We start from the raw sequence: 180089 nt of genomic DNA on the forward strand, positions 1-180089 counted from the left end.
TCGTCGCCGAGCACGATCACGCATAACGTAGACGCCAAACCGAAGCCGGCGGCAATCGCGAACGAGCGCAATGCGAATTCAGTGTCGCGGCGCTTCAGCAGATACCACGACGACACGCCAAGCACGAACATCGACGCCGTCACATAACCGGCCGACACGGTATGCACGAACTTGACTTGCGCGACCGGATTGAACAGCACGGAGAAGATGCTGTCGAGCTCCATGCGCATGGTCTGATAGTTGAAGGTAGCGCCGACCGGATTGTTCATCCAGCCATTGGCCACCAGAATCCACAGCGCCGACAGGTTCGAGCCGAGCGCCACGAGGAACGTTACGAACACATGCTGGGTCTTCGAGAGCCGGTTCCAGCCGAAGAAGAACAGGCCGACGAAGGTCGATTCGAGGAAGAACGCCATCAACCCTTCAACCGCGAGCGGCACGCCGAAAATATCGCCGACATAGTGCGAGTAATACGACCAGTTTGTGCCGAACTGAAATTCCAGCGTGAGGCCGGTGGTGACACCCATCGCAAAGTTGATGCCGAACAGCTTGCCCCAGAACTGGGTCATGTCCTTGTAGATCTGCTTGCCGGTCATCACATAGACCGACTCCATGATGACGAGCAACCAGGACAGGCCGAGCGTGAGCGGGACGAACAGAAAGTGGTAAAGCGCGGTGATGGCGAACTGGAGGCGCGACAGTTCTACGACTTCGCTAACGGGCATGTTGATCACCTTGGGACGGATGCGAGGCAGGCACGGACAACAGCGCCTGCGCGACTTGCTCAGGCGGCAGCGACATGTGCTCCGCCTGTGGATGATTGAAGAACGTGTACTTGAGCGCCATCAGCAGTACGAATTTGATGGCGAGGACGATGGCGATATCCCGCGCCAGCGTCGGACCGCGCACCCAGCCGTGGAACCGTTTGCGCAGGCTCGGGCGGCGGGTGGTGCTGCGATTGAGGGCTGTGGTCATGATCGGTAGAAGGCAACTTCACACCGGTGAATCCGGCTGGCGCCAGGCCGCTTCGGCGGTTTGGCGAGTGCATCCCGATTCTAGGAGTAGAACCTCGCGCGCAACAGTTCGGCGCTGCGGCATTGGGTCGCGAGACTTGCCCCGTTCAAGCAGTATTGCTATCTGGTTTGTGATACGTCAAGAAACGCGTGTTGCTTGGTGATGCTCTTGCGTCAGTGTGCGCGTGCGCGAAAACGCCGCGGCGTGGGCGAAAAAAAGCCCCGCCGTCTTGCGAGGGCGGGGCTTGGCGGCCGGATAGCGCGCGCCGGACGAACCGGCATGCTGACAATCTTCAAGCTTTACGCGTATTCGGTCAGTGCACCGCGCATCTTCTTCATTGCGCTTGCCTCGATCTGGCGAATACGTTCGGCGGACACACCGAATTCGTCGGCCAGTTCGTGCAGCGTCGAACCGCCGGAACCGTCGTCTTCCACTTTTAGCCAGCGTGCCTCGATGATGCGGCGGCTGCGGGCGTCCAGTGCGTCCAGCGCGCTCGCGATACCGTCGCTTTGCAGCTTGTCGCGCTGACGCGAAGCCAGCACGGCGGTCGGCTCGCTATGGGAGTCGGCCAGATAGGCGATCGGCGCGTACGACTCTTCGCCGTCCTCGACCTGCCCTTCCAGCGCGATATCGCCGCCCGAGAGGCGCGTTTCCATTTCGGACACTTCTTCGCGCTTCACATTCAGCTCTTTGGCGAGACCTTCGATCTCGTCCGGCGTGAACGCGCCCAGCCCTTGCTTGTGGCTGCGCAGGTTGAAGAACAGCTTGCGCTGCGCCTTGGTCGTGGCGACTTTCACCATCCGCCAGTTGCGCAGAATGTATTCGTGGATCTCAGCCTTGATCCAGTGCATGGCGTACGACACGAGGCGCACGTTCTGCTCCGGGTCGAAGCGCTTCACGGCCTTCATCAGGCCGATATTGCCTTCCTGGATCAGGTCGGCGTGCGGCAGTCCATAGCCCAGATAGTTGCGCGCGATCGATACGACCAGCCGCAGGTGCGACAGGACGAGACGGCGCGCGGACTCTAGGTTGTCCTGCTCGCGAAATTCGGTGGCGAACTGGCGTTCTTCCGCCGGCGTCAGCATCGGAATCCGATTTACGGCCTGGATGTAGGCGTCGATATTGCCCAGTTGACCGGGCAGCAGCGAGGAATGCGAGAGCGCCAGTGCACCTGCCGAAGCGGCCTTAGCCGACGACGGGCTCAAAGTACTCGGAAGGGTCATTGCATGGCTCACGTAGGAAACTCCTTTGGAATCAGACAAAAGCTTATTCAGGTAACGACTCCAGCGTTGGATGTTAGCACTCTGAATTGCCGAGTGCTAATACTTAGAGGCTGTAGGGGCATCCAAGTTCCGTAAATTCCTATTGAAATTCACGATTCAATAGCCATGGTACGCCTCCCTCGGCTTCTTTGCTCGGAGCGTAGAACTTACCTAACAGATCGCCTTCATTGTTATAAATGACCGACTTTTGCTGGTTTTGAGGTGACTAATTGCGGAAAGACGGGTTTCTTCATACGATCCACTAAATTGAGATTGTCTTTACAATACGCAAAACGGTTAAGGATTGTTCAACGTTCGGCGGAGCTCGGGTGTTAGATGAACAACAAGAAGAATGCTTTGCGTGGTCTGGCTCTAAATATCACGGCTGGCGCCGTGCTGGTGGGAACTTCAGGATGGGCTTCGGCGGACCAGTTTGGCGTGCAGGTGGCCGGCGGCCTCGGCGATCGCCACGTCAAGAAATTCGACCTCGGTTTCGTCTGGGACCCGGATCTGACCTGGTGGCAGATCGGTGATTGGCATTTCTCGCTGATCGGCGAAGCGCACGTGGCCTGGTGGCACACCAACGAAGGCAATGTGCACGACAACATCGGCGAAATCGGCGTGACGCCGATCATCCGCTTCATCAAGGGGTCGGGCTCGATCCGCCCGTACGCCGAACTGGGCGCGGGCATCCGGCTGCTGTCGAGTCCCCGGATTTCTTCGACCTTCACATTGGGCACTGCGTTCCAGTTCGCCGACATGGCCGGCGTGGGCATGCAGTTCGGCAGCCACCAGCAGTACCAGGCAGGCTATCGCTTCCAGCATATTTCCAACGGCGGTATCAAAGAGCCGAATCCTGGTATAAATTTCCACCAGCTATATCTGCAATATAACTTCTGACGACCGTGGCCACGTTCGGCTCACCGGTGCGAGGGGCTGAGCGATGGCGGCAAAGATAATCGAAGCGGTTCGCGAGCTCGAGCGAGAGCGTTTTCGCGCGATGGTCGACGGCGACGGGCAATCGCTCGACACGCTGCTCGCGGACAACGTGAGCTACGTTCACACGAACGGCAAGCGGGAAACGAAACGGCAGTTCATCGACGGGATTACCGCGGGCCGCCGCCGCTATCGGCAGATCGAGATTCAGTCGCAAGAGGTGCTGCCGGTCGGGCGCGAGACCTGCGTCGTGACCGGCCGGGCGCTGATCGAAATGGAAGCCAATAACGGAGCGCTGCTGTTTCCGATCGCCTACACGGCGATCCATACGCAGGAAGACGGGCGATGGCGCCTGATTGCCTGGCAGGCAACGCGTTGCGCAATCGAGTGAGCCTTTTGAGCTTACTGTTTCCGGGCTGGCCGCGCCTCGTGAGCGGGTTGCTCCGGCTGACGCGGGCACGCGGGTAGCGCGCTTGTGCGTCGGTTTTTGCGTCACTCGCCCTGATTCTCAGGCAGCGACGCTTTCCTCATCCACACCGCTCCACTCGCGACGATCGGCCGCACCGGCTTCGGCCACTTCCGGCTCATGCGCCGCGACGCCTTGTCGCTCCCCGCTTTTCGCACGAATGACCGCATCGCCCGCATACGGATGCCGCGGATGCACCGGCAACTGATTGCAGCGCTCCACGACGCGCCGGACCGCCTCGATATCCGAGAAATCGAGCCCGGTATCGACGCCTTGCGCAGCCAGATTCATCGCCAGCGTCACGAGATCGACGTTGCCGGTGCGCTCGCCATTGCCGAACAGACAACCTTCGACGCGGTCCGCGCCCGCCAGCAGCGCCAGTTCCGCGGCGGCCACCGCGGTGCCGCGATCGTTATGCGGATGCACCGACAGCACGATGCTGTCGCGATAGCCGAGATTGCGGTGCATCCATTCGATCTGGTCGGCGAATACGTTCGGCGTCGCCGCTTCCACGCTCGCGGGCAGGTTGACGATCATTTTGTGATCGCGCGTGGGCCGCCACGTCTGCGCCACTGCGTCGCACACCTCGCGTGCAAATGGCAGTTCGGCCGCGTTGAACGTTTCCGGCGAGTACTGGAAGGTCCAGTGCGTGCCGGGCCGCGCCTGCGCATGCTCCTTGATGATTTGCGTGCCTGCGACGGCCAGCGCCTTGATCTCGGCCTTCGACTGGTTGAACACGATCCGGCGAAACGACGGGCAGATCGCGTTGTACAAGTGCACGATGGCGCGCGGCGCGCCTTCCAGCGCCTCGAACGTGCGCGCGATCAATTCCGCGCGCGACGGCATGAATACCTCGATGGTCACGTCGTCGGGAATGCGCTTTTCTTCGATCAGCTTGCGGACGAAATCGAAATCCGTTTGCGACGCCGACGGATAGCCGACTTCGATTTCCTTGAAGCCGATCGCGACCAGCATCTCGAAGAACTCGAGCTTTTGCGCCGCGTTCATCGGCTCGATCAGCGCCTGATTGCCGTCGCGCAGATCGGTGCTCATCCAGACCGGCGCCTGGTCGATCGTGCGGCTCGGCCATTTGCGGCCGGTCAGCCGCACGGTGGGGAAGGGGCGATATTTTTCAGCGGGATTTTGCAACATGGTGAGCCTCGTTCGTTGTGTCGCATGCGAAAGGATGTGGCGTCGAGCGGTTGGCGGACTGCCACGGGTGCACGGGCCGCCAGCCGGGGGCTAGCGGCAACAACGAACGGGCGCGAACGAACAGCGTCATCGTGACGGCGAAAACGGACGTGGATAAAGCCCATGCGGCGTGCATTTGATCCTCGCGCTTCGTCCGCGCGATAAACGGACGAATGCAAACGACTACAGGTTGTGAAGAACTACGCTTAGGGGGTGAAACGGAACAACGGAACTGCTGGAGAGACCGCGCTTCGAGCAACCTGAGCTGCCAACGCGCGGCGCTACGCCTGACTTACGCTAGGCGTAGCGATAGGGGCCGCGCTAGGCGGCCGGAGGTAATTCGGAGGGTGTTCGGAAGGGAACGCATGGGTCTAATGTATGACGGCGCGTCGCGGCGTGTCAACCCGCGCAGGTCGCAGCGGGCGACGGCAAGCGCACCGCAGCGCTTACGCCGAGGCGGTTACGCCGGCATTCTCGCGACGTCCACGATCAGTTCGACCTGCCGTTCGATCGCGCTCGGCACGGGCGCTTCGCCGCGCAATACGGCGCTGATCCAGGCCGCTGTCGTCGGCGCGTCTTTAGCCTCGGGCAAGTCCACTTCCGGCGCATCCGGCGACGAGCGTTCATGCGGCACGCGCGTTTCGCAGACGCCGTCGTGCAACCAGTCGACTTGCACCTGGCGCCGCGTATCGGCCACCGCTTCGCCTTCTGTGCCGCGCGCAAGCAGCGCGCCGCCGGCGGCCGCGTCCGGATGCGTGTTGAACAGTTGCGTGAGGCTGTCGCGATACGGCGGGTGGGTGTAGTTGACGAGGCGCAAACCCGCGGGCGCGAACGGCTGCAGGATTTTCACCAGCGTGTGCGTCGAGTTACGCACGCCCATGCGCCGGCGCAGCGCAAGCAGCCGCGCGAGCTTCGGCGCGAGCACGCCGATCGGAGCAAACGCAAGGCGGTGCTCAGCGAGACCGTCTTCGATATCGGCGTGCGATCGCGCGTGCGGAATTTGCAGATGCGTGAAGATCTCCGCGCTCGTCACGCGGCCCGGATCTTCGGTGACGCCATGCACCAGCACCGGCACGCCTTCGCGCGCCAGCAGCAGGGCGAGCAGCGGCACCAGATTCGGCTGCTTGCGCGCGCCGTTGTAGCTGGGTATCGAGACGGGCCGGAACGTGCCGTGCGGCAGATGAACCGGCTCGAACGACGCATGCGCGCCGGCCAGCATTGCGGCGAGTTCGTCGGCGGTTTCGCCCTTCACGCGGTACGCGAGCAGCACCGCGCCGAGTTCGAGCTCGGCCACGCGGCCGTCGAGCATGGCGGTGTAAAGCGTGCGTGTATCGTCGGCGGTCAGCGCGCGGGCGCCGTTCGGGCCGCGGCCGATTTCCTTGATGAAGCGGGCGCAGGGGAAGGGATTGACGGTGTCGGCGGAGTCGGTCATCGGGCGCAGTGGGACGTGTTGACGTGCCGCCTCGGAGCGGTCGGCCACGGTATTCAGGAGACGCTATTGAGTGTGAGTATCGCATCTATGGCGATCCCGCGAGACAGCGCGCCCGCGATGCCGGCCGCGCCGGTTCATGCCGAACGGGCGCGCGCGGCGCTTTGTCGCGCGTTACACTCGATCTTTTATCGTCGCGCTGGCGGCACACATCAAGAAACGGAGAACGGGATGAGTTACGTTTTTGCACCCGCACCGGTGGTCGCGGTGCCGGTTGTGGGGTCCAGCGAGCAGTTCGCGGTGCGTCGCATCTACTGTGTGGGCCGCAACTACGAGGCGCATGCGCGCGAGATGGGACACGATCCCGACCGCGAACCGCCGTTCTTCTTCGCCAAGCCGGCCGATGCCGTGCTGTACGTCGCGCCCGGCGCCACCGGCGAGTTTCCCTATCCGTCGCAGTCGAAAAACGTCCACTTCGAGATGGAAATGGTCGCGGCGATCGGCAGGGGCGGCAAGAACATTCCGGCCGGGAGCGCGCTCGATCACGTCTACGGTTACGCGCTCGGTCTTGACATGACACGCCGCGATCTGCAGGCCGAAGCGAAGAAGCTGGGCCGTCCCTGGGATACCGCGAAGGGCTTCGATCACTCGGCGCCGCTCGGTCCGATTCACCCGGTCACGACCGTCGGCCATGTCGACAAGGGCGCGATCTGGTTGTCGGTGAACGGCGACGAAAAGCAGAACTCGGACGTGTCGCAACTGATCTGGTCGGTGGCCGAGACGATCGCTTATCTGTCGACGCTGTTCGAACTGCAACCCGGCGATCTGATTTTCACCGGCACGCCGGAAGGCGTCGGCGCAGTGGTGCAGGGCGATCTGATGAAGGGTGGCGTGGACGGGCTCGGCGAGCTCAGCGTGCGCGTCGTCTGACGGCCAGTTGGGGGAGACAGACAACATGAAGCTCTACAGCTATTTCCGTAGCTCGGCGTCCTATCGCGTGCGCATCGCGCTGAACGTGAAGAATCTGCCGTACGACTACGTGCCGGTGCACCTTGTGCGCGACGGCGGCGAGCAGTTGAAGCCCGAATACCGCAAGGTGAATGCGGACGGGATCGTGCCGACCTTCATCGACGGCAATGACGTGATGCCGCAGTCGCTCGCGATCATCGAGTATCTGGAAGAGACGCATCCCGAGCCGCCGCTCCTGCCCGCGACGCCGGCCGATCGCGCATATGTGCGTGCGCTGGCGTTGCAGGTGGCGTGCGAGATCCATCCGCTGAACAATCTGCGCGTGCTGAAGTATCTGAAGCACACCTTGTGTCTCGACGACGATGCCAAGGACGCCTGGTACCGTCACTGGGTGGAAGCGGGTTTCGCAACGTTCGAAACGCATCTGGCGGGCGATTCGCGCACCGGCAAGCTGTGCTTCGGGGATACGCCGACCGTCGCCGACACCTGTCTGATTCCGCAGGTGTTCAACGCGCAGCGCTTCAAGGTCGACACGGCGAAGTTTCCGACCATCCAGCGCATCTACGATCACGCGATGCAACTCGACGCGTTTGCCCGCGCGGCGCCCGGCGCGCAACCGGACGCTGAGTGACCTGTCCTGATCCGGCAGGCGGGATGCAAAAAGGGCACTCCTCGGAGTGCCCTTTTTGCTGCTTTAGCCGCGGACGCTGTTTGGGGTTCAGCCGCCCAGCAGTGCGTCGGAAAACTCTTCCGCGCTGAACGGCTGCAAGTCCTCGACCTTCTCACCGACACCGATGAAATACACGGGAATCGGACGCTGCCGCGCGATCGCGGCCAGAATGCCGCCCTTCGCCGTGCCGTCGAGTTTGGTGACGATCAGGCCGGTGAGGCCGAGCGCGTCGTCGAAAGCCTTCACTTGTGCGAGCGCGTTCTGGCCGGTGTTGGCGTCGATCACCAGCAGCAGTTCGTGCGGCGCGCCGTCTTGCGCCTTGCCGATCACGCGCTTCACCTTGCGCAGTTCTTCCATCAGATGCAGCTGGGTCGGCAGGCGGCCAGCCGTGTCCGCCATCATCACGTCGATCTTGCGCGCGCGCGCGGCGCCGACCGCGTCGAAGATCACCGCCGCCGGGTCGCCGCTTTCCTGCGACACCACGGTCACGTTGTTGCGCTGACCCCAGATGGCCAGTTGCTCGCGCGCGGCGGCGCGGAACGTGTCGCCCGCGGCCAGCAGCACCGACTGGTCGAAACTCTGCAGATGCTTGGCGAGCTTGCCGATGCTGGTGGTTTTGCCCGCGCCGTTGACGCCGGCGATCATCATCACGAGCGGCTGCGCGCGGCCGAGCATGAGCGATTTTTCCAGCGGCTTGAGCAGGTCGACCAGCAGCGTGCGCAGCGCCGCTTTGACCTGCTGGGGATCGGCGAGGCGCTCGGTGCGCACTTTTTCGCGCAGCGCTTCGAGCAGGAATTCGGTGGCGTCGACGCCCGCGTCCGACATCAGCAGCGCGGTTTCGAGTTCTTCGTACAGGTCTTCGTCGATCTTCGTGCCGACGAAAATGCCGGTCAGGTTCGAACTCGTCTTCGACAAGCCGGTCTTCAGACGCGTCAGCCAGGAGCGTTTCGCGCCTGCGTCCGGCAGCGGCGGCGGCACGATTTCGACGGTTTCCTCGAAGGCGAATGCTTCCGGCTCGGGTTCGGGCTCGATCGCGGACGGAGCGGCCACGGGTGGCGTCTCGACGCGAACCGGCGCATCGGCTGGGCGCGGGGCAGCCGGCGCGACGGGCGCAGGCGCCTCCACGGCGGCGTCAAGCGTCGAGCCTTCTGGCGCTGTTTGCGACTCTTCTGGCGCGTTATCGGACTCTTTCGAACCCTTGAATCGTTTGAAAAAGCTGAACATGATCTGGCGTGGTGAGAGCGCGCGCCGATGCGCGCAGCCGGCATAAGACCGGCGGGAGCGGCAGGCAGCGTTGCGATGCGGGATGCAAGGCGCTGGAAGCCGCACATTTTATCAGGCGCGCCGCCGCCCGTCGTATCGGCCGAAAGGCCAGGCTGGACGCGGGGCGTCGCTGTGGTAACGTTGGCGCTCCGGCCCGCACGTGTCGACGTTGCGGGCGCCTTCATCACGTAATCGAAACTGCATGCCCCGTTCAGCACCTTCACGCGCCCACGGCGCTTCGTCCAAAGGCGGCAAGCCGCACGCCATCCGTATCATCGGCGGCGACTGGAAGCGCACGCCTTTGCCCGTGCTCGACCTCGACGGCCTGCGCCCCACGCCCGATCGCGTGCGCGAGACGCTGTTCAACTGGCTCGGCCAGAATCTGGACGGCCAGCGCTGCCTCGATCTGTTCGCCGGCAGCGGCGCGCTGGGCTTCGAGGCGGCGTCGCGCGGCGCGGCACGAGTCTTGATGGTGGAGCGCAATGCGCGGGCCGCCAGCCAGTTGCGCGCGAATCAGGAACGCCTGTCGGCGCGCACGATCGAAATCGCTGAAGCTGACGGTTTGCGCCTCGCCGCGAGTCTCGCGCCCGGTTCGTTCGACGTCGTATTTCTCGACCCGCCGTTCGGCGACGATCTGCTCGGCAAAGCGCTCGCGCTGGCGGTGCCGCTCGTGAGCGCGGACGGATTTCTGTATGTTGAAGCGGGCGAGGCGCTCGAACTCGATGAGAACGAGACGCTCGCCGGGTGGGAAATCGTGCGGCAAGGTAAAGCGGGCGCTGTCCACTTTCATTTGCTGCAGCGCGAAAATAAGGAATAATGCGCGTTCCAAAACAAGCGCCGGGCGGTTTGCCGTCACGGGCGCGGTCGGTGCCAAATGCGTCGCGTGGACGCTTTGACGTGCCCCTTTGTCTGAAGAGAGGAGAAGTCTCATGGTAGTCGCCGTGTACCCGGGCACGTTCGACCCGCTGACGCGCGGTCACGAAGACCTCGTTCGGCGCGCGTCGAGCATTTTCGACACGCTGGTGGTCGGCGTTGCCGACAGCCGCAACAAGAAGCCGTTTTTCACCCTCGAAGAGCGCCTCGACATCGCTCACGAAGTGCTCGGGCACTACCCGAACGTTCAGGTGATGAGCTTCAAGGGGCTGCTGAAGGATTTCGTGCGCACCAATAACGCGCGGGTGATCGTGCGCGGGCTGCGCGCCGTATCGGACTTCGAATATGAGTTCCAGATGGCCGGCATGAATCGCTATTTGCTGCCCGACGTCGAAACCATGTTCATGACGCCGTCCGATCAATACCAGTTCATCTCCGGCACGATCGTGCGTGAAATCGCGCAACTCGGCGGCGATGTCAGCAAGTTCGTGTTCCCGTCGGTCGAAAAATGGCTGACCGAAAAGGTCGCCGCGATGGATCCGGCTAGCGGCGCGTCGGCGGGACAGCCGTAACCGGCGTAAACTGTCGGTTTGACGGATCAAAGCTGGCTGCGGCCGGCGTGAAGTGAGAGAAGTATGGCCTTGATGATTACCGACGAGTGCATCAATTGCGACGTGTGCGAGCCCGAGTGCCCGAACGACGCAATTTCGATGGGCCCGGAAATCTACGTGATCGACCCGAAGAAATGTACCGAGTGTGTCGGGCATTTCGACGAGCCGCAGTGTATTCAGGTGTGTCCGGTCGAGTGCATTCCACGCGACCCGGACCATCTGGAGACGCCCGATGGCTTGATGGCGAAGTACCACGCGCTGCAGGCTGCGAAGGGCGCGTGAAGTACGGAGTCTAAAAAACGGCGAGGCTTTTGGCCTCGCCGTTTTTTTGGCGGCAACGCTTTGCGCCGTGCTATCCGACGTATGCGCTGAAGATCTCGCGCAATGCGTCCAGCAGAATGTCGCATTCGGCGTCGGTGCCGACCGAGATGCGCAGATGCTGGTCGATGCGCGGCGCCTTGAAATGGCGCACGAAAATCTCCTTTTCCCTCAGTCGCAGCACGAGCGTTGCGGCGTCGTAGCCTTCGTGACGAGCGAACAGCAGATTTGCCGCCGACGGCACCACCTCGAAGCCCAGCGCCGTCAACCCCGCGGCCAGTCGCTCGCGGCTTGCAATGACCTTGGCGCGGGTGTCGCGAAACCACGCGTCGTCTTCGTATGCCGCCGTGGCCGCGACTTGCGCCAGGCGGTCCAGCGGATAGGAGTTGAAACTGTCCTTCACGCGGTTCAGCGCGCCGATCAATTCCGGGTTGCCGAACGCAAAGCCGATGCGCATTCCCGCCAGAGAACGGGATTTCGACACAGTCTGAACGACCAGCAGATTCGGATAGCGGTCGATCAGACCGATAGCCGATTCGGCGCCGAAATCCACGTAGGCCTCGTCGATCACCACCACGGAATCGGGATTGCTCGCCACCAGGCGCTCGATATCGGCGAGCGGCAGCGGACGTCCGGTCGGCGCGTTCGGGTTCGGAAACAGGATGCCGCCATTCGGCGACACGTAATCGTCGACGTTGATCGCAAAGCTGTCATCGAGCGGGATGGTCCGGTAGTCGACTTCGAAAAGTCGCGCATACGTCGGGTAGAAGCTGTAGGTGATGTCCGGGAACAGCAACGGTTTGTCGTGCTTGAGCAATGCCTGGAACGTGAGCGCGAGCACTTCGTCCGAGCCGTTGCCCGCGAACACCTGTTCAGCGCGGATGCCGTGGTACGCGGCAACCGTTTCGCGGAGCTTTTGCGCGGTCGGATCAGGATAGCGCCGCAGCGATTCGGCGGCGTCGCCCAGTTCCTGCCGGATCGCCTCGAGTACGCGCGGCGACGGCGGATACGGATTCTCGTTGGTATTCAGCTTCACCGGATGCGCGACCGCGGGCTGTTCGCCCGGCACATATGGCGTCAGACGGTGAACGATGTCACTCCAATAGCGGCTCAAGCGATTCTCCTGTGTTGACCGGAGTTTGCGCTTTAGCGCTTAGTCCGGTCCCATGCAACATAGTTGCGCGAAGACGGTACAGCGAATATCGATTCCAGCGGGCATTCTACGGATTGCGATGCAGTTGCATCATCGCGCGTTCCAACTCGCCCTTGATGATTTGCGGCATGACGGCGAGCCCGCGCTCGATCGACGCATCGATCACGTCCTGCTCTTCGCGCCGCGGCGGCTTCAGCACGTAATTGGCGACGTCGGGCTTGGCGCCGGCGCGCGCACTTTCGGGAATCAGGTCTCGCGGATGGCCAATGCCAATCCGCAGCCGCCAATACTGTTGCGACGACAAATGCGCGGTGATGTCCTTGAGCCCGTTGTGGCCGCCGCTGCCGCCACCGAGCTTCAGCTTGACGCTGCCGGGCGGCATGTCGAGTTCGTCGTGCGCGACCAGGATTTCGTCGGGGAGAATCTTGAAGAACTGCGCGACCGCCACGACCGATTGGCCCGAACGGTTCATATACGTCTGCGGTTCCAGCAGATGCACTTCTTCGCCGTGAAGCCGTGCTTTGGCATAGAAGCCGTGGAAACGCCGCTCGTCGCGCAGCGTCGCGCCTGCTTCGCGCGCCAGTTGATCGACCAGCCAGAAGCCGGCGTTGTGGCGCGTCGCGGTGTATTCGGCGCCCGGATTGCCGAGGCCGACGATCAGCTTGATCATGATTGCGTAGGTCCATCTGGCTCAGCAGCCGAACGCAGCCGAGCCGAAAAAAACCGAAAAAAAACCCGCCGGGGCGAACCTCGGCGGGTCACGTCGACCGTTTCATTGAAACGGATCGAGAGGATTTCTTGCTCTTCGCGTGAGGCGCCCTTAAGCAGCCGGCGTTTCGCCTTCGCCTTCAGCAGCGGCGGCTTCGCCTTCAGCGATTGCGCCAGCCGGGATCGTTGCAGCTGCGACCACCGGGTTTTCTGCTTCGACGTGAGCAACCAGCGACACACCTGCCGGCAGCTTGATGTCCTTGGCGTGAACCGAGTGACCCGCTTCGATCGTCGCCAGATCAACTTCGAGGAATTCCGGCAGTGCCGACGGCAGGCACTCGATTTCGATTTCGTTGATAACGTGCGAGATCACCGCGCTCGACAGCTTCACTGCCGGGTTCGATTCCTGGTTCATGAAGTGCAGCGGCACCTTGGTGTGCAGCTTCTTCTTCGCGTCGACACGTTGGAAGTCCACGTGCAGCACGAGCTGACGGAACGGGTGGTATTGCACGTCGCGCAGCAGAACTTGTTGCGACTTGCCTGCCACTTCCAGATCGAGGATCGACGAGTGGAAAACTTCTTTCTTCAGCGCGTGCCACAGCGCGTTGTGGTCCAGTTCGACCAATTGCGTTTCAGCACCAGCGCCATATACGATGCCCGGGGTCTTGCCCGAGTTACGCAGGCGGCGGCTCGCACCCGTACCTTGCAAAGAACGCTCGAAAGCGACTACTTTCATTTTGAATCTCCAATGCACTGCCCGCGACCAGGCAGTAAAAACGGGGCCTCCAAGCCAGATGGCTGAGGCCCCAGAGCTGCGGCACGAACCTTCGTTCGTTCATGCCGATTGTGCAAAAGCGCAGCGTACCGCATGGTGCGGCGCGCTGCGCCTTCGCAAATACTTAACTTTCAGCGAACAGCGACATCACCGAATCGCCGCGGCGAATCCGCGAGAACGTTTCGGCAAGCAGGCCGGCGCTGGTCAAAGAACGGATCTTCGCGCACGAGCGGGCTTCGTCGCCGAGCGGGATCGTGTCCGTCACAACGAGTTCGTCGAGTGCGGAAGCGGCGATACGCTCGCCTGCGCCACCTGACAGAACCGGGTGCGTAGCGTAAGCGAACACCTGCTTCGCGCCGCGTTCCTTCAAAACTTGTGCTGCCTTGCAGAGCGTGCCGGCGGTGTCGACCATGTCGTCCATGATCACGCAGGTACGGCCTTCGACTTCACCGATGATGTTCATCACTTCGGCAACGTTCGCCTTCGGGCGGCGTTTGTCGATGATCGCGAGATCGCAATTCAGTTGCTTGGCCAATGCCCGCGCGCGCACCACGCCGCCGACGTCCGGCGAAACGACCAGCAGGTTCTCGTAGTTCTGCTTGCGCAGATCGCCGAGCAGCACGGGCGTCGCGTAGATGTTGTCGACCGGAATGTCGAAGAAGCCTTGAATCTGGTCGGCGTGCAGATCCATCGTAATGATCCGCTCGACGCCGGCGATTTCCAGCATGTTCGCCACGATCTTCGCCGAGATGGCGACGCGCGCGGAACGCGGGCGACGATCTTGACGGGCATAACCGAAGTAGGGGATGGCTGCTGTGATCCGGCCGGCGGATGCGCGCTTGAGCGCATCGACCATGATCATCAGTTCCATCAGATTGTCGTTCGCCGGTGCGCACGTGGACTGCAGGACGAAGACATCCTTGCCACGCACGTTTTCCTGAATCTCGACCTGGATTTCACCGTCCGAGAAACGGCTAACCATTGCTTTGCCGAGGGGAATACCGAGGATTTTGACGACTTCCTGTGCAAGCGCGGGATTTGCGTTGCCAGTAAAAACCATCAGGCCGTCATGGCTGCTCATCGTGCACCTACTTCAGGCTGGGGGCGAGGGAAATGCGAGAAATTTTGGCAGGGGAGAAAGGATTCGAACCTTTGCATGCCGGAATCAAAATCCGGTGCCTTAACCAGCTTGGCGACTCCCCTACACTAACTCTGAGCTTCGTCGAACGTGGAGTTTCGTTCGACGATGCAAAACTTATGACGCGAAAGTAAAGAGTGGATGTTGATCGAGACTTGCGGCCACTGCGCTGTTCCATTCGGCTGGCAGTTTGGCTTGCACCGCTTCTGCTTCAGCTTTACTACGGAACGCTGCAAAAACACTTGCACCTGATCCAGACATCCGCGCTGGCGCGATGTTTTCAAACCATCGCAACACTTGCGCTACTTCCGCGTATTTCCCTACGACAACCTGCTGCATGTCATTCCGGCCGAAGCTTTCTGGCCATTCAATGTTGCAGCTAAGTTCTGCAGGAAAGTCCGTAATTGTGAGGGGTTTTGAATCTCTTGTCAACGCTTTTTCAGAAAAAATCGCTGCAGTCGGAACATGAACCCTCGGCGTCACTACTAGGAAATGGCGCGGCGGCAATTGTACAACGTCTAGTGCTTCTCCGACACCCTGCGCAAACGCATTTTTTCCAAACACAAAAAATGGCACATCCGCGCCGAGTTTCAATGCCAGCGCCTGCAATTCGAGGCGCGGCAAGTTGAGCTTCCACAGACGGTTCAGTGCGAGCAGTGTCGTCGCTGCATCGGAACTGCCGCCGCCGAGGCCCGCGCCCATCGGCAGACGCTTGTCGATTTCGATATCGACGCCTTCAGGCGAGCCCGTATGCGTTTTGAGCAGCGTCGCGGCGCGCACGGTCAGGTCATGTTCCGGCGGCACGTTGGCGATCTCGGTGCTGCGCGTGATGAGCCCGTCGTTGCGTCGCGTGAAGTGCAGCGTGTCGCCCCAGTCGAGCAACTGGAAGACCGTTTGGAGCGTGTGATAGCCATCCGGCCGACGGCCGGTAATGTGCAGGAAGAGGTTGAGTTTCGCTGGCGCGAGGCAATCGCGCAGCGAATCGGTCGTTTCAATCATGAGTCGAGGCTACATGCGCCACATGGCGTCAAAGAAGCGGCAAGGTCGCGCGCGAAAAAGGTGCGTGAAGCGGCGCGGGTTACTGATCCAGCACGAGCTTGATGTCGAGCGGTGGATCCGAGCGGGTCAGGTTGATGCGCTTCACGCCGGTGGCCGGCGCGTCGGCATAAGCCAGATAGTCGATCGTCCAGCCGTCCTGCGTGATTTGCTTCAGCCGCGACGGTTGCTCCGGATCCTTCTCGGTCTTGGCGCGCGAGGTGGGCGCCGGCGACGGTTGCAGCCAATAGCGCAGCCCTTCGACCGGCAGCGCGAAGCCGAGCGCATTCTGCATCAGCGTGGAGACGTTATCCGCGGTGAGCGGCTGGCGATTCGGCAGTTCCAGCGTGGCCGAAGCTGGCGACGACGTCACCACTGCCAGCGTCTGGCCGAGCGGATTGCGCAACTGCAGGGTCACGGTGTCGCCGGTTTCCTGCCACGTGAAGTTGCCGTAAGCGTTGCGCTGCTGGCCGTTCTGATCGTTGTACTGGACCGCGAAGCGGCCCTGGTAAGCACGGCTCGTTTGCGCGGTGACGGAGGTCGCGGCATTCGACGTGGACGGACCCTGCGGTTTGACTGACGCACAACCGGCCAATACGACGACCGCTGCCGCTGCGAACCCGAGCGCCGCGCCACGCGGCGCCCGGGGAAAGAAAATCAGACGGGAAAGACGCATCAAAGATCGTTCACCTGAAGACGTTGGAGCGTTTTGACAAGCGTGTCGTTGTCCGGTTCGAGCTTTCGCGCATCGCGGAAAGCAGCGCGTGCCTGATCCTGATTGCCGGTTTTCCACAGCACTTCGCCGAGGTGCGCGCCGATTTCGGCGTTCGGCTGCATGTCGTACGCTTTGCGCAGCAGCTTGATCGCGTCCGATGTATCGCCCATCCGGTATTTGACCCAGCCGACGCTGTCCATGATGAACGCGTCGTTCGGCGCCAACGAGGATGCCTTCTCGACCAGCTTGTCCGCTTCGGCGAGGCGCTGATTGCGATCAGCCAGCGAGTAGCCGAGCGCGTTATACGCTTGCGGATTGTCGGGCTGCGTCTGGATCAGCTTGCGCAACTGCGCTTCCATGACGTCGTAATGGCCGGTTTTTTCAGCGGACATCGCGTAGTCGTAGGTCAGATCGGGGTCGTCGGGGAATTGCGCCGTGGCTTGCTGCAGACGTGTTTCCGCCTCCGGGTAGCGCTTCGCGTCGAACAGGATCGCCGCGTCGGTGCGGGCGATCAGCGCCTGGTCGCGCGGGTCCGACGCGGGCAGGTTAGCCAGCAGCTTGCGCGCGTCATCGGTCTTGCCCTGCTTGGCGAGCAATTGCGCGCGCGTGATCTGCGCCGGCACATATTGCTGGCTCGACGGCGAGATCTTGTTCAGCCAATCGCTCGCGGCCGCTTCGTTCTTCTGTTCGAGCGACAATTGCGCAAGGTAGATATACGCCTGGCCCGGATCGGCGCCCGGCGTTTTTTCCGCTTGCTGGGCGTACTGAGTCAGGTACGTTTGCGCGTCGTTGAAATTCTTCTGCTGGATCTTGATCAACGCGAGCGCCATGAGCGGCGTCAGTTCGTTCGCGTTGTTCTTATGCATGATCTCGAACTGCTTCTGCGCGTCGTCCAGACGGTCGCTCGCGAGATACATCTGCGCGAGCGCGAGACGCGCGTCATGCGATTTCGGATTCTGCTGCACGTACTTTTCGAGCGAGGCGATGCCTTCCTTGCGCTCTTCCGGGCCCATTTGCGACAGCATCAGCGCCGCCGGCAAATAGTCGGGCTTGAGCGTGAGCGCCTGTTCGAGCGACTTGCGCGCGCCCGGCGCGTCGTCCGACACGAGCTGCTGGCGTGCGATCGCCAGTTGCGCTTCGGGCCGGTTCATGTCGTTCTTGAGCAGATCCTGCAGCACGTGCAGGCCGCCGATCCGGTTCGGGCCGCGCGACAGCAGCAGTTGCAGTGCCAGAATCGCGCTGCCGCGATTGTCGGCGGGCACCCGTGCGAGTTCGCGGGCGAGGATCGGCGAAGCGTCGTCAGGTTTGCCGGACAGCACGAGCAGCGACGCGTCGAGTTGCGCGGCGCGTTCCGAGTTGGGCGCATACTGCTGCCACAATTGCGCGGCGGCCAAAGCGTCCGACGGGCTCTGCGCGGCCAGCGCGATCTCGGTGGCGCGCTGCGCCATGCGGGGATCATGCGTGTCGCGCGCGAGGGCGAGGTAGGTCTGATAGGCGGGCGCCGGCTGGTCGCGCTGCAGCGCGACTTCGGCGGCGAGCACCTGGAATACGATCTGGCTCGTCAGCGGCACGCCGGGCAGGGACTTCTGGTCTTCCGCCGAGGCCGGGCCGAGCGGATCCGGCAGGGTGACCGAAGTGTCATCCGAGTCCGGCGATGGGTCCTGCGCGTGGGCGGGCACGGCAGCCAGCGCCCAGACGGCGAGCGCCGCCGCACCGAGCATCCGGCGAGCGGACACGGCGTGCGGTACGCGGAATGCGCTAGCCGGGCGCTTCAAAAACAGCTTCACGAAGGACAAGTTCATGGAAATCCGTTCAATGTTTCGGACGATTGTAACGCGCTCGCTACAATACGCGCACAACCACTCACGCAAGTTGCAGACCAGTTAGACATGCCAGAGTTGCCAGAAGTTGAGGTTACCCGACGGGGAATCGAACCGTATGTGTCCGGGCGCAAGGTTGAACGCGTCGATGTGCGCACGCCCGCATTGCGCTGGCCGATTCCGGCCGACCTTGCGAAAACCTTGCGCGGCCACGTCGTGCGCAAGGTCGAGCGGCGCGGCAAGTATCTATTGTTCGAGATCGACGCGGGCTGGTTCATCGTGCATCTTGGCATGACTGGGACGCTACGGGTGCTGCGCCATGTGCCGCATCCGCCGGCCGCGGCGAAACACGATCACATCGACTGGATTTTCGACGAGTTCATTTTGCGTTATCGCGACCCGCGGCGCTTCGGCGCGGTGCTGTGGCACCCGCGCGAAGCCGGCGACGTGCTCGAGCACCCCTTGCTCGCGAGCCTCGGCGTCGAACCGTTTTCGCCCGCGTTCTCCGGCGCGCTGATGCACCGGCTCACGCGCGGGCGCAAAGTCTCGGTGAAGCAGGCGCTGCTGGCCGGTGAAATCGTGGTCGGCGTGGGCAATATCTACGCGTCGGAGAGCCTGTTTCGTGCAGGCATCCGGCCGACCACCGCGGCGGGGCGCGTCTCGCTCGTGCGCTACGAGTTGCTGGCGGACGCTGTGCGCGTGACGCTCGCCGCCGCCATCGAGAAGGGTGGCAGCACGCTGCGCGATTTCGTCGGCAGCAACGGCGAAAGCGGTTACTTCCAGCTCGACTATTTCGTCTATGATCGCGCCGGGCTGCCATGCCGTGTGTGTGGAACGCCGATCAAACAGATCGTGCAGGGGCAGCGTTCAACGTATTTCTGTCCCACCTGTCAGCGCTAAATCCCCAATGCCTTCTCGCTTAACTCCGCGTTCAACCCCGTCCGCCGCGCCTCGAGCGCCTGCTTTTCCGGTCATGTCTGATTTTTCCACGCGTCTGATCGCGTGGCAGCGTCAGCATGGCCGGCATGATTTGCCGTGGCAGAACACGCGCGATCCGTACCGCATCTGGTTGTCGGAAATCATGCTGCAGCAGACGCAGGTGTCGACGGTGATTCCGTATTACGCGAAATTTCTCGCGCGTTTTCCGACCGTTGCCGCGCTCGCCGCCGCGCCGTCTGACGACGTGATGGCGTTGTGGGCCGGCCTTGGCTACTACACGCGTGCCCGCAATCTGCATCGCTGCGCGCAGGTCGTGGTCGAGCAGCATGGCGGCGGGTTTCCGGCATCGGTCGAGGATCTGGCGGAGTTGCCGGGCATCGGCCGTTCGACGGCGGCGGCGATCGCGTCTTTCGCGTTCGGCGCGCGCGCGACGATTCTCGACGGCAACGTGAAGCGCGTGCTGGCGCGCGTGTTCGGCGTGGAAGGTTTCCCGGGCGAAAAGAAAGTCGAAAACGCGATGTGGACGCTGGCGGAGTCGCTGCTTCCGTCGAACGCATCGGACGCCGAAGTCAGCGCGTACACGCAAGGCTTGATGGATCTCGGCGCGACGCTGTGCGTGCGCGGCAAGCCCGACTGCCTGCGCTGCCCGTTCGCCGCCGACTGCGTCGCCAACGTGACGGGACGCCAGCGGTTGCTACCCACGGCGCGTCCGAAGAAGACCGTGCCGACGCGCCGTACGTGGATGCTGGTGCTGCGCGATGGCAACGCGGTGATGCTGGAGAAGCGCCCGCCGTCCGGTATCTGGGGCGGCTTATGGAGCCTGCCCGAAGCCGCCGATGAAGCCGCGCTCGCCGACCGCGCGCGCGCTTTCGGTGGCGACGGTGCGGTCTCGCCGCTTGCGCCGCTCACGCATGTGTTCACGCATTTCAAACTGGACATCGAGCCGCGGCTCGCGGAGCTGGATCGAGGCGTGGGCGCCTTGGCTGCGCTGGGCGACGCCGACACTGCGTGGGTCGCGCTCAGCGATCTCGATTCGTTCGGTGTGCCTGCGCCGGTACGCAAGCTGCTAGACAGTTTGCAGGGCTCGCTGATCTGATCAATCCGGCGGCCACGCGGCCGCCGTCACAGCAGTTGATGCTGCTGCATGTAGTGATGAACCACGTCGATCCGCGCGCCGGCGTCCAGTAACTCCATCAGTTTCTGGCGAGCACGCAGCGCAATCGGCAGCACTTCGGCAAGACGGTTCGATACCCATGACGGATCTTCGAGCCTGAACGGTTCCGCGAACGGCAGGCTTTCCGGATCGCGCTCGCGGATCGTCGCGATGATCCGTTCGAGCACCTCCGCGCATGCGCCGAACTTGGCCAACTGCTCGTTGCCTTCGAGCGGCATATCCTCGCCGAGCGGCTCCGCCATGCCGACCAGCAAACCACTCGACTCGACGCGATGCGACAGCAGACGAAAACGCCGCGTGCCGCGTGCGCGAATCAGCAGCATGCCGAAGGCTTCGACATCGCACTCGTCGATTTCAGCTAGACAGCCGATTGCTTCGGGCACCGAAGGCTCTTCTTCGCGCGCCACTTCCGCACCGCTTTTCAGCAGGCACACGCCGAACGGCGTTTTTTCGCGCAGACAGTCGCGCGCCATGTCGAGGTAGCGCGCTTCGAAAATCTTCAGCGGCAGCAGTCCATCGGGAAACAGCACCGTATGCAGCGGAAACAGCGGCACATCGGCAAGCACAGTAGAAGAAGACATGGCGCAACGCTTCGAGTTGAGGCCGCGCGATGCGGCCGGTTAAGCCACTAACTTCGATGATTCGCCGGCTTCGACCGGCGCATCGCGATGCCGCACAATGACATTCGCCGACGATGCGAGACGCGCGGCGAGCGTCTCCGCAATGAACACTGAACGGTGCTGGCCTCCCGTGCAACCGATAGCGACGGTCAGATAACTGCGGTTGTCGTCGCGGAAATGCGGGAGCCACTTGGCGAGAAAGTTCTCGATGTCGTCGATCATTTCATGCACGACCGGCAGTGCATCGAGAAAATCGATCACCGGTTTGTCGAGGCCCGTGAGCGGCCGCAATTCATGATCGTAGTACGGGTTCGGCAAGGTGCGGACGTCGAACACGAAATCCGCGTCGAGCGGCACACCGCGCTTGAAACCGAACGACTCGAACATCAGCACGAGTCCCGAATCTTTCTGCTCGATGAAACGCTTGACCCATGCGCGCAGCACGTTCGCGCGCAGATTGCTGGTGTCGATCTGATGGCCGAATTCGGCCAGGCCCGCCACGAGTTCACGTTCGCGTTCGATCGCTTCGGCGAGCGAGGTGAGCAGGCCGACGTCGGCGTCGTGCGAAGTGGAACCCGAGAGCGGATGGCGGCGACGCGTTTCGGAGAAGCGTTGAATCAGCGACTGCGTGCTCGCGTTCAGGAACAGCACACGCACGTCGTGGGCGCGCGACAGGTCGCGGATCATGGCGGGCATTTCGTCGAGCGAGGCGCTCGAGCGCGCGTCGATAGCGACCGCGAGACGGTCTTGCCCGTCTTCGGCGAGATAGGAGGCCAGTTGCGGCAGGAAACGCGGCGGCAGATTGTCGACGCAGTAATAGCCTGCGTCTTCAAGCGCGTTCAGGGCAACTGATTTGCCGGAGCCGGATATACCGGTGATCAGGATTATGCGCATGGAGTCGTCAAAACCGTACATTTCATCATAGCATCTGGTCTCCGTGCGTGTACCCGCGGCCTGTCGCCGGCTGCGGGCACCGCATTGTCTTGCGGGCTCAGATCAGTTTGCCGGGAAACTGGCTGTCGGGGTCTTGCATCGCCAGGCGCTGGCGATCCATGAAGTCGCGCAGCGTGTCGATGCCGCGCAGTTGCAGGATCGTGTTGCGCACGGCGGCTTCGACCAGCACGGCGAGATTTCGGCCGGCAGCCACCTGAATCGTGACCTTGCTGATCGGCAGGCCGAGCACGTCGACGGTCTGGCTTTCCAGCGGCAGCCGCTGGAATTCGCCATCGGGACGGCGGACCAGTTGCACGATCAGCTTGAGCTTCATTTTCCGGCGCACCGCGGTTTCACCGAAAATCGTCTTGATATCGAGCAGGCCCAGGCCGCGCACTTCCAGCAGGTTTTGCAGCAGCGGCGGACAACGCCCTTCGACGAAGTCAGGACCGAGGCGCACGAAGTCCACCGCGTCGTCGGCGACGAGCCCGTGGCCGCGGCTGATCAATTCCAGCCCGAGTTCACTCTTGCCGAGGCCCGAGTCGCCGGTGAGCAGCACGCCCATGCCGAGGATGTCGAGAAACACGCCGTGCAGCGTGGCGCGCGGCGCCAGAATGCGCGACATGTAGAGGCGCAGGCTGTCGATCACCGCGGCGGCGGACATCGGCGTGGTGAATAGCGGTGTGGACGAGCGCGTGCAGCGCAGGACCAGTTCCGGCGGCGCGGCGACGCCGCCCGCCACCACCAGAAACGGCGGTTCCAACGCGATTAGCTCGGCCATGTGGCGCGAGCGGTCTTCGTCGGTTTGGCGCTTGTAGTAGTCGATTTCGGCGTCGCCGAGCACCTGGATCCGGTTGGGGTGGATCAGGTTCAAGTGGCCGACGAGGTCGGCGCTCGACGTGGCATTGGCGACCGATTCCGAAGAAAAGCCGCGCTCCCAGCCTTCATGCCCCGTCAGCCAGCTGAGCTTCAGCATGGCGGCGTTGTCGTCGAAAATGCTTTGGGCGTTGATGCTGGACGTATCCATGAGTCAGTGACTCCAGTGTGGGCCGCTTGCCGGACAAAGCAACGGCCGCGCTAGCGCGGGCCGCTTACCTTGCCAGGCTGTATCCGCACGTGGGCGGATCACCGGCGTGCGGATAACCGCCGATGCATCAAGGTTGCCACTGAGTGAGCAGGCGATGCAATGATTCGCGGTCTTCTTCCGTATGCAGGCGCTCGCGGGCTTCGCGATCGGACAGCAACTGGGCGATTTCCGAAAGGATTTCGAGGTGTTGTTGAGTGGCCTGTTCGGGCACGAGCAGGAAGATGAGCAGCGAGACCGGCTGACCGTCGGGCGATTCGAAGGGGATGGGTTCGGCAAGACGGACGAACGCGGCGAGCGGCTGCTTCAAGCCTTTGATCCGGCCATGCGGAATCGCCACGCCTTCACCAAGGCCAGTCGATCCGAGGCGCTCGCGCGCGAACAGATTGTCAGTGACCGTGCTACGGGCGATGCCGTTCTGGTTCTCGAAGATCAGGCCCGCTTGCTCGAACACGCGTTTCTTGCTGGTGACCGATAGTCCGACGACGACGTTCTCGAGGGGAAGAAATTTGGCTAAACGATTCATGTTGACAGGCGGAAACGTGGCCTGGGTTCTCCTCGCTGGGGCGTTTGAGTGGCGTTCCATTCGTTTGATGCTCGCGGCGACGTGCGTTGGAGTCCGAAAGCGCAGGACTCCGGTCGACCGATTTCCGCTTGAGCTTACCTGACCCCGATGGTAACCGGAACATTATAGAACAGGGTAGCCACGGATGGTGCGGCGCGCCATCAATGCGTATTGAGTTCATTTGAAGCGCCGGCACTTGCTGCGACGCCGCGCGAGAAGCGGTGTCCGGAAACAAAAAACCGCCCGGTTCCGGGCGGTTTCGCTGGTAAGAGAAAACGAAGATCTATCGAAGAAAACCCTCTAATTTCCCCTATTGCGGCGGCACATCTAGTTGCGGCGCCGGTTGATACTTGATCGCCTCATGCGCATGGCCTTGCAGGCGGTCCTTATGGCGGATGACTTGCCGGTCAAGCTTGTCGATCATCAGATCGATCGCAGCGTACAGGTCGCTGTCACAGCTCTCGACAAAGATGTCCTTGCCCTTGAGATGCAGGTTGATTTCAACCTTTTGACGCTTTTCCTTTTCCTTGTGGTTGTCGACCGAGAGGACCACACTGCCGTCGATTACCTGATCGAAATGTCTTAGCACCCTATCCAGTTTGGTGATCACGTATTCGCGCAACGCAGGCGTTACTTCGAGGTGGTGTCCACTGATCTGCAGATTCATAGTGCTTCTCCAAGCTAATGGCCGCTTGGTCCGCACGATGACGAAGGTCCGGTCGATCTGTCGGCTTGCCTGAGTCGCCCCCCGGTGACTGACTTCTGGCAGGTCGCATCGGCCGGCCTTTCCGCCAACTGCGGAGCGGCCGGTAAATGCCCGCCACGGAAGGCGACGGGCTACAGAGACTTGCGCAGGTTGACTGCCGGGATCTTGAGCGCTTCGCGATACTTCGCAACGGTACGCCGTGCGACCACGAAGCCCTGTTCCGCCAGCAGTTCGGCTATGCGACTGTCTGAAAGAGGAGATTTCGGGTTTTCCGCTCCTATCAGTTGCTTGATGAGCGCACGGATCGCCGTTGAAGACGCCGCGCCGCCCGTGTCAGTCGAAACGTGTGATCCGAAGAAGTACTTAAATTCAAGCGTCCCGAATGGGGTCAGCATGTATTTACCGGTTGTCACACGCGAGACAGTTGACTCGTGTAGGCCCAGCGTATCAGCAATTTCCCGCAAAACCAAGGGGCGCATGGCAATTTCGCCGTGGACAAAAAAGCTCTTCTGGCGTTCCACAATTGCCTGCGCCACGCGCAGAATCGTCTCGAAACGTTGCTGGATATTTTTGATCAGCCAGCGCGCTTCCTGCAGTTGCTGGCGCAACGAACCACTGCCCGGATCGCCCCGGTTATTGCGCAGAATATTCGCGTACAGATGGTTAATCCGCAGCTTCGGCACCACTTCCGGGTTCAGTTCGGCCTGCCAGCCCTGTGCCGTTTTGCGCACCATGATGTCCGGCACGACGTAGTCCGCTTCGGCCTTGCCGTAGGCGGCGCCCGGAAACGGTTCGAGCGAGCGGATCAGCACATGAGCATCGCGCAGATCGTCGTCGTTTGCCTTCAGATGCTTGCGCAGACGCGTGAAATCGCGCGCTGCGAGCAGTTCCAGATGGTGGGCGACGATGTCGAGGGCGAGCGTGCGCGTAGGCGATCCGTCGAGCCGCAACAATTGCAGCTTGAGACATTCCGACGCGGAGCGCGCGCCGACCCCGGCCGGGTCGAAGCTATGCAGCAGCGCCAGCGCGGCGTTCATTTCGTCGAGGTCGACTTCGAGCTCTTCGGGCAGATCGGCCAGCACTTCTTCGAGCGTGGCGGCCAGGTAGCCGTCGTCGTCGAGCGATTCGATCAGGAAGGTGATCAGCGCCCGGTCGCGCTGGCCCGCCTGGGTGACGCGCAATTGCGCCATCAGGTGGTCGCGCAGCGAGGTGCTCGATTCGTGGATTTGCAGCGGCGGCAGGTCGTCGTCGTCCGAGGCATTGCCCGAGCGGCCGTAATCGTCGAGATTCCATTGCGACGCGTCGCCGTTACCGTCGCCGGCCATGCCGTTGTATTCGTCCACGCCCTGCGGCTCGCCGTTCTCGGCGCGCTCGTTGCTGCTGCTGGACGAGGACGACGTATTGCCGCCCATCTGGTCGGGCGGCGCGGAAGAATTGGGCGCCTGGGCGATCAGCGAGCCGTCGGCCGCCACGCGCAACGGGCTCGCGATCCAGTCGTCCTCGTTTTCGAGGAGCGGATTTTGCGAGATCGCCATTGCGACTTCCTGCTGCAATTCGAGCGTAGACAACTGAAGCAGCCGGATGGACTGCTGCAGTTGCGGCGTCAGCGCAAGATGCTGCGATAGGCGGAGTTGGAGGCTGGCTTTCATGGCAAGTTGAGATTCATTGTAGAGAGTTTGCCACGACCGCGATACCTTGCGACATTCGCAATTACGCGTGCGCCTGTTTTAGGCGGCGATGGGCGCGAGACGGCCCAGGTCAAAAAACCGGGTGTGCAGTTGCCGCATAGGGGCCGGCGGGTGCGTGCTTGCACTGCCGGTAATCCCTCATGCGCTTACATGCGGAAATGCTCGCCCAGATAGACGCGCCGCACGCTTTCGTTTTCGATGATTTCGCTCGGCGCGCCGGCGGCCAGCACGCTGCCGTCGCTGATGATGTAGGCGTGATCGCAGATGCCGAGCGTTTCACGCACGTTGTGATCGGTGATCAGCACGCCGATATTGCGCTGCTTCAGAAATTTAACGATCTTCTGAATTTCCAGCACGGCGATCGGATCGACGCCGGCGAACGGTTCGTCGAGCAGAATAAAGCTCGGATTGGTTGCCAACGCCCGGGCGATTTCAACCCGGCGGCGCTCGCCGCCCGACAGCGACAGCGCCGGATTCTCACGCAAGTGCGCAATCTGCAGTTCGTCGAGCAGGGCTTCCGTGCGGCTCGTGATGGTGTCCTTGCTGAGCCGCTTGCCGTTGTCTTCGTGCTGCAATTCCAGTACCGCACGAATGTTTTCTTCGACGCTGAGCTTGCGGAACACCGAAGCTTCCTGCGGCAGATACGACAAACCCAGCGAAGCGCGCTTGTGGATCGGCAGCAGGCTGATCGACTTGCCGTCCAGGTCGATTTCACCCGCGTCGAGCGGCACGAGGCCGACGATCATATAGAACGAGGTGGTCTTGCCCGCGCCGTTGGGGCCGAGCAGACCGACCACTTCGCCGCTTTTCACGTCGAGCGACACGTCTTTGACGACCGTGCGCGAACCGTAACGCTTTTTCAGGTTGCGCACCGCCAGCGAACTGCTGGTGCCGGCCGGCTTGCGATTGGGGAGGGACGCTGAGGTGCTCACTGGTTCGGCGCTCCGGGAATCGTCGTGGACGGCGCGAGCGTGGCCGATGCGCCGTTCAGCGGCGCGGCGCCGCCGTTGCGCGGCGACAGCATGGCGCGCACGCGGCCAGTCGGGTTGCCCGGGCCGGCGACGTCCTTGCCTGCCTTCGCGGTGTAGAAGTCGTTCTGGCCGTCATACGTAATGACGCTGCCGTGCACCTGGTCCATCACCGTGGAGAGGCCTTGCAGGCGCTTCACGGTGGCATTGGTGGTGAGTGTGGTCAGATCCTGCTTGCCGTCGTAGTCGATCCGGATGGCCGTGCCTTCGATGTATTCGTCGAGCCCTTCGCGTTTCTGGCGGAAATACGACAGATTGCCGCCGCTCGAGGTGCCGGTGGCGTACTGATAGCCCTGCGGGTCTTGCGTCACTTCGACACGGTCGGCCTTGATCACGATCGTGCCTTTGGTGGCGACCACATGGCCGGTAAAGATGTTGACCTGCTTGAGGTCGTCGTAAGTCATGTTGTCCGCTTCAATGTTCAGCGGCTTGTCCTTGTCGGCACGATCGGCGTGCGCGAGCGGCGCGAAGCCGGCGAGCGGCAACGCGACGATCAGCGCAGCGAGTCCGGCGCGGCACGCGGACAGGGTGCGCGTGCGGCCGGTATCAAAACGGGGGAACGATTCGTTCATGCAGTCACGCCTGGAATGGATTACCCGGGTTGCTTGGGCGAACTGCCACCTGCTTCGGACGGGGCGATGTTGCCTTTCACGTTACCGAACAGCTGCATCACCCGGGTGACGTTGTTGTAGTTCATGCCGCTGGCAGTCATCACCGACATGCCGCGCTGAAGTTTAACCGGCTTTTCTGTCTCGATCACATCGTCGTTGACCAGCACCCTAAAATGCTGCGAATCCGCTTGCATCTGCGGATCTCCGTAGCCGGGCGCCCGCACGATGCGCGCGTTGTCGTACAGATCGACGATCGACGCGTCGCCGTTCACCTTGCCGGTGTCGCCGGTTGCGGTGACGATAGGCTTGCCGGGCTGGAACGCGCGCATGGCCGGTTTGACCAGGTCGCTCAGCTCGTCGTCTTCGTAATGGATCAGCGACTGGGCGGTCAGCCGGTATTGCGTGGAGCCCGACTGGTCGAGTTCGGAAACCGAGAAGTTGTCGGCGAAGTAGTCCGGCGTGTGCTCCTTGGGACGCACCACGCCTTCGTTCTGCCGGGGCAGGGTGGCTTGCAGCAGCCACCATGTGATACCGGCGAGCGCCGCCATGGCGACCAACGGAATCAGTGAAGTCAGGCGAAACTGATTCATCCGACGAGGCCCCGCTGTTCGCCGCTACAGGCGGCCGCGAGCAGCGCGTCGTACTTGTGCTGCGCGCGCAGCAGGGTGTCGCAGACTTCGCGCGCCGCGCCGTGGCCGCCGCGCGCCTCGCTGACCCAGTGGGCCCGCGCGATCACTTCAGGATGTGAATTGGCCGGCGCCGCCGCGAAGCCGACTTTCAGCATCACGCCGAGATCGACCCAGTCGTCGCCCATGTAGCCGCACTCTTCGGCCGTCATGCCGGTTTGCTGCAACAGGTCCGCGAACGCCTGAGGTTTGTCCTGCACGCCCTGATAGACGTGCGTGATGTTCATTTCCTTCGCCCGCGCCGCCACGATGCCCGACTTGCGCCCGGTGATGATCGCCGTTTCGATGCCGGCCTGGCGCAGCAGCTTCATGCCGTGGCCGTCCATCGAATTGAAGCCCTTCATCGTGTCGCCTTCCGCCGTGAACAGCAGACCGCCGTCGGTCAACACGCCGTCGACGTCGAAAATCATCAGCTTGACGCGGCTTGCGCGTTCGGTCGCGGTGGGAGGAGCGATGGCCATCAGATCACCTTCTTCGAGAACAGGTCGTGCATGTTGAGTGCGCCGATCAGCTTGCCTGCTTCGTCGACGACCAGCATCTGATTGATGCGGTAGCGCTCCATCAGTTCCACGGCTTCGACCGCGAGTTGATCCGGACCGATGGTGCGCGGGCCGGCGGTCATGACCGAGGCGATCGACAGTTCGCGGAAATCGCCGTCGCGTTCGAGTACGCGGCGCAGGTCGCCGTCGGTGAAGATGCCGGTCACGCGGTCGTCGTGATCGACGATCGCGGTCATGCCCATGCGCTTGGCGGTCAACTGGAACAGCGCGTCGCGCACGGTGGCGTCGGGCGTGACCTTCGGGACCTGGTCGCCGGTGCGCATCACGTCGCGTACATAAGTGAGCAGGCGCCGGCCGAGCGCGCCGCCCGGATGCGAGCGCGCGAAGTCGTCGCGGCCGAAGCCACGCGCGTCGAGCACCGCGACCGCGAGCGCGTCGCCGAGCGCGAGCGCGGCGGTGGTGCTGGCGGTCGGCGCAAGATTCATCGGGCAGGCTTCTTTCGACACACCGGAATTCAGGTGCACGTCGGCCAGTTGTGCGAGACTCGAAGACGGACGGCCCGTCATAGCGATCAGCTTCGCGCCGAGCCGCTTGATGAGCGGCAGGATCGCCACGAGTTCTTCGGTTTCACCGGAATTGGACAGCGCGAGGAACACGTCGTCGGCGGTGACCATGCCGAGGTCGCCATGACTGGCTTCCGCGGGATGCACGAAGAACGCCGGCGTGCCGGTGCTGGCGAGCGTGGCCGCGAGCTTGCGGGCCACATGGCCGGATTTGCCGATGCCGGAAACGACCACGCGCCCACGGCAACCCAGGATGAAGTCGACCGCCCCGACGAAACCATCGTCGAGTTGATCGCGAAGCGCGCGCACGGCGTCCGCTTCGATGTCGAGCACGTCGCGAGCGAGCGCGAGTGCCCGGTCGCCATTGATTTTCGCTATCATTCGCGAAGTATAGCAAAGGCGCTTGTTCGCCGCGCCGGGCCTGCTGTGCCAAGCCGCTGCCTCTATCGCTGCCTTTACCGGCCCCTCAACCTTGTCGCACGGCGTTTCGCGTGCGCGGTTCCGCTGACGAACGAGGACGCTTTGCCGATGCGTTTTTGCCGATGATTTCCCCCCTCGAAATGACGCTGTTCCTGCTGCTGGCATCGGTAGCGGGCGTGGTGGTCTTTCGCTTTCTGAATCTTCCGCCGATGCTCGGCTATCTGACGGTGGGCATCGTCGTCGGTCCGCATGCGTTCGGTCTGATTCCCGACTCGGCGGGCGCGCAGAACCTCGCCGAGTTCGGCGTAGTGTTCCTGATGTTTTCGATCGGGCTGGAGTTTTCGCTCGCCAAGCTGCGCTCCATGCGCCGGCTCGTGTTCGGCCTCGGCCTGTTGCAGGTGATCGGCACCATCGCGGTGGCGGTCACGCTCGGCTTCGTGCTGGAGCGCTGGGTGCACATCAGGTGGCAAGCGAGCGTGGCGCTGGGCGGCGCGCTTGCCATGTCGTCGACGGCGATCGTCAGCAAGATGCTGGCGGAGCGGCTCGAGATCGAGACCGAGCATGGCCGCAATATCTTCGGCGTGCTGCTGTTTCAGGATCTGGCGGTGGTGCCGCTGCTCATCGTCATCGCTGCGCTGGGCGGCAACTCCGAAGATCTCGTCAGCGCGCTCGGCGTGGCGGCCATCAAGATCGTCGTGGCTCTGTCACTGCTCTTGATCGTGGGCCAGCGCTTCATGACGCGCTGGTTCAACGTGGTGGCGCGCCGCCGTTCGCAGGAACTGTTCATTCTCAATCTGTTGCTGGTGACGCTGGGTTGCGCGTTCATCACGGACAAGTTCGGCTTGTCGCTCGCGCTCGGCGCGTTCATCGCCGGCATGTTGATCGCCGAGACGCCTTATCGGCATCAGGTGGAAGAGGACATCAAGCCGTTTCGCGACGTGCTGCTCGGGCTCTTCTTCATCACCACCGGCATGCTGCTCAATCCGCGGGTGATCTGGGAGCATCCGCTGATCGTGCTCGGCTTTCTGATCGGGCCGATTCTGCTGAAGGCGGTCATGGTGACGGGCCTTTCGCGGCTGTTCGGTGCGTCGCCGGGCGTCGCGATGCGCACCGGTATCGGCCTCGCGCAAGCGGGCGAGTTTGGCTTCGTGCTGCTGAATCTGATTCTCGACAAGCATCTCGTCGACGCCACCATGCTGCAGGCGATTCTCGCGGCCATGCTGCTGTCGATGCTGGCCGCGCCGTTCATGATCCAGAACGCGGACCGGATCGTGCTGCGGCTGTCGTCGACTGAATGGATGATGCAGTCGTTGCAGATGACGCGTATCGCCACGCAGAGTCTCAAGCAAAGCGGCCACGTGATCATTTGCGGTTACGGTCGTGCAGGACAGAACCTGGCGCGCATGCTGGAGCACGAGGGCTTGTCGTATGTCGCGCTCGACCTGGATCCCGACCGTGTCGCGGCAGCTGCGGCGGCGGGCGAATCGGTCGTGTTCGGCGATGCCGGGCGGCGCGAGTCGCTGCTTGCCGCCGGTATCCATCGCGCGGCCACGATTGCGATCACGTATGCGAATACGCCGTCGGCATTGCGCGTGCTGCACAACATTCACGAACTGGAACCGACGCTGCCGGTGATCGTTCGTACCGTCGACGACGCCGATCTGGAAAAGCTGCTGGCCGCGGGCGCGACCGAGGTGATTCCGGAAATCGTCGAAGGCAGTCTGATGCTCGCCTCGCACACGCTCGTGGTGATGGGCGTGCCGATGCGGCGCGTGGTGCGCCGGGTCGAGGAAATGCGCGATGAACGCTACGCCCTTCTACGCGGCTATTTCCACGGCGCCGACGACGTGGACGACGACGACGGCCACGAACAGGTGCGGCTACAATCGGTGCCGGTCGACGAAAGTGCGGACGCGGTGGGCCGTACCCTCGCGGAACTCGGTCTGTTCGATCTGGGTGTCGAAGTGACGGCGATTCGCCGGCACGGCATTCGCGGCGTGGAGCCGGACCCGTCCACCAAGCTGCGCGCGAGCGACATCGTAGTGCTGCGCGGTCTGCCCGAACAGTTGGCGGAGGCCGAGGAACGGCTCTCGAAGCATCGGCGCGCGGGCGCCGCCGCGGCCTGACGCCTGCTCCTGGCAAGGTTCGCCTGCCGGGCCGCCGCTAGTTGAGTTTTTCATCGGACCTGTCGAGGTCCATCCGGAGACATCATGTCCAACGCGCTTGCGAGCGCGCCGCTCGATGCGGCCGATTACATCAAAAACCACATTCGCACGGTACCCGACTGGCCGCAGCCCGGCGTGCAGTTTCGCGATATCACGCCGCTCCTGCAGGAGCCGAGGTCGCTGCGCGTCCTGATCGATCTGTTCGTGCAACGGTATATCGACGCCAAGCTCGACTACATTGCCGGGCTGGACGCGCGCGGTTTCATCATCGGGCCGATTCTCGCGTATGAACTGAACCTCGGCTTCATTCCGATCCGCAAGGCGGGCAAGCTGCCCTACAAGCGGGTCTCGCAATCGTACGAGCTCGAATACGGCACCGCGACCGTCGAAATTCATGAGGACGCCTGCAGGCCGGGCGACCGCGTCGTGATCATCGACGATCTGATTGCGACTGGTGGCACGATGATGGCGGGCAAGATTCTGCTCGAGCGCCTCGGCGCGGTCGTGGTGGAAGGCGCGGCGATCATCGATCTGCCCGAACTCGGCGGCTCGAAGCTGCTGCGCGAGGGCGGCCTCGCACTCTATACGGTGACGGGATTCGACGGTCACTGATCAGTCGCAGCCAAGCCGCTATGAACTACTTTCCGGTCACAAGAAGGTAAGAACGATGCCCAACTTCCTGCTGTTTCTCGCCACCTCGATTGCTATCACCATGGCGCCCGGCCCGGACAATCTGCAAGTGCTCGCGCGCGGTATCTCGCAGGGCCGCGCGGCGGGGCTCGTCGCCGCGCTCGGTTTTGCAGCCGGCATCACGTTTCACACGACGTTGGCCGCGCTCGGCGTGGCCGCGTTGCTGCGCTCCTCGCCGGTTGCCTTTGAAGTCATCAAACTTGCCGGCGCCGCGTATCTGATCTGGATCGGCATCAAGGCACTGCGCAGCCAGGGTCTCGCGACCGCGCACGAACGCGCGCCGCAGCCGTTGATGGCGGTGTTTCGTCAGAGCGTGCTCGGCAATCTGCTGAACCCGAAGGTGACGTTGTTCTTCGTCGTATTCCTGCCGCAGTTCGTGCAGCCGCACGGCACGCAAAACGTCACGCTGCAAATGCTCGAACTCGGCGTGCTGTTCATGCTGCAGACGGTGGTGGTGTTTTCGCTGTTCGGCGTGTGCGCGGGGATGATCGGCGGTTGGCTGAAGCGCCGGCCGCGCGTCGGCGTGTGGCTTGATCGCCTGGCCGGTGCCACGTTCATCGCAATCGGGATTCGCGTCGCGTTGCGTGATTGATTGGATTGGGTCGATAAGACGCTCGGCGCTCATCGGCAGCGACCGCAGACAGTTAGCTTGGAGCTTTAAATGACTTTGCCTTGCATCACCGCCGCGCGCCGCTTCGACGTGCAGGCGCATGTGCCGTTCTGGATCGACGCCGAACAGGTCGGCTGGATCCGCGCGAGCGATGTGCCGCTGCTCGCGCGCTGGCCCGATGTGTTCGCGATCGACCGCGCCCGTGTGACGCTCGCGCCCACGTTCAATACCGTGGATTTACGCAGCGCGGCGCTCGGTTCCGTGATCGGCGCACTTGCCGCCGAAGGCCGCATTCCGGGCTGGCGCAACGAGACCTACGCGATCCGTAATGCGTTCGACGCGCCGCCGCTTGCGTATATCGAACGCGCGGCGTCGCGCTTCTTCGGCACGATGACCTACGCGGTGCATCTGAACGGCGTCGTAGAATACGAGGATAGCGCCCCGCAATTGTGGATCGCGCGCCGCAGCGACACCAAGGCGACCGACCCGGGCATGCTCGACAACGTGGTCGCGGGCGGCATCGGCTGGGGCTTCGGCGTCGAGGCAACGATCATCAAGGAATGCTGGGAAGAAGCCGGCATTCCCGAGGAGATCGCCGCGCGTTCTGTGGCGGGCCGCACCGCGCATGTGCTGCAATCGTTGCCGGAAGGCACGCAGGCCGAACAGATTTTCATCTACGACCTTGCGCTGCCGGCCGATTTCGCGCCGCGCAATCAGGACGGCGAAGTGGGTGAACACCGGCTCGCGCGCATCGACGAAGCGGCGCGCTGGATCGAGGAGGGCGCAATGACCGTCGACGCGAGCCTGGCCACGCTGGATTGCCTGCTGCGCCGCCGCTGGATCGATGAAGACGCGTGCGCCGGCATCGAGGACTTGTTCGTGCCGCCGGTATTCGCCTGAGCGCCGCATCGGTGCGCGCGCAACGACCATGCCGAAACACGCTTCACCGAACCAGACACACCGAACAAACCACGCATTGAAGAAGGGAGTCACCCAGGTCATGTCGACCGATCACAGCTTTATCCTCAAACTGTCGTGCGCCGACCGGCCCGGCATCGTTCACGCCGTGTCGGGGTTTCTATTCGAGCGTGGCAGCAACATTCTCGACTCCGCGCAGTTCGGCGACAGCCGCACCGGCGAGTTCTTCATGCGCGTGCATTTCCAGCAGGTGGGCGGCGATCCGGGTCTGGAGGCGCTGCGCACGTCGTTCTCGGCGCTCGCCGAGCAGTTCGGCATGCGCTGGGAGTTGCACGATGCGTCGGTGAAGCCGCGTGTCGTGATCATGGTGTCGAAGATCGGCCATTGCCTGAACGATCTGCTGTTCCGCTACCGCACCGGCCAGCTGGGTATCGAGATTCCGGCGATCATCTCGAACCACAAGGAGTTCTACCAACTCGCCGCCAGCTACGACATTCCGTTCCATCATTTCCCGCTGATGGGCGCCACGCCCGACGCGAAGGCCGCGCAGGAAGCGCGCGTGCTCGAAGTGATCGACGAACATCAGGCCGACCTGGTGGTGCTCGCGCGCTACATGCAGATTCTGTCGCCGAAGCTGTGCGAAGCGCTGGCTGGCCGCGCGATCAACATTCACCACTCGTTCCTGCCGAGCTTCAAGGGCGCGAAGCCGTATTACCAGGCGTTCGACCGCGGCGTGAAGCTGATCGGCGCGACCGCCCATTACGTGACGACGGATCTCGACGAAGGTCCGATCATCGAACAGGAAGTGGAGCGCGTGGACCACAGCATGACGCCGGAGCAGCTCACGGCGATCGGCCGCGATGTCGAGTGCGTGACGCTGGCGCGTGCGGTGAAGTGGCACGTGGAGCATCGCGTCGTGTTGAACGGCAGCAAGACGGTGGTGTTTCGCTGAGAGCCGTTGCTAGCAGGCTTGGGCAGTAGAAGGCGGTGGCCGGATGATCCCGGCGCCGCCTTTTTGTTTATTTGAGTCTATGAGCGCGCTGCGGACTGGCCCGCGTCGCGCGCCACATTGGCGTTTTGCGCCGAACGGCGGCGCGCGTTCAGCTTCTTCAGCCAGATCAGCAGCCCCGTGGCGCTCAGCACGGCGACCGCGATGCCGACTGCGCTGATCAGAATCCGTCCGCCGAGACCGAGGATGCGTCCCGAGTGCAGAGGGAATTGCACCTGCACGAAGATGTCGCCCGCCGTGCCCTTGCCGGGAATCTGCGCGCCGAGTTGCTTGCCGGTGGCCGCGTCCCAATACATCCACGGATTGCCGAGGCCGAGATCGCCGTGATCATTGCCGGTCGCGTAGAAACCGACGCCGTACGCATGCAGGAATTCCGCGTAGTAGATGCCGCCTGGCGCGACGCTGAGGTTTTGCGCCTTGCCGGCCTGCTCGGCCAGTTGCACGATGCGCTCGCGGCTCAACACTTTGTCGCCGGGTTGCGCGGCGCGCAGGATTTCAGGGTTGTTGATCGGATCCGGCGTGAGCTTCGAGAACAGCGACACGATTGGGCGCACCACTGGCGCTGACAGATTCATCGACACCGACGTCAGCGCGACGATCATCAGCAAGCCCCAGATCCACACGCCGCCCGAGCGGTGCAAATCGAAAGTGAGCGCATAGCCGCCGCGCCCGAGGCGGAACGCGAACGACTTGCGCCACGCCTTGACGCTCGGAAACGAGAGCCACAGCGCGATCACGCTGTCGAACAGCCAGATGATGCCGACGATCCCCATCAACCACGTGCCGATATCGACGCCGCCCGTAAACGGCAGTTGCAGCGTGTAGTGGAGCTTGTAGATGAACGGGATCAGATTGAGCCGCGCGAGCGAGACGACGCCCCATTCGCGGCGTCCCTGGATCTCGCCGGTGGCGGGATCGACGGCGATCTGATTGAAATCGAGCGGGTAGGGCTTCTGCGTGGCCGGGTTGGTCCGCGGCAGCACCATCATTTGCAGCGTATGGCCAGGCTCGGCCGCCAGCGGCAGATACGTCACCTGGAGACGCGGATCGGCGGCTTCCACGCGGCGCGCCAACTCGAGGCCCGACAGTGCCGGGCCGGCGGTGCGGGCTTTGAAGAAAGATGGATTCAGCGCCGCATCGAGCTCATGGTCCCACGCGATGATCGCGCCAGTCAGACCGGCGACGAACAGAAACAGCGCCGTGGCGACACCGAACCAGCGGTGCAGACGGACGAACTGGCGCCTCATGGGCGAGCCGTCGCGACGGAGCAGGACTTCGAAAGGGGTGTCACGACAGAGGCTTGGTGCAAATGGGAATTGTTCGCATCTTAAGGAATCATGCCACGCGCTGCAAGTTTGTCGTAAATGTGGCGTGGCTCGACAACAGCCGCCTGCTTGCACGCGGCCCTGAGAGCACCATTCAGCAAGGGTTTCAGCCAACATGGCTGCAGCCTGTGCGACAAAATGTCGCATATCGAAGCTTACAATTAGCATAAATCTTCGGCATCATCGCGCCATTGTCGAATGGGAATCATTCTCATTTGGTGGGGAAAAACAAAAACTGCGGAATCAGGCGATGAGCGTAAGAAACGGGGTAGAAGAGCCGAAGAAAAAACTGACGATGCGGCCGCTGCATGTGGCGGTGTGTCTGACGCTGGCATCGAGCCACGCGGCATGGGCACAGCAGGCGTCGGCCACGGCAGCGTCGACGGATAACAGCGAAAAAGCGCTGCCGGCCGTCAAGGTCACGGCGGCGCAAGACACCGCAAAGCATCTGAAGGAAGACGTGAGCAGCGGCGCGCTCGGCACACGATCGCAACTCGACACGCCGTTCTCGACCACCGTGGTCACGAGTGAAGAGCTGCAGGATCGCCAGCCAACCAAGCTCGGCGATGTATTCGCCACCGATGCCTCCGTCTCCGACAACGGCAACGCCTACAACGCATGGGCCACGTATCTGACGGTGCGCGGCATGCAGCTCGACTGGCAGTCGGGCTTCAAGATCGACGGCATGCCGTTTAACAGCTACGGCGTCACGATGCCGTACGAGCAACTCGAGAAAGTGGAATTGCTCAAGGGATTGACCGGTTTCATGTACGGCTTTGGCGCGCCGGGCGGCGTGGTCAACTACGTGACGAAAAAGCCGCCGGTCTCGACGACGCCCGTGCGCAGCGTCGACATCGGCTATTACACCGACGGCGTATGGACCGAGCATGCGGATCTCGGCGGCCGGGTCGGTCCGAACGGTATGTTCGGCTATCGCCTGAACGCCACGCACGAGGAAGGCAAGACTTATAACGACGGCAACGTGCGGCGCGACTCGGTGTCGGTCGCACTCGATGCGCGCATCACGCGAGACCTCAAGGCCACGTTCGGCGCGTTGTATCAGGAGCGCCATTCGAGCGGTATCACCGGCGCGATCTCGACGGCGGAATATCCGGGCACCGTCTTGCCGCATACGATGAGCGGCGGCACCAGCAACCTTTCCGGTCCCGACCAGCATCTGAACACGAACGTCCAACTCTATACCGCGGGCGTGCAGTACAACCTGAGCCCGGACTGGACGCTGAACGCGACCTACAGCTACAGCAAAAGCTCGCGCGATCGCAACGAAAGCACCTACTATCTGCAGAACAGCGCCGGCGATTACACCGACAGCCGCTTCGCCGGCAAGGAAGGGCATCAGTTGAGCTTGTGGCAGGTGTCGGCGGAAGGCAGCGTGAAGACGGGGCCGTTGCAGCACCATCTCGTGATCGGCGCGGCGTATCAGCGTCAAACGAACGACTACGGCGCGAACAGCTTCTTCGGCCAGATCGGCACCGGCAACCTCTACCAGCCGAACACCAATACGTTCTACAGCGCGTCGAACTACTCGACCTACCGCGACAGCGACATCACGCAAAAAGCGTTGTTCGCGAACGATACGATCCAGTTGACGCAGCGCTGGTCGGTACTCGGCGGCGTGCGCTACACGAATTACGAGCAGCACGGCTACTCGACCACCGGCGCGACCACCTCGACCTATAGCCAGAACGGCGTCGTGACGCCGACGGTGGCGCTGATGTTCAAGCTCGCGCCGACCACGACGCTCTACACGAGCTACGTTGAGTCGCTGGAAGCAGGCACCGTGGTCGGCGACACCTACGCGAACCGCGGCGAACTCCTCAAGCCGTTGCGCAGCAAGCAGTACGAAGTCGGGATCAAGAGCGAGCATGAGCGCTGGAGCGCGACGGCCGCGCTGTTCCGGATCGAGCGCGGCTCGGCCTACGCGAATAGCGCTAACGTCTACACGCAGGACGGCGAGTCGATCTTCCAGGGCGTGGAGTTCGGCGGCGATGTTCGTCTGGGCGCAAGTTGGAACGTCGGTGGCGATCTCATGTGGATCAACACGAAGTACGAGAAGGGCTCGGCCAATAACGGCAATCGCGTGGCCGGCGCGCCGCAGTTCGTCGTAGCGGGCCATGCGACGTACTCGGTGCCGTATGTGCCGGGGCTGCGCATCGGCGCCGACGCGAAGTTCACGGGCAACACCAACGTGCGCCCGTCCGGCAATCTGGATACGCCGGGCTACATGCTGGTCAATCTCGGCGCGAGCTATGCGACGCGCATAGGCGGCTACGATGTGACGTTCCGCGCGGCGATCGACAACCTGCTCAATCGCCGCTACTGGGAGTACCAATACGCGGACTATGTGACGCCGGGCGACCCGCGCACGTTGTCACTGAATGCGCGCATCGACTTCTGAGCATGAAAAAAGCGGCACCGAAAGTGCCGCTTTTTCTTACCCGCCGACCCGCGTTCCAGACCGCTCGCCGCAGCCTCAAACCAACCGCAAGTAAATCAGTTCGCGCTTGATGTACGCATAAAAAATCGGCGCCGCGATCACGCCGGGAAGACCGAACGCGGCTTCCATGATGAGCATGGCGATCAGCAATTCCCACGCGCGCGCCTCGATCTGTCCGCCGACGATGCGCGCGTTCAGGAAGTACTCGAGCTTGTGAATCAGGATCAGGAACACGAGCGACATGACCGCCGCCGGAAAGCTCACCGAGAGCGCCACCGCGACGATGATCGTGTTCGAGATCAGATTGCCGATCACCGGCAGCAAGCCGACGATAAACGTGACCAGCACCAGCGTCTTCGACAACGGCAGTGTGTCGTGGAAGATCGGCAGGACCACCAGCAGGAAGATACCGGTGAAGACCGCGTTGATCGCGGAAATTTTCACCTGGGCGAACACGATGCGGCGAAACGCATCGGCGAAACGTGTCACGCGTGTGACGAACGCCGTGGACAGCGGCAACCGCTGCATATGCTTTTGCGCGCCGACCGCGATGATCGCGCCGATGATCATGCCGATCAGGATATGCGTGAACGCGCGCGCCGCGGTCTTGCCGCTTTGCTGCAGCATGTTGGCGTGCGTCTGCATCAGTTCCGCCGCCTTGGTCTTCATCTGTTCGGTGTCGACCGGCAGATAGTTGGCGACAAATTGCGGAATCCGGCCGCGCGCCTGGTCGATCAGCTGCATGGCCTGGTCGAGCAGCTTCTGCACGCTCGGCACGTCGTTCTCGAAATGCTCGATGATACCGAGCGTGAGCCCCGTCAGCGCGCCCACGATCACCGTAGCCAGGATCACCACCGCGAGCCAGCGCGCCCGCTTGCTCGACATGTGGCGCTCGATGCGCGGCGCGATCGTGTGGACCAGTTGGAACACCAGCAGCCCGGCGAGCAACGCGCCGAGCAGACGAAGTTCGATGACCGCCCACATGCCGAACAGCATCACGATATAACTGCCGATTTCGACCGCCGACAGCTTCGGCAGGCTCATGTCGCTCGTCAGCCTGACCGGGCGTGGGCGTAGGTCCTGCACTTGCCCGTCGTCGCGCGCCTGATTCCGCTTGGCCATGGCTTATTCCGTCTCCAACCTGAGTTGTGCAGCGTTACTTTTTACTGGCCGCGCGTTTCAGCAGAGGCGCCAGGTACTTACCGGTAAAACTTGCCTTTGACTTCGCCACCTGCTCCGGCGTGCCCTGGGCAATGATCTGCCCGCCGCCGGCCCCGCCCTCAGGACCCAGGTCGATGACCCAGTCCGCAGTCTTAATTACATCGAGATTATGCTCGATGATCACGACGGTATTACCCTGGTCGCGTAATCGATGAATCACTTCGAGCAACAAAGCGATGTCATGAAAATGTAGGCCGGTGGTCGGCTCGTCAAGTATGTATAGCGTGCGACCCGTGTCACGCTTGCTCAGTTCCAAAGATAGTTTGACGCGCTGTGCCTCGCCGCCCGACAGCGTGGTGGCCGACTGACCCAGGCGGATATAGCCTAGACCCACGTCCAGCAAGGTTTTCAGCTTGCGCGCGACGACCGGCACCGGCTTGAAGAACTCGTAGGCGTTCTCCACCGTCATGTCGAGCACTTCGCTGATGTTCTTGCCTTTGTACTGCACGTCAAGCGTTTCGCGGTTGTAGCGCTTGCCGTGACAGACGTCACACGGCACGTACACGTCCGGCAAGAAGTGCATCTCGACCTTCAGTACGCCGTCGCCCTGGCAGGATTCGCAGCGTCCGCCCTTCACGTTGAACGAGAAGCGGCCGGCTTCGTAGCCGCGCTCTTTGGCCGCGGGCACGCCCGCGAACAGTTCGCGGATCGGCGTGAAGAGCCCCGTGTAGGTGGCCGGGTTCGAGCGCGGCGTGCGGCCGATCGGCGACTGGTCGACGTTGATGACCTTGTCGAAGTGCTCGAGGCCCTCGATCGATTCGTACGGCGCCGGCTCCGTAGCCGAGCCATACAGGTGATGCGCGACCGCATGGTAAAGCGTGTCGTTGATGAGCGTGGACTTGCCCGAGCCGGACACGCCGGTCACGCAGGTGAGCAAGCCGACCGGCAAGTCCAGCGACACATGCTGCAGATTGTTGCCATACGCCTCGACGATACGCAGGCGCTTTTCGTCGGGCTCCTTGCGTTCGTCCGGGAACTCGATGTTGCGCGCGCCGGACATGTACTGCCCGGTCATCGACGCCGCGTTCGCCTGCACCTGCTTGGGCGTGCCCTCGGCGATCACCATGCCGCCGTGTTCGCCCGCGCCCGGCCCCATGTCGACCACGTAGTCGGCCATGCGGATCATGTCTTCGTCGTGTTCGACGACGATCACCGAGTTGCCGAGGTCGCGCAGATGCTTGAGCGTGGCGATTAGCCGGTCGTTATCGCGCTGATGCAGGCCGATGGACGGTTCGTCCAGCACGTACATCACGCCGGTCAGGCCCGAGCCGATCTGCGACGCGAGGCGAATCCGCTGCGCCTCACCGCCTGACAGCGTCTCCGCGCTGCGTTCGAGCGACAGGTAATCAAGCCCGACGTTATTCAGGAACATCAGCCGCGCGACGATTTCCTTGACCACCTTGTCGGCGATCTCGCGCTTCGAGCCTTCCAGGCGCAGGGTCTGGAAATAGCCGAGCGCGTCGCGCAGCGGCCAGCCGCTGATTTCGAAGATGCCGCGCGCGTCGCCATCCGCGCCGATCCGCACGAAGCGCGCTTCGCGGCGCAGCCGCGTGCCGGCGCAGGCCGGGCAGGGCTGGTTGTTCTGATACTTGGCCAGCTCTTCGCGCACCGCGACCGAATCGGTCTCGCGGTAACGCCGCTCCAGATTCGGGATGATCCCTTCGAATACATGCTCGCGCACCGAAGTGCGGCCACGTTCGTTGATGTACGAGAACGGGATCTCCTGCTTGCCCGAACCGAACAGCAGGATCTTGCGCACTTTCTCCGGCAAATCTTCGACCGCTGTGTCGATGTCGAACTCGTAGAACGCCGCGAGACTCTGCAGCATCTGGAAGTAGAACTGGTTGCGCCGGTCCCAGCCCTTCACCGCGCCCGCCGCGAGCGACAGCGAAGGATGCGCGACCACCCGCTTCGGATCGAAGAAAGTGATCTGGCCGAGGCCATCGCATTCCGGGCATGCGCCCATCGGATTGTTGAACGAGAAAAGACGCGGCTCCAGTTCCTGCAGCGAGTACGAGCAGATCGGGCAGGCGAACTTCGAGCTGAACAGATGCTCCTTGTCCGTGTCCATTTCGAGCGCGATCGCGCGGCCGTCGGCGAGACGCAGTGCCGTTTCGAACGATTCGGCGAGACGCTGCTTCATGTCGGGGCGCACTTTCAGGCGGTCCACGACCACGTCGATGGTGTGCTTGTCGTTCTTCTTCAGTTTCGGCAGCGAGTCGACTTCATAAATCTTCGCCACGCCTTCATTGGCGGTGCCGCCGCCCGAGCGCACGCGGAAACGGATAAAGCCTTGCGCCTGCATTTCCTCGAACAGTTCGACGTGTTCGCCTTTGCGGTTCGCCACGACGGGCGCGAGGATCATCAGCTTGGTTTCTTCCGGCAGCGCGAGCGCCGCGTCGACCATCTGCGAGACGCTTTGCGCTTCCAGCGGAATTTCGTGATCCGGACAGTAAGGCGTGCCGACCCGCGCGAACAAGAGTCGCAGGTAGTCGTGAATCTCGGTGACGGTGCCAACCGTGGAGCGCGGATTGTGCGAGGTCGCTTTCTGTTCGATCGAGATTGCCGGCGACAGGCCTTCAATCAGATCGACGTCCGGCTTTTCCATCAATTGCAGGAACTGGCGTGCGTAGGCGGAGAGACTTTCGACGTAGCGCCGTTGTCCTTCCGCATAGAGCGTGTCGAACGCCAGCGACGATTTGCCCGAGCCTGAAAGGCCCGTGATGACGACGAGCTTGTGACGGGGTAGGTCGAGATTGACGTTCTTCAGGTTGTGGGTGCGAGCCCCACGAATACGGATTTGTTCCACGGATTTATTCCATGAACTGGCGGAAAGAGGAAGAGGCTAAACCTGCTACTATAACGACTTTTCAAGACCGCCGTTACGGCTTCCTGACAGCCTGAAGAGGCGTTGAGGCGAGCTGTAAGGCAGCGGTCCAGCGCTGCGGGGAAGAGGTCTAACTGGGGCCGTTTTCCGCGAGTACAAGGCAACCGCAAGGCACCGCGAGGCGCCAGCGGGCATGCAGTAAGGCCGTCGGCTCGAACGCCGCGCCGCTGCGAGCCCGCCGTCTTGCGGTAAGCCGCGCGGTCGTGGCCGCTCCGCTGCTGTGTCCGCCCGCGGTGTGCCGCCCAGCTCAATCAACGAACGCTCCCGATGTCCAATCCGTCTGCCACCTCCTCACGCATGAGCGCGCCTGAACTGCGCGCGACCGTGTCGCTTGCCGCGATCTTCGCGCTGCGCATGCTCGGTCTCTTCATGATCATGCCGGTGTTCTCGATCTACGCGAAGACCATCCCCGGCGGCGATAACGTGCTGCTGGTGGGGATCGCGCTCGGAGCGTACGGCGTGACGCAATCCATGCTGTACATCTTTTATGGCTGGGTCTCCGACAAGGTCGGACGCAAACCGGTCATTGCGACCGGTCTGCTGATTTTCGCGCTCGGCAGCTTCGTGGCGGCGGGCGCGCACGACATGACGTGGATCATCGTCGGGCGGGTGATTCAGGGCATGGGCGCGGTGTCGTCGGCGGTGATCGCGTTTATCGCCGACCTGACTGCCGAGGAACATCGCACCAAGGCGATGGCGATGGTGGGCGGCAGCATCGGCGTGTCGTTCGCGGTGGCGATTGTCGGTGCGCCTATCGTGTTCCACTGGGTCGGCATGAGCGGGCTGTTTACGCTCGTCGGCATCTTCTCGATTCTGGCGATCGGCGTGGTGCTGTGGATCGTGCCCGATGCGCCGAAGCCGGTGCACGTGCGCGCGCCGTTCGCCGAAGTGCTGCACAACGTCGAACTGCTGCGTCTTAACTTCGGCGTGCTGGTGCTGCATGCCACGCAAACCGCGTTGTTCCTCGTCGTGCCGCGCATTCTCGAAGCCGGCGGCCTGCCGGTCGCGTCGCACTGGAAAGTGTATTTGCCGGTCATGGGCCTCTCGTTCGTGATGATGGTGCCCGCGATCATCGCCGCCGAAAAGCGCGGCAAAATGAAGATCGTGCTGCTGTCCGCGATTGGTCTTATCCTGATCGGACAGTTGTTATTGGGCGTCGCTCCGCATACGATTCTGAGTGTGGCGGCGATTCTTTTTGTGTACTTTTTGGGCTTCAATATTCTTGAGGCCTCGCAGCCTTCGCTGGTGTCGAAACTGGCGCCCGGCACCCGCAAGGGCGCGGCCGCCGGCGTGTACAACACCACGCAATCGATCGGTCTTGCGCTGGGCGGAGTGGTCGGCGGTTGGCTGCTGAAAGTGGATGGTCAGAGCGCTGTCTTTTTTACGTGTTCGGGGCTCGTCTTGTGCTGGCTTATAATCGCCGCACAGATGAAACAGCCGCCGCGCAAAGCGTAATACGGCGCATCCCGAACACACCCAGAACTCACCCGGCGGCGGGCAGAGGCGCAGTTCCGGTCTCGGGCCTGCCGGCCCTGAAACGCGAAAACGTGTATTGCCGCGCCGCCCGTAACGGAATCAACAGGAGAAACTCATGGCATCCGTGAACAAGGTCATTCTCGTCGGCAATCTCGGAGCCGACCCGGAAGTCCGTTATCTTCCGAGCGGCGACGCAGTGGCGAACATCCGCCTTGCAACGACGGATCGGTACAAGGACAAGGCGTCCGGCGAAATGAAGGAAGCGACCGAATGGCACCGCGTGTCGTTCTTCGGCCGCCTCGCGGAAATCGTGTCCGAATATCTGAAGAAGGGCTCGTCGGTCTACCTGGAAGGGCGCATCCGCACCCGTAAGTGGCAGGCGCAAGACGGCACCGACCGTTACTCGACGGAAATCGTCGCCGAGCAGATGCAGATGCTGGGTGGCCGTGGCGGTTCGATGGGTGGCGGTGGCGACGAAGGCGGCTACAGCCGTGGCGAACCGTCGGAGCGCAGCGGCGGTGGCGGTGGTGGCGGCCGCGCGGTGTCGGGCGGTGGTGCGCGTGGTGGCAGCGGTGGTGGCGGTGGTGGTGCAAGCCGTCCGAGCGCGCCGGCCGGCGGCGGGTTCGATGAGATGGATGACGATATTCCGTTCTAAATCATCCGCACTCGCACCGAATCGATGCAAAAAAACCCCGCTCAACCAGCGGGGTTTTTTATTGGCGCATCCATAAGACAGTTCAGCCGACAACACGTCGCGCCCCACCCATGACCACGGGCCAGGGATAAACCTGGTCATGAGTCCTGGCGTGCCTCAGCGGCGCATTTGCCGCCAATCATCGGCCTTTCCAGGAATGTCGCCTTGACATTCACCCGTCCGCCGACAATACTCGAATCACACTTTGTACGGACAAAGTAACAAAGACCGATAAGTCACTCGGAAACCGCAACCAAGTTGCATGGGACCAGAGTAAGGCGCGAAAGCGCCAACTCTGGTCGACAGGAGACAGGCATGGAGTCCGACGTCGCAGTCAAAACGCGCATTCGCGCCAGCTACGGCCGCTACCTCGAAGATTTTCAGGTGGGCGATATCTACGAACACCGGCCAGGGCGCACTATTACCGAAGCCGACAACATCCACTTCTCGCTGCTGACGATGAATTTCCATCCGATGCACTGCGACGCCGCCTACGCGGCCAAAAGCGAGTTCGGCCGCCTGCTCGTCAATAGCGGTCTGACGGTGGCCGTGGTGCTGGGTCTTTCGGTGAACGACGTCAGCGGCAAGGCCATCGCCAATCTCGGCTGGAAAGAGATTCGTCTGACCGGCCCGGTGTTTTGCGGCGATACGATCTATGCGGAATCCGAAGTGCTGGAAAAGCGTGAGTCGAAGTCGCGTCCGGGGCAGGGCATCGTCACCGTGCAAACCCGCGCGTTCAAGCAGGACGGCACGCCGATCATGGATTTCGTGCGCAGCGCGCTGGTGCCGGCACGCGGGCACGGCGTCGGCGATTGATTGACGCGTTGTCCGGCGCAAACCGCCGCATGTCCGGGGCGAACGCCCGCACAGTCTGAGAACGACAAGCAGCAAAACAGCGCCCACCTGCCGGCAAGAGCAGCCAGCGCGCGGATTCCGGCGACGCCCGAACAGGCGTCACGATGCGGCGAGCGTTAGCGCGGCCGCATGCACACCAAGGAGACAAAGGTGGCTATCGGTATCGTCAACTCGGGCGCGCGACTCGATCGCCTGCCCATCGCGTCCTTTCACTGGAAGGTTCTCGGGCTCATCAGCGCGGGCGCCTTTCTCGACGCCTTCGACATCTATCTCGCCGCCGGCGCGCTCGGCGCGATGGTGAAAGCGGGCTTCTCGGATCTGAAGCTGAACGCGCTATTCATCTCGGTGACGTTTCTCGGCATGCTGATCGGCGCGGGGTTTGCCGGCTATCTCGGCGACCGCTTCGGCCGCCGCTCGTCGTACCAGACCAACCTGCTGATCTTCGGCCTCGCGTCGATTGCCGCGTGCTTCGTGCCGAACATGATGTGGCTGATCGTGCTGCGGCTGATCATGGGCGTCGGCCTCGGCGCCGAACTGGTGGTCGCGGCGGGCACCCTGTGCGAGTTCATCCCGCCCGCATCGCGCGGACGCTGGACCGCTCTGCTCGCGCTCATCATCAATTCCGGTTTGCTGGTCTCGACGGCGGTGGGCTACGTCGTGATTCCGCATCTGGGCTGGCGCTATATGTTCGCGATTGCCGGCGTCGGCGCGATCATCGTGTGGGTGCTGCGGCACCGGATGCCGGAGTCGCCACGCTGGCTCGAATCGGTCGGACGCAGCGAAGAAGCCGAGGCCACTGTCGCCGCCATCGAGCACGAGGTCCAGCGTCAGAAAGGTCCGTTGCCGCCGGTCGAACGCACCGAAAGTCTCGAAGTGCCGAAAGCGCCGTTCTCCGCCCTGTTTTCACAGGCCATGCTCGGCCGCACGCTGGTCGCCATTCTCACGGCGGTCGCCGTGAATATTTCGGTGTACGGCTTTGTTGCGTGGCTGCCGACCTTCTTCGTCAAGGAAGGTCTCACCATCGTGCAATCGCTCGGCTTCACGACGCTGATGGCGTTCGGCGCGCCGGGCGGCGCACTGGTCGGCTTCTTCTGCGCGGACCGCATCGGCCGGGCGCGTGGTCTCGTGATTTTCGCGATCGCCACGATCGTGGTCGGCTTCATCTATCCGAACATGCATGCGGGCTGGGCGATCAGCAGCGTCGGCTTCGTGTTGATCACGTGCATTTACACGGTCACCACGCTCGGTCTGTTTGCCTACATCCCCGAACTCTTTCCGACTGAACTACGTCTGCGCGGCACCGGCACGGCAGGTGTATGTGGCCGTGCTGCCTCGATGACCACGCCGTATCTCGCGGTGCTGCTCTACAACTCGTTCGGCGTGTCCGGCGTGCTGGCCATGGTGAGCGGCGTCCTCGCATTGCTGGTGTTCGGCATTCTGCTGCTGCGTGTGGAAACCAATCAGCATGCGCTCGAGCGGATCTCGCCGAGCCTCGACACCAACTCTGATTCGCTACCCGCTACCCAGCAAGGTTAAAAACCCATGACTTCACTCGAATCCTCCGTCACGCTGTCCGATCAGTACGCGCGCTTCGGCTTGGGCCTGCAATTGCGCGACGTGCCGCGCGCCGTGCAGACGCGCGCCAAGCATCTGATTCTCGACGCTGTCGGCATTGCGTTCGCGTCGCGTGGTTATCCGTATGCGGATGTCTCGCTCGCTGCTTTCTCCGAGCTCGGCAGCGGTGCCTCGCCGGTGATCGGTTACGGCCGGCGGCTCGCCTTGCGCGACTCGGCGATGATGAACGGCGTGCTGATTCACGGACTCGACTTCGACGACACGCATTCACGCGGCGTCATTCACTCGACCACCAGCGCATTGCCGTGCGTGCTCGCGCTCGCCGACCGTGACGGGCTGAGCGGCGCGGACTTGCTGGCTGCGTACATCGTCGCAATGGAAGTGTCGACGCGCGTGGCATCGGCGGCCAAGGGCGGATTCCACGACGCCGGGTTTCATCCGACGGGTCTAGTCGGCGCGTTCGGTTGCGCGGTTGCCGCGTCGCGTTTGCTGCAACTCGACGAAGCCCGCATAGCGCACGCACAAGGCATCGTTCTGTCGATGGCGGCCGGCAGCCTCGAATTCCTCGAAGACGGCGCGTGGACCAAGCGCGCCCATCCCGGTTTCGCGGCGGCCTCGGGCATCACCGCCGCGACGCTCGCGAAGCACGGGTTCACCGGGCCGCGTTTGGCCTACGAAGGGCGCTTCGGTTTATACGCTAGCCACCTCGGCAAGCCGCTCGACGTGGCTGATCGTGAACTCGCCACAGAAGGCCTCGGCAGTACGTGGCAGATCGACGAAGTCGCAATCAAACCGCTGCCGGCGTGTCACTTCACGCATGCAGTCGCCGACGCGGCGATCGCGCTGCATCGCGAGCATCGCTTCTCGGCAGAAAAGCTCGATTCGATCCGACATGTGGTCGCCAAAGTACCACGCGGCACGGTCGAGATCGTATGCGAACCGGTCGACGCGAAGCGCAAACCGGTAACTGCCTACGACGCGCAATTCAGTGTGCCGTACATCGTCGCCACCGCATTGCTCAAAGGCCGCTTCACGCTCGACGAACTCGAACCTGCCGCGCTTGCCGATCCGGCGGTTTTGGCGCTCGCCAAAAAAGTCGATTACGAAATCGACCCCGACACGACATTCCCGCGCCACTACACCGGCGAGGTCGTGGTGGAACGCAGCGACGGCTCGCGCGTCGCGCATCGCGAGGCGATCAATCGCGGTTGCGCGGATCGGCCCGTCAGCAACGACGACATCGTCGCCAAGTTCTACGCGAACGCGCAGCGCAGCGTCTCGCGCAGCACCGCCGAACAGATTGCCCAAGCCGTATTGCAACTCGACGAACGGCCGGCCCGCGCGTTCGCGGACACGCTTGCCGGACACACCGCATCCTAAGGACGTCATCATGACCGCAACCGAACTCGACACGCTGGAAAACGATCAACTGATTCTCGACATGCTGGACCGCTTTCTCGAAACCGAGGTGCGTCCTTACGTCCACAAGTTCGATCACGACGATATCTACCCGGCGGAGATCGTCGAGAAGATGAAGGAGATGGGCCTATTCGGCTGCATCATCGATCCCGAGTATGGCGGGTTGGGTCTGTCGACCCGGACCTACGCGCAGATCATCGCGCGCATCTCGCGGGTGTGGATGTCGGTGAGCGGCATCATCAATTCGCATCTGATTCTCGCGATGCTGGTGCAACGCAACGGCACGCCCGAGCAGAAAAGCAAATATCTGCCGAAGTTCGCCACTGGCGAATGGCGCGGCGGCATCGGTCTCACCGAGCCCGATTGTGGCACCGATCTGCAGGCCATTCGCACGAGCGCCAAACGCGTCGGCGACGAGTACGTCGTGAACGGCAACAAGACGTGGATCACCAACAGCAAGCACGGTAACACGCTGGCGCTGTTGGTGAAGACGGATACGACCGCGCAGCCGCGTCATCGTGGGATGAGTTTGTTGCTGGTGCAGAAAGGGCCGGGGTTCGAGGTCAGCCGGCAACTCGAAAAGCTCGGCTACAAAGGCATCGATACCTGCGAGTTGTCGTTCAACGACTATCACGTATCGACGGATGCATTGATTGGCGGCGTGGAAGGAAAAGGCCTGCAGCAGATACTCGGCGGGCTCGAACTCGGCCGCATCAATGTCGCGGCGCGCGGTGTCGGCGTGGCCCAAGCCGCGCTCGATGAATCGGTCAGCTACTCGCAGCAGCGCAAAACTTTCGGCAAGCCGATCTGCGAGCACCAGGCGATCCAGTTGAAGCTCGGCGAAATGGCGACGCGCGTCGAAGCGGGCCGCCTGCTGGTCGACGCCGCCGCGAAGAAGTACGACCGCGGCGAGCGCTGCGACATGGAAGCGGGTATGGCGAAATACTTCGCGACCGAAGCCGCGTTGGAAAACAGCATTGAGGCCATGCGCATTCACGGTGCGTACGGCTATTCGAAGGAATACAACGTCGAGCGCCTGTATCGCGACGCACCGCTTCTCACAATCGGCGAAGGCACTAACGAGATGCAACGGATCATCATCGCCAAACAGTTGATCGAAAGGAGTCCGGTATGAGTTTGCCCCTTTCCGGTGTGCGCGTGCTCGCCATCGAACAATATGGCGCCGGGCCTTTCGCCACCCAGCATCTCGCGGACCTCGGCGCGGAGATCATCAAGATCGAGCATCCGAGCAATGGCGGCGACGTCGGCCGCGCGGTCGGCCCATATTTCTTCGGCGAAGGCGACAGTCACTTCTTCGAAGCCTTCAATCGCAACAAGTGCAGTATGACGCTCGACCTGAAGAAGCCCGAAGCGCGCGCGGTGCTGCTGGACCTCGTCGCGAAGAGCGACGCCGTGTTCAACAATCTGCGCGGCGATCTGCCAGCGAAACTCGGGCTCACTTACGCGCAGCTTTGCGAGGCGAATCCGAAGATCGTGTGCGGGCATCTGTCCGCGTACGGACGCAGCGGCAGCCGCGCGGCATGGCCGGGCTACGACTATCTGATGCAAGCCGAGGCCGGCTATCTGTCGGTCACGGGCGAGCCTGATAGCCCGCCGGCGCGCTTCGGCTTGTCGATCATCGACTTGATGACCGGCACGACCGCGGCGATGGCGCTCCTCGCCGGTCTCGTGGATGCGAAGACCTCGGGCAAAGGACGCGATATCGACGTGAGTCTCTTCGACGTCGCGCTGCATAACCTCGCCTATGTCGCGACGTGGTATCTGAACGGCGGCGTGGTGACGGGGCGCGAGAACCGCTCGTCGCATCCGTCGCTCACGCCGAGTCAGTTGTACAAGACGCAGGACGGCTGGATCTTCCTGATGTGCAACAAAGAGAAGTTCTGGGGCGTGCTCGCCGAAGTGATCGACAAACCATCGTGGGTAACCGATCCGCGCTTTTGCAACTTCCAGGCGCGCCTCGCGAATCGCGAGCTGGTGCAGACCGAACTCGACGCAGTACTCTCGACCGCCACTACGGCGCAATGGCTCGAACGCTTCGGCGGCCGCGTGCCGGCCGCGCCGGTGTTCAACGTCAAGGAGGCGCTGGAGAATCCCTTCGTCGCCGAACGCGAATGCGTGGTGGATGCCGAGCACCCGCGCTTTGGCAAGGTACGCGGCGTGGCCGCGCCGGTGCGGATCGACGAGCCCCTGCCGACGCGCGCCGCGCCGGATCTCGGGCAGGACACGCAGCGTTTGCTCGACGAACTGGGCTACGGCGCGGAAAGGATCGCTTTGCTGAGGGAGGCGGGTGTGGTGCAATAAGGCCGGGCGGGCAACCGTCCGCCCTTTCACTTTTTTGCACATCCAGATGGCCACGACAGTCCTCGGGCAACAGCCGCGCTACATGCAACTGGCACAGACGCTCCTGAACGAGATTCAGGGCGGGCAGTTTCCCATCGGCACGTTGCTGCCGACCGAGTTCGAGCTGTGCGAGCAGTTCGGCGCGAGCCGCTTCACGGTGCGGCAGGCGATCAAGCAACTCGAGCAGCGTGGTCTGGTGGACCGGCGGCCCGGCATCGGCACCCGCGTGAAAGCCACGCAAAGCGAGACCGCGTACCGTCAGGTGATGGAGCGCCTGAGCGATCTGCACCGTTATACGACCGACACGGAATTGGAGATCGCGTCGACGCAGACTGTCGAGATCGACGACCCGGATCTGATCGAGCGGCTCGGCGCAAAGCCGGGCGAAACCTGGCTGCTGGCCGAGGGCATTCGCCTGTCGCCGGAGAGTGTCGAACCGATCTGCCACACCGAGGTGTATATCCACCCCGCGTTTCGCTCATTGACGGGCCTGAGTGGCCGGACGCACGTGCCGATCTACACGATGATCGAAAAGCAGTTCGGTGAGCAGATCGCCGAAGTGCAGCAGGAAATCCGCGCGGTCGCGTTGCCGGCGAAGCTGGCGCAGCGTTTGAACGCGAAGCCGCGCTCGCCCGCGCTGTGGTTGTGCCGCCGCTATCTGAACCGGCGCGCGCAGGTGGTCGAGCTGACCATCAGCGTGCATCCGGCGGATCGCTACAGCTATTCCGAAACGTTTCAACGCGACTGGCACGCGAACTAGCATCATCGCGAAGCGTGCCGTTCAGGAGAACAGGATGGACGCACGCAGTTATCTGTTCGTGCCGGGCGACCGCCCCGAGCGCTTCACGAAGGCGCTCGACAGCGGCGCCGACGCGGTGGTGATCGATCTCGAAGACGCGGTCGCGCCGGCGGCCAAGCAAGCCGCGCGCGAGGGCCTGCAACGCTGGCTGTCGACCGCGGACCCTGCGCGGCTGATGGTCCGCGTGAATGCGGTGGGCACGCTGTGGCATGTCGACGACGTCGACATGGTGCGCGCGTCCGGCGTTTCCGCGATGATGCTGCCGAAGTCGGACAGCGCGCAGCAACTCGCCGATGTCGCCGCGCGGCTGCCGTCGCGGATCCGAATCGTGGCGCTCATCGAAACCGTGGCGGGCGTGGTGGCGATGCGGGAGATTGCCGGCGCGCCGTCGGTCATGCGGCTTGCCTTCGGCACGGTGGATTTTTGCGGCGATGCCGGCATCGAAGGACTCGGCGTCGAACTGGACTACGTGCGCTCGCAGATGGTGATCGAATCGCGCTATGCGGGCCTGCCCGCGCCGATCGACGGGGTGACGCTGGAACTCGACATTCTCGCGCGCCTGACCGGGCATGTGGCCACTGCGCGGCGCTTCGGGTTTGGCGGCAAGCTGTGCATTCATCCGAGACAGGTGGAACCGGTCAACAGCGGCTTCGCACCCAGCGAGGACGAACGCCGCTGGGCGGCGCGCGTCTTGGCGGCTTCTCGCGAGCATCCGGAAGGGGCGTTCGCGGTGGATGGCAAACTGGTCGACCGGCCGGTCATCGAGCGGGCGAAGCGGATTGCGGAGTTCGACGCGCGCATCCGGTGATGCTGTGCGGTGCTCACCGTCTCAAATGGTCCAGAGCATCCCGCATAGGCGCACTGGAGATGACAATCGGGCCCGTAAACGGCGTATCCAGATCGACGATCACATAGATTGCCGAAGCAATCGACACCGCGCCCAGCGAAATCGTGACCAGCGCCAGCGCGTTGCGCGGCGCGATCAAGCCGAAACTTAGAAAGATTACGCCCAGCCAGAACGTCAATGTCGTGAGGAAAGGTCGGGAAATGGAACTGTGCGCTTCCTCGATGAGCTTCCACCGCGCATCCACGACGCGGCGGTATTGCTTCAACCCATCGTCGAGCGCGCGCTGTTGTAACGGGTCGCGCGCCCGCAGCGTCCGCAACTCTCGGCCCACGGCGGTCAGCATGTCGCCGAGCCGCACACTCTCCAGTTTCTGCGAGTTGTCCTGCGATCCGATGTCTTTCGGATAGTCGCCGGTGGGCGGTGTTTCGCCAGGCCACGTCGATGCGATCGCCGCCGCGGTGTACCGGTGCAACAACTGCCGGGCCGGCTCGGTTTCCGTGCCGTATTCGCGCAGCGTCGTGTCGAATTCGATCAGATCGGCCGCGTAGGTGCGCAAATCATTCGAGGCGGTGTCGAAGCTGGATTTCGCGGACGCCGTCATCAAGCCGAGTACCAGCGCGGCGAACGTCACCAGCATGCCGATCACCAGTTGGATTAACTGCACCGTCTCATGCGCCTTGTGCTCTTCGGGCAGCAGCGGGCGCACGCACACGCCGGCTCCGGTCGCGGCGAGCAATAGAGCGAAAACCAGCAGAGCCGAGCTCACTTCCGACATCGCAATGCTCCGTAGACACATCCTCGACACTTTCCATCAACCGCCGCCCGCCGAGAACCCGGGTAGTCCCGCAACGCCCGGCATGAATCACCCTTCATATGCGCTCGTATGTTGATGTATCGCAAGCACATGCGCCATCAACCATAAAGTTTTTCGTTATTAAGCCGTAGTCCTTATATGTGGCGTTCGCTTAAATTTATACAAGAGTTGCGGACCTGGCCGAACGGGCTTGGGCGCAGCACGCGTGGCCGAGGCTTTCACTGAACATTCGGTCAGGCAGCCCAACGGAGACAAGCCCGATGTTGAAAAATCTGTCGATTCGCACCTGCCTTACCCTGATGATCCTGTTCTTCGGCGTCGTGCTGCTGTTCGGCGCCGCCGCCGGCTTGCTGTCGCTGCGATCGAGCAACGCTTCGCTGCAACAGATGTACACCGTCGATACGCCGGCTGTCGCCGACCTCGAAGGCAGCGCCGGACAGTTGCTGCGCCTGCGCCTCGCGCTGGCGACGTACGCATCGCTCGTCGATCTGAACGACCAGGACGGCGCGAATGCCGTGCTCAAGCGTTTTGATCAGTACCAGAAAGCTTCCAATGACCGTCTTGCCCACTATGTGAGCCGCGCGAGCGCGGACGCCGACGAACAGCGCCTCATCAAGGACATGCAGGACAAGCGCGACACCTTCCTGCACGAAGGCGTCGATCCGGCTCTCGCCGCGCTCAAGTCCGCCGACAAGACGACGTTCCAGCAATTGCAGGCGCACAAGCTGCCGTCGCTCTACAGCGCGTACGAAAAGGCGATGCTCGCGCTCGAACAGTTGCAGCTCGATCACGGCGCGCAACGCTATCAGGACGCGCAAGATCTGTTCTATGCGATCTGCATCGCGGTGGCGATCGGCATCGTCGCGTCGCTGCTGGGAGCGTGGATCGGCCGCGCGGTGCTGGTGCGCGCGATCGTCCGTCCGGTCGACGCCACCATCGCGCAGTTTCAGCGCATCGCCAACGGCGACCTGACCGGCCAGATCGTCGTGGCCAGCAACAACGAAATGGGCCGTCTCGCGGCCGCGTTGCGCAAGATGCAGGAATCGCTGATCACGACGGTGAACTCCGTGCGTCAAGGCACGGAATCCATCGACACCGGCGTGAGCGAGATTGCCGCGGGCAACACCGATCTGTCGCAACGTACCGAGGAACAGGCCGCGTCGCTCGAAGAAACGGCGGCGAGCATCGAACAGCTCACCTCGACGGTCAAGCAGACGGCGGACAACGCGAAACAGGCCAGCTCGCTCGCGCAGGGCGCATCCACGCTTGCGGCACAAGGCGGCGATCTGACGGAGCAGGTGGTGGGCACGATGCATGGCATCGTCGACGACTCGCGGCGGATTGCCGACATTGTCGGCGTGATCGAAGGCATCGCGTTTCAGACCAATATTCTGGCGCTGAACGCGGCAGTCGAAGCCGCGCGCGCCGGTGAGCAGGGCCGCGGTTTCGCAGTGGTGGCGAGCGAAGTGCGCTCGCTCGCGCAACGCAGCGCGGCAGCGGCCAAGGAGATCAAGGGCTTGATCGACGAGTCGACCGCGCGGGTGCAGGCTGGCTCGCAACTGGTTCAACGCTCGGGCTCGACAATGACCGAGATCGTGGACGCGATTGCGCGTGTGAGTTCGATCATGGGTGAAATCGCGGCGGCCGCGCTCGAGCAGAGTACGGGCATCGATCAGGTCAATCTCGCGGTCGCGCAGATGGACGAGGTGACGCAGCAAAACGCCGCGCTGGTGGAGCAGGCCGCGGCGGCCGCGAGTTCGCTGGAAGAGCAGGCGCGGCGGCTGACGTCCGCGGTGTCGGTGTTCCAGACTGGGAGCGGTGCGGCGTCTTCGTCTTCGTTTGCCGGGCGGCGTAGCGGTTCGATTGCCGCACCGAAGACGGCCGATGCCAACGGGTTTGCAACGGCTTGATATCGGCGGATGTTTCGCACGGTGGCGTGCTGACTCTTCGGGACAAACGGCGCCGCGCTGACAAAGCGGCCGCTACTGCATGGCCGCATAGTATTTGGCGACGCTGTCGATCTCGGCCGGCGTCATTTGCCGCGCCACGTTGCGCATCTGCTCATTGATGTCGTTATGCCGCGCGCCGGAAGCAAAGGCGCGCATCTGCGCCGCGAGATAAATCGACGACTGTCCGCCCAGCCACGGCGCCGCGCCCTTGCGATCGAGTTGCCCGTGACAGGCGGCGCAAGGCGCGATATTGCGCTGCGGATCGCCCTGCATGGCAAGCTTCACCGCATTCGCATCCGGTCCCACGCCTGTGGGCAGCGTCTCCGCCGCGGGCGCTCTCGGCAGCGACGCGTAGTAAGCCGCCAGATCGTGCAGATCCTGATCGCTGCGCGCGGCGATGATCGGTTGCATGATCGCGTTCTGACGCACACCGTTCTGGTAGTCGCGCAACTCTTTATAGATCACGTCGGCATATTGCCCGGCCAACGCGGGCGCCGTCACCTGCACCGTGCCGAGTACGCCGTGACACATCGAGCAATTTTGCGTCGCGATCGTCGCGCCGCGGCCAATCGAATTCGCGTCGGCTCGCGCGCGCCGTAACGGCGGCAAGACCACCACGTCGCTAGGCGCCGGACCAGTGAGATTGGCGCCGCCGTACCAGCTCGACGGCGCACCGGCAGCGCTGCAGATCGTCGCCCACAAGCCGCGTCCGGCGAACGCGCTGTTCGCCGAAGGCAGCCAGATGAAGCCGATCAGTATCGATACGACGGCAATCGCAATGATGCCGCCCACGCTCACCGTGAACCAAGGGTTGCGCAAGCTGAAGACGCGTTCCTGATTCATCGCTGCGCTCCGACGACGACTGCCGGCACGGACGTCTGCGGCAATCTGAGCAACTGTACGATCGGCACACTGTAGTTGACGACTGTGAGTCCGATCATCAGCGCCACCCATAACCCGAAGCTATTGAGCGCGGCCGGCACGCGCACCACCGGCTGCGCCGCGCTCGCAAAGCGGAAGCTTTGTTGCTCAACCACCGGACCGAATTGCGACTTCGCCAGGATGTAGATGAACAGCACGCCGGACACCACGAGGATCAATCCGCCGACCGCCGACATGCCGACCCAGAACGCCTGCGACTGCAAGCCGAGAGCGTTGTAATCGTAATAGGCCATGCGGCGCGGCGCACCGAGCAGGCCGACGTAGTGCCACGGCAGCGTCACCACCATCATGCCGATGAACCATAGCCACAGTTGCCAGCGCACCAGCTTCACCGATGCGATCGCGCGGCCAGTCAGTTGCGGCCACAGTTCATAGGCGATCGCGAAGTACATGATGACGATCGCGCCACCGAAGATCAGATGGAAGTGCCCCGTTACCCACTGGGTGTTGTGCACGGTGGAGTTCAACTGGTAACTCATGTTGATCAATCCACCCGCGCCGCCGAGACCGAGCATTACGAACGAAAACGCGATCACGAGCATCATCGGGTTCTGCCAGGGCAGGGCGGTGAGCCAGCCGAACGCGCCCTTGCCGCCGCGCAATCTGCCGGCGATTTCGACCGACGCGCAAATCGTGAACACCGTCAGCAGCGTCGGCACCGACACCATGCCGGTGAACACCGCATGCAGGAACTTGAAGCCGGAGCCGACCTGCGGATCGGCGAACAGATGGTGGATGCCGATCGGCATCGCGAAGACGAGGAACAGGATGAACGACACGCGCGCCATCGAATCGCTATAGAGCCGTCCGCCGATCGCGCGCGGTACCAGCGTGTAGTAGGCGATATAAGCGGGAATCAGCCAGAAATAGACGATCGCGTGCAGCGTCCACGAGAACAGGATGCGCGAGAGGCCGGCGTCGATCGTGTTGGTGAGGCCGAACGCGACTGGCAGGATCTGGAACAGGATCTCCAGCGCCGCGCCGACGGCGGTCCATGCCCACAGATACGCGCCCGCCACGTTGGCGAACATCGCGAGCGGAACCGGCTTGCCGGGATTGGCGCGCTTCCAGATGCGCAGGTTCACGTGCATCAGCGCGACCCAGATCCACGAGCCGACCACCACCAGCACCACGCCGAGGTAATAGAACGGACTACCGATCATCGGCGGATAGAAGGTATAGAGCACCGACGCCTGGCCGAGCGCCACCGGCACCATCGCCATCACCGCGCCGACCGCCAGCATGATGAACGCAGCCCATGCCCATTTGAGACCGACGAGACGCTGCGCGAGCGCGAGTTCGACGATCGCGTAGCCGAAGCCCATCGACACCAGCGTGGGCAGTACGTACGCCATCACCGAGCCGTGCGCGGTCACCGAACGATAGTAGAGCTCGGGGTCGCCGACCCATGGCACGAGCGGGCTGCGCACCAGCATCTGCCAGGCGCCGAGCAGCAGCGCGATCAGAAACGCAATGAAGGCGAGCCAGAAATGCGCGAGAACGAGTCGCTTAGCGTGAAACACAGCTCAGCCTCCGTGATTGTCGGGCTTGCTCGAAGAAGGTGGCTTTGTCGATGACTTTCACGTGCGCCCACATGGTCTGGTGGCCGAAGCCGCAGAACTCGTGGCACGGCATGGTGTGATCGGCGGGCGCGTCGAAACGCGTATTGAGCGTGGCGACATAGCCGGGCACGACCATCGTGTTGATGTTGGTGTCGGTGACGAGCAGGCCGTGCACGACATCGGCGCTGGTGGTGCGGATCGTGATCGGCGTGTCGGCGGGCACCAGCAGACATTGCGGCGTGAACGAGTACTGCTGCGCGATGAAGCGCACCACCACCGAGCCGTCCGGTTCGACCGCGCTGCCGAGATTGTCTTCGACGAATTCGCCGGACAGTTGCAGGCGCGACGGATCGATTGTCTCGACGCGCGAGGGCGGCATCATCGCCCAATGCAGCCCGGAGAAGACGATGACCGCCAGCATCAGCACGATCAGCGCGACGGCGAAGATGGCCCAGCGTCGCTCGGCGCGTAGCGCGACCGCGTGGCCGCCGCCCGGTTGATGATTGGAATCGGTCGACATGATCAGTGAACGACGCCGCGCGGCAGAAACACGACGAAGTAGAAGCCGAACCAGATCGCCATCACGATCAGCGTGGCGACACCGGCCACGGCGATCGCGCCATGCGGGCCGGCCGCGACGACGCGTTCCACTTCGTCATCCGTAGGCGGGGTCGCGCTGCGGGTATCGTTCGCTTCCATCTAGAAGTTCTCCAGTGCGGCGCTTCAGTGCAGCGGCGCCTTGCGCAACTCGTTGACCTCGCGGGATGTCACGGGCTGGCCGTGATTACCCCACGCAGTGCGGATATAGGTGACCACGGCAGCGGCGTCGGTGTCGTTCAGTTCCTGGCCGAAAGGCGGCATGCCGTACGGTTCCGGATTGCGCATGGTGCCCGGCGGAAATCCGCCGTTGAGCACGATGCGGATCGGGTTGACCGCGGAGTCCATTTCGATCGACTGGTTGCCCGCGAGCGGCGGGTAATGCTGCAACTTTCCTTCGCCCTTCGCGCCGTGGCAGAGCGCGCACTTGTCGGCGTAGATTTTTTCGCCGAGCGCGAACACGTTGGTGTTGGTCGGCGCAGACGGCCCGGACTTGCGGCCGCTCTTGTCCGGCAAGGTCTTCAGATAGACGGCCATTGCCTTGACGTCTTCTTCCGTCATGTACTGGAGGCTGTGATACGTGACCTCGGCCATCGGACCGTACACGGCGCCGCGATCGGAAATGCCCGCTTGCAGCAGATCGACGATGTCCTTGATGCTCCAGTCGCCGAGGCCGCCGTCCTTGTCCGAGGTCAGCGACGGCGCGTACCAGTTCTGCACCGGAATCAGGCCGCCCGCGAACTGCTCGCTCTGCGACGAGCCGCCGAGCATGTTGATCTTGGTGTGGCACATGGTGCAGTGCCCGAGCCCTTCGACCAGATATGCGCCGCGGTTCCATTCGACCGATTTGGTCGGATCGGGTTGGAACTCGCCCTCGCGGAAATACAGCGTGCGCCAGCCGTACAGCAGCTTGCGCTGGTTGAACGGGAAGCGCAGCGTGTGTTTGTGATTCGGCTCACGTACCGGTGCGACCGTCTTCAGATAGGCGAAGATCGCATCCGAGTCTTCGCGCGTGACCTTCGTGTATTGCGCGATCGGCATCGCAGGGTAGATCAGTGTGCCGTCCGGCGTGCGGCCGGTGCGCATCATGTTGAAGAACGCCTCCTGACTCCAGGTGCCGATGCCGTACTGGGCGTCCGGTGTGATGTTCGGCGAATACAGCGTGCCGAACGGCGTTTCCATCGCGAGACCGCCGGCGAACAGTTTGCCGCGCGGCGCCGTGTGACAAGCAACGCAGTCGCCGGCGCGCGCCAGATACTCGCCGCGTTTGACGATGTCGGGGCGCGTGTCGGCGCCCGGCGCGGACGCCGTGCTGGTTTCAGCGGCGCGTGCTTCGGCGATCAGCAGCGGCGTGGGCGATGCGTGCAGAAGCGCGGCGCTGCCGGCCACGATCAGGCCGCCAATCAACAGACTGGATACGAGCGACGCCGGCACGCGAAGGCGCTTCATCGTGAGGATCAAAGCGGCGCGCACTGCGCGGAAGTAGCCCAAAGTGCGAAGTGTCGGCTTCATTGCGGTTGGCTCCCGCAGGCGAGAGGCAGCCGCTCCGTGGACGCCGGCGCGGGCCGCGGATCGGCCGGACGTGGTTGGCGCGCGAGCCAGCTCGATACCGCGGTGATGTCCTTGTCGGTCAGCTTGACCGCGATCGAGTGCATGCAGTCCGGCGCGAGCGCGTGCCGCGTGCCCGAGCGCCAGGTGCCCATCTGCCCGGCGATATAACTCGCGTGCAGACCGAGCAGGCCGGGAATGCCCGGCTGCGTGCCGGTCATCCGCGCACCGTGGCACGCGATGCACGCCGGTATCTTGCGGGCCGGGTCGCCCTGTGTGACGAGGCGCTGTCCGGCGGCGAGCACGGCGGGTGCGACGTTGCTTTGATCGGCGTTGGGGTAGGGCGGTTGCAGATCGGCGAAATACTGGCTGATCTTGCGCAGATAGTCGTCGGGCAGGAAGGCGAGGAGGTAACCCATCGGCGGATAGGTGCGGCCGCCGTCGCGGAACGCGGTCAACTGATTGAACAGGTAGTCGGCCGGTTTGCCGGCAATCCGCGGAAAGTAATCGTTGTTCAGGCCCTGGCCCTGCACGCCATGACATGAGGTGCAGGCGCGCACGCGCTCGTCCATGGCCGAGGGCATGGCGCCGGACGCCTCGGTGGCGGCAAGCGCCGCACCGCTCCACATGACGTAAAGCACAAACAGAACCGACGATCCGATAGTTCGACGATGCACGCCAGGCCTCGATTGGGAACGTTCTTTGTTCTCGATTATCTCTCGCGCATTCTCAGGTGGATTCGCTTATGAAGCCGACGGATGACGCATGTCAACTCTGCCGGTTTTTCTTGTGTAACGACTGCAAGAACAGCAAATCGAAACGGACTTATTCTGGATGGCGAGTGATGATTCGCTACGGCGATGCGATTGCTTTGCTAAAACGATGATCGGCCTGAATGCGCCGGCGGGTGGCGGTTTCGGGCTGCGGGAATTGACGCTTGAAACGTTCAGCAGCGTGTACGAGGTTGCAGGAAATTAGTCGACGCGTCAATAGCAAACAAAAGCTCATTCGACGGGACACCTGATCATGATAGGCGTCGACCAGGGCGCTTTCAACATTTCCATTGCGAATCGTCTCGTGTGTCGACGCTATCGCGCGAATGTGATCTTTTGATGATCAGCCTCGGGCTTCCATGAGACGGCGTGAGCCCATCTTCCATGAGTCAACTGAAGAGCCGCATCAAGGCCGTGCGAGCGTTGCTGACAAGTTCGGTTTCGCCGATTCGCCCAGGCAAGAGATGAAATTCCACGGCGGGCAACGCGGGCAAACCGACGCTTGCCGGACAGGCCACGACACCGCCGCCAATCGACGATTCGTTCAGGCAGGAAATACCGAGCCCGGCCTTCAGCGCGAGTTGCAGGCCGGCGACGCCGGAAGCGGAATGCGACACCACATACGGTACCTTGTGCTCGTCCAGCAGCTTCACGACGAAACGCTGCAACTGGCAGCTCGACGGCAGCAATACGAGTGGATAGGGCGTGGCCGGCCGTGGACTTGAATCGGCCGCGCTGACCCACAGCAGTTTCTCGCGGCGCACAACCGTGCTTTGCGCGCCGGTGCGCCGGCTCGCGGCGCGCGTGTTGTCCATGACGAGCCGCAGCGAGAGACCGATGTCGAACGACGCATCGTCGCCCGCATTGCTGTCGATCACCGCGCTCGGCAGCACGGTGACGTGCAGCTTCAGACGTGGGTGCTGTTCCGAGAACGTCTTGAGAATGCGCGCGATGTCGTGCGGGCGGTAGTAGTCCGTGATGGCGATGCGCAACTCGCCGTCGAGCGAGCGGCCTTGCAGGTCTTCGAACGCGGCTTCGCTCATCGCGATGATGCGCCGCGCGTGCTCGAGCAGCCGGCTGCCGGCGGGCGTGGCGCTCACGCCCTGCTTGCTGCGCACGAAAAGCGGCTGGCCGGCGCGCTCCTCCAGTTTCTTCAACTGTTCGCTGACCGAGGACTGCGACAGGAACACGCGCTCGGCGCCCGCCGAGACGCTGCCCGATTCGGCGACGGCGACGAAGGTCCGTAACTGCGTCAGGTCAAATCCGCGTTGGCTCATGATTCGGTATATCCGATGGAAGTCATCTGCTTTTCCGGCTTTTCCGATGGAAGCCTCAGCCGTAGGATACCCCCAGATTCTTTGCGGAGGGTGTCATGGGAAGCGAATCAATTGCGGGCTTAGGGTTATCCGGCGGCCGAACGGCAAGTCATCGGTGGAAGGTGCTTGGAGTCGGGTTCGCCGCCAACGCGAGTTTTTCGGCGGCGTTCTCGGGGATTCCGACGACGGCGGTGTTCTTGCGCTCCGGCTATCACCTGGGCAATGACGGGCTAGGCCTCGTGCTTGGCATGCTCGGCCTCGGCATCGCGGTCAGCGAATTGCCGTGGGGGCTGCTGACCGACCGCTGGGGCGACCGGCGCGTCTTGCTGCTCGGACTGCTCTCGACCGCGGCCGCGCTGGCCGGTCTGGCGCTGTTCGTCGTGCCGTCCGGTGCGCACGTACCGAGCGTGACGATGCTCGCGCTCGGCCTGTTGCTGGTGGGGTTGCTCGGCGGCAGCGTCAACGGATCGAGCGGCCGCGCGGTGATGGCCTGGTTTCGTGAGGGTGAGCGCGGCCTGGCCATGAGTATTCGCCAGACCGCGGTGCCCGCGGGCGGCGGCCTTGGCGCATTGCTGCTGCCGGTGCTCGCGTCGCGTTTCGGCTTTGCGAGCGCCTATACCGTGCTGGCGCTAGCGTGCGCGATCACCGCGGTGTTCGCGTGGCGCTGGTTGCACGAACCTTCCCATATCGAGGCGGACGGCGCGCGTGAGGTGCGCGACACGGCGGCTGCGAGCGGCGTGCCCGCCAGGGTCTCACCGTTGCGCGACATCGGCATCTGGCGCGTGGCGCTCGGCGCCGGCGCGCTGTGCGTGCCACAACTCGCCGTTGTGACGTTCGGCACGGTGTTTCTTCACGATTTCAGCCGCGCCGGCGTGCTGGCGATCAGCGTGACCATGGCCGCGGTGCAAACGGGTGCCGCGATCGCGCGGGTCTGGAGCGGCGGTTGGACTGACCGGCGCGGCAATCGCCGGGCTTACATGCGCGCCTGTAGTCTGCTGACCGCGGTGCTGTTCGCATCGCTCGCGTTGCTGACGGGCCTCGTCGGCATGCATCACGCGGCGATGACCGCGGTATTCGCGCTGACGGTCGTGGTGGGCGGCGTGAGCGCGTCGGCATGGCACGGCGTGGCCTTCACGGAACTCGCCACGCTGGCAGGGACGAGCCGCGCGGGCACCGCGCTGGCGATCGGCAACACCTGTGTGTTTCTTACGCTGTTCCTGACGCCGCTGGCGATTCCGCCGCTGTTGTCGGTCGGTTCGTGGCCGATGGTGTGGGCCGTGGCCAGCGTGTGCGCATTGATCGCGTTGCCGGTGTTTCCTCGTGCCGCGCGTGAGGGCAAGGTGAGCGCGGCGCGCGCTTGCGATGCAACTTGATATGGATCACGGTGCCCGTTGTCGACGATGCTGCGGGCGATACGGCGCGCCGTGCCGAAACTTCTGCGATGAATGGTCGAGTCGTTGAGTTTCCGCCGAAAATGCGCCGCTCGAGAAACTCGAAAATATCCATTCCGCGTAATTATGTTTTCTATTTCTAATCAATCCGCAATGGACTATTAGTTTCTCTGCAGGATTCGGAGCGCTCCGATTTTCGTGAAGTTGTGGCGGTGATTTTATGGGCGCCTTGGCACATTGAGCGTTGCCGAGGGGCCGTTAAAGCATGCGCAGAGTGGTTCAGATTTTTCTGCGTATGCGCATTCACTCCTACAACAAACGAGAGACAATCCCAGTGAATCTTCGAATTATCCTGGCGGACGATCATCCCTTCGTTATCCTTGGCATCCGCGCCGCACTGGAAATGCATGCCGGCGTGACTGTCGTCGACGAGGCGACGAATCCCTTTTCGCTAATAGAACGCCTGCGGAGCACGCCCTGCGATGTGCTCGTCACCGATCTCGCGATGCCGGAACACTCATTGGCCATCGACGACGGCCTGAACCTCGTGCGACGAATCCGAACCGACTGGCCGCAATTGCGCGTCGTGGTGATGACAACTCTGGCAAACGCCGCGATTCTTCGCGCGATAGTGTCGGACGGCGCCGTGAGCATGGTCGGCAAGGCGGAGTCGATGGACGAGCTCTGGCAAGCGATTCTCGCAGCTCGGCACGGAGAAACCTACCTCGGCCGTTCCATCATCGAAGCGCTGGCGCAACCACAGGATCCCGAGTGCGAACAACCGCCGGCGCCACGTTTAACGGGCAAACAGGCCGCAGTCGTCAGGCTGCTGGTAAGTGGCCAGTCGATATCGGACATTGCTGCGGTGCTCGGCTGCGATCGTCGCACGGTCACGCGGCAAAAACGCGAAGCGATGGCCAAACTCGGTGTCACCAACGATCCCGGTCTTTTCTCTTATGTGCGCGCTTATGGGATTCTTAATTTTGAATCGCATATCTAAGCAATTTACTTTTTGAATTGACTGAGGTTGTTTCGGACCGATCTTATGTTTATTCTCGCGAAAATATTTAATCATCGTGATAGGAGCAGGGTTGACGAAAGAGGGCGGCAATCATTCAAGGTACGGAGGAGAAGTAGAAGATGCGCGACACCGCTGAGGTAAGCACACCCGTTCGCGCGATCATCGCGGACGATCATCCACTGGTGCTGCTGGCAATCGAAAACCTGATAAGCGGCTATCCGAATATGGAGATCGTCGGCCGTGCAGCCGACGCCACCGAACTCTTCGCAGAAGTCGATCGCGGTTCATGCGACCTCGTGCTCATGGACCTCTACATGCCGGGCGGTTCGGATGGCAGCGGACTGGAAGTCGTCAGGCAGTTCAAGACGCGCTACCCCGACATCGCGCTCGTCGTGCTCACCATGGAAACCGAGGCGGCCGAACTTCAAAAGTCATTTCGCTCGGCGTCGAGGGACTGGTGAGCAAGCGGGACCGGATCGACCTGATCCATGTGGCCGTCATCACGGCGCTGGCACGCGAGTGCTATGTCGGGCCGGCGGTGCGCGCATTGATCGCCGACGCATCGGCGACCCAGCGGCTCGATTACGTCCGGAAGATTCTCTCGCGCCGCGAACTCGAAGTGTTCACCCAATATGCGTCAGGGTATGGCGTGACCGAGATCGCCGCGCGTCTGGAACGCAGCGTCAAAACGATCAGCGCGCAGAAGTGCACGGCTATGCGCAAGCTGGCCCTGCACAGCGACGCGGAACTGTTTCGCTTCGCCGTCGAGTACGGTGTGATTCCTGAGGAGCGCGTGCCGAAGCGACAATGAGCCGGCGATAAGTCGGCCACGTGTCGCGCCGTCGCGCGACGAATAGAAGATGTATTGGCATCGCCCGGGGACGCACATCCTGTGCAGGGCATACCAATCGATAAGACAATAGAAAATGAGACAGAAGATCCGCGTCATCATCGCAGACGATCACGACTGCGTTCGCGTCGGCGTCAAGCGCGTGTTGCAAGCCGCGCCGCACATCGAATGTGTCGGCGAGGCGGCCGACACTCACGGACTGGCGGAATTACTCGACGCCTGCGCGTGCGACGTCGTCGTTTCCGATATCAACATGCCCGGCATTCATGGCGGCAGCAACGCGGTGTCGTTTCTGCGCCGTCTGTTGCGGGGCCAGTCGCGTCCTTGCGTCGTCGTCCTCACCATGATCTGCCACGCTCACATGCTGTCCGGTCTTCTGCATATCGGCGTGGGCGGCATCGTCGATAAACGCGAGACCGTCACGGCGTTGATCGATGCGATCGAGGCAGCGTTTGCCGGGCGCGTCTATCTGTCGCAACACGCGCGTGTCGCGATGGAGGCGGCCGACACGCCGCTGCAGTTGCGCGCCGGCATGCTGAGCGCGCGCGAGTGGGAAGTCTTTCAGCTTTATGTGCAAGGCCTTGCCGTCCATGAAATCGCGGTACGTTTGCAGCGCAGCGGCAAGACCATCAGTACCCAGAAACGTAGTGCGATGCGCAAGCTCGGGCTGGAAACGGAAGCTGACCTGATCGGCTATGCGCGGCAGATCGGATTGGCCTGACAGCTGGCGAGCAATATTGCATTGCGCCGTCGGCGGATGATTTTGGCGAACCAGAAATTTAGGAGTCTTCTGATTGGTTGCGGGACGTTGGCGTCTCATAGTTCTGAATTCACTACGGCTTTATTCCGTACTCTCCTGACGAAATCGATCATTTCGTCAAGCTGAGCGATTCCCGGGCCGAGAGAATTCAGGCAGATGTCTGATGGCAATCGTGCGATGCCGTCTGCCTGGGAGCAGAATCAGGAGGCGGCATGGATGCGTTAGGTAAGCGGTTGTTGGTCGAGGGTGTTGGAACGGCGTGGCTGGTGTTCGTCGGCTGCGGCAGCATTGTGTTGAACGTCGGTGCGGTCCAGCAGGCAGGTGGCGTGCTGGAGGTGGCGTTGGCGTTCGGTCTCGCGCTCGCCACGGCCACTTACTGTTTCGGCGGCGTGTCCGGCGGTCATTTCAATCCCGCTGTCACAGTGGGCTTCACCGTCGCGCAACGTTTTCCGGTCAGGGATCTGCTTCCCTACATTGCCTCGCAGATTCTCGGCGCGATCGTGGCCGCTGCGCTACTCCTTTACGTGGCGGGCGGCCGTCCCGGGTTCGATCTGGGCGCGAGCGAGTTCGCGGCAAATGGCTTCGGCGACCATTCTCCTGCCGACTATCAGATGCATTCAGCGCTGGCCATCGAGTTCGTGCTGTCCTTCGGCTTCGTCATGGCCAGCCTGCTGATCGCCCGCCGGCAAGACATGGCGTCGATCGCGCCGCTGGTCGTCGGCGCCTGTCTGGTGCTGGTCTATCTCGTGTCGATTCCGGTTACCAATGGTTCGGTGAATCCCGCCCGCTCCACGGCCCAGGCATTGCTCGTCGGCGATTGGGCGCTGGACCAGCTGTGGTTGTTCTGGGCTGCGCCTCTGTCAGGCGGGGTCATGGCCGGTGCGCTGTTCTCGTTTCTGCACGGCAAGGCCGACCACGCTGCCGCGACGCTCGCCGGCGGGCGTGGCGAAGTTGCCTGAACGTCGCCGGGTGCCATTACCGTGTCTGCCGTCAATTTCATGCCAGGCGTTGCAATGAGGCGTGCGCTTGAACGCCTCTCGCTGGGTCTGCTCGCAGGGCTCTTATTTTTCGCCGCACAAACAACAGCGTTTGCTCAATCGTTCGACAATCGCTCGAACACTGAGGTTGTTGCCAGTTTCCCCGCGAAACTGACCGTCGGCGTGCTCGCCAACAGTTGGCTGCCGTTCGACGCTCTGCAAGACGGACAGCTCACCGGCATGAGTGTCGACTATCTGCGCGCCCTCGTCGGGCCGAACGTCGTCATCGAAGCCAAGGCGTTCCCGGACCTGCCGCAACTGCTTGTCGCAGCATGCGCCGGAAATGTCGATCTGCTGATGAGCTTTGCCCGCACGCCCGAGCGCGAGCGGTGCTTGAGTTTCACCGCGCCTTATTTCCGCTCTTCCACGTCTGTCGTGGTACGCCGGGACAGTAACAGTTATGGAAGTCCCGCCCAGTTGGCGGGAGCGCGTATCGCGCTGGAGAAAGGTTTTGCGCTCGAGCGTGTGACACGCGAACGCTTCCCACACGCCCAGATCACCACGTTCACCGCGACGCACGCCGCACTCGCCGCAGTTATTCAGGGCGACGCCGATGTTTATCTCGGCTCCACTGCTGTCGTGCAATATGCATTGTCCACCGACGAGTTTCGCGGCTTGCGAGTGGCCTTCGAGGAGAACAGCAAAACCTCCAATTTGCGCTTCGCGGTGCCCCGCAAACAGACTGCATTGCGGGACCAGCTCGACCAGGCGCTCGCGTCGATGAACCCGGCCGACGAAGTGGCGATTCGCATGCGCTGGCTATCCGGCAACTTCGACGCGAAGCCTGTGCCCGCCGCGCCGAGTCTCGCGCTGACGCCGCAAGAGCAGGCCTGGCTTCGTTCGCTGCCACCATTGCAGGTTGGTTTCGATAATCGCTGGCCGCCCTTCAGCTACGTCGACAACTCCGGCCGACCTGCGGGCATCGCCGCCGATTATCTGACGTATCTGAGCCGCACTCTAGGCGTCGTCTTCAACCGCGCCCAAACCGCCGATTGGCCTGCCACGATCGAAGCTTTCCAGCGCGGCGAACTGGCAATTCTCGCCACAGCTTCCAGTCACGATCCACGCCTCACGAAGGCGCGGCATACCAGCGCATACGAGAGCTATCCGCTGGTGATCGTCGGGCGTGAGGACGAACCGGCCGCTCGCTCGCTGAACGATTTCGCGTCGCGCCGCATCGTCGTTTCGTCGCATGTCGCCGGTTCGGTCACGCTCGCATTCCAGCGAATTCCGGCGGACCACGTCGCGGTCGCGCCCAGTCTCGACGACGCGCTCAAGATGGTGGAGTCCGGCGAGGCGGACGTTCTGGTGGGCAACGTGGCCGCCGTGGATATCCTGCTCAAGCAACGGTACGACGGCGTCCTCAAGATCCTCGGCACGGTGGGCGACTCCGACGCGCTCGACTTCGCTGTGCGCCCCGACCTGAGCCCGCTCGCTGGGCTGATCGACCGTGCGCTGCTGGCTATGCCGCCCGCGGAAAAGCAGCGCATCCGGCAGAAATGGGTCACCGGCAACGCGCCGGAGTCGGGCATGTGGAGCGTGACCGCGGTGCGTCTGCTGCCGGTGCTGATCGGCATCGGCGTCGCGCTGCTGATTACCTTGCGCGCCTATCTGTTGCTGCAGCGGGAAGTCAGGCTGCGCAAGAAAACCGAGCGTGAACTGGAACTGCAACTGAACTTCCAGGAAACCTTGATGAAGACGGTGCCCTATCCGCTCGTCGCCAAGGACCTCGATGGCCGGTATATCGCCGTCAACGAGGCCTATGAGCAAGCCTGCGGGTTGGGCCGCGAGGCGATCATCGGACGAAGCACCATCGAAGTGCGGACATGGGGCGAGGCCAATAGCCGCATCCTGGACGACATTACACGCGAGATGCTGAACGGCGGCGAGACTGCGGAGGTGGAGTTGCAGTTCGAGCGCAGCGCGGGCAATGTGCGGCATGGTCTTTTCTGGACCCGCATCTGCCGCGGCAGTGACGGTCAGCCCGTTTGCGTGCTCGGCACGGTGGTCGATATCACCGATATCCGGCGCGCCGAAATGCTCGCGCGCGAAACCGAGCGGCGCCTCTTCGACGTGACGCGATCGCTGCCGGCAGTGGTGTTTCAACTGCGCCGCACTGCGGATGGCGTGTATTCGTTTCCGTATATCGGCGGCGACACGCGTCATCTGCTGGGCGTGCGAGACGGTTCGCAGAGCAGCAGCGATCACGTCGATTTCCAGCGCGTGTGCGAAGAGGATAGGGCGTTCGTGCTGGCTGAACTCGAGCGCTCGGCGCACTGCGAAACGCCGGTGGACATGGAGTTCCGTTTCGCAGGCGATGAGGACATCAAGTGGGCGCGTGCCGAATTGGTACCGCATCGCGAATCGGATGGCAGCGTCGTCTGGAGCGGCTACTGGGTGGACGCCAGCGTGGAGCACGCGCGCTCCGACGAGCTTGCGCGCGCGCGTGACCTGGCCGAAGCGGCCTCGCGCGCCAAGGACGACTTCTTCGCCATGATGAGCCATGAAATCCGCACGCCAATGAATGGCGTGCTCGGTCTCGTGGAAGTGTTGGAGCGCACGCCGCTCAACGCGGACCAAGGCGAAATGCTGGGCATGATCCACGAGTCGGCCGGCGCGTTGCTGCAGATTCTCGACGACTTGCTCGACTATTCGAAAATCGAAGCGGGACGGCTGACCGTCGAGGCCGAATCCATCGACATACGTGACCTGGTGGACAACGCTGTCGGCCTGTTGGCCGGCCGCGCCCATGAAAAGGGTCTCAAAGTGCGCGTGGATGTCGGCTCGGACGTCGCCGCCACGCTGCGCGGCGATAGCGTCCGATTGCGGCAGATTCTCATTAACCTGCTCGGCAATGCCATCAAGTTTACGCCGCAAGGCGAGGTCGACGTGTGCGTGTCGGTCGTCGCGCAGAGCGACGGCATTCAGACGCTCGAAATGATCGTCGAGGACACCGGCATCGGCATCGCGCCGGAGGTGCAGGCCAAGCTCTTCGAGCCGTTCGTGCAGGCGGAATCGTCCACCACGCGCCGGTTCGGCGGCACGGGCCTTGGCTTGACGATCTGCCGCAAGCTGATCGACCTCATGAACGGCTCGCTCACGTTGCACAGCGAACCGGGTAGCGGCACGCGCATGACCGTGCGGCTTGCCATGCCGATCGAGACTCAGCACTATTCCGTGAACGGCTTGCGTGGCAAGCGCGGAATCGTGGCAACCGGCGACGCGCGTATCGCCCAGGCGCTGATGCACTTCGGCGAAGCGCTCGGCCTCGAATTGCGCCGCGTTTCCCCTGACGCACCCGAACTGCACGATCGCGCCGCACTGGCCGACGTGGATTTGCTGTTCGTGAATGAAGACGTGGACTTGCCCGCGGACATCAGGCCGCGCACGCGTGTCATCTGTCTGACCGAAAAGCCGAAGCCGACGGGCTACCGCATTCTCGACGACAACGTGCGCGTCAGCATCAATCCCATTTCGTGGCGCGGCCTCGGCGCCGCGTGCGCCGCCGCGATGACCGGGCTGCCGTCGGTGACGCCGCGATCGGCAGGTATCTCGCGTACGCCCGAGGGCGCCACTTCGCCTCCGGACCGCGAGCGGGCCATCGCCAGTGGCCGGCTGATCCTCGTCGCTGAAGATCATCCGGTCAATCAGGAGTTGATTCGTCACCAGCTCGCGTTGCTCGGCTTCGCGTGCGACGTCACGAACGATGGCGCCGAGGCGCTGGCCGCGCTGGAACATACGAGCTACGGGTGTCTGATCACGGATTGCCACATGCCAAAGGTGTCCGGTTACGAACTCACGCGGCGCATTCGTGAAAGCGAGCAGGGCGGCGCTTATCGCCTGCCCATTCTGGGTATCACGGCGAACACCGCGCCCGAAGACCTGAATCTGTGCCGCGACGCCGGCATGGACGACAGCCTCGTGAAGCCGACACGGCTCGCCACGCTGCGTGATTATCTGAGCCGTTGGTTCGGCACCGACAGCGCGTGGCAAGCCGCGCCTTCGGAGGCCGTCAACACGCCGGCAGTCGCAGTGCCGGATGTTCATGGTGGCGCCGAGCCGTTCGTCCCGGTCGATCTCGGGCACATGACGCAACTGTGGGGTAGTGAATCGACCGTCAAGGCGTTGCTCGACTCGTTCGTGTCGTCCGTTCGCGAGGATGTGCTGTCCTTGTCGCCGTTGCTCGAGCGCGTGGAGACGGAGCGGATCGAGGTGGACCGCGTGCGCGAGTGGCTTCATCGCGTGGCGGGGGCGGCGAGCGTCCTGCAATATCCACCGCTGCTCAAGGCACTTGAAGACTATCGCCGCGAAATCACGGTCAAGCCGCCGGAACGGGTGCGCGACGATGGGATGGTTTTAATCGACAAGTGCAATGCCATGCTGGACGGAATCGAACAGCAGGCCGCGTTGCTCGTATAAAAAACCGCTTTCGCAGATGCGACCGCATCAAAGCGCTACAGCGCCTGTGTGAGCGGGGGCGCGACAAAAAGACGAAAAAAAACGCGGCCGAAGCCGCGTTAAAGATTTGGAGACTTCCCTCGATGAAGGAGTCACTTCTCGCAAGAAGAAGCATAACCGGGATATTGCCGGTCATTCATTACAAAATGCGCAATTAACTGTTTGAGGAAATCGATTAAAACGCCGTCGAGGCGCTTTCGGATCGATATCGCAAGCCCGTTTGTGCGTCGGAAAAACGCCCGGGATCACTACGGACAACTACAAAGTGCCACGCGTTTCGGTTGCCTCGAAGGCGGGTGCTGTGCGTGAAAGTGACTGACTAAAAAACGCGCGATGGCCTCGCGCTCCCCCAGCAAAAACAGGTTCGGCGGATTTGCACTAGTATGTGGTGGCTTCGCGCGCGGCCGAGTGTCGGTGCGGCGGTGCATCAAGTCCGGAGAAGACCATGATTGCGCTTCGAAAACTGAATCTTGCCGTGGTGCTGTGGGCGTTGGCGTCGGGTGTTGCCTTCGCGGACACGGTGGCGTTGAAGGCGGATCTCGAGCCTTCGAGCGAAGTGCCGCCTCGCGTGAGCCACGGGCACGGCATGTTGGACGCCACCTTCGACACGTCGACAAAATCCCTGCAATGGACAGTCAGCTACGAAGGCTTGAGCGGCCCGGCAACCGCCGCGCATTTTCACGGCCCCGCGCCGGTGGGCCAGAACGCCAAGATTCAGGTGCCGATCGACAAGGGCGCGCTCGCCAGCCCGATCAAAGGCTCGGCGGCGCTGACCGAACAGCAGGTGACGGATCTGATGGCGGGGCAGTGGTACTTCAACGTCCATACCGCACAGAACCCGATGGGTGAAATTCGCGGGCAGGTTTTGCCGGCGAACTAGGCGACCGGAAAGCCTTACCGCGGCGACGCAGGCGTTTTTGAGATTAGAAGCGGCCATCCACCGGCGTAGTAGCGAACGCACGTAACATGACAGGACACAATCGAAGGAGCGTGTCCCGATGAGTTGGCAAAGTGCACTCGCGTGCTGGTATCTGCGTAGACAGTTTCGACCGGAGACCCTCAAGCCACGCATCGATGTCGAAAGAGCGCGCGCGCTGACCGCCAAGCGCGTCTGGTCGCCGCGGGTGCCGGGCGGGTGGCGTCTGCGTGAGCTGTACGGCGCGGACGATACGCCCTTGCGTGGCGAGTGGATCGAGCGCGCCGACGGTGCGCCAGCCGCAAACGCCGGACCGACCGTGCTGTATTGCCACGGCGGCGGCTACTACTTCTGTTCACCGCGTACCCATCGTTCGATCGTGTTCGGTCTCGCGACGCGCGCCGATGCGCCGGTTTTTTCCCTCGACTACCGTCTCGCGCCAGAGCATCGCTTCCCGGCGGCGCTCGACGACGCGACCGCGGCGTACCGTCAGTTAATCGCCGGGGGCATCGCGCCCGAGTCGATCGTGATCTCGGGCGATTCAGCGGGCGGCGGTCTTGCGCTCGCCACGCTGGTGGCGTTGCGCGACGCCGGCGATCCCATGCCGGCAGGCGGGCTGCTATTTTCGCCGTGGACCGATCTGGCCGCGACCGGCGCCAGCATCCGCACCAACGACGGTCTCGATCCGATGTTCAGCGGCTCGGCGATCGCCCTAGCGGGAAAGGTCTACCTCGGCGACACGCCAGCAACGCATCCCTACGCTTCTCCGGTTTATGCCGACCTGCGCGGCTTGCCGCCGCTCTTCATCATGGCGGGCAGCACCGAGGTGTTGCTCGACGATTCGCGGCGCGTGGCCGACAACTCGCGGGCGGCGGGTGTCGACTGCGAACTCGAAGTGTGGAACAAGATGCCGCACGTCTGGCCGATCTTCGCGCCGTTCATCCCCGAAGGAAATCGCGCGCTCGACCGTGCCGCGGCCTTCGTGCGGCGCGTGACGAGTCGCGCGGCTCAGCCGTCGAGCGCGATGTCGATCGCCTGATAGGCTGCTTCGACCGGTTCCTGGCCGTACTGCCGTTCCAGCCGACGCACGGTGAAGTGACCGTGCGCGACCTGCTGGAAGTGGTCGATGAAAACCGTATTGACCATCGCGCCGAGCACCGCGCCGATCGCCGGGATGGATTTGGCGGCGATCTGTTCGCTCACCTGCACGGAGAAGCGCGCGGCGATCGTGTTGAGCAGGCGCAGCAAGGCTGCGGAGCCGTGCGCGGTGAAGCCTTTGGTCGCGATTTCAGACGACGCTTTCGACACCGCCTGCGCGAGCGCGCCGCGCATGATGAAGTAGCCGAAGTCGGCGTCGTCGTCGGAGCTCGACGTGCCGCCCATGCCGAGCACCGTCAGACATTGCAGCTGCGTGTCGATCGACGTCAGATCCTCGCCCTCGCTGCGCGCAATGTCGCAGATCGAACGGAACATCAGCGTGGTCGTGACCGGCAACTCGACGGGTAGGGCGAACAGCCCGAATGCGCCGCCGGCCGCGCCGGTAGTCGCCACGGCGAACTTGTGCAGCAAGTTGCTCGGCTTGTCGGGCACCACCAGCGGCGTCGCGCCGTCCTGCCGCCCCAGTGTGCGCAGCGCGATCGACAGGCACTTGCGCAAGGCCAGCTCCGTCGCGTCGGTGACTTTTTCGTTGGCGAACGCCGGCATGCGCGAGAGCAGTTTCTCCAGCGGCGCGCCGACGATGCTCGCCAGCTTCATCGCCAGAGCGGGGCTCTCCAGTTCATGTTTTGCGCGGCGCAGCGCTTTCAGGTCGTCGTCCGATAACGATTGTGTTGCGAGCGAACTCGGCTCCATGTGCCTCCCTGGCGTCATGTGATATCCATTCTTCAGTCGACTGCCGATGCGGCGAACCACGACGGCTTGTCCCGCTTAGAGCGTCGCAGCGTGGTATGATTCCCAATCGTTTGACGTGTCAAATGTTGCTCCATCAAAAATGGCTGTCCATACCGCGGCCCACCACTCGAGTGGGCAAGTTTTACCGTTCCGTGAATCGCTACTGGCGATGCTCGGCATCTCCTTCGTTACGATGCTGGTCGCGCTCGACCAGACCGTGGTCGGCACCGCGTTGCCCACGATCGTCGCCGAACTCAAGGGTTTCGAGCTGTACGCGTGGGTCGCCACGTCGTATCTGCTGACCTCGGTGATCACCGTGCCGATTTTCGGCCGGCTTGGCGATTACTACGGGCGCAAGCCGTTCGTCATCGCGTCGATCGTCGTGTTCACGGGCGCGTCGGTGCTGTGCGGCGCGGCCAACAACATGCTCTTCCTCGTGCTCGCGCGCGGCCTGCAAGGCATCGGCGGCGGCATGCTGGTCGGCACCGCATTCGCCTGCATTCCTGATCTGTTTCCCGACTCGGTCGTGCGTCTGCGCTGGCAAGTGCTGATGAGTTCGGCGTTCGGTATCGCGAACGCTGTGGGACCGTCGCTCGGCGGTTTCCTCACGCAGTATTACGGCTGGCGCTCGGTTTTCTATGTGAATCTGCCTGTCGGCCTGCTGTCGCTGTTCTTTGTCTGGCGCTTCCTGCCGCATCTGCGTCATGTCGAACACGAAGGCAAGATGCGCCTCGATTGGCCCGGCGCCGTGTTGATCGCCGTGGCGCTCGGCTCGCTGCAACTGTTCGTCGAATTGCTGCCGAAGCATGGCGTGACCTTGAGCGCGTTGGCGTTGCTCATCTTGAGCGTCGCGTCGGCTTACGCGTTGTGGCAGTGGGAAAAGCGCTGCCCGACGGCGATCCTGCCGGTCGACATGTTCCGCAACCGCAGTCTCGCCGCGCTCTTCACGCTGGCCGTGCTGGGCGGCTTTTCGATGTTCTCGCTGCTGTTCTACGCGCCGTTGCTGTTCCAGGGCGGCTTCGGCATGTCGCCGAAAGAAGCGGGCCTCGTCATCACGCCGCTGGTCGTGTTCATCACGATCGGCAGTATCGCCAATGGGCGCATCGTCTCGCGCGTGCGCAATCCGAATCTGATGCTGTATATCGGCTTTACGCTGCTCGCGCTGGCGTGCCTCGGCGTGGTCGTTGCGACGCGCGCCATGCCGCAATGGCTGTTGATGTCGTTCATGATCGTCGGCGGCTTGGGGCTCGGTTTCGTCATGCCGAACCTGACGATCTTCGCGCAGCAAACGGCCGGTCGCGAACACCTTGGTATCGCGACAGCGCTGCTGCAGTCGCTGCGGATGATCGGCGGCATGATCGGCACGGCGCTGACCGGCACGCTGGTCAGCCATATGTACGCGAGCGGCGTGCGCAGCGCGTTGGACAACGATCATGCGTCGCACTGGTTCGCGGATCTCGGCGACCCGCAAATTCTCATCAATCGCGATGCGCAAGCCACTTTGCTCAGCCAGTTGACGCATGCGGGCCACAACGGCGCGATGCTGCTCGAGAGCGCGCGAGAAGCGCTCGTGTCAGCGATTCATCTGGGTCTCGCCATGGCGGCGATCATCGCCGTGGTGTCGGTCTGGCAAAGCCGCCGTGTGCCGCCGATCAAACTCCAGCGCAAGCTCGAACCCGTGATTCACGCGGACTGATTTTTCGACTCACCGTTTTACAGACAGATCATGGAAGAACAGGACCGCGTCGCCGTCATGCAGCAATTCGGCCGCACATATCGGGCGTTCATGTCGGCTTTCGAGGCGCACGTCGGCCATCCGTTGCCGCGCTGGCGCATTCTGCTCGCGCTGCACGAGCAGGCAGGCGAGTCGTCGCAGAAGCGGCTGGTGGAGCGCTTGCGCGTCGATCCGGGCGCGTTGACACGGCAACTGAAAACGCTGGAAGGTATGGGCTGGATCGCTCGCAGCATGGATACGCGCGATAACCGCGTGACCAACGTGCGCCTGACCGAAGCGGGGCAGTCGGCAACGGAAGCCAGCTTGCCGCGTCGCAACGCGTTTATGCATGACACGATAGCCGTGTTGCCGGACGACGCGCTGAACGCGCTGTCGGGTGCATTGAAGATGCTTGAGGCGAGGATCAGCGAAGTGGCGGCGACGGCTAGCGCAGTTGAGGCTGTCGCTCAAACATCCGAGATAGTGGGCAATGAAGCGCCGCGCCAGCCTTGATCTGCCGGACGGGCACGGTTAAACAAAGTCACCTCGTCGGAGCGGCGCGAAAAACCCGCCCTTCCGCAACACCACGAAAGGCGCGCCTCGTTGCCCGAGAACGCGCCGTTCGCAAAACCCATCAGAAGAACGTTTCAATCACTTCCGTGACGCGATACGCCGGATCGACCACCAGCACCTGACGCCATTTGTCGAACGTCAGACACGGATGCGAGATGTCGAACGCGATCATGTCGCCCACTTTCAGGTCAGCGCCTGCGGGAATCCGCAGATACGCGTGCTGATCCATCAAGCCGAAAATCTCCCAGCCTTCGCTCGCCGCGATGTCACGCGGGGCTTCGTTGCCCGGACGAAAGTGGCGCGCCGGTTCCGGCATCCCGGCGTCGAACGCGGAATCGCGCTTGCCGAGACCGATGATCGCGCGATCCGGTTCGGGAATCGACTGTACATACGCCCACAATTGCAGCGCGGGAAGCAGCCCTTCGCCCATTTTCTTCGCGACCGGATTGCGCGCGAAAATTTCCGTCTGCGCCTTGCGATAGATGCCGACGTCGTGTGTCAGATAGCAGCCGGGACGCAGTACGACCTCGACCTTGCCGGTCTCCGACGCCTTCACGAATTCTTCCGCGACCACGTCGTACCAGGCCGAACCCGCGCCCGACAGCACCGCCGGCGTACGCGCAAAACGGCCTTGCTCGACGAGTTCGCGCGTGACCGCGACCGCGCTTTGCAGAAACTCGCGCACTTCGTGTTCTTCCTTGAGCACGCCTTCATACAACTCGACGCCAGCGAGCTTCAGCGTGTCGGGATAACGTGCAATCGCCTCGAGCACTGCGTTGCGCTGCGCCGCGTCGCGCACGCCCGTGCGCCCACCCGGCACGCCGAGTTCGAGCAGCACTTGCAACTGCTTGTTCACCGACTTGAAAAACTCGCCCAACTGCTCGACGCCTTCAACCGAATCGACGAGGCAGAAGAATTCGAAATCCGAATCGCTCAGCAACTCGGCAACCATCATCATGTTGTGACGGCCGACTAGCTGGTTGGCCATGAGAACACGCGAAACGCCGCCGTGATAAGCCGCGCGCACCTGATGCGCGGTGGCGAGCGTGATGCCCCACGCGCCGTTTTCGAGCTGACGGCGAAACAGCTGCGGCGCCATGGTGGTCTTGCCGTGCGGCGCGAGCTTGACACCGTATTCCGCGACGAATGCCTGCATCCACTTGAGGTTGTGCTCCACGCGGTCCGCGTACAGCACGGCGGCCGGCAGGCTCACGTCTTCGTTCAGCAGGTTCCACTCGAGCCGCGCGGCATCCGTGAGTTGGATACTGGTGCCCGGAACCATGCCCAAGCCCTTGCTATGAGGATCAATCGTTGCGCCCTGATAGTTTGTAACTTTCATGTCTCCCTGCTCCATCGTCCAGTTAAATTGAATCAAAGTTGACTTTACCATGTTACCGAAAGTACGATGGATGAAGAAATGTTATTTAGTACCACAGTTGGGCGGAGGCGGGTTATAAGCCTTCGCGCGGCCTCCCACAGTCTGCAATGAACTTAACCGCCGAACCGCTCGCTTTCGACATCGTCGCGCGCATTGCCGAATGCGCGCCGGAACTGCGCTCGGCCGAACGCAAGGTCGCCGCGCTGATTCTCGACGATCTGACGGGCGCCTCGCGCGCCAGCATTGGCGCGCTCGCGCAGCAGGCGGAGGTGAGCGTCGCGACGGTGACGCGCTTTGCCAAGGCGGTCGGCTGCCGCGACGTGCGCGAGCTCAAACTGCGGCTCGCGCAGGCGGCCGCCGTCGGTCAGCGTTTCCTGAAGGCTGGCGGTCCGAACGACGCGCCCGAGCCGATCGCAACCCGCGTGTTCGACGAATTGCAAACCGCGCTGGCGCACAACCATCAATTGCTGCGCCAGGCGCCGCTCGGCGACGCGGCCGCCGCCTTGCGCGGCGCGCGCATGATCTACGTGTTCGGCATGGGCGGCGGCTCGACCGCGCTCGCCGACGAGATGCGCTTCCGGCTCGTGCGTCTCGGGCGGCCGGTGGCGACCTATCAGGACGGCTTGCTGCAACGCATGGTGGCGAGCACCGTGTCGCGCGAATGCGTGGTGATCGCGCTCTCCACCACCGGGCGCGTGCCCGAGATGGTCGAGAACTGCAAGATCGCGCGCAGCTACGGCGCAACCGTGATCGCGCTGACCGCGCCGGCGTCGCCATTGGCGCGACTCGCCGATTGGGTGATTCCGATCGTGGCCTTTGAAACTGATTTCATTTACAAGCCGTCGTCGTCGCGCTACGCGATGATGATGGCGCTCGATGTGCTCGTCACCGAACTTGCCGTCAGTCAGGGTGACGAGAGCCGCGAATTGCTGCGCCGCATGAAGCATGCACTCGACACGCACCGCGGCGGCGGCGATCGACAACCGTTAGGAGACTGATCCATGCACTCGCATCCCGAAGCCGCTGATACGCTGATCGTCGGCGCGCAACTGTATGACGGCACGGGCGCGCCGCCTGTCGAACGCGACGTCGCGGTTCGCGACGGCCGCATCGTCGCGATCGGCAATCTGTCGAACTGGCTTGCCGAAGAAGTGATCGAGGCCGAAGGCCGCGCGCTGGCGCCGGGCTTCATCGACGTTCACACGCACGACGACACGCACGTGATCCGCTCGCCGCAAATGCTGCCGAAGATCACGCAAGGCGTGACGACGGTGATCGTCGGCAATTGCGGCATCAGCGCGTCGCCGGTTGCGCTGAAGGGCGATCCGCCCGATCCGATGAACCTGCTCGGCGAGCGCGACGCATTCCAGTACCCGACCTTCGCCGCGTATGTCGAAGCGGTGAACGCGGCGCGGCCGGCGGTGAACGTCGGCGCGTTGATCGGGCACACGGCGTTGCGCAGCAACCAGATGGACCGGCTCGACCGCGCGGCGACACCGCAGGAAATCGACGGCATGCGCGCACAGCTCGAAGAAGCGTTGGCCAACGGCGCGCTGGGTCTGAGTTCAGGGCTCGCATACGGCTCGGCGTTTTCGGCGCCGACCGAAGAAGTGATGGCCTTGGCCGAACCGCTCGCCGCGGCCGGCGCGTTGTACACCACGCACATGCGCACCGAATTCGACGCGATTCTCGACGCCATGGACGAGGCGTATCGCGTGGGCCGTCACGCGCACGTGCCGGTGGTGATTTCGCATCTGAAGTGCGCGGGTCCGTCGAACTGGGGACGCAGCGAGGAAGTGCTGAATTCGCTCGAAGGCGCGCGCCGTCTGCAGCCGATCGGTTGCGATTGCTATCCGTACAACCGCAGTTCGTCGACGCTCGACGTGAAGCAGGTGACGGGCGACATCGACATCACGATTACGTGGTCGGAGCCGCATCCGGAGATGGCGGGCAAGCTCGTGAAGGAGATCGCGGCGGAGTGGGGCGTCTCGCAGCAGGAAGCGGGCAAGCGTCTGCAACCGGCGGGCGCGGTGTATCACAACATGTCCGAAGAGGACGTGCGGCGCATCCTCTCGCATCCCGCGACCATGGTCGGCTCAGACGGGCTGCCGAACGATCCGCTGCCGCATCCGCGCTTGTGGGGCGCGTTTCCGCGTGTGCTCGGCCACTACGCGCGCGACGCGGGCTTGCTGCCGCTCGAAGAGGCGGTGCGCAAGATGACCAGCTTGTCGGCGCGTCGCTTTGGTCTGGCGCAGCGCGGCGAGGTGCACATCGGCTATCACGCCGACCTGGTGCTGTTCGACCCGGCCAAGGTGCGCGACGCGGCGACGTTCGAGAACCCGCAGCAGGCCGCCGACGGCATCGACGCGGTGTGGGTGAACGGCGTCTTGACGTATCGCAATGGCGAAGTGACGGGCGAGCGCGCCGGGCACTTCGTGGCGCGCGGCGCGGCATCGAAGGGTGACGCGCACGGCGCGTTCTGATTATTTGCCCGATTGAATGATTAATTGATTGATTGCGGCGCGCGCGGCGATTCTGCCGGACGCGTGCCGGACTTTTTGAGGAGTGTGATGATGAAGCGATATGGTGTTGAAGGCGGGAAGGGAACGGGCGGTCAGCATATGCCGTTTGCGCGTGCGGTCGAAGCGGACGGCTGGCTGTTCGTGTCCGGACAGACGCCGATGGAAAACGGCGAAGTGATCAATGGCGGCATCGTCGAACAATCGCACAAGGCGATTCAGAACGTGTTCGCGATCCTGAAGGAAGCCGGCTATGGCGCGGAGCATGTGGTCCGCTGCGGCGTGTGGCTGGATGACCCGCGCGACTTCGCGTCGTTCAACAAGGTGTTCCGCGAGTATTTTGGCGAGAACCCGCCGGCGCGCGCCTGTGTCGTTTCTTCGATGGTGATCGACTGTCGCGTTGAAGTGGACTGTGTGGCTTATAAGAAGCCCACGGCCTAGCTCTGAATACTTAGCCAGTTTCATTCGCCGCGGAATCGCATCGGATTCCGCGGCGAACACGCTGCTATTTACTGCCGCGCCAGCCGCATATTGTCAGGCATCGGCAAGTTGTAATTCGTGCGGAACGGATTGATATCCAACCCGCCGCGCCGCGTATAACGCGCATACACCGCGAGCTTCACCGGCTTGCAGGCCTTCAGCACATCGATAAAAATCCGCTCGACACACTGCTCGTGAAAACCAGTGTGATTCCGATACGAGATGATGTAGCGCAGCAAGCCCGCGTGATCGATCTGCGGGCCCACGTAATGAATCTGCACGCTACCCCAATCGGGCTGCCCCGTCACCGGACAATTCGATTTCAGCAAGTTGGAGAACAGCGTTTCTTCGACCGGTGCCTCATCCAGCGCCGCTTTCAGCAAGGACGCGTCCGGCTGATAAACGTCGGTATCGAGATCCAACCGATCCAGCGACAAACCCTCGAATTCTTCCATCTGCAATTTGCCGAACTCATACGGCGCGGCCAGATGAACGGACACGCTCGCACCGCACGACGCGGACACATCGCGCTTGATCGTGTCGCGCACCGCCTCCATCGACTCGAACGCGGTCTGCGCGAATGAGCCGAGGTAGAGCTTGAACGATTTCGACTCGACGATATTCGGCGAATCCGCCGGCACGAAGAACGTCGCCACCGCGATTTGCGGTTTGCCGCGCGCATTCAGCCACGACAACTCGTACGCATTCCAGATGTCCGTGCCGAAGAACGGCAACTGCGCGCCGATGCCGATCGCCTCGCGCGCATTTTTTCGCGCGATCGGAAACAGCAAAGAAGCGTCGTATTGTTCGGTGTAAGTGGAGGCCTTACCCAGCGGTGATTGTTCGGGTGTCATGATGCGTTCACGATGCCACTCAGCACGTGCCCCGTCGCCGTCACGACGCGGGCCGATTCGCAGTGGCCAATTTGGTCGTCGAAGAAAAAGTCCGGCTCGAACTCGCGCAGGAATGCGCTCTTGTCGAGGCCGCCGAGGAACATCGCTTCGTCGATTTCGATGTTCCATGCCATCAAGGTGCGGATCGCGCGCTCGTGCGCGGGCGCCGAGCGCGCCGTCACCAATGCCGTACGAATATGCATCGGCGCGGCTTCGTCCGCGAGTTTTTGCAACCGGTGCAGCGCTTCGAGTAACGGCTTCAAGGGGCCGTCCGCGAGCGGCAGATCCTTGTTGTGAATCTCGTGGCCGACGAATGCGCGCAAGCCGTCCTTCTGGAATACGCGCTCGGCTTCGTCGGAAAACAGCACCGCGTCGCCGTCGAAGGCAATGCGGATTTCGTCCGGATACTTGCTCGCCATTCTCGCCGATTCGGGCAAGACTCGCGCGGCGGGAAATCCGGCGGCCAGCGCGTCGCGCACGTCCTGCTGATTCGCGGACAGAAACAGCGACGCGTTCAACGGCTTCAGATAGCCGAACGGCGCGCGTCCGCGCGTAAACACTCCGCGCTCGATGGCGAGCCCATGCTCGCGGCACGAGTGGAACGCGCGCAGTCCGCTGATCGGATCGCTGCGCGAAAGAATCACCACTTCGACGCGATGACCGCTGGTGTTCAAGGCCAGCAGCTTGCGGATCAGCGGAAACGCCACACCCGGTTTGGCGGGCACGGTCAGGCGGTCGCGCTGCAACGCTTCATAGGCCTGCAGGTTGCCTTCCTCGTACACGCGGTTCTCTTCCTCGAAGTCGAACAGCGCGCGCGACGAGATTGCCACCACCAGTTTGTCGACAAGCGAAAGAGCCATCTGCGCGTTTCAGTCCTAAGTAATCAAGCGAGGAACAGGCGATATACCGGGTTCTGCGTCTCTTCCCAGTTCGGATAACCGAGCGTGGCGAGAAACTTGTTGAACGCTTCATTCTCGCTGTCCGGCACCTGGATGCCGACCAGAATCGAACTGTAGTCCGCGCCCTGGTTGCGATAGTGGAACAGGCTGATATTCCAGTTCGGCGCCATCGACGAGAGGAATTTCATCAGCGCACCCGGACGCTCGGGAAACTCGAAGCGGAACAGACGTTCGTCGTGTGCCAAAGGCGAGCGCCCGCCGACCATGTAGCGGATGTGCTGCTTGGAGAGTTCGTCGAACGTCAGGTCGACTGTGGCGAAGTCGTGCGCTTCAAACGCGCCCGCGATCTGCGCCGACTCGCTGCGATTCCTGATCTGCACGCCCACGAAGATATGGGCGGAGTTCGCGTCCGCAATGCGGTAGTTGAATTCAGTGACGCTGCGCGTGCCGACCAGTTCGCAAAAGCGGCGGAAACTGCCACGCTCCTCAGGAATCGTCACGGCGAACACCGCTTCGCGCGCTTCACCGACTTCGGCGCGCTCGGCCACGAAGCGCATGCGGTCGAAGTTCATGTTCGCGCCCGACGTGATCGCGATCAGCGTCTGGTTCTCGATGCCTTCGCGTTCCGCATACTGCTTGGCGCCAGCCACCGCGAGCGAGCCGGCGGGTTCCAGCACGCTGCGGGTGTCCTGGAAGACGTCCTTGATCGCGGCGCATAGCGCATCGGTATTCACGAGCAGCACGTCGTCGAGATATTCGCTGCACAGGCGGAAGGTTTCTTCACCGACGAGCTTCACCGCTGTGCCGTCCGAAAACAACCCGACCTCGTTCAGCGTGACGCGCTCACCGGCTTTCAGCGACGCCGCCATCGCGCACGAATCATCGGTCTGCACGCCGATCACCTTGATCTCCGGGCGCACCGACTTCACGTACGCGGCGACGCCCGCCGCCAGTCCACCCCCGCCGATCGGCACGAAGATCGCGTGAATCGGGCCCTGATGCTGGCTGAGAATTTCCATCGCGACGGTGCCCTGGCCGGCGATCACGTACGGATCGTCGAACGGATGCACGAAGGTCAGGCCGCGCTCCTCCTGCAGTTTCACCGCGTGTCCGTAGGCGTCGCTATACGATTCGCCGAACTGCACCACCTCGACAGTGGGACCGCCGTGCGCGCGCACCGCATCGACCTTCACCTGCGGAGTCGTCACCGGCACCACGATGATCGCCTTCACGCCCATGCGCGCCGCCGACAGCGCCACGCCCTGCGCATGATTGCCCGCCGACGCTGTAATCACGCCGCGTTCCAACGCTTCGGAAGGAATATGCGCCATCTTGTTGTACGCGCCGCGCACCTTGAACGAGAACACCGGCTGGTTGTCCTCGCGCTTCAGGTAGACCGGGTTGCGCAGACGTGCCGACAGATTCGGCGCGCGTTCGAGTTCGGTCTCGCGGGCCACGTCGTAGACGCGCGCGGTCAGGGTTTTTTTCAGGTAGTCGTGGGAAGCCATGCGGGTGGCGCGGAGCGCTTGGTGAGACGGGAAAGGGTCAATGATAGCGCCAACGGTGTACGCTCAGGCCCTCGGCTGATGCACTGGCGCCGCGCCGTACAGCGCCGCCCGACCGTTCGGTTGGTCAATCCGGCAGGTGGGGGCCACCTTACGATTCGCCACGAAAGTGCCCAAACCCCCGCCGCTGTTCCGATTTCAGCCGTCAACGCGTGGCGGGATCATGCGGTAGAATTCCATTTTGGAATAAGGATCGGAAGATGCACTGGCAGCCTCGGATCGCCCACTTGATGCCCGCCCCGCGTGAGTCTTGCCCCGCGGCGGAGCGTCACGTCCGCCACGCACGATCGTGTAGTTATATCTGAGCGCCGCGAAGCGACCGGTGTGGGTTTGGCCGTCGGTCGTGCTTCGCTCCCCAAGAAGATTTCCAGCATTGCGCGCCACGCGCACCGTCAGCCGACGCCTCATCGATGAGCGCGCCGGGTTGACCTACCGAGTCGTCCGACATGAACGCACCTCAAGTTTTCGATCCGCACGGGGCCGCCGCCGCGGTGGCCACCGATCCCGAAGCGCGTCTGCGCGAAATTCCCTACAACTACACGTCGTTTTCCGATCGCGAAATCGTCATCCGTCTGCTCGGCGACGAAGCCTGGGCTGTGCTTGCCGAATTGCGTGCGGAACGCCGCACCGGCCGCTCGGCACGAATGCTGTACGAAGTGCTCGGCGACATCTGGGTAGTGCGCCGCAATCCTTACCTGCAAGACGACCTGCTCGACAATCCGAAGCGCCGCGCGATGCTGATCGAAGCGCTGCATCACCGTTTGAGCGAGATCGAAAAGCGCCGCCGCGCCGATCTGACCGAACACGGCGATGAAGCGGGCATCGATCGCGCCGCTCGCGTGGAAACGCTGGTGCAGGCCGCGCGCCGCGCCGTCGACGAATTCGCCAGCGAGTTTCAGAAGACCTATGACCTGCGCAAGCGTGCGACCAAGGTTCTGGGCAAGGTCACGGAAAAGGACAACATCAAGTTCGACGGTCTATCGCGCGTCTCGCACGTGACCGACGCGACCGACTGGCGCGTCGAATACCCGTTCGTCGTGCTCACGCCGGATACCGAAGCCGAGATCGCCGGCATGATCAAGGCGTGCTTCGAACTCGGTTTAACCGTGATTCCACGCGGAGGCGGCACGGGCTACACGGGCGGCGCGGTGCCGCTCACGCCGTTCTCGGCCGTCATCAATACTGAAAAGCTCGAACAACTCGGCGCGGTCGAAATGACCGAATTGCCGGGCGTCGACCGTAAAGTCGCGACAATTTTCTCCGGCGCGGGCGTGGTTACGCGCCGCGTGACCGAAGCGGCCGAGCAGGCCGGCTTCGTGTTCGCCGTCGATCCGACCTCGCTGGATGCATCCTGCGTGGGCGGCAACGTCGCGATGAACGCGGGCGGCAAGAAGGCGGTGTTGTGGGGCACGGCGCTCGACAATCTCGCCTGGTGGCGCATGGTCGACCCGGAAGGGAACTGGCTCGAAGTCACGCGCCTCGAGCACAACATGGGCAAGATTCACGACATCGAAGTCGCGCGTTTCGAGCTCAAATGGTTCGACGGCAACTACGCGCCGGGCGAAAAACTGCTGCGCACGGAAGCGCTCGACATCAAGGGCCGCGTGTTCCGTAAGGAAGGTCTCGGCAAGGACGTCACGGACAAGTTCCTCGCCGGTCTGCCGGGCGTCCAGAAGGAAGGCTGCGACGGGCTCATCACCTCCGCGCGCTGGGTGCTGCACAAGATGCCGGCGCACACGCGCACCGTCTGCCTCGAATTCTTCGGCCAGGCACGCGACGCGATTCCGAGCATCGTCGAAATCAAGGACTACCTCTTCGAAACGTCGAAGCAGGGCGGCGCGGTTCTCGCCGGCCTCGAGCATCTGGACGAGCGCTATTTGCGCGCGGTCGGCTACGCGACCAAGAGCAAGCGCAACGCGTTTCCGAAGATGGTGCTAATCGGCGACATCGTGGGCAACGACGCGGACGCGGTCGCGCAAGCCACCTCGGAAGTCGTGCGCATGGCCAACGGCAAGAGCGGCGAAGGTTTCGTCGCGGTCAACGCCGAGGCGCGCAAGCGTTTCTGGCTCGACCGCAGCCGCACGGCCGCGATCGCCAAGCACACCAACGCGTTCAAGATCAACGAAGACGTGGTGATCCCGCTCGATCGCATGGGCGAGTACACGGACGGTATCGAGCGCATCAACATCGAGTTGTCGATCAAGAACAAGCTGCAACTGGTCGACGCGCTCGAAGCGTTCTTCCAGGCCGGCAAGCTGCCGCTCGGCAAGAGCGACGACGCCAACGAAATTCCGAGCGCCGAACTGCTCGAAGACCGCGTGCAGCAGGCGCTCGATCTGCTCAAGCGCGTGCGCACGCGCTGGGAATTCCTGCGCGACAAGCTCGACCTGTCGCTGCGTGAGGCGCAGCACTATCTGGTCGGTCTCGGCTACGAAGCGCTGGCGGAGAAGTTCGCCGACCGCGCGGATGCGCAGCCCGACGCCACCGTGTTCCATGTCACGCAGGACCGTACGATCCGCGTGTCGTGGAAGCAGGAGATCCGCGCCGAACTGCGGCAGATCTTCAACGGCGGCGAGTTCAAGCCGATCCTCGACGAAGCCCAGGCGATCCACAAGCAGGTGCTGCGTGGCCGCGTGTTCGTCGCGCTGCACATGCACGCGGGCGACGGCAACGTTCACACGAACCTGCCGGTCAACTCCGACAACTACGAGATGCTGCAGGACGCCCACACGGCGGTCGCGCGCATCATGAAGCTGGCGCGTTCGCTCGACGGCGTGATTTCCGGCGAGCACGGCATCGGCATCACCAAGCTCGAATTCCTCACCGACGAGGAGATCAGCGAATTCCGCGCCTACAAGCAGCGCGTCGATCCGCATGGCCGCTTCAATGCGGGCAAGCTGCTCGAAGGCGCCGACCTGCGCAACGCCTACACGCCGAGCTTCGGCCTGATGGGCTATGAATCGCTGATCATGCAGCAGTCCGATATCGGCGCGATTTCCGAGTCGATCAAGGACTGCTTGCGCTGCGGCAAGTGCAAGCCGGTATGCGCGACCCACGTGCCGCGCGCGAACCTGCTGTACAGCCCGCGCAACAAGATTCTCGCCACTTCGCTGCTGGTCGAGGCGTTCCTGTACGAAGAGCAGACCCGCCGCGGCGTGTCGATCAAGCACTGGGACGAGTTCAACGACGTCGCCGATCACTGCACTGTCTGTCACAAATGCGTGACGCCGTGTCCGGTGAAGATCGACTTCGGCGACGTGACCATGAACATGCGCAACCTGCTGCGCAAGATGGGCAAGAAGAAGTTCAACGCGGGCAACGCGGCCGGCATGTTCTTCCTCAACGCGACCAACCCGCAGACCATCAACCTCGCGCGCACCGCGATGATGGGCATCGGCTACAAGGCGCAGCGCCTCGGCAACGACGTGCTGAAGAAGTTCGCGAAGAAGCAGACGGCGCACCCGCCGGCAACCGTCGGCAAGCCGCCGGTCACGCAGCAGGTGATCCACTTCATGAACAAGAAGATGCCGGGCAACCTGCCGAAGAAGACCGCGCGCGCGTTGCTCGACATCGAGGACAACAAGATCGTCCCGATCATCCGCAATCCGAAGACGACCACCGCCGACACGGAAGCCGTGTTCTACTTCCCGGGCTGCGGCTCCGAGCGGCTGTTCTCGCAGGTCGGTCTCGCCACCCAGGCCATGCTGTGGGAAGTGGGCGTGCAAACCGTGCTGCCGCCGGGCTACCTGTGCTGCGGCTATCCGCAACGCGGTTCGGGCCAGTACGACAAGGCCGAGCAGATCGTCACGGACAACCGCGTGCTGTTCCACCGCGTCGCCAATACGCTGAACTACCTCGACATCAAGACGGTGGTGGTGTCGTGCGGCACATGCTACGACCAGCTCGCCGGTTACGAATTCGAGAAGATCTTCCCGGGCTGCCGGATCATCGACATTCACGAGTTTCTGCTGGAGAAAGGCATGAAGCTCGACGGCGTGAACGGCGTGCGCTACATGTACCACGACCCGTGCCACACGCCGATCAAGACGATGGACCCGGTCAAGCTCGTCAATCAGCTGATGGGCTCGGAGAAGGACGGCTACCAGATCGAGAAGAACGATCGCTGCTGTGGCGAATCCGGCACACTCGCGGTCACGCGTCCAGATATTTCGACGCAGGTGCGCTTCCGCAAGGAAGAGGAGATCCGCAAGGGCGCGGCGAAGCTGCGCGGCGTTCCGCTCGTCGCTGAAGCGGGCGCGAACGGGATCAATCCGGCCAATGCATCGGCCGGCTCGGCGGGTGCGCCGAACGGCTCCGTGCTCAAGGCCGGCGACGGCCCGCAGCCGAAGGGCGCCACCGACGTGAAGATCCTCACGAGCTGCCCGTCTTGCCTGCAAGGTCTGTCGCGTTACAACGAAGATGCGGGCATCGAGGCGGATTACATCGTCGTCGAGATGGCACGTCACGTGCTCGGTGAAGACTGGATGGTCGACTACGTGCAGCGTGCGAACAATGGCGGAATCGAGCGCGTGCTGGTTTAATGGCACGACCGACGATTTTTGCCTGAGGACGACGATGGATTGCGTTTTTTGCCGTGAAGATGGCGGCGATGTGCTGTGGCACGACGACACCTTGCGTGTCGTCCTCGCCGACGAACACGATTACCCGGGCTTTTGCCGGGTCATCTGGAACGAGCATGTGGCCGAGTTTTCCGACCTCGACGGAAACGACCGCGATCGCGTGATGAAGGCCGTGTATGCGGTCGAGCGCGCGATCCGGCGCATCCTGCAGCCGGTCAAGGTCAACCTGGCGAGCCTCGGCAACCAGGTTCCGCACGTGCACTGGCACGTGATTCCGCGTTTTTCGAACGACGCTCATTTTCCGCTGCCCATCTGGGCGCCGCGCCAGCGCACGGTGTCCGAAGCCATGCTGTCGTCGCGCCGCGCGCAAGCCACCTTGCTGCGCGAAGCGGTGCGGCAGGAAATCGAACAGGCGCTGGGTTGAGCGACCGCGCACCTATCGTGTCGTGCGTTTGCGGCCGAGGGAGCAGGGAAACTTGAGACGGCGTTTTCTATGAGGTCAATATGAGTGGACTGACTCCCGATACTCCGGTGCCGACCGGCGTGGTCGTGCATTCCAAATCGCGTGTGCTCGAATTGCAGTACGCAAACGGCGAATCGTATCGCCTGCCGTTCGAACTGCTGCGCGTGTATTCGCCGTCGGCGGAAGTGATGGGCCACGGGCCCGGCCAGGAAACCCTGCAGACCGGCAAGCGCGACGTGACGATCACGATGATCGAGGGCGTCGGCAACTATGCCCTGCAGCCGACTTTCTCCGACGGACACGCCACCGGCATCTATTCGTGGGACCTGCTGTACGACATGGCCGTGCGCCAGGATGAACTCTGGCGCGACTATCTCGCCAAACTTCAGGCGGCCGGCGTCGACCGCGATACGCCTATGGTTCAAGCCGGCGCTGCGCACGGGCACTGTCACTGATACGATTCGCCCCGATCGCCGCACTGATGCGGCGCAACATTCAGAATACGCGAAAGGACAAGCGCGATGAGCAAAACCCACTTCGGCTTTCAATCGGTCGACGAACAGGACAAGGCGCAGAAGGTGGCGGGCGTGTTCCACTCGGTTGCCGCCAACTACGACTTGATGAACGACCTGATGTCGGGCGGGTTGCACCGGGCGTGGAAGATGTTCACGATCGCCCAGGCCAACGTGCGGCCGGGGTACAAGGTGCTCGATATCGCGGGCGGCACGGGCGATCTGTCGAAGGCCTTTGCGAAGCAGGCGGGCGAAACCGGCGAAGTCTGGCATACCGACATCAATGAATCGATGCTGCGCGTGGGGCGCGACCGCTTGCTGGACAAAGGCGTGATCACGCCGGCGCTGCTTTGCGACGCAGAGAAAATCCCCTTTCCGGACAATTACTTCGATGTGGTCACGGTGGCATTCGGCCTGCGCAACATGACGCACAAGGACATCGCGCTGGCGGAAATGCGGCGCGTGCTGAAACCGGCGGGGCGTCTGCTGGTGCTGGAATTTTCGAAGGTATGGGATCCGCTCAAAAAGGTCTACGACGTCTATTCTTTTAAGGTGTTGCCGTGGTTGGGCGAACGCTTTGCGAAAGATGCCGAGAGCTACCAATACCTCGCGGAATCGATCCGGATGCATCCGGACCAGGAAACTTTGAAAACAATGATGGAACAAGCAGGCCTGGACGGCGTCAAATATTACAATTTGTCAGCTGGCGTGGTAGCTTTGCATGTGGGGACCAAATACTAGGGTTCCTAACCCATCGATTTTTAAAGGAAAGTACGAAAATGTCCGATTCAGGTGTGTTATCTCCCCGTAAGGTTGGGCGGTCGCTGGTGAGAAGAATCGGACTGATCGCGATGGTCGGCCTGATCATGGCCGGCTCCCTCGCTTCGCTCGATGCGGAAGCTCGCCGCATGGGCGGTGGCCGTAGCATCGGCCGTCAGTCGAATAGCGTGACGCAGCAGTCCGCGCCGTCGCAACCTTCCCAAGGCAATCAGGCCATGCAGCAGCGTGCGCAGCCGGCACCGGCGCCCGCGCCGACACCCGCCGCGCAACCTAATCGTTCGCGCTGGCTCGGGCCGATCGCCGGTTTGGCGGCCGGTCTCGGCATCGCCGCGTTGCTGTCGCACTTTGGCCTGGGCGGCGCGTTCGCCGGCGCCATGGCCAATATCATCGTGATTGCGATTATCGCGATGATCGGTATCTGGCTGATCCGCCGCTTCATGGGCCGCAAGCGCGACTCGGCGCAGCCGGCGTACGCGGGCAGTTCGCCGTCGCTCAACTCGGGCGGTACGGGCTACTCGCAGGAACCCCGGTATAACGCGCCGCCCACCGGCTCGTATCTCGAACCGCAAGGCAATCCGCTGAGCACGCCGACCATCAACTCCGTGCCTGTGGTGCCGGCCGGCTTCGACTCGGAAGCGTTCCTGCGTAATGCCAAGGTCTACTTCGTGCGTCTGCAAGCCGCATGGGACGTCGGCAACATGGACGACATCCGCGAATTCACCACGCCGGAAATGTTCGCCGAGGTGAAGGTCGATCTGTCGTCGCGCGGTGCGCAGACGAATCAGACGGACGTGGTGCAACTGAACGCCGAGTTGCTCGGCGTGGAAGAGCGCGCGAACGAATACTTCGCCAGCGTCCGCTTCTCGGGCCTGATTCGCGAAGCGCCGGGCGCGGCGGCCGAGCCGTTCGTCGAAGTCTGGAACCTGTCCAAGGCGAACCGTGCCGGCGAAGGCTGGCTGCTTGCCGGCATCCAGCAGGTCACGCAGCACTGAAACAGGCGGTGCGATAGAGGCCGCGCGACGGATCAGCGCGTTCTTGAATCGCACCTGGCGTTGGCCGTTCGGCATAGCAAGCCGCAAAGCGAACGGACGTTACAATAGGAACCCGCGCGGGCACCTCGCTCGCGCGGGTTTTTTCTTGCCACTTTCAATGACCCTCGCCGCCAAGCCCTTCGCTGCTGCTGTCAATCATCTGCTCGCCCGCGAATCGTGGGCTCGTGAGCGCCTCGCCCCCTACGCGGGCAAGACCGCGAGACTGTCATGTCCGCCGGTCGTGTTGATGCTGCTGGTGCAACCGGACGGCTATTTGAGCGCGGTCGCCGCCACCGAGGCGCAACAGTTCGACGTGACCATCTCGGTGCCCTCCGACGCGTTGCCCGCTTTCGTGCAAGGCGGCCAGGCGGCGGTGATGAAGCACGTGAAGATCGAAGGCGACGCCGAATTCGCCACCGTGATCGCCAAGCTCGCCGAACATCTGCGCTGGGAGCCGGAAGAAGATCTGGCCAAGCTTATCGGCGACGGCCCGGCGTGGCGGGTGGCGTCGGTCGTGCGCACGGTCGGCGAACATGTGCAGCGCACCGGGCGCAATCTGCTCGACACCGCCGCCGAGTATCTGCTCGACGAGAATCCGCAACTGGTGCGCCGCGCCGCGCTCGAGGATTTCAACGTGGAACTGGCCCGCGCGCGCGACGCACTGGCGCGCGTGGAAAAACGCCTCGAGCGTCTTGAACAGAAGGTCGAAGCCCGCGGCGCCGATGCGCCGGGCGGCGCCGCCACGTCGCGCGGCACGCGCTAGTCACCGGGCACAACTATGCGTTTTCTGCGTTTCCTCAAGATTTTTTTCACGGTCATCCGCTTCGGTCTCGATGAGATGATGCTCAGCCGCATCAACGACCGGCGCGTGCGTCTGCTGCTGCGTATCACCACCATCGGGCGCAAGTTCGATGCGCCGCCGGGCGTGCGTTTGCGGCTCGCGCTGGAAAGCCTCGGGCCGATCTTCGTCAAGTTCGGGCAGGTGTTGTCCACGCGGCGCGACCTGCTGCCGGTGGATATCGCCAACGAGTTGGCGAAGCTCCAGGATCAGGTGCCGCCTTTCGATTCGGCGGTGGCGATCGGACTGGTCGAGAAGTCGCTCGGCGCGCCGGTCGACGTGCTGTTCGACGACTTCGAGCGCGTGCCGGTGGCGAGCGCCTCGATCGCGCAGGTGCACTTCGCCACGGTGAAAGCGGGCCAGCACGCCGGCAAGGCCGTCGCCGTGAAGGTGCTGCGCCCGAACATGCTGCCGGTGATCGATTCCGACCTCGCCTTGCTGCGCGACATCGCCGTATGGGCCGAGCGTCTGTGGGCCGACGGCAAGCGCCTGAAGCCGCGCGAGGTGGTGGCCGAATTCGACAAATATCTGCACGACGAACTCGACCTGATGCGCGAGGCGGCCAACGGTAGCCAGTTGCGGCGCAACTTCGCCGGGCTCGACCTGCTGCTGGTGCCGGAGATGTACTGGGAGTTTTGCACGCCCACGGTGCTGGTCATGGAGCGTATGGTCGGCGTGCCGATCAGCCAGGTGGAAACGCTGCGCGCGGCCGGCGTCGATATTCCGAAGCTGGCGCGCGAAGGCGTCGAGATTTTCTTCACCCAGGTGTTCCGCGACGGCTTTTTCCACGCCGACATGCACCCGGGCAACATTCAGGTGAGTCTCGATCCGGCCCACTTCGGCCGCTATATCGCGCTCGATTTCGGCATCATCGGCGCGCTGTCGGACTTCGATAAGAACTACCTCGCGCAGAACTTCCTCGCGTTCTTCAAGCGCGACTACCATCGCGTCGCCACGCTGCATCTGGAGTCGGGCTGGGTGCCGCCGACTACCCGCGTCGAAGAACTCGAGAGCGCGATCCGTGCCGTGTGCGAGCCGTACTTCGACCGCGCGCTGAAAGATATTTCGCTCGGCCAGGTTCTGATGCGCCTGTTCTCGACCTCGCGCCGCTTCAACGTCGAAATCCAGCCGCAACTGGTGCTGCTGCAAAAAACCATGCTGAACGTGGAAGGCCTCGGCCGCTCGCTCGATCCCGAACTGGATCTGTGGAAGACGGCCAAGCCTTATCTCGAACGCTGGATGAACGAACAGATCGGCGTGCGCGGCTGGTACGAGCGCCTGAAGATCGAGGCGCCGCAGTGGAGCAAGACGCTGCCGCAGTTGCCGCGCCTGATTCATCACGTGCTGGCCGAGCGCCACGACAACAAGCGCGGCACGAACGACGACATGATTCGCCAGATTCTGCTCGAGCAAAAACGCACCAACCGGCTGCTGCAAAGCTTGCTGCTGTTCGGCGTGGCGGTCGGTGTCGGCGCGGTGCTGGCGCGGGCGTTTCTGGTGCTCGCTTACGGCGGTTGATTGCGATCCCTGCGAGGTAACCAATGAGCGACCCGACCCAACCCTCCGCGCCCGACTTCGAGAGCCGCGACCCCAACTCGCCCGAGTTCTGGAACGAGCGTTTCGAGCGCGGGTTCATGCCGTGGGATCAGGCGGGCGTGCCGTCCGCGTTTCAGTCGTTTGCCGCTCGCCACAGTGGCGCGGCCGTGTTGATTCCAGGTTGCGGCAGCGCGTACGAAGCGGTCTGGCTGGCCGGGCAGGGCAATCCGGTCCGCGCGATCGACTTTTCACCGGCCGCCGTCGCGGCGGCGCATGAGCAGTTGGGCGCGCAGCACGCGCAACTGGTGGAACAGGCGGATTTCTTCACGTATGAGCCGCCTTTCACGCCGGCCTGGATTTACGAGCGCGCGTTCTTCTGCGCGCTGCCGCTCGCGCGCCGCGCGGACTATGCACGACGGATGGCCGACCTGCTGCCCGACGGCGCGTTGCTCGCGGGCCTCTTTTTCATCGGCGCGACGCCGAAAGGGCCGCCGTTCGGCATCGAGCGCGCGGAACTCGACGCGCTGCTTACGCCGTACTTCGAGCTGATTGAAGACGACGCGGTGCATGATTCGATTGCCATTTTCGCGGGACGTGAGCGCTGGCTAACCTGGCGCCGCCGCGCCTGACGATGCGGCTGCGGCGCTCCACGGCGACGCGCCCCGTACTTGATTCGGCCGCGGCCGCCCCCATTTAACCGAACGGCGGCTGCGTCGAGCGCTTGTCCCCAAAATCCGAGGGAGGGGAATCGTTTGCGGCTATAATTCAAGGCTTTGCAAGCGTTTACTAGATTTCAGTAGGGAAAAAGATCATGCCGATCTACGCTTATCGTTGCGAATCGTGCGGCTTCGGGAAGGACGTGCTTCAGAAGATCAGCGACCCCCAGTTGACGCAGTGTCCCGAGTGCGGGAAAGACACATTTCGCAAGCAGGTCACGGCTGCCGGCTTCCAGCTGAAGGGCTCCGGCTGGTACGTGACCGATTTTCGCGGCGGCAATGGCGGCAAGAGCGCGCCTGCCAAGCCCGACGCCAACGGCGCCTCGAATGGCGCTTCGGGCGAGAACGCGGGCGCCAATAAGGGCGCCGCGCAATCCGACGCGGCGCCGGCCAGCAGCACGGCTGCAACGCCGTCCGCGCCTGCTGCCGCACCGGCCGCTTCGGCGAGTTCGAGCGATTCCGGCAGCGCCTAGCAGGACTGCCGCCCTTCGGGGCGGCGCACACGCCGCACGTTGGGCTTCGGCCCGCGCGGCTTTCTGGCGGTACACATGACGACGAAAAAAACGACGCTCAAATCGGTGTTCCTGACTGGCCTGCTGGTGCTGGTGCCTTTGGCCATCACACTGTGGGTGCTCGGTCTGATCATCGGCACGATGGACCAGACGCTACTTCTGCTGCCGCGCGCGTGGCAGCCGGAGCGCCTGTTCGGCTTTCGCCTGCCCGGCCTCGGCGCAGTGCTCACGCTCGCCTTCATCTTTGTCGTTGGACTGTTGACGCAGAACTTCATTGGGCAGAAGCTCGTGAAGTGGTGGGAAGTGGTGGTCGCTCACATTCCGGTGGTCGGCCCGATCTACACCAGCGTCAAGCAGGTGTCCGATACCCTGCTGTCGAGCAGCGGCAACGCGTTTCGCAAGGCGCTCCTGATCGAGTACCCGCGCCGCGGCTCCTATACGATTGCGTTTCTGACCGGCATTCCGGGCGGCGACGTTATCAATCACCTGAAAGAAGATCACGTCAGCGTGTATGTGCCGACTACGCCGAATCCAACTTCCGGCTTCTTCCTGATGGTGCCCAAGAGCGAAGTGATCGAACTCGACATGACGGTCGACGCCGCGCTCAAGTACATCGTCTCGATGGGCGTCGTGGCGCCGTCCGCGCCGCCAGCGCCGGTGCGCCGCACGACAGTCGAGCCTCCGCTGTAACGCGGCACGTAGCGTTTTAATGCCACGCGCCGTTCAACCAATGCATAACGAAAGACAAACATCATGTCGATGAGATCTCAATACTGCGGTCTGGTGACCGAAGAACTGCTGGGCCAATCCGTCTCGCTGTGCGGCTGGGTGAGTCGCCGCCGCGACCATGGCGGCGTCATCTTCATCGACCTGCGCGATCGCGAAGGCCTCGTTCAGGTCGTCTGCGACCCGGACCGCGCGGAGATGTTCAAGGCGGCCGAAGGCGTGCGCAACGAGTTCTGCCTGCAGATCAAGGGCGTGGTTCGTGCCCGTCCGGAAGGCACCACGAACGCCGCGCTCAAGAGCGGCAAGATCGAAGTGCTGTGCCACGAACTGATCGTGCTGAACCCGTCGATCACGCCGCCGTTCCAGCTCGACGACGACAACCTGTCGGAAACCACGCGTCTCACGCACCGCGTGCTGGACCTGCGCCGTCCGCAGATGCAGCACAACCTGCGTCTGCGTTACCGCGTCGCGATCGAGGCGCGCAAGTACCTCGACTCACTGGGCTTCATCGACATCGAAACGCCGATGCTGACCAAGAGCACGCCGGAAGGCGCGCGCGACTACCTCGTGCCGTCGCGCACGAACCCGGGCCAGTTCTTCGCGCTGCCGCAGTCGCCGCAACTCTTCAAGCAACTGTTGATGGTGGCGAACTTCGATCGCTACTATCAGATCGTCAAGTGCTTCCGCGACGAAGACCTGCGCGCCGACCGTCAGCCGGAATTCACGCAGATCGACTGCGAAACCTCGTTCCTGTCGGAACAGGAAATTCGCGATCTGTTCGAAGACATGATTCGTCATGTGTTCAAAGAAACGATCGGCGTCGCGCTCGACGAGAAATTCCCGGTCATGCTGTATTCGGAAGCCATGCGCCGCTTCGGTTCGGACAAGCCGGACCTGCGCGTGAAGCTCGAATTCACGGACCTCACGGATGCGGTCCGCGACGTCGACTTCAAGGTGTTCAGCACGCCGGCCAACACGAAAGACGGCCGTGTCGCGGCAATTCGCGTGCCGAAGGGCGGCGAGCTCTCGCGTGGCGACATCGACAGCTATACGGAATTCGTGCGCATCTACGGCGCGAAGGGCCTCGCGTGGATCAAGGTCAACGAAGTGGCGAAGGGCCGTGACGGTCTGCAAAGCCCGATCGTCAAGAACCTGCACGACGAAGCGGTCAAGGCGATCATCGAGCGCACCGGCGCGCAAGACGGCGACATCATCTTCTTCGCGGCGGATCGCGCGAAGGTGGTGAACGACAGCCTCGGCGCACTGCGTCTGAAGATCGGCCATTCGGAATTCGGCAAGGCCAATGGTCTCGTCGAGTCCGGCTGGAAGCCGCTGTGGGTGGTCGACTTCCCGATGTTCGAATACGACGAGGAAGACAACCGCTACGTCGCCGCGCATCATCCGTTCACGAGCCCGAAGGACGAGCACCTCGAGTATCTGGAAACGGATCCGGCGCGCTGCCTTGCGAAGGCCTACGACATGGTGCTGAACGGCTGGGAAATCGGCGGCGGTTCGGTGCGTATTCACCGTGAAGAAGTGCAGAGCAAGGTGTTCCGCGCGCTGAAGATCAACGCGGAAGAAGCGCAAGCCAAGTTCGGCTTCCTGCTCGACGCGCTGCAATACGGCGCGCCGCCGCACGGCGGTATCGCGTTCGGCCTGGACCGCATCGTCACGATGATGGCCGGCGCCGATTCGATCCGCGACGTGATCGCGTTCCCGAAGACGCAACGCGCGCAGTGTCTGCTCACGCAGGCGCCGAGCGAAGTGGACGAGCGCCAGTTGCGCGAGTTGCACATCCGTCTGCGTCAGCCGGAACCGAAGGTGTAACGGCTTGAAGCCAGTCAGTGCTGTCTGAAAAACGACAGCGGAAGCAATCGAAAAAGGCGCGTCATGCGCCTTTTTCGTTTTTTGCGTTACAGTCGATGTAACTGCGTTCGACCGTTTCCTGGACCAATCTCCGACATGTACCGCGCAAGCGTTGCGCCCAGTTTTCACGCCATGCCGAAACCGCCGAAGATTCCGCAATCCGTACTCGTCATCATCCATACGCCCGCGCTCGACGTGCTGCTGATCGAGCGCGCCGATCACGCCGGTTTCTGGCAGTCGGTCACAGGTTCCAAAGACCGGCTCGATGAGCCGCTCGTCGAGACGGCGACGCGCGAGGTCGGCGAAGAGACCGGCATCGTGGTGGGCAGCGCGCAAGTGCCGCATAGCGCGTTGTTCGATTGGCAATATTCGATCGAATACGAGATCTACCCGGAGTTCCGCTATCGCTATGCCGAAGGCGTGATCCACAACACCGAGCACTGGTTCAGCCTGCAAGTGCCGGAGCAACTCGAGGTCACGCTGGCGCCGCGCGAGCACACCGCGTTTCTGTGGCTGCCGTATGACGAGGCGGCGTCGCGCTGCTTTTCGTCGTCGAATGCCGATGCGATCCTGCAGTTGCCTAAAAGGCTGCATGAGCGGTTCAGTGGGCGTGCTGACGTTGGGCATCCCACGGAGCGTGGCCGGTGAGCGTCGGCGGCGCGCGCCGCTTCGCCCGACTGCGGCAATCGCTGCTCGGCCGCCGCTATTGGCAGCGTTACCGCTTCACCAGCGGCAACGACGTCAAGCTGCTGCGTTCCGGCGATGAGTTTTTCAGCGCGCTGATCGCGCGTGTGGATGCCGCGCAGAGCGACGTGGTGCTCGAAACATATATCTTCTGCTACGACAACGCCGGGCAGGCGGTCAGCGCCGCGTTGCTGCGCGCCGCCGCGCGCGGCGTCAAGGTGCGCGCGATCACCGACGGCATCGGCACCGAGCGTTTGCCGATGTTCAACGAGTGGCCCGTCGCCGGCATCGACCATCGCATCTACAACCCGCACCTGTTCGGCCGCTTCGGCTTCTCGCGCACGCATCGCAAACTGGCGGTGATCGACGATCAGTTCGCGTACTGCGGCGGGATCAATATCGTCGACGATTACGAGAACAATGGCGAGAAGCTGCCGTACCGGCGCTGGGACTTCGCGGTCGAATTGCACGGGCCGGTGGTCGCCGATATCCGCCAGGCGTTCGAGGTGCAGTGGCGGCGGATTCGACTTGGGCATCGGCCGATCGAGTCCATGGAGCCGGACCTCGGGCCGAAGACCACGGCCTCGCTCGGCAGCCTGCGGCGCAGGCGCCGGCGTCGCAATGAAGAATTGTGGGCGGGCGGCCAGCCCTGTGTAGCGTTTGTCGCGCGTGACAACCTGATCAACCGGCGCGCTATCGAGAAAGCGTATCTGGCGGCGATCGGCCAGGCGCGCAACGAAGTGCTGCTCGCCAATCCGTATTTCATGCCGGGGCGCAAGCTGCGGCGCGCGCTGGTGTTCGCGGCGCGACGCGGTGTGGTGGTGAAGCTCATCATCGGGCGCAAGGAATTCAAGGCGCTCGATTACGCGGTGCCGTTTCTCTATCGCGCGTTGCTCAAGGCCGGCGTGCAGATCGCCGAGTACGAGAAAACGCTGCTGCACGGCAAGGTCGCGGTGGTGGATTCGAACTGGGCGACGGTCGGCTCGTCGAACCTCGACGCACTGAGCCTGATGCTCAACAACGAAGCCAATGTGGTGCTGGTGAACGACCCGTCGATCGACGCGTTGCGTGAAGCGATCCTCGTCGCCTTCAAGGACTCGCGCCGTATCGACGAAGCGCGCTACGACGCCCGGCCGGCTGGTGAGCGCGCGCTCAACTGGCTCGCCTACACGACCTACCGGGCCGTGATGAAGTTGCTGACGGTGGGTGGGTACGACTGACTCGCGGCAATGCGTTTGCGACCAACGCCTGGTAGGCACGAAGCGGCTCGAACGCAATGCCTGGGCCGCTTTGCTTTGCATCGAAGGACGGCGGGCCGCAGTGATCGCCGTCGATACGTCGGCGGCCCATCTTGCCGCGGCGATGGGTAAAGCCCCGGTCTAGCTGCTCAACCGTTTCGCGGGAAGCTGGCGCTGGCTGTATGGCCGGGACGACAGCCCGTGGTATCCCGGATTGCGTCTTTTCACCCAGATGCGGCGTGGTGACCGGAACGATGTGCTGACGCGGGCTGCCGCGGCGCTTACGCAAACTTTCCCAGCGCACGACAACGCGTCCTGACGCGATCTTCTTTCCTCCTCCATGTTCCGATCGAGCAGGCCTGACACGGCGGCAACGCCACGTCCGGCCTGCGTCTAACGAAACTATCGACGGCCATTCCACCCGGCAATCCCAGCACCGCGTCGTCCTTCCAATAGCCGCGATACGTCAAACGCTTCTGCATTCGCACCGACTTGCTGCATCATGTCGGCCGGCTGCGTTAATCAGAAGAAAGCGTGCACTTAGGCGGGCAACCCCTGTCTCAAGGCAAACTTCAGGCAAACGCCTCTAAAAAATCTCCTTCCTCTGATTGACGGATGCCGCAGAATTGAAACCAGGTTAGAAACCGGTTTCTAATAAAGTCCTTGTTTCGCGGACGGCGGCACTCAATAATAGTACGGCCGTTCGATTTTTCTTTCGGTCACATTAGAACGGTAAAAAGCTATGCGAAAAGGCGAACAGACGCGAGCCGCAATTCTCGACGCAGCACTTGATCTGGCAAGCCGCGACGGACTGGAAGGTCTGACGATCGGGCTGCTGGCTGAGCGCATGCAGATGAGCAAAAGCGGGGTGTTCGCGCATTTCGGGTCGCGCGAGGACTTGCAGGTCGAAGTCGTGCGCGAATATCACCGTCGTTTCGAAGACGAGGTGTTTTTCCCGAGTTTGCGCGAGCCTCGTGGATTGCCGCGCTTGCGCGCGATGATTTCCCGCTGGATCGAGAAACGCATTCAGGAAGTCACCACCGGTTGCATCTACATCAGCGGCGCCGTCGAATACGACGACCGCGCGGATAACCCGGTGCGTGAGCAACTGGTGTCGAGCGTGACGGTCTGGCGTGCGGCGCTCACGCGCGCGATTTCGCAGGCAATGGAAGAAGGGCATCTGCGTGCCGACACCGATCCGCAACTGATGCTGTTCGAACTGTACAGCTTCACGCTCGGTCTGCATCACGACGCGCGCTTCCTGCACTTGCCGGATGCGGTGCGTCTCACGTGGGCCGCGCTGGAAAAATTGATTGTTTCGTATCAAAGCGAAAGCCGTTAGCAGCGCCGCCGCCAATCAGGCGGATTCAGCGGCGCAGAAAGCTCCGATCCACGGACTCGGCTAACGGCCTGGCTTCTTGTCAAACTTGGGAGAGAGTCATGGGACAGTACGCCGCGCCGCTGCGCGACATGCAATTCGTGTTGCACGAACTGCTTAACGTCGAAGCCGAAATCAAGCAGATGCCGAAGCACGCGGATCTCGATGCCGACACGATCAATGCGGTGCTCGAGGAAGCCGGCAAGTTCTGCTCGGAAGTACTGTTCCCGCTCAACCACAGCGGCGATCAGGAAGGCTGCACGTACGCCGGCGACGGCGTCGTGACCACGCCGAAGGGCTTCAAGGAAGCCTACAAACAATACGTCGAAGCCGGCTGGCCCGCACTGGGTTGCGATCCGGCATATGGCGGCCAGGGCCTGCCCGCGTTCGTCAACAACGCGCTGTATGAAATGCTGAACTCGGCGAATCAGGCGTGGACCATGTACCCGGGCCTCTCGCACGGCGCGTACGAATGTCTGCACGCGCACGGCACGCCGGAGCTGCAACAGCGCTATTTGCCGAAGCTGGTCGCGGGCGTCTGGACCGGCACGATGTGTCTGACCGAGCCGCATTGCGGCACCGACCTCGGCATTCTGCGCACCAAGGCCGAGCCGAACAGCGACGGCTCCTACGCGATCAGCGGCACGAAGATCTTCATCTCCAGCGGCGAACACGATCTCGCGGAGAACATCGTTCACCTGGTGCTCGCGCGTCTGCCGGATGCGCCCAAGGGCACCAAGGGCATTTCGCTTTTCATCGTGCCGAAGTTCGTGCCCAACGATGCGGGCGAACCGGGTGAGCGCAACGGCGTGAAGTGCGGCTCCATCGAACACAAGATGGGCATTCACGGCAACGCCACCTGCGTGATCAATCTCGACAACGCCAAGGGCTGGCTCGTCGGCGAGCCGAACAAGGGCTTGAACGCGATGTTCGTGATGATGAACGCCGCGCGCCTGGGCGTCGGCATGCAGAGCCTCGGCCTGACCGAAATCGGTTACCAGAACTCGCTGACGTACGCGAAAGAGCGTCTGCAAATGCGTTCGCTGACCGGCCCGAAGGCGCCCGAAAAGGCGGCCGACCCGATCATCGTGCACCCGGACGTGCGCCGCATGCTGCTCACGCAGAAGGCCTACGCCGAAGCCGCGCGCGCCTTCTCGTACTGGTCCGCGCTGCATATCGACAAGGAACTGTCGCACGCTGACGAATCGGTGCGCAAGGAAGCCGCCGACCTCGTCGCGCTGCTCACGCCGATCCTGAAGGCGTTCCTGTCGGACAACGCGTTCGAGAGCACCAACCACGCCATGCAGATCTACGGCGGCCACGGCTTTATCGCCGAGTGGGGCATGGAGCAGTACGTGCGCGACGCGCGCATCAACATGATCTACGAAGGCACCAACGCGATCCAGGCGCTCGACCTGCTCGGCCGCAAGATCCTCGGCGACATGGGCGCGAAGATGAAGAAGTTCGGCAAGCTGGTGTCGGATTTCGTCGAAGCGGAAGGCGTGAAGCCGGAAATGCAGGAGTTCATCAACCCGCTCGCCGACATCGGTGAAAAGGTGCAGAAGCTGACGATGGAAATCGGCATGAAGGCCATGCAGAACCCGGACGAAGTGGGCGCCGCCGCCGTGCCGTATCTGCGCACCGTCGGCCATCTGGTGTTCTCTTATTTCTGGGCCCGCATGGCACGCGTCGCGCTCGACAAGGAAGCCTCAGGCGATCCGTTCTACAAGGCGAAGCTCGCCACGGCTCGCTTCTACTTCGCCAAGCTGCTGCCGGAAACGGCGATGACGATCCGTCAGGCACGCGCCGGCTCGAAGTCGATGATGGACCTCGAAGAAGCACTGTTCTAAGCCGCTGTTTTCAAGCGCCAGGCAAACACATCAAGGCAGGCGCCGCGCGTGTCGAACCCGCGGCGCCTCCCGTCAGCCACACATCGCGAAGTGTCCCATGAAGCTTCGCGACATCGCATAACTCCCCGGAGGAACGACGTGAGCAATCTGATCATTCGCAAGGTAGCCGTGCTCGGCGCCGGCGTGATGGGCGCGCAGATCGCCGCGCACCTGATCAACGCCAAGGTGCCCGTGCTGCTGTTCGATCTGCCTGCAAAAGAAGGCCCGAAGAACGCGATCGCGCTGAAGGCGATCGAGAATCTGAAGAAGTTGTCGCCGGCGCCCTTCGGCGTGAAGGACGACGCGCAATACATCCAGCCCGCGAACTACGACGACGACATCGAAAAGCTCGCCGAATGCGACCTCGTGATCGAAGCGATCGCCGAACGCATGGACTGGAAGCACGACCTGTACAAGAAGGTCGCGCCGCATCTCGCGCCGAACGCGATTTTCGCGACCAACACGTCGGGTCTGTCGATCACCGCGCTCTCCGATGGCTTCTCGGATGAACTGAAGGCACGCTTCTGCGGCGTGCACTTCTTCAATCCGCCGCGCTACATGCACCTGGTCGAACTGATCCCGACCGCGACGACGCGCCCGGAAATCCTCGATCAACTCGAGTCGTTCCTGACCAGCGTGGTCGGCAAGGGCGTCGTGCGCGCGAAAGACACGCCGAACTTCATCGCCAATCGCGTCGGGATTTTCTCGATCCTCGCCGTCGTGACCGAAGCCGCCAAATTCGGCCTGCGTTTCGACGAAGTGGACGACCTGACGGGAGCGCGTCTGGGCCGCGCGAAGTCGGCCACGTTCCGTACCGCCGACGTGGTCGGTCTGGACACGATGGCGCACGTCATCAAGACGATGCAGGACACGCTGAAGGACGACCCGTTCTTCCCGGTCTACGAAACGCCGGCCGTGCTGGCCGAACTCGTGAAGAAGGGCGCGCTGGGTCAGAAGACCGGCGGCGGCTTCTACAAGAAGGAAGGCAAGGCGATCAAGGTGCTCGACCCGAAGACGGGTGAGTACGTCGACGGCGGCGCTAAGGCGGACGAACTGGTCGGCCGCATTCTGAAGCGGCCGCCGGCGGAACGTCTGAAGCTGCTGCGCGAATCGCAGCATCCGCAGGCTCAGTTCCTGTGGGCGATTTTCCGCGACGTGTATCACTACATCGGCGTGCATCTGGAATCGATCGCCGACAACGCGCGCGACGTCGATCTGGCGATCCGTTGGGGCTTTGGCTGGAACGAAGGTCCCTTCGAAGGCTGGCAGACGGCCGGCTGGAAGCAGGTCGCCGAATGGGTGCAGGAAGATATCGCGGCCGGCAAGGCGCTCTCGAACGTGCCGCTGCCGTCGTGGGTGCTGGAAGGTCCAGTGGCCGAGCAGGGCGGCGTGCATACGAACGAAGGTTCGTGGTCGCCGGCTTCGAAGACCTTCGTGCCGCGCTCGTCGCTGTCGGTCTACGACAAGCAGGTGTTCCGTGCACCGCTGGTCGGCGAAACCGCTGATCCGAAGACCTACGGCAAGACGTTGTTCGAAACCGACGCCGTGCGCGCCTGGGTCGACGATCGCGCCGGCGAGAACGACGTGCTGATCGTGTCGTTCAAGAGCAAGATGAACACGATCGGACCGTCGGTGATCGACGGTCTGACGCAGGCGATCGAACTGGCCGAAAAAGACTACAAGGGTCTCGTGGTGTGGCAGCCGACGTCGCTGAAACTCGGCACGCCGGGCGGCCCGTTCTCCGCGGGCGCCAACCTCGAAGAGGCAATGCCGGCGTTCATGATGGGCGGCGCGAAGGGCATCGAGCCATTCGTGAAGAAATTCCAGCAAGGCATGCTGCGCGTGAAGTACGCGAGCGTGCCGGTCATCTCGGCCGTGTCGGGTATCGCGCTCGGTGGCGGCTGCGAGCTGGCGCTGCATAGCGCGAAGCGGGTCGCGCACATCGAAAGCTATCTCGGTCTGGTGGAAGTCGGCGTGGGTCTCGTGCCCGCGGGCGGCGGCCTGAAGGAAGCGGCATTGCGCGCGGCGGAAGCCGCGACGCAAGTGGGCGCGACCAACGACCTGCTCAAGTTCGTGCAGAAGTCGTTCGAAAACGCGGCGATGGCGAAGGTCTCGGCCTCCGCGCTCGACGCCCGCGCGATGGGCTACCTGAAGCCGTCCGACACGATCGTCTTCAACGTGTTCGAACTGCTCGACGTCGCGAAGAAGGAAGCGCGCGCGTTGTCTGCGTCGGGTTATCGTCCGCCGCTGCGTGTGACGCAGGTGCCGGTGGCCGGCCGTTCGGCGATCGCGACCATCAAGGCGTCGCTCGTCAATATGCGCGACGGCCGTTTCATCAGCGAGCACGATTTCCTGATCGCGAGCCGTATCGCGGAAGCGGTGTGCGGCGGTGACGTGGAGGCGGGCAGTCTGGTCGATGAAGAATGGCTGCTGCAACTCGAGCGTCGTGCGTTCGTCGATCTGCTCGGCACGCAAAAGACACAGGAACGGATCATGGGCATGCTGCAAACCGGCAAGCCGGTGCGTAACTAAGCGACCAACGCGATAAGACTGCATGGGACCAGAGTAAGCGCCAAAGCGCTAACTCTGGTCGACCGCGATGAGACTGCATGGGACCAGAGTAAGCGCTAAAGCGCTAACTCTGGTCGACAAAGGAGCTTCAAATGGCAAAGCAATTGCAAGACGCATACATCGTCGCCGCGAGCCGTACGCCGATCGGCAAGGCGCCGCGCGGGATGTTCAAGAACACGCGCCCGGACGAACTGCTGGTGCACGCGATCAAGTCAGCCGTGGCGCAAGTGCCCGGCCTCGACACGAAGGTGATCGAAGACGCGATCATCGGCTGCGCGATTCCGGAAGCGGAACAAGGGCTGAACGTCGCGCGCATGGGCGCGCTGCTGGCCGGTCTGCCGAATAGCGTCGGCGGCGTGACGGTGAACCGCTTCTGCGCATCGGGCCTGACCGCGCTCGCCATGGCCGCCGACCGCATCCGCGTCGGCGAGTCGGACGCAATGATCGCGGGCGGCTGCGAATCGATGAGCATGGTGCCGATGATGGGCAACAAGCCGTCCATGTCGCCGCATATCTTCGATCGCAATGAAGACATTGGCATTGCCTACGGCATGGGCCTGACAGCGGAGAAAGTCGCCGAGCGCTGGAAGATCAGCCGCGAGGCGCAAGACGCGTTCTCGGTCGAATCGCACCGCCGTGCGATCGCCGCGCAGCAAGCCGGCGAGTTCAACGACGAAATCGCCGCCTACACGATCACCGAGCGCTTCCCGGATCTCGCCACCGGCGAAGTCGGCGTGAAGACCCGCGAAGTGTCGCTCGACGAAGGTCCGCGCGCGGAAACCTCGCTCGAAGGTCTGGCCAAGCTGCGCGCGGTGTTCGCCAACAAGGGTTCGGTGACGGCGGGCAACAGTTCGCAGACGTCGGACGGCGCGGGCGCGTTGATCGTGGTGTCGGAAAAAATGCTGAAGGAATTCAACCTGACGCCGCTCGCGCGTTTCGTCAGCTTCGCCGTGCGCGGCGTGCCGCCGGAAATTATGGGCATCGGTCCGAAGGAAGCGATTCCGGCCGCACTGAAGGCCGCCGGCCTGAAGATCGACGACCTGGACTGGATCGAGCTGAACGAGGCATTCGCCGCGCAATCGCTGGCGGTGATTCAGGACCTCGGTCTCGATCCGGCGAAGATCAACCCGCTCGGCGGCGCGATCGCCCTCGGCCATCCGCTGGGTGCGACGGGCGCGATTCGTGCGTCGACCGTGGTGCATGGCTTGCGCCGCCGTAACTACAAGTACGGCATGGTGACCATGTGCGTCGGCACGGGCATGGGCGCGGCGGGCATCATCGAGCGCCTGTAAGCATGTCCACCCCGGCGTTCACTCCGGTGGTCGCTTCGGTTCCAGAGGGAAGCCCAAGGGCGACCCGCTAAGAACCGCGGAACGGTTCGCAGGCCACCCAGCTTGCGAACCGTTTTTACATTTTCAGCAGGAGTACGAGGAGATGACGATGGATATCCTGGTCGAGCGCGCCAACGGCGTGCTGACGATTGCCTTCAACCGGCCCGACAGGAAAAACGCGATTACGGCCGCGATGTACCAGACGATGGCCGACGCGCTGGTCGAAGCGCAAGGCGACGCGTCCGTGCGCGCCATCCTGATTCGCGGCAGCGCGGGTATTTTCAGCGCCGGCAACGATCTCGAAGACTTCATGAAGACGCCGCCGATGGGCGAAAACGCGCCGGTGTTCCAGTTCCTGCGCGCGATCAGCTCGGCGGAGCAGCCGGTGGTGGCGTCGGTGGCGGGGCCGGCGGTCGGCATCGGCACGACCTTGTTGCTGCATTGCGACCTGGTCTACGCGGCCGACACCGCGAGCTTCTCGCTGCCGTTCACGCAACTCGGCCTCTGTCCGGAAGCGGCGTCGAGCCTGCTGTTGCAGCGCGTGGCCGGCTACCAGGCGGCGGCGGAGAAACTGCTGCTCGGCGAAGCATTCGACGCCGCCGAAGCGCAGCGCATGGGTTTCGTGAATCGCCTGCTGCCCGCGGCCGAAGTCGACGCGTTCGCTGCTTCGCAAGTCGCGAAGCTGGCTGCGTTGCCGGCTTCGTCGCTGCGCGTGACCAAGAGCTTGATGAAGCGCGCGAGCCATCAGGAACTGCAAACACAGATGTCCGAAGAAGCCGTGCATTTCGGCAAGATGCTGCTCGCGCCCGAAGCACGCGAGGCGTTCAAGGCGTTCTTCGAGAAGCGCAAGCCGGACTTCCGGCAATTCGACTGAGTGCCGTGCCTGAGCGCGTCGGGCGCTCAGGTATGCAGCCGCTTCAACCGCTCAAGGCTGCGCCGGCTGCAACGTATCGTAGTCGACGTAGCTTTTCTCGCGGCAGAAGCTCACCAGCCGCACGCCCGCCTTGCGGGCAATCGCAATCGCCAGCGACGACGGCGCCGAGATCGTGGCGACCATCGGCACGTCGACGCGCGCGGCCTTGCGCACCAGCTCGTAGCTGGCGCGGCTCGACAGAAACACAAAGCCTTCCCTGGTATCGACGCGATCGAGCACGAGCTGGCCGATCAGCTTATCGAGCGCATTGTGGCGGCCGACGTCTTCGAACGCATAGCGGATCGCGCCCGCCGCGTCGCACCACGCGGCGGCGTGCAGGCCGCCGGTCAGCCGCGTCAGCGCCTGATGCTCGGGTAATTCGCGGGCGGCGCGCGCGATCGCGTCCGGCGCGAGCCGTTGCAGAAAACCGGTGTCCGGCACACGCTCCGGTTCCAGATCCAGCAGATCGATGCTTTCGATGCCGCACACGCCACAGCCGGTGCGCCCGGCGAGCGCGCGGCGCTTTTCCTTCAGCGCGACGAACGCCTGCTGCACCACCTGTAACTGCACTTCGGCATGCGGCAATTCGCCGTCATCATGCAGCTCGACCTCGATGTCCTGAATGTCGCTGCCGCGCCCCACGATCCCTTCCGAAATCGCGAATCCGACCGCGAACGCCTCCAGATCGCGCGGCGTGCACATCATCACCGCGTGCGAAATGCCGTTGAAGACGAGCGCGACCGGCCACTCCTGACCGACGTGGTCGGTGACGGTTTCGACCGCCGCGCCGCGATGCCGGCGCACCTGGCGCTCCACGGCGCCCGGCTGCCCGGCTGTTTCCAGTTCGTTCAAGCTAGTTCACTCCTTTGCCATGCTGCGCGCGTGTGGGCGGTCGGCGGCCCGGTATGTTGCCGCCGGCCATGCCGCCGTCGCGCGAATAAGGTTCTAAAATACCCCAAGCTGGGCTTGCGTGTTGCCCGCCATCCACGAGGGACATTGTCATGGGACTCAACGAAGCACCGCTTCTGTTCAACTTCGAGGTCGAGTCTTCGGAGAATTTCACCTACATCCCGATGTCGGTACGCTTCAATCTCGACCGGTTCGGGCTGCGCATCTCGCTCGATCAATGGCAAACGCTGCCGCTCGAAGACCGCAAGCTGCTGGCGCGTTTCCCGGTCGAGGAAGACGCGGAAATCGAGCCGAATTTCGATCATGCCCTGTTCGAAATGCTGCGTACCCACGCGAACATCGAGCCGGAGTGGTTCACGCCCGAGGACGCGCCCGCCTGGCGCCGCACGGACAGCGTGCCGGATGGCATCGCGCATCAGGCGCAACTGGCCGGTCTCGCCGCGCCGGGCGTCGCCCAGTGGGCCGAACTGGAGCCGTTCAAGCGCTACGTGCTCGCCAAGCTGTCGCGCAAGCCGGAGGCCAATCACGACTTCGTCCCGGCCATGAAGGAATTCGGCGCGGCCGGCTAGGCGCCGCCGGCTAGGTGCGGCCGGCTAGGCGCGACCCGCCAGTTTTTTTCACTCGCTACCCTCAATCTGTTCCGAACTCTGCCGTTATCCATGGGTTGGCGCGTAAAGAGTCTCGTATCGATGCGGCCCGACGCATCGAAAGCGACCGCGCGCTCCCGCCCGCAGAACGATTGACGTTCGGAACCCATGACTCCTTTTTTATCGAAGCGGCTGCTGATCAACCTGGCGGTCGTTGCCGCGGCGATCGGCGCGAACGCGTTCGTCGCTTATACGCAGATTTGCGGCCAACGCGACGCTGACGCGCGCATGCTGCGTTCGACGAGCGTGCGCGAGGATCTCGACGCCTACCGGGCGGTGCTTGACGGCGGCCTTGCCGCGCTCGGCCGCTTCGAGGCGTCGGGCGAGGCGGCGCCGGCTGGCGCAGCCACCGCCATGGCGACCACGCTCGCGGGTCTGGAGCGCGATCTGCGCCGTGAACTGGCCGGCGAGCCCGCCATGCTCGACGCACTCGCGAAGCTGAGCGCGGACAGCCACGCGTTGCAACACGACATCGACGACGCGCTACTCCAGAGCGGCAATGCCGTGCCGGACGCCTCGCGTGCGTGGGCGGCCTCGACTTACACCCATCTCGGGCTCGGCCTGGATCGCGTCGAAGACGGCCTCGCGGCACTGCGCGGCGCGGAGAGCCGCGCCTTGCAGGCGTCGCTCGCGGCCTCGGCGAGCGAAACGCAGCGGGCCATGTTCCTGCTGATCGTGACCATGCTGGGTGGCAGCGTGCTGCTGATCTTCACGTTCGGCGCCCGCGAAAACAGCGCGCGCGAGAAGCTGCGCACCGTGCGCGCGCTCGGCCGCCACGACGAACGCTTTCGCGGCCTGTTCGACGACCATCCGGTGCCGATGTACATCTTCGATCGCGAGACGCTGCGTTTTCTCGCCGTCAACGCGGCCGCGATCCAGCAATACGGCTACACCGAAAGCGAATTTCTCGGCATGACGATTCGCACGATCCGGCCGAACGGCGAAATCTCGCGTCTCGAATCGCATATGCAGCGCAGCGACGCGGGCCAGCACGGCCGCACCATGGCGGGCATCTGGCATCACCGGCGCAAGGACGGCTCGACGATCAGCGCCGACATTTCGTATCACGCGCTGAACTTCATGGGCCGCGCCGCGTTCTTCGTGCTGGCCGACGACGTCACCGACCAGATCAACGCCGAAGCCGAAGCGCACCGTTCGAACCAGATGCTCGAAGCGGTGATCGACAATATTCCGCAGCGCATTTTCTGGAAGGACATGGAGTCGCGCTATCTCGGCTGCAACATGGCGTTCGCGCGCGATGCAGGGCTCGCATATCCCGAGCAGGTGGTGGGCAAGAGCGACGCCGACATGCCGTGGCGCGACTTCTCGACGCTGCTGAACGACCACGACAAGGAAGTGGTGAGCACCGGCGTGCCGAAGATGAACTTCGAAGTCGATCTGGTGATCGACGGCGTGCATCGCACCACGGTCACGAGCAAGCTGCCGTTCACCGACGGCGACGGCCGCGTGATCGGCGTGCTCGGTTCCTACACGGACATCACCGAGCGTAAGCGTGCCGATCTTGCCTTGCGTCTGCAAAGCCGCGCGCTCGATGCCAGCGTCAACGCGATTCTGATCACCGCGCCGTCGCCGACCGGCAATCTGATCGAGTACGTGAATCCGGCGTTCATGCGCATTACCGGCTATGACCCCGCCGAGGTGATCGGCCACGATTGCCGCGTTCTGCAGCGCGACGACCGCGAGCAGGAAGGCGTCGCGCTGATCCGTCAGGCGCTCGCGGCGAACCGCGAAGTCAGCGCGGTGGTGCGCAACTATCGCAAGGACGGCGCCTTGTTCTGGAATCAGCTTTTCATCGCGCCGGTGCCGAATCAGGAGGGGGTGATCACGCATCACATCGGCGTGATCAACGACGTGACCGATCTGATGCGTTATCAGGAACAGCTCGAATACCAGGCCAACTACGATAGCCTCACGCGCCTGCCGAACCGCAATTTGCTGCGCGACCGCTTGCAGCATGCGTTGATCGTCGCGCAACGGCATCACAAGGGCGTCGCAGTCGTGTTCATCGATCTGGACGGCTTCAAGAACGTCAACGACAGCCTCGGCCACAGTGTCGGCGATCGTCTGCTGAGCGTGGTCGCCGAGCGTCTCGCGCGCTGCACGCGTACCAGCGACACGGTGGCTCGGCACGGCGGCGACGAGTTCGTGATCGTGATGACCGACACCGTCGACGAACAGTCGCTGATCGCGTGGATGGAGCGCGTGCGCGCGTCGATCTCCGAGCCGGTGTGGCTCGACGGCACCGAGCTGTATGTCGGCTGCAGTATGGGCGCGAGCCTGTTCCCGCAAGACGGCGAGGACGCCGAAACGCTGATGAAGAAGGCCGACCTCGCGATGTATCGCGCGAAGGACATGGGCCGCAACACGTTCCAGTTCTATCAGCCGGAGATGAACGCGAGCGCGGGCGCGCGCCTGAATCTCGAGCGGCGTTTGCGCCGTGCTTTGCGCGACAACGAATTCCTGTTGCACTACCAGCCGCAAGTGGATATCGAGAGCGGACAGATCGTCGGCACCGAGGCGCTGGTGCGCTGGCGCGATCCGGAAGTCGGGCTGGTGCCGCCGTCGTCGTTCATTCCGGTCGCGGAAGAAAGCGGGCTGATCGGGCCGCTCTCGGAGTGGGTGCTGCGCGAGGCGTGCCGCCAGAACAAGGCCTGGCAGGACGAGGGTTTGCCGCCGGCGCGGGTCTCGGTGAATCTGTCAGCGCGGGTGTTCCAGCAACGCGATATCGCCAAGCTGGTCATGCAGGTGCTGGCCGAGACCGGCCTCGAGCCGCAGTACCTCGAACTCGAATTGACCGAAAGCACCATCATGCGCAATGCCGAAGAAGCGGTGTCGATGCTCAACGAACTGCATGCGCTCGGCATCGGCCTCGCCATCGACGACTTCGGCACCGGCTATTCGAGCCTCAGCTATCTGAAGCGCTTCCCGGTGGATCGGCTGAAGATCGACCGCTCGTTCGTCTCCGACATCGGCGTGTCGGGCGACGACGAGACGATCACCTCGGCGATCATCGCGCTCGCGCATTCGCTGAAGTTGCAGGTGATCGCCGAAGGCGTGGAGACGTCCGCGCAACTCGACTTCCTGAAAGAGCGCGCGTGCGACGAGATGCAAGGGTTCTACTTCGCGAAGCCGTTGTCGACGGACGCGATTTCCGAGTTGCTGCAAGGCGGCGTGGGGCGCGAGTTGGCGACGGTTTGAGCGCTCGCGCCGCGGCGCTTACTCTGCCGGTGTGTCCAGGAAAACCGGCAGACCTTCCGCCAGTTCGGAGAACGACTGCAGGAAGGGATGCTCCGTCTTGCTGACCATCCCCGGCAGCATCATCTGCGTGAAGTGCCAGGCGACCGCCACGGTGACGTCGGCCGCATCAAACTGCTCCGCCTCGATCGGCAGCGCCGCGGCCGCGAACTCGCGTTCGAGTTCGGCGTAAGCGGCGAACAACTGCGTGCTCACGCGATCCACCCACGGCTCATGCTGCTTCTCCGCCGGCCGCAGATTGCGTTCGTAGACGATCTGCACACTCTTCTCGCACGCGGCGAGCGCGAGGCCCGTGAGGCGGGCGGCGCGCAAGGCGGCGTCGGGCCGCGTCGGCAACAGCCGCTGGTTCGGCCCGGCGAGCGTGGCGAGGTACTGGAGAATCACCGTCGAGTCCATCACGGTCTGGCCGTTGTCGGCGATCAGCGTGGGCGCCTTGACGACAGGGTTGATTCTCGCGAACTGGTCGTAGGTGCTGAACACCGAGATCGACTCGTGCTCGAAGTCGAGCTTCAGCAATTTGAGGCAGATAGCGACCCGGCGTACGTACGGCGAATCCAGCATTCCGATCAGTTTCATCTCATTCCCGTTAGAACATCTATCATGGCACGCCCGAGCCCGCTGTTGCCGTGGTTCCCCTGCCTACATGGGGCCGGACGCATCGAACCGATAGATTAAGCATCTCCGCACTGCAAAAAAAGCGACAATTAACGACGATTTAGGTCAGAATTTCTTACATGAAGCCGATCCCGCCCTTGACCGCACTGCGTTGCTTCGAGGCCGTCGCTCGCCTGGGCGGCGTCACGCAGGCCGCGCGCGAGTTGCATGTCACGCACTCGGCGGTGAGCCAGCAGATCAAGGTGCTGGAAGATTCGATGGGCGTCGCGCTCTTCATGCGTGAGGCGCGCGGGCTGCGGCTGACCGAGGAAGGACGGCTCTACGCGCTCGACATCCGCATGGCGCTGCGCGACATCACCCATGCGACACGCCGTGCACAGGCGCGCCCACATGAAAGCGAACTGGTGATCACCACCTTGCCTTCGTTCGCTCAGCATTGGCTCGTGCCGCGCCTCGCCAGTTTTCGCGACGCGCATCCGTACTACCGGATCCGCTTGCAGACGAGCTTGCAGGTCGAAGATTTTCGCCAGGGCGCGAGCGACATCGGCATCCGCATGGGACAGGGGCATTGGCCCGACGTCGCGCAACAGAAGTTGTTCGACGACGAGATGGTGGTGGTCGCCGCTCCGCATTTCGCACTGGCGCCGCATGGCCGCTTGCCCGTCACCGCCGAGGACGTGCTGGCCTGTCCGCTGCTGTCGAGTCCCGATACGCCGTGGCATGACTGGTGTCAGGCAGCTCAGGTGACGGAGCCGGCCGAGGGAGCCGTGGTGCTGTCGGCGAACGACTCGAATATCGTGATCGGCGCCGTGCTGCAAGGCCAGGGCGTCGCGCTCGAAAGGCGCAGCCTGGTCGCTTATGCGCTGGCGCGTGGCGAGCTGGTGCAAATCACCGATATCCGCGTGCCGTACCGTTATCCCTACTGGCTGGTCTGGCAGCAACGCGAAATGCTCAATGCCTCGCAGGCGCATTTCGCGCAGTGGATCGAAGGGCAGGTCGACGCTTATCTGCGCAGCAACGGCGCGCCTGCGGTCTCGAATCGTGCGGGTTAGCCTGGAATCGTGCGCGTAATCGATTTGCGCGGGCGTTTCGGTCGGCTATATTCGTGATTCCCAACTCAGACTGCGCTGGGAACCACGAAGCACCGATTCACGCGGCGTTGCGCCCGATTTTCGCTGCTCGCACCAGGTCATGGGCGTTTCGCCGTCGACTATCCGCCAATCCGACTGATCCGACTGGAGAGAACAATGACGTCGTCACCTGCAAAGAAACTGTCTGTGTTGCTGGCATCGGTTGTACTGAGCGTGGCTTGCGCCGCGCCGGCGTTCGCGCAAAGCGGCGGCGGTGGCGGTCCGGCGGGCAGCGATTCCGACGCGGCCATTCCGTCGGCCGCATCGAAGGCGGCTCCGAGCACCAAGGCTCAGCGCAAGGCCGCACGCAAGGAGGCGCGGGCGAAGAAAAACGCCGAGTTGAAACAGCTGGAGAGCAACGGCTATCAGCCGTCGCGCAACGATCCGAATTATCCGAACGACATTCAGAACGCGCAGAAGAAGGCGGGGATTGGCGCGGCGGCGAGCCAGTGACCTTATACCAAGCCTGAAGAAACCGAGGCGCCGCGGCGCCTCGTTTTTTTACCGCGACCCGCTCAATCCAGCAGCGGCAACGCGCGCGGGCGCCGGTCGCTATCGGTGGCGACATAGGTCAGCGTGGCTTCGGTGACCTTCACGAGATCTTCGGTGAGGCTCATGCGCTGCGCGTAGACCTCGACCGCCACCGTGACTGACGTATTGCCCGTCTTGACGATGTCCGCGTAAAAGCTCAGTAGATCGCCCACGAACACCGGCTGCTTGAACACGAACGAATTGACCGCGATGGTCGCCACCCGCCCGTTGGCGCGGCGGCTTGCCGGAATCGAGCCGGCAATGTCCACTTGCGCCATGATCCAGCCGCCGAACACGTCGCCGTGGACGTTCGCGTCCGAGGGCTGCGGCACCACGCGCAGCGCGCAGTGCTTTTGCGGGAGTTGAAGAATATCGGTCATCGGGGCACCCTTGAGAAACGTGTTGGCTCGGTCGGCTCGACCGGCAGGCGGGGCATTTCACGACAACGGTACGGCACGCACCGCGCGGCCAACGTGCCACCCACGGCGGGCCAACCCATGAAAAGCGGCGCCAGCCGGCTTCTGCGACAATAGAAAGATCAGGAATTGTACGGGAAAGCGCCCAGCGAGGTCGCGCGACAACAAGCAGTGTGCCTCGCCGGGCATGCCGCGGTCGCCGCGTCGCTGCGAACTCCGGCATCTCCACACTCTCCCCAGCCGATCTCCATGCGCCGCACGCCCTCGTCCGAACCCTCGCCGATCTCCACCCAGCCGCGCAACGACTGGCAGACGATCCTGTCGCTGCTGCCGTATCTCGCCACGTATAAATGGCGGGTCGGTTTCGCGCTGAGCTGCCTGATCGGCGCGAAGGTCGCCAATCTCGGCGTGCCGATCGTGATGAAGCGGATCGTCGACAGCCTCGCCTCGGTGCAGCATCTCACCGCGCTCGGCCGTGCTCACGATTCGCCGGCCATCGTGTTACTGGGCGGCGTCGGCCTGCTGGTGGTCGCGTATGCGGTGGTGCGGCTGTCCACGTCGCTGTTCACCGAACTGCGCGAGATTCTGTTTTCGAAGGTGACCGAAAGCGCGGTGCGCCAACTCGCGCTGAAAGTGTTCCGCCATCTGCATGCGCTGTCGTTGCGCTTTCACCTCGAACGGCAGACGGGCGGCATGTCGCGCGACATCGAGCGCGGCACGCGCGGCATCACGCAGTTGATCTCGTACTCGCTTTACAGCATTCTGCCGACGCTCGTCGAAGTCGGGCTCGTGCTCGGCTTTTTCGTCGTCAAGTACGAGGCGTATTACGCGGTGGTCACGTTCATTGCGCTCGCCGTGTACATCGTGTTCACGGTGAAGGTCACGGAGTGGCGCACGCATTTTCGCCGCACCATGAACGATCTCGATTCGAAGGCGAATTCACGCGCGATCGATTCGCTGCTGAACTACGAGACAGTCAAATACTTCGGCAACGAAGAGTGGGAAGCGAGCCGTTACGACGAAAACCTCAAGCGCTATCGCACGGCGGCGATCAAGTCGCAGCGCTCGCTGTCGGCGCTGAACTTCGGGCAGCAGGCGATTATCGGCACGGGGCTCGTGTTCATTCTGTGGCGCGCCACGCAAGGCGTGATGGCCGGGCGTCTCACGCTCGGCGATCTGGTGCTGATCAACACTTTCATGCTGCAGCTTTATATTCCGCTGAATTTTCTCGGCGTGGTGTATCGCGAGTTGAAGCAAAGCCTCACCGACATGGACCGCATGTTCACGCTGCTCGGCGCCGCGCGGGAAGTGCCCGACCTGGAGGGTGCGCCCGCGCTGCGCGTGAACGGCGCGCAGGTGCGCTTCGAGCGCGTGAACTTCGCGTACGAACCGGCGCGCCAGATTCTGCACGACGTGAGCTTCACGATTCCGGCGGGCACCACCACCGCAGTGGTCGGCCATAGCGGTTCGGGCAAATCGACCCTCGCGCGGCTGATGTTCCGCTTCTACGATCTTGACCGCGCGATGGGCGGCGCGATCACCATCGACGGTCAGGATATTCGTGACGTCACGCAGGATTCGTTGCGCGCGTCGATCGGCATCGTGCCGCAGGATACGGTGCTGTTCAACGATTCGATCTACTACAACATCGCCTACGGCCGTCCCTCGGCAACGCGCGAGGAAGTGATTGCGGCGGCGCGCGCGGCGCATATTCACGAGTTCATCGAAGGCTTGCCGAAGGGCTATGAAACGCCGGTCGGCGAACGTGGCCTGAAGTTGTCCGGCGGCGAAAAGCAACGCGTGGCGATTGCGCGGACCATCCTCAAGAATCCGCCGATCCTGCTATTCGACGAAGCGACCTCCGCGCTCGATTCACGTTCCGAGCGCGCGATTCAGCATGAGCTCGATCAGATCGCCCGCGAGCGCACGACGCTGATCATCGCGCACCGGCTTTCGACGGTGGTGCACGCGCAGCAGATCATCGTGATGGACAACGGGCGGATCATCGAGCGCGGCACGCATGCGGAACTGCTGCGCGCGAACGGCCTGTTCGCGCAGATGTGGGCCTTGCAGCAGCAGCGCGCGGCCGAGGCGCCGGAGGCGGTGGAAGCAGTGGGTGCGGGAGAGGGTGGGCAATAAAACTTGTGCGGTGGTTTTTTGCGTTGTCGTTCGGCAATGCAGCGTGATGCGAAATTCCGGCGCCGAACGCGTCGCGCTCAACGCGTGCGCAAACGCTGATCGAGCTCGCCCAACTGCGCCGGCGTGCCGACGTTCTCCCACAAGCCCTCATACAACTCGCCGCTCGCGAGACCGCGTCCGATCGTGTCGCGGTAATACGGCGTGAGCGCGCGCCGCGTGCCGCGCGGCAGATCGCGGAACATGCGCGTGTCGTATAGCCCGATGTTGCCGAACGTGAACCGTGGTCGGGCGTCGAGCGAGAGCGCGCCGTCAACCAGACCGAAGTCGCCATTCGGATGAAACGCCGGGTTCGGCACCATCACCAGATGCATGCCCGGCTCGCGCAAGGCCCGCAATCTTTCGGCGTGCACATTCAGCGTGGCGTAATCGAAGTCGGCATACACGTCGCCGCTGACCGCGACGAACACTTCGCTCGCGCCGTCATCCTCCAGCAGCGGCAACGCCTGCACGATGCCGCCCGCGGTCTCCAGCGCCTCGTTCTCGGCCGAGTAGCGCAACTGGACTTGCCAGCGCGAGCCGTCGCCAAGCGTGGCTTCGATCTGCTCGCCGAGCCACGCGTGGTTGATCACAATGGTTCGAAAGCCCGCAAGCGCGAGCCGCTCGATCTGCCACACGATCAGCGGCTTGCCGCCCACGTCGAGTAAAGGCTTGGGGCATGTGTCGGTCAACGGACGCATGCGCTCGCCGCGGCCCGCGGCGAAAATCATCGCTTTCTTCAGGGACATCGTCATCGGTCAGAAGGTGTAGCCGACTTCGTTCGCGCGGCCCTCGAGATCGTCGAGGAGCTTCGCGAACGGACGCAGCGGTGCATAGCGCTCGGCAACCTTGCGCGCATAGCCGATGAAACGCGGCAGATCCTTCATGTAGTGCGGTTTGCCGTCGCGATAGTTGATCCGGCAAAAGAGCCCCAGCACCTTGATGTGCCGTTGCAGACCCATCCATTCGATCTGGCGATAGAACTCGCCGAAATCAGGATCGACCGGCAGGCCGGCTTTTTTCGCCCGCTCCCAGTAGTACACGAAGCAATCCAGCTCGAACTCTTCGTCCCAGCTCAGGAACGCATCGCGCAACAGCGAGGCGACGTCGTAGGTGATCGGACCGTACACCGCGTCCTGGAAGTCCAGCACGCCCGGGTTCACCGGGTTCGGCTCGGCGGCGATCATCAGATTGCGTGGCATGAAGTCCCGCAGCATGAACACCTGCGGCTGCGCGCGGGCGCTCGCGATCAGCAGCGCGAACGTGCGATCGAGCACGCCGCGTACCTTTTCGTCCGCTTTTTCGTCCGTCCCGCGGCCCAGATGCCGGCTGAGGAACCACTCCGGCATCAACTCCATCTCGCGGCGCAGGAAGGCTTCGTCGAACGGCGGCAGCACGTCTTCGCGCGAGGTGAGTTGCCAGCGGATCAGCGCGTCGAGCGCGTCGCGCATCAGCGCACGGGCGCGGCGCGGGTCGTCCGCGTTTTGCGCTTCGGTCAGCGCGCCGAGGTACGAAGCCGTGCCCAGATCGGTGACGAGCATGAAGCCGGCCTCGAAATCGACCTCCAGCACGCGCGGCACGTGCACGTCGGCGGCCGCGAGCAACTGCGCGACCTGCACGAATTCGCGGCACTTTTCGGGCGGCGGGGCATCGACGGCGATCAGCGTGCCGCTGCTTTCGCCTTCCGCCGCCTTACCGGCCAAGCGGAAATAGCGGCGAAAACTGGCGTCGGACGAAGCCGGGACAAGTGTGTCGAGCTCGAGCGCATAGCGCGCCACGTGGCCTTTCAGCCAGGCTTTGAGCAGTTCGAGACGGGTATCGGTGGAGTCTTGGGATGGGGGCAGCGTCATGAAAACCGGCGGCAAATTCAGAGGGGCAACGTCTTGCCATATAATACCCCACGACTTTTTTGACGCGGCTCACGCCAGCTTTCGCGTATTCCGCTTTACCGCCCGCCTCATCGTTCGACAGATTGTAAATATTGATGTGCAGCCGACTGTCACGGTCGGGGTGTGCAGGCGGTGGACCGTGACTGCAGATGCTGACGGACGAGCCGATTCGCCAAACGATACATGCCGCCTAGACAGCTTTCCCAAACGACTCCCTCTTGTGCTGTTGTGCCGCGCAAAAGGCGGCTCGTCGCGGCGTTGATCGCCGTTCCGGGCCTGATGCCCGCGCTTGCGCACGCCCAGTTGGTGGGGGAAGCCGCGCAGCCGCAACCTATCGACGCGCCCTGGGGCATGCAGCTTGCCCCGCAGCTGGAAGAACGTCCGTTGCAGCAGGGCCAGAAACCGGCCACGTTCGTGCTCGGCGACACGACCACCGGCACCACTGACCAGGACATGGCCGCGAAGGGCTCGGCCGAGGTGCGGCGCAATACGGTCGTGATCAAGGCCGACGCGCTGCATTACGACCAGGATACGGATATGGCCGACGCGTACGGCCAGGTCCACGTAGTCAACAACGGCAATTCGTTCGTCGGCCCGGAAGCGCACATGCGCGTGGATTCGAGCGAAGGCTTCATGACCGCGCCGAAGTACCACTTCAACGTGACGGGCGGCTCGGGCAGCGCGGAGCGCGTCGACCTGCTCGACAACGAGCGCTCGGTCTTCACGAAGGGCACCTACACGGCCTGCGCGTGCGCGGACGATCCGGCCTGGTACATCAAGGGCAGCGAGTTCGATTTCGACACCGGCGCGGACGAAGGTGTCGCCTACAACGGCGTGCTGTTCTTCCAGGGCGTGCCGGTGTTCGCCTCGCCCTGGCTGTCGTTCCCGCTCTCGGGCGAGCGGCGCAGCGGGATTCTGCCGCCCACGTTCTCGCTGAGTTCGTCGAACGGCTTCGAACTGTCGGTGCCGTATTACTTCAACATCGCGCCGAATCGCGATCTGACGCTCACGCCGCGTCTGATCTCGAAGCGCGGTGTGCAGACGCAGGCGTCCTTCCGTTACCTGTCGCCCACGTATTCCGGCTCGATCACCGGCGAGTTCCTGCCGGACGACCACCTGACCAAGACCAACCGCTACGCGCTGTACATCCAGCACAACCAGAACTTCGGCAACGGGTTCGGCGGCTACATCTACTACAACAAGGTTTCGGACAACACGTATCCGGAAGATTTGTCGTCGTCGGTCAATCAGTTCATGAACGGCACCCAGCTCCTGTATCAACAGGAAGCCGGGTTGACCTACAACAATGGCCCGTGGTCGGTGCTCGCGCGCGAGCAGCACTGGCAGACGCTGACGCCGTCGGTCGCGCCGTACGGCCGCGAGCCGCAGTTGAACGTGAAGTACGCGAAGTACAACGTCGGCGGCTTCGACTTCGGGGCGGAAGCCGACTACACGAATTTCCGCATCACTACCGCGGACATGACCGAAGGTCAGCGGGTGATGTTCAACCCGTACATTTCGTATTCGGTAGTCGGGCCGGGTTACTTCGTCACGCCGAAGGTGCAGTGGCACTTTGCGTCGTACAACCTGCGCAATATCGGCGACGACGTGCCGGTCGGCACGCCGAAGAATTTCACCGAATCGATCCCGACGCTGTCGTTCGACACGGGCCTGATCTTCGACCGTTCGGTGCGGATCTTCGGCGAGGATTACATCCAGACGCTCGAGCCGCGCCTGTACTACGTGTACACGCCGTTCCGCAATCAGGAATCCGCGCCGCTGTTCGACACCGCCGACTCCGACTTCGGGCTGGCGGAAATCTTCACGCCGAACACCTTCGTCGGCAACGACCGGATCGCCGACGCGAACCGTCTGACGGCTGCTCTCACCACGCGCTTCATCAACGCGGCAACGGGCGACGAACGGGCGCGATTCGTGATCGCGCAGCAGTATTACTTCCAGGACCAGCGCGTCACGCTGCAGCCTACCCAGACCAGCGCGCAGGCCACGCATTCGGACCTGATCGCCGGGGCGTCGTTCAAGCTCGGCGCCGGTTTCGCTTCGGAAACGGCGTTCCAATATAATGCCGACAACAACCAGTTGGTGAAGACGAGCGTCGGCTTCGGGTTCAGTCCGGCCACCGGCAAGGTGATCAACGTCGCGTACCGCTACACGCGCGCGAACACCACGCTGGACAACCAGCCGATCAATCAGGTGCTGATTTCGGGCCAGTGGCCGCTCACGCACCGGGTGTACGGCGTGGGCCGGTTCAATTACGACCTGGGCGGCCACCGGATCGTCGACGGTCTGGTCGGCCTGCAGTACGACGCCGACTGCTGGACGCTCGGGGCCGGGATCCAGCGCTACGCGAACGGTCTGAACACCTCGGGGCAGAATCAGTCGAGCACGCGGTTCCTCGCGCAGTTGACGTTCAAGGGCTTGTCGAGCGTCGACAACGGGCTGATGACCGCATTCCGCGCCAGCGTGGCGGGCTATACGCCGTTGCCGCCGCCGCCGCCGCCGGAGTCGCGGTTCACCAACTACGAATGACGCATCGTTTGACGAATGGCGCATCATTTATAAAGTGCGAAAAGACGGGCCAAGCGCGCCCGACATCATTGGAGTATCTGTGGCAATCATGAAAAAGCTTCGCTTGGCAACGCTTGCGGCCGGTATTGCCGCCGCGGCGTCTTTCCTGTCGGTTGCGCCGGTGCAGGCGCAGGCGCTGGGCGGCAGTAGCGGCCAGACGGTCGACACCATTGCCGCAGTGGTCAACAACGGTGTCATCACGCGGCGCGAGCTCGACGAACGCATGAGCCTGATCACCCGCCGCCTGAACCAGCAGAACGCGCCGGTCCCGCCGATGGACCAGTTGCGCCAGCAGGTGCTCAACCAGATGGTGCTGGAACGCATCCAGTTGCAAAAGGCCAAGGAAGACGGCATCAACATCGACGACGCCACCGTGCAAAAAACGCTCGAACGGCTTGCCGCGGCGAACAACCTGTCGCTCGACGTGTATCGCTCGCGCATCGAGGCGCAAGGCGTGCCCTGGAGCACGTTCACCAGCGACGCGCGTACCGAACTGACGCTCTCGCGTCTGCGCGAGAAGGAAGTGGACAGCAAGGTCACGGTGTCGGACGCCGAAGTCGCGAACTACATCGCCAGTCAGCGTGGCCCGAACGCCGGCCTGACGAGCGATCTGCATCTGCAGCACATTTTCATCAAGGCGCCGCTGAACGCGTCGGAGACGGATATCGAAGCGGCGCAGCAGAAGGCGCAGGCATTGCTCGCCGAAGCCAAGGGCGGCGCCAACTTCGAAAAACTGGCGAAGTCCAATTCGCAGGCGCCGGATGCATCGAAAGGCGGCGATACCGGTTTCGCTTCACCGTCCAAGCTGCCGCCTGAATTCGTCAAGGCCGCTTCGACAATGCGTCCAGGCGAAGTCAATCCGGATCTGATCCGCACCAACGACGGCTTCGAAATCGTGCGTCTGGTCGATCGCCGCGCGGGTCAGGGCGCCAGCTCGGATGCGCCGAAGCTCGTGCAAACGCACGTGCGTCACATTCTGCTGCGCGTCGGCGACGGCATGTCGGAACCGCAAGCGCGTCAGAAGCTGCTCGAAATCAAGAGCGAAATCGCTTCGGGCGGCGACTTCTCGAAATTCGCGCACACTTACTCGCAAGACGGTTCGTCGTCGCAAGGCGGTGACCTCGGCTGGATCAGCCCGGGCGAGACGGTGCCGGAATTCGAGCGCGCCATGAACAGCCTGCAGGACGGCCAGATCAGCGACCCGGTTCGCAGCGAGTACGGCTACCACCTGATTCAGGTGCTGGGCCGCCGCGAATCCGAAGGTTCGGTCTCGCAGCAGATGGATCTGGCGCGCCAGGCCATCGGTCAGCGCAAGGCGGAACAGGCTTACGCCGACTGGTTGCGCGAACTGCGCGATACTGCGTACGTGGAAGTGAAGCCCACTCAGTCGAGCATGCAATAACTGTCATGACAAGCGCCGCCCAGTCCGCCCGCCCACCGTTGCAGATCGCGATCACGACCGGCGAGCCCGCCGGCGTGGGCCCCGAATTGACGGCGCAGGCACTGGCGGGCGCGGCGGCGCATTGGCCCCACGCGCAGTTCACCGTGTTGGGCGACGCGGACCTGCTCGCCGAACGCGCGCGTGCCGTGGGTGTCGATTGGAGCGCACTGGTGGCGGATGGCAAGCGCGTGCGCTTGCAACACCGGCCGCTCGAGGCGCCTGCCGTCGCGGGCAAGCTCAACGCGGCCAACGGCCGCTACGTGCTCGATCTGCTCGACAGCGCGATCGATGGAGCGCTAGCCGGCACGTTCGACGCGATCGTCACCGCGCCGCTGCAAAAGAGCACCATCAACGATGCCGGCGTGCCCTTCACCGGCCACACCGAATATCTGGCCGAGCGCACGCACACGCCGCGCGTGGTGATGATGCTGGCCGGCACCGGCAAGCGTCCGTTGCGCGTCGCACTGGCGACCACGCATCTGCCGCTCAAGGATGTCTCCGCCGCGCTTTCGATCGAAGGCATTGTCGAGACGCTGCGCATCATCGATCACGATTTGCGGCACCACTTCGGTTTGCCTGCGCCGCGCATCCTCGTGACAGGGCTGAACCCGCACGCGGGCGAAAACGGTTATCTGGGCCGCGAGGAAATCGAGGTCATCACGCCGGCGCTGAACCTCGCGGACGCTCAAGGCATCGACGCGCGCGGTCCGTATCCGGCCGACACGCTGTTCCAGCCGCGCTATCTGGATGAGGCCGACTGCGTGCTGGCCATGTTCCACGACCAAGGCCTGCCGGTGTTGAAGTACGCCACGTTCGGCGAAGGCATCAATGTCACGCTCGGTTTGCCGATCATCCGCACCTCGGTCGATCACGGCACCGCGCTCGATCTGGCCGGCACGGGCCGCGCCGACGCGGGCAGTCTGATCGCCGCGATCGAGACGGCGGTGTCGATGGCGCAGCACCGCCGCGCGGGCTGATTCGGCGCTGTCGCGCGGCCTGTGCGCGGCGTCTCGCTGGTATCCTGCCGCTAGCTATGTATGCGGCATGGCGAGCGCGTCGAGCAAGCGCGCGCCGCTCAGCAGGTTCCTTTTCTTAAGCAGTTCTCTTTCTTAGCGTTTCTTCGATGTCCACCAGCAGACAGCAACAGGGCCGGCACCAGGGTCATATCGCGCGCAAGCGTTTCGGTCAGAATTTTCTGGTCGACATGGGCGTGATCGATTCGATCGTCGATGTCATCCGGCCGCAACGCGGCGAGCGTATGGTCGAGATCGGGCCGGGCCTCGGCGCGCTCACCGAACCGCTGATCGAGCGTCTGGCGACGCCGGAAGCGCCCTTGCACGCCGTCGAACTGGATCGCGATCTGATCGGCCGTCTGAAGACAAAATTCGGCGGCCTGCTCGAACTGCATGCGGGCGACGCGCTCGCGTTCGACTTCGGCTCGCTGGCCGCACCCGGCGACAAGGCGTCGCTGCGCATTGTCGGCAATCTGCCGTACAACATTTCGAGCCCGCTGCTGTTTCATCTGACGTCGTTCGCGCATCGCGTGATCGATCAGCACTTTATGTTGCAGAACGAAGTGGTCGAGCGGATGGTGGCGGAGCCGGGCACCAAGGCGTTCAGCCGTCTTTCGGTGATGCTGCAATATCGCTATGTGATCGACAAGCAACTCGACGTGCCGCCCGACGCGTTCAACCCGCCGCCGAAAGTCGATTCGGCGATCGTGCGGATGATCCCATACGAGCGGCATGAACTGGCGCCGGTGGACGAGCGCGTGCTCGGCGAAGTGGTGACGGCCGCGTTCTCGCAGCGTCGCAAGATGTTGCGCAACACGCTCGCTGCGTATCGCGATTCGGTGGATTTCGAGGCGCTCGGCTTCGACCTGCAACGTCGCGCCGAAGATGTGCCGGTGGCAGAGTACGTGCGCGTGGCGCAGATCGTGGCGGCCAAAGCCTAAGTCTTGGGGCTTGGGCTTTGACGGGCCGAGGCTCTAGATCGTCACCCGCTTCGCCGGTGCGTTGACCAGCGCAATGCCGGTCAACACCAGCACCGCGGCCATCAGAAAGCGCAGGCTGAACGATTCGCCGAGCAGCAGCACGCCGAAGGTCACGCCGAACAGCGGCGTGAGGAACGAGAACACCGACAGGCGCGACGCGATATAGCGCGTCAGCAGCCAGAACCACACCAGATAGCTGACGAACGCCACGATCACCGCCTGATACGCGAGGCTCACCACGGCCAGCGGCGTGACGGTGGCCACATGCGCCTGGCCGAGACCGAGCGCAAGCGCGAGGAGTACCACGGCCGAGACCGTCAGTTGATAGAACAACGTCTTGCTGGCGCTCGATTGAGCGAGGCGCGTGGCGCGCACCACCACGGTGGTCGCGGCCCACGCGACGCCGGCCAACACACCGAGCGCGTCGCCCACAACACCCGTGAGCACCGAACCGCGCGCGGCGTGGCCGTGCAGGAAGCCGTCCGCGAAGGCGAGCGACATACCCGCGAACGCCACGACGATACCGAGCCACTGAATCCGCCGCATGCGCTCGCCATCGACGAACCAGTGCAGCCCGAGCGCCGTGAAGCACGGCGCGGTGTACAGAAAGACCGCCATGCGCGACGCGCTGGTTAGCGTCAGGCCGAGAAAAATGCACACGAACTCGCCCGCGAACAGCACGCCCGCGAGCAGGCCGGCGCCCAGGGTGCCGTCGTCGCGAAAGAGCGGCGTGCCGCGTGAGCGCGCCCAGCCCCATACCAGTACCGCCGCAATCGCCGAACGCACGCCCGCCTGAAAGACCGGCGGCAGCGTCGCGTTGGTGCTCTTGATCGCGACTTGCTGGAGACCCCAGATCGCGCACAGGCCGATCATCAACAGGATGGCGAAGCTATCCGGGGTGCGGCGTGCGGGCAGGGCGGAGGTGCTCATGGGGTGGGTCGAGTCGGGAACAGCCCGTACGATATCAAACCTGCCCGAGCCGCCCGCCGATGACCCCACCGCCTACGCGTGCTTCTTACGGGCCGAAAGCAAGCCGGCAAGCGTTTTTGCTGACTTAACAACACCTGCTTCAGACTAATTTCGCACGGGTGCCGTTTCGCGATAAGGTTCAGCCACAAACGTTTCGTCAGGACATTCAAGGCACAAACTATCCGCGCGATGCGGAGCCTGTACGAGGAGAAGGCATGAAGAACGTAGGCAGGTGGGCAGCGGCCGCGGTGCCCGCGGCATTGGCGTCGTTGGGGTGTCAGATGGCGCACGCGCAATCCAGCGTGACGCTGTACGGCGTGGTCGACGAAAGCGTGCGCTATCTGACTCACGTCAACAAGGCGGGCGATTCGTCGATCGGACTCGGCACCGGCGGCATGACGCAAAGCCGCTGGGGGCTGAAGGGCGTCGAGGATCTCGGCGGCGGCTGGTCTACCTTCTTCAAACTCGAAAACCGCATCTATATCAACACCGGGCAAAGCGATCCCACGCTGCCGTTCTTCAATGAAGCGCAGGTCGGCGTGCGTTCGGATTCGTACGGCCAGATCATTCTCGGCCGTCAATACAACGTCGTGATCGAAGGCGTCACGGTGGCTGGCTACGGCAGCAATTCCTGGATCCCGTACGACTTCAGTTTTCAACCTGAAATCACAATGACGGGCGGCATCTGGACCAGCAACCAGGTGCAATATCAGGCGAGATACAACGGCTTCACGTTCGCGGCCGGCTACGCGTTCGGTGGCAACGCGGGCAATTCCTATGGCAGTCAGATCGGCGCGGCCGCGGCTTATAAGCCGGTAGGCGGTCCGTTCAGCGTCGGCGGCGCGTACGAAGTGTCGAAAGATTCGGTCAACGGCGCGGCCGCGAAGACATGGACGTTCGGCGGCTCGTATACGTGGAACCTCACGCGCTTTTCCGCCGGCTACATCGTCAATCAGAACGACCCGGGCTTTTCGAATTTCGCCAACGGGCCGTTCACCGCGCCCGTGCTGGCGGCGCTCAAGTACACGGACTTTGCGCGGCGCCGCATGATCATGGGCGGCATCACGCAACAGGTCAGCAACAAGTGGCATTTCGCCGCGAACGTCTGGCGCACGCTGCAGGACGGCAAAACCGCCGCGCAGGACGGCTCCGCGTGGCAGTACCAACTGGTCGCCGACTACAACCTGTCCCGCCGCACGGACGTCTATCTGGAAGGCGATTATTCGCTGTACCGCGGCGACCTGATCGGCGCGCAACTGCAGGGGGTCAACAGCGTCGGGCTCGCGCAGAAGGGCTCGCAGATCGGCTTGATGGCAGGCGTGCGGCATCAATTCTGAGTACTGATTCACAGAGGGCACTCTCTGCAGCGTCGCGGGATTCCGGGTACATTGACGGTCTCGTTACCACGCAACAGGGAGTGCATAATGCGCCTTCTTCACACTATGCTCCGGGTCGGCGACCTGGACCGTTCGATCGCCTTCTACACCGAACTGCTCGGCATGAAACTGCTGCGCCGCGATGATTATCCGGACGGCAAATTCACGCTGGCATTCGTCGGTTACGAAGATGAACGCAATGGCACCGTGCTCGAACTCACCCACAACTGGGACACGCCCACCTACGACCTCGGCACCGGCTTCGGCCACCTCGCCGTGGAAGTGGAAGATGCATACGCCGCATGTGACAAAATCAAGGCACAAGGCGGTACGGTCGTGCGCGAAGCCGGCCCGATGAAACACGGCACGACCGTGATCGCTTTCGTCACGGACCCGGACGGCTACAAGATCGAGTTCATCCAGAAGAAGAAATAAGGCAGGCGGCAGGGCGAGATCAAACAATGAATAACATCAATCCCTACTTCAAAGAACTCGACGAGATCCACGTCGAAATCGAAGCCCTGTTCGACGGTTCCGCGGACGAAGGCGCGCTGCAGCGAATCATGGCGCGCTTCGCACCGCAATTCACGCTGGTCATGACGTCGGGCATCGCACTGGATCATGCCGGCCTGCGCGAGATTTTCTCGAAGCTGCACGGCGCGCGTCCGGGCTCGCAAATCGCGATCCGCGACAAGGAGATCGTCGCTGAGTACCCGTCAGGCGCGGTGGTGAAATATCGCGAGTATCAGCGCGACAACGCCGGCAACGCGAACGTGCGGCGCTCCACGGCGGTGATGGATCTCGACGCACATGGCAAGGTGACGTGGCGTCATCTGCAGGAAACCTTCTGCTCGGAATGAGCGGCAGTGCGTGACAAACCGGCGCTTCAGACTGAAGCGCCGGTTTCATTCAAAGCGCGAGGAAGGCCTCAAAGCGTCGGCAGCAATTCCGGCGGATGCGACTTCAACGTCTGGCGCGCTTCGCGGAATTCCGGAAAGATCGATTCGACTGTTTGCCAGAAGCGTGGGCTGTGATTCATTTCACGCAGGTGCGCGAGCTCGTGCGCGACCACGTAATCGATGATGGAAAGCGGGAAGTGAATCAACCGCCAGTTCAGGCGAATCTTGCCGTCACTCGAACAACTGCCCCAACGCGTCGCCGCTGACGAGAGCGCGTATGCGCGATAGTTCACGCCCAGTTTCTCCGCGTAAATCGCGAGGCGCTCGCCGAACAAGCGCTTCGCTTCACCCTGCAGCCAGCCTTGCACGCGATCCTTGATCTGCTGCGGATCCGCCTGCAAGGGCAGCGGCACTTGCAACGCCGCATCTTCCGCGCTGAACGCGAGCGTACCTTGCGGCGCGCCGAGTTTCACGCGCACGGGCTGACCGAGATACGGCACCTCGGCGCCGTCTTTCCAGTCGACCTTCGGCAACGCGCGCTGCTCGACACGCGTCTGCCACTCGATCAGCTTCGTGAAAATCCAGCGCTGCTTTTCGGTGATCGCGGTTTCGATATCGGCGAGCGTGACCCAGCGCGGCGCGGTGATCGTCAGACCGGTACTGTCGATCGCAAAGCCGATCGAGCGGCGCGCCGAACGCTTGAGCGCGTAATGGAGCGTGCGTGAGCCGATCGCGAGGCTGCGCAACTTGCTGCCATCCGGCGCAAGCGGCACGGCTGGCTGCTGGCCGCCTGGCGAACTCTGCGAAGCACCAGGCGTTGGTGCGGAAGGTGAAGGGGACGACGACGTCGACCCCGGCTCGGCGAAGAGCGGGAGATCGAGTTGCCGGTTATCGAGCGCCGCAGCGGGCTGTGGCGTGGGAGACTTCTGCATCGGATTCGGCTTCGCGCAAATACGCCTTCGAGGGCGTGGGCGCGTCAGATTGGTGCGGCGGCGGAACTGCTTTCCGCCGCGCGGTACGCGGTAGGATCGATGCGACGCATTTCAGCTTCGATCCACTGTTCGACGCGCGTGTTCACTTCATCGGGCGTGAGCCCCGTCGTGTCGATCGGCTTGCCGATCGACACTGTGACTATACCCGCATATTTGAGAAACGAGTTGCGAGGCCACACACGTCCTGCGTTGTGCGCGATCGGTATGACCGGCGCACCGGTGGCCGTCGCGAAACGCGCGCCGCCGGTTTTGTACTTGCCTTGCTTGCCGGTCGGCGTGCGCGTGCCTTCCGGAAACATGATGACCCAGGCGCCTTCCGCCATGCGTGCGTTGCCTTGCTTGATGACCGATTCGAACGCGTACTTGCCTTCCTTGCGATCGATGTGAACCATCTTCAGCATGCCGAGCGCCCAGCCGAAGAACGGCACGTACAGCAGTTCGCGCTTGAACACGTAGCACAGCGGCCGCGGCATCAGCGCCGGAAACGCCAGCGTTTCCCATGCCGATTGATGCTTGGAGAGCAGCACCGCGGGACCGTTGGGCAGGTTCTCGAAGCCTTCGATGTTGTAGCGGATACCGTTGAGCCAACGCACCGTATGCAGCGTCGCGCGACACCAGCCGGCGGCCATCCAGTAGCGATTGTCGGCGCGCATGAACGGGAATGCGATGAAGCATGCGGTCGCGTACGGCACCGTGAACAGAACGAAGTAGATCAGCAGAAGCAAAGAACGGATGAAGCGCATCGGCGTGGTCAGTGAGGGATGGGGACGCGCGTGGCGCGCGTCACTCTTGAGCGTCGGCGAGGAAGTCGAGTGCGAATGCGCGCAGGTCGTCGTGCACGATCGTGCCTTCGGGCAAGCCGCCGGCCGCAAGTGTTTTGCGGCCCTTGCCGGTCAGCACCAGATGAGTCGGATGGCCGAGCGACGCGCCTGCTTGCAGATCGCGCATGGCGTCGCCGACCACCGGCGTATGTTCCGGGTCGACCTCGAAGCGCTCGGCGATCATCTTCAACATGCCGGGCTTAGGCTTGCGGCACTCGCAATGATCTTCCGCCGTGTGCGGGCAGAAGAACACCGCGTCGATGCGCCCGCCGACCGCTGCCGCCATGCGATGCATTTTCAGATGCATCGCGTTGAGCGCGTTCATGTCGAACAGGCCGCGGCCGATGCCCGACTGGTTGGTCGCAATCGCCACGCGATAGCCGGCCTGGTTCAGACGCGCAATGGCTTCGAGCGAACCGGGCAATGCGACCCATTCGTCCGGCGACTTGATGAACGCGTCGGAGTCGACGTTGATCACGCCGTCGCGGTCGAGGATCACCACTTTTTTGGTTGGCATGGCGCGGGCTCAGGCGGCGAGTCGGGAAATATCGGCGACGCAGTTCATCTGCTGATGCAGTGCGCCGAGCAAGGCCAGACGGTTGGCGCGCAATGCCGGATCTTCGGCGTTGACCATCACGTCGTTGAAGAACGTGTCGACCGGTTCGCGCAACGCGGCGAGCGCGGTCAACGCGCCCGTGTAGTCGCGTGCGGCCAGTTGCGATTGCACGCGCGGCGCGACCTGTTCGAGTTGCGCATGCAAGGCTTTTTCCGCCGCTTCGACGAGCAGCGTGGCCTGCACGCCGCCGGTCGCCGCGCATTCCGACTTCTTCAGGATGTTCGAGATGCGTTTGTTGGCCGCCGCGAGCGAGGCCGCTTCCGCCAGCGACGCGAATTCACGCACGGCATCCAGACGCGCGACGATGTCGTCCAGACGCGTGGGGTTCAGCGCCAGCACCGCGTCGATTTCGCCCGGCGCATAGCCGCGCTCGCGCAGCAGACCGCGCAGGCGGTCCATGCTGAAATCGTAAATGGCTTGCGTCGAATCGGCGACGTTCGGCACCGCGGCGAATTGCGCGTAAGCGGTACGCAGCAGTTCGACCAGATCGATCGGCAGTTGCTTCTCGACGAGAATGCGCAACACGCCGAGCGCGTGACGGCGCAACGCGAACGGGTCTTTCTCGCCCGTGGGTTGCAGGCCGATGCCCCAGATGCCGACCAGCGTTTCCAGCTTGTCGGCCAGTGCGACGACAGTGCCGGTCGCGGTGGTGGGCAACGCGTCGCCGGAGAAACGCGGCTGATAGTGCTCCGAGCACGCGAGCGCGACTTCTTCCGGCTCGCCGTCGTGGCGCGCGTAGTACGTGCCCATCGTGCCTTGCAGCTCGGGGAATTCGCCGACCATGTCGGTGATCAGGTCGGCCTTGGCCAGACGCGCGGCGCGCTTCGCGAGCACCACGTCGGCGCCGATCAATCCGGCAATCGCGCCGGCCAGCGCTTCGACGCGCTCCACGCGTTGCAGCGCCGAACCCAGCTTGTTGTGATACACGACGTTCGCGAGCAGCGGCACGCGGTCCGCGAGCGGCTTCTTCTTGTCCTGCTCGAAGAAGAACTTCGCGTCCGCCAGACGCGGACGCACCACGCGTTCATTGCCTTCGACGATATCGCCCGGCGTGGACGTCTCGATGTTCGACACGATCAGGAAGCGCGAGCGCAGCTTGCCGTTCGCATCGGTCAGCGCGAAGTATTTCTGGTTGGTCTGCATGGTGAGGATCAGGCATTCCTGCGGCACTTGCAGGAATTCGTCCTCGAAACGGCACGCGTAGACCACCGGCCATTCGACCAGCGACGTCACTTCGTCCAGCAGCGATTCCGGCATCACCACCTGGTCGCCGTCGGCTTGCGCGAGCAGATGCGTGCGGATGGTTGCCTTGCGGTCGGCGAAATTCGCCACCACGTGGGCTTTGTGCAGCAGCGTCTCGGCGTACGAGTCCGCGTGTTGGATCTGCACGAAACCTTCGGAGAGGAAGCGATGGCCGAGCGTGGTGTCGTCGGCGTCGATGCCGAGCGCGCTCACCGGCACGATCTGTTCGCCATGCAGCGCGGTCAGCCGATGCGCCGGACGCACGAACTGAACGTTGGTGCCGTCCGGGCGCTGATACGTCATGACCTTCGGGATCGGCAGCTTGGCGAGCGTTTCGTCGAGCGCGCTTTGCAGGCCGTCGGCGAGCGTGGCACCGGGCGCGGCGTAGCGCAGGAAGAAGGCTTCGGCCTTGCCGTCCTGCGCGCGCTCCAGGTCGTTCACCGAAAAATCGGGGAAGCCGAGCGCGGCGAGTTTCTTGGCGAGCGGCGCGGTGGGCTGGCCGTCTTTATCCAGCGCGACGGAAACCGGCAGCACCTTTTCGCGCACGTGTCTTTCCGGCGCAACCGCGCGCACGTTCTTGATCGTGACGGCGAGGCGGCGCGGCGTGGCATAACGTTCGAACGACAGTTCGCCTTCGACCAGGTCGCGCGCCGCGAGGCGCTGCGCAATGCCTTCGGCGAAGGCGTCGCCGAGACGCGCGAGCGCCTTCGGCGGCAGTTCTTCGGTCAGCAGCTCGACGAGCAGGGTAGCTTGATGGGGTTGAGTCATGTGTTGATGTTCTCGTCAGTCCTGGTCGATCTTGCGTTCGACTTTCAGCGGCGGCGCCCAGGCGGGCATCGCGGCGTCCTGTTCGTCGGTCGTGAGGCCGGGCACGCCGTGCACCGGATTGCCGAGCATCGGGAAGCCGAGCTTTTCGCGCGAATCGTAGTAGGCCTGCGCGACCAGCTTCGACAGCGCACGAATGCGGCCGATATACGCCGCGCGTTCCGTGACCGAAATGGCGCCGCGTGCGTCGAGCAGGTTGAACGTGTGGCCGGCCTTCAGCACCAGCTCATAGGCGGGCAGCGCGATCTGCGCTTCGATCATGCGCTTCGCTTCGGCTTCGTAGCTGTTGAAGATCGAGAACAGCAACTCCACGTTCGCGTACTCGAAGTTGTAGGTGGACTGTTCGACTTCGTTCTGGTGGTACACGTCGCCATAAGTCAGGCGACGCAGTTCCGGGCCGTTCGGGCCTTGCTCTTCCCATTCGGTCCAGACGAGGTCGTAGACGTTCTCGACCTTCTGCAGATACATGGCGAGGCGTTCGAGCCCGTACGTGATTTCGCCGAGCACGGGTTTGCAATCCAGGCCGCCGACCTGCTGGAAGTACGTGAACTGGGTCACTTCCATGCCGTTCAGCCATACTTCCCAGCCCAGACCCCAGGCGCCGAGCGTGGGGTTTTCCCAGTCGTCTTCGACGAAGCGCACGTCGTTCTGCTTCAGGTCGAAGCCGAGGGCTTCGAGCGAGCCGAGGTACAGATCGAGGATGTTTTCCGGCGCAGGCTTGAGCACCACCTGGTACTGGTAGTAGTGCTGCAGACGGTTCGGGTTCTCGCCGTAGCGGCCGTCTTTCGGGCGGCGCGACGGTTGCACATACGCCGCGCGCCACGGCTCGGGGCCGACCGCGCGCAGGAAGGTATGGACGTGGGACGTGCCCGCGCCGACTTCCATGTCGATCGGCTGGAGCAACGCGCAACCCTGCTTGTCCCAGTAGGACTGCAGTGTCAGGATGATTTGCTGAAACGTGAGCATGAAGTGCCTTTCGGGCATGGGGCCGCGCCGTGAGCGCCGAAGCGCGCCGGGTGGCCGTGGAGCGAAGTGCTAAACCGTAGATTTTAACGGAAAGGGAGGGGGGTGTCCGTTTTGCGGGGTCGGACGGGAGTTCGAGTGCGCTTTAGACGACAAAGGGCCGCGTGTGGCGGCCCTGCGTCGTACCGGGCGCGTCGGCGGGCGGATCAGGTCGCCGCCAGCTCCATCTTCGGCGAGAACGAATCGCTTTGCGCCACCGGCCAATACTTCTCGAACAGCGAGTAGCGGTAGCGACCGTTGAGCAGATCGTTCGGTTCGAGATACTTCAGCAGTTCCGACATCAAACGCACCTCATGCGACGACACGCGCCGCACGATGTGATGCGCGCGCAGTTCCGCCGGATGCTTCAGTCCCGCGGCCTGAATGATTTCCTTCAGCGCATGCAGCGTGTTGTGATGGAAGTTGAACACGCGGTCGGCCTTGTCCGGAACCACCAACGCGCGCTGGCGCACCGGGTCCTGGGTCGCTACGCCGGTCGGGCAGCGCCCCGTGTGGCAGGTCTGCGCCTGGATGCAGCCCATCGTTAAAAACCCCCACTAGCAACTATTAGTACCTGAAGCGCCGCCGGCGCGCCGCTCCGTATTAGTTGCGAAACTATTGAAAAATAGCCAATTTGTAATGTTGGTGAAAGTTTTAGCTTTTGCTTGGCCCCGCCAGCTCTCGCAGCGCGGTCACATGGTGTTTCTCGAGAAGCACGTTTCCTGTTATAGCCTGTCGAATACGGTCCTTGTGCAGTTGCAAGCCGCAGTTTGCAAGGATGTTTGTGTCGAATAGTTTTTCGAGCGCGACCTTTGCGGCTGCGGGCAACGCGGTGGAGTACGGGGACTTGGAACTCGACAACGTTCCGCCTCCAAATCCCACCCTAATAAGCTCATCTACAGGGACGCCGGGAATCAGGCGAAGACCGGCCTCGATACGGGCCCGTGCTGCAAGCGCCTGGTCACGCTCTTCCTGAAGCAGTCGGACATAGGCGCGGACCGTTTCGTCAGCGATGAGCGGCTCTGCCCGCTTTGTCCCGCCTGAAGATGTCACATCTTGAGCAGACCGCCGAACGTCAACATAGTGGCGTAAGACCGGCGAATTCCGTATGGATTGGGCCTTCGGCCCTGCCCATTGCCGGTCGACACAGTAATGCTCAATAGCTTTAGGCGTAACTTGGACGCTCTGGTTCTCCAGATAGTCACATGCCTTCTTGATTCTATCCAGCGATTCAAGTTGACGTGGATTCGTAGCAGCCGAAACTAAATCGGCGTACAGGTTATCGACGACGACTGCCTTACTCACGCGAACAGCTCCTCTTCATCTGTTGCACTGGAGGGCCCCGCCGCTTTGCCAACCAGCGTGACCAATCGGCTCATCTCCTTGGAATCCGATAGCGCCTCAGGCGTGGCATTTTCCTCGAGTAGCTTGATAGCTTTAGCAAGGCGAGGGTAGTCTTTAAGCAGCTTCTTGCCGGACAGTAGGTCGTCAAGTTTCTGACCACGGACTTGCTGCAATATCAAAGACGAAAGAAGATTCCCGGCCTCGTGTGCATGTTCGTCGTTAAGGTTGAGTAGAAAGGGTTTCATGTCGTTCGCGGTCATCAGCTTTGACAAGATAGCGTTCTTCTCGAGCTCCGCCTCGCGGTTGCTGAAGCCGGTCGAGAAAGAGCTCATCTGAGTAATCTGGTCGAGCAGTTCGAATTCGTGAGCCTGTTCAAGAGTGACCCGCAGCTCCAGGCCGCTGCTTGACGTTAACACGGGCACCGGCACGTTAGCTCCCTTAGCGGTCAAACGTTTCTTCGTGGCGAGGTAATCATCCATCAGTGCAACGGACCTTTCAGCATACCGATAGCGAGCAACCCATTCATTAGCGTCGATTTCCAGTTCGCGGTTCAAGATGTCCGCACGGTCGCGAAGTTCTCTCGCTTTGCGTTTGTTACCGGAGTCCTCCGCATCAAGGCGCGCGTCATTTATCGCCGCAAGTTCCAATCCCTTTTTCCGAATGAGAAACGCAAGATTGTTGACAGCTGTGACCTGACCGAGAAGATGAGCGGGGCCCGTCATCCAGAAGCGGCAGAGCCCGCACCTTTTCCCCCCGGGTACCGGCGCGTATGTATTATGTGCAACGCTTATGAGAGGACCGCCCAAACTGCATGACGTACCTGGGCAGATTCCTTCTGACGTGATGGTCATAATCCCTGTACGCTCCTGCAGAGCACGAAAGCCTGGCCCGACTCCCGCACCTTCCTGACCGATAAGATATGGCGCAAGTTCGTCAAGGCTTGATGTGAAGAGTTCGGACCCAACGAAATCTTGGTCGTTGACCATTCTTTCGTGCGCTTCAAGAATGAACTTGCGCAGCTTTGCCGGTGAATATTTGAGATAGTGCAGAGTCATGATGAGGGTTTGGTGCCCTGCCACGAACATCGAAACTACCTCGAGCGGAACCCCTGCCTCAATAAGATTGGAAATCCCGCTAACTCGAAGTGAGTGAAGGTCGACTAGCCATTTGAGGCCTCCCTTTCCATCGTTCTCTACCAAAGCGATTCGCTGCCCGTACTTGGCTTCTATGCGCGTCTGTACCTCTTGCAGCACCTTTACGTAAAAGCGAGTGAGGCGAGTGTATTCAATCGGACGAATAAGGTCTGCGGAGCTCGGGTCTCGGAAAAGTGGCGTAATCTGTGGTCCCTTCACCTCGACTGGCCTATCAAGTTCATGTACATCGGCCTGATACACTCGATAATCCAAGGGTTTAGTAATCACTGGCAAGTAGCGCTTCTGCCATTCCAAGTACATGAGCAGCAACTCGACGAGTGTCGAAGATACATAAGGTATTGGGTAGCCGATGTGAGGGCTATCATATGGCGCAGTCTTATTTGTATTTACCCAAAGTGTCAGCCATGATTCAGCCCGAAGGCCATCATGCTGGAGTCGTAGCGCTCCCTCTTTCCGTCCTTTGACAGCGTAAGAGGACGAATTGCGCACGAGCGAGTTTGATGCAGGGTCATAGACCTTTTCATCAAGAAAGCCAGAGTCGAGCCATCGGGCTTGATGGCTGCGAATGGGTGTATCGAACAGGACGTAGAGACAAACGGCAAGCCCTGGGTCGAATACACGGGTGTTAGCGTTGGTCACTGCATCTCGCACTTGAATCATCGTGCTGCTATACGTGCGAGGGAAAGCGAAGTCGTCATCCAAAAGGACCTGCTTCATCTCTTCAATGATGTATGGCGGCAGAGCGTCTCGAGCGGTCTTCGAAGGCGAGCCACGCCTTCCAAATGTGTCTGAGCTGGAAATAGGATTGGCTAGCGACGCAGCGGATTTGTCACCGGTCGCGACCATATAGTCACGCAACCAGTCGAAAAATTCACGGACAGTAGAAATGGTGTCGTTCAGTCGCCTTGACGAGCCGGATTTCTTCTGCAGAAATTCGAAGAAGGTTTCGGGGTTCTTGAGTGTCGCGTCATAAATATGTATCTGACGGTTGACATCCTTGGGTTCGATGGGAGGAGTCTTCAGCGAAACAAGAAAGTCCCCGAGGCTGTTGAGCCGACCAATCTGGGGGCGTACACGTGCCGTCTTAAGTGACTTAATGTAGGCACGGAACATTTCTGACCATACGATGAGTTCGGGACGACAGGTACTTAGCCATCGAAACTCGCCGTCAAGACGTCGTTCGTCCTCGGCGACATGGCCCTTCCTGGACGACTTCAATTCGATAGCATGCTCAGGGTTCGCAAGATTAAAGTTCTGACGCAGCAAGCGAATTGCGCGTCGCACCTTGCTAACCATGGTCACTCTCTTTTTTTGGACTGCACTGGAGTACCGCGTGGCTATATTTTCTTCCCAGATTGCCGCAAAGGCATCTATTAACTCAAGGGGCAAATCATCAAACGAGGCAACGTTCGTTGTAGCGAAGAACGTACATGTTATAGAGTGAGTCAAGTCGCTGCTACGTTGCGCTGGCATAACGTAGGTGGATGCAATCAACCCGCTGCGGCTACCACTGTAACGTTGATTTTTGAGCGTTGGCCATTTTATGGGATTGCTCCAATCGCGCAGCCGGTGAGGGAACAGGAACCAACCGCGTTCCCACAAGAGCGTAAGCATTTCGCAATGTCGAACAGGATACATGGCGGGTAAGTCGCTGGTCCAAAGACCTTGCACCAACTTTTCGACAAACTCGCGGGGGCTATCTGACGAATCAAGCAGCGCATGAAAATCGGGTGCGATGACTTGCTCTGGGAAGTCCAGCATAGCTTGCAGCTCTGCCCGCGTGCTCGGTTGGTCGGCGCGAACAAGATAGCGCTGTTGCTCAATCGGCATGTTCTGCCCGGCTTCGACAAGTTTTCTTCCTTTGAGGTCTGTTGCTAGAAGCCCAGCAAGATAGCGTGCCTTATAGATTCCCGGGACAACTTTGTTACTCGTTTCATTTTCCGACCTAAAGGCAGTAATGAAATTACAGGAAGGAGGTTCTTTAAGCATCACGTCTTCCCAGTAGGCATCGATGCGCTTGCTTTCGAACTCGGCAATCGCTTCGTGCAGCTCGGCATTTGTCGGCTCTATCAGAAGAGCAAACTCAGCCTCGCTGTCGTTGAAAGCAACGTCTTTTCCAGAACCGATTGCTTTGAAATAATGAACGGTCATTGGGTATGTCCCGAGAATGAAATGCGCTCCATGTCAGCGCAAAAAGACGGAAGCTCGCTTTGGATGCGTGCGAAACCTTTCTTGAGCTCATCGCGAGCAACTGCTTGGTCGAGTGCGTAGTAAATCTTTGTCGACAGAATGCTTGCGTGATGCATGATGGTCTGAGTGACTTCAAGGGGCAGGCGGAGATGCGAGGCGCAGAAGTGGCCGTAAAAATGCCGGCCGCCGTGGCGGTTGACACCCTCTTCATCTGGTTCAAGGCCAAGTCTGCGAGCCGCGCGGTCGAACATCTTGGCTGTGTTTGACAGCGTCAGAGGATTGCCGAAGCTCGCGTCGTCTTTCTCGTTGACGAAGTAGTAGGGATGCTCATCCCTGACGTGCTTGCGCGTCTCATGTATGTACTGGAAGTGCAGTCTCGCGAAGTACCTTCCCATTTCTGGTACAAGCCAATTGACGTAAGATTCTCTGCGAGAGTCTCGGTCGTACGCCATCCCTTTCCAACCTGCGCGCCGGGGATGTTTTTTTCCCAGTTTGTTGCGCGGTCCGAGGGAATATCGTTCTGCAAGGAAGGTCGTACGGTTACCGTGCTGCTTGCCGCGATGCAAATTGGTCCATTCATAGGAGCCAGTCTCGGGATGTCCCAATGTGACAACGGCGGTGCCACTGGGGTCGACGGTGATGTCGGTCACAAACAAATGCAATGGCTCCGACGAACGAAGCCCTCCAAAGAACAGGAGAATCAAATACAGCCGGTCACGAACCGAAGGAGTCGCGTTGATGAGCGACAAGACTTTGTCTGGAGGGAAAGTCTTTCTTTCGTAGCTTGCCTTAACCCGACGCAATTTTGGTGCGAACTGAGCTCGGCTCACTTTTCCTCGACCAGCTTGGCTCGAACTGACCAAGTGCGCGAGCTTGTCCCATTCTTTGCGACGTTCCAGAGCAGAATAGAAGCGCCGTTGGTCTGAAAAGTTGAGGTCTTCGACGAACTTGGTCTCGCGCTGATTCAGAGGAACGTGTCCAAAGTTGTTCGCGCAGAATTCTCCAAAGGCACTTATCCGGCGGACGTCGTCTATGGCTGTTTTCCGCTGCACGGCATCCCAGCGCAACTCAGCGGTTCCATGCTCGCGCGCCTCCATGAACCGCGCGAGAACGCGGCCAAGGTCTTCTGCTGAAACTGGTCGACCCTTCTCCACGAGATAGTAAAAGTCGTAGAACAGGCCAATCGCTTGAATGATTGCTGAGATTTCGGCTGGCGAGGTGAATTCGTACAGGGTGTGATGTCGAGACCAAGCGAGCGCGAAGATGCTAACTTCGCCGTCCCTGAGGAACAGGAATGGGATGCTCGCTCCCAAGGGACCTTCCGCGATGGGAATCTCCACGACCGAGTGAAGGGTCTTCCTCACGGTCGCCCCCCCTGCACGCACGGCCTGAAAGGCCGTACGAGGCGATGAGCTGGTCGGCGCTGCCGTGGTGTTTTACGACATAAAGCCGTTGCAGTTCTTTGCCGCGAGACGACCGATGGATAAAAGCCTAACGAGCACGGCAACTGGACGGACTGACAGGAAGCCGCTGCACGCCGCTTCCGTTCGCCGCCCCCCACATTTGTTGCAACTTCTCGCATTGGAACCTCGCTAACGTACCTACTCATAGATAGCGAGGCGGCCGCGGCTAGGTCGAAAGCGATGTCAATCCAGAGAGTCCTTAATTGGGCATTGCGCCTAGAGGAAAACTAGCATGGCATTTCAAAATTTTCAAGTGTTAAATCAATTAGAAAAATCGTCAGTTAATATTGGAGTATTAGTTAACTGATTTAATCGGTTGATGGTTTTGGGCTACTGTTGTAGTTGTTGGGCGAATTGCTCGTGAGCCATTACAGGCAGGGCATTGGGCGGGCCGGAGCCCTTTCCTGAGTGCGCAGAACGAGTGAGGCAGCGAGTGACAAATGAACTATTATGATATACGAATTCAATGTAATAAGTCAGTCTGTTGTTATACGTATATCGTGTAATGCTATTTCGTGGTGTCCGACGTATAAGGCCGTAACATCTCTTCAAACTAGAACACGTAGCGGGCCCGCGCCGTCGTATGCAATATCCTGGAGATAGAGCTTCCACGCGTTGGCTGCGATAATTGTCGCGAAGCTTTTCGCGCCGCGGCGCATTGCAACGTAACTTCCGATGTAGCCCTTTGCGGCGCGAGGCGACATATCAGGATAGGAATCGCGCAATGCCTGTTCGGCCTGCGGTAGTTGCAGGCTGCCAGCGACAACCGCCCGCGCCAAGTCGAGCGCAAGCTGAAATGCTGTTGATGGAACCAGGTATCGAGGCATGTCCGGATTCTCGAAAGACTGCGAGGGTTAAGTTCATTCCGCCGCGCCAGCCGCACCACGCTCCGCCTGGCTGCCGTAATCTCACTTCAGCGCCCCCACCGCGCTCCGCAGGTAATCACGCGCCGCCTCAACCTTGTCGGGATGTGTTTTCTCGTCTAGGTCGGCGCGGTCCTTCTCGCCCAGGAAATAGGCCGTGCGGTCCGGTTCCTCTTTGCGTGGATGTGGGAGGCCATGAAGCACGCGTTCCTTGTTCAAGAATCCTTCCTTGGTCAGCCACTCGATGCCTCTCGATGCGGCCGCTCCCACTGGGATGAAGACCGCGTCTGGCATAGCTTTGGCCATCTTCCCGAAGTGGTTTTTCATCTGGAGACGCAACATAGGGTCTCTTTCGGGATGCCACCCGGCCCTGAAGTTCTCGCCGTTTTTGAACACGGGAAACTGAAGCACGGACGACACCTGCAACAAGTCGCCCGGTTCGCCGAACAGGGCTGCACTTGAGCTCAGACCAAACCACCGATGCACGCCAATGTGGTCGAGGAGCGAAGCGACGCGTTGTCGTGTTACTCCGGCAAACGCGGCCGCGAGATTGGCGCGCCGAAGTACCTCGGACACAGGAGCACCCTCGAGCAGCGCGCGGCGCGCCTCGGTCAACGCAATGTCCGCCTGCGCCTTCCAAGGAGTGGCGTCCACCAGCACGAGCTTCGCCGAGCGGTTCACCCACTCGAACGGCGCGTAATACACCGCCAAGTCGCCGTTGCGGTGCATGCGAAGGGATGCAGATTGCGGGTCCCCTTGAGGGCCGCGGTAGTCCCGGATTGCAGATTCATACTTCTCGAAAAGCTCGAAATTCACTTCGATTTGGTCCGTATATGTTGTTTTGCGTAGTGCAGCGATACTCTTTGCATCAGCTTTCGTAGGCGAGCTGCCGCCGCTGTACGTTTCCGAGGCGTCCACGAGCAGCGCTCGACCGCTGTGGCAACGAGTCGCCGGCGGAGCCTAGTGCAGCCATCGTCCATGCTCGTCAATCAGCAACTCACGCCGCGCGCTACCTGTCTCGCGCAGTAGCCAGTGCAGGTTATCGCTCTCCGCCACATCATCCGAAGAGAGTTGCTGTTGAAGCAAGTGGTATAGAGTCTCTCGCGGGTAACTTCGCAACATGTTGGCGACGGCGCGAATATTATTTAGATTGCGTGGGTCCTGAACAACTCGACTCACCAGGAATGAATGTGTCCATTCAAACGACATGTCGTCAGCAGTTTTCAGGAAGTGATATAGGACATCAGATTCCAAATGGCCTGACTGGGCAAGCCGCAACATCTGAGTCGGTGGAAAAAAGCTCACCACATCAGCAAAAATCCGTGGAATCAACCGAATTAAACGGTCGCACGCCATCATTCGTTCAAAAAGTGCATCGTTATACGTTGCCAACGTATTAAGACGGGACAGAATCTTCTCAGCCTTGTCATCGTCATTGGTGAACGGCCCGAGAACGGCCTCGACCGCAACATCCGGAACAAGTCGAAGTGCTTCGGGCGAATGGTGCTCATCCCAGTTAGTCACGAATCGGATATGCGCATACCAACGTTCGAACGAAAGCTGTCCCATTGTTGGGTCCAGCTGCAGCGACAGCCCGGTCTTCCTCTTCCAAGACATGTACTCCTTCAGGACCAGCTTGGCGCGGTAGCCCCCAAATACGTTTGGGTTGCGCAAGATTTGGCCGATGAGCCATGCCATCCCAAGCCTCTCGACCTTCCCGGCTACAAAGATAAGAGACTCTCCAACGCTGGGCGCAATTCCAAGCCGTTGGCTCGTCTCATTGAATAGCCTTGAATTCAACTCCATAAGGAACGATTCAGGCACTTCGTCGAGTACCGCAATTGCCTGAAGAGCGGCGACATATGGTTGCCCCCCGAATGAAACGGGCAATTGTGCGGTTAATTCAGGTAGTAACTTCTGTCCATGGCGCGCTATCAACACCTTCCACCCCGTATGGTAATAGCCGCGCTCTATCCATTCTCGAGCAGTTTCATCATCTATCTCAAGACTGATAGTTTCGGCTAAGCGATGGTGATGTTTTGCGCCAGGTTCTGCAAATGCGAGCCTTTGGAAACGAGCGACCCAAGCGTCTCCAAGTTCCGGTACAGCCATCCCCAGGACTTCTTGAGCGCGCGTCGTCATGGATGAAAACCGCCGAAGCAATTCCTCATACACCGCATCGTCGCCACATGTAACAAAGATACGATTCGCCTGAAACCAAGCTGCGAACATGGTGTCTTGCGCTTGCGGATAGTTCTTTGCCAGCCAGAGCGCAAGCTCTTGGTTGATTCCGTTTTCAGAGGCAAATCTTAACAGCCATGGTTCCGATGAAAGGAGGTTCGGCAGGTGCTCGATTCCCCATTTTGGTATCTCATTCCCGCAAGCTAACGCCGCGGCCAGCGCCAAATTTGGTTCGAGGAGGCCTCGATGGAACATCTGCTCAAGCCAAGGTAGCCATCGCTCATCCCCGACAGTCGAAATAGCTTCAATGAATGTCGGGGTTCCTGGACCGCCGAGCCACAACGCGAGGGCCGCCTTATTTGCAAAGATGTTGTCAGACTTCAGAACATCAACAATATCGCGGACGTAAATTTTTTCGCTCGCCAACTGATTGACTACGTTGAGCGCTTTCCCCACATGAGTGGCCCTCGCGGAATGCATGCTTGCGAGTGCAGCACGGTATCGAACCGAGAGATTTGAGCTCTCAAACATCGACTTTAGCTTCGCGGAAAGCGTGGGCTCCATAGACGTGCTTCCAAGAAACGAATCAACTGTTGCCGCCAGTGATGCATCTGAAGTGGCAGTGGACGTTACGACGGATGCGTCAACAAATTCCCCGGACTGGAGAGCTAAGGTCAAGCTCTCACGTGTCTCGAGTTGAAGAACTGCTTGGTCGATTCGCGATTCACGTAGATAGCCAACACCCGCAAGCCAACTCCAGTAGAGGTCATGCACAGCGACAGCGACGCTTCCACGCTGGATGATTGTGCCTAGCTGCCGTAAGACCAACGTGGGTTCGACTACTCCACGTGTAGCAGCAGCTTTCCGGAGCGCCGAAATAAACTTATTGTACGAGCGGTCTCCTGAAAGCGAGAGTATTGCAATCGCATCGGAAAGCACAGATTCGAACTGCTCAGGCGCGCCCTTCGAAAGATGCCTGTGGAAATGGGCCATTAAGTCGCCCGTTGTTGCCATTGAGCCGCCCAGGAGCAAGTAGAGCGACAGCACCAGAGGTATCCTGAGCAAATCCACCATCTCATCACGAAGTATCGACGAGCGGTCGAAAGACTGTTCAACGGTTTTGCGAATCTGCATCGGGTCGAGGCGCTCCAGAGTCCAGCACCTGAACGGCGTATCGTTTGGGTCTCGATGCCGAGCACACACGATTACCCGAGTCCCCGCTAACACACGGAGAAGCTTCGTACGCTGCGAAAGATACTCTCCGGTCGCAAACTCAGACCAGCCATCTAGCAAGATACAAACGCGCGGACTAGCTAGCATATCCTCAAGACTGGTATCAGGCAAAAGCGCCGTAATCTGCTGAAGAACCTCGTCGGCGGTCTTGAGACCTGCGATATGAAGCAAAAATGGCACACTCTCGTCGGGTTCAAGGCCGGAAACAAACTCCGATGCTCCCCTATTGCCTTTTGCGAGCAGGTTCGCCGTTACCCGAGATAACGAGTGGCTTTTCCCTGCTCCCGGCTCAGCATATACAAGATGATGCAATTCTTGATGCCGGAGAAGGTCTGAAAGCCGCAGTCGCGACGACGGCTGTGAGTTTGGAGCGTCATCACTGCCCACCCATCGGTCGACTTCCGAAAGTTTATCCAGTGCGCCGCGCACGCGAGACGATACGTCAGGAAAGAGAGCCAACAGCGTCGGCGGTCGACCGTTGTCGCTTAGCGTTCTTGCCGCGGCTGCTATTGACGCAAAATCCAAGGCGGGGGACGCCGTTGACGATGAACGCTGAGCAGTTCTGTCCGTCGAGCGCAATATCTCGTCAGTCATGTCTATGAACTGTTGAGATGGAACCGCGATTGCAGTTGCCTCGCGAAAAGCATCTACAAACGCCTGATGGTCCAACTTACGAGACTTCGGTTGAAGGGTTTTTCGAAGCAGGACGGATAGAAGAACATCATATGCTCTGCGGGCTGCAGTTATTTCCGCACGAGCCACATTCCGGGCGTCGGCCAGATATTCTCGTCCGTCCGCTTCGATGTTCTGCCACGACGGCTGACCGCATGCAAAGGTTAATCGCATCAACAACCGACTACGAAGCTCGTCCACCGTGCATCTTTTGAGAAACGCGGATAGCTCTCCATCAGTAAATCGCGTGCGAAGTGCCTCGAGTAGTTCCGTCGCGTCTCCTCCTTTCGCCGACGCGGACCAAACCTCGAGCGCCGACGCGCTACTAGAGAGCGGGTTGTCGCGTTCCTTGCCAATGGTTGACGTTGTCAGATACGTGAGAAATATCTCTCGTTGAGGATTACTTTCTTGTAACGAAAAGAGCGTGTTGATGGCTTTCAGAACATCTGGCGAATTAAGCGTGATAGCACCTGAATCCTTCGTGTCTTTGACCTGTACGGCACGCAAAATCTGGCCGTTCTGATTGGCTGAATTCAATATCTCAGCGTAGTCTTCGGCGACTTCAAGGTGCAATTCGCCGTCCGCGGGCAGACGCATCCATGCAGCCAGCGAGGCGTGTAGCTGATATGCGTATCCTCGCAACGAAGCAATCGCCTGCCTCGCCGCTTCATCTTCGTCTATCGCCCATGGATTCGGTCCCGGACCAAATGAAGAAATTGTGTGATTGGCCATTTCACTTACACCCGTAAGCTTTGATTGAGCATGTTCCGAATTTCGCCACTTTGCGGGCGACCGCGAAGCACAGTCGATGCAAGGTCAAACTGTGTTGCTGACGGGTGGCAGGAACAAATCTGCCCGCCAGCGACATCGAACATCTTCACCTATCTCGCCCGTAATTTACGAAACGGGTTCATGCTGTCAGAGGACACAGCTCCTGCATTCCGAACGTAATTGACACCCGTGCCGTTTTCATAAATCACACCGGGAATACGCCAGCGAAGCAGAGCTGGCCATCTCGTAGGCTTCGGGTGCAATGACTGGCTATGCAGCAATGCGTCGCTGTTGCGCGTAGAGTCATTCGGCTCTGTGACAACAAAGCGGTCATACCCATTGTCCGAAGAATCGAGGACCGCATAATTAACCTTATGTCGAACGGTAAGGCGATACTTTGCGCAATCTGCATACTGCGTCATCAAGTCATCTTCCGCAGCCGTTTCAGGTACGTACAGGTTGGCGAAGCAACTGAGCATTTGGTGCTGATTCAGTGCCTTCACGTCTCCGACATTGCGCACCTCAACCCAGCCGCGGTCGTGCTGAACGCTGTAGACGTCGCCATCATATGCGAGACAAAGAATGTCCGGGGTCAGCGGCAGCAACGTGATTAGGCCCGCTGCGCTGAGTCCAAACGAACATCCGCGCGCACGGCAGTCCTCGAGATACCAGCGGTTCGAAGCAACGGCCGGGTCATCCGAAGTAACGAACGGAACATCAGTTCGATTTCGGACCAAACATAACTTAAGGTCGTCAATGACTGAAGCCACCTCCGACACCATCCCCATCGCCATTTGAACTGCCTCTTTAATGCCATACCCCACCGGCGACAATTTACTGCCCACAACAACTTCTGCCTCCGCTGCCATCTCAACGGCACGCCTCGAAGCCGCTTCCGTGCGTAAGTGCTGAAATAGCCAAAAGAAGCGGAGAAACGATTTGTCTTCGTCTTCGAGAAAATATCCAGGCTTACGAATTTTCCTCAGGAGATTCGCGTACTGGCCTTCGTACGATTGAATAACTTCTTCCAGCTTTGGGTCTTCACCGTAAAAATACGACCCGGAACATTGATTCTTCACCGGCGCAGTCGGAATGAATCTCTGCCGGTCAAGGTTGAAAATTTTTATGGTTGCATTCCCTTCTTCCTTTGTGAAGGCCTTGAGATAGCAACGCGGAACAAAATGCTGATTTTTATTTGTGGCCATAGGTTGAGGTCTACAACCAGTAACGCCGTCCTGGGGCAATACGGACGATGTGCTCTGCGTGGCGCACCGTCTCGCCATTCTTAACGATTTCACAAATCATTTTGTGTTCACCCTTGAAGGCGGTGTAGGTCCAATACGCCTCTCCGGACGCCAGTAGCTTGTCGTGGGTGAGTTGATTCTCTTCCTTCGCTTCGTCGCCTTCGTTTCGAACGCTCCAGCGCACACTGTATGGAAGTGCGACGCCAAGTGAATTCGCCGTGAAACGCAAGTGGACGCCTTTCGGCAAAGCCGCCGACCCGCTGACGTGCTGCTTATACGTCTTACCCTCCTTCTTGCGGGCGAGCATGCACTCGATGGTCAAGCCTGTCGCAGCGGCTGTCTGGGCGATTGCCTTTCTGGCACCGGACCAAAAGCTGTTAAAAAAAATTGCGTCCCATGCGGCATACGCCTGCGCGGGCGTACATGTCCATTGGTGCAGGACATTGAGCCTTGGAAGCCTCTCAGCAAGCACGTCCCGCAGACGCTCCACTTCGCGTCTTCGTCGGTCAGATGAAGTGAACGTGGAACCAGGAGAAATGGGATTCTGCACTTCGGCGCTCACACAGAGTCTTTCGTACAGCGCTTTCAGCGTGTCGAAGAGGGCTACGTCATCCCGTGTCGCGTTCGGCTTATAAACTTCGCACACGAGACTCGTGATGATGATGCCGCCTGGAAGCGCCCATCCAGACCGTGACCGAGCAAACGCCTTTACGAATCGCACAATCCGCCGCAGCTGGCCTCTCGCTACCGAGACCTGCGTGCCAATAAACGTCTCCAGTAGCGTCGGCGGACTTTTACTGTCTACTTGGTTGGTGAACCAGTTCGGGTACGCCATCGGGTCCCGCTCTGTCCATTCGTCACCACCTGCATGTTCGATTACGAGGCTGCCAAGCCAGTTAGTCCGACGGCGGTAAACCGCGAAATCGATGTGATAACCCTCTGCGTACCAGACCGTGACGGCATTCTTTCGAGTCTCAGGCTCTTTCGTGAAATTGCTGCATTTCTCGAGAAGCGCTTCACAAACTCTCGCACGCGCATCACCTGGCCTGTCGGGAAGGTCATCCGCTTCGAAAATGACCGCAACATCAATGTCGTAATCAATGTGCTCGCTTTGGTTCAGAGTATGCATCGCATAGCTACCCTGATTTCTGCTATCCACGAATGTCTTGTATACAACTCCGTTCTTATTGCCGAGCGACGTCAACCCCGAGGTTAGTCGTTGCAGATTTATGTCCCTATATGAGCCAAGGGCGTTCCGAAGCTGGGTGCCGAGGCGAACGTGATTCTCGTAAAAGACAGCGAGTTCTTTCGACGTGTCATACATGGCGTTTTACTTCTCCCAAATCCAGAGTTGCTCAGGCTGCCCATCTGCTGCCACGAGGTCGACCGCCCAAAAGTACGGTGGTGTGCTCCGCTGGGAATAGTTGTAGGCGCGAACCGAGCGATGCATAGTTTGGCTTACCATCTGTCCCAGTCGGAACGAGACAGACATCGGCGTAGCGGCAAAAATATGCTGAGTGGTCGTAGGGTTCTCGTTATGAATCTTGTCCAAGGCTCTACGAAACGTATTTGCGATAGCGCGCGTCTGTTCGTGATGAGTAATCACACCGCGCTTGGGCTCCGCGATGCGAACAACAAGGTGTCGATAAGGCCGGTCGATGGTCTGGTCAATATCCGATTTTGCAACCTGTGCGCTAACATCAACTTGAATAACAGCATCCGGACCACCGATGGGCCCTCCCAAGTCAATCAGTTCGACACCCAAGTCTGGCCCATCGTCATCTTGCAGAGGATTCCATTCGCCGCTAGCCGATGCGCCGTCCAGTTCGTAAAGCCGCACAGGCTGCCTACTGGAAACTGCGGTGCCTGCATGCATTGCCAAGGGAATGTGCGCTATTCCGAAGTAGGCGACAGTGGCTCTGGGATTTGCGTGCAACTGCGCGACGACATCCCGATGCAGATTGCGTTGAAGCGCTAGCGCGCCGCGTGCATCAAGGACTCCCCCTTCGTAGAAAGGCGATGCATCCATGAGCACTTGGTGAAACCCATCGGCTGCCGCGACAGGGTCTACGTTGCCGAAGAGTCCGGCGTTTTGAAAGGACTGGTGGCAAATAGCGATGAGTTCGGCCGGCGCGTCAATTTCGGACAATGCAACCAGCAACGAGCGGAAATGCTCGCGAGCTACCTTTCGATGGTCTTTGAGCATGGTGAGCAGGTGGTCCCAGCTGAACACCTGCACCGAAAATTTCCCTTCCGCCGCATGCTCCTCTGTGATGAGGCGCGCTTCCTTCTGTACTGCGACGTCCGCAGCTCCGCTCGTCACAAGGTAGTACCGGCTAAGCGGCGGCTCGAACGTCAAGGCTTTCTGGACTTCTGCACGCAGCTCGTCCGTCGACACGGAATGTTTGTATCGCCCGTCCTTGCCTTTGCACTGAACCCCTTCAAGCGTGCCGGTTGCTGAGTTGACTCCATAGACGTCTACTCCGGCTTGCGCTTGTCCCGTGCGGCCATGCATCAATGCGGCGGGGTCTTTCCAATGCGCGGCGAATAGGTCGCGCGTGAAGCGTTCAAACGCCTGCCAATCGGTCGGCGGCGGTATCTGATATGCACCAATACTCACAGTGGATTCTCTCAGGTTTTTTATTCGACAAACTTTATGGGCAAGCACCCGAAGCCGAGTATGCGAGAGCACACGGCCTTCTCGAATCCGGTCGCGTCACTTTCGTCTTCTCAGCAGTAAATCTCTACGAGATAGCCATGTCGGCGATTAACGAGCGGGGACCTTTCACGAAATCCGCCGTTATTATGGCTGAGCCACCTTACCGGTTTCAGCCATCACGGCAAGCGCAACCTTCTGGTCGGCGTACCACCGGACGAGACATTCGCGGTCATGGCATTGCTGTTCGCGATGATTCCACTGGGCCCGGGTCCGTGCCTTGAACGCAGCTGGGTCATCCACTGCGGCCTTTGCCTTGGCATAGATTGCTGCCAATTGAACATCGTCCTGAGCCAGCTCGGCATCGCTGCAAATGATGTGCTCTGCATCGGAATGAGCCTTCGAACAATCAAAGCTGGTCTGTTGGAAGGAATCCGCCTGAGTCGACGGCGCAGTGTCAGTCGCTGCCGATTCGCCCCCAACGACGTTTGACCCATTCTCCTGCGCCCAGCTCGATAGTGGTGTCACGCCAACATGCAAGTCGGGCCACTGGTAAGCCTTTATCGCGGAGTTGTTCGAGGCATTTGAAGTTTGCTTGACGAGCACAACGCCTCTTCCGGTCGTTTGATTGATGGCAAAAGCGGCTTGCTCCGTACTGCACTCATGTTCTTTGCAGCCTTGCGCGACCAGATAGCCGTCTTGTACCTGAATACCGGATGAGTTGGTCACGACCAGCCGTTCCGTAATTTTTTTCCAATGGGCTCGCGAGACGCCGTTAAATGCAGAACGGAATCGTTTGTCATTCACGACATCAGACGGGTACTTACCCACAAGCCAGCTAAAGTCCGGAACCGGACGAACTGTACTCAGTGTCGCGGCAGCCGGCACAACGCCATTCGAACCGACTGCGGTTGTGTCAGATTGAAGCGTCGCCTGTCCGCCATTGCCATTCGACGGGAGGTGGTGGGGATAGACGATGAGGGTGTAGACGACCGCCGCCGCAGTGACTGTTGCGGACGCCGCCGCCTTGAGGGCGACATAGTCATTACTCGAACGGATGGCTGGTCGCGGCGTGACCTCCACAGTTAGTTTGGACTGAAACCACTCGTTCGCCTCCTTGATGGCTTCGGAGGAAACTGCCTTCTTGCGCAAGAAGCTGAAGGTCTTGTATCCTCCGTAGGCAAGCGCGAATCCAGTTAAAGCCAGCCCCACGGGCACGCTAAGCACAGCCATGAGGAAACAACCCAACAGCGCAGCAAACAGAGGACCAACAAGTCCAGGAACACTCGGCCAAGCCCGCACCCTGGCCATCAGAGCACTCGCGGCTGTCTGCAGCTCACCGCGAGGTCCTTGCGCCGCAGCACACTTGTGCTCCATCTCGTAGACCGCCAGCATCGCCTTTTCTTTTTCTGCGAGCGAAACCGTACCGATGTCGACAGCTAACTTGATAGCTTTCGTTGTGAGCGCCAAGTCGTGCGCGAGCGTATTGAGGAACGGTTGAAACGCTTCGAGCTTGACCGCTTCGCTGATGTCATCATCTTCGACATAAACACCATGGGAGATGAAATACTGTCGAAGTGCATTCGTTGTGCGCGACTGCACTTTATAGACGAAGTCCTGCGTTGCCTGCTCTCTCTTTGATAGGTTCTCAGTATTCATATATCCAATATCGGTGCTCGCAGGCGTGCCGTGACTGTCCCGACGGCTGGATTTCCGACCCCTCAAACTCGTCGTATACCTGATTCCGGTTCCCGGGATACTTGTGGTGATGCGGCCACGGGTGTTGTACGTGAAGCCCTTTCCACCAAGAGACGCGCTAATTCCGCTCTTGCTTAGATTGATGCGAATACCGGGCGCAATTTTTATGCTTTTCCTGAAGCCCCAACCCATACTGTCCCCCAAATACCTTCGCCAGCGAACTAATGTCGCCTGTACGACAAGGAAAGATGCTGCCAGTTGTGCAGACGGCCGGACACCTGTCGTGCCGACCGTCGCATTGTTTTAGTCTTGGGCATCAACGTTCCGAAAAGAGGCCTTCGTCGCATCCGACCAAGCCATTTCCAGACGCGTTCTGCTGCCTGCGTTAAGTTTGCGAAGACCCACTTCACGGGCCATCGCCGGCACGCCAGACTCTTCGTCATGCCCTGCCTGCATCAGGTCGAATGCAAGCGCTCGAAGTTCGGCAAGCGAAATTTCATCGACCGACCGTGCGGTGCCGTCAACTGGCCGTCGGAATTGAATCTGCCCATCAGCAGATTCACCTTTAGTCCGGAAAAACGTACCCACATCTTCTGGGTCGCCGCTGAAGTGCTGTGACGCCAACCGGACGACCCTGTCCTGGATTTTTGCGCCTGTCCGAACCCAGCCATGCGCCCGCGCAATACGACGCGCCAGAACTTCGTCCCGTACCGGTCCTTCCACGCGTACGACGTGCTCAATCAACCGCAGAAGCGTTGGGTTATAGACGACGTCGAAGAACGCGTTGGCATCGACCGCGTATCCCTCAAGCGTCAAATCGACCTCCGTAAAACGCCCCTCAGCGGGGTCGCTAGAATGAACAACGGCGACGTTCCGAGCGTAGGTAACAGGAAGTGTGGCAGTGTCCGCTACCACTTTGACTTCGCTCGACAGGTGGATTGTCGCTTCTGCCGGCTGGCTCACCTGCTCATCCGGCATCGCCATTACGTCCGCGATGACTTGCTCCGCAAGGACTGTCGCCTCCTGCTCGGTCTTCGCTCGCTTCGCCCGCTGCTCGGCAAGCAACTCTTCGAGTTGACGATGAATCTTCTCGACGGTCCCCTGCATGTCAATCCACCAGTCGGTCGACCAGATACGCAGGATGTCCCAACCGAGGCCACGCAAGACCTGCTCGCGTAACTTGTCGCGGTCGCGGGCTGTTGCAGAACGGTGATACGTCGCACCATCACACTCAACGCCGGCAAGGTATCGTCCAGGTGCGTCTGGGTCGACTACACCCAAATCAATCCGAAATGCCGAAACGCCAACCTGCGGATGCAATGTCCAGCCCCGTTCGGTCAGCGCGTTCGATACAGCTTTTTCGAACGGGCTCTCGAAGTCCCCGACGCTACCTGTAACCGCCTCGCCAAGCGCGCGTGCGCCGCGGTCCGCAAACTCCAAGAAGTGCTTCAAGTCACGCACTCCGAGCGCCTGCGTTCTCGCCAAGTCCATCTGCTCTGGACGGAAGCTACCGAAGACTCGAAGTTCCTGCCTCGCACGGGTGATGGCAACATTCAGACGACGCTCCCCACCCTGCTGGTTCATCGGGCCGAAATTCATCGGCATGGTGCCGTCAACCCCCGGGCCATAGGTGGTTGAAAAATACATGATGTCCCGCTCATCACCCTGCACGCTCTCCAGGTTCTTTACAAACACAGGTTCAAGCTGCGTTTCCAGGAAGAAGTGCTCAATGGATGGGTCTTTGCGACGTTCTTCGTCGAGCAAGTCTTCGATGAGAGATTGCTGTTCAGAGTTGAACGTCACCACGCCGATGGTCAACCCACTGTCGCGGAAGCCGGGCGTTTTCATTTTGCCGACCAGGTCGGCTACCAGCGCTTTCGCTTCTGGCTTATTTGTTCGCGCCCCGCCGCGCTCGTATTGGCCATTCGCAACGTGATTGAAGCTGACGGCACGGTCGTTCGTGACCGGACTTGGGAATGTCACCAAGTCCCCGTCGTAGTAACGATGATTCGAGAATGCAATCAGACTTTCATGGCGGCTACGATAGTGCCACGATAGCTTCATCGTCGGGAGGTTGGCGCCGATACACTCCTCAAGAATGCTCTCAAGCTCAGTCTCGACATCCGTGTCATCAATGTCCGATTCCGCGCGGTCAAAGAAACTTGTCGGCGGCAATTGTTTTGGGTCGCCAACCATGATGACCTGCTTCGCACGCGCCATGGCGCCGATGGCATCCCATACTGGTATCTGTGAGGCCTCGTCGAAGATGACGACATCAAAGTTCGCCGTTTCGGCCGGCAGATATTGTGCAATCGACAACGGGCTCATCAGAAGACACGGCGTCAGGCGCATGACTGCAGTCGAGGCCTGGGACATCAACTCCCGGAGGGGCAGATGTCGAGTCTTCTTCTGCATCTCGTATCGCAGTAGGCCCCATTCAGAGCCCCGTGAGACACGGTCAGGTGAAGGATGTCCCGCCGACAACTGCGCACGCACCCACGCCTGAGTTAGGCCGATGAACCGTTCATCAAGCTCCCGGAAATCCCGAATGCGTTTTTCGTGCTCTGCGGAAACAAACGTGCGCAATACGTCGTCGACGTCGACGACCGCGTTCAACCACCATCGACAGTAATCAGTCTCAAACGCTTCCTTCACGCGCCCGAGTTGGATAGCGCCCTGTTCGACCCCAGCCACAACGGCGGCAAGTCCCAACGCGAGAGCCGCCGCGCGGGTCTTGCGCCATGCACACCAGGCGTTCAACCGATTCGAGCTGGCCAGGACATCGCTTGCACGCGCGGACAGTGCCGTTGGGAGGAGCGAACCAAGTGTCGCGCTATCAGACCCGGGCAGGCCGCTCGCGACCGTGAATTGGGCCACCGCCTGATTAAATGCCTGAAGCGCCTCGGCATACATACGTCCGGCACCCGCAATCGCTCCCGTTGGCTCAAGCAGAACATTGCTATCGCCCAGCAGATGGGCAATTGGGCTCTTTACTGCCGCCAGCGACTCGGGCGAACTTGCCAACAATGCGAGCGCTCCCGAAAGCGCCTCGAAGAAGCCGAGAGCTGGTTGGATGCCCTCCAGTTTTGTCTGCAAACCGTTCCAGAGTCCGTCGGTCTTTGCGGGAAGGTCGTCGAACTCCCTGAGTCGACCAGCAAGGGCAACCAGTTCGCGCATCTTCTTGAGGTCAGCCGCCGCGACAGCACCCGCACTGCTGCGCTCGATAACGCCGAAGCCCTCATCCTGCCAATGGCTGCTAGCCACTGCTGCTGCAAGCGCGCCCTGAAACACGAGGTATGTCTTCGCGACAACCAAATCCGTGTTGTATCCAGCCCAAACCCCGTCCGTCTGTTCTTCGAGTCCCGACAGGCGATTGATTACCTGGTCAATCTGACGGAGTTCTCTGATGCGGCCGAGGTCTTCGCGCGCCGTCTCGCCACACTGACCTCGGCTCACCGGGTCAAGTCCAACATCCTCCCAAGTCGCGCGTATGCGAGCCTGTTCGAGGGCAGACTGGAAACCAAGCGAAGCTCGCGCAACGTCGAGTTCGGTTTTTAGCCCCAGCCATGCGTTCGACGTCGGCAGCGACAGGTCGTCGAGAGCTTTGATTTCATCCTGAAGGGCATCAATCTGCTGGAGGCGTTCGATGTCACCGCCAATGTCTGGCTGGCCTCCGCCTGTCGACAGGTCCACGAGTTTCTTCGAAAGCGAGCGGCGGCGCATCATGCTCATCGGCCAGGACGAATCCTGCAGTTCCCGCCAATCGAGCTGGAGTTGCTGAACCGTTGCCGTCGGAATACCGTCTTTGTATTTGAGCGACAGTTGGTCAACCACGTCCTGGCGCTTTCGCAGGAGCTCAATGCCAACGGAGAGCCGCGACCTTAGCGATTCATTCCATGGCTGGGAAAGCTGCGAATGAAGTTCGTGATAGCGAGTGAGCTGAACGATACCTTGTCGTACATCCTCCAAGACCTGGTTGCCCCGCGGCGCCGAAAGCGAAGCGTGCAGCTCGCGGTGTCGTTCGACCAATGGTTTCGCGATGCGCAGGTTATCTGCAATTGTTTTTGCATCCGGACGCAGAACGAACTGCCAATCGTGTCCGGATGCAGATGGCAAAGTCGCAGCCAGGAGACGCAGGCCTTCCCTGACACGCGTATCGAGAACAGGCAACGGCAACCCTACGGCCGCCCTCAGTTGCTCGGTTGCAGCTTCAAAACGGGCAACCACTGGGCCAAGAGCGCGGGCCGAATCGAGCAGCGCGGCTTGCCACAGCGGCGACCATTCAGTTTGAACCACGTGAGCGAGCGGGCTGGACGTCAACTGCCCCTCTCCCATCACTTTCGCGTGAACATCTAGCAGCTCGGCCGTCTCGCGCAGCGTTCGCATAGCGACTGAATCGTGAACCCGAGCGGACGGCCATGACAGCTGCAGCACGGGCAGGTCATGCCCGGCGACAACGCGGCCGATTGCCTCATAGACACTGAGCCCGTTCGGGTATCTCAGATGCAGACGTTCAACATACCCATTCAACTGGTTGCGCAATCCCTCCAGTCGAGCGGCTTCTGCATGCCATTCATCGGGTTCCATGGCCGCAGCGGAATCCCACGAAATACGTAGCTGCTCGAGCACTTCCGTCTTACGTGCTTTGCTGGAATGCAATTCGAGGCAGAAGTTGCCAAGACCAACATCGGCGAGGCGCCGGTACACGACATCAAGCGCCGCCATCTTCTCTGAGACGAATAGCACACGCTTTCTTTCAGCCAGACACTGCGCAATCAGATTCGAGATGGTCTGGCTCTTCCCGGTTCCCGGGGGCCCAATTAGGACGAAGTCTTTTCCTTTGCTTCCCGCCACGACCGCGGAAAGCTGCGACGAATCGGCCGGCAATGGGCAGAAGGTGTTCTTCACCGGCAGTTCTGCGTCGAGCCGCCTGGCGTCAGGAAACTCAATCGTGCTCTCATAGGAATCGCGCGGCGTTTCAATGAGGTGCCGTACGACCGCGTTCTGTTTGAGCTGCTCGGTTCGCTCAGTCAAGTCCTTCCACATCAAATACTTCGCGAACGAGAACGTCGCGAGAACGACTTCTTCGACTACCTCCCAACCCTTGATGTCCTTGACCGCACTCGATACGGTCTTCCAGATTCCCGCGACATCCAGACCAGAATCATCCTTCGGCAGCTCGGTATCCTGGATGCCCAGCTCCAGTTCGAAATCCTGACGCAGCATCTCAATCAGCGTCGGATTAAAGCGCGGTTCGTCATCGTGCAGAGTCAGGCTGAACCCCGAGCGAGCGCTTCGCCGCTCGAGCGACACAGGAACAAGAATGAGCGGCGCGCGATACTTCTTGTCGTCCTTCGCTTCACGCGTCCAGGAAAGAAAGCCCAGCGCCAGATATAAGGTGTTGGAACCACCCTCCTGCAAGTTCGTGCGTGAGGTCCGAAAGAGCTCGACCAGACGGGTATCCATCTCGTCTTGCGAGAGCCCGACGAAAACTTCTTTTCGCTTCAATGCGTCAATCGCATGAGAACGACGAATGTTTTCACGCTCCCGGGCTTCGTGGATTGCCTGGCTACGTGGGTCGTTGCCATCCATCAGGTCGGGACGAGTGAGCAGCTTGATAGCATGGCCTTCTGCCAGAATATCTTCCAGTTGGCCTGGGTCTGGCGCTTCTAGTTTCAGCGATTTCCTGCCGGCCTTGAAACTGAGCAGGTTATTTCGAAGTGACAGGTCAAGCAGCTTCCGTTGCCAACGGGTCAGCCGGTCCTCCGGGCGTTCGACAGCCTGGTCGTCCGAGGAGCGTTCCAGTTCCTCAGGCAGTTCCGGGGCGACCTCGAGCCCTCTCTCAAGATTGACTCCTTCCGTTCCGACAGTCCCACGTTCAATCGCCTGCTCGCTGGCAAGCGGTTTGATACGCTGCAATCGCGCGCGCCGGATGTCGATGGCCAAGTGGAAATTCCGCTCCGCCTCTTCGGAAATTTGCTCCTCGCCGTTCGCGATAGCAAAGCTGAACGCCGGATGAGGGCGATGCGTAAGCATCGTCGACTCAAACAGCACCATTTCTTTCAGCTTCACACGTTTCCGAAGTGCCGTAACATCGTCGATAACAGACGTCGAAAATTCTTCTGCTTTCAGCCAAACGCCTGGGAATGCGTGTCCATCCGTGAAGATGAGCACTGCGTTCAGACCCGCCTGTTCGAGCGCAGCGCAGACAAACAAAGCGAGGTCGAGACAGGTTCCGAGACCCGAATCGGCAATCTGGCTTGGGCTACGGACCTTCTGCCCCATCTGTTCGAAGCTTGCTGGTGGCACCGCATAGTCGATGCCCATCGACCCTATAGCGCTCCAGATTGCCGACGCCAATTCCCACGCGCGCCGAGCGCCTTCCTGGTAGCCGTTAATAGCACCCGACTTGCCTGCTTTATGAAGGACGTCCGCGGCCTTCTTCAAGACCCGCTCCACCGCCTGTTCGTTTGGTTGAACGAATGCCGCAACCATATCGGGGAGAGCCGATAGGCCGCCCCACTGGTTACGTGGCAATAATTCGACGGTTGTCTCAAATGAAGCAAGCTCAACAGGATTCTCCAACCCCGCCGTCAGCTTGAAAGTAATGAGTGCCTTTTCCGACTCGGTCAGCCGGCCGAGAAGCGCTCCGTCCAACGACAGGTCGAGGTCGCTGATACGCACATCTTTTCCGGTAGCGACGTGGTCGAGGTGCCATGTCTTCGGCTTGAAAAATGACGGCTCGGAGGATGCGGTAAGCCTCAACTCCTTGATGTCATCGGTCGTCTCATTGGCAAGCGAGAGCTCGTGGACAACCGGAATGGCATTCTGGAAATCGGCCAGATTTATTTGGCCAGCGAGCGTGGCTTTAATCTGCACGCAACGTGGCTCCTCCGGCGTTTCTGCCGGCTCAACAATAGTCTCGTCCATCTGGCCCCCAAAGCCTTCCGCTTGTACGTCTTCTCTCAGTTTGATTTTGCCGCCGACCCGCCCTGCCCTATGCACCGAACAGGCGCCCAGAATATGGCCTTTTTATGGAATCGAGTAATGCCATCCCGGACCGGAGTCGCGCCCCGTCGCATAATCTCACATTGGCCGAGAAACTAGCGATGGCGTATATCAAAAAAGCCGCGGGCGTCATCCGCACATAGCCCAGTTTAAAACGCGTTAATTTTGTCGACGAGCACCTGAATACCGAATAGAAGCAGACCGCAAACGATTGCGGACACCCATTGAGGTTTTCACGATTCCATCCTGTGCTGCACGTCAAGCAGCCAGTCGGTGTTCATAGAAAGGCCGGTCCCTGTCGTCAAGTATTGCGTACGAAGCCTCAAGGTCAGACGCGTCCGGGTTCAACCACGCGTCCACATTCTCATGCTTGATGGGAACGATGCACCGGTCGTGGCCTGCCGCCGCGACTTCTGGTGGCGGCTCGTCAGTGATGGCCGCAAACGAGACTAAGTCTGGCTCGCCAGGAGCGGTCCATCGAGACCACAGGCAGGCGACGAGCATCAACTGTCCGTTACTCGGGCGGAACTCCAGAACGATGTTTTCGTCTTTCTCATGAGTCTCGCTTAAGGTTCCTTCGAACTTTGCCTTGCTGACATTCTCGTAGAACACATCGACGAGAACGACGCCGTGCGTGTAGCCAAAGCACGGCTTCCAGAAGCCTTCAAGGTTGTCGCGACGGGCGTTGTAGGTTCCGGGATACTTCACGTCGTAAGACGCGGGCTTGCCCGCGATGCGGCATTGGTAGCGCATCGGCTTGACAACAAGTCGACCGTTCTCCATGACCATGACAGGCGCGTAGTGCCCGGGGAAGATGCGCGAGTCTTTCGGCTTGGGCTCGGTGCGCTGCATATCGTCGAGTTTGCCGCGCGTCCATGCGATTTTATCGGTGGCGATTCGCTGGCTCTCGGTCGCTGCCTTGGTCACCTTTGTCTGCAGTGACCGTTCAGCGTCAGCTAACCTCTTGCGTTGCTTGAACAGCTCCTGTTCGAGCTTATTCGTTTGGTCGCGAATGAATTTGTCGATAAAGATTTTGATGTCGCGCCCGGAGTCCGTCTGTGGCGCTGCAAAGGCGTCCTCCATTGCTTTCGGTATTTTCGCCTTGCTGACACCCTCCGCGCGCTCGAAGAACAGCCGCGCAAATTCGTCGATGTCCATGAGAGCACCAAACGTTCGCACGAACTTCCGGTAGTCAGCCTGAATTTGAGCCGAATAGCACATGACAGTTCTCCAGTTAAAGCGGCGTGAACAATCGAGAAACTATCACATCCTGATTATCGGAGGCCAAGAGGCCGAAAACAGTAGTGAACGCGAAGCCGGCAACGGACTCCATACCGCCGCCGTACTAATCGCCGGGGCAGGTCAAGTTAACTCTACAAAGAACGCTGCGGGGACGGGCTGGATATGATGTGCCTGCCCGAATGTAAGCAGGTGTCGCCAAATTGCAGTCCTGTGGAAACCTCCGATTGGAAACGAGGCAAGCACCCGAGCCGACGCACTGCATGCCGAGGCTGCTGACTCGACTTCGGTCGTTTTGCCTGCTTTTTCGAGTCGCACTGCCAGTTGTGACATCCAAGCGGAGTCGAGATGCTCGCGAGCAGATGAAACGATGTCCCTCATGACGGCTCGCAACGGCTCGAACTTGCCGCTCGCCCTAGCATCAAATATCGCTTCTGCTTCCAAATCCACGGGTATCTCGATGGACTGGCATGCTTCCACGACGGGTTTAAGGTCCCTGGCAGTTTGTCCTAGATGTTCTGTCGCGTGCCGATGAGCGTGTTGCCATAGCGAGTGATAGTCCGTGTACAAAACAGCGCCAGTTAGCGCAGCAAAAAAGACTCCGGATTCAAGAGCAAACCCCTTTTGGATTAGGAAGCTTTCGCACTTTCCTTCGCTGGCTGGCTGCAACACCGCATAAGGGTCTTGAGCAATCGCTTCTTTCGTTGCGGTGACCAATTTGGCGATTTCCTCAGGGGTACTCGTCTGCCGCTCAGCCTTGAAGTGAGATGCCAAGGCTCCCTCTGGCATTCGATTTATCGCAATCAGCGACTTGTACCTCGATAGTGCAAGTCGCGCGTAGTCCTCGCGAGCGACGATTTCTTCTGTGCCGCTAGTCCGGGCTTCCGCTGCTTTCATTGATGATTGCGCAAACTCAAAATCGTAGTCCCCGATGTCGGGAACTACATGGACCATGCCGCATTCGATAAAGGGCCATAGAGAGAGTATCAACAAGACATTCTCTACGGTGTTGACCTTGTAGGAATCTGGTGATTGTATTGGGTTGAACTCAGGCCGAACGATGGCGGGATTCATGAACGGATTGGCTATAACAATTTCGTCGAAGAAGGAGAGCATGCAAACAACGACACTGCCGGCCATCCGTGCATCGAGTGTCCCCATATAGACGGCACGAAAAGTATCGTTGCAAGGTCTAGGCAGCAATTCTGGCAGGTTCGTATCTGCCGGCCAAAGAGCGGCCAGAGTTTCGTGGATTTGCTTAACTTGGTCGTTGCTAATGTCCTTTCGAACGTCTTCCCATGTCTTGTCCGCGTCAAGGCCGAGGATGTGCTCGATTGACTGGCAAAACATCAAATTTCTCTCCCGTATTCCGAATACCTCCCAGGTGGGACGCTGTTCCAGCGGAATATCTTGGCAACATTGCGCGTAACTTCGGCCGCTGCCACAACCACAGGCGTCGTCCGGCCCCAAGTCGGTTCGGACGTCTCTCCTGCGCAGGTATTTGTGTGCGCCCGACGTTCGGCCGTAAGCGTCTTGGTAATGGACATGCCCATCTTCGAACTTGATGAACATTTCGCCGCCAAACTCCCAAAGATGGTCTTTGGGGAGAAGAACATCCTTAATCGTTTCCCAAGGGCCGGTGAACACCTGTTCCGGATACAACCATTCTTTATTCGCCGCTGCGACGTAGCGTTTCGCTCCTGCTTTGAGCACTAGGTTGATAGCGGCAACATCGTCTCGCGTCAGAGCGCGCGTTCGTATGTGCGCATGAGAGTGCACGTAGCCAGTCCCACGAAAGCGCGCGTTGGTTCGCTTCGAGGTAGGTATGCCCGCGTCCGGATTTTTCGCGTATTCGAGGTGCGTCAGTATCAAGCAGGTGTTTGCGTCCAGCGGGAATATAGTCTGCGTTCCGGCGAGTTCGACGCGAGCCGAGTTTGGGTACTCGCACTCTTTCGCGCTCGGAGGCAGTGCAGGGTTGTATGTTGTCACCGGATTGTCTGTCAGAAGGAACTTAACGTCCGATGCGTGAGCAGTGACAATCTCGCGTACTGACTCTGCCCACATCTGGCAATACATCGTGCGCAGACCCTGCATCTCCTGCATCAGCTCGACATGACTGAGTTTCGGGTATGACGCTCTTATCCAGTCGAGTCCCTTGGGCGTTCTTAGCTTCTGCGCATCCAGATACGAAAAGAAGTCCTGGAACACGTGGTGCATTTCCACGGGGTCGCCACGTAAAAAAGCGCCCACAGCGTCAGCACCCTTAGCATCGATTGGTCCAAAAAGAAGTCGCTCAATCTCATCGTTGACGTTTTCGCCAAAGAAGGTCGTGTACAAATCCAGTTCGTGAAAGCAGCGTTTGGTACCCCAGTGCTGAATCGGCGATTGTGTAGGTACGATGCGACCATCTGCTAGCGTCTTGGTCTCCGGGTGCTTGTCCAAGACCACAAATTTTGACGCACCCGGTGCGAGGAATCCGCATTGATACCACTGGGGAACGTAATGATTGACTCTAGTCGGCATGCAGCGTGCTCCAAACCATTCTCATGCGGAATTTATTCATGCCGTTCTCGCACTCAAGGTACTCCGTCATCCGCAAATAAATTGGGCAACGACTTTAATAGAACTCCAAGCCACCAAGAAAGAGTGCCCCTAAGCATCTGAAGTTTCAGGCCCTCAGGACGTTGGTCACCCGCCTTCGTCGACCCCAATCAATCTATGCTATCAGTCGATGATAAGCCATAATTTTCTCAATTGATGCGGTCGTTTAACTGAAGTTATGCGTCCCTCTACATTCAGGCTCAACAAAAATCTCGACTCGTGCTCGTCAATCCACCGAGCAGATGAGACATGTCAACAAGCTTCTGCGCGACCAGATGTCGAACCTCTCCCTGGCATTGCCACGTCCCATACACTGCAAGCAAGGATGCCCCAAGCGCCTCCTTCCTCTGCTTTTCTAGCAAGCTCGGCCAGACAATCACGTTGAGGTTGCCCGTCTCGTCTTCGAGAGTCACAAACATCACGCCCTTTGCTGTGCCTGGCCGTTGACGGACCGTCACAAGCCCGCAGCCTCGTGCCAACCGGCCGTCGCCATAGCTGCGCAGTGTCGACGCCGGCATCAACCGGTTTGCGAGCAGTTGCGGCCGAAGCAGTTCCAGTGGATGCCGTCCTAACGTCAACCCTACAGACCTGTAGTCGGCAACTATGTCATTCGCTTCGGTCGGCGCGCCCAACTGCGGTGTCTCGTCCTGGACCGCCGCTACGGCAAGCATGTCCTTGTCAGGCACGGCAGCAACCGATTGCCATAGAGCCTCCCGACGATTACCAGCAAGCGAAGCGAGCGCGTTGGCGTCCGCAAGTGAATGGAGGTCCTTTCGGTCAAGCTGCGCTCTGCGGGCCAGGTCAGCGACGGTTTCGAATGGACGCACGGCCCTGGCATTTTCAACCCGCTCTGCGGCGCCGTCCTTCATGCCGCGCAGCAGCGACATGCCGAGTCGGACCGCTGGGCGGTCGTTGTCGGGCAGCGGCACCAAGACAGAGTCCCAGCCGCTGACAGTGACGTCAACAGGCAGCACCTTCACGCCGTGACGTTGTGCGTCCTGCACAAGCTGTGACGGCGAATAGAATCCCATAGGCTGACTGTTGAGCATCGCCGCAAGGAATGCCTCTGGCTCATGGCACTTAAGCCAGCTACTCGCGTACACCAGGAGCGCGAAACTGGCGGCATGGCTTTCCGGGAAGCCGTACTCACCGAAACCCTGGATTTGCTCGAAGATGCCTTCTGCGAAAACCTGGTCGTAACCGCGCTCCTGCATCCCGTTGACGATACGGTCATAGTATTTCTCGAGACCACCTTTCCGCTTCCAGGCGGCCATAGCCCGTCTCAACTGGTCTGCCTCGCCAGCTGTAAAACCGGCAGCCAGGATGGCCACCTGCATGACCTGCTCCTGAAAAATCGGGACCCCGAGCGTCCGCCCAAGCGCTGTCTTCAGCGCCTCACTCGGATACGTCACGGGTTCAAAGCCTTGACGACGTTGCAGGTAGGGATGAACAGCACCACCTTGAATCGGCCCCGGCCTGACGATGGCCACCTCAATGACCAGGTCATAAAAGGTGCAGGGCTTCATGCGCGGTAGCATGCTCATCTGTGCGCGCGACTCAATCTGGAACACGCCGACGGTGTCAGCGGCGGAAATCATCTCGTATGTCTTGGAGTCCTCAGGCGGAATGTCCTGCATTTCGAATCGCTCGCCGCGCTGCTCCGACACGATGTCCAGCGCGCGGCGGATGGTCGACAGCATGCCAAGCGCAAGCACGTCAATTTTCAGCAGACCAAGCGCTTCAAGGTCGTCCTTGTCCCACTCGATGACGGACCGGTCCGCCATCGCCGCATTCTCGACAGGGACAAGACGCGTGAGCTTGCCGCGACTGATAACGAAACCACCTGAGTGTTGCGACAGATGGCGTGGAAAGCCAAGGAGCTGGGAAGCGAGTCGCGCCCACGCCTGGATGAGCGGCTTCTCCGGGTCGAGCCCAGACTCGGCGAACCGCTTGAGCAGGTCTTGGCTCGTGTCGAACCAGTGATGACTCTTCGCGACGAGGTCGACAATCTGTGAGTCAACGCCAAGTGCTTTGCCCGTCTCACGCAATGCGCCCCGTGGCCGGTACGTTGAAACCGCCGCGGCGATAGCAGCGCGGTCACGGCCATACTTGCGATAGATGTACTGGATGACCTCTTCGCGCCGCTGATGTTCGAAGTCGACGTCGATGTCTGGAGGTTCACCGCGCTCCTTGCTTATGAACCGTTCGAACAGCATGTTGCCGCGCGCAGGGTCGACCTCGGTAATGCCGAGGCAATAGCAGACCGCCGAATTGGCGGCCGAGCCGCGGCCCTGGCAAAGGATGTGCTGGCTGCGCGCAAAGCGCACGATGTCGTAGACAGTCAGAAAGTACGGTTCGTATTCGAGGTCGGCTATGAGTTCAAGCTCGTGCTCAATCTGCCCCTGTACGTTGTGCGGGATGCCAGATGGAAAGCGTCGCTGCGCGCCGATGTATGTTTCCTGTCGAAGATAGGCTTTCGGGGTGATGCCGGCGGGTACCAGTTCGTCCGGATATTCATAGCGCAGCTCGTCGAGCGAGAACGTGCAGCGGCTCGCAATATCGACGGTCGCTGCGAGTGCTTCTGCCGGGTATAGGTTCGCGAGGCGGAGTCGCGAGCGCAGATGTTGCTCGGCATTCGGCGCAAGGTCGTAACCGCATTCGTGTACTGGCCTACCGACCCGGATAGCGGTCATCGTGTCCTGCAGTGGCTTGCGCGAGCGCACATGCATAACGACATGCCCCAGAGCCACCACAGGTACATCGAGGCTGCGCGCGATGAACTCGACCGAGCCACGGTGAATGTCATCCATGGCGCGTTGATGAAGCACCAACCCGACCCAGGCGCGGCCAGTAAATGTATCGTCCAGCCACTCGACCTGTGCAGCAAGGACATCCTCGTTGGCCGGGAAATCCGGCACAAGGATGGCGAGGCAGTCCGGCATCCCGCGAAGGTGTCGATATTCCTTCTCTGGACGCGAGAGGTCCTGTGGCGTCAGGCGATACTCGCCCTTGGTTGCCCGGGTGCGCGCGAGCGAAATCAGTTCAGACAGGTTGCCGTACCCCTCGCGGTTTCTGGCGAGCAGGATAATTCCGAATGCAGGCGAGCCGTCGGCATTGACCAATCGGAAGAACGAGCCGACGATAAACGGCAGCTTTGCTTCCTTCGCGGCGACGTGCGCACGCACCACACCGGCTAGCGAACATTCGTCGGTGACGGCCAATGCCGAATAGCCAAGCTGTGCCGCGCGCTCGGAGAGCTCTTCCGCATGAGAAGCGCCATGCAGGAAGCTGAAATTCGAGAGGCAGAAAAGCTCGGCATACGCCGGCAGGACATTGAAGATGGTGTCCATGGCGCATCAGCCGAACAGTCCGTGAAGAAACCACCGCTGCTCTTCCTCCGCGTCGCGGCTGCTGACACGCTCGCGATATATCCAGTAGCAACTCTGGTCTTCCGCCTGTGCAACGAAATAATCGCGGGTCACAAGCTCACCATCAAACCAGCCAGCCTCAATGCGTTCGCCGGGAGACACCATCCTCAATGGAGACCCATAGAAGGGGCGATGCTGACGCATCAGCAGCCGCACCGGACTGTCCAGCATCCATGTCGGTCTCGGCAGACCCTGCGGAAGTGCTTCCTGCTTCGACTTGTGTGTCACCGGCACCCACCGGTTGGCGACCTCCGGGCGATGGTCGGCAGTCGGCGCGGGCCGAAGAACGTTGTCCTCTCCGAGCCGCGCAACAAGTAACTCGAGGAGCCGCGCATGGTCTTCCTTCGAACCTCCCGGCTCCGGGAATAGCGTGTCAGATGCCGGCGCTGCGGATTCCACTCTGGACGCATCGAGTCGCAGCGCGATGACCGGTGCAGCCAGTTCAATCCGGTGCAACCGCTCCTTCAGTAGCCTGACGAGGTGCTCCTCCTTCCAGGTTGGCTCACCAAGTGCAATGTCGATGGTTGTCGGCTCGATAGCGTCGCGCCCACGTTCATGCTCGAGCAGCAGCTTGACCGCCGTTACCGCGAGCTGCTTGGCGCAAAGCCAGCCACACAATTGCACGATGAGTCGATGCGCACCGAACACTGCGCCGTCAGCATGCTCGAGACGGTCCGGCATTTCGATACGTGCGGAGAAAGTGGGCGGCAGCTCGAGCCAGTCAAAGAGTTCGGGCGCGGTGCCGAATGCGCGGTCGAGCGAATCGAGCAGACGCTCACCACATCGCCGCTGCAGGCCGGCGCGTGGCAGGCGTCTTACATCGGCGATGGTTTCGCACCCGAGCCCGGAGAACCAGTCTCCGAACGGACGAACCTCAGGAACGGCCATCATCGGCAAAGCGGCTAGTCGTTGTTCAAGGGAAGCCAGCTTGAGTACGCGCCGGTTTCCGAACTTCGCCAGGAGCCATCCACCCTGGCCGGTGGGCGCAGCGCTGATGCGGGCGGTAAGCCCGAGTGTTCCGAGAACGGACTTCGCTTCCCGACACAACGCGAGCAACCCGCCAAAGAGGCGTAGACTCGCGCCGACTTCAACCACGACGGTCGCTTCGTCAAGCAAGGCGACCTCCGGTGAGAAGCGCATCAGGGCAACACCCACCTCGCGCTGTGCCGCCGCTTCCCTGGCGGCATCGCGTTCATGCATCTCCGTTTCCGACGACAGTGTCAGGACTCCGCCGCGCTTCATCCCGAGGCGCACGCCAGCTGCGCGAGCCGTGCTGTCTGTGATGACCACTTTGTCTTTCTCCAGTACAGCGCTTCCGTGCGCGGGCTCAGATGACCACTTCGGTCGGAACACCTCGAGCGGCAACTTCGGCAAGTGGACGGCGAGAAAGACGCGCATGTCGGGAAAGCAATACAGGAGTGGGTTGAAGGGGAATCGACAGAGGCTCTGCGCGCGCTGGCCCTCGTCGTTTCACAATGTCAACGGTCAGACCGTCGGCGGATGGTCTTAAAGCGAGCCGCAAAAGCGCGGGCGATGAGTCCTGTGCCGCTGCCAGAGGCCTGACCATCACGAAAAGTGTTTCGGATGACTGCGCCGCTAAATGCAGGCGTCGCAGCGATGAGGCCTGCGCGTATTGCGCCCAGAAGATGAGCGCACCGCAACTGCCTGCCCGCAGAATCTGCTCCGCCGACCAGAGCGCATCGGCGGTCTTCTGCGCTTTCACCCGCAACACCTGGTCAATGGGAAGCCCGATGTAGCTGAGTCCAAGCCCGTCCGGGGTGTGCGGCGGCTGCACAAACGCCACAGGGCGGTTGCCCGAACCACTGAGTGCCGGGCGCAACAGTCGCAATTCACCGACCCCGGCCTGCTGCACCATCAGGTCGATGAGCGCACCGACTGGCCAGCCCCCGCCGGGGAGCTCGGCCGACAGCGCGGGATAGCCGGTCTCAACGACCCGCCCACGGCCACGCGCGAGCTGGGACGCACGCCACAAGGACGGGTGTATCTCTTCGGCCGTGACGGTAGCGGTGGACATATGGCAACAAAAAAACCTGTATATTTATACAGTATCGTACACGCAAATTCGTAGGCGTGAACTGTCACTTTTATTTGAGGAACGACGGCCGTGCGTCATCCATCGCTCGGCCTCATGTCCTGCTTCCATTGCTCAGAGGAGGTTCCACCATGAGAGCAGATGAATGGGTTCGGGAGGCCGAACGCGAATCGAAACTTGTGGATGCCTTGTACAAGGCACGTAGTCTGATTTCGATGCACAACGGCATGACCGTGCGGTGCGACGGCGAGGAATGGCCGCTCGATTTCGGCCAGGAGCTGAAGATGATTGACGCCACATTGAAGATGGCCGGAGTCGAGACTCAACGCCTCAAGCAGTAGCTGCTTGCCGAGTCGCGCGAACTCGGGCAATCACCGGGAAGAATCGGTTCAGAGGTCCTTCGAGGTCAGCAGATGCAAACTGAGAAATACGGTGGATACACGCTGTGGGGTCATGCCATCTTGCAGCAGGAAGGCATCCCACAGCCGGCGAAATTCGCAGGAAGCGGCACGGTCACGCGCGACACCAAGGTCGTCGAGGTATCCGGGGTACTCGGCGCTTTTGATAGTGACGAAGAAGCAGACTTGGTAGGCCTTTCGTGGTGTCGAGCGTGGGTAGATAGCCACGGCTAGCGAGGAGGTCGCGGCAACCGCGCTTCGGTTTGCGTAGAACTCGCCTTGCACAATTAGGGTCATCAATCTATAACGGACTCGGGTACCGCCGTCCGTGTCGCATTTTTCGCGTGGTGCTCGTCCCGTGAATCGGAGGTGCCCATGTACTGTGCTCGGAGAACGGTTGCTACGCTCGTCGCCGTGTCGGCATCGTCGCTCATATCAACAACTCATGCCGAGTCCAGTCTCAGCTACTTAGGAGACGCGACAAATGCCATCTACTCCTTGAACGGCAATTCCAGCCCAGAGGAAGTTGCGAAGGCTTATTCGCAAGGATGCACCGCATTAAAACGCTTGAGCGACGACCAATCTTTCAAAAAGGCGCTCCACAAGAAAGCCGGAAAATCCGGAGGCACTGAACAGCGCGAAGCTCTCCAAGCAGCGCGTACTTTCGCCGGAAGTTTTGTCGACTCGGAGTCAGGCGCGCTGAAACAAATTGGCGTGAGCGATGATGCTGCCAAACAGGTCCTCCATAGAGCATACGACTTCCGGAAGGACATAACTGACAAGCCAGACCCCAATCTCATTGAAAGGGACATCACCGATACACGGGATGTTGTCTGCAAGGCGAGCGCGCAGGCGTCGGCTTCTTTGCAGGATGCGAAGAACCGAAATCGATGGGAACTGATTGCCTTGGGATTCGGTGGCGTAGCCCTTATAGCGGCTGACGCCGGGTCCGAGATTCCATCGGGCGGCTTAGCCACCGCTTCATTCGGACTTGGCGTGGGAATGGTTGGAACGTTTCTGAGCAAAACCACGAAGGAGTGGTGAGAGCGATGCAACGTTGAGCGTCAATAGGTAGCCTTCCAGCCTGACGGTGTGCGCTACGCATTTGAACTCTTTTCGCTGTCGGCTCGGCGTGAGGCACTCGTCGGCGTCCGCCTGTTCAGCCTTGTGTAGCGTTCTTCACAAGCTAGCATCCAAGAGGCCCAACGAGATTCGAAGCTTGTCGACGCACTGTACAAGGCGCGCTACCTCATATCGATGCACAACGGCATGACCGTGCGGTGTGATGGTGAGGAGTGGTCGCTCGATTTCGGCCAAGAACCGAAGATGATTGACGCTGCATTGAAGACAGCCGACATCGACGCCGGGCGGCTCAAGCAGTAAATTCATTTTCGGCGCCCAAATTTTGTGAGACGTCGTACGTTCATCTTGCGGCACGGAATCATCCTGAAACCGGGACGGTTCGCAGCAAGCAAAACGACGCGAAGGGCCGCTCCCTAGCATGTCCGTCGCATCGGAACCACTATTTTGGCGCATTTGCGCGACCGATGTCCGCGCCGGCCTCGGACGACACCGTTTCACGTTCAGATGCGGTTTTAGTGCATCCCGGAATGATTGGACTTGTCGCTTGTGGTGCGCAGGTCAAACAAGCCGCTAGCTTGGAAGAAGACCGGCTTTACGATAGTCCTCCACCAGCGAATCGTAGGCCGCTATATCAGCGCGCCCCCTCGCCATGAGCTGCGCGCCAGAAATGGCGGCGTAAATGGCGCGCGCGCGGCCTGCGCTTTCCTCGGGCTTCACCACCCCGGCGGCAACGAGCACTTTCGCCAGCCAACTGATGTTCACATCGGCGAACCTCTGAACTTCCTTCTTCACCATGTCCGGCAAGTCATCATATTCAGCGGCCATGAAGCTGCATAGACACATGCGATTGTCGTTCTGCAGAGCCGTCCTGAATGTATCAGGGTATCCGCGCAAGCTGAGAATCGGGTCGTCGGTGGCAGACAGTCGCGCGTCGAGCATCACGGCAAACTGCTCCGCATAACGTTTAGCCACTTCGGCGCCCAGCTCGGCCTTTGTGGGGAAGTGATGGTAGATGCTGGCGGCCTTGATGCCGACTTCCGCCGCGATGTCACGGAAGTTCAGCCCGCCGTACCCGTGCGCCCCCGCGACCTTTGTCGCGGCAGCAAGGATGTTCTCCCTCGAATTTGAACCGCCTTCAGTTTTCACCGGCGCTACCTCTTTTTGCAAAATGTGTTGACAGTCTCAATTCTATCTCATAAAGTCCATCCTACCAAGTGGCAGGTAGCCTTTCTTGGTGGTGAGCACCCGGCAACGCGAGTTGCTTTTTTTGCACCGCACCAATCTACCAAGTGGCAGGTAGCCTACTTCGTAGAAATGAGTCCTATAACCCTCAGGAGTCGCACCATGTCGTCCAAACTTCAAGTCTTCACTTCGCCCTCTGCCTTCCCCAACCCGCAGCGCCTGCGGCTCTTCATGTACGAGAAAGGTATCGCCGAGCAGTTCAACGAGACGATTTACGATATGACGCCGGTTGGCGAGCAGCGCGGCTGGCGGCACCTGAAGATGAATCCGTGGGGTGAAACGCCGACGCTCCAACTGGCCGACGGCAGCTTTATTTCGGAGACGGCGGCCGTGGTTCGCTATCTCGACCAGACTTTCCCGGGCCGGAAGATTATGGGCGAGACCCCGCTGGAGCAAGGCCTCGACAACATGTGGGACAACCGCATCTGGGTTCACATCCTGTACCGAATCGTCACGGCCTTCCACGTGCTGCACACCGGACTCGGTTTCAAACTTGAACTGACGAAGAACGAAGCATGGGGTGAACACAGCCGCAAGGAAGCACTCGCCCATGCGGCCCTGGTCAACCAGCATCTGTCGGATGGGCGCGACTGGCTACTCGGCGGCGACGAACCCACCTTCGCCGACATCACGCTGGCAACTGCAATCGCGTTCTCCAAGTTCCCGGTGAACGCCACCCCGCTTGATGAGCGTTTTGAGTTCCTCGACGCGTACTGGAAGCGCTGGCAACAACGCCCGAGCTTCAAGGCTGGCTATGCCGACCGTCAAAGCGGCATTCCAGAGCTCGACAATCCCCCAAACCTCTAAATCGATTCCGCACCAAGTCAGGTCACTTTTTTTTCCGCAAATATTCTACCAAGTGATTGGTAGCCTGTTTGTGGGACAGAATTCCCCTTAATCCTAGGAGCCATACCATGTCACCAACTTCTTCCAAACTTCGAGTCTTCACTTCGCCCTCCGCATTCCCCAATCCGCAGCGCCTGCGGCTCTTCATGTACGAGAAAGGCATCGCCGAGCATTTCGACGAGACGATTTACGATATGACGCCGGTTGGCGAGCAGCGCGGCTGGCGGCACCTGAAGATGAATCCATGGGGCGAAACGCCGACGCTCCAGCTGGCGGACGGCAGCTTTATTTCAGAGACGGCCGCTGTGGTTCGCTATCTCGACCAGACTTTCCCGGGCCGGAAGATTATGGGCGAGACCCCGCTGGAACAGGGCCTCGACAACATGTGGGATAACCGTATCTGGGTTCATATCCTCTATCGGATAGTCACGGCTTTCCACGTGCTGCACACCGGGCTCGGTTTCAAGCTTGAATTAACGAAGAACGAGGCTTGGGGTGAACACAGCCGCAAGGAAGCACTCGCCCATGCAGCACTGGTCAACAAGCACCTCTCAGACGGGCGCGAATGGTTGCTCGGCGGTGACGAACCCACCTTCGCCGACATCACGCTGGCCACCGCAATCGCGTTCTCCAAGTTCCCGGTGAACGCCACCCCGCTTGACGAGCGTTTCGAGTTCCTGGACGCGTACTGGAAACGCTGGCAACAACGCCCGAGCTTCAAGGCGGCCTACGCTGACCGTCAGAGTGGTATCCCTGAACTGGACCATCCACAAGGAAAGTAAAGCAAACAGCAGGGAAGGAGCTCTCCGGGATAGCCACAAAGATAAATAGAAACAGTGTGTCCTGCTAAATCAGAGATGCTCCAACCAGCACGCGTCACGCGTATGTATGCACGATTTTTTACCGCAAGAGATACCTCCTTCTAACCAGGGCATGGGCTCCTCTCAGCCTTGCTCTTGAATCCGAAAACGGATATACGCCATGAACACGTTCACATTGAATGACATCAAGGTCGCTGGCTGGCTCAAGGAAGCGAACTACGTTGCCGGGAACTGGGTAGGTGCCGACGACGGCAGCACTTATGATGTCGAGGACCCGGCAACCGGAACACGCGTCGGTACCATTCCTTGGGTTTCCGGTGCTGAGACGGGCCGTGCTATCGATGCAGCACAAGAAGCCTTTCTCACCTGGTCAATGACGACGGCAGCCGAGCGGGCCGAGAAGCTTCAACGGATGGCGCAACTGGTCCGAGACAATCTGGACATCCTCGCAACGATGCTGACGCTTGAGCAGGGGAAACCCCTCGCCGAAGCGCGTGGAGAGATGAAGCTCGGTGCGGACTACATCCAGTGGTTCGCCGAAGAAGCGCGTCGCATCAATGGCGAAATCATCCCTTCGCCGTGGAAAGACAGACAGATTCTGGTGACGCGCGAGCCTGTTGGAGTGGTGGGGGCGATTTCACCGTGGAACTTCCCGTTCTCGATGCTCTCCCGCAAAGTCGCGCCGGCACTTGCCGCTGGTTGCACTATCGTCATCAAGCCATCGGAATTCACTCCATACTCTGGCCTGCTATACGCGGTATTGGCTGAAAGAGCTGGCATTCCAGCAGGCGTCGTGAACGTCGTCACGGGCGACGGCGCTGCGGTGGGCGGCGAACTCACCCGAAATCCGTTGGTTCGCAAGATAACGTTCACGGGCTCAACCCGCGTCGGAAAGCTGCTCTACAAGCAATCTGCTGACAGCATGAAGAAACTGTCGATGGAGCTGGGCGGCAATGCACCAACTATCGTTTTCGACGATGCCGACCTTGACCTCGCTGTCGAGACCGCTGTGGCAGGCAAATTCCGAAACAGCGGACAGACATGCGTATGCACGAACCGCTTCTACGTACAGGATAGTATTTACGAAGAATTTGCGCGCCGGCTGACCGACCGCGTCAAGAAGCTAAAGGTAGACAACGGATTAAACGAGGGTGCCGAGCAGGGACCTCTCATTAACCTGGCTGCGGTTGAGAAAGTTGAATCGCACGTCGAGGATGCCAAAGCGAAAGGTGGCCGCGTGTTGCTCGGCGGAAAGCGCCATGAGCTCGGCGCCACATTCTTTGAACCGACTGTCATCGCTGACGCGACCCCGGATATGTTGATTGCACGTGAGGAAACCTTTGGCCCAGTCGCTGCACTGTTCCGCTTCAAGGAAGAGCATGAAGCAGTCGAGGCGGCGAACTCGACGGAATTTGGTCTCGCCGCCTACTTTTATACTCGAGACCTTGCACGCACTTTCCGCGTGTCGCGGGCGATTCAAAGTGGCATGATTGGAATCAATGCCGGGGTCATTACGACAGCCGAAGCACCATTTGGTGGTGTGAAGGACAGTGGTCTCGGTCGAGAGGGCTCGGCGCACGGCATCGAAGAATACCTCAACTTGAAGTATCTCAGCCTCGCCGGTCTGTAAGCGGCCCAGGCGATGGTGCCAAGGTCCTGAAGATGGAGAGCTTGCGGGCGGCCAGATTTCTGCGCGCAGCGCGTCCCATGCGAAGTCATCACCCCTGCTGCGCGGTATGCATACTGCTGCCCGTTCCGCGGTGCAGCCGCGCGACTGGCCGAACATCAACGGCAGCGGTCGCGGGACAGCCGGTACTGTGGGATAGCCTTGAGATACCGGGCGGGTGGCGAAGTTAGCGCCCTGAGGCGAAAGGCTGACGGGCGACGCTGGCTCCGAGGGGCATCTCATCATGCTTCGGAACGTGTCTGAAGGCCTCGCTCAGGATAAGGCGGGGCTCAACTTCACCAAGGGGCATTCTCAAAAACAAGAGATGCACGCTAGAGAGAATGCGCAAACGTAGGAAGGTGAAACAAGGAGCTTACGGCGTTGAAGCGCTTACGCCGCGAGACCATGCCCGCACTTCGGCCGGTGCCGCGTCCATGGTGGCCTTCAGCGACGCGAGGTCCCTCGAGTCCGGACGCAACCAGACTTCGCCGTCTCTGGCGACAGCGGGTCGACGGCTACGGCTAACGTTGAGAGACGATTTTCCTCATGCAGACTGCGCTCGCTGGACACAATTGCGCGAACTGCGTCGTCGCCTGCAATTTCGCCGGTGCTGTGCTCCGCGTGACATCCACGTAGCCCTTCCGCCGGAAGAAATCGGAAGCTGCGGTGGTGAGTAGCCACAGTTCCGAGATACCTCTGTCTCGCGCGAGGCCTTCCACGTGCGCCAAAAGCCGGCCTCCCAACCCTGCGTTTCGCACTGTCTGCGCAACAGCCAGTGACCGCAGCAGCGCATTAGCGTCATGCCTCTCCAACCCGACGCTGCCGACGACGAATCCCCCGTCGCCTTCCATCACGGCAAAGTCACGCAACAGTTCATGGCTGATGTCGGACGATGGCAGCGCGTTCTCAGTAAGCAAGACGCGTATTGCGTCGAGGTCTTCGGGTCTTGCGGTACGTATCTTCATGACGGATGTTCCGTGTTGCACTCAACAGGTCGTTTCAGGTGGAACCTGTCACCGGGTGACGACTAACCCTGACCGCCACGAAAAACGCGATAGCGGACAGTATGGAGACAACGAATACATCATGCCATTCGCCGCGCCATAACAAAGCGCGAATAGCCACAGTAGCGCAGCGGATTTGCCAGCACAGATGAGGATGACAGCAGATACCGGGAAGAGGGTTACGACGATAATGCCCACCGTACTCACATGAACCGAGCGACCGGCTGTGAACCACAACGCTCGCGCGGCCACCTGAGCTGGGCCGATGAGTGCCATGGTTGTGACCAGCACCGCGTTTGACACTCCGCGTTCAACCATCAGCGGCACAAGGTGAAATGTCAATGCGGCGAACGTCGCGTAGTACGCGGTAAAGCAAACGGCGAGCGCCCAGAACGTCGGCGTGCGTAGTGCGCGTCGGGTTGCCGCGTCGTTGGCCCGCTTAACCTCGGTACTGTCCGGTACAGACGCAGCGCCCGACCATGACGAGCGGATTGCAATCACGTGAATCCGCAAACAGATGGTCAGGTTCAATGCCGCAAGCGCGACAAGTGTCGTGCGCCACCCCAGCGAACCGACCAGAAGTTGCGTCAGCGGGATGAATACCGTGCTCGCGAATCCTGCCACCAATGTGATGAGCGTGATTTTGGTCCGGAAGCTCCGCGGATAGCGGTGCGTTATGACCGCGAATACCGGGTCATAGAAAGTAGCGGCCATAGCGATTCCGAGGCCTATCCATGCTACGAAGAGCGTCGTGAGTGACTGAGCGTCCGCCCATAGCAGCAGCATCGCCGCCGCTATGACTGAGCCGATTGCCATCACGCGTCGCCCGAGACCGTGGTCAATCCAGCGACCGATTGGATAAGCGGCAAATCCTGAAACAAGAAGCCCGACTGACAGTGCCGCATTCGTGGCAGTCCTGCTCCAGCCCATGGACTGTTCCATCGGAACGACGAGCAAGGAGAACGCGTAATAGACGGAGCCCCACGAAACGAGCTGCGCCAATGCAAGCGCCCACGTGGTGAGCCGGTCCTGACTGTCGGTGGGCTCGTTCTGACAGCTCGCATGCGCGGTTCTACCCGACACTGTGCTCATTTTCTCCGGTCTCTCACGTTATGGACTCTGGTGCTCTGATGCGAAAAGCGTCACAACAGAAAAATGCCGCCGAGGCCAATCCGTGTCCAATGGCAACGCCGGCGCGCTCTTGGAAATTGTTCGGGCGCAGCGAAGCAACGCTTTCAGATGCCGCGTTGACAGGGCCGAGAAATCCGATTCCCTCCTGGGTGCAGAACCGCTCAACGCGACCGTTGACAAATCGAGCCCGCGTCGCGCTGACGATGCCGCTCCGACGCGGTAGCGCCAATGCTGCGAAAACCTTCACTCCATCATCAGCGAGGCGATTGCGAATTCGGAGCAACGGCGTCTTCCAGTTGCAAGGCGGCAATACATGGCCCAGCACGTCTGCGTCCATCAGAATCACAGCGGCGGAGGAGCCACCTCTGGCCAACAAATCCGCGAGGGCAGCGCTCTCATCTGCCGTTGCGGTCGGTGCAATAGCTGACGCGGCGTACCCAGTCATCTGCTCAAACGTGCGCGCTGCTTCCTCGGCCAAGAGTTCGGAAGCATGGGACATGCTTCTCGTGGACCGACGACTGGTCGGGACCGGATGCGTGTCCGCGCGTCATCAGCATGAAAAACCCCGCCATCGCACCGCAACGCCATTCAGCTGATTCCAACAAGTAAGCGTCGTCATCGAAGTCAATGAGAGCCTCCATCGATTTCATATTTCCAGAATACCGGAAACGTCGTAGAATACAAGTAACGACCGACAAATTTTCAAGGCGCCGAAGTCAGCTCAACGCGACTTGATTTGACCAGATACTTCCATAAAATTGGAAATATCAAAGAGCAGGATGGACCGATGACCGTACACGTAATCCCCGGCGACCAGAGCTTTCCGGCCGCCCAGACAGAGTTTCTCGACACTGACATCGCGGCACGACTTGGCATGGAAGGGCAACCGCCGGTGCGGATACTTCTACTCTACGGGTCACTTCGTGAGCGTTCTTATTCACGTCTGCTCGTTGAGGAGGCTGCTCGGTTGCTCCAGAGGTTCGGCGCAGAGACGCGGATTTTTGACCCGCGCGGACTTCCCCACGCCGATGACGTCGACGCGAAGAATCACCCTAAGGTGAAAGAACTGCTCGAGTTGTCGTTGTGGTCGGAGGGGCACGTCTGGTGCAGTCCGGAACGACACGGCACCATCACCGGCCTGATAAAGACGCAGATTGACCACCTGCCGCTCGTCAGCGGCGGGATTCGGCCGACGCAAGGACGCACGCTCGCGGTCATGCAGGTTAGCGGCGGTTCGCAGTCGTTTAACTCGGTGAACCAGCTTCGACAATTGGGACGCTGGATGCGCATGTTCACTATCCCCAATCAGTCGTCGGTTGCGAAGGCGTTTGAGGAGTTTGAAGAGAACGGCCGGATGAAGCCGTCGTCCTACTACGACCGTCTGGTTGACGTAATGGAAGAACTCGTGAAATTCACGCTGCTGCTTCGCGGTCGTGCCGACTATCTCGTCGACCGGTACAGCGAACGTGTGAAGGAAGACCGACTGCTCGACCCGGCGACTGACCTGGCCTCCCAGGCTATCGCTGACCATTCCCGCAAGGAAACGAAGGCAAGTAACCAGTAAAGGACTGCAATGGCAACGCTCGATTCGAAGCTGGCAGTGAAAGCGCTCGCGGCGCTCGCACATGAGACGCGCCTGGCGGTTTTTCGTCTTCTCGTGACCGCAGGGCACTCGGGGATGAGCCCTGGCGCCATCGCTGAAAAGCTCGGCCTGCCGGCACCGACGCTCTCATTCCACCTGAAGGAGCTCGCACACGCGGGCCTTATCGAAGGCAAGAATCAGGGCCGGTTTATTTTCTACTGCGCCAGCTACGACCACATGCAGACGCTGATGGATTTCCTGATGGAAAACTGCTGCGCAGCGGAGCAGTGCAACTGCGCGACCAACGAAACGGAGGCGTAAAAATGAAGCGATTTCACGTGCACGTCGTAGTTCCTCAACTCGACGAAAGCGTGCGTTTCTATAGCAGCATGTTCGGCGTGGAACCGTCAGTGCTCAAGGACGATTACGCGAAGTGGATGCTCGAGGACCCGCGCATGAACTTCGCCATTTCGGCGCGTGGCGGTGAAACTGGAGTCAATCACCTCGGCCTTCAGGTCGACAGTGACGAAGAGCTGGCTGCTCTTCGCGAGCAGGTGGTTGCCGGTAGTGTCACGGTGAAGGACCAACCTGGAGCGCAGTGCTGCTACGCGAGCTCGAACAAATACTGGACCCAGGACCCAGCAGGCGTGCCGTGGGAAACCTATCACACGCTCGGCGGCATCCCGATGTTCGGAGCGGACAGCCGGGAGTCGGCCGCTCCTGAAGCGGGCGGGGCCTGCTGTGCCCCGGTTACCTCGATTCCAGCTGTGATTGAGAAAAAAGTCGGCTGCTGCTGATTCGCGGCGACAAAAGAAAACGGCCGCCCAAGGTTACGAGGCGGCCGTTGTTGTTGGATACAGATGCGGATTATGCAAGGGTGTTCTGCGCGACTTACCGCACTAAGCGCCTGTTCATGCGGTCACGGGCTTGCACTTAACTTTCTTGGCGGGCTTGCATGTGGCCGAGTCCACTCCCTGGCAGCAGTTCTCGGTCAGAAAGCCAACCAGGTCGTTCATGTGCTCGATTTCGGGCCCGTAGTATACGAAGCGCCCTTCCTGGCGAGACGTTACCAGGCCAGCATGCGTCAGCTCCTTGAGATGGAAGGAGAGCGTCGCGCTAGCCAGGTCAAGATGCTCTTGGATGACTCCGACGTTGAGACCTTCCGGCCCAGCCGTGACGAGCAGGCGAAAAATAGCCAGGCGCGTCGGCTGTGCGAGCGCGGCCAAAGCTTTGATGGCGTCTTTTTCCTTCATAAGGCTCTGTCTTCAAGGTTATATGCCGATTCTAACGCGACGCCGTCTGCGCCTGGCGGAACAGTAGCCCACGGCTATCAGGGCTGCTTGTGACGAACGCACATCGGCACGCGCTTGCTGCGCCACATCATTTCCATTATATTGGAGATATGGATTTAATCATTGCACTGCGACAAGGCATCGTCAGGAGAAGTCTGTGACAGAACACCGAAAGTACAACGTTTTATTCCTCTGCACCCACAACTCCGCGCGCTCTATCCTTGCGGAGGCGGCGCTCAATCAGCTCGCCGGCGACCGCTTTGTCGGCTACAGCGCAGGCAGCCATCCAGGT

General features: G+C 61.5%; 149 protein-coding genes, 1 tRNA gene and 4 pseudogenes (1 of these 154 cut by a window edge). 80 read left to right on the plus strand and 74 right to left on the minus strand.

Annotated features, from left to right (window positions below):
* The 3 genes from P0D80_RS12435 to rpoH form a co-directional block, all read right to left on the minus strand.
* Window positions 1–725, minus strand: the 5' portion of a protein-coding gene (locus P0D80_RS12435) for a cytochrome ubiquinol oxidase subunit I (protein ID WP_408178269.1). It extends 868 nt beyond the left edge of the window; only the first 725 of its 1593 coding nucleotides appear in the window; its start codon is at window positions 723–725; its stop codon lies off the left edge, out of view.
* A complete protein-coding gene (gene cydP / locus P0D80_RS12440; RefSeq protein ID WP_408178270.1) occupies window positions 715–975 on the minus strand; it encodes a cytochrome oxidase putative small subunit CydP in 261 nt (86 codons plus the stop codon). Before cydP ends, P0D80_RS12435 begins: the two co-directional genes overlap by 11 nt.
* A 338-nt stretch (window positions 976–1313) precedes the next feature.
* The gene (gene rpoH, locus P0D80_RS12445; protein ID WP_007179432.1) at window positions 1314–2249 is read right to left on the minus strand and encodes an RNA polymerase sigma factor RpoH; all 936 of its coding nucleotides are present in this window, start codon (window positions 2247–2249) and stop codon (window positions 1314–1316) included.
* 363 nt (window positions 2250–2612) lie between these two features.
* On the opposite strand from rpoH, the gene P0D80_RS12450 reads away from it, so the two are divergent.
* Complete coding sequence (locus tag P0D80_RS12450) at window positions 2613–3176, plus strand: acyloxyacyl hydrolase (protein WP_132376134.1); 564 nt, start codon at window positions 2613–2615, stop codon at window positions 3174–3176.
* A 43-nt stretch (window positions 3177–3219) separates the two neighbouring features.
* On the plus strand, window positions 3220–3603 hold the full coding sequence (locus tag P0D80_RS12455; protein ID WP_132376133.1) for a nuclear transport factor 2 family protein: 384 nt from the start codon (window positions 3220–3222) through the stop codon (window positions 3601–3603).
* Window positions 3604–3789: 186 nt separating this feature from the next.
* On the opposite strand, the pseudogene P0D80_RS12460 reads toward P0D80_RS12455, so the two are convergent.
* Both P0D80_RS12460 and ybiB read right to left on the minus strand, forming a co-directional pair.
* Window positions 3790–4830: pseudogene (locus P0D80_RS12460) on the minus strand (2-isopropylmalate synthase); the annotation flags it as partial.
* Window positions 4831–5329: 499 nt separating this feature from the next.
* Window positions 5330–6301, minus strand: a complete 972-nt coding sequence (gene ybiB, locus P0D80_RS12465) for a DNA-binding protein YbiB (protein ID WP_408178271.1) — start codon at window positions 6299–6301, stop codon at window positions 5330–5332.
* A gap of 228 nt (window positions 6302–6529) precedes the next feature.
* On the opposite strand from ybiB, the gene P0D80_RS12470 reads away from it, so the two are divergent.
* Both P0D80_RS12470 and maiA read left to right on the plus strand, forming a co-directional pair.
* Window positions 6530–7228: a fumarylacetoacetate hydrolase family protein gene (locus P0D80_RS12470; RefSeq protein ID WP_408178272.1), complete on the plus strand. Its 699-nt coding sequence runs from the start codon at window positions 6530–6532 to the stop codon at window positions 7226–7228.
* A 25-nt stretch (window positions 7229–7253) separates the two neighbouring features.
* A complete protein-coding gene (gene maiA, locus P0D80_RS12475; protein ID WP_408178273.1) occupies window positions 7254–7898 on the plus strand; it encodes a maleylacetoacetate isomerase in 645 nt (214 codons plus the stop codon).
* An 87-nt stretch (window positions 7899–7985) separates the two neighbouring features.
* Here maiA and ftsY read toward each other — a convergent pair whose 3' ends face one another.
* On the minus strand, window positions 7986–9161 hold the full coding sequence (gene ftsY, locus P0D80_RS12480; RefSeq protein WP_408284173.1) for a signal recognition particle-docking protein FtsY: 1176 nt from the start codon (window positions 9159–9161) through the stop codon (window positions 7986–7988).
* Between the two features lie 241 nt (window positions 9162–9402).
* Here ftsY and rsmD point away from each other — a divergent pair, with 241 nt between their 5' ends.
* The 3 genes from rsmD (at window position 9403) to P0D80_RS12495 (ending at window position 10966) form a co-directional block, all read left to right on the plus strand.
* Window positions 9403–10017: a 16S rRNA (guanine(966)-N(2))-methyltransferase RsmD gene (rsmD, locus tag P0D80_RS12485; RefSeq protein WP_132376128.1), complete on the plus strand. Its 615-nt coding sequence runs from the start codon at window positions 9403–9405 to the stop codon at window positions 10015–10017.
* 112 nt (window positions 10018–10129) lie between these two features.
* A complete protein-coding gene (gene coaD / locus P0D80_RS12490) occupies window positions 10130–10645 on the plus strand; it encodes a pantetheine-phosphate adenylyltransferase (RefSeq protein ID WP_012431643.1) in 516 nt (171 codons plus the stop codon).
* 63 nt (window positions 10646–10708) lie between these two features.
* Complete coding sequence (locus P0D80_RS12495) at window positions 10709–10966, plus strand: YfhL family 4Fe-4S dicluster ferredoxin (RefSeq protein ID WP_012431644.1); 258 nt, start codon at window positions 10709–10711, stop codon at window positions 10964–10966.
* Window positions 10967–11036: 70 nt separating this feature from the next.
* On the opposite strand, the gene hisC is transcribed toward P0D80_RS12495, so the two are convergent.
* The 8 genes from hisC to P0D80_RS12535 all read right to left on the minus strand — a co-directional run bounded on the left by hisC (window position 11037) and on the right by P0D80_RS12535 (window position 18328).
* Window positions 11037–12116 carry a histidinol-phosphate transaminase gene (gene hisC / locus P0D80_RS12500; RefSeq protein ID WP_408284176.1) on the minus strand — a complete coding sequence of 360 codons (1080 nt, stop codon included), beginning with the start codon at window positions 12114–12116 and terminating at the stop codon, window positions 11037–11039.
* 106 nt (window positions 12117–12222) lie between these two features.
* Window positions 12223–12825: an aminoacyl-tRNA hydrolase gene (gene pth, locus P0D80_RS12505; protein ID WP_132376126.1), complete on the minus strand. Its 603-nt coding sequence runs from the start codon at window positions 12823–12825 to the stop codon at window positions 12223–12225.
* Between the two features lie 150 nt (window positions 12826–12975).
* Entirely contained in the window at window positions 12976–13599 is a 624-nt protein-coding gene (locus tag P0D80_RS12510) for a 50S ribosomal protein L25/general stress protein Ctc (RefSeq protein WP_132376125.1), read from the minus strand.
* A 163-nt stretch (window positions 13600–13762) separates the two neighbouring features.
* A complete protein-coding gene (locus P0D80_RS12515; RefSeq protein ID WP_025597839.1) occupies window positions 13763–14719 on the minus strand; it encodes a ribose-phosphate pyrophosphokinase in 957 nt (318 codons plus the stop codon).
* 45 nt (window positions 14720–14764) lie between these two features.
* Window positions 14765–14841, minus strand: a tRNA-Gln gene (locus P0D80_RS12520).
* A 52-nt stretch (window positions 14842–14893) separates the two neighbouring features.
* Window positions 14894–15775 (minus strand): 4-(cytidine 5'-diphospho)-2-C-methyl-D-erythritol kinase, encoded by an 882-nt coding sequence (gene ispE / locus P0D80_RS12525; protein WP_408284180.1) that lies wholly within the window; start codon window positions 15773–15775, stop codon window positions 14894–14896.
* A 79-nt stretch (window positions 15776–15854) separates the two neighbouring features.
* A complete protein-coding gene (lolB, locus tag P0D80_RS12530; RefSeq protein ID WP_132376123.1) occupies window positions 15855–16487 on the minus strand; it encodes a lipoprotein insertase outer membrane protein LolB in 633 nt (210 codons plus the stop codon).
* Window positions 16487–18328 carry a tetratricopeptide repeat protein gene (locus P0D80_RS12535; protein WP_408284183.1) on the minus strand — a complete coding sequence of 614 codons (1842 nt, stop codon included), beginning with the start codon at window positions 18326–18328 and terminating at the stop codon, window positions 16487–16489. Before P0D80_RS12535 ends, lolB begins: the two co-directional genes overlap by 1 nt.
* A gap of 87 nt (window positions 18329–18415) precedes the next feature.
* On the opposite strand from P0D80_RS12535, the gene mutM reads away from it, so the two are divergent.
* A complete protein-coding gene (gene mutM, locus P0D80_RS12540) occupies window positions 18416–19246 on the plus strand; it encodes a bifunctional DNA-formamidopyrimidine glycosylase/DNA-(apurinic or apyrimidinic site) lyase (RefSeq protein WP_012431652.1) in 831 nt (276 codons plus the stop codon).
* A gap of 7 nt (window positions 19247–19253) precedes the next feature.
* The gene (mutY, locus tag P0D80_RS12545) at window positions 19254–20381 is read left to right on the plus strand and encodes an A/G-specific adenine glycosylase (RefSeq protein ID WP_408284186.1); all 1128 of its coding nucleotides are present in this window, start codon (window positions 19254–19256) and stop codon (window positions 20379–20381) included.
* 26 nt (window positions 20382–20407) lie between these two features.
* Here mutY and P0D80_RS12550 read toward each other — a convergent pair whose 3' ends face one another.
* The 11 genes from P0D80_RS12550 to kdsD all read right to left on the minus strand — a co-directional run bounded on the left by P0D80_RS12550 (window position 20408) and on the right by kdsD (window position 29824).
* Window positions 20408–21040: an LON peptidase substrate-binding domain-containing protein gene (locus P0D80_RS12550; RefSeq protein ID WP_408178279.1), complete on the minus strand. Its 633-nt coding sequence runs from the start codon at window positions 21038–21040 to the stop codon at window positions 20408–20410.
* Window positions 21041–21079: 39 nt separating this feature from the next.
* Window positions 21080–21973, minus strand: coding sequence for an RNase adapter RapZ (gene rapZ, locus P0D80_RS12555; protein WP_132376119.1), 894 nt, complete (start codon window positions 21971–21973; stop codon window positions 21080–21082).
* 97 nt (window positions 21974–22070) lie between these two features.
* The gene (gene hprK, locus P0D80_RS12560; protein WP_012431656.1) at window positions 22071–23039 is read right to left on the minus strand and encodes an HPr(Ser) kinase/phosphatase; all 969 of its coding nucleotides are present in this window, start codon (window positions 23037–23039) and stop codon (window positions 22071–22073) included.
* A 127-nt stretch (window positions 23040–23166) separates the two neighbouring features.
* Window positions 23167–23682 (minus strand): PTS sugar transporter subunit IIA, encoded by a 516-nt coding sequence (locus P0D80_RS12565; RefSeq protein ID WP_132376118.1) that lies wholly within the window; start codon window positions 23680–23682, stop codon window positions 23167–23169.
* Between the two features lie 289 nt (window positions 23683–23971).
* The gene (hpf, locus tag P0D80_RS12570) at window positions 23972–24328 is read right to left on the minus strand and encodes a ribosome hibernation-promoting factor, HPF/YfiA family (RefSeq protein WP_106282113.1); all 357 of its coding nucleotides are present in this window, start codon (window positions 24326–24328) and stop codon (window positions 23972–23974) included.
* 170 nt (window positions 24329–24498) lie between these two features.
* Entirely contained in the window at window positions 24499–26016 is a 1518-nt protein-coding gene (locus P0D80_RS12575) for an RNA polymerase factor sigma-54 (RefSeq protein ID WP_132376117.1), read from the minus strand.
* Window positions 26017–26201: 185 nt separating this feature from the next.
* Window positions 26202–26987, minus strand: a complete 786-nt coding sequence (gene lptB, locus P0D80_RS12580) for an LPS export ABC transporter ATP-binding protein (protein ID WP_132376116.1) — start codon at window positions 26985–26987, stop codon at window positions 26202–26204.
* On the minus strand, window positions 26984–27655 hold the full coding sequence (gene lptA / locus P0D80_RS12585; protein ID WP_132376115.1) for a lipopolysaccharide transport periplasmic protein LptA: 672 nt from the start codon (window positions 27653–27655) through the stop codon (window positions 26984–26986). Before lptA ends, lptB begins: the two co-directional genes overlap by 4 nt.
* A gap of 20 nt (window positions 27656–27675) precedes the next feature.
* Window positions 27676–28284 (minus strand): LPS export ABC transporter periplasmic protein LptC, encoded by a 609-nt coding sequence (gene lptC, locus P0D80_RS12590; protein WP_012431662.1) that lies wholly within the window; start codon window positions 28282–28284, stop codon window positions 27676–27678.
* Window positions 28281–28841 (minus strand): KdsC family phosphatase, encoded by a 561-nt coding sequence (locus P0D80_RS12595; protein ID WP_408284189.1) that lies wholly within the window; start codon window positions 28839–28841, stop codon window positions 28281–28283. Before P0D80_RS12595 ends, lptC begins: the two co-directional genes overlap by 4 nt.
* Window positions 28841–29824 (minus strand): arabinose 5-phosphate isomerase KdsD, encoded by a 984-nt coding sequence (gene kdsD, locus P0D80_RS12600; protein WP_132376113.1) that lies wholly within the window; start codon window positions 29822–29824, stop codon window positions 28841–28843. Before kdsD ends, P0D80_RS12595 begins: the two co-directional genes overlap by 1 nt.
* A gap of 161 nt (window positions 29825–29985) precedes the next feature.
* Here kdsD and P0D80_RS12605 point away from each other — a divergent pair, with 161 nt between their 5' ends.
* The 5 genes from P0D80_RS12605 (at window position 29986) to purU (ending at window position 35198) form a co-directional block, all read left to right on the plus strand.
* A complete protein-coding gene (locus tag P0D80_RS12605; RefSeq protein WP_132376112.1) occupies window positions 29986–31989 on the plus strand; it encodes a monovalent cation:proton antiporter family protein in 2004 nt (667 codons plus the stop codon).
* Between the two features lie 84 nt (window positions 31990–32073).
* Window positions 32074–32640 (plus strand): adenine phosphoribosyltransferase, encoded by a 567-nt coding sequence (locus tag P0D80_RS12610; RefSeq protein WP_408178281.1) that lies wholly within the window; start codon window positions 32074–32076, stop codon window positions 32638–32640.
* Window positions 32641–32695: 55 nt separating this feature from the next.
* Entirely contained in the window at window positions 32696–33310 is a 615-nt protein-coding gene (locus tag P0D80_RS12615; protein WP_408178282.1) for a LysE family translocator, read from the plus strand.
* A gap of 69 nt (window positions 33311–33379) precedes the next feature.
* Window positions 33380–34228, plus strand: coding sequence for an NUDIX hydrolase (locus tag P0D80_RS12620; protein ID WP_408178283.1), 849 nt, complete (start codon window positions 33380–33382; stop codon window positions 34226–34228).
* 100 nt (window positions 34229–34328) lie between these two features.
* Window positions 34329–35198, plus strand: coding sequence for a formyltetrahydrofolate deformylase (gene purU, locus P0D80_RS12625; protein WP_132376108.1), 870 nt, complete (start codon window positions 34329–34331; stop codon window positions 35196–35198).
* Between the two features lie 77 nt (window positions 35199–35275).
* Here purU and P0D80_RS12630 read toward each other — a convergent pair whose 3' ends face one another.
* Complete coding sequence (locus tag P0D80_RS12630; protein WP_408178284.1) at window positions 35276–36502, minus strand: PepSY-associated TM helix domain-containing protein; 1227 nt, start codon at window positions 36500–36502, stop codon at window positions 35276–35278.
* Between the two features lie 328 nt (window positions 36503–36830).
* Between P0D80_RS12630 and P0D80_RS12635 the strand changes: the two genes are divergently transcribed.
* Complete coding sequence (locus tag P0D80_RS12635) at window positions 36831–38999, plus strand: TonB-dependent siderophore receptor (protein ID WP_408178285.1); 2169 nt, start codon at window positions 36831–36833, stop codon at window positions 38997–38999.
* Window positions 39000–39074: 75 nt separating this feature from the next.
* Here P0D80_RS12635 and P0D80_RS12640 read toward each other — a convergent pair whose 3' ends face one another.
* Window positions 39075–40160 carry an AI-2E family transporter gene (locus P0D80_RS12640; RefSeq protein ID WP_408178286.1) on the minus strand — a complete coding sequence of 362 codons (1086 nt, stop codon included), beginning with the start codon at window positions 40158–40160 and terminating at the stop codon, window positions 39075–39077.
* 34 nt (window positions 40161–40194) lie between these two features.
* The gene (uvrA, locus tag P0D80_RS12645; protein WP_408178287.1) at window positions 40195–43068 is read right to left on the minus strand and encodes an excinuclease ABC subunit UvrA; all 2874 of its coding nucleotides are present in this window, start codon (window positions 43066–43068) and stop codon (window positions 40195–40197) included.
* 345 nt (window positions 43069–43413) lie between these two features.
* On the opposite strand from uvrA, the gene P0D80_RS12650 reads away from it, so the two are divergent.
* The 9 genes from P0D80_RS12650 to P0D80_RS12690 all read left to right on the plus strand — a co-directional run bounded on the left by P0D80_RS12650 (window position 43414) and on the right by P0D80_RS12690 (window position 53133).
* On the plus strand, window positions 43414–44601 hold the full coding sequence (locus P0D80_RS12650) for an MFS transporter (protein ID WP_408284196.1): 1188 nt from the start codon (window positions 43414–43416) through the stop codon (window positions 44599–44601).
* A 136-nt stretch (window positions 44602–44737) separates the two neighbouring features.
* Window positions 44738–45277 (plus strand): single-stranded DNA-binding protein, encoded by a 540-nt coding sequence (locus P0D80_RS12655; protein ID WP_012431674.1) that lies wholly within the window; start codon window positions 44738–44740, stop codon window positions 45275–45277.
* 354 nt (window positions 45278–45631) lie between these two features.
* Window positions 45632–46132: a MaoC family dehydratase gene (locus P0D80_RS12660; RefSeq protein WP_132376103.1), complete on the plus strand. Its 501-nt coding sequence runs from the start codon at window positions 45632–45634 to the stop codon at window positions 46130–46132.
* A 168-nt stretch (window positions 46133–46300) separates the two neighbouring features.
* Window positions 46301–47707 (plus strand): MFS transporter, encoded by a 1407-nt coding sequence (locus P0D80_RS12665; protein ID WP_408178290.1) that lies wholly within the window; start codon window positions 46301–46303, stop codon window positions 47705–47707.
* A gap of 6 nt (window positions 47708–47713) precedes the next feature.
* Entirely contained in the window at window positions 47714–49126 is a 1413-nt protein-coding gene (locus P0D80_RS12670; RefSeq protein WP_408178291.1) for an MmgE/PrpD family protein, read from the plus strand.
* Between the two features lie 10 nt (window positions 49127–49136).
* On the plus strand, window positions 49137–50300 hold the full coding sequence (locus tag P0D80_RS12675; protein ID WP_408178292.1) for an acyl-CoA dehydrogenase family protein: 1164 nt from the start codon (window positions 49137–49139) through the stop codon (window positions 50298–50300).
* Complete coding sequence (locus P0D80_RS12680) at window positions 50297–51487, plus strand: CaiB/BaiF CoA transferase family protein (RefSeq protein ID WP_408284203.1); 1191 nt, start codon at window positions 50297–50299, stop codon at window positions 51485–51487. Before P0D80_RS12675 ends, P0D80_RS12680 begins: the two co-directional genes overlap by 4 nt.
* Window positions 51488–51533: 46 nt before the next feature.
* Window positions 51534–52286: a GntR family transcriptional regulator gene (locus P0D80_RS12685; RefSeq protein ID WP_012431680.1), complete on the plus strand. Its 753-nt coding sequence runs from the start codon at window positions 51534–51536 to the stop codon at window positions 52284–52286.
* A 34-nt stretch (window positions 52287–52320) separates the two neighbouring features.
* Window positions 52321–53133 carry an HpcH/HpaI aldolase/citrate lyase family protein gene (locus tag P0D80_RS12690; RefSeq protein WP_408284206.1) on the plus strand — a complete coding sequence of 271 codons (813 nt, stop codon included), beginning with the start codon at window positions 52321–52323 and terminating at the stop codon, window positions 53131–53133.
* A 13-nt stretch (window positions 53134–53146) separates the two neighbouring features.
* On the opposite strand, the gene P0D80_RS12695 is transcribed toward P0D80_RS12690, so the two are convergent.
* Window positions 53147–53947, minus strand: a complete 801-nt coding sequence (locus tag P0D80_RS12695) for a bestrophin-like domain (protein WP_408178295.1) — start codon at window positions 53945–53947, stop codon at window positions 53147–53149.
* Window positions 53948–54246: 299 nt separating this feature from the next.
* Here P0D80_RS12695 and P0D80_RS12700 point away from each other — a divergent pair, with 299 nt between their 5' ends.
* Window positions 54247–55896: a methyl-accepting chemotaxis protein gene (locus P0D80_RS12700; RefSeq protein ID WP_408284208.1), complete on the plus strand. Its 1650-nt coding sequence runs from the start codon at window positions 54247–54249 to the stop codon at window positions 55894–55896.
* A gap of 72 nt (window positions 55897–55968) precedes the next feature.
* Here the strand turns inward: P0D80_RS12700 and P0D80_RS12705 are convergent, their stop codons facing one another.
* From P0D80_RS12705 to P0D80_RS12735, 7 genes are all read right to left on the minus strand, one after another.
* Window positions 55969–56778 (minus strand): c-type cytochrome, encoded by an 810-nt coding sequence (locus tag P0D80_RS12705; RefSeq protein ID WP_132376095.1) that lies wholly within the window; start codon window positions 56776–56778, stop codon window positions 55969–55971.
* Window positions 56775–58400 (minus strand): b(o/a)3-type cytochrome-c oxidase subunit 1, encoded by a 1626-nt coding sequence (locus P0D80_RS12710; protein ID WP_132376094.1) that lies wholly within the window; start codon window positions 58398–58400, stop codon window positions 56775–56777. The genes P0D80_RS12705 and P0D80_RS12710 overlap by 4 nt, the downstream gene beginning before the upstream one ends.
* On the minus strand, window positions 58387–58959 hold the full coding sequence (locus tag P0D80_RS12715) for a cupredoxin domain-containing protein (RefSeq protein WP_106282064.1): 573 nt from the start codon (window positions 58957–58959) through the stop codon (window positions 58387–58389). The genes P0D80_RS12710 and P0D80_RS12715 overlap by 14 nt, the downstream gene beginning before the upstream one ends.
* A gap of 2 nt (window positions 58960–58961) precedes the next feature.
* On the minus strand, window positions 58962–59138 hold the full coding sequence (locus P0D80_RS12720; RefSeq protein ID WP_165923876.1) for a hypothetical protein: 177 nt from the start codon (window positions 59136–59138) through the stop codon (window positions 58962–58964).
* A 24-nt stretch (window positions 59139–59162) separates the two neighbouring features.
* Window positions 59163–60548: a c-type cytochrome gene (locus tag P0D80_RS12725; protein ID WP_408178298.1), complete on the minus strand. Its 1386-nt coding sequence runs from the start codon at window positions 60546–60548 to the stop codon at window positions 59163–59165.
* Window positions 60545–61261: a c-type cytochrome gene (locus tag P0D80_RS12730; RefSeq protein WP_132376092.1), complete on the minus strand. Its 717-nt coding sequence runs from the start codon at window positions 61259–61261 to the stop codon at window positions 60545–60547. Before P0D80_RS12730 ends, P0D80_RS12725 begins: the two co-directional genes overlap by 4 nt.
* Window positions 61262–61746: 485 nt before the next feature.
* A complete protein-coding gene (locus P0D80_RS12735) occupies window positions 61747–62634 on the minus strand; it encodes a LysR family transcriptional regulator (protein ID WP_408178299.1) in 888 nt (295 codons plus the stop codon).
* A gap of 95 nt (window positions 62635–62729) precedes the next feature.
* Here P0D80_RS12735 and P0D80_RS12740 point away from each other — a divergent pair, with 95 nt between their 5' ends.
* The 8 genes and pseudogenes from P0D80_RS12740 to P0D80_RS12775 all read left to right on the plus strand — a co-directional run bounded on the left by P0D80_RS12740 (window position 62730) and on the right by P0D80_RS12775 (window position 74145).
* Window positions 62730–64046, plus strand: coding sequence for an MFS transporter (locus P0D80_RS12740; protein WP_408178300.1), 1317 nt, complete (start codon window positions 62730–62732; stop codon window positions 64044–64046).
* 313 nt (window positions 64047–64359) lie between these two features.
* A complete protein-coding gene (locus P0D80_RS12745; RefSeq protein WP_408284357.1) occupies window positions 64360–65064 on the plus strand; it encodes a response regulator in 705 nt (234 codons plus the stop codon).
* Between the two features lie 140 nt (window positions 65065–65204).
* Window positions 65205–65896: pseudogene (locus tag P0D80_RS12750) on the plus strand (response regulator).
* 115 nt (window positions 65897–66011) lie between these two features.
* Window positions 66012–66656 (plus strand): response regulator, encoded by a 645-nt coding sequence (locus P0D80_RS12755; protein ID WP_408178302.1) that lies wholly within the window; start codon window positions 66012–66014, stop codon window positions 66654–66656.
* 251 nt (window positions 66657–66907) lie between these two features.
* Entirely contained in the window at window positions 66908–67654 is a 747-nt protein-coding gene (aqpZ, locus tag P0D80_RS12760; RefSeq protein ID WP_408178303.1) for an aquaporin Z, read from the plus strand.
* Window positions 67655–67708: 54 nt separating this feature from the next.
* The gene (locus P0D80_RS12765) at window positions 67709–72151 is read left to right on the plus strand and encodes an ATP-binding protein (protein WP_408284216.1); all 4443 of its coding nucleotides are present in this window, start codon (window positions 67709–67711) and stop codon (window positions 72149–72151) included.
* Window positions 72152–72635: 484 nt separating this feature from the next.
* Window positions 72636–73070 (plus strand): CHRD domain-containing protein, encoded by a 435-nt coding sequence (locus P0D80_RS12770; protein ID WP_132376085.1) that lies wholly within the window; start codon window positions 72636–72638, stop codon window positions 73068–73070.
* A 118-nt stretch (window positions 73071–73188) separates the two neighbouring features.
* Window positions 73189–74145 carry an alpha/beta hydrolase gene (locus P0D80_RS12775; protein ID WP_408284219.1) on the plus strand — a complete coding sequence of 319 codons (957 nt, stop codon included), beginning with the start codon at window positions 73189–73191 and terminating at the stop codon, window positions 74143–74145.
* Here the strand turns inward: P0D80_RS12775 and P0D80_RS12780 are convergent.
* Window positions 74115–74957, minus strand: coding sequence for an EcsC family protein (locus P0D80_RS12780; RefSeq protein WP_408178345.1), 843 nt, complete (start codon window positions 74955–74957; stop codon window positions 74115–74117). The genes P0D80_RS12775 and P0D80_RS12780 overlap by 31 nt on opposite strands.
* Before the next feature lie 139 nt (window positions 74958–75096).
* On the opposite strand from P0D80_RS12780, the gene P0D80_RS12785 reads away from it, so the two are divergent.
* Both P0D80_RS12785 and P0D80_RS12790 read left to right on the plus strand, forming a co-directional pair.
* The gene (locus P0D80_RS12785) at window positions 75097–76692 is read left to right on the plus strand and encodes an MDR family MFS transporter (protein WP_408284222.1); all 1596 of its coding nucleotides are present in this window, start codon (window positions 75097–75099) and stop codon (window positions 76690–76692) included.
* A 30-nt stretch (window positions 76693–76722) separates the two neighbouring features.
* The gene (locus P0D80_RS12790) at window positions 76723–77223 is read left to right on the plus strand and encodes a MarR family winged helix-turn-helix transcriptional regulator (protein WP_408284224.1); all 501 of its coding nucleotides are present in this window, start codon (window positions 76723–76725) and stop codon (window positions 77221–77223) included.
* Between the two features lie 121 nt (window positions 77224–77344).
* On the opposite strand, the gene P0D80_RS12795 is transcribed toward P0D80_RS12790, so the two are convergent.
* On the minus strand, window positions 77345–78622 hold the full coding sequence (locus P0D80_RS12795; protein ID WP_408284227.1) for an amino acid deaminase: 1278 nt from the start codon (window positions 78620–78622) through the stop codon (window positions 77345–77347).
* Window positions 78623–78768: 146 nt separating this feature from the next.
* On the opposite strand from P0D80_RS12795, the gene P0D80_RS12800 reads away from it, so the two are divergent.
* From P0D80_RS12800 to P0D80_RS12810, 3 genes are all read left to right on the plus strand, one after another.
* Window positions 78769–79659, plus strand: coding sequence for a MurR/RpiR family transcriptional regulator (locus P0D80_RS12800; RefSeq protein ID WP_132376080.1), 891 nt, complete (start codon window positions 78769–78771; stop codon window positions 79657–79659).
* Between the two features lie 3 nt (window positions 79660–79662).
* Window positions 79663–81144, plus strand: a complete 1482-nt coding sequence (locus P0D80_RS12805) for an N-acyl-D-amino-acid deacylase family protein (protein WP_408178309.1) — start codon at window positions 79663–79665, stop codon at window positions 81142–81144.
* A 90-nt stretch (window positions 81145–81234) separates the two neighbouring features.
* Window positions 81235–81621 carry a RidA family protein gene (locus P0D80_RS12810; protein ID WP_007179354.1) on the plus strand — a complete coding sequence of 129 codons (387 nt, stop codon included), beginning with the start codon at window positions 81235–81237 and terminating at the stop codon, window positions 81619–81621.
* A gap of 68 nt (window positions 81622–81689) precedes the next feature.
* Here the strand turns inward: P0D80_RS12810 and queF are convergent, their stop codons facing one another.
* Genes queF through ilvA form a run of 3 tightly spaced genes read right to left on the minus strand, consistent with a single transcriptional unit; the run spans window position 81690 to window position 84960 of the window.
* Complete coding sequence (gene queF, locus P0D80_RS12815) at window positions 81690–82514, minus strand: NADPH-dependent 7-cyano-7-deazaguanine reductase QueF (protein WP_408178310.1); 825 nt, start codon at window positions 82512–82514, stop codon at window positions 81690–81692.
* On the minus strand, window positions 82511–83413 hold the full coding sequence (locus P0D80_RS12820; RefSeq protein ID WP_132376077.1) for a 5'-nucleotidase: 903 nt from the start codon (window positions 83411–83413) through the stop codon (window positions 82511–82513). Before P0D80_RS12820 ends, queF begins: the two co-directional genes overlap by 4 nt.
* A 23-nt stretch (window positions 83414–83436) precedes the next feature.
* Window positions 83437–84960: a threonine ammonia-lyase, biosynthetic gene (ilvA, locus tag P0D80_RS12825; protein WP_408284231.1), complete on the minus strand. Its 1524-nt coding sequence runs from the start codon at window positions 84958–84960 to the stop codon at window positions 83437–83439.
* A 503-nt stretch (window positions 84961–85463) separates the two neighbouring features.
* Between ilvA and P0D80_RS12830 the strand changes: the two genes are divergently transcribed.
* From P0D80_RS12830 to P0D80_RS12920, 19 genes and pseudogenes are all read left to right on the plus strand, one after another.
* Window positions 85464–89558 carry a DUF3683 domain-containing protein gene (locus P0D80_RS12830; protein ID WP_408284235.1) on the plus strand — a complete coding sequence of 1365 codons (4095 nt, stop codon included), beginning with the start codon at window positions 85464–85466 and terminating at the stop codon, window positions 89556–89558.
* A gap of 34 nt (window positions 89559–89592) precedes the next feature.
* Window positions 89593–90021: an HIT family protein gene (locus P0D80_RS12835; RefSeq protein ID WP_132376074.1), complete on the plus strand. Its 429-nt coding sequence runs from the start codon at window positions 89593–89595 to the stop codon at window positions 90019–90021.
* 80 nt (window positions 90022–90101) lie between these two features.
* Window positions 90102–90515, plus strand: coding sequence for a gamma-butyrobetaine hydroxylase family protein (locus tag P0D80_RS12840; protein ID WP_132376073.1), 414 nt, complete (start codon window positions 90102–90104; stop codon window positions 90513–90515).
* Window positions 90516–90581: 66 nt separating this feature from the next.
* Window positions 90582–91313, plus strand: coding sequence for a bifunctional demethylmenaquinone methyltransferase/2-methoxy-6-polyprenyl-1,4-benzoquinol methylase UbiE (ubiE, locus tag P0D80_RS12845; RefSeq protein WP_408284240.1), 732 nt, complete (start codon window positions 90582–90584; stop codon window positions 91311–91313).
* Between the two features lie 38 nt (window positions 91314–91351).
* Window positions 91352–92344: a Tim44 domain-containing protein gene (locus P0D80_RS12850; RefSeq protein WP_408178313.1), complete on the plus strand. Its 993-nt coding sequence runs from the start codon at window positions 91352–91354 to the stop codon at window positions 92342–92344.
* A 157-nt stretch (window positions 92345–92501) separates the two neighbouring features.
* Window positions 92502–93146: a ubiquinone biosynthesis accessory factor UbiJ gene (locus tag P0D80_RS12855; RefSeq protein WP_132376071.1), complete on the plus strand. Its 645-nt coding sequence runs from the start codon at window positions 92502–92504 to the stop codon at window positions 93144–93146.
* A gap of 15 nt (window positions 93147–93161) precedes the next feature.
* Window positions 93162–94739, plus strand: a complete 1578-nt coding sequence (gene ubiB / locus P0D80_RS12860; protein ID WP_408178314.1) for a ubiquinone biosynthesis regulatory protein kinase UbiB — start codon at window positions 93162–93164, stop codon at window positions 94737–94739.
* Between the two features lie 23 nt (window positions 94740–94762).
* Entirely contained in the window at window positions 94763–95386 is a 624-nt protein-coding gene (locus P0D80_RS12865; protein ID WP_408284243.1) for a class I SAM-dependent methyltransferase, read from the plus strand.
* Window positions 95387–95568: 182 nt separating this feature from the next.
* The gene (locus P0D80_RS12870) at window positions 95569–95946 is read left to right on the plus strand and encodes an FmdB family zinc ribbon protein (RefSeq protein WP_408284245.1); all 378 of its coding nucleotides are present in this window, start codon (window positions 95569–95571) and stop codon (window positions 95944–95946) included.
* A gap of 75 nt (window positions 95947–96021) precedes the next feature.
* Complete coding sequence (locus tag P0D80_RS12875) at window positions 96022–96675, plus strand: DUF502 domain-containing protein (RefSeq protein WP_012431717.1); 654 nt, start codon at window positions 96022–96024, stop codon at window positions 96673–96675.
* Window positions 96676–96738: 63 nt separating this feature from the next.
* On the plus strand, window positions 96739–98538 hold the full coding sequence (gene aspS, locus P0D80_RS12880; RefSeq protein WP_132376067.1) for an aspartate--tRNA ligase: 1800 nt from the start codon (window positions 96739–96741) through the stop codon (window positions 98536–98538).
* Between the two features lie 171 nt (window positions 98539–98709).
* Window positions 98710–99225 carry a dihydroneopterin triphosphate diphosphatase gene (nudB, locus tag P0D80_RS12885; protein WP_408178346.1) on the plus strand — a complete coding sequence of 172 codons (516 nt, stop codon included), beginning with the start codon at window positions 98710–98712 and terminating at the stop codon, window positions 99223–99225.
* On the plus strand, window positions 99222–100481 hold the full coding sequence (gene clsB, locus P0D80_RS12890; protein WP_408178317.1) for a cardiolipin synthase ClsB: 1260 nt from the start codon (window positions 99222–99224) through the stop codon (window positions 100479–100481). Before nudB ends, clsB begins: the two co-directional genes overlap by 4 nt.
* A gap of 100 nt (window positions 100482–100581) precedes the next feature.
* Window positions 100582–100818 (plus strand): annotated as a pseudogene (locus P0D80_RS12895) (tetratricopeptide repeat protein); the annotation flags it as partial.
* A 423-nt stretch (window positions 100819–101241) separates the two neighbouring features.
* Window positions 101242–101841: a TetR/AcrR family transcriptional regulator gene (locus P0D80_RS12900; RefSeq protein WP_106282004.1), complete on the plus strand. Its 600-nt coding sequence runs from the start codon at window positions 101242–101244 to the stop codon at window positions 101839–101841.
* Between the two features lie 98 nt (window positions 101842–101939).
* The gene (locus tag P0D80_RS12905; RefSeq protein ID WP_408178318.1) at window positions 101940–103727 is read left to right on the plus strand and encodes an acyl-CoA dehydrogenase C-terminal domain-containing protein; all 1788 of its coding nucleotides are present in this window, start codon (window positions 101940–101942) and stop codon (window positions 103725–103727) included.
* Between the two features lie 138 nt (window positions 103728–103865).
* Window positions 103866–106298, plus strand: coding sequence for a 3-hydroxyacyl-CoA dehydrogenase/enoyl-CoA hydratase family protein (locus P0D80_RS12910; protein ID WP_132376064.1), 2433 nt, complete (start codon window positions 103866–103868; stop codon window positions 106296–106298).
* Between the two features lie 131 nt (window positions 106299–106429).
* Window positions 106430–107629 carry an acetyl-CoA C-acyltransferase gene (locus P0D80_RS12915; RefSeq protein ID WP_408178320.1) on the plus strand — a complete coding sequence of 400 codons (1200 nt, stop codon included), beginning with the start codon at window positions 106430–106432 and terminating at the stop codon, window positions 107627–107629.
* 142 nt (window positions 107630–107771) lie between these two features.
* Window positions 107772–108542, plus strand: a complete 771-nt coding sequence (locus P0D80_RS12920) for an enoyl-CoA hydratase (RefSeq protein ID WP_408284252.1) — start codon at window positions 107772–107774, stop codon at window positions 108540–108542.
* A 51-nt stretch (window positions 108543–108593) separates the two neighbouring features.
* Here the strand turns inward: P0D80_RS12920 and fdhD are convergent, their stop codons facing one another.
* Window positions 108594–109433, minus strand: coding sequence for a formate dehydrogenase accessory sulfurtransferase FdhD (fdhD, locus tag P0D80_RS12925; RefSeq protein WP_132376061.1), 840 nt, complete (start codon window positions 109431–109433; stop codon window positions 108594–108596).
* Window positions 109434–109582: 149 nt separating this feature from the next.
* On the opposite strand from fdhD, the gene P0D80_RS12930 reads away from it, so the two are divergent.
* Together P0D80_RS12930 and P0D80_RS12935 are read left to right on the plus strand one after the other, a co-directional pair.
* On the plus strand, window positions 109583–110059 hold the full coding sequence (locus tag P0D80_RS12930) for a nitrate reductase associated protein (protein ID WP_132376060.1): 477 nt from the start codon (window positions 109583–109585) through the stop codon (window positions 110057–110059).
* 186 nt (window positions 110060–110245) lie between these two features.
* Window positions 110246–113356, plus strand: coding sequence for a sensor domain-containing protein (locus P0D80_RS12935; RefSeq protein ID WP_342960135.1), 3111 nt, complete (start codon window positions 110246–110248; stop codon window positions 113354–113356).
* 18 nt (window positions 113357–113374) lie between these two features.
* On the opposite strand, the gene P0D80_RS12940 is transcribed toward P0D80_RS12935, so the two are convergent.
* Window positions 113375–113989 (minus strand): glutathione S-transferase, encoded by a 615-nt coding sequence (locus P0D80_RS12940; protein WP_408178323.1) that lies wholly within the window; start codon window positions 113987–113989, stop codon window positions 113375–113377.
* A 158-nt stretch (window positions 113990–114147) separates the two neighbouring features.
* Between P0D80_RS12940 and P0D80_RS12945 the strand changes: the two genes are divergently transcribed.
* Together P0D80_RS12945 and P0D80_RS12950 are read left to right on the plus strand one after the other, a co-directional pair.
* Window positions 114148–115080 carry a LysR substrate-binding domain-containing protein gene (locus P0D80_RS12945; RefSeq protein ID WP_408284257.1) on the plus strand — a complete coding sequence of 311 codons (933 nt, stop codon included), beginning with the start codon at window positions 114148–114150 and terminating at the stop codon, window positions 115078–115080.
* 195 nt (window positions 115081–115275) lie between these two features.
* Window positions 115276–115611, plus strand: a complete 336-nt coding sequence (locus tag P0D80_RS12950) for a DUF4148 domain-containing protein (RefSeq protein WP_408178325.1) — start codon at window positions 115276–115278, stop codon at window positions 115609–115611.
* 62 nt (window positions 115612–115673) lie between these two features.
* Here the strand turns inward: P0D80_RS12950 and P0D80_RS12955 are convergent, their stop codons facing one another.
* Window positions 115674–116069 (minus strand): acyl-CoA thioesterase, encoded by a 396-nt coding sequence (locus P0D80_RS12955; RefSeq protein ID WP_132376056.1) that lies wholly within the window; start codon window positions 116067–116069, stop codon window positions 115674–115676.
* Window positions 116070–116354: 285 nt separating this feature from the next.
* Between P0D80_RS12955 and P0D80_RS12960 the strand changes: the two genes are divergently transcribed.
* Window positions 116355–118244 carry an ABCB family ABC transporter ATP-binding protein/permease gene (locus tag P0D80_RS12960; protein WP_408284261.1) on the plus strand — a complete coding sequence of 630 codons (1890 nt, stop codon included), beginning with the start codon at window positions 116355–116357 and terminating at the stop codon, window positions 118242–118244.
* A gap of 77 nt (window positions 118245–118321) precedes the next feature.
* Here the strand turns inward: P0D80_RS12960 and murU are convergent, their stop codons facing one another.
* Together murU and P0D80_RS12970 are read right to left on the minus strand one after the other, a co-directional pair.
* The gene (murU, locus tag P0D80_RS12965) at window positions 118322–119035 is read right to left on the minus strand and encodes an N-acetylmuramate alpha-1-phosphate uridylyltransferase MurU (RefSeq protein ID WP_408178327.1); all 714 of its coding nucleotides are present in this window, start codon (window positions 119033–119035) and stop codon (window positions 118322–118324) included.
* A 3-nt stretch (window positions 119036–119038) separates the two neighbouring features.
* Window positions 119039–120130: an aminoglycoside phosphotransferase family protein gene (locus P0D80_RS12970; protein WP_408284267.1), complete on the minus strand. Its 1092-nt coding sequence runs from the start codon at window positions 120128–120130 to the stop codon at window positions 119039–119041.
* Window positions 120131–120352: 222 nt separating this feature from the next.
* On the opposite strand from P0D80_RS12970, the gene P0D80_RS12975 reads away from it, so the two are divergent.
* The 4 genes from P0D80_RS12975 (at window position 120353) to rsmA (ending at window position 126153) form a co-directional block, all read left to right on the plus strand.
* Window positions 120353–122719: an LPS-assembly protein LptD gene (locus P0D80_RS12975; RefSeq protein ID WP_132376052.1), complete on the plus strand. Its 2367-nt coding sequence runs from the start codon at window positions 120353–120355 to the stop codon at window positions 122717–122719.
* Between the two features lie 79 nt (window positions 122720–122798).
* Window positions 122799–124160, plus strand: a complete 1362-nt coding sequence (locus tag P0D80_RS12980) for a peptidylprolyl isomerase (protein WP_132376051.1) — start codon at window positions 122799–122801, stop codon at window positions 124158–124160.
* Window positions 124161–124165: 5 nt separating this feature from the next.
* Entirely contained in the window at window positions 124166–125176 is a 1011-nt protein-coding gene (pdxA, locus tag P0D80_RS12985; protein ID WP_408178329.1) for a 4-hydroxythreonine-4-phosphate dehydrogenase PdxA, read from the plus strand.
* Between the two features lie 146 nt (window positions 125177–125322).
* Window positions 125323–126153, plus strand: a complete 831-nt coding sequence (rsmA, locus tag P0D80_RS12990) for a 16S rRNA (adenine(1518)-N(6)/adenine(1519)-N(6))-dimethyltransferase RsmA (protein WP_408178330.1) — start codon at window positions 125323–125325, stop codon at window positions 126151–126153.
* Between the two features lie 33 nt (window positions 126154–126186).
* Here rsmA and P0D80_RS12995 read toward each other — a convergent pair whose 3' ends face one another.
* A complete protein-coding gene (locus tag P0D80_RS12995; protein ID WP_408178331.1) occupies window positions 126187–127122 on the minus strand; it encodes a DMT family transporter in 936 nt (311 codons plus the stop codon).
* A gap of 254 nt (window positions 127123–127376) precedes the next feature.
* Between P0D80_RS12995 and P0D80_RS13000 the strand changes: the two genes are divergently transcribed.
* The 3 genes from P0D80_RS13000 (at window position 127377) to P0D80_RS13010 (ending at window position 129397) form a co-directional block, all read left to right on the plus strand.
* Entirely contained in the window at window positions 127377–128498 is a 1122-nt protein-coding gene (locus tag P0D80_RS13000) for a porin (protein WP_132376047.1), read from the plus strand.
* A gap of 87 nt (window positions 128499–128585) precedes the next feature.
* Entirely contained in the window at window positions 128586–128972 is a 387-nt protein-coding gene (gene gloA / locus P0D80_RS13005; protein ID WP_132376046.1) for a lactoylglutathione lyase, read from the plus strand.
* A gap of 26 nt (window positions 128973–128998) precedes the next feature.
* Window positions 128999–129397 carry a hypothetical protein gene (locus P0D80_RS13010; protein ID WP_132376045.1) on the plus strand — a complete coding sequence of 133 codons (399 nt, stop codon included), beginning with the start codon at window positions 128999–129001 and terminating at the stop codon, window positions 129395–129397.
* Between the two features lie 68 nt (window positions 129398–129465).
* On the opposite strand, the gene P0D80_RS13015 is transcribed toward P0D80_RS13010, so the two are convergent.
* The 22 genes and pseudogenes from P0D80_RS13015 to imuA all read right to left on the minus strand — a co-directional run bounded on the left by P0D80_RS13015 (window position 129466) and on the right by imuA (window position 168714).
* The gene (locus tag P0D80_RS13015) at window positions 129466–130368 is read right to left on the minus strand and encodes a M48 family metallopeptidase (RefSeq protein ID WP_132376044.1); all 903 of its coding nucleotides are present in this window, start codon (window positions 130366–130368) and stop codon (window positions 129466–129468) included.
* Window positions 130369–130412: 44 nt separating this feature from the next.
* Window positions 130413–131171, minus strand: a complete 759-nt coding sequence (locus tag P0D80_RS13020; RefSeq protein WP_408284275.1) for a lysophospholipid acyltransferase family protein — start codon at window positions 131169–131171, stop codon at window positions 130413–130415.
* 40 nt (window positions 131172–131211) lie between these two features.
* On the minus strand, window positions 131212–131766 hold the full coding sequence (gene gmhB / locus P0D80_RS13025; RefSeq protein ID WP_132376042.1) for a D-glycero-beta-D-manno-heptose 1,7-bisphosphate 7-phosphatase: 555 nt from the start codon (window positions 131764–131766) through the stop codon (window positions 131212–131214).
* A 9-nt stretch (window positions 131767–131775) separates the two neighbouring features.
* Entirely contained in the window at window positions 131776–133875 is a 2100-nt protein-coding gene (glyS, locus tag P0D80_RS13030; RefSeq protein ID WP_408284278.1) for a glycine--tRNA ligase subunit beta, read from the minus strand.
* A gap of 15 nt (window positions 133876–133890) precedes the next feature.
* Window positions 133891–134898: a glycine--tRNA ligase subunit alpha gene (glyQ, locus tag P0D80_RS13035; RefSeq protein WP_106310562.1), complete on the minus strand. Its 1008-nt coding sequence runs from the start codon at window positions 134896–134898 to the stop codon at window positions 133891–133893.
* Window positions 134899–135101: 203 nt separating this feature from the next.
* A pseudogene (locus P0D80_RS13040) lies at window positions 135102–135488 on the minus strand (glutamate synthase-related protein); the annotation flags it as partial.
* Window positions 135489–135588: 100 nt separating this feature from the next.
* A complete protein-coding gene (locus P0D80_RS13045; protein ID WP_408284281.1) occupies window positions 135589–136239 on the minus strand; it encodes a hypothetical protein in 651 nt (216 codons plus the stop codon).
* Window positions 136236–139583: a VPA1269 family protein gene (locus tag P0D80_RS13050; RefSeq protein ID WP_408284282.1), complete on the minus strand. Its 3348-nt coding sequence runs from the start codon at window positions 139581–139583 to the stop codon at window positions 136236–136238. The genes P0D80_RS13045 and P0D80_RS13050 overlap by 4 nt, the downstream gene beginning before the upstream one ends.
* Window positions 139580–140986: a hypothetical protein gene (locus tag P0D80_RS13055; RefSeq protein WP_408284284.1), complete on the minus strand. Its 1407-nt coding sequence runs from the start codon at window positions 140984–140986 to the stop codon at window positions 139580–139582. The genes P0D80_RS13050 and P0D80_RS13055 overlap by 4 nt, the downstream gene beginning before the upstream one ends.
* Window positions 140987–141633: 647 nt before the next feature.
* Window positions 141634–141912, minus strand: a complete 279-nt coding sequence (locus P0D80_RS13060; protein WP_408284287.1) for a hypothetical protein — start codon at window positions 141910–141912, stop codon at window positions 141634–141636.
* Window positions 141913–141993: 81 nt separating this feature from the next.
* Entirely contained in the window at window positions 141994–142866 is an 873-nt protein-coding gene (locus tag P0D80_RS13065; protein ID WP_408284289.1) for a hypothetical protein, read from the minus strand.
* Window positions 142867–142908: 42 nt separating this feature from the next.
* Window positions 142909–146766: an NACHT domain-containing protein gene (locus P0D80_RS13070; protein WP_408284291.1), complete on the minus strand. Its 3858-nt coding sequence runs from the start codon at window positions 146764–146766 to the stop codon at window positions 142909–142911.
* A 149-nt stretch (window positions 146767–146915) separates the two neighbouring features.
* Window positions 146916–148010, minus strand: coding sequence for a DUF4238 domain-containing protein (locus tag P0D80_RS13075; RefSeq protein WP_408284293.1), 1095 nt, complete (start codon window positions 148008–148010; stop codon window positions 146916–146918).
* A 10-nt stretch (window positions 148011–148020) separates the two neighbouring features.
* Window positions 148021–149373, minus strand: coding sequence for a nucleotide-binding domain-containing protein (locus tag P0D80_RS13080; protein ID WP_408284296.1), 1353 nt, complete (start codon window positions 149371–149373; stop codon window positions 148021–148023).
* Window positions 149374–149379: 6 nt separating this feature from the next.
* Entirely contained in the window at window positions 149380–150741 is a 1362-nt protein-coding gene (locus P0D80_RS13085) for an SAVED domain-containing protein (protein WP_408284299.1), read from the minus strand.
* Between the two features lie 111 nt (window positions 150742–150852).
* Entirely contained in the window at window positions 150853–152595 is a 1743-nt protein-coding gene (locus P0D80_RS13090) for an Ivy family c-type lysozyme inhibitor (protein ID WP_408284301.1), read from the minus strand.
* Between the two features lie 111 nt (window positions 152596–152706).
* Window positions 152707–159333, minus strand: coding sequence for an anti-phage protein ProA (proA, locus tag P0D80_RS13095; protein WP_408284302.1), 6627 nt, complete (start codon window positions 159331–159333; stop codon window positions 152707–152709).
* Between the two features lie 336 nt (window positions 159334–159669).
* Window positions 159670–160632 (minus strand): SOS response-associated peptidase family protein, encoded by a 963-nt coding sequence (locus tag P0D80_RS13100; protein WP_408284305.1) that lies wholly within the window; start codon window positions 160630–160632, stop codon window positions 159670–159672.
* Window positions 160633–160773: 141 nt separating this feature from the next.
* Complete coding sequence (locus tag P0D80_RS13105) at window positions 160774–163173, minus strand: DUF4238 domain-containing protein (RefSeq protein ID WP_408284306.1); 2400 nt, start codon at window positions 163171–163173, stop codon at window positions 160774–160776.
* Between the two features lie 278 nt (window positions 163174–163451).
* A complete protein-coding gene (locus tag P0D80_RS13110) occupies window positions 163452–166601 on the minus strand; it encodes an error-prone DNA polymerase (protein WP_408284308.1) in 3150 nt (1049 codons plus the stop codon).
* A 6-nt stretch (window positions 166602–166607) separates the two neighbouring features.
* Window positions 166608–168077 carry a Y-family DNA polymerase gene (locus P0D80_RS13115; protein ID WP_408284311.1) on the minus strand — a complete coding sequence of 490 codons (1470 nt, stop codon included), beginning with the start codon at window positions 168075–168077 and terminating at the stop codon, window positions 166608–166610.
* Window positions 168007–168714, minus strand: a complete 708-nt coding sequence (gene imuA / locus P0D80_RS13120; protein WP_408284313.1) for a translesion DNA synthesis-associated protein ImuA — start codon at window positions 168712–168714, stop codon at window positions 168007–168009. The genes P0D80_RS13115 and imuA overlap by 71 nt, the downstream gene beginning before the upstream one ends.
* Window positions 168715–168863: 149 nt before the next feature.
* Between imuA and P0D80_RS13125 the strand changes: the two genes are divergently transcribed.
* The 4 genes from P0D80_RS13125 to P0D80_RS13140 all read left to right on the plus strand — a co-directional run bounded on the left by P0D80_RS13125 (window position 168864) and on the right by P0D80_RS13140 (window position 170513).
* On the plus strand, window positions 168864–169073 hold the full coding sequence (locus tag P0D80_RS13125; protein WP_408284315.1) for a hypothetical protein: 210 nt from the start codon (window positions 168864–168866) through the stop codon (window positions 169071–169073).
* Window positions 169074–169145: 72 nt separating this feature from the next.
* Window positions 169146–169364, plus strand: coding sequence for a hypothetical protein (locus P0D80_RS13130; protein WP_408284318.1), 219 nt, complete (start codon window positions 169146–169148; stop codon window positions 169362–169364).
* Between the two features lie 264 nt (window positions 169365–169628).
* Window positions 169629–170174, plus strand: a complete 546-nt coding sequence (locus P0D80_RS13135; RefSeq protein ID WP_408284321.1) for a hypothetical protein — start codon at window positions 169629–169631, stop codon at window positions 170172–170174.
* Between the two features lie 213 nt (window positions 170175–170387).
* The gene (locus tag P0D80_RS13140; protein WP_408284323.1) at window positions 170388–170513 is read left to right on the plus strand and encodes a hypothetical protein; all 126 of its coding nucleotides are present in this window, start codon (window positions 170388–170390) and stop codon (window positions 170511–170513) included.
* 270 nt (window positions 170514–170783) lie between these two features.
* Here the strand turns inward: P0D80_RS13140 and P0D80_RS13145 are convergent, their stop codons facing one another.
* On the minus strand, window positions 170784–171359 hold the full coding sequence (locus P0D80_RS13145) for a TetR/AcrR family transcriptional regulator (RefSeq protein ID WP_408284326.1): 576 nt from the start codon (window positions 171357–171359) through the stop codon (window positions 170784–170786).
* 198 nt (window positions 171360–171557) lie between these two features.
* On the opposite strand from P0D80_RS13145, the gene P0D80_RS13150 reads away from it, so the two are divergent.
* The 3 genes from P0D80_RS13150 to P0D80_RS13160 all read left to right on the plus strand — a co-directional run bounded on the left by P0D80_RS13150 (window position 171558) and on the right by P0D80_RS13160 (window position 174752).
* On the plus strand, window positions 171558–172262 hold the full coding sequence (locus tag P0D80_RS13150) for a glutathione S-transferase family protein (RefSeq protein ID WP_408284328.1): 705 nt from the start codon (window positions 171558–171560) through the stop codon (window positions 172260–172262).
* Between the two features lie 107 nt (window positions 172263–172369).
* Window positions 172370–173083, plus strand: coding sequence for a glutathione S-transferase family protein (locus P0D80_RS13155; protein WP_086910364.1), 714 nt, complete (start codon window positions 172370–172372; stop codon window positions 173081–173083).
* 199 nt (window positions 173084–173282) lie between these two features.
* The gene (locus P0D80_RS13160) at window positions 173283–174752 is read left to right on the plus strand and encodes an NAD-dependent succinate-semialdehyde dehydrogenase (protein ID WP_408284330.1); all 1470 of its coding nucleotides are present in this window, start codon (window positions 173283–173285) and stop codon (window positions 174750–174752) included.
* A gap of 557 nt (window positions 174753–175309) precedes the next feature.
* On the opposite strand, the gene arsN2 is transcribed toward P0D80_RS13160, so the two are convergent.
* The 3 genes from arsN2 to P0D80_RS13175 are packed head-to-tail and all read right to left on the minus strand — an operon-like array spanning window position 175310 to window position 177422.
* Window positions 175310–175753, minus strand: coding sequence for an arsenic resistance N-acetyltransferase ArsN2 (gene arsN2, locus P0D80_RS13165; RefSeq protein WP_408284332.1), 444 nt, complete (start codon window positions 175751–175753; stop codon window positions 175310–175312).
* A 48-nt stretch (window positions 175754–175801) separates the two neighbouring features.
* Window positions 175802–176884: an MFS transporter gene (locus tag P0D80_RS13170; RefSeq protein ID WP_408284335.1), complete on the minus strand. Its 1083-nt coding sequence runs from the start codon at window positions 176882–176884 to the stop codon at window positions 175802–175804.
* A gap of 13 nt (window positions 176885–176897) precedes the next feature.
* Window positions 176898–177422 (minus strand): hypothetical protein, encoded by a 525-nt coding sequence (locus P0D80_RS13175; RefSeq protein ID WP_408284337.1) that lies wholly within the window; start codon window positions 177420–177422, stop codon window positions 176898–176900.
* Window positions 177423–177797: 375 nt separating this feature from the next.
* On the opposite strand from P0D80_RS13175, the gene arsH reads away from it, so the two are divergent.
* The 3 genes from arsH to P0D80_RS13190 are packed head-to-tail and all read left to right on the plus strand — an operon-like array spanning window position 177798 to window position 179302.
* Entirely contained in the window at window positions 177798–178487 is a 690-nt protein-coding gene (arsH, locus tag P0D80_RS13180) for an arsenical resistance protein ArsH (RefSeq protein ID WP_459252758.1), read from the plus strand.
* Window positions 178488–178496: 9 nt separating this feature from the next.
* Window positions 178497–178826, plus strand: a complete 330-nt coding sequence (locus tag P0D80_RS13185; protein ID WP_408284342.1) for an ArsR/SmtB family transcription factor — start codon at window positions 178497–178499, stop codon at window positions 178824–178826.
* A 2-nt stretch (window positions 178827–178828) separates the two neighbouring features.
* Window positions 178829–179302 carry an ArsI/CadI family heavy metal resistance metalloenzyme gene (locus P0D80_RS13190; RefSeq protein ID WP_408284344.1) on the plus strand — a complete coding sequence of 158 codons (474 nt, stop codon included), beginning with the start codon at window positions 178829–178831 and terminating at the stop codon, window positions 179300–179302.
* Window positions 179303–179416: 114 nt separating this feature from the next.
* Here P0D80_RS13190 and P0D80_RS13195 read toward each other — a convergent pair whose 3' ends face one another.
* The gene (locus tag P0D80_RS13195) at window positions 179417–179758 is read right to left on the minus strand and encodes an ArsR/SmtB family transcription factor (RefSeq protein ID WP_408284347.1); all 342 of its coding nucleotides are present in this window, start codon (window positions 179756–179758) and stop codon (window positions 179417–179419) included.
* Between the two features lie 196 nt (window positions 179759–179954).
* Between P0D80_RS13195 and P0D80_RS13200 the strand changes: the two genes are divergently transcribed.
* The coding region (locus tag P0D80_RS13200; RefSeq protein WP_459252759.1) for an arsenate reductase/protein-tyrosine-phosphatase family protein at window positions 179955–180089 on the plus strand (135 nt) is incomplete at its 3' end.

This window comes from Paraburkholderia sp. RL17-373-BIF-A (assembly GCF_046030175.1).
In the GTDB taxonomy this organism is placed as follows: Bacteria; Pseudomonadota; Gammaproteobacteria; order Burkholderiales; family Burkholderiaceae; genus Paraburkholderia.

Coding starts and splice junctions, on each gene's coding strand:
- cydP (WP_408178270.1), bottom strand. CDS start 975: ATGACCACAGCCCTCAATCGCAGCACCACCCGCCGCCCGAGCCTGCGC.
- P0D80_RS12450 (WP_132376134.1), top strand. CDS start 2,613: ATGAACAACAAGAAGAATGCTTTGCGTGGTCTGGCTCTAAATATCACG.
- P0D80_RS12455 (WP_132376133.1), top strand. CDS start 3,220: ATGGCGGCAAAGATAATCGAAGCGGTTCGCGAGCTCGAGCGAGAGCGT.
- ybiB (WP_408178271.1), bottom strand. CDS start 6,301: ATGACCGACTCCGCCGACACCGTCAATCCCTTCCCCTGCGCCCGCTTC.
- P0D80_RS12470 (WP_408178272.1), top strand. CDS start 6,530: ATGAGTTACGTTTTTGCACCCGCACCGGTGGTCGCGGTGCCGGTTGTG.
- maiA (WP_408178273.1), top strand. CDS start 7,254: ATGAAGCTCTACAGCTATTTCCGTAGCTCGGCGTCCTATCGCGTGCGC.
- ftsY (WP_408284173.1), bottom strand. CDS start 9,161: ATGTTCAGCTTTTTCAAACGATTCAAGGGTTCGAAAGAGTCCGATAAC.
- rsmD (WP_132376128.1), top strand. CDS start 9,403: ATGCCCCGTTCAGCACCTTCACGCGCCCACGGCGCTTCGTCCAAAGGC.
- coaD (WP_012431643.1), top strand. CDS start 10,130: ATGGTAGTCGCCGTGTACCCGGGCACGTTCGACCCGCTGACGCGCGGT.
- P0D80_RS12495 (WP_012431644.1), top strand. CDS start 10,709: ATGGCCTTGATGATTACCGACGAGTGCATCAATTGCGACGTGTGCGAG.
- pth (WP_132376126.1), bottom strand. CDS start 12,825: ATGATCAAGCTGATCGTCGGCCTCGGCAATCCGGGCGCCGAATACACC.
- P0D80_RS12510 (WP_132376125.1), bottom strand. CDS start 13,599: ATGAAAGTAGTCGCTTTCGAGCGTTCTTTGCAAGGTACGGGTGCGAGC.
- P0D80_RS12515 (WP_025597839.1), bottom strand. CDS start 14,719: ATGAGCAGCCATGACGGCCTGATGGTTTTTACTGGCAACGCAAATCCC.
- ispE (WP_408284180.1), bottom strand. CDS start 15,775: ATGATTGAAACGACCGATTCGCTGCGCGATTGCCTCGCGCCAGCGAAA.
- lolB (WP_132376123.1), bottom strand. CDS start 16,487: ATGCGTCTTTCCCGTCTGATTTTCTTTCCCCGGGCGCCGCGTGGCGCG.
- P0D80_RS12535 (WP_408284183.1), bottom strand. CDS start 18,328: ATGAACTTGTCCTTCGTGAAGCTGTTTTTGAAGCGCCCGGCTAGCGCA.
- mutM (WP_012431652.1), top strand. CDS start 18,416: ATGCCAGAGTTGCCAGAAGTTGAGGTTACCCGACGGGGAATCGAACCG.
- mutY (WP_408284186.1), top strand. CDS start 19,254: ATGCCTTCTCGCTTAACTCCGCGTTCAACCCCGTCCGCCGCGCCTCGA.
- P0D80_RS12550 (WP_408178279.1), bottom strand. CDS start 21,040: ATGTCTTCTTCTACTGTGCTTGCCGATGTGCCGCTGTTTCCGCTGCAT.
- rapZ (WP_132376119.1), bottom strand. CDS start 21,973: ATGCGCATAATCCTGATCACCGGTATATCCGGCTCCGGCAAATCAGTT.
- hprK (WP_012431656.1), bottom strand. CDS start 23,039: ATGGATACGTCCAGCATCAACGCCCAAAGCATTTTCGACGACAACGCC.
- P0D80_RS12565 (WP_132376118.1), bottom strand. CDS start 23,682: ATGGAACGCCACTCAAACGCCCCAGCGAGGAGAACCCAGGCCACGTTT.
- hpf (WP_106282113.1), bottom strand. CDS start 24,328: ATGAATCTGCAGATCAGTGGACACCACCTCGAAGTAACGCCTGCGTTG.
- P0D80_RS12575 (WP_132376117.1), bottom strand. CDS start 26,016: ATGAAAGCCAGCCTCCAACTCCGCCTATCGCAGCATCTTGCGCTGACG.
- lptA (WP_132376115.1), bottom strand. CDS start 27,655: ATGAACGAATCGTTCCCCCGTTTTGATACCGGCCGCACGCGCACCCTG.
- lptC (WP_012431662.1), bottom strand. CDS start 28,284: ATGAATCAGTTTCGCCTGACTTCACTGATTCCGTTGGTCGCCATGGCG.
- P0D80_RS12595 (WP_408284189.1), bottom strand. CDS start 28,841: ATGGCCATCGCTCCTCCCACCGCGACCGAACGCGCAAGCCGCGTCAAG.
- kdsD (WP_132376113.1), bottom strand. CDS start 29,824: ATGATAGCGAAAATCAATGGCGACCGGGCACTCGCGCTCGCTCGCGAC.
- P0D80_RS12605 (WP_132376112.1), top strand. CDS start 29,986: ATGATTTCCCCCCTCGAAATGACGCTGTTCCTGCTGCTGGCATCGGTA.
- P0D80_RS12610 (WP_408178281.1), top strand. CDS start 32,074: ATGTCCAACGCGCTTGCGAGCGCGCCGCTCGATGCGGCCGATTACATC.
- P0D80_RS12615 (WP_408178282.1), top strand. CDS start 32,696: ATGCCCAACTTCCTGCTGTTTCTCGCCACCTCGATTGCTATCACCATG.
- P0D80_RS12620 (WP_408178283.1), top strand. CDS start 33,380: ATGACTTTGCCTTGCATCACCGCCGCGCGCCGCTTCGACGTGCAGGCG.
- purU (WP_132376108.1), top strand. CDS start 34,329: ATGTCGACCGATCACAGCTTTATCCTCAAACTGTCGTGCGCCGACCGG.
- P0D80_RS12630 (WP_408178284.1), bottom strand. CDS start 36,502: ATGAGGCGCCAGTTCGTCCGTCTGCACCGCTGGTTCGGTGTCGCCACG.
- P0D80_RS12635 (WP_408178285.1), top strand. CDS start 36,831: ATGAGCGTAAGAAACGGGGTAGAAGAGCCGAAGAAAAAACTGACGATG.
- P0D80_RS12640 (WP_408178286.1), bottom strand. CDS start 40,160: ATGGCCAAGCGGAATCAGGCGCGCGACGACGGGCAAGTGCAGGACCTA.
- P0D80_RS12650 (WP_408284196.1), top strand. CDS start 43,414: ATGTCCAATCCGTCTGCCACCTCCTCACGCATGAGCGCGCCTGAACTG.
- P0D80_RS12655 (WP_012431674.1), top strand. CDS start 44,738: ATGGCATCCGTGAACAAGGTCATTCTCGTCGGCAATCTCGGAGCCGAC.
- P0D80_RS12660 (WP_132376103.1), top strand. CDS start 45,632: ATGGAGTCCGACGTCGCAGTCAAAACGCGCATTCGCGCCAGCTACGGC.
- P0D80_RS12665 (WP_408178290.1), top strand. CDS start 46,301: ATGCACACCAAGGAGACAAAGGTGGCTATCGGTATCGTCAACTCGGGC.
- P0D80_RS12670 (WP_408178291.1), top strand. CDS start 47,714: ATGACTTCACTCGAATCCTCCGTCACGCTGTCCGATCAGTACGCGCGC.
- P0D80_RS12675 (WP_408178292.1), top strand. CDS start 49,137: ATGACCGCAACCGAACTCGACACGCTGGAAAACGATCAACTGATTCTC.
- P0D80_RS12680 (WP_408284203.1), top strand. CDS start 50,297: ATGAGTTTGCCCCTTTCCGGTGTGCGCGTGCTCGCCATCGAACAATAT.
- P0D80_RS12685 (WP_012431680.1), top strand. CDS start 51,534: ATGGCCACGACAGTCCTCGGGCAACAGCCGCGCTACATGCAACTGGCA.
- P0D80_RS12690 (WP_408284206.1), top strand. CDS start 52,321: ATGGACGCACGCAGTTATCTGTTCGTGCCGGGCGACCGCCCCGAGCGC.
- P0D80_RS12695 (WP_408178295.1), bottom strand. CDS start 53,947: ATGTCGGAAGTGAGCTCGGCTCTGCTGGTTTTCGCTCTATTGCTCGCC.
- P0D80_RS12700 (WP_408284208.1), top strand. CDS start 54,247: ATGTTGAAAAATCTGTCGATTCGCACCTGCCTTACCCTGATGATCCTG.
- P0D80_RS12705 (WP_132376095.1), bottom strand. CDS start 56,778: ATGAATCAGGAACGCGTCTTCAGCTTGCGCAACCCTTGGTTCACGGTG.
- P0D80_RS12715 (WP_106282064.1), bottom strand. CDS start 58,959: ATGTCGACCGATTCCAATCATCAACCGGGCGGCGGCCACGCGGTCGCG.
- P0D80_RS12720 (WP_165923876.1), bottom strand. CDS start 59,138: ATGGAAGCGAACGATACCCGCAGCGCGACCCCGCCTACGGATGACGAA.
- P0D80_RS12725 (WP_408178298.1), bottom strand. CDS start 60,548: ATGAAGCCGACACTTCGCACTTTGGGCTACTTCCGCGCAGTGCGCGCC.
- P0D80_RS12735 (WP_408178299.1), bottom strand. CDS start 62,634: ATGAGCCAACGCGGATTTGACCTGACGCAGTTACGGACCTTCGTCGCC.
- P0D80_RS12740 (WP_408178300.1), top strand. CDS start 62,730: ATGGGAAGCGAATCAATTGCGGGCTTAGGGTTATCCGGCGGCCGAACG.
- P0D80_RS12745 (WP_408284357.1), top strand. CDS start 64,360: ATGCGCATTCACTCCTACAACAAACGAGAGACAATCCCAGTGAATCTT.
- P0D80_RS12755 (WP_408178302.1), top strand. CDS start 66,012: ATGAGACAGAAGATCCGCGTCATCATCGCAGACGATCACGACTGCGTT.
- aqpZ (WP_408178303.1), top strand. CDS start 66,908: ATGGATGCGTTAGGTAAGCGGTTGTTGGTCGAGGGTGTTGGAACGGCG.
- P0D80_RS12765 (WP_408284216.1), top strand. CDS start 67,709: ATGAGGCGTGCGCTTGAACGCCTCTCGCTGGGTCTGCTCGCAGGGCTC.
- P0D80_RS12770 (WP_132376085.1), top strand. CDS start 72,636: ATGATTGCGCTTCGAAAACTGAATCTTGCCGTGGTGCTGTGGGCGTTG.
- P0D80_RS12775 (WP_408284219.1), top strand. CDS start 73,189: ATGAGTTGGCAAAGTGCACTCGCGTGCTGGTATCTGCGTAGACAGTTT.
- P0D80_RS12780 (WP_408178345.1), bottom strand. CDS start 74,957: ATGGAGCCGAGTTCGCTCGCAACACAATCGTTATCGGACGACGACCTG.
- P0D80_RS12785 (WP_408284222.1), top strand. CDS start 75,097: ATGGCTGTCCATACCGCGGCCCACCACTCGAGTGGGCAAGTTTTACCG.
- P0D80_RS12790 (WP_408284224.1), top strand. CDS start 76,723: ATGGAAGAACAGGACCGCGTCGCCGTCATGCAGCAATTCGGCCGCACA.
- P0D80_RS12795 (WP_408284227.1), bottom strand. CDS start 78,622: ATGAAAGTTACAAACTATCAGGGCGCAACGATTGATCCTCATAGCAAG.
- P0D80_RS12800 (WP_132376080.1), top strand. CDS start 78,769: ATGAACTTAACCGCCGAACCGCTCGCTTTCGACATCGTCGCGCGCATT.
- P0D80_RS12805 (WP_408178309.1), top strand. CDS start 79,663: ATGCACTCGCATCCCGAAGCCGCTGATACGCTGATCGTCGGCGCGCAA.
- P0D80_RS12810 (WP_007179354.1), top strand. CDS start 81,235: ATGAAGCGATATGGTGTTGAAGGCGGGAAGGGAACGGGCGGTCAGCAT.
- queF (WP_408178310.1), bottom strand. CDS start 82,514: ATGACACCCGAACAATCACCGCTGGGTAAGGCCTCCACTTACACCGAA.
- P0D80_RS12820 (WP_132376077.1), bottom strand. CDS start 83,413: ATGGCTCTTTCGCTTGTCGACAAACTGGTGGTGGCAATCTCGTCGCGC.
- ilvA (WP_408284231.1), bottom strand. CDS start 84,960: ATGGCTTCCCACGACTACCTGAAAAAAACCCTGACCGCGCGCGTCTAC.
- P0D80_RS12830 (WP_408284235.1), top strand. CDS start 85,464: ATGAACGCACCTCAAGTTTTCGATCCGCACGGGGCCGCCGCCGCGGTG.
- P0D80_RS12835 (WP_132376074.1), top strand. CDS start 89,593: ATGGATTGCGTTTTTTGCCGTGAAGATGGCGGCGATGTGCTGTGGCAC.
- P0D80_RS12840 (WP_132376073.1), top strand. CDS start 90,102: ATGAGTGGACTGACTCCCGATACTCCGGTGCCGACCGGCGTGGTCGTG.
- ubiE (WP_408284240.1), top strand. CDS start 90,582: ATGAGCAAAACCCACTTCGGCTTTCAATCGGTCGACGAACAGGACAAG.
- P0D80_RS12850 (WP_408178313.1), top strand. CDS start 91,352: ATGTCCGATTCAGGTGTGTTATCTCCCCGTAAGGTTGGGCGGTCGCTG.
- P0D80_RS12855 (WP_132376071.1), top strand. CDS start 92,502: ATGACCCTCGCCGCCAAGCCCTTCGCTGCTGCTGTCAATCATCTGCTC.
- ubiB (WP_408178314.1), top strand. CDS start 93,162: ATGCGTTTTCTGCGTTTCCTCAAGATTTTTTTCACGGTCATCCGCTTC.
- P0D80_RS12865 (WP_408284243.1), top strand. CDS start 94,763: ATGAGCGACCCGACCCAACCCTCCGCGCCCGACTTCGAGAGCCGCGAC.
- P0D80_RS12870 (WP_408284245.1), top strand. CDS start 95,569: ATGCCGATCTACGCTTATCGTTGCGAATCGTGCGGCTTCGGGAAGGAC.
- P0D80_RS12875 (WP_012431717.1), top strand. CDS start 96,022: ATGACGACGAAAAAAACGACGCTCAAATCGGTGTTCCTGACTGGCCTG.
- aspS (WP_132376067.1), top strand. CDS start 96,739: ATGTCGATGAGATCTCAATACTGCGGTCTGGTGACCGAAGAACTGCTG.
- nudB (WP_408178346.1), top strand. CDS start 98,710: ATGCCGAAACCGCCGAAGATTCCGCAATCCGTACTCGTCATCATCCAT.
- P0D80_RS12900 (WP_106282004.1), top strand. CDS start 101,242: ATGCGAAAAGGCGAACAGACGCGAGCCGCAATTCTCGACGCAGCACTT.
- P0D80_RS12905 (WP_408178318.1), top strand. CDS start 101,940: ATGGGACAGTACGCCGCGCCGCTGCGCGACATGCAATTCGTGTTGCAC.
- P0D80_RS12915 (WP_408178320.1), top strand. CDS start 106,430: ATGGCAAAGCAATTGCAAGACGCATACATCGTCGCCGCGAGCCGTACG.
- P0D80_RS12920 (WP_408284252.1), top strand. CDS start 107,772: ATGACGATGGATATCCTGGTCGAGCGCGCCAACGGCGTGCTGACGATT.
- P0D80_RS12930 (WP_132376060.1), top strand. CDS start 109,583: ATGGGACTCAACGAAGCACCGCTTCTGTTCAACTTCGAGGTCGAGTCT.
- P0D80_RS12935 (WP_342960135.1), top strand. CDS start 110,246: ATGACTCCTTTTTTATCGAAGCGGCTGCTGATCAACCTGGCGGTCGTT.
- P0D80_RS12940 (WP_408178323.1), bottom strand. CDS start 113,989: ATGAAACTGATCGGAATGCTGGATTCGCCGTACGTACGCCGGGTCGCT.
- P0D80_RS12945 (WP_408284257.1), top strand. CDS start 114,148: ATGAAGCCGATCCCGCCCTTGACCGCACTGCGTTGCTTCGAGGCCGTC.
- P0D80_RS12950 (WP_408178325.1), top strand. CDS start 115,276: ATGACGTCGTCACCTGCAAAGAAACTGTCTGTGTTGCTGGCATCGGTT.
- P0D80_RS12955 (WP_132376056.1), bottom strand. CDS start 116,069: ATGACCGATATTCTTCAACTCCCGCAAAAGCACTGCGCGCTGCGCGTG.
- P0D80_RS12960 (WP_408284261.1), top strand. CDS start 116,355: ATGCGCCGCACGCCCTCGTCCGAACCCTCGCCGATCTCCACCCAGCCG.
- murU (WP_408178327.1), bottom strand. CDS start 119,035: ATGACGATGTCCCTGAAGAAAGCGATGATTTTCGCCGCGGGCCGCGGC.
- P0D80_RS12970 (WP_408284267.1), bottom strand. CDS start 120,130: ATGACGCTGCCCCCATCCCAAGACTCCACCGATACCCGTCTCGAACTG.
- P0D80_RS12975 (WP_132376052.1), top strand. CDS start 120,353: ATGCCGCCTAGACAGCTTTCCCAAACGACTCCCTCTTGTGCTGTTGTG.
- pdxA (WP_408178329.1), top strand. CDS start 124,166: ATGACAAGCGCCGCCCAGTCCGCCCGCCCACCGTTGCAGATCGCGATC.
- rsmA (WP_408178330.1), top strand. CDS start 125,323: ATGTCCACCAGCAGACAGCAACAGGGCCGGCACCAGGGTCATATCGCG.
- P0D80_RS12995 (WP_408178331.1), bottom strand. CDS start 127,122: ATGAGCACCTCCGCCCTGCCCGCACGCCGCACCCCGGATAGCTTCGCC.
- P0D80_RS13000 (WP_132376047.1), top strand. CDS start 127,377: ATGAAGAACGTAGGCAGGTGGGCAGCGGCCGCGGTGCCCGCGGCATTG.
- gloA (WP_132376046.1), top strand. CDS start 128,586: ATGCGCCTTCTTCACACTATGCTCCGGGTCGGCGACCTGGACCGTTCG.
- P0D80_RS13010 (WP_132376045.1), top strand. CDS start 128,999: ATGAATAACATCAATCCCTACTTCAAAGAACTCGACGAGATCCACGTC.
- P0D80_RS13015 (WP_132376044.1), bottom strand. CDS start 130,368: ATGCAGAAGTCTCCCACGCCACAGCCCGCTGCGGCGCTCGATAACCGG.
- P0D80_RS13020 (WP_408284275.1), bottom strand. CDS start 131,171: ATGCGCTTCATCCGTTCTTTGCTTCTGCTGATCTACTTCGTTCTGTTC.
- gmhB (WP_132376042.1), bottom strand. CDS start 131,766: ATGCCAACCAAAAAAGTGGTGATCCTCGACCGCGACGGCGTGATCAAC.
- glyS (WP_408284278.1), bottom strand. CDS start 133,875: ATGACTCAACCCCATCAAGCTACCCTGCTCGTCGAGCTGCTGACCGAA.
- glyQ (WP_106310562.1), bottom strand. CDS start 134,898: ATGCTCACGTTTCAGCAAATCATCCTGACACTGCAGTCCTACTGGGAC.
- P0D80_RS13050 (WP_408284282.1), bottom strand. CDS start 139,583: ATGACCGTTCATTATTTCAAAGCAATCGGTTCTGGAAAAGACGTTGCT.
- P0D80_RS13060 (WP_408284287.1), bottom strand. CDS start 141,912: ATGCCTCGATACCTGGTTCCATCAACAGCATTTCAGCTTGCGCTCGAC.
- P0D80_RS13070 (WP_408284291.1), bottom strand. CDS start 146,766: ATGGCCAATCACACAATTTCTTCATTTGGTCCGGGACCGAATCCATGG.
- P0D80_RS13075 (WP_408284293.1), bottom strand. CDS start 148,010: ATGGCCACAAATAAAAATCAGCATTTTGTTCCGCGTTGCTATCTCAAG.
- P0D80_RS13080 (WP_408284296.1), bottom strand. CDS start 149,373: ATGTATGACACGTCGAAAGAACTCGCTGTCTTTTACGAGAATCACGTT.
- P0D80_RS13090 (WP_408284301.1), bottom strand. CDS start 152,595: ATGGGTTGGGGCTTCAGGAAAAGCATAAAAATTGCGCCCGGTATTCGC.
- proA (WP_408284302.1), bottom strand. CDS start 159,333: ATGGACGAGACTATTGTTGAGCCGGCAGAAACGCCGGAGGAGCCACGT.
- P0D80_RS13100 (WP_408284305.1), bottom strand. CDS start 160,632: ATGTGCTATTCGGCTCAAATTCAGGCTGACTACCGGAAGTTCGTGCGA.
- P0D80_RS13105 (WP_408284306.1), bottom strand. CDS start 163,173: ATGCCGACTAGAGTCAATCATTACGTTCCCCAGTGGTATCAATGCGGA.
- P0D80_RS13110 (WP_408284308.1), bottom strand. CDS start 166,601: ATGGACACCATCTTCAATGTCCTGCCGGCGTATGCCGAGCTTTTCTGC.
- P0D80_RS13115 (WP_408284311.1), bottom strand. CDS start 168,077: ATGCGCGTCTTTCTCGCCGTCCACTTGCCGAAGTTGCCGCTCGAGGTG.
- imuA (WP_408284313.1), bottom strand. CDS start 168,714: ATGTCCACCGCTACCGTCACGGCCGAAGAGATACACCCGTCCTTGTGG.
- P0D80_RS13125 (WP_408284315.1), top strand. CDS start 168,864: ATGAGAGCAGATGAATGGGTTCGGGAGGCCGAACGCGAATCGAAACTT.
- P0D80_RS13130 (WP_408284318.1), top strand. CDS start 169,146: ATGCAAACTGAGAAATACGGTGGATACACGCTGTGGGGTCATGCCATC.
- P0D80_RS13140 (WP_408284323.1), top strand. CDS start 170,388: ATGCACAACGGCATGACCGTGCGGTGTGATGGTGAGGAGTGGTCGCTC.
- P0D80_RS13150 (WP_408284328.1), top strand. CDS start 171,558: ATGTCGTCCAAACTTCAAGTCTTCACTTCGCCCTCTGCCTTCCCCAAC.
- P0D80_RS13155 (WP_086910364.1), top strand. CDS start 172,370: ATGTCACCAACTTCTTCCAAACTTCGAGTCTTCACTTCGCCCTCCGCA.
- P0D80_RS13160 (WP_408284330.1), top strand. CDS start 173,283: ATGAACACGTTCACATTGAATGACATCAAGGTCGCTGGCTGGCTCAAG.
- arsN2 (WP_408284332.1), bottom strand. CDS start 175,753: ATGAAGATACGTACCGCAAGACCCGAAGACCTCGACGCAATACGCGTC.
- P0D80_RS13170 (WP_408284335.1), bottom strand. CDS start 176,884: ATGAGCACAGTGTCGGGTAGAACCGCGCATGCGAGCTGTCAGAACGAG.
- P0D80_RS13175 (WP_408284337.1), bottom strand. CDS start 177,422: ATGTCCCATGCTTCCGAACTCTTGGCCGAGGAAGCAGCGCGCACGTTT.
- arsH (WP_459252758.1), top strand. CDS start 177,798: ATGGAAGGGCAACCGCCGGTGCGGATACTTCTACTCTACGGGTCACTT.
- P0D80_RS13185 (WP_408284342.1), top strand. CDS start 178,497: ATGGCAACGCTCGATTCGAAGCTGGCAGTGAAAGCGCTCGCGGCGCTC.
- P0D80_RS13190 (WP_408284344.1), top strand. CDS start 178,829: ATGAAGCGATTTCACGTGCACGTCGTAGTTCCTCAACTCGACGAAAGC.
- P0D80_RS13195 (WP_408284347.1), bottom strand. CDS start 179,758: ATGAAGGAAAAAGACGCCATCAAAGCTTTGGCCGCGCTCGCACAGCCG.